This window comes from Nocardia sp. CA-129566, assembly GCF_050956075.1.
In the GTDB taxonomy this organism is placed as follows: Bacteria; Actinomycetota; Actinomycetes; order Mycobacteriales; family Mycobacteriaceae; genus Nocardia.
In genome coordinates this window covers 3959096-4189781 of sequence record NZ_CP192085.1, presented here as the reverse complement: position 1 = coordinate 4189781, position 230686 = coordinate 3959096, and the positions used below count along the sequence as shown (strand labels likewise).

Genomic DNA, 230686 nt, shown 5'->3' with positions numbered 1-230686 from the left:
CCCGACCGGCGGCACATAGGAGCGCACGTCGTTGAGCCAGCCGCGCATGGCCGGGTCGAGGGAGATGAAGTCGACCTGCACCAGAATCTGCCCCGCGGACAGCGCGGGCAGTTCCTCGGTGGTCACGTTCCAGGTGTCGGCATCGGGAAGCCCCGACGGCCGCCGCGCCAGCCGCACCTGCTGAGTTTTCGTCATTGAGAGACCTCTTCTTTCAGAGCGTTTCAGAGTGCGCCCTGCTCCGGATCACCGGCCGGCAGCGGATCGAAGACCAGCACCTCCGGCGGTGCGGCGAGGGCTTCGGCCAAAGCCGCGCCGACCTCGGCCAGCGCCGCGCCCTGGCCGTGTGCGCGCAGCGCTTCCTTCGACGCCCACTTCTCGATCATCACGAAGTGTTCGGGCTTGTTGCGCTGCCGGTGCAGCGCGTACCGCAGACAGCCGGGCTCGGCGTGCACGGCGGGCGCCGCCGCGCGCAAGGTCTTCTCGACCAGTTCCTCTTGCCCAGGCTTGGCGATCATGGTCGCCACCACGACATAGGGATCGGCCACGGGGTCCTCCTCGGAAATTGGGTAGATGTCGGATGAATTCAGTTGCCGCCCAGCCGAAGATCGATGAGTTCGGCGAGCGCCGACCGGTGCCGGCCGGGACTGTCGAGGCCCAGTTGATCCGCCTTGGCGCGCTTGAGATACAGGTGCACCGGATACTCCCAGGTCATGCCGATGCCGCCATGGAGTTGGACGGCCTCCTCGGCGGCCTGCACCGCGACATCCGCGCAGTAGGCCGCCGCGACCGCGGTACCGATGCCCACGTCGGGATCGGCGGCCGCGATGGCTCCCGCCGCATACCGTGCGGTGGCCGCCGCGGTCTCGACCTCGACGTAGAGGTCGGCCAGTCGATGCTTGAGCGCCTGGAAGCCGCCTACGACACGGCCGAACTGGCGCCGCAGCTTCAGATAGTCGACCGCCGTCTCCAGACACCACGCGGCGACGCCCGCTTGTTCCGACGCCAACAGTGCCGCGCCGATCGTCAAGCCTGCCTGCAGGGCTGCGACCCCTGAGCTCGCCGGGACGACAATCCGGCCAGGTACGGATTCGACGACGATATCGGCGAGCTGGCGGGTCATGTCCAGCGATATCACCGGCGTGACCGTCGCCGCGGCCGCGGAAATCGCGTGAATCTCTGTGCCGGTATCGGTTTCGACCGCGGCCAGCAGCACATCGGCGTCGAGGACGCCCGCGACGCTGGACACGCGACCCGACAACCGCCCGTCCGCGTCCTTCCAGAAGGAAGGAACTCCGTTCGCCGAGGCGGCCGTGAACGGTGCGAGCAGCGCTGCGGTCACCTCCCCCGCCGCGAGCTGACCGACCAGCTGGGAATCACCGGCGAGCAGCACCGTCGCAGCGATGACACTGCTGGTGAGAAAGGGAACGGGCGCGACGAACCGCCCGAGTTCTTCGAGCACGACCGCGGCGTCACGGGCACAACCCCCGGCGCCGCCGCGCTCTTCGGGCACGAGCAGTCCGGCGAGTTCGAGATCGCTGGCCAGGGCCTTCCACAATCGCGTGGTGAGTGTGCGGTCGCCGTCATAGACGCGCGCCACCATACCCGGACCGCAGTTGGCCTCGAGCAGATCGCGTACGGTCCGACGCAGCGCGATCTCGGTGTCGGTGTCGAGCAGGAGGATGTCCTCACTCATCGGGCCAAGTCCTTCCAGGCGATATCCTTGTCCGCGCGCGGTTCCACCGGCAGGCCGAGGACCCGCTCGGCGACGATGTTCCGCAGGATTTCCGAGGTTCCGCCCTCGATCGAATTGCCTTTGGCGCGCAGATAGCGGTAGCCGGCGCTGCGCCCGGCGAAGTCGACCCGCTCGGTCCGCTTCATGGTCCAGTCGTCGTAGCGCAGACCGCCCTCACCGAGGATCTCCAGTTCGAGACCGGACAGCTGCTGATTGGAACGGGCGAAAGACAGCTTGAGCGCAGAACTTTCGGGTCCCGGCTGCCCACCGGAGACCTGCTGGCGCAACCTGGTGGCGGCCAGGCGTCCGGCTTCGGCCTCCACCCAGAGTCGCAGCAGCCGATCGTGCAGTTCGGGGGTGTGGTTGTCCGGGTTGCTGCGCCAGGTGCTGGCCACGGCTCCCAGGACGCCGCTTTCGCGCGGGACGGCTCGCCCGCCGATCGAGACCCGCTCATTGTTGAGCGTCGTGGTGGCAACGCGCCAGCCCTCCCCCTCCTTGCCAAGGCGGTGGGCGTCGGGGATGCGCACATCGGTCAGAAAGACCTCGTTGAACTCCGCTTCGCCGGTGATCTGGCGCAGCGGCCGCACCTCGACACCCGGGTCCGTCATATCGCAGATGAAGTAGGTCAGTCCGGAATGCTTGGGGCGACTCGGATCGGTGCGGGCCACCAGGATCGCCAACTGTGCCTTGTGCGCGACCGAGGTCCACACCTTCTGCCCGTTGACAATCCAGTCCTCGCCGTCGCGCACGGCCCGGGTGCCGACCGCCGCCAGATCCGATCCGGCCCCCGGCTCGCTGAACAGCTGGCACCAGATCTCTTCGCCGGTCCACAGCGGGCGTAGGAATCGCCGCTGCTGCTCGGCCGTGCCGTAGGCCAGGATCGTCGGTGCCGCCATGCCGAGGCCGATGCCGTTGACTTCGGCGTTGTTGCCCGGGGCTCCGGCCTTTTCGAACAGCTCGTCGACGAACGGCTGAAGTTCCCGGTCGACCCCGCGACCGCCCAGACCGATCGGGAAGTACACCCAGGCCAGTCCGGCGTCGAAGCGGGCGCGATGGAAGGTCACCGCGTCGGTGGTGGTCGGATCATATTCGGCGACCAGGGTTTCCACCCGTCCTCGCAGGTCGTCGCGAACCGAGTCGGTCATCGGTTCTCCTCCTTCACTGAGGTGATTCCGGCGCGCAGGAGGGGTTCGACCGCATCCCCTATCTTGTCGAAGCCGGAGCCCACGGTCTGGCCGTGCAGATAGCGGTAGTGGATGCCCTCGAGGATGGCGCCGAGTTTGAATGCCGCCAGCCCGAGGTAGAACCCGAGATGCGCAAGGTCGCGGCCGCTGCGTTCGGCGTAGCGGTCGAGGATCTCGGTTTCACTGAGGAACCCGGGCGCACCGGATGCGTCACTGACGCCGGGCAGGCCCAATTCGCCCAGCCGCTGATACAGCAGCAACAAGGCCACATCGGTGAGGGGGTCACCCAAAGTGGCCATCTCCCAGTCGATGACGCCGGCAACGCGATCCTGTGCATCGACCAGGATGTTGTCGAGCCGGTAGTCTCCGTGCACGATGCCGTCCGGCGATTGTTCGGGCTGTCGCTCGGCGAGCAGCGCGTAGAGCTCATCCGCACCGGGCAGGTCCCGGGAGTAGGAGGCGTCGAGCTGCTTTTTCCAGCGATGTACCTGCCGCTCCAGAAATCCGGTCGCACGGCCGAAGTCGCCGAGCCCCACCGATACGGGGTCGACGGAGTGCAGCGCGGCCAGCGCGTCGACCATCCCGGCCGAAATGACGCGAGTCCGTTCGGGACCGACGGCCACGAGTTCGGCAGCCGCCCGATAAGGCGTCCCCGCAACGTTTTCCATGAGATAGAACGGTGCGCCGAGGACGTCGTCATCCGCGCAGTGCACGTAGGTCCGCGGCACCGGGACGTCGGTGCCGGCCAGCGCACTCATCACCCGGTATTCCCGGCCCATGTCGTGCGCGGTCGCCAGCACGTGGCCCAGCGGTGGGCGGCGCAGGATCCATTCCGAGCTGCCGTCGCCGATCAGGTAGGTCAGATTGGATCTGCCACCGGCGATCAGCCGGCCGGTCAATGGGCCCGTGACGAAATCCGCCCGGGTGGCGGCAAGCCAGGCGGCCAGGCGATCCAGATCCAGTCCCGGCAACTCCCTGACGTCCGAGTCGCCCATCACGGCACCAGCAGCGCGATGGACTCGGCCACGCACGCCGGTTTGGCAGCACCCTCGATCTCGACGGTCACGCGGCTGACTGCTTGGAATCCCATGCTCGCGGGTGCGAGCGAGACCAGCTCCACACCGGCCCGGACCCGCGAGCCCACAGGGACCGGAGCGGGGAACCGAACCTTGTTGGCCCCGTAGTTGACTCCCATCGATAGGCCCTCGACGGTGTAGACACCCGCGGTCAGCATCGGCAGCAGCGACAAGGTGAGAAAACCGTGCGCCACGGTGGTCCCGAACGGACCAGCTGCCGCCTTCTGCGGGTCGACATGGATCCACTGGTGATCACCGGTGGCGTCGGCGAAGCGGTCGATCTGGTCTTGGGTCACCGTGTGCCAGTCGCTGTATCCGAGATGGGTGCCGACGGCCTTCTCCAGTTCGGGCAGGCCCTGGAAAATCTTCATCGTGTGCGATCCCCTTGTTCCGATATCGTTGGGCGGCTAGTTCTTCGGCCCGCCGGCCACGTAGATGACCTGTCCCGAAACGAATCCCGCGCCCTCGCTCACCAGGAACGACACGGTGTGCGCGATATCCTCGGGGTTTCCGGCCCGCGCCACCGGGATCTGCGAGATCACAGCCTTCTTGAAGTCCTCGAAGTCGACGCCCATGCGCTCGGCCGTGGCCCGGGTCATATCGGTCTCGATGAATCCGGGCGCGACGGCATTGGCGGTGACACCGAACTTGCCGAGCTCGAAGGCCAGCGTCTTGGTGAAGCCCTGGAGTCCGGCCTTCGCCGCCGCGTAGTTGGCCTGGCCGCGATTGCCCAGCGCCGAGGTGCTCGACAGGCTGACGATCCGGCCGAAGCCTTGATCGATCATGTGGCGCTGCACCGCCTTCGAGCACAGGAACGCACCGCGCAGGTGCACTCCCATCACCGCGTCCCAGTCGTCGACACTCATCTTGAACAGCAGGTTGTCCCGCAGAATGCCCGCATTGTTGACGAGCACGGTGGGCGCGCCGAGTTCGGCCACCACCCGCTCCACGGCTTCGGTGACGGCATTCTCATCGGACACGTCCGCGCCGACCGCGAGCGCCCGACCACCGGCGGCCTCGATCTCCGCGACGACCGGCTTGCACGCGGACTCGTCCAAATCCACTACGGCGACGGCCATTCCGTCCGCCGCGAGCCGCAGCGCGACCGCGGCTCCGATGCCCCGGGCCGCGCCGGTGATGACCGCTACCCGCTGTGTTTCGTTGCTCATCATGTTCTCCTGTGTGGTGTGGTTAGGACGACGGCGTGTAGACCACGCGCCCGACGGTCTTGCCGTCGGCCAGGCGCTGCACGCCATCGGCGATGTCCGCAAGGGCAAGTCGCTCGCTGACCAACGGGCGTATCGCGCCCTCGGCGGCGAGGCGGGTCAGGGCGCGGTGGCATTCGGCGACGGCGTCCGGGTCGTGCGTGTTGTAGAGACCCCAGTGCAGGCCGACGATCGAGTAGTTCTTCACCAGCGCATGGTTCAGTGCGGCGCTTTGGATTTCGCCGCCCGCGAAGCCCACCACCAGGATGCGGCCTTCGAAGGCGATGCACTTGGTCGAGCGCGCGTAGACCTCGCCACCCACAGGGTCGTAGATGACATCGGCCCCACGATTGTCCGTGACCTGCTTGACGACCTCGACGAAATCGGCTGTCCTGCGGTCGATGACGACGTCGGCACCGAGTTGCCTTGCGTACTCGGCCTTCTCAGCACCGCCGACGACGCCGATCACTCGTGCCCCGGCGGCCTTGCCGAGTTGGATGGCGGCGCTACCGACGCCACCGGCGGCCGCGTGCACCAGCAGGGTCTCCCCCGCCTGCAGTGCGGCGCGGCGATGCAAGCCGAACCATCCGGTCTGGTAACCGATGTAGAGCGCTGCCGCTTCGGCATCGTCCAAAGCCGGTGGCGCGGGGAAGGTTTGCGCCGCCTCCATCAGGGCGTACTCGGCGAATCCACCGTAGGGCAACGAGGTTCCGCCGATCACACGATCACCGATCGCGATTCCATCGACGTCGTCGCCGACAGCCACGACCTCACCGCACAGCTCCACACCCGGCGTGAACGGCAGCGACGGCTTCACCTGGTACAGGCCACGGCACATCAGGACATCGGGGAAGTTCGCCGCCGCACCGGTCACGCGGACGACCAGCTGCCGTGGACCAGGTTCCGGGCGCGCCACGGTGTCGAGCCGCAATACCTGCCCCGGCTCACCGAGTTCGTGTACGCGCCATGCCTTCATCTCGGTCATCTCACACACCGCCGGTCAGGGTGATGCCACCGTCCACGACCAGCAGTTGCCCGGTGAGCCAGGCGGCGTCCTCGGAGAGCAGGAAGGCGACCACGCTGCCGATGTCCTCGGGCACACCGAGCCGCTTGAGCGGGTAGGTGGCCGCGAGCTGCTCCTCGTGGCCTTCATAGAGGGCACTGGCGAATTTCGTCTTCACCACGGCCGGCGCGACGGCGTTCACCCGCAGGTTCGGTCCGAGCTCGACCGCGAGTTCCTGGGTGATGTGGGTCAGCATCGCCTTGCTGGATCCGTAGAAGCCGATGCCCGGCGCGGGTTTGATGCCCGCGACCGAGGAGACGTTCACGACCGCGCCGCCGTGCTCCTTCATCCACGCCTGATAGGTCTGCTGCACCCACGACAGTGCGGCCAGGCAGTTCACCTCGACGATCTTGCGGGCCGCGTCCAGGTCGAGCTCGACCATCGGACCGAAGACCGGGTTGATGCCGGTGTTGTTGACCAGCAGATCGGCGCTGCCGAAGGTGTCGATCGCCCGCTTGACCGTCTCGGCCTGATGCGCGAGATCATCGGAGCGACCGGCCACGGCCAGCGCCCGCTCCGGCCCGCCCAGCACCCGCACGGCCTCGTCGAGCGCCTCCTGCTTGCGGGCGGTGATCACGACCTTCGCGCCCTCATCCACCAGACGCTGCGCGATACCCAGCCCGATACCGCGACTGGCACCGGTGACAATGGCGGTCTTGCCTTCGAATCTGTTCACAGAGAAGTCCCTTCGGTTGTTGCTGCGGTCACGACAGCCGTTCGAGCACCATGGCCATGCCCTGGCCGCCGCCGACGCACATCGTTTCCAGGCCGATCTGCTTGTCATGGAATTGCAGTGAATTGATGAGAGTGCTGGTGATCCGCGCACCGGTCATGCCGAAGGGATGACCCACGGCGATAGCGCCGCCATTCACATTGAGCTTGTCGAGGTCGACCCCGAGCGCACGGGCGGACGGAATGACCTGCGCCGCAAAGGCTTCGTTGATTTCGACCAAGTCGACGTCACCGATCGTCATGCCCGCGCGGGCCAGTGCCCGCCGCGACGCCTCGACCGGGCCCAGACCCATGATCTCGGGCGAGAGCGCACTGACACCGGTGGCGACGATGCGGGCGAGTGGAGTCAAGCCGAGCTCGGCGGCCTTGGTATCGGACATGATCACGACGGCGGCGGCCCCGTCGTTGAGGGGGCAGCAATTGGCCGCCGTGACCGTGCCATCGGGCCGGAATACCGGTTTCAGCGCGGCGACCGCGTCGAGCGTGACACCGGCACGCGGGCCGTCGTCGGCGGATACGACGGTACCGTCGGGCAGGGTGATCGGCGTGATGTCGCGCTGCCAGAAGCCGTTCGTCAGGGCGATCTCGGCGAGGTTCTGACTTCGCACCCCGAAGGCGTCCTGTTCCACGCGGGTCACCCCTTCGAGCTGAGCCACGTTCTCAGCGGTCTGCCCCATCGCGATATAGACGTCGGGCAGCTGACCATTCTGCCGTGGATCAGCCCAAATCTGGCCTCCCGCACTGAATTTCGCGGTTCGTTCGACCGCGTCGTCGAAGCGCGGGTTCTGGGTGCCGGGCAGGCCATCGGCGTTGCCCATGCCGTAGCGGCTCACCGTCTCCACCCCGGCCGAGATGAACACGTCGCCTTCCCCCGCCCGAATCGCGTGCAGCGCCATACGGGTCGTCTGCAGACTCGAGGAGCAGTAGCGGTTGACGGTCACTCCGGGCACCTGATCGAGCCCGGCGAGTACGGCGACGACGCGGCCGAGATTGAATCCGGATTCCCCGGCGGGCTGACCGCAGCCCAATATCAGATCGTCGATCTCGGTCGGATCGAGCGCGGGTACCTTGTCCAGCGCGGCTCGCACGATCTGTGTGGCCAGATCGTCGGGTCGCATGTCTTTGAGCGAACCCTTGACGGCACGCCCGATAGGCGATCGAGCGACGGAAACGATGACGGCTTCGGGCATGGGGGCCCAACCTCCCAGAACTGAACTTACTAAGCGCTTATTTTCTTCCCACACCATGCTCGACGCACCCCGTCCGGTCAATACCGTCAAGCCGGGGTTTTTAGTGTGATATGTGGCACATTCATCACAAAAGCGCAGCTCGAGCCGTGGAATTGAAAGCAATCTTGAACTCGAGTTCAGATTCCGCTTGCGCCGAGGGACTCGATCCGGGGGCACTCGCCCGGAGGGGTGGGGTCCGCACCGTTCGAACACAGCGCGCGCAGCGGCGATCACTGCGGCGCGTGCGCGCGGAACCGCCTCGTCCACTACTTCACGGGCTGCAACAGCGCCATTCGACCGAGCACAGCTAGCACGGATGGAGGACGACTCAGTCGGACTTCAACTGCAGGCCATCGACCCAGAGCTGGGTCAGGGTGTGGACCAGCTTCTCGAACGCGATGCGCTGATGCTGCACGAAGACCATGTAGGCCATGCGGCTGACCATCACCGAGAGCGCCTGCGCGGCGATCATGGGATCGAGCTCCGCCCTGGCCTGGCCGGATTCCTGCAACTCACGGATCATCTTGGCATTTCGCTGCACGAATGCCTTGCTCCGTTCGATGCGCAAGCGGCGGAAGTCCTCGTTGATGAGGGCGACCTCCTCGAACACGGCCATCAGGCGCGCATTTCGCTTGTAGGAGAGCAGGTATTCACGATTGGCCGCCTCGATGAGATCTCGAGCATCGGTGACGCCGGTGCGCTCCCGGACATGCGGGTGCAGCATCTCCTCCCGCACCTGATCGACTACCGCGGCGAAGACCTCTTCCTTGCTGTCGAAGTAGGTGTAGAAGGAGCCGGAGGCAGTGCCCGCAGCCTTGGAGATATCGGCGATCTTGGCGTCGAGGTACCCGTCGCGCTCGAAAATCTCACGTGCCGCGGTAATCAATGCGGTGCGCGTGCGCTCGCCGCGCCTCGTACGCGGGGGAACTCGACGAGGCTCGGCCTCGCTCACAACGGGTTCGGACGCCAACGCTGATCACTCACTCGCTCATCAGGACAGGTTATCGATTTTGTCACCGTATCACCGCCGGTGCCGCAGGAGTTCGTCCCGCAGACCGTACTTCGCTCGTCTACCTGCGCTGATAGCCCTGGATCGAGCAGCGGACCGCCATGGACAACCCCTCAAAGGCCGACCGTTTCGGTAGCACGCATCCGAACGCCCTGGTGCTGCACAGCGGGGACGACACCCTCGCCCACGGCGAACTTGCGCACCGCAGCACGGCATTCGGAAGTCACCTCGCCGAATCCGTTGTCACACAGAGAGATCGAGTACCGCTGCTGGCGCCGACCGTCGCGATCACCCGCTGCCACAATGGTGAATCAGTTCGCGGTGGCGCAGCTCGGCCCTGAGTGAGCGTCCGGAAACTCTGTTCAGCCGTGGCTGGTGGCGCGATGTGACTGTGACGGCGAAGATTGATGTCACTGCGTGTCGGGCGTCGGCGGCACGTGCCTCGCGTGGGGCGACGAAATCGGGCTGCGTTCGGATGAGCCGGGCGGGCAGTATGACGGGGTGCCGGATCTGCTGTGGAATGACGTCAAGAACTTCTTCGACCCCGACCTAATGGGTGCTCTGCCGGATGTGTGGGTGTCGGGCACTTCGGTTGAGGACTGGCAGGCAGTGTTCGACCTGGTCCGATCGAGTGGTTGGACATGGGAGTACTCGGAAGGCGGCAACACGCGGCCGCTGCCCGCTGCTGCGGAGGTTCTGGCGCGCCCTGCCGATGCGGAGACGGTTTCGCTGTGTGTCCGGCCTGTCCCGGAAGTGCGGGCGATCTTTCGTCCGATGTCCGCCGCGGAGATCGATTTCGATGTCGACCTCCGTGAGCTGCAAGGTCAGGTGGGAGTGGACATCCTGTGTGGCCTGCTGTGCGCGATCGGTCGTCGCCTGGGCAAGTCGGTGTCCATGACCGCGGAAGGCGACCACGGTCACCCGGTGCTCGGCTTCGACCCCGGAGCCGACCGCGTGGTTCTACTGGCAGATCCAAAGCTCTGTTGACCTTCTTGCGCGCACGAACCACGATCAGGCCCACGCATCCTCGCACGGCAAAACGACGTCGATATTCGTCCTGTTTCTTCACGAAATCTTGACTGCAACCAGGGGTAACCAGCGATCTACGCTGAAAGCACAGGAAGGCATATGGCGGGACCACATGCCCGAACACCACTACCGAGGGGCTGGCCATGAACGCCATCAGCCGACCCGAAGTTTGGGCCATCCAATCGGTGGATCTACCCACCTACAGCACCACCGCGGTCGCCATCGGCACCGCGATCCTGCTGACCATCATCGTGCTGATCACCGCCGCGATCTTTCTCGCGGCCCGAACCGGACGGCAAAAGTAGCGCCCGCCCAGCACGGCCGTTCACGCCCGCACGCCAGCAGCCCGTCGATGGGTGGATCCGCGAAATATCGGAGCAGGTCGTTCGGGCCCGCCGACGGTGCAGAACGCGAGTTGTGTCCGCAGCCTTCAGCATTCAACGCTCGCCCGGGTTCGACGAATCACCCCGTCGGCACGGCTCTGGTGCTATCACGCAGGAGAGGTTGCTCGCGTCCGGAGGCCGACATGGATGTCCGGTTCATCTCCGACGGCGGTGTGCGTGCGTGTCCGCGATCGACCAATCGACCGCGATGGTCGAAGGCGAACACTGTGCTGAGCCGGCTGAATCGGGCAGGGTCCAGCCCGGGAGCGCATTCGAACAGCCCCACGCCCTGCTCGCCGCGCTGACCGCGCGCCAACCGTTCCTCACTGAACAGTCGACGCGGTATGGGAATGCCACATCGAATTCCCAGAAAATGCCCGTTTGCCGTCGGGTCGCCTTGCATCCATTCCTTCGGTATCGCGCGCAAGTGCTGTCGGAAGGTCCGCTGACGTCCGCCAACGCGTCCCGGAAAGCCTCTGCTCGTGACTTGGCCCGCGTATCTGGACCGACATGGATTGCTGGTGTTTGCACCATGATCGCCTCCTTACGAGCGTATGAATTCTGTTCTCCCGCATAGCCATCGTCCGCTGAGGATGGATACCGAGCTAGCGTATTCTGCTACTCGATTCGCCTGTTGTTCACGCCGTTCACGATCATGGCGGCAAAATACAGCGAAACCGTTGTCGCGGTGCCGGATGAACCGGCGATTTCTACCCGAATTCGGATCGGGAATTCGACGAAATGCGCCGAGGGGTGGTCGGCTCATGCGCGGCGGCGGGCCGTGCGTGTCGAAGGTTGCTCGCGCCGCGGTTCGTCGGCGAAGCGATCACCGGCCGATCGATCGCGCTCTCAACACGGCGAGCACCTGTTGGGTCTTGGTTTCGCCGGACCCGATGTGCAGACCATGTCGACGTACTGCGGTCTCGAATCTGCGTTGTCGGTCGATGGCGCGGTTTCGTAACTCGGCGTGTGACTCACTGTGTTCGGGAGTGACTCGCAGTGACAGCTCGAGCAGATCGAGGCCGGCGATCCGCCAGCGTTCGGCATCGACCTTCAGATCTCCTACGCGCACCTGCGTCCACTTCGTCGACGAGATGGGGCCCATGGCCGTGAGGCGGTCAACCGCTACGCCCGGTGGTGTGCAGCTCACCAGGAACTGGCGCTGGGACGTGTCCAGGACGGTGGTGACGTCGGCGCCGAGCATCGTGGCGTCGTGCAGGGATCCGGCCGGTCGCTGACTGACAGCAGAGGCCGACAGCGCCCGGCGGTCCGAGTTCCAGTCCTCTTCGATGCGGTACCGCAGGGCATCGTTGGTGAAGGGGGTTCGCCATCTGCCGACCAGTTGCGATTGCAGGCAGGGGCGCAGTTTGACGGTGATGTCGTCGTTCTCGCCGCTGCGTAGCCGGATCGCGATCCGGCTCGACAGCAATGTCGGCGCCGGGTCGGGACCGGCGGGGCGGGGCTCGGCGAACCAGATGCGACGGTCGATCGCCGCACGGTCGGTACACCCCAGCCGGGTCAGTGCGTCCGCGACGTCCCCGTCGAGGTCGACCTTGATTTCGATCGGAGTGATCACCTGGACGCCCTTCCTGTTGCTTGCTTGCGGGTGCCGCCCCGCTCTCGGGCAGCACTACCGAAGACAGCGTCACCCAACCCCCGGCGGACCGGCGCGCGTACCGCGCTACCCGTTTGCTCGGCGTCGATACCCGCCGCCGCCTTACGTCGACGGCGTCACAGCAAAACGGGGAGCAACAGCCCGGATTGCTCGCTCTCGAGCGGCGCGTCCGTGCGGGGAGATCGTCGCTACGGAATAAGGTTCTCGATCCCCGAGGACCGGCACTTCTGGTGCGGCGATCGGTGTTTGGAGTAGTCCACTACCCGTGACGGGTGTCTTCTCGCCCCCGGAGACTGGGCATTCGATTCGATCTTGGGCGCGTCGCAAATCGCGCCAGTCACCTGGGAGGTTCTCGATGGTCAGGCCAAAGTCGAAGATCCCGCCGCCGATGACCGCTCCGCCGACGCCTCGGTCGGCCCGTCGCCGGTCGCTTGTCGCCCGCTTGTTGGTGGCGGTTGCCGAGGCGCTCGACCGCGGCGTCGGCTGGTTCAGGTTGCCCACCCCGGTGGGGTTGGCCGTCCTTGTCGGCCTGCGCAGTCGGCTGCGGTCGGAGAATCTCTTCGACACCGGTGCCCATCCGGCCGGGCCGCTGCCCGCTGACTCTGCCGTCGGCGAACACCTGCGGGCACGAACCGTCGACGGGACCTACGACAATCTCGACGAGCCCCGTGTGGGTTCGGTCGGCTGCCGGTTCGGGCGCAACTTCCCGCTGAAATACACCCACCCGGAAGATTCCGACCGGCTACTGGAACCCAACCCGAGGCTCATCAGTCAGGATCTGTTGACCCGCGACCGATTCCAGCCGGCGACCACCTTGAATCTATTGGCCGCGGCCTGGATTCAATTCGAGGTCCACGATTGGGTCAGCCACGGCGAAGCCGACACCGAGCCCTGGACGGTTCCGCTGCGCGATCAGGATCCGTGGCCGGCGCCGTGCATGACGATTCCGCGCACCCCCACAGTCCCCAGCCCCGACCCCGGCGGCCCACCGACCTACACGACCGAAGACACCCATTGGTGGGATGCCTCCCAAATCTATGGCAGCACACCCAAATTCGCCGCAGCGCTACGGACCGGCGAGAACGGGCGACTCCAGGTCGACAAACTGGGACTACCGCCGCTGGATGTCGAGGGCCTACTGGATCTGTCCGGTGTGGCGGCCAATGCCTGGGTCGGACTCGCATTGCTGCATTCGCTGTTCATGCGCGAACACAACGCGATCTGCGAGCGCCTTGCCCGCCGCTACCCGGACATGAACGACCAGCAACTCTACGACACCGCACGGCTGGTCAACTCGGCATTGATCGCCAAGATCCACACCATCGACTGGACACCGGCCATCATCGCCCACCCCACCACCGTTGCTGCCATGCGCGCCAACTGGTTCGGCGTCCTCGGTGAGCGGATCGCTCGCAGGTTCGGTCGGCTCAGCAGCAACGAAGTGCTGTGCGGCATACCCGGATCCGCCGTCGACGACCACGGGGTCCCGTACTCGCTGACCGAGGAATTCGTCGCCGTGTACCGGATGCATCCCCTCATCCCCGACAACTTCGTGGTCCGCAGCCTGACCGATGACAGTGTCCTCGCCGAGCACCCCCTCCCCGATCTATTGGTCGCCCACATCCGCGAGCGCCTCGACGAGACATCCATGGACGCATTGTTCTACTCGTTCGGCCGCGCCCACCCCGGTGCGCTGACCCTGCACAACTATCCGGTCCACCTACAGAAACTTGCTCGCCCCGGCCACCCACTGATGGACCTCGCGACCGTGGACATCCTGCGGGCCCGTGAACGGGGAGTGCCGCGCTACAACGAGTTCCGCCGCCACCTGCGCCTGCCACCCGCCGCCTCGTTCGAGGAATTGACCGACAACCCGGTGTGGGCGGGTGAACTCGAGCGGGTCTATGGCGATGTGGAACGTGTCGACCTCATGGTCGGGCTCTACGCCGAGCCCAAACCACCTGGATTCGGCTTCAGCGACACCGCATTCCGGGTATTCGTGCTGATGGCCTCGCGACGGCTGTCGGCTGACCGGTTCTTCACCACCGATTTCCGGCCCGAGGTCTACACCGAGGCCGGTATGGCGTGGGTACGCGACAACACCATGCGCAGCGTCCTGCTGCGTCACTTCCCCACTTTGGCGCCCGCTCTCGACGGTGTCAGCAACCCGTTCGCTCCGTGGCACAGCGTCGCCGTGCCGCGAGAGCAGGAAAGGAAACGATCGCGATGACCGACGTGGCACCGCACACGACCACCCGCACCTACCTTCGCTACCGAGACGACCTCGAAAAACCGCGCCCCGACGAAGAACGAGATATAGACAAGATCGTCACGGTGCTGCGCAGCAACAACGAACGCGCCTATCGCAAATACAAGCACGGCCTGCGCGACGCGCACGCCAAGAGCCACGGCATCCTGCGCGGCGAACTCACCGTCCACCCCGACCTGCCACCCGAACTGGCCCAGGGCCTGTTCGCCACCCCCGCCACGTATCCCGTCGTCGCCCGGCTGTCCAGTACCTCCGGCGTGATCCGCAGCGACCAGCTCCGCGGCGTGCGGGGCCTGGGAATCAAGGTGCTCGATGTGGACGGGCCACGCGCGCTGCCGGGCGACGAGGCGACCACGCAGGACTTCATCATGGTCACCCACCGTGAATTCCTCTTCGCCGACGCCCACGCCTACCGCACCCGGGGAATGCCCACCGCTTGGGTGCTGGCCCGCCTGCCCGACCCTGTCCTGAGGACGGGCAGCACGATCCTTTCCGTGCTCGACGAGCACGTGTTGCGGCGTATCGGACGTCCCCTGCCGCCCAACCTGAACGTGTTCGTGCGACCCAACACCCACATCCTGGGCGAAACCTTCTACACCTCGGCGCCCCTGCGCTACGGCGACTACATCGCCAAACTCCTCTACACCCCGGTCTCACCGGAAGCCAGCGCATTGCACGGTCAACTGGTGGGCCGCGACGCGGGCATCAACGCCCACCAGGACATGATCGTCGACTTCTTCGCCTCCCACAGCGCCGAATACGAGCTTCGCGCGCAGCTGTGCACCGACCCGGACACCATGCCGATCGAGGACGCGACCGTCCCCTGGCCCGAAACCGAGTCACCACACCGGACCGTCGCAACCATCCACTTCGACATCCAAGACCCCTACACCCCGCAACGACGCGCGTTCGGCGACGACGTACTGTCGTTCAACTCCTGGCGCGGCCTCGCCGCCCACCGGCCGCTGGGATCGATCAACCGGCTCAAACAACGCGTGTACGAGGCATCCAGCAACTACCGCCACAATGTCAACAACGCCCCCCGCCTCGAACCCACGCCCGACCAGCTTCCACAATGACCACCTCGCCGCCCGTACACCCGCACCGGTCATCCGCGCGAGACCGGGCCCGCGCCGACCCGGGGCGCTCGCCAGCGAAAACTCATCGCGGCATCGGCGGACCAGATCTACACTTATTGCTCATGGGGGACCGCTGGCAGCTGCTCGATCGCCCCATCGAATTCGAGGCGGTTCGTACAGCGTTGACGAGCGGTGATGTCGGCGGTGTCGTACTCGTCGGCGCCGCCGGGGTCGGTAAGACCACGCTCGCTCGGCTCGTGACCTCGGCGCTGGGTTCTCCCGTGCGGTGGGCGGCTTGTACCGAGTCGTCTCAGTCCATTCCCCTGGGGGTATTCGCGCCGTGGGTCGCGCCGTCGGCATCTCGCGACCCCATCGCGCTACTGGGCTCGGCCCGGGAAAACCTTCTCGCCCAGCAAGACACCGTGATCGGGGTCGACGACGCGTACTTGCTCGACAAACTCTCCGCGACCCTGCTGCACCAGATCGCCGTCGACCACAGTGCCCACATCGTGGCCACCGTGCGTACCGGTGAACCCGTCCCCGATGCGGTCACCTGCTTATGGAAGGACGGCTACCTCGAACGTATCGAACTGGAGCCGCTGACCAAACAACAGTGCGTCGCCCTCGTCGAGACCGTCCTCAGCGGCACCCTCGAAGGCCTCAGCGCCGATGTCATGTGGGAATCCTCAGGCGGAAACCCCCTGTTCCTGCGCAACATGGTCGAAGGTGCCGTCGAGGCAGGCACCCTGACGGAAGTCAACGGGGTCTGGCAGCTGCGAGGACCGACCGCGGTGCCGTCCGGGATGGTCTCGCTGCTCGACGGGCGGCTCGACCGGGTGAGCGAGCCGGTCCTGGACGCGCTGAAGATGCTGGCCCTCTACGAACCACTCGACATCGACGTCCTCACCGACCTCGTCGGCGAGGACGCCGTCGATGCCGCCGAGATCGCCGGCCTGATCCGCACCAGCCGCGACGGCTGGTGCCTCAGTGTCCGGTTCAGCCACCCACTGCTCGGCGAGGTAGTGCGCCGACGGATCGGCACGGCCGCTGCCCGCAAGCGGCGGGGCCGCATCGTCGAGATACTGCGCGAACAGGATCTCAGCACCGCCGCTCACCGGATCCGATTGGCGCAACTGTGCGTCGACAGTAGCCAGGCCATCGATAACGATCTGTTGGTCACCGCCGCCAAAGACGCTGTCGCCCTGTCCAACCTGCCGCTCGGTGAACGCCTCGCGCGCGCCGCCTGTGACCGCGGCGGCGGGCTGCCCGCAGCCGAACTGCTCTCGCGGGCCCTGCTGTGGCAGGGCCGACCGCTCGAAGCCGACAAGATCCTCGCAGACTTCGATCCCGATCAACTCGACCAACTTCAACTCGTCCAATGGGGTGTTCCGCGCGCCAGCCTGCTGTTCTGGTGCCTGGGTGATGTCGAACGCGGCCACGAAATACTGGACCTGCTCGGCGACCGCGTCGAACATCCCGCGCTGCACCTGATCGTCGATGGCGCGAACGCGGCCATGGCGGTACACGAGAACAAGATCGCTGCCGGTATCGACGCCGCCGAATGTGTGCTCGATGACCCGAACTCGCCGAAACAAGCCATCGACTGGGCGGCGTTCGCCCTCGGCCTGGCGATGCCGGTCGCCGGGCGCGGCGCCGACTTCGCGCCGATCGCGGCCCGGAGCCGGGCCCAGCAGAAGACCACCGACGGCATGATCCAGGTCATGGTGCGCTATGGCGACGTGCTGGCACTGACCACCATCGGCGAACTCGACCTCGCCGAGCAGCGGGCCAACGAATATTGCGAGTTCTCCTCCTCCGCACAGTTTCTCGGCTGGGCTATCGCCAAAATCGCCGGTGGTGTCGTCGCCACCTACCGCGGCCGCTTCCGGGAGGCGATCACCGCCTTCGAACAGGCACTGGCGGCACTCAACGCAGAAACCTCACTACCGTGGAAACTGCCGGCACGCCTGCTCTTGGCCCGCGCCTACGCGGCGCTCGGCGATGTCCGACAAGCCGAGCGGGTCATCGGAGACGCCGAGGAACATACCGGACCACACATGGCCTTGCACGAGCCGCAACGCATGATCGCCCGCGCATGGCTGGCGGCCGGGTCCGGCAGTCAGCATTCCGCGGTCGAACTGGCTCGCACGGCCGCCGACATCGCTCACACCGCGGGCCAGTACGCGCTGGAAGCCGAAGCCCTGCACCACGCCACCCGATTCGGCGACCGCACCCTTGCGCCACGGCTGGCATCACTCGCCGGACGTGTCCAAGGGCCCGTAGTAGCGATCTACGCACGCCATGCCGCCGCCTTCGAACACTCCGATACGCACGCGCTGTGCACAGTCAGTGTCGAGTTCGAAAACGCCGGACTACTACTGGCGGCCGCAGACGCCGCCGCGCAAGCGGTACCGATTCACGATCGCGCGGGACAACGCCGACTCAGCGCACAAGCCGCGGCCCGCTCCCTGGACCTCGCGGCGCGATGCGACGGGGCGACCACGCCCGCCCTCGCCTCCGCTGCCCACCCCTTGCCGATCACCGAACGCGAACGTGAGATCACCGCCCTCATCGCGCGCGGACTGTCCAACCGTGAGATCGCCGAGCGGCTGTATGTATCGGTCCGCACCGTCGAGGGCCACATCTACCGGGCCTGTACCAAACTCGACGCCACCGACCGCGAACAACTCGCCAAACTGATCTGGGGCGACGTCAAACGATAGCCGCCCTGCCAGCGATTCCGGGGCTCATCTCCTCGAAACACGCGACTGGTCCGAATCGAATTGCAGTCAGGTAGTCGAATACTCATTTCAGATGTATTCGTCCTCGAGAAAATTATGGATGTGGAGCGGTTGGTTATCCTCCGCCCGCCGGAATTGGCGGGTACGGTACTGCGACTGGGTTCCGGGCGGCAGTTGCTCGGCCGCGGCTCGCGTGCTCATCTGCGTCTCGATGATCAGCACCTCAGCACCATGCACGCCGCAATCGACAACGTCAGTGGTCACGTCACTGTGGAGGATCTCGGCTCCTCGAACGGGACCCGGATCGGCGGCGAAACGATCAGGGGCGCCAGACCGCTCCGCGACGGCGACATCGTCACCTTCGGCAATATCGACGCGCGTTTCGAGCAGACATCAGGACCGCGCACCGTAATGCTCTCGCGCGACACCATCGACCGGAATCGACCGAGCCCCGTCACTTACGACATCGACCGCCAGTCCGCGCGCCAGATCAACAATGTCGGACGCGACCAGTTCAACAGCTACATCCAACAACGCGAGAGCTTCCTGCGCGAGGCCGCGGCATCTCGGACAAAAGCGCGGTTCGTGTTCTGGATCGGCCTGTTCCTGACAGTCGGCGGCGGGCTCGGATTCGCCTACTTTCTCGTGAAGGCGATGGGCGAGGGGAACTCTTCGTTTCGGACCGGAACGCAGCCTGCCGACTTTCCGATCTTCGGTCCCGATACGAGCCTCGGCATCCCTGCCGGGTTGATCTGCTTCATGATCGGGTTCGTCGGCAACATCATGCTCTTCGTCGGGCTGATCATGTGGATCGTCGCGGCCGCCCGTGCGCGCAAGGTTGATACGGACCCGCGGCACGCGTGGAACTCGCCGTTCATCAGATAAGGGGAATCTCGTGGTCTTCAATATCGGCTCGCAGCAGGGCAACATCAACAACGTCGCGGGCGACCAGACGATATATGGCGGTCAACACGGCACATTCGTATCCGCCCAGACGGTCGAGTTCGCTGTCGAACTCGCGGCCACGTTACGTCGCATGGGAATGGATCGAGCCGCCGCCGCCGCGGATGCGGTCCAGCACGAGTTGGAGCAGCCACAGCCGGACCGCGAGAAGATCTCCGAGCGGCTGATCCGGATCGCTCGGGCGGTCACCGCGGTCGCGGGTGCCGAGTCGGCAGTGCACCGGCCGCTCGTAGCGCTCGCACAGTGGTTGGGCGCGTTCGGATCACCCATACTGGGCATGCTCGGGTAGGTCGGCGACATCGGGGCACGACACTGATGAGTGCACGACACTGAAATGTCCACAGTCCCAACCCGTTCGACCTCTTGCCGTTCGGCCGGATTCATGAACCGGTCTCCGAGGCCCCGCCCCACCAGAGCGGCTCCAAAGTCTGTGGCGATGGCCGTTGGATATCGTCCAACTGTCGCGATGAAGTCGAGGGCCGCTCCATGAGAAACAATGCAGCAGTGGAGAAACCGTCGATATCAGTGCGTTCGCGTCGCCGGCGACGAGGGTGTGTGCGGACTCGGCACGTCGGTGGCGTCCGTTTCGAGCCCGGCGGGCGGGCTGATGGGACGGTCGTCACGAACGAGAAACACGGCGGTGTCGCCGACCTCTGACTCGAGGTCGACATCGAAGCCGGCGTCGCGCGCCGCATGGGCGCCGCGCTCGGTCACCATGGCGAGCACCAGTCGGTCGGACGCGACGCGCACCGGCACGATCTCGGTCGCGTCGGCGATCCCGCGCAGTTGCGCCAGGGTTCGGTTCTCATCGACGTGAATCTTGGCCCACAGCACGGTGTCGCCCCGTACGGCCGCGGGGGCGAACACCGGGTGCGGCGCGGTGCGCATTCCCGATCGGCGTGCCATGGCGCGCTCGGACGGATCCTCGCCGATGAACACGCAGTTGCCGGGCCCGCCGGCCGCGGCCGCGGCCGCGTCGAAGATGGTGCGCGAAGTCTTGTCGCCCCAGTGGACAAGGTTGTCGGAAAAGATGTCGCCGAAAGTGGCGGCGAGTGCCGCTGCCGCCCGTGTACGGGCGGTCGGATCGTTACCGGGGTTCGAGATGATGCCCAGCCGATGCGCCGAAACGGTGGCCAGGACATCGCGCACCCGCGGTAGCGGCCGGAATCGGAACGAACCGTCCACCGCCACGCTGACATCGGCCAGAGTGCCGCCGATATCGAAGTACAGCACAGCCATTGTCGCCTCCAGGTGCGTTGGCTACCGTCGGCTTGGCAGTAGCGGGATCATTGCTGTGGATCGCCGAGGATGGCGAGGCTTTGGCGGGCGACGGCGGTGAGCTTCACGCAATTCGCGCGCTCGGGTGCGCCGGGCTCGAGTTTGTCGATGTCGTCGCGCGCCTCGGCAAGCCGTGTGCTCCGACGAAATCGACGGCTTTGCGGTAGCCGCGCTCGGGCAGCTGCTATTCCAGCCGTCGCTGAAAATATATGTGCCGGTGAAGGTTCCGGTGCGCAATGCGTCGACGAGATCGTGTTGCGTCTGCGCGCTCGTCGACGTGCCGTCGGCATCGAAACGGAGCGTGTAGAGCAGTACACCGGTGCACGGAAGCCGTCGGCCGTGACGAAATGGTCGAAGAGGCCCGTGTCCAGCGGCATGGTGCACCTCGTTTCGTGGCGTACTGTGCGAGCGATCAAGTGTGCGCCGGATCATCAGACGCCATCGCGAGTATTCGGCTACCCGAAATCAGCATCGACGTACCCGCGCCCCCGGCCTCGCCTGGCCCGAGGCTCATCGGCAACACGGCGCGTGCGGAAGCGGAATGCGTTGCCATACACCGAGGAAGTCAAGTCGCGATGACCAGCCCGTTCGCCGGGTCCTGAAGCTATCGAAGCTTTTCGCAACAACCCGGACCGTGCCGTTCGCTTCGATGCCCTGTGCTTTGGTGCTGGAACCCTGGACTTGGCTGAGCCAACCTTCGGTCAGGTACACGGGACCTTCGGCGGCCCGGGTGGAGTCTTACGCTGGCCGGCCAGTTCACCCACCGCAATCCCGCCCATGCGAGGTTTCAAGCCAGTGGCGACATCGGCGGCGAGCGTTGGGTCGACGACTACATCGGTTACCTCATGCCCGGTGGCCGAAACGGTGTCGGTGAGACACCCGCGATCATGGGTCGGTGATTCGCACCGTGTCACATTCGAACGGGCAGGCGGCCGCAGGCTACGTCCGTCGTTCGTCGCCGTGTGCCGATCCTGACGACGTCTTTCGCAACGAATCACGTAGCGCCCTACGCGCGTGGCCGCGTTCAAGCGCGCCCTACCGTTGGTGTGCGGGACTCGTTATTGATGCGTGAGGACATCGAGTCCGCTCCTTGCGTAAGGAGCCGATTATGGCCATGTACATCGCCCACTCCAGGCAGACACTGAGCGGGATTGCCTCCAGGTTCGGAGTGGGTGCGGCGGCACTCACAGCCGCCGATCCGCAGATCGTCAACCCGAACTTGTCCGGCAGCAGCACGCCGCAACATCGACTACGGCTCGCCGAGCCCGCCCTCGGAGCGCACGATGCCTTTCAGGAGGTGCTCTGAAGTGAGTTCGATCAAGCAGTGGGGACCGTTGATCATCTCGTTCATCGCCCTGGTTGTGGCAATTACGTCCGCGTTGTTCGCGTACCAAGGTAACAACACCTCCAAGAAGGCGCTGGACAACGCCAGCCCCGCCATTCAGGTCGAGGTCAAAGTCGGTCAGATTATGAACGACAAATTTGTCGAGTCCAAGCATGTCTCGTTGCTGTCGCTCGACCAGATCACAAGCGATCTCGATTGGGCAGAGTTAATTTTCACAAATGGCGGCGGCCGACGTATTTCTGTCGATGACATAGGAATTAAGGCAGCAAACGGGCAGACGATTTACAGTACTCAGATCGACTGGCATAGATTGCTCGGATGCAACTCCGGCACGATCGGCTGTCCAGGCACAGCAGACTTCACGGTGGAACCTACTCAGCGGGTTGCACGGCGCTTCCCGTTGTGGGCGGAGGCCGAGTTCCTCAGGGCCGGCAACGAAGCGAAGACAGCAGGACTCACATTCCGCTACAAGTCGTCGGATGTTATGGACAAGGGGCGCGATATCACATCGGATATCTCTATATCGCCCTGATGAGGTCTGTGGTCCGGCTTTGTCGACAAACATCGAGCCAAGGAGTGGCCGCCTGCGCCGACATACGAACAACCTGAACAACCCACCCGTCCGACTCCCGACAATGGTCGATCAGCAGGTGGTCAACCGATCAGCAACCCAACACATTTCGGTCGGACAGGCGGGCAACGATTGTGGACACATTCGGCGTACATCGGACCTGAGTAGCTGAGAACGCGTGTACGAATCGCCCCGGTCACCCATACTGAGAACGTAAGCGCCCAGCTCAGCCAAGGTTTCACCGGCCGGAAATCAGTGCATGCACCGACCCACAAGTGGAGGTTGACGTGCGATTCCGTTCAGATAGTCCTGGTGGCAGTCTCGTCGCTGTCAGTGGCGCGAACACCATCTCATTCGCGGTGATCGCCACCGATCAGCTCAAACAAGGATTGCTCGGCTTCGCCGTCGAACGGATCGACCCGACGGCAAACGAACGCTTCTTCATGGCGGGTTTCAAGGTCTTCGAATCGGTCATCCCTCAGCCCCAGCCCGGGGTGCAGGTCAGCACCTTCGACCAGCCGATACAAAGTTTCGTCTGGGACGACTTCACCGCCAAACCCGATCGCGAATACCAGTACCTTTTTCATCCGCTCAAGGGCACACCGAAAAACCTGAACCGCTCCACGCCACCATTGTCGATCACCGTCCACACCGAACCACTGTTCAGCAACCTGAGCCACGACGTGTTCTTCAACCGTGGTGTCGCCAGCAGCCAGGCCTACACCCGACGCTTCGGAACAACCCCGATCAACGACTTGAAGCCACCAGCCAAACACGACGAAGCGCTGCGCTGGCTCAGCCGCGACCTGGACGTGGCGCTACTGCGGTTCATCGACCACTGCGACGCGGGTGACCAGCTGCTGTGCTGCTTTTACGAATTCCGCTACAAACCCGCCGTGACAGCTTTGAAAGCGGCCATCGACCGCGGTGTCGACGTCCAGATCATCATCGACGCGAAAGTCAACGAATTCACCGACAAACACGGCACATTCCATCCCAGCTTCCCACGCGTCGACAACCTCGACATGATCACCGAAGTCGGCATCCCCACCCAGAACATCATCCGGCGCGAAGCACGCACCTCGGCGATCCAACACAACAAGTTCATGGTCCGCATCACCGCCGCCGGGCCGGCCGAGGTATGGACCGGATCAACCAACCTCTCCCAAGGCGGCATCTCCGGACAAACCAACGTCGGACACTGGCTGCGCAACCCCGACACCGCCGAACACTACCTCCAATACTGGAACGAGCTGTCCAACGATCCCGGCGGCACCGACTCGGACGCACTCGCCGAGGTCAAACGCAAGAACAAGGCATTCAAGACCGCCGTCGAAACGGTGTCACCGGTACCGGCCGATCTGCGCCAGGTGCCCGCAGGCGCCACCGCCGTGTTCAGCCCACGACTGAAAGACACTGTGCTGCAGTCGTACTCGACGATGCTCGACACCGCTCGGCGGCAAGGCTGCATCACCCTCGCCTTCGGCATCGCAGCATCGTTCAAGGACCTCCTAGTGGACAACACCCCACAGAACGCGCTGATCTTCATGCTCCTCGAAAAGCGGGACAAACCGGACCCGAAGAAACCGGAAACGTTCATCGCCATCAACGCCTCCAACAACGTCTACAAGGCCTCGGGATCATTCCTGCGGGATCCCGTCTACCAATGGGCGAAAGAAACCAACGCCGGACTACTCGGGCTCAACGAGCACGTCAGCTACATCCACTCCAAATTCATGCTGATCGACCCCCTCGGCACCGACCCCGTCGTCGTGACCGGGTCAGCCAACTTCAGCGAACCCTCCACCAAAGAGAACGACGAGAATATGCTCGTCATCCGCGGCGACACCCGCGTCGCCGACATCTACCTCACCGAATTCAACCGACTGTTCAACCACTACTACTTCCGCAGCGTCGTCGAGAACCTCACCGCGCACGGCGAACCCACCGACACAGCCAGCCTGTTCCTGACCGAAGACCCGACCTGGCAAGCGAAATACAAACCCGGATCATTCCGCGCGAAACGCCTACAGCTCTTCGCCGACATTACGGTCGTTTAACAGCAGCGCATCCGCACGCGTCGATGCCGACGGTCGAACCACTGCCAGGCTTGGCCTCGCCTCCAGCTGTGGCATGATCGTGTGCCCAACCGAAGGCGACTACCGCTGGGTCGTGCAATTGCTGAACTATGCGATCTTCGCCGCCCTGGACATGAGACGGCGAAGTCGTTGCAGGCCAGCACATTTGAGCGGCTCGGCTACGGCGCCGAGAACGGCACCCGGCGCAATTTCTACCTGTCCGGCGCCTGTGAGCTGCGCAACGGCAAGTTCGGCCCACTCACCAAGGCGCCCTCGCCGGCTTCGACATCGTCATCCCGTAGGCGACGCGACCGCGGGTACGTTGTTGCATTGCTGCGGTACTCGCTCGATCAGACGCATCACGCCGTTCAGTGCCGTGGCGTAGTCGGGGGCGGTGGCATAGCCTGCCGCGGCCACCTCCCGGGCGAAGGCGTACGGATCGGTGTGGGCGAAGGCCTTCGCGTACCGCGGCTTCAACAAGACGCGCGCGTGTTCATCGAAGGAGCGGTCGGGAGAGTCGAAGGCGCGGAACCAGTCTCGGACGACATAGTCGTAGCGGCCGTCGGCACGCTGGGTGACCGAGATGACCTCTGGATACCGTACGGTCGGCGTCTTGTGCACTTCTCGGGTAGTGCACAGCCTGCGCTGCGACACGGGAACACTCGTCCGCGCCTTGATTCCGAAGAAGTTGTTACCGCAGGCCCGCCTCCCCCAACCGGATTCGATTGCGGCCTGGCCGAGAATGACCAGCCATGGAATGCGGGTGCGGGCCTGGTTGGCGACCGCATGGGGGCGATATTTGCGCACGAACTCGACGACGTGGACCGGCACGCCGCGCGCCCGCTTCGGCGACGGCCCGGGCGCGGCTTTCCGTGATGGCAGTGCGGGTTTCGGTTTCGGTGACGGTATGGGCGCCGGTGCGCCACCGGAACCCATACTGGGAACCGGTCCGTCGAACAGCGGGCTGGGCGTCAGCGCCCCTTCCCAGCTGAGGTCGACGTGAATGTGGTTGGTGTGCGGATTGCTGCCGCCGTAGGGCCGCCAGCCCAGGTGGCGGAGCTGCCAATTCCACTGCTGCCGATTCCAGATGATGTAGGCCACTTGCAGTGCCACCGCATTGTCCTGCAGCCACCCGATATATGCCTCGGCCTGTGCGCGCTGCACCGGATCGGATGCCAGTGCGAACAGATCGATCGATCGGCCCTCACCGTGCAGGGACGGGGTACCGAAGGTGGTGCTGCGGCAGTTGTAGGTGCCTGCCCTCCGGCCGGTCAGCCGCCGCCACTGCGCCGCCATCGCGCGTGCGCCCGGCTGTTCGTGACCGGAGCACTTGGTGAATGTACCGCGACGGACGATGCCCTTGGCGCGGTCGGTGGGCGGCGCCTCCTCGAGTTCGGCGTCCTGGAATTCGATATCCTCGGCGTCGACGTCCTCGTAATCCATTTCGCCGTAGCCGATCGCCCCCTGGTCCGCTGCCTCGAAATCGGCGGCCTCGTAATCCGGTGTCTCGTAATCGGCAGCCTCGTAATCGGTGGCTTCGTAATCGACATTCTCGTAGTCACCGGCCTCGACGTCGAAATCCTCATGATCGGCCTGTTCCTGGTCGTATTTGGTTGCGCCGGAGAAAGTCTCGTCGGCATAGACCTCTTCGGCCGACTCGCCCGAGTCGTGCGACTCCATCCATTCGGTATCGGAAAGCCAACTCTGCCAACTTGTTTCATCGACGTACTCGGTATCCCCGGTGTTCTCGGCGAACACGTCCTCGCGGGTGGGCCACGTTCCCGGGTCGGGCGTCGATTCGGGCGAGGCGAAGATCGGTGATTCGGCGTAGGTGCTCATGACAGACTCCATCGGATTCGCGTCGGCGGGTGTTCTGATAGACGACATCGCGTCGTTCTGTGGGCGAGCGGGACGGCGCGGCTGGGGTGTGCGCGCGGCCGCTGCCTTCTCCTCGATCGGCCCCTTCCGACACCTGCAGCCGCCTTCCCGTGCACCCTGTGCAGCGCCGAAATCATCCGATTCCCGGCCGGTTTCGTTCGCCTCCTGCGGAATGCACGGTTGCTCGGCTTTGCGGCTGCGAGTCAGCCCGCGCAGGTCGGCCGATGCGTCGGTCAGCAATTGCCAGCCGAACCGTCGCGGAATGTCGTTGTGCGGCAAGCTGGTTCGCTCCACCCGGTAGTTCGGAGAACAGGCCGGGCGCACCACCGCTGCTACGCGTTCGCTGTGCCGCGCGGTGCCCTCACCCGGTCGGTACACGATCCGCAATGCGCCCGTACCCGCCGTCATGCGCCGGCGGACCCAGTCGATCAGTGGCTTCGGGTCGTTGTACAGCGCGTCGAAGATGTGCACCTCATCCGGATCGGTATGGCCCAGGATGGCCATCAGCGCCGCACCACCGCCGGAGTGGGCGGTAAGGATCAACCGGTTGCGCCGCACCACCGCCCCGGTTGCCGCGGCGAACCGGGCAAGCGCATCATCGATCAACTGCTGGAGCGCACCGGGTGGTAGCAGCGCGGGGAAGGTGTACCGCGCCGGATTCTCATAGCGCCCCTTGGGTTGATGATGACCCCGGGGCAGGATCAACACGGTGCGCGTCGTCCGCCCTACTGCGGCCGGATGGTCGGGATCCGCGAAATCCAAACCGCTGATCGGCTTCTTGTGCTCGACAATATTCATCACCGCACCGTGTCCCGAATATCCGTGCAGATGGACGACGACATCCACCACCGACGGCTGGACCATGCCGTTCCACTCGATGAGCACATCCGGCGGTGTGCCGGCATGCGATTGCAGCAGCGGATGGCGGGGCACTATCAATCGGCCGGGCGATACGGCCGTCAGGGGTGATTCGTGCTCATCGGTCTCATGGTCGTATTCGCCGGTGTAGGTGTAGGTTTCGTCGAAATCTTCGGCGAATACGTCCTTGCGAGCGGGCCACACGCCGGGATCGGGGATCGATTCCGGGGCGAGGATCGACGATTCGGCAACGGTGCTCATATCAACTTCCAATCGAGATCGCCTGGTGGACAGCGCATCTGTGCTTGCGGCTCAGCCTCGGGGAACCGCGGTGCGCTGGCCGTTCGCCGACGACGCGGGCGCGCTTACGGGCGACAGCGTCGCCGCGGGCAGCAATCTCGCCGGTTGCGCAGATCCGGCCGGCTGGTTCCACTGCCGCCGGGTGGTGACCGCCAGATCCTTGACCCGGTCGCCGGTCGCCGACTGCCACAGGTCGATGATTTGGTTCATCGTTCTCGCGGGAGCGGGGCCAGGAGTCGTGATGCCTGTGGAGCGATAGAGGAGCTCCGCTTGGTCCGCGGTATCGAACAACCCCAATTCGATCGCCCACATCAGCGGCGAGATCACATCCGCCAGTTCGAACATTTCCCGTGCCTGGCGTGAGGGTGCGACACCCACCCGAGCGCCGACGGCCGCGAGCCGGTCGGCGGGATTGCCGACGAAGCCTGCCCGGGCGTTCAGGTCGCGAATCACGTCGTTGTCGCTCCCCACAGCGAGGTGGAACCAGGCGAGCATACAGACGTAGCTGAACTCCTCCCGCGACAGCATGCCCCCGACGCGACGTAGTCGCAGCATCTCACCGAGCGTCTTGCAAAGGTACGCGATGTAGTTCGAGTCGGTGGGGTTCGCCCCGGAAGTGTTGCGTTCGTTCTCGATACCAAGCCAGACCTGCCGCAGCAGCTCGGTCCAGATCTCGATGAATCGAATATTGCTGGTGGCACCCGCATCCCGCTTCCACGGCTGGCCGCTCACACCCGGCGCCGCATGCGGCAGATCGAGGCCGAACATCCGCCAGTAGGCATTACGCCGGTTCACGCGCGCGTCCGGGCGCAGCTGGCTGGTCAATCCGCCCACCCGGAACAGCGGCGGGTCCCGGAAAAACAGCTCCTCGGTCGCGCGGATCCACGCCATGGTCACCGGCGTCGGCGGAGGCAGGGTCTCCCCGACGACGTAGCGCCGCACTACCTCCGCGAAAATTTCGAAGGCACCGGTACTTTCGACCAGGTAGGCGTAGAACATGTGGTCCCAGATGAGTAGCTGCCCGCTGGTGCCGAGCGCGGGTGGGTGGTAACCGGGCGGCTGCGTGGGCGGATTGGTCGGGGGTCCGTTAATACCGGACTGGAACGACGCGGCGATCAATTCGGGCGGGAGCTGGGTCGACCCGACAGCCAACGGATCGCCCAGCGGTACAGGCTTGTTCTCGAACACGGGTGTCAACGTGGAGATGCCCCCGCATGCCCACATCTCGTCCAGCCACCGGCTCAACTGTTCGGGGTGGAATGTGAAGACCGCATTCGCCTGTGTGGCAGAGAGGGTATCGTTCGGGATCAATAATGTGGCCAGCGTGCGAAACATGGCGGTGCCCCTTCCTCAGGGTGTTGCCGGTCGGCGAGAATCGATTTGTGCGATGGAACCGGTCGGCCGGACAGCAGGCAGAGTGTCGGGTGCGTGGGTCACGAAAGTGACGAGACGTACCTGCTCATGGTCCGAGAGTCGTACCGCGATCGCTTGGCCAGGATTGTCGAGCGGAATTTCCGGCCGAGTCCCAGGGCACACAGCCGCTGTCTGATCCGGCCCCTTGCCGCTGTGCACGATGGTGGCTGTGACCGCATAGGCCGGGATCTCTTTAAGGAACACCAACACGTATCCATGCCCGGCGTCGTCGGCCGTGTTGCCCTCGGTGTCCCTGTGGACCCTCCTGATCTCCGCGGGCAGCGCCTGGTCCCGCACCGGCCCGAATTTCGAGAGGTCACGAGACCGCAACAAGAATTGCAACCCCCCGAAGAGCCACAGCGTACTTTCGTTGCCCTTCTTGAAGATGCTGGGCTCGGCACAAACGGTCGGTCCGTACTGCCCCAGTACCTCTTCCAGGAGGTACTTGATCTCGTTCCGCGTCATCCCTTGTCCCGGTTCGTATTCCATCTCGGTTTCCTCTCTCTGCGTTCAGGCGGCGGCGGCTCGGTCGCCGCCCATACGCCGCAGCCACGTCTCCATTTCCGTTGGCGCGGTCGGTGCTTCGAGCCCGCGCAGCACGGTCAGCGCCAGAATCCGCATCGGTTCGACCCGCTGCAGATACGTCGAGGTGTACAGCGACGCACCGGCACGGTCGGCGAGGCGGTTCAGTTCGTGCGGCGACAACCGCCGCGGGTCGGCGAGGGCCGGCAGCGGCACGCCCTGGAAGGCCCGCATCGGCATCCGGGTGCAGACATCGGCGAGCGCGGGCAGCAGCGGCAGGCTGGCGGAGATGATCGCGCGGACCTCCGACGATGCCCGGGCCAGCGGATGTCTCGCCAGCCAGCGTTGCCCGAGCGAATCCCAGGTGCCGGCGCCGAACCAGGCGCGGCACAGCGCGACATTGAACTGGACCCGCAGGGCCGAGACGGGATGCGGGTCGCCGGGCACCATCCGGAACACCTGACGCGACGTGCCGTCCACCACGGTCGCCAGCGCCGGGACCGGCGCGAAGCCGAGCAGGCAGAACGCATACACATCGGCCGCCACCTCGGAGGCCCAGCCCTGCCAGGCGGAGGCGGCGAGCGCGCTGTGCGGAGCGATCGCCTCGTACAGCGCGGCGGCCAATTCCTTAGTCCAGCCGGTCAAATGGGCGACCTGATGGCCGGTCTCGTGCACGAGTGAGGTGGGCTGCAGCAGATTGTGCCGAGTGATCTTGATCGCCGCGGCCGGCGACAGGGACGCGTCCCACAGCCGTACACCGGCCCGCAGGATCGATGCGCCCATCCCTTTGTCGAGATAGGTCAGCACTGACGGTGTGTCGATGCCCAACGGGCGCAACACCTGATCCATGCTCTGTACCGCCAGGGCGTCGAGACCGCGCAGCACTGCCGCCGTGCGCGGATTGGTCCGGGTATTCACTGCGTCGCAATAGAAATCGACGATCGTCTCGGCCCGCTGGTACCGCCGTCGCAGGGTCAGCAGCTCCGTGCGCGCCGTCTGCAGATCGGCCGGGCTCGTCGCGCCCTGGATCGTGAAGATGGTGCGATCGGCCTGGGCGGTGAGCCGTTTCGCCTGCGCGCTCAGATTCGCCCGCACACTGAGCCCGAGGTAGGACTCGAGTTCCCGCCAGGCGGCCGGGGACGCGCTGACCTCGAGGTCGCCGAGGCCGGCGCAGGCCCGGCGCCAATGTCTCGCCTCGGACGCGAGGGCGGCGGTTTCGGTCGCGAAGAGATCGGCCTTCATGACAACCCCGGGGCGGCAACGACTTCGGGAGCCGGGACCTGATCCGGGTTCGCCTGGATCCCGGTGAATGTCACCGTGAGCGTGACGCCGTCAGCCGGGTCGGCCACGGCAGCGGCGAACTGGGCGCCGCGCTGCGCAAGATAGGTCGCGATACCGGTGCTGGTGGCCGCGGCGATGTTGCCCGCCAACCGCGCCGCCGCTACGGCATCGGTGGCGACGGTGGCCCGCAGCAGCCGCCGGGCGATCCGGTAGTGCAGGCGCGGCAGGAAGATCTCGCGCAGCGCCGACAGCACCGCGGGCAGATCGCGCTGCCCCGCGGGTGCGGCCCGCTGCAGGCGTGCCTGCAGGCTGCGCGCCCGCCGCTCCGACATCCGGATCACGATCCGCATCCGCTGGTCCGACGGATCCCAGCGCACGATGACGAGGCGGCGGGGCCGGCGACCGCGCCGGGCCCGCAGGCCGGCGACGCGCACCCGGAAGTACCGCTGACCGGGCACGGGCCGGTACGCACCGGGCGTGTTCCCGACCTTCCGGCGTCGGCCCAGCGCCGGCTCGCGCAGCAGCAGTCCCGCGGCCTCCGCGGTGAGCGGCTGGTATTCGTCGCCGGTGGGATGTTCGGCGGCGGGCAGGGTTTCGTCGCGGGTGAAGTGCCCGGGCAGGGTGCCCGGCAGCGTCTCGTACAGGTCGATTTCCGCCTGCACCGGCCAGCGGTCGACGCCGCGGTCGAGCAGATAGGTCTCCATGGTGCCGCCGTCGTTCCAGGGCACCGCCCGCGCCACCTGCCGCGGGATCGGCACCACGAAAACCCTGGTGTACTTGCGGAACCGATACCGAGGGCGGGCCGCGCGCGGCATCATCACCCAGAACCCGCCCTCCTCGGCGGTTTCCCGCTCCGGCAGGTCCGCGCGCAGCAGCCGGTCCGGCAGGTAAGCGGCCGCGGATTCCGCGAACGCCCGCTGCACGGCGGCGCTGACCTGCAGCGGATCGGTCATCGCCGCATCCGGCAGCTCATCGAGGACGCGCATCACACTCGCCTCGACCGCGGAGGCCAGGGCCTCACCGGGAATCGTCTGTTCCTCCGATCCCGCGGTCTCCAACCCGAGTGCGGTGAACCCGACATCGACGACCGCGCGGGCAAGCAGCCGCGACGGATCACGTCCGGCGGCGCGGGCGATGGTCCGGGCGGCCTGCGGGCCGATCATTTTCTTGATCAGCTTCGCCAGCGGCCGTGCGATGAGGTTGATCAGCTTGGGTCGGGCGCCGGTGACCTTCAGGCCCAGCTTCAGCAGCGGCCGGATCGCCAGCACGGCCGGTATGAACTGTTCGATTTCGGCGATCGGGTCCGCACTGTCGGTGTAGGCACTCAGCTGTGCGGCCAGGCGGGCGCGGGCGTCGTCGAGCTCGGCCACCGGATCATGTTCCGGCTCTTCCGAATCCGCCTCCAGCAATTCCTCGGCCGTCATCTCGTCGGCAGCGGTTTCGCCGGTGTCGGCACGGAAGAGCTCGAGCAGTTGCTGGTCGAATGCCTCCGCCAGTTCGGCGGCGGTGCCGGATTCGCCGTCCGGGCCCGCCTCCGCGTCGGTGCTCTCGTCGTCGGCCTCGCGGATACCGAGCCGCTTGGCCAGGATCGGCACCAGTGGGCGCGCCGCGGCGGGCAGGACCTTGGCCAGCGGCCTGAGCAGCTTCTTCACCACCCCTTTGAGCAGCGCGCGCCCGGCGGCCTTCAACTTGGCGAGGATCGGGCCGAGCACGAATTTGCCGATGGTCTGCAGCCCGCTCTTGACCGCCTTCAGGCCGCTCTTGGCGATGTTCACGACGCCCTTGATCGGGTTCTTCACGAACCCGACCGCCTGCTTCACCTTCCGTTTGATGAACGACTTCGCCTTGCGTATCAGCTTGCCGAAGAAGCTCTCGAACGCCTCCGATTCCAGCGCGGGGGGTGTTTCCAGCGAATCGAGCAGTTCGTCGAGTTCCTGTTCGGTGAGCCCGTGCAGGTCGGCGTTCTCCAGTCCGCTCGCGAAGGCATCGATCGCGTGCTCCCATTCGGTGACGAGCGGGGCCATCCACTCCTGCAGCGATTCCCGGGCCTCGGCCTCGGACGGAGTGACCGTCCATTGCTGGGCATCGGCGAGGATGCGGGCGGCGCCTTCGTCGAGAAGCTGTTCGAGCGCGTCGGTGAACTCCTCGTCGTAGAGCGCCTCGAGAAATTCGATCGCCTCCTGCGACTGCGCGTCCGCCTCGGAGTCGGTGTGCTCGCCGAACGGGGACTCGGTGACCGAGTAGCCCTCGAAGGGGGAGCCCTCGGGTTCGGCGCCCGGCTGTTCGTCGGTGAGCGGCGCTGTCTCGGTCAGGGTGGAAAGCCCGGCAAAGGGCGAGACGAACTCCTCCGCGTCGCCGGGAGACTCGGCGTATGGGTCGATTCGCATAGTGGTTACCTCCGCGCATGACGGCCGTTTCGCGTTACTGTGCGCGACCGCGGTATGCGCGAGCGTCAACACTTCGTCTCGCTGTGCACGGTGTCCAGCACCTCGGCAATACGCGCGACCGTGGCGTCGATATCGGTGAACACCCATTCCTGCGTAGAGCTCGGCTCGCCGGTCCCCGCGAGCACGCGGATCAGCATCCGCCCACCGTCGCGCCAGGCGCGTATCACGATCACTTTGCTGTCGTCGGTCACACGGTTCACGGTCACCCGCTGCCATAACACGCTGCGTCAATGGTCCGTGCGCGGTGTTGACGTGGTGTTGACGCATTTGCGGCGGCGCCCACGCACGCTGGTCCGATCCGGCCTGGACAGGTCCCGTCGACGAAGGAGGGGATTCCGATGCCCGTGTCCGCCTGCGCCCCGAGGGGCGAGCTCGCCATTTCCCTGCTCGGCGGTTTCGCGTTGCGTGTGGGGACCGACCGGTTCGCGCTGCCGATGCATTCGCGCCGTGTGCTGGCATATCTGTGCCTGGACAAGAACTCCGAGCCGGACTGCGACCGCGGGCTGCTGGCAGAGCGGCTGTGGCCCGACGCCACCGTGGACCGTTCCCGGGCGAGTCTGCGCACCGCGCTGTGGCGGATCCGGCAGGCATCCCCGGTGCTGGTGCACAGTGGCGGGGGCCGCGTGCGGCTCGCCGACGGCGTCGCGGTCGACGTCCACGAATTTCGCCGCAGTGCGGAACGGGTGCTGGCCGAACAGCGCGACTGTGCCCGGGATCGGGCGCGGCTGCTGGCCCGCACCACCGATCTGCTGCCCGGCTGGGACGAGACCTGGCTGCTGCTGGCGCGAGAACAGCTGCGGCAGTTGCGACTTCATGCGCTGGAGGTGGAGGCGCGACGGCTCGCCGAGCGCGGCCGCTATCCGGAGGCGATCGATGTGATGCTCGCCGTGGTCGCCGAGGAGCCGCTGCGTGAGTCGGCGCAGGCGGCACTGATCGAGGCGCATCTGTGCGAGGGCAATGTGGTCGAGGCGCGCCGCCAGTTCACGCACTTCGCCGAGCTGCTGTGGACCGAATTGGGTATCCGGCCCTCACCGCGGCTGTGCGGCCGGGTCGGTGCGGTTCCCGCACCGCCGCGGTCGGTCGATCGTCAGGTCGCGCTGGGCGGTCGAGTCCTGCTCCCACGGATGGGTGCCTGATGCCGGGTGTGAGCGGCGGGCGTGCACTGACGCCAGCAGCGATACCGTGGTGCCGGGCGGCGGGACCAGGGCGGCCGGCCAGCGGGCCGACACGATCCGCGACTGGCCGGATACCAGATCGAAACCGACGGTGACCGCGGTTGCGGGCAGGAAGTCGTCCGGGTAGGTGAAACTTGCCGCCGCAGGGCGGATCGCGAAGGTGACGATGAAATGGCGGCACACGCTCGCGCCGGCTGGATTCCGCACGCGGGCGTGAAACCAGTTGTCCCGGCCTGGTTTCGGGGGCTCGGGGGTGCTGGATCGGTCGTCGGTGCCGCGGACCCATACTGCCGATGCTCGGGCCAGATCTTCCGGCGCGGCGGAAAAGATGATGCACGGGTTGGGAGCCGGCTCGTCGAACCCGTAAACGAATCGATGGAACGCGTCCACGAGTTCGGTTGCACCGCAACCGGCGACGAGATGAGCCTCGAGGTCGGCAGTGGATACGGACGTACCCCCGTACTTGCGATACAGATCGGCCATGAGGGCGCGCAGCCGGTAGGGCCCGATCCCTGCCGCGACACCGCGGAAGAAGCGGCTGCCCTGTGCGTAGGACGCTGTCGGTGTGGTGCGCTGGAACGGCAGGCGCGAGCAGAGCTCGATGGGTGGTTGTGTGAAATCGAAAGGCTCGGTGCGGGTATCGCCGTTTTCGTGGAAGCTGGTGTATGCCTCGTCCCACCAGCCGTCGGCTGGCGTAGCGGGGCTGACTCCGCGCCCGAACCACGAATGGAATATCTCGTGGCCGATCGCGCTCACCGACGTGGTGGCCGCATGGGCGTATTCCATTCCACCGGACGCTCCGTGGAGGACGCAGACGAATCGGTTGCCCAAGAACGCGCCGTAGGTTCGTTCGTTGTCTGCCAGGAATTCCGCAATGCGGGAGATCAGCGCGGCCAGATTTTCCTTGCCGGACGACTGCTTCCACACTTCGATCGAAACCGGGTGCGGCGATACTGGAAGTGCGATCGCCGCCGACTTCCATTGCACGGCATCTTCCGGTCGTATTTCGACGAGCGGTGACATCGGCGTGAACCACGCCGGAAATCGGACCGACCAGGAATTGGTGCCGACGACCGTGGCATCTCCATTGGTGATGAGGGAATGCGCGAGAGTTGTTCCGGTGATTCGCAATTCGAGCCGGAAGGGGAACCGGTCGAAGGGCAGATTCGACGGAAACCACGTCTCCAGGTATCGGCCCGCATGCAAATCCGACATTCCGAACGACCACCGCACTCGGACACACTGCGACCAGTGCAGGTCAGGGGGATGCGTGCCGCTGAGATCGTTTGCCGGAGTGGTCAATTCGTAGGTCAGGGTCATCCGGTGCACCGATCCCGCGTCTTGCACGGCATCGAGGACGCGCACCGTGCCGTGTGGCCCGGCGCCGATATCGCGTGCTGCGATCAGCCCGGGATCGATCGCCACACCGTCGAGCGTGCAGGTCTGAACCGGCTGGCGCAGATCGAAGATCGGCGATCCGGAATGCGGGCCTACGACATACGTCATCGTCGCCTGCGCGAACGCGGCCTCCGCCGCCGTATCGAGTGTCAGCACCGCGCGCAGGTCGCGGATGTGGACCGGCACCGCGTGCAGTGCGCCCACAGCAGTCGGAGGCGGTGCATGAGCGAAATCGATCGGCATCGTCTTCCTCGCGCTCGTGGGGTGCGGGCTGTCCCACGATGCCGCGCCCATGTATTCGTCGGCGTCAACGACGTGTGCCGGGACCCGGCATGCCCACCCGCTGCCCGAGTCGCGCCGACGGCCGCAGCCCGAGTTCTCGCCAGAGATTCGCGGCGAACACGTCGAACTGCCGCCGGGCCTCCGCGGCATTGCCGGCGCCCAAGTGGGCGTCGATGAGGACGGTATGGGCCGATTCGCGCAGCGGTTCCTCCCCGACTACGCGCAGAATCAGATCGATGGCCTCCGGATGATGCCCCTGTTCGCAGTACCTGCGCGCCACGGTTTCCAGGGTGTGCAGCCGCAGCAGGCGCAGTTGTTCGCGGAACAGCACCAGCCAGTCGTCGTCCCATCCCGGTAGCAGCTCGCCAGCAGCACACAACAGGCGCAGATCCGCGTGGCCGATGTCGTCGGCCAGCATCGACTCGGCCTGCCGTCGGAACCGGTGCACGTCGACGTCGACGTGGTCGGCCAGCGCCACCCGTTCCGCATCGCTGGACAGCAGGCAGGGACCGGCGCGGCGGATGAGCCACAGCGCGGTGCGCAGACTCGCCAGCGACCGCTCAGGGGAGGCGTTCTCCCAGAGCCGCTCCGCGAGAATCTGCCGGCAGCAATCGTTTTCCGTCATCTTCCGCAGTGAAAGATAGGCGAGTACGCGCCGCGCATGCATCGGCAGATAGACCCTCGTTCCCGCCACCGATAACACGAATCCACCGAACAGCACCAGCCGAGCGGCGGGCACGGCCACTTCGGCGATCCGGGGTTCGGGGGTGTTCATGGTTATTGCGAATTCCGCGCGCACGATCCGGCACTGCGGTCCGTTCGCCGTGAATCGACGGAACCCGAAGACGGTGTCCACATGGTTGATCGCCTCTTGGTAATCGGAAATACCTCGCAATTCCAGCAGACCGCCCGGTCGGTGGTCGGCGCACGAGTAGATCCCTACTCGAATCGAGACGAGAGACGCCTGATGCGTGTTTCGAAAGTGCCGTTCGTGAGCAGCAGCGCCAACGGCCTACGACCCTGTTCGTCGGCCAAGTGCAGCTTCGTGGACAGGTGGGGCGTTCGCACTCGGCAGTCCCGGAGCAGGTTATAACGCGGCCGCTCGATGACGCCGCTTGAATACCCAACGGATCGCGGCCGCTACCCATACGCTCACGAGAGCCGCCAACATCACGAAGACCGGGGTCGAGCCGAGTGCGTCGGGAGTGGTCGGCAGCACCGAAATGCCGAGCAAGACCACAAGCGCCGCCGCGAGCGAGGCAGTCCAATAGCCGAGGATGCGTCGAGCGGGCTGCGTGGTGGTCGCAAACGTCTCCTCGATCGGGGTCACGAGTGCGAGCATCGCCAAGCCCGTGGCGGCGATCCCGGTCCCGGGGTGGCTGAATACCATGCCGCCTGCCAACATGACCGCACCGCCCGCAAGGGAAAGAACGCTCAGCTGTGCAGCGCGTCGCTCGTCGCCGCGTAGCAGCCGCCGATGGCACCGATCGCGCGACAGTCGCCAGGTGAGCAGGGCGTCGGCTGTCCACAGAACCCAGTACACGACCGAGAGAATTCCGCAGAAGGGGATCAGGACAGCAAGCGGAAGCCACGGCTGATCCATCCCTTTCAGTACACGAAACAGTTTCCGGTATACGGGGTTTCGTTGCTTGAGTGCCTCGATGAGCTGCCGCCGCGCCAAGTCCATGGACGGATCGAGACGGAGCGCTTCCCGGAAGGCGCTGGCGGCGTTCCCGGTGTCACCGATCGCCAGGGCAGCGAATCCGTATGCGAGGTGTGCCAGCGGCTCTTTCGGACCCAGCCGCACCGCCTCGGTGGCATTGGCCATCGCCCCAGGAGCTTCCGCAATTTCGGAGAGCGCCATCGTCATAATGCCGACGAGTTCGCTATCATGCGGGTCGTGGGTCAGCCCCTGCCGAGCAGCCTGAACGGACAACCACCACTCCTCCCGGGCCAGATGCACCCATGCCAGCAAGATCCAAATCCTGGGAACCGTAGGGTCGATCTGTAGTGCGGCTTGCGCAGCCCGCAGCGCGTCGGCCTCGCGGTCTGCCTGATGCAGAACACAACCCGCGACGTAGTGGGGGTACCACCAATTCGGTGCAAGTTGAATTGCCTTCTTCGCCTCCGTCACCGCGGCAACGTGCTTGGCCTGGTGCGAGAGCGCGAGCGCCAGAACGGCACGTGAGATGACGTGCTGGGGTTCGCGCATCAGTGCTACGCGCAGTTGGTGTTCGGCCGCCTCGGGTCGCCGGTGCAGCAGCGTTCGAGCGCGCTCGGCGACCACGTCGGCGGGGTCGAGGTTGTGGATCAGGGGGCTCGGCACGAGGTCGGACCATGCGTCGGCGGTGGCGACGTGCGCCGACAGGTGGTGGACGAGGTATGGGTTGGGTGGGGCGGGCAGATCCTGTTCGGCAGTCGAGATCAGGGCGCGGGTGATCAGGCGGTGACGGTCCGACAAATTCGGTTCCGTACGTCGGCGTTTGTATCGCGCGAGAAAGTGCTCCTTGAACGTCTGGTGAGCGAGCCGGTACACCGACTGGCCGTCCTCCGCGTCGAGCATCACGTAGGAAGCGGCGTCGCGAAGCAGGTTGTCGATGTCGGTTTCGGTGACGTCGACATCGCTCGCGAGCTTGGAGGCGACGTTCGCCCAGATCCGGTCCGCCCGTGGCAGGCCACGCCCCTCGGCCAGGGCGAGCGCCTCCAGCAGGGCGCCGTTGACGGGTGCCTGGCGGATGAGACGGTCCACCGCGGCCGCGAACAACGCCTTATGGTCGTTGCTCAACATGCGCTTCAGCTCGCCCGAAGACTTCGATTCCAAAAGCGATGGCGCGAGGAGGATCTCGTGTATCGCCAAGCGGGCGAACAGGAACTGTCGTTGCTGCGCGCGAATGAGTTCGACCACCCGCTCGATCGTCGGGTCGTCGATGGCGATGCGGTCGGCGTCGCGTGCGCCGGCGAGCCGTCGACGCACATAGGTGGCGACCGCCGCCGGGTCTCGCTCGACGTCGACGACGACCGTCGATGGCGCCCTGCCGAGCGCATCGAGCAGATCTTCGGCTGAGGTGTCCGGCTGATCCGGTCCCTCTCCGGTGGACCGTCGCGTGCCGACCACCACCCTGCCCGCAGGCAGAGTGGCGACTCGGTGGAGCACCGCAGCGATCGCTAGCGGCTGTTGGGCTTCGTCCAACGCGTCCACCATCAGACAGAATGGGCGTTGGGCGAACGCGGTGAGCACAGCTTCGATTTCCCGGCCGAGCTCCCTGGTCGTCGTCAAGGGTGGTGGGAGATGCGCCACGTCGGCGAGCCGACCGACGAGTTCGCCGGTCGTCATCCCGGTCAGATGCACGACCGCGTCGAAAACCTGCTCGGGTGGGCGTTGTTCGTCCGGGATCGGCTCCAGCTGGCGGGCCCGGGAGAGCAGCTCCCGCAACGCCGGGTTGGTATGCACCAACACATTGCCGAGCAACGCCGACTTTCCCGACCCGGCCCGGCCGGTGACAACAAGCGTCCCGGACGTTCTCGTGCGCAGCCAGTGCGCGATCTTTTTCCGTTCGGCGCCGCGGCCGACGAAATACCAGGCCAGTTCCCCCTGCTCGGCGCTCTGAGCCTTGGGGAGGAAGTAGTCACGCTCGTCCGGGCCGAGGTTGCGGAGGAAGTCCTGTAGTTCGGTGTAGATGTCCATCGGCGCTGTCACAGTGACGCCCGGTCGCCTTCGCCGCCTGATCGGCCGCGCGTCGTGCAGTCCGAGCAGGAGGACATATCCCTCGTGTAGATGGTCTTCGACACGGCCCATCAGATCGCGAAGCCGAATCCACTCGTCGTTGTCGGTGTACGAGGCGAGAGCCTTCGCCAGCGCTATCCGGAACTCACCGAGATGCCCCCTACCTTCGCTGCCCGACGCCACCAATGCGAGCCGCTGCGGGGGATTCCCCTTGGAATGCAAGGCCGCGTTGAGCCGGTGCACAAATGTTGTGGATCCGCAGGCCTCGACCACCACAATGGTCCATGCGCCGTCGTCAATGTTCCGAGATGCCCACTCGTCTCTGATCTCGCGAGCAAGGTCTTCCGGTGCGATCCCCTTACCCGAGCGACTTTCATAGGTGGCAAGACGTGCATCGTCGCCATCGGACGATCCGTGTCCCACCCAGAACAACATCGAACTCCGGGCCCGGTCAACAAGTGACCAGTGTTCCAACCGTGCGGCCACCTCCATCCGATTGCGGCTCTCCCCAGACACTTGCCACGAATCCGGCTCCCCACCGAGCTCGCGGAGGAGTTCGCTCAGAAGCATGGCCTCGTCATCGGCGGGCAGATTCGGGTGGGCGTCGCTGTGTCGGTATTCACCGATCGCAACGCAGACCACGTCGAACCCATCGGCGGTGGTGTCCGACTGTGATGAGGAGGAGGGGCTCATCTGTCGTCCCTAATCAGTTGCCTTTTCGCCCGACATATCCGGTGGCCCGGCCATCACGAGCTCGCTGACCGGTGAGTTGCCGCCGCGCTTGACCTTCACGCGGTATACACCCGGTGCACGGAGGATCACGCTCGCCGTGAGTGTTCGGTCTCCGCGCTTCAACTGCAGGCGGGCGACCTGGGTATGTCTGCGTGCTTCCTCGACGACACAGCTGATTCGGGTCGGATCGTCAGTGTTCAGCACCCGCACATCGAAGGCCTCGCCTGCGGCGACCACGTCAGGTACCTCGATACCGAAAGCGGCCGGCCCGGCCAGCGGCGGACCGAGCGGCTTGTCGGTGAGCTTCGCACGGACGAAGGTGACCGCTTCGGCAGTTTTCGCGATGGAACCGTGGCACTGGGGAAGGACAGACGGATCCAGGCCCCGCGGAGCCGCGGCGTCTCTATAAACCGTCGAGTCGCCCATCCGGTCGACCCGGGACAGCTTCCCGTCCGTATCGGTCTCGACCGCGTAGTACTTCGGCTCGACCACGCCATTGCGTAACAACATGCTCTGCGCGGTCGGCTGTTCCACCCCGACCAGTGCACGGAGCCCTTGTTCCCCGGAGGAAAGGAGCAACTCCCTGCGAGCGAACGACTGCCGCGCCAAGTCGATATCGCCTCCCAGGCAGTCCACATCGGTCGGTGTGAGTCGCCGTACCGATGTGCCCTCGTCGACACAGCGATAGGACGGCAGCAGGTCGTGCAACCCGGGCAATGTAGCTGCCAGCGTGCGCAACCTCCGACTCGGCAGCGGGACCGGCCCACCACGGCCCGAGTTCAGGATCATTGCCGCCTTCACCGCACCGTAGAACGGTGTGCCCAGCGTAATCGTGGCGCGAACCTCGGATGATCCACCAAGGACGGTCGTGAAGTATCGTGCGACGAGACCGCCCATCGAATGCGCGACCAACACCAATTTCGCGTCCGCACTTCCCTCCGAATGCGCGCGCCACCTCCTCAGGTGCACATCGGCCCGCCTCGCGAGTTCCTGCGCGTTGTGCTCGATGGACAGCCGCCAGTCATACGGGAACTCAGCGATAGCGTCAGGGTGCGGCACCACGCGACGTAGGCCGCGCAACAACTCCGTGTACGGCTCGACGCCCCGCAAAATCGGGCTGAACGCGGGGAACTTCAACAGACCGGTCGCGGCGACCCGACCAGTTCGCCCCGCACGCTCATCATCGGTCAGCGCCAACGCCTCCATTGAGCACCCGGTAGTCCAGGCGCTCACATACCAGCCCAGATCCGCGAGCCCCCACAACCTCTTCCCCGTCGTCGTGTCGACCAGTTCACTGCCCATGATTCCCGGCAACAGCATGACCGCATCCCGGGTTACGTCTTTCGTCACCACCAACCCTTTCGCTGCACCGATTGCTGCCGTCATCGCGCCGGAAGCCGGAAGGACCGCGCACCATTGCCCATTCCTGCGCGGTAACCGAGGCTCCACAACGGGCTCTCGCCAGTTCCGCCATGCAGGTGGAACGGAGGTCGGACGACCGCTGCCGAGCGCGAAGGGCTCCAACCAACGTGGGCTGAGGACACGTTGTTCATATGAAACTTCGGTCGACGAGTGCCGTCTCTACTCGATCGCACGTTGATCTTCATATCGCTGACGAGACAGCCGTCTTGCCCGACCGATTACTGCCTCGTACACATCATGTACACAGCGCATATCGGGCGGCGCGAGTAGTCCGCTACGCGATCTTGGCCGCCAGGGAGGTCAGGGACAGGCGCTCCTGGTCGGCAGCGTCAGCGGTGTTTCCGGGCGGACGGTTGCCGGGCCGCTGGGCGTCTCGACGGTGACCGGACCACCCGAAGTGACGTCGACTGTCGTACCCTCCGGTCGGATGCGCAAGGTCAACCTGCTATCGCGTACCGCGAGGTCGCGCACCGTCATCCCCTCGGGAAACCCGCTGGGCAGCATCGGGTCCAGCCGGGGACCCGTCTCGGCCCACCGCAGCCCGCTCGGTCCATACAGCAAACCTTGCAGGAATCCGCCCGCACCCGTGACGAAGATCCACGCCGGTTGACCGACCGTGTTCTCACCCGACCGTTCGCCACGCGCCTCGGACTGGAACCCAAATGGCGGTCGGACATATGGCTGCACCGATTGATCCAGGAACTGCTGAGTGCGGCAGGGATCGTACTGCGCGCTGAGGATCGCGCCGGCGCTGTTGCTCATGTTGGGGCCGTCGGGATCGGTGCGGTCGAAGTAGTACGCCAGCGTCGCCTCGGGCGAATAGCCCGGTGCCGCATAGGAGTACGGGTAGCTGATCAGCACCGTGTCGGCCTGCTTGATCTTCGCCCCTTGATACCCGAGATACTCGGCGGGCACCCCTGGCACGATGTCCGGCGGCATCGCCATATGGGCGGCGATATCGGCCCACCGTGGGTTCAGCGGCAGTCCGGCCAGCTGGGCGGCCGACATCGCGGTGCGCATCGTCGCCATCACTCCGGCGTTGGTGAGTGCGTTGTCCACGGAAAATGAAACGTATTCGTCCGCGCCCGCCGCAGGCGCGTAGTGGTAGCGGCCGTCGGGCAGCTTCGGGCCGATGCGGGCAGCCTGGTAGTTCGCGATAGCCGTGATCACCGGCGCGCCGCTGTCCCGCAACCATTGCTCGTCGCCGGTGGCCGAATAGTACTGCCATTGCGCGAGTGCGATCTCGTTCCCCAAATGTTCCTGGACCAGTCCGCACGCCCACGGCGATGCGCACCGCTGTGTCGGTCCGTCGCTCCAGGGGAATAGTGCGCCGGTCAGCCCGTAGGCGCGCGCGTTCGCCTCGGCTTGCGGTAGCGCTGCGACGCGGAAATCCACCACGGTGCGGGCCAATTCGGGATAGAGCGCGAGCAGGGTGGGGAAGATCCAGGCCTCGGCGTCCCAGTAGGTCAGGCCGCCGTAGTCGTCGGAGGACAACCCCGCGGGCTGCACGGACCACCGCTGTCCGGCCCGGACGCTGGACAGCACCGAATACAGTGCGGGCCGGATCCAGCCCCGATAGTCGTCGCGGCCGGGGATCTCGATGGCGGGCTGCCACAAGCGATCCCACTCTGCTGCGTGTTCGGCGTGGGCGGCGGCGAAACCACGCGCCGCGCTGGATTCGGAGACATCGGTGGCAATTGCGCGCGGGTCCGCGCCGTCCGCGCCGGAGGCGATTCCCACGTACTTGGTGACCGTGTAACTGCGGCCCGCCACGACGGTGCCGTCGAATCGTGTTCCGGCCGTCGACCCGTTCGCAGGCAGCGCGGCACCACTGAGCTCATCAGGCGCGGTGACCGTGGATACCAGGAAGGCGGTGTGGTCGGTGCCGTCGGCGCGCACGCCGACCGTGGTCTGCCCCCGGTTCGGATCGGAGGCCGCCGTCGTCGGGGTGACCCGCCGCGCGGCGGCCCCGTCGATCAGGTCGGTGACCGTGAGCGGCCCCGAGAAGTGCGCAATGACAGTGAGCTGCTGGACCGCGAGGTTCTGCTGCGCCCGTGACACGAAGGTCCGATAGGTCAGATCCAGCCGGTGTTGCGCGTCGGGTGCCCAGGTGGCTTCGGTGGTGACGGTGGCATCGCGAAAGTTCAGGCGCTGCCGGTAGTGCGTGAGCGTGGCCGGGTCGACGTCGGCCCGGTAGGTTCGGCCCGCGACGTCGACGGTCAGGCTCGACCATGCGGGGAGCGCAGCGATCGCCTCTGTGTTGTTCCACGACATGGACTTCGTGGCATAGAAGCCCGCGAGATACGTTCCGGTGTAGCGCGGTTCCACCAAGGGGAACGAGGTGCGCACCGAGGCGCCGTAGTCCTGATATCCGCCGCCGCTCGGCGGGATCATCGTGCCGATGCGCCCGTTGCCCAGATACGGGGCAGCGCGGAAGTTCTCGGGTTCGAACGTCTCGGAGACCGCCGACCAGTCGTCTCCGACCGCCTGCCCGCCCTGCGCGGCCGCTACCGCAGACGGCCCGGGCAGCGGCACAAACGCGCAGGTCAACAGCACCGCACCGATACTCGACACGAGTCGCATCGGGCCGACAGTAGCAGCGGTCACGGTGAGCCGATCGCAACGACACGGCGGCCGCACCACGCCTCTGCTCCTCGGATACGGCGCGGTGCAGCAGCTGTCCGATGAGCTCGTGAATCGTCGCGGTCGACGGCGCACTTGCGGGCGCTGACGCATTCGCGCACCACTGCGTCGTCGCGGATGTGTAGTTCGTGCCCGTGTCGGCGGCAGCCGCCGCCGCACCAGACAGCGGCCTACGTCGATCAGATCCAGAGGTTCACCGACTGTACCGTCCAGCCGGTGAGATTACGGGTCCGGATGCCGCGTGCGAGGACGACGACCCGGTCGATGCGACCGCACCCCCGAACGCATCGACGCACCGACTCTCCTTCGGGAGATGCCCTTCTCGCGCACCTGGGGCAGCCGGTCGGCGCCGCGCCGCGCCGGTCGTTGCGGGATAGGATGTACCTGCACGGTTCCCGGCTCCGGTGATCGTTGTTCGATAAAGGGAGTCCGAGCGGATGGATCGCCGGAACAAGGGGATCAGCCGGCGCAGTGTGCTGTTGGCGGCCGGAGCCTCGATCGCACTCACCGCCATGGCACAGCCGACGCAGGCGGGGACGATCACGCGGAAGGTGTCAGACGGCGGCCCCGAGGAACCCAGGAAGCGGGCGGAACTGGCCGAACAGGCGATCGTGCAGCGGCACGTGCGCGCGCTCTGGGGCCAGCCGCAGATTCGGCTGGGCACGCTCGTCTGGCCGGCGTCCCTGCTGGACCAGTCGTTCGTGCGATGGTGCTACTGGTGGCAAGCCCACCTTCTCGACTGTGCGGTGGACGCCGCGTACCGCGACCGCACCCCCGAACGCATCGACCGGGTCGTCGCCCTCGCACACGGCATCCGGACCCGCAATCTCACCGGCTGGACCAACCGGTACTACGACGATATGTCGTGGCTGGTGCTGGCGCTCGAACGCACCGACCGGCTGCTCGGTGTCCGGTTCAGCGACGCCGTCGAGGACCTGCGGGCCGCCTTGATCGACGGCTGGAACCCGGTCATCGGTGCGGTGCCCTGGCGCTCCGGCGACGATTTCTACAACACCCCTGCGATCGGTCCGACCGGTATCGCTATGGCACGTTTGGGCGAATTGTCCCGCGCCCGACAACTTGCCGATTTCTTGCACACCCGATTGCGCGACGCCGACAGCGGCCTGATCCTCGACGGTGTCCATGAGCCCGGCGGACCAGTGGACCGGACTATCCACACCTACAGCCAGGGCGTGACCATCGGGCTCGAAACCGAGCTGGCCGTGCGCACAGGCGAATCGAGCCATCGCAGCCGCGTGGCAGCACTAGTTGCCGCAACCGAGGACCGGCTCACGAACGCGGGGGTGATCGCCGCGGCCTCCGGGAACGACTCCGGACTGTTCATGGGCATCCTCGCCAGGTATCTCGCCGAAGCCGCACTGGCCTTGAACGACACCACCGCCGCGAATATCGTGCATGCTTCCGCGCGGTCGGCCTGGGAAAACCGCGCCGAGGTGGACGGGCTACCCCTGTTCGGTCCGGACTGGACCCGCGCGGTCACGGTCCCGGGGCATCCGAGAACCTTTCCCCCGCTCACGCACTCGTCCGCCGCGTCGTCGACGAACCTGAGCCGCGATCTCTCGGTACAGCTGAGCGGGTGGATGCTGCTCGAAGCGGATTACCGGCTCACCGCCGCGGGACGCTGAGCCCACGGCGGCCGGTAAGGATGCTCGATCTGTTCGCAAGTGGCAGCACTGCATTTCGTAGCCGTCCACCAGAACCCGGTCGAAGGCATGTTCGCGTGGGACGCGATCTCAACCCATGCCCTGGCCGATCACGACGAAACCCGTTGTCCGACCTCTAATCCGGGGGTGCTTGCACGGCTACGGCCACGGGCGCCCCGGCAACTGTCGATCGAATACCCGGCGTGCGGCCGTCGTGAGCGCACCCACCCCGTGAAGCTCTCCGCAACTCGGACTTGCGGCCCACCGCGCGAACATCACCGCCAGAATTGAATTCAGATCAACCCGAGCGGGATCGGTCACCAGTGCGACCGGGCTTGTTAGCGTCGACCGGGTGGATCTGAACCTGGACGGAAAACGCGCGATCGTGACCGGCGGCAGCCGAGGCATCGGACTGGCCATTGCTCGTGGACTGGCGACCGAAGGCGTGGATGTGGTGATCGCGGCGCGCTCGGCCGAACGACTCGAGGCCGCAGCGCGGACCTTGAACGATGAGACCGGCCGGCGAGTAATCGCGATACCTACCGACACCGGCGACGACGGCCAAGTCCAACAACTCGTCCAGCGCACTGTCGCCGAATTAGGCGGTGTCGACATCCTGGTGAATTCCGCCGCGACGCCGTGGAGCGCCGGATCCCCCACCGATCTGACCGCGACCACCGACGATATCGTTCGTCGGGAGATCGAGATCAAAGTGCTCGGTTATCTACGTACCGCGCGTGCGGTCGCACCGCACTTCATCGCGCAAGGTTGGGGCCGGATCATCAATATCAGCGGACTAGGTGCGCGACAGGCCAATTCCATCGCCCAGACCATTCGCAACGTCAGCGTATCCGCACTGACCAAGAACCTCGCCGACGAACTCGGCCCGAAGGGGATCAATGTGACAGTCGTGCACCCGGGCCTGACCAGAACCGAACGCCTCACCGACCGTTTGACCGCGCAAGCCGAGGAATCCGGCAGTACCGTCGCCGAACTCGAAGCCGAACTCACGAGGAACTCGGTGCGCCGGGTCATCGACGCTCGAGAGGTCGCCGACGTGGTCACCTTTCTCGCATCACCGCGCAGCATCGCCATCACCGGCGACGCTATCGCGGTGGGCGGCGGCGTACCCGGCCCGGTCTATTACTGAGTCACATAACGGACGCTGTCGTCGAGTCCCGAGCAAGACACGATCCATGAGCCGACAGCTGCAGCGGTAGCGAATTCCCAACCGCCATCGGCAGTTATCGCGCCCATCCGCGGTATCGGGAGGGCCTCGGATCAGGGCTCCTCGATACCCAAGGTCATGCCCCACGCCTCGTTGGTCGTGGTCATCGCGAATGCGTGAGTGTCGACCTCCAGACATAGCTGTACGTCGTCAGGATGGACTCCTCGGTATCCCTCGTCCACACCCTCTGTCCGCTCCTTCGCGGCGGTCGAGTGCAGGGCTCGTTCGATGAACGGAAGCGGATCCACGTCGTCGGCTGTGAGCAACGCGGCGATGTATTGCGCACATGCCAAATCCTCCTCGGCACATCCGTTGTCTCCGGTGATCACGAAGACCACGTGCTCGGGTGCCAGCTTCCGCAGATGTCTCGCTGTCGCTTGCGCGACAACGAAACTCGCACACAGAACCACCTCGGCACCGGCGACGCCCAGTGCGCCCGCGGTACCTGCGGTCGTCTTCATCACCACGGTGCGACCTTGCAGATCCCGTGTCTTGATCTGTCCGGGCGAGTTCGTCAGATCAAACCCCGGTGCCGGTGCGCCGTCGCGCACAGCGAGCCAATTCGGGTGGCGTGCCTTCAGTTCCAATGCCGCGTCATCGGTGCCAGCGAAGACGATCTTTTCGGCGGAACCCGCAAGGGCGTACGCCGCGGTGGTGAACGCACGCATGACATCGATGACGACAGCTACCCGAGGCACAGCACGCAACTGCGTCACGCCGGCGAAAGTGGAGCGCATCTACACATCGTGCATCAGAAGGATCGGTCTTCGGCCTGGGCGGGCGTTCGGTTTCACCGATCCTGACACAGGAGATCCCGCGGCCGGGCGGAGGAGACTCGACCGCTGGGCTGAATCGCCATGCGCGGTCATCGATTCGACCGTAGGCGCAACGCCAGGGGTTGTGGGAGTTCAATGGCAGATTCGAATGTGTGGGCGCCCTGACTCGGCTCAGCAGCCGTTCTATTCATAGGGCGCCAAGTCTCGATCGATCCGCTGGCGTTGCCCGTCGGCTCGGTCGATTGCCCGATACCCACTTCGGTGCCGTCTAGCCGCCATCCGCGCATCGGCAGGTAACCAGGTCGATAGCGGCGATACGGAGATCATCACGGGGTCCATTGCCGTACAACTCGGCCAACGCGATTTCGGCGACCATCGCAATGAACAGCTCAGCTGCCGGTGCTGGCACCCTTCTGCCGATCGCCGCGAGGTCCGGTTCCACCAGCTCGGCCATCGTGCTGTTGCGGGCGCGCACTTCATCGAGCAAGTCGCTTTCCGTGCGTGATTGGGCGAGAAACGCCTTCGTACCGCGCGTACGCAAGCATGCGTCGAGGTAGGCGTTCATCCCCAGACGCAGCCGGTCGGCACCGGGCTCGATCTCTTTGATGGCAGCCAGGATCGACTCTGTGATCGCGTCGTGGTACCGGCGATGCAGCGAGACGATGTAATCGCGGCGACTCGGAAAATGCTGGTAGAAGCTCCCTTTCGCCATGCCGGCGACACCGACGACCGCATTGACGGTCAAGCCGTGCAAACCCTGTCGCTCGGCGACGACCGCGCCTGCGTCCAGTAGGGCGTTGCGACCGGGATCGGCGGGACGTGCCATGGAGGTCCTTTCACTGCGGCGGTCTTCCGTATGAACCTAGACCATGCTAGCTTATGACCGACTGGTCGGTCATCGCTGGTCCGACCGATCAGCCGATGCATTCGGGATGAAGAGGGGCGCAGCATGACTACCGATCCGACCACTGCAGGTCCGCGCGGCGCAGGAACGGCGGCGACCTCCCTCGTTGTGCCGGCCGTTCTGGGAGATGTTGCGCTTCGGCTGGCTCGGCATCCCGACGCGGGATCCTCAGCCGTGCTGCTGTTGCATGCCAATCCGGGCGACAGTCGGGATTTCGATGCAGTGTTACCGGTCCTGGCCTCGGAGCACACCGTGGCCACGGTCGACTGGCCCGGCTACGGCAAGTCGACGGCCCATGCCCCGGAAACGATCACTGCCGCATCGCTGGTCAACGTTGCCGCAGAGGTGCTCGATACCCTCAGCGCCCATGGGATCGAGCGGGTTTCGATCATCGGTAACAGTGTGGGAGGCTATGTTGCGGTCCGGCTCGCGCAACTGCGACCGGACGTGATCACCAGTCTGGTGCTCGTCGACCCGGGCGGCTTCACGAGGCAGAACCCACTCACTCGCGCAGCGTGTCGATCGGTGCTCGGTCGCCCAGCCATTGCCAGGCACCTGGTCGGCCCGATGGCACGGGCGTATCTCGGCCGTTTGAGCACTCCCAGCGCTCGTGAAACCTATCGCCGTACCAAGGCGATCAAGAACGATCGTGCTCGCCTGGCCGTGTACTCCTCGGTGTGGCGCAGCTTCGCCGACCCGGCGTTCGACCTGAGCGCCCCCGCTGAGGGAGTCAGCGTGCCGACGCTATTGATCTGGGGCCGTCGCGATCCCGTCGTCTCATCCGCCCTCGACGGGCGACGAGCACGGCGCGCGATACCGCATGCGAAATGGGTGTCGCTACCGACCGGTCACGAACCGTACAACGAACGACCGGCGGCGTTCCTGGAACACGTAGTGCCTTTCCTGCGAGAACACGCTGGTGGTCAGAGACAGCGTTCGGATGAGGAATGAGCGTCCCGCCGTCACCCCGGACCCGCGGTCACCCCGACCGCCGGAGCGCCGGCGGCTCCGACGGCACCGAAGCGATGCTCCAATTCCGTGACGGGACGGAAGAATTCGTGTTCGTCGAGAAACGATCCGGGCACGTTGCGGGCCCGGGAATATGCCGGCAACCGGATCCATCGACTCGACGGCATCGCTGAAACGTTCGGGTACACGCGCGTCGAGGAGCACTCCGCGGTCGATCACCCGCGGTGGTTGGTCCATCTGCTGAACTGGCGGAGCACAGGTCTTCCCCATGACAGCGCCCGGTCGCCACTGCCGCGTCGGCGCGTCCCCTCCCAGAGGATCGACCCACAGACTCCCGGACGACGAAAAGCTTTGTGATCAAGCTGATTTCATCTCGCCGTTCGGGAACAGGCGCTCACGCACGCGGGTTGCCCCTGGCATGACTCTCGGAATTGCGCTCGCTGCCTCGAATTCGGGCAACTGCGTCGACCAGATCGTGGCGCAGGCCCGCTCGGTCGCCGAGCTGGGTATCGGGTCGGTGTGGTTCGGACAGCGGATGGACTACGACTCCCCCGCCCTTGCCGCGATCGTGGGCCGGGAGGTGCCCGGTCTACAGGTCGGCACCTCGGCCATCCCCGTGGTCGGCCGCCATCCGCTGCTGGTCTCCTCTCAGGCGCAGACCGCCCAAGCCGCGACGCACGGGCGTTATCATCTGGGTCTGGCCGTCGGATCGACGCTGGCGGCCGGCGCGTTCGGCACGGCCTTCGATCGGCCCATTACCCGCTTGCGCGAGTTCCTCACCGGGCTGCGGGAATTGCTCGACACGGGCACCGCCGACTTCCACGGCGAACTGCTGACGGTCACACCGCCGCTGCCGACCGCGGTTCCCGGGGCAGAACCACGCGTACCGGTGTTGGTGGCCGCGATGGGGCCGCAAGCACTACGCGTCACCGGGGAACTCGCCGACGGTATCCTGCCGTATCTGGCAGGCCCGAAGACCTTGAGCGAGCACATCGTGCCGGTGATCACCCAGACGTCGGAAACCGCACCGCGCATCGTTGCCTTCGTCCCGGCAGTCGTCACCTCCGATGTCGAGGGCACCCGCGCGGCGGCTGTGCAACAGCTGGCGTTCTACGAGCAGGTGCCGTCCTATCGCCGGGTCATCGAACTCGAAGGTGCCTCGCGGGCGGCGGAACTGGCGCTCATCGGCGACGAGGAGACCATCGCCGCCGGAATCCAGCGCTACTACGACGCAGGCGCCACCGAGGTCGTGCTGACCAGCACAGATCTGGCCGGTCCCGACGATCAGCACCGCACCTGGGCGCTGGCCGCGGCACTCACGGCCGACCGAGCCGGCTCCTCGGCGGCCGCAGCCCTGCCCGCGGTATAGCATCGCGCGATCGGCGAGCTCGGCCTCGGCGCACCCGCGCACGGCGTCGCCGACCAACCCCAAGACCCACCGAACCCGTGGTCCACATCCCATCCCGATCGAGGGAAGCGGTAGCACCGATCACCCGAATCTGCTTGTTCGGCCTCTCACCGTCGGCGCGCAAAGCAGTTTACGCAGTGGCCCGAGATCGCCATCGCGCTTGTTCACTATCGCTACCTCAGGCTGCAGACCATGGTCGAGATCATCGTTGCTCAGCTGAATCACGCTATCCATCCTCTGGCTCGCCGTGAGAGCGTTCCGCCTCGAAGAGGGCGGCGTCATCGGACGGATTTGCCTGCAGCGCAGGCTAATTCAATATGATCTGACTACTCGGCCGCATCTACACACAGCACACTTGGCAACCCTGCACCGGCCGGTCGCGACATGGTTGCGCCGTTGGACCTCCGGCCACCGATAGCGGGACCCACCCGAAGTCCGCCCCGCGGACTTCCTCCGCCGCAGCGGCTCGGTCACGTTGACCTCCAATGGCCGCCGCACAGTCCTCGGAGCGTACGAACGCCAACTCGACGTCGAAGTCCGCCATCCCACCTTTGGCTACCGGATCACCCACCGGAAGGTCACCGACCTGCAGGCCCGCATACTCGGCGCGGTCCTCGTCGGCGACATGCCCGAATACATTCCGATGACCACGAGATGATCATGGCTCGCCGAGAGTCACGTGCGGGATGACCTGCGGCGCAGGCTCTGCAGCAACACTTTTCGTGTCGCCACACCCGATTACTGGGCTGGCAACGCCGTCCCTGTCCGAACAGTCGTCCTACAGGCGAGTTCCGGACCGCGGGCATCGCTCGCCATCGCAAATGCTGTGCACAGCGATAGCCTCGTCGACGACTGCGATCAGACCCGGACATAGCCACGACTGGGCTCATCTTCTGGGCAGGCAACTCGATCTCCCGGCCCGCTGACACAGGATCTGATCTCATCGGCAAGCCTCCGTGAACCTCAACGCACCTGGTAAATCCCTACTTTCGTGTTAGACGACTGGTCCATCCCGAACCCCGTCCGATCTAACGGTGCACGGCCCGAAACACCCGCTCGTCAAGGTGTGCAAGCAGCGGCACACCATGAACCATCTCTGCGAACAAAGGCAGACGGTACAGGTCGGCGATCTTCGGCCGCAACGGTTCAGCCCTCCCCGCGAGGAGCCCGACCGGGCCAGGCAACTATCGCCCTGCTCGGGGGCGGCCATCGGCGCGCATCAGCGATCGCGGGGAGTGTGCGCGCAGCAGAACACATCAAGTCATGGCAGGGCAACTGCCTCAGCGGGATCGGCCTCGCCTGCTGAGCGTTGCGCACATCGACCGGGTCCATGGGCGAATTGCGACGTGGTCGTCCACTAGCGAGGAAATCCGGCCAAAGCTATTGAATCCGACGTCAACTTCAAGTAGCGTTCCCGACCACTGCGTGACCAGCGTCACATCAGTTTCATTCTCAACTTGGAGATAGGTATGACTCCGAACTCGGATTCCGGCAGGCCGGATCAGAAGAAATTGCGGCGACTCATGGCCGCTGCCCTGGTCGGCAGTTCGATCGAATGGTACGACTTTTTCATCTACGGAACGGCCGCTGCCTTGGTGTTCGGCAAGCTGTTCTTTCCCAATGCGTCACCACTCATGGGTACGCTGCTGTCCTTCAGCACGTTCTGGGCGGGCTTTATCGCTCGACCGCTCGGCGGTCTGGTGTTCGGGCATATCGGCGACACCTTCGGCCGCAAGCCGGCACTGGTCTCGTGCCTGATCCTGGTCGCGGCATCCACCTGCGCGATCGGCCTGCTGCCAACCGCCAAGTCGATCGGGGTGGCCGCGCCGATTCTGCTCGTTGCATTGCGGTTCCTCCAGGGCATTGCCGTGGGCGGACAGTGGGGTGGGGTCACCCTGCTGCTCACCGAAACCACCAGGCCCAACCGCAAAGGCCAGGCGGGCACCTTCGGCCAGATGGGTGTGCCCTTGGGCCTGATGCTGGGTACGGGCGCATTTCTCCTGGTCAGCGGATTCGTCAAGGGTCACGACTTCCTGAGCTGGGGTTGGCGGATCCCGTTCCTGGCCAGCGCCGTGCTGTTCCTCGTGGTGCTGTTCATTCAGCTGCGCATCGAGGACTCCCCTGAGTTCCGCCGACTCCGAGACCGTGCCGACGAAGCCTCGACCACGATCGCGCAGGCCCCGATTGTCGAAGTGCTGCGCAAGCATTCGAAGCGAGTCCTACTCGGCGCCGGGCTGCTGTTCGGAAGCAATGCCATCTTCTACATCAGCGTCGCCGGCGTACTCGACTACGGCGTCCGGAAACTCGGGCTGGAGCGCCAAGGCCTGTTGACCGTCTCGCTGCTCTCCTCCGCCATCAGCGTGCCCGTGATCTATCTCGCCGGCTCGCTGTCGGACCGCTTCGGTCGCCGCCCGTTGATCCTCACCGGCGCAGCGATCATGGCGCTCTGGGCATTTCCCTTCTTCTGGCTGGTGGAGACCGGCTCGCTCGCCGCGATCCTGATCGCGACCGTCGTCGGCAGCGGTCTCGGGTCGGGGCTGGTGTACGGCCCGCTCGCGGCGTATCTCGCCGAACTGTTCGAGCCCCGAATCCGCTACTCGGGCATCACGATGGCCTACCAACTGGCCGCCATCCTGGTCAGCGGCGGCACTCCCTTCCTCATGACCGCGCTGCTCGCAGCGACCGGATCGACCAGGGCGGTCTCTGTCTTCGTCATGATCATGGCGCTGTGCACGCTCGGCAGCGCCTGGGCGCTGCCGGAAACGGTTGCACGCAAACAGTCCGCGATGGCCGGCGAGAGCGCCTCGGTCGCCGTCCAACCCTGACCGATCCCGACGGAGCGGCGATGTCCTGGGACATCGCCGCTCCTGTCGGCGTTCAGAGTCAGTTGCTCTGAACGCTCAGGGTGTGGCCGGTCGCCGCTTGCCGCTGGGCGCTTCTCAGGGAGTCGCCACCCTGTCGTTCCGGGATGCCGGGGTGAGCGAATTGTCAACCGCCAAAAAGATTCCCGGAAACACCACCGACGGTGCGTCACTCTGCTAGAAGTTGTAAACATTCGCGTACCCCACTCATACGCATGCGTTCCCTACTCCATGTCCATGATTGGATCAGAGACTTCATGACGACAAACACCTCTGCTGGGGCGGCCGGCGCCGTCGCTATCACAGCCCTGATCATTGGAACCGCAGCCGGATTCCCCGCAGCGGCCTACGCCGATACCGCACCCGGTGCCGACTCTCCAGGGGTGATCACGGTGAACACGACCGCGGACGAGATCGCGGCGGACCCCCGAAGTGGGCTGTGCCGCACGGCCTCTGGCACCTGCACACTGCGCGCTGCGGTGCAAACCGCCAATGCCCGTCCAGGAAGCACGATCGTGGTGCCGGCCGGACGGTATGTCCTGACGATTCCGCCCGACCCGCGGAAAGTGCAGGGCCGCAACCCCGATGCGACCACGGGTGACCTGAACCTCACCGCGCCGACGGTGCTGCGCGGCGCCGGCCGCGATCGGACAGTGCTGGACGCCAACGGGATCGACAGAGTCCTCAGTGTTGCCGCGCCCGTAACAGTGGCGGAATTGACAGTGACCGGCGGAGTCGCCGCCCAACACGAGATCCCGTTCTACGACACCGGCGGTGGCGGCATAGCCAATTCGTCGAACCTCGCACTCGACGACGTCACAGTTCGGGGCAATAGCGCCGGGTACGGCGGCGGCATCTTCAACGTGCCGGGGTCGGACTTGCAGACGAAGAATACGACTATCACCGGCAATACCTCCGGCGAGGCGGGCGGTGTGCGGTGCGACAACACCTGTACCTTCACCGACTCCACCATCTCCGACAACCGAGTGGTCAATCCCGGCGAGTGGTACCGCCCTGGTGGATTCGCTGGTCGCGGCGGCGGTGTGGATGTCCGGGGCCGGGGCGTGGTGACTTTCGATCACGCCATGATCACCGGAAACACTGCCCCGGACGGCGGCAGCGGCATCAACGTGGCACCGGCCTACCTCGACACCCTCCCGCACCAAGTGACGGATCGGGTCGACGTTCCCTTGGGCACCGTGATTTTGCGGAACTCCACTATCACGGCGAACACCTCCGGTGCCGCTGCGGCCAGCTGCACGAAGGTGTTCGCGCGGATCGTCTCCGAAGGCGGCAACACCAGCGACGACGCTTCCTGCGATCTCACCGCCGCAGGCGACAGAGTCCTGTCCTAATCGGCAGCAATTGCCAGCCCGAGCAGTGCATGGTGCATGTACATCACACTGTCCTCGAGCTCGAGCAAATCACCTCCGGCACGAAGGGTTCGGCGCACGGCCTCGTTGGTCGCATCGGTCACCGCTAAATACGCGTAGTCGGGGACCGATGGATCGACGGGGCCTGCCGCTTCGCGCCACGATCGGATGAATCCGGCAAACCAGCGTTGGCAGCGTTCGAACGACTCGATCGCGCGCGGGCCGGCCACTGCGGTCTCGAGATAGAACGAGCGGGCGAACGATGGTTCCTCACGCAACAGGGTGAGATACTCCCGAATGCCGCGCCGCAGAGCCTCGACAGGCTCCACCGGTTCGGACAATACCTGCGCCATCACGTGCTCGAGATGATCGATCATCAGATCACGACCCGTCTCGGCCGCGGCGAGGAAGCACGCTTGCTTGTCCAGGAAATGCTGATAGAACGTTCGTCGCGAAACCTTCGCTGTCGCAGCGATATCCGCGACTGTCGCGTTGAGGTAGCCGCGGTCCGCGACGACGACCGTCACCCCGAACAACAGCCGCTGACGCTGCGATCCCGTCACCAGATCACGAGCAAGACCGTGCGGCCCGTGCGGCAAGCTCGGCAGTGTCGGTTCCAGCAACTTCCTACGTCCCATCCACACCTTCATATCAGGTGCGCCCACCGGCCCCACACCAACTCCGCCAGCCGATCGGCACACACCTGCACCCGCACCGACCGACTGCCGCGTCGAAACGCTGTCGACCCGCCCCAGGACTTCTCGAGAGCGTCACCGGCGCGGAACTTGCCGAGCCCGAGCACCCGAAGACGCTGTCCTTTCAGGCATTCCGAGTATGCCGAGGCAGGTCGAGCGCCCCGCGGCGTGGTTCAGGCTCGGCCTGCCAACGAGTTCCAGTCGATCGCGCGTTTCAGGATCTTTCCGGTGGCACCCTTCGGCAGATGGTCCACGAACGCGAACAGGCGCGGAACCTTGTATGCCGACAGCTGCTCCTTGGCCCAGCTCCGCAGGTCATCCGGTGCCAGTTCCGCTCCGGCGGCCAGGGTTATCACCGCGGCGACCTCCTCGCCGTAGTGCTCGTCGGGCACACCGATCACCGCCGCCTCGACGATGTCGGGGTGCTCGTACAGCACTTCTTCGACCTCACGCGGGTAGACGTTGTAGCCGCCTCGGATGATCATGTCCTTGGCCCGGTCGATGATGTAGACATAGCCGTCTTCGTCCACCTTGCCTAGATCACCGGTGGCGAGCCAGCCGTCTCGCAGGTCGGATGCGGTGGCCTCGGGCCGGTTCCAGTACCCCCGCATCACCGTCGGCCCGGACAGGTACAACTCGCCTACCTCACCGGGAGCGAGTACCGAGCCCGAGGTGCCCCGAACCTCAATTCTCATGCCCGGCAAAGGAAGCCCTACGGATCCAACTCTCGGATCCTTACCGCTCGGGTTGAACGTCGCTACCCCCGACGACTCGGTGAGCCCGTAGCCTTCGATGATCTCGCAACCGAACCGTTCGCGAAAAGCGCGGATGACCTCCGCCGGCAGCGACGCGCCGCCCGATGAAGCCATCCGCAGCTTCCGGAACTGCTCGGGCCCGAAATCGCCTGCGGCATGCAGCATCGCGTTCCACATCGTCGGAACACCCGACATCAGGGTCATCTCGTCCGCACGCACCATCTCGAGCATGCGCCCGGGATCGAACGGCGACAGCAACGACAGCGACCCACCCAGGTGCAGAGCGGTATTCAAGACAACCGACTGCCCGAAAACGTGGAACAGCGGCAGCGCTGTGCCCAACCGGTCTTCGCTTGTCACACCCAGGTAGTCGATCAATATCGTGGACGCCGCGTGCAGGTTGGCAACCGTGAGCTCGACGCCCTTCGGCTTCCCCGTGGTGCCGGAGGTATAGAGCAGAACTGCGATATCGCCCGGGTCGAGATCGACCGGTTCGCACAGCGGCTCCGCCTGGTAGCGCTGTGCGCCATGTTCGAGCACCCAGAGCGGGAGTCCGCGCTCGCGCGCAGCCTTCTCGGCCGATGTTGTCGCCTCGTGCCACGCGATGACCAGCCGTGCCGTGGAATCATCGAGCACATAACCGATTTCGGCTCCGGTCGCCATCGTGTTCATGGTGATGACGATGGCACCGACGAGGTGCGCACCCATATAGGCCACGACGAATTCCGGGACGCTGGGCGCCACCAGCAGCACGCGGTCGCGACTTTCGATCCCGGCCGCACGCAGGGCGCCGGCGAATGCCGCCGCCGAATCCTTCAGCCGGCCATAGCTCCATTCCTCACCCCGTGCCCGCAGCGCGATCGCCTCGGGCCGATCGAGCGCGTTCTTCCACATCGGACCGGCGACGTTGGCCATCCGAGTCCCTCCTTCTGGCCTAGCTGGCATGTGATCCACCTCGCACCGTAATTGAATATGGCGTCAACTTCAACTAATTCTGCAAGGGAAACTGCGCGACAACCGCTTGAGCGGAACACACGTGAAAGCGATCGGAACAGCCCCGAACGGAGGCACGCCTCGACCGACCGAAGCGCGGTTCTGCCGGAGACCGTGCGGTCTACCGACAGTGCACTCAGTCTGCGGCCTCGTCGATTTTCAGCGCATTGGCCCACAGGCGCGTAGCTGTTCGAACGAGATCGTCGAGCGAGGTCTCCTCTTCGAGGGAGAACGCGTAGTACGCCATCCGGCCGACCATGCCCGACAGCGCGCGCGACGCGGTGTAGGGATCGAGTTCCCGGTCGGCGAGGCCTCGTTCCTGTAAATCCCTGATGGATCGAGCGTTACGGTCGGCGAAGGCACGGGCTCGACGTCGGCGAATTTCGCGAAACTTCGGATCGATCGCGGCCACTTGATCGAGGATCAGCATCAATTTCGCGTTCCGCTTGTACGCCTCGAAGTAGGCACGGTTGCTCGCCTCGATTACCGCTATCGGAGATGCCTCGTCAACGCTCAGCCGCGGCATGCCCGGATGCAGCATCTCGTGCTGCGCCGCTTCGAGCACCCCCTGCAGAATCTCTTCCCTGCTCGAGAAATACGTATAGAAGCTACCCGTGGAGCATTTCGCCTCGGTCGTGATATCCGATAGCCGCGCATCGAGGTAGCCGTCGCGCTCGAACACGACTCTGGCCGCGGCAACCAGCGCCGCCCGCGTTCGCAAACCGCGGGCCGTCAGTGGAGGCTCTCGAAGGACAGAGGTATCGGCCAGTGCGGGGATCTCCGCGGATGCCGCTTCGTCGTCGGCCGTCCTGGCCATCAACCGCCCTCCCTGTCCTGCCGTGCATTCTCCGAGTGATCGTCGCACACCCATTGTCGGTCTGCACTCGGCGCCGCGGCGTGCGGTCACGGCGTCGGCCGTGAAAAGCCAGGGCCCTGCCCAGCCGGGGTTGGCACCGACTGGGCAGGGCGATGGTCGCACCGGATCGATCTGCGAGTTGGCGTTACTTCGCAGGCGCAGGCGCAGGCGCCGGCTGGTTGATCGTCGTGAAGTACTGGACAGCCGCCATGATCGCGACCGGAGCGGTAACGAGAAGCTGGCCCGCCAACGTTCCCAGCGCACCGAGGGCGACGATTCCTCCGATACATCCGATGGCGGCTGCCGGAATGAAGGCTCCGAACAAGCCGACAATCGCCGCGGAGGCGACGGTCGCCCCGGCGATCCCGCCCAGCACGCAACCGACTGCCGCGCCGCCGATGCCGCCGACGGTGGTGCCGATCGTCGCGCCCATGAGGATCGTCGAGGACAGTCGCGCCCAGGCGGCCTGTTCCCGGTCGTACTGGGTCTTCCAGGGAGCCTGGTCTTCGTAGGGCAGGGCCACCGGCTTGTACACAGCGTGCTCGAGGTCGAACTGCGGTGTCAAAGTAGCGGTGCGGTCGCGGATTTCGGCGGCGATCGGGAAGACGTAGTCATCCACCCGGAAGGACAATTCCGAGCCCGCCAGCACAGCACCGCCGGGCGCCTTGATCTTCAGCACCCCCTCTTCGACGGTAACCGAGCCGGCAGCGAGATCGATCACCGACGATCGCTCTCCGACCGAAACCTTGTAGCCCACCGCCGCGGTATCGGCCGGTGCCGCCGATACCGTTCCGGCCGTGACGCCGAGTGTCGAGACGAGCAGCGACGCTGCTGCAATCGTTTTCCTCATCTGTTTCCTTCTTCTTTCTGCCTCGAACCTCACGTTCGAGAAACATCGGATACACGCCGGTGGCGGCAATTCGGTCGCCCCTCATCCCGACTCCATGCGCATCAAATGGAGTCGAGGAACTGCACAAGCGCCTCGTCGACCGCCTCGGGTCGCTCCTGCTGAATCAAATGACCGGCCTGGGCCTCGCCGGTGCGGTCACCGGGCGTTCGTATGCCGGGAAACCAGTTCGGCTGGGAAGCCCAGATCGGCATGCACAACCGCCCTCGTCAGCGGCAGGCACAGCTCACGCAGACGCGCACACCCCTGCTCACCGAGTTCTTCGTACGGATACACCGCGAGTTGGTCGGTCCGATCCTCGATCGACTGCCGGCGCCGCCGTCCTTCCTCGCTGAACGCGAGGCCCGGTCCGTCGAGAAGCCAACCGCGCGAACGCAACCGCTCGATTCCGGCAGCCCACTCCTGCTCACTCCAGTACCGGCTGGCGCGTAGGACTTCCGCGCTGATGACCCCCGTCGCGCTGTGTGTGATCAGCGCCTCCAGACCGTCGAGACCTTCGGTGAGCAGCAGCGCGACGTGGCCGTCTCCGCGGAATTCCCGAAGCAGGGTCTGTGCGTGCCACAGCACCATGTGCGGAGCGGTCGGCCACGGCAGCTGTGCGTGTCCGGCGAACAGCGGACGGCCCTGCGGCCGCTCGCAGGCGCGTTCCGCGGCCCGGCGGGCAAGATCGGCCGCCTCGCGCACCGCGCTGCCGTCGACTTCCTCGCCCCATGCTTGGCGCAGCGAGCGGTCGACGGCTTCGTACCTCGCTTCCAGGACGTCCGCAGGCGTGGCGATGTGCCAGGCCGCTGGCAGCGCCGAGCGAACGGCCACCGGATTGAAATTGAAGAATGTCGCGACGGAGACGTCCGCGGGGACCGGTCCCATCGCTGCCGAACGGGGCGCGAAGTATGTCATGCCCCGCTCTGTCAAGCCGATCTCGGCGTAGCGCTCCCGGCCGTGCGGGCTGAAGTAGATCATCCCGTGAATCGGTTCGAGAGCACGGAAGCTGAGCCGGGCGGTCTCCGGCGAAACACTGGGCATCGTCGCAGGTGGAGCCATGCAGTTCCCTCACTCGTCATGTCATGGTTCGGGTCCGAGCGTCAGGTTGCGCGGACCATTCGACCAGCGAATTGAAACTGAACTCAACATCAAGTTGTGATCTACGTCAAGTCTTGAATCTGAAATCAACTTCACCTACCGTCCTAGTGCTGCAGTAGAACGCCCGCCAACGTGGAGGTGGTGACTGCGTGCCTGGCCGACGACATCCAGGGTCGATGGTTCCTGGCGGTCAGGGAATCAGCACGAGCTTGCCGGGTGCGTGTCCGGCGATGCCGACCTCGTGGGCTTTCGCGGCCTCGGCGAGCGGGAAGGTGGTATCGACGATGACGCGCAGCGCGCCGGACCCGGCCCGCTCGACAAGTTCACCGCGGGCCGCGCCGCGGACTTCGGTGCCCGCATCCTGCCCCGGCCCGTAGCCGAGCACCTTGATGCCGGCCGCGGCGCGTCGTGGCGATCCGGCGATCGAGGCGATCCGGGTGCGATCGCCCACCAACTCCAGCGAGACGTCGAGCGCCTCGTCGGTACCGGCGAAGTCGACTGCGGCGGTGATGCCCTGCGGCGCAGCGGCGTTCACCCGGTCGGCGAGCCCAGGGCCGTAGACGACGGGGACGGCGAGGGCATCGCGGCGGCGACCCCGGCGGCATCCTTGTGGTCGTCGTCCACGGCGTGGAAAGCCCCGCTGTAGAGCTTCCAGTCGATCGGGTTGACTCCCGCGGCCCGGACCTCGACGACCACGCCGTCGACGGCCGCGCGTGGAATCGGCACCTCGGTCACGGCGAGCACATCGGGTGTGCCGTAGGCGATGGGACGCACGATTGTGGGACCTCAACGCCACTGCAAGAAACATCCGCTCATGGCGCCTATCGCGCGTTTCCCAACGGCCATGCGGCCGCAGGCCGAGGTTCGAGGTCGGTGGCCGGTGCGTTCGGCGACGGACTTGCCCGGCAAGTGGGATCCGTTCCCAGCCGAGGGCAGCGCAAATCCCAACGCGCACAAGCAGAACGGACCGGCGACTAGCGCGATCTATGCAACAGACGTCTGGGTATACCCGCCGATTTGGCCCGCCTATCGGTGGTCGGACGTCGGCGCCGCTAGGCGATCTGATCGCCGCCGCCACGTCATTGACCGGCAGAACCCGGAACTCGCCCTCAGCGAATTGATGCTGCAGTGCATGCGGGTGTTACACACACACTGAGCAACTCCACACGGTCATCACGGTGTCGACTTTTCTTGCACTCTGGACTCATGACGGAGAACAGCTTCGCGAGCTTCGCCTGGCTGCGGAAGCTCCTGGTAGAGGTTGGAACCAAGATCCTGAACAAGGTAGGTTCGCTTTGCCCATTCATATGCGTAGAGGGCTCTCTGCAGCCAGCGTGAGGGACAATCCTGAAAGTAATCACCAAGGCAATCACTGGGGTGAGGATCGTCCATCATCAGGGCTTCCATAGCCGCATGAAACCCGGCTCTGTTGATATCGATGTCGGGAGCATTATCTATGTCGTGAGAATTCATGATCAATCCTTGGTTTGAATCAGCGTGAGACACCTCCGGCGGTAGCAGTAATAGCAAGAGGCAGCAACATACGGATCGCATTTACCTCTGGGAACGACGCCAGCAACCCGCGGCCCGCCGCAAGCCAAAGGACCGGATCGACGTGTTCGCCGTTCAGCGTTCCGGTGGTGCGCGAACCGGCGAATGGTAGCGAAGGTCTCGTCCCGAGAGTCCAGTGCGCACGGGGCTCGATCGCCAGTCGTACGCACAAGGAGACACGGCGGAGGCGGATTCCGCAGCGGGCTGGGCCGGCTGCTGCGCGCATCTCATGGGCTCGCCGTCAGTCTCGAGCCCGGAAAGTGTGGCGACAGCCCCCAGATGCGACCGGAACAAGAACGCCTCGTCCCGCCGAGGCGTGAGGTATGTCTTGGCGTGCCGACGCTCACGGCGTTGACCATGGGGCCGATGACCTCGCGCGATCGGCGAGCAGCAGACCACCAAGGGGCGCAGTGTCAGCCATCGCGCATCCTTCCACTTGCCAGAGGAGCTGAACATTCACCGTACGTTCGATAGGCAGCCGTTCAAGTAGTGACCATGGTCACCGCACTTCGGAAGGATGTCAAGTAGTCCGCTGGCACTTCTGCAATCCGATCGCAAAGGCGATGTAGCATGTTCAGCATGCCTGAACATTCGATCGTACGTGAGGGTTCTAGCGGCACCGGTTCGGGTCATCTGGTGCGGCGGGCTCGGACGGCGGCTGGAGTTTCGCTGCGCGAACTGGCGCGCAACATCGGCGTCAGCGCCGGGACCCTCAGTGCCATCGAGAACGACAAAACGCCACTGACCGTCGGCCGGCTCGACCGGATCGCCGCCGAACTCGGCATCTCCACCGTCGACATTCTCGCCCCCCGGCTACCATCAGCCGCCGACGCTACCGGCACACCAACCGCCCGGTCGGCCGGTGACGGGCAAACATGGCGCACTTTCGAGCCCCTGACACTTGATCCTGTTCTCGACGCGGCGATCTCAGCACTTCTGCAAACCGGTTACCACGGCGCGACGATGCGGAGCATCGCGGCCAACGCCGGTATGAGTGTCGCCGGCGTCTACCACTACTACCCGAGCAAACAAGACTTGCTCGTCGCCCTATTCGACCTCGGGATGTCCGATCTGTACTGGCGACTCCCGGCAGCCCGCGACGACGGCACAACCGTGGTCGAACGATTCGCCAACATGGTCGAGGCCCTCGCGTTGTTCCACGCGTACCGTGGTGACCTCGCGTTCATCGGGGCCAGCGAAATGCGCAGCGTCAACGAACCCAACCGCTCCCGAGTCGCTGCTCAGCGAAACGACGTTCAGCGAATGATCGACGAGGAAGTTGCCGCCGCCGTCCGGGCAGGCGAGTTCGCCACCCGCTGCCCCCGCGAAGCCGCCCGTGCTGTCGCCACCATGTGCACGTCGCTGCCGCAGTGGTTCCGCCCAGGCGGACCCATCTCTCAACAACAAATCGCCGTCGAATACGCGCAATTCGCCGTCGACATCATGCGCGGACACCCACGACCCGGGCCGGCGTAGCACGTCCACGGCCGCCCTCGCTGGAGCACTGCTCACGGCCATTGGCATCCACGTCTTCTGGGTTCTCGGCCCAGTACTCACGGGCACAACAGGATTCGCAATCCCGCAACAGTACAGAACTTCCGCCGCTGAGCAGCGAATCCTTGTGGGCCAGGCGCTGATCCGAGCGTGCGGGAGCGAGCGAACCGTCGATCGTGACGATCTCCGGCGCGGACAGCGCAATCACACGCCCCGCTGGTACAGGCCGAACGCCCTGGCCGCCTGCACAATCCACGCCCACTGTGCGGTGGCCTACGCCGGCCTGGTGGGACTGGTCGATGTAAGCAAGGACACCTCGGCCCTGATCTGGCTACTATGAGTGAGCCGCACCACAGGTGCGGCGCCAGTGCTGTGTGTTGACGAGAGGTCTCCCCCGTCCTCTCCGGCCGCGGCGCCCCTTCGGTAGGGCGCCTGGCGGCGCGCCACGGCATGGTTCACGAGAGGTATCGGGATCAGGAATATGACGACGGCAGAAATCGACTATGTGCATAAATCGGGCAAAACGGTCCGTACGGTCGTGGAGGCGTTTCAAGAGACCGTGACATTGCGACCCGATCAGATCGCCCTCCGCACGGTCGGCGGCACCCGGGAGATCACCTGGCGCGAGTACGGCGAGCGAGTGCGGTCGATTGCCGCCGGGCTCGCGAAACTCGGTGCGCGCCACGGCGACACGATCGGCATCATGCTGACCAACCGGCCCGAGTTCAACCTGGTCGACACCGCGGCACTGCATGTGGGCGCCACCCCGTTCTCGGTCTACAACACCAGCTCGCCGGAGCAGATCCAGCACCTGTTCACCAATGCCGGGAACAAGGTCGTGGTGACCGAGCAGGGCTTCTTGCCCGCCATCGAGGCCGCCGGGGTGCCGGTCGAGCACATCGTCATGGTCGACGGCCCGGCCACCGGCGCCATCACGCTGGAGGAGGTGGAGGCGAATCCGGCCGAGGACTTCGATTTCGACGCCGCCTGGCAGGCCGTCGGCCCCGATGACCTGGCCACCCTGATCTACACCTCCGGCACCACCGGTCCGTCCAAGGGCGTGGAGGTGACCCACCGCAATGTGCTCGCCCAGATCGTCGGCCTGCTCGATGGTCCGCTGGTCACCGGCATCGACGACCGCGCCGTGTCCTATCTTCCCGCCGCGCACGTCGCCGACCGCATCTCCGCGCATTGCGCCAGCTTGCTCACCGGTATCCAGCTCACCTGCGTACCGGACCCGCGCGAAATCGCAGCCGCCCTGCCCGACGCCCGTCCGACCGTGTTCTTCGGTGTGCCGCGGGTATGGCAGAAGATCAAAGCGGGCATCGACTCTCGCCTGGCCACCGATCCCAGCCCGGTGAAGAAGGCCCTCGCCCACTGGGCCATCCAGACCGGTATCGCGGCCGCGCAGGCAGACGTGTCCGGCACGGGCCGCGGGGCACTGCTGTCGGCACAGCACAAGCTCGCCGACGCCCTGGTGCTGAAGAAGCTCCGGCACGCGCTGGGCCTGGACGAGCTGCGGGTGGCCGCCTCCGGCGCGGCCCCCATTCCACCGGACACCCTGCTGTACCTGCTGGGCCTGGGCTTCACCGTCACCGAGGTGTGGGGCATGTCCGAGACCACCGGCGTCGGCACCTATACCGCCCTCGACCGGCCCAGGCCGGGCAGCGTCGGCCGGGTGCTCGACGGCGCCGAGATCCGGCTGGCCGAGGACGGCGAGCTGCTCATTCGCGGCCCGGTCGTCACCCGCGGCTACCGCAATATGCCGGACAAGACCGCCGAGGCCATCGACGCCGACGGCTGGCTGCACACCGGCGACGTCGCCACCATCGACGGCGATGGCTATGTCACCATCATCGACCGCAAGAAGGAACTGATCATCAGCGAGGCGGGCAAGAACATCGCCCCCTCGAATGTGGAGAATGCCGCGAAGGCGGTCTCCTCGCTCATCGCCCAGGTGGTCGCTATCGGTGACAACAAGCCGTACATCTCGGCGCTGATCACGCTGGATCCGGATGTGGCCGCGCTGCGGGCCAAGGAGCTCGACGCCACCGGCGAGGATATGGCGGCCCTGGTCACCCGCAAGGAGATCGTCGACGAGGTGCTGGCCGCCGTGCGGGAGGGCAACAAGCGGCTGGCGCGGGTGGAGCAGATCAAGCGGTTCGCCATTATCGGCTCGGTGTGGGAGCCGGGCGGTGACGAGCTGACCCCGAAGATGTCGCTCAAGCGCAAGCCCATTGCCGAGAAGTACGCCGAGCGCATCGCGGCGGTGTACGCCGATCCCGCCCCCGAGGGCGTCGTCAACGTCAGCTGACCACGAAAACAGCTGGGGCCCAGGCACACCCGTTCCTGGGCCCCACCTCGGGCAGCACTACAACCGGGTGACACCCGGGAACGGGGAACTCGAGACGGACCTATTCCTCGACGGGCAGGGACATCTCGGGCAGTTCGTCCGGCAGCTCGTCGGCCGGTTCCGGAAACACCACGCGCACGAAGGCCCAGAACCGGAACCCCATGCCGAGAACGGTGCCCACCAGTTGGGCGGCAACGAAATCCGCCGTCTCCTGGGTGGCACGGGACACCTCGGGCACCTCCAGATGCAGCACATAGCGCGATACCACCAGCGGCGCGGTGTTGATCGCGATGGCCAGCAGGCTCACCAGGTAGAACAGCGCCGCCTCGTGATGTCCCGGACGCCCGCCCCGCTGCCGGAACGACCATTGTTTGTTCAGCAGGTACGACCAGGTGATCGCCGTCAGCACCGCCGCGATCTTTGCGGTCACCGGGCGCGATTCCAGTACTGTCGACTTCAGCGTCAGGAACACCGCGGTGTCCACCGCGAACGCCGTCGCGCCGACCAGCGCGAATCGGATCATTTCACGGCGGCGGGGTTCGGAGCCCACCGCCGCGCGAGCCCGCGACCACGCCGAGCGAATCCAAGGAAACACAGCTGGAGTGTGAGCTATATTCCTCAGCAGCGCAATACAATTCAGTGATTTCGCGAATCCCTACCGGATCTCGCGGCGGGCGCTGGGCAAGCGCTTCGCGATCGCATCCCGCTATCGGACGAGTAGGCAGCACCGTGAGATGGAAGCCGACGCGGCCCAATCGCCGCGACCAGATCGAAACCCCCGTGACGGCAACGCCGATCGCCGTGATCGGCCTCGGCTGCCGTTTCGCCGGTGGCGCGAGTTCACCGGAAGCGCTGTGGCGGTTGCTGATCGAGGAGGTCGACGCGGTCGCCGAAGCGCCGCCGGGGCGCTGGCACAGCGCCGACTACGTCGACCCGGATCGCGCCGCACCGGGTAAGACGGTCTCGGCGGCCGGGGCGTTTCTGCCCGATGTGGCCGGATTCGATGCCGAATTCTTCGGCATCACACCGCGCGAGGCCGCGGATATGGACCCGCAGCAACGGCTCATGCTGGAGCTGGTCTGGGAGGCGTTCGAGGACGCCGGAATCCGGCCGGACGAGGTGCCCGGCGACGGGGCCGGGGTGTACATCGCGAACAAGTTCAACGACTATCGGGCGCTGAAGCTGAACCGCGGTGTGGCAGCGGCGAATCCGTTCACCAGCACCGGTGACGTGGAGGGCGTCATAGCGAACCGGGTGTCGCATTTCTTCGGGTTCGAGGGCCCGAGCCTGACCGTCAATGCCTCGTGCGCGGGCGCGCTGGTCGCGGTGCACCTCGCCTGCCAGGCACTGCGCGCCGGGGATTGTGCGGTGGCGGTGGCGGGCGGGGTGCAGCTCAACCTCATCCCCGATACCGCCGTGGGGCTGTCGAAGCTGGGCGTGCTGTCGCCACAGGGGCGGTCACGCACCTTCGACGCCTCCGCCGACGGGTACGCGCGCGGGGAGGGCGGCGGCGCGGTGGTCCTCAAACCCCTGGCGGACGCGGTGCGCGACGGCGACCGGATCTACTGCACGATCCTCGGCAGCGTGACCAACAATAACGGCCGCACCGCGAGCATGCCCGCCAGTAGCGCCGACGGTCAGCGGCGGCTGCTGCGGCGGGCCTGTGAACGCGCCGGTGTGGACCCCGCGTCGGTCGACTATGTGGAGGCGCACGGCACCGGCACCGCGGGCGGCGACCGCGCCGAGCTCACCGCGCTCGGGACGGTCTACGGTGCCGCGCGCACGCCCGGCGATCCCCTGCTGGTCGGCTCGGTCAAGACCAATATCGGTCACACCGAGGCGGCGGCGGGCATTGCCGGTCTCCTGAAAGCGGCGCTGGCGCTGGCGCATCGGCGGATTCCGCGCAGCCTGCATTTCGAACACGCACCGGCCGATCTCGATCTCACCGCGCTCAACGTGCGCGTCACCGACACCGCGACGGCCTGGCCGGATACCGGCGCGCCCGCGCGAGCGGCGGTGAGCGCGTTCGGCTTCGGTGGCTCCAATGCCCATGTCATCTTGGAGGCAGCGCCGCCGTCGGTGCAGCGGCCGCGGCCGGAGAGCGGGGACCGTCTGGTCGCGCTGTCCGCCCACTCCACCGCAGCGCTGCGCGACCGCATCGACCAGCTGCACCACCACCTCGCCACCCATCCCGAACTCACCTTGGATGCCGTAGCCGACACCCTGGGCCGCGCGAGAGTTCATTTCCCGCATCGTGTTTCGGTGGTCTCGGCCACGGTCTACGAGGCCGTGACCGGGCTCGGCGAGGCGGCCGTCAGCGTCGCGCGGACGGATTCGCCGCGTCGCGTCTTCGTCTTCGGCGATGCCCCCGGACCGGTCCCCGGCCTCGCCGACTTCCTGAGCTCTGAACCCGAGGCCGCGGCCGTGCTGGCCGAGTGTGCCTCGGTCGTACCGGAACTGGGCACGCCAGCGGCACACCAGCTGCTCGACGGGACCGAGGCCGGGCCGCTGCGACAGGTCGCCATCCTCGCCGTGGATATCGCCGTCGCCCGCATGCTCATCGCGCGAGGCATCCGTCCGGATGCTGTGATCGGCTGGGGTGCGGGAGAATTCACGGCCGCCGTGCTTGCGGACTGCCTTCCGCTGGAACGGGCCATCCGCCTGGCCATGGCGCACGGACGTCTCACCGACCGATACGCGCGACCCGCCTCCGTGGCGGTTGCGGCGGCCGACCCGCGGCAGGTGCTCGCCGTTCTCGACGAGATCGACAGCGAGCTGTCCGTGGACGCCGTCGTGGACACGAAAACCACCTGGTTCAGCGGCACCCCGGAGGCAGTGGAGAAGGCGGTGGCACGGCTGCGCGAGCACGGCTTCCGGTGCCGAGTCAGCGCGGCCGCGCGGACGATCTCGCGCACCGACCGAGCCAGGGCGGCAAAGGAATTCACAGCTGCCAGCCGTTTCACCGGCGAGCGCCCGGGTCTCCCCTACTTCTCGGGGGTCACCGGCGCTCAGCTCGACGCAGCACCCGACGGCCGCCTGTGGTCCGACATCGTCCCCAACCCCATCCGGCTCGAGTCCTTGCACGCCGCCATGGCGGACGGGCCCGCGGTACTGCTGACCGTGCGTCCCGTTCCACTGCTGACTGCCGCCCTGGCGACCGAAGCCGAGGCGCCGCACCAGCTTTCCGCACTGCGCCCCGGACTGACACCGCGCCGGGGCCTGCTGGAGGCATTGGCCGAACTGTACCGCCACGGCATCGAGCCCGACTGGGCGGCGGTGAATCCGCCCGGCGCGGTCACGCCCCTGCCCACCTACTCATTCCAGCGGCAACGCCACTGGGTCACGCCCACCGCGCCGGCGCCGGCAAACGCGACCGAGCCAGCACCGCACGGTGTCTCCACACCTCACCCCGATACACCGGGGTCAGCGTCCGGCGCCGCGGATGCGCCGCTCGCGACATCCGCGCTGCCCGGGGCGAGCGAAATCAGCGCGCCCGGTCTCGGAACCGATCGCTCGACGGCGGCCTCGGCGCTCGATCGGGCAGCGACATACGCGGCGCCCGGCGCGCTGGTACGCGATTTCGAGTCCGCCGCGGTCACCGCAGTGAGCGATACCGCCTCGCCTCCTCCTGGCGTGCATCGGCCGACCGGTGATGTCGGGCCGTTGGCAGCACCTCACGATGCGACCCCGGGAGGTGCCGCGCTGGCCGATCTGGTGGCAGCGGAACTGGCCGCCGTCGTCGGCGTGGCGGCGGGGCGAATCGACCGGCGGCAGAACATGGTTGCGCTCGGCGTGGGATCGGTGCACGTGGTGGAGCTGGCGCACCGGCTGACCCGCAAACTCGGCCTCGAGGTACCGCAGGCGATCGTCTGGGGTTGCCCCACGGTGGAACTGCTGACGGCCGAACTGGCGGTACGACAGGGCACGACGGAACCCGCGACGACCGCTGCCCCGGACCGCCGCGAACCGTTTCCGGCGGCCGATGCCGGGACCGCGCCCGCGCATACCGCGGACTCGGTGCGCGCGGAGCCCGTCCCGGAGGCGCTGTCGGCCGACGAACTGGTCGCGCTGGGGCGGCGGCTGCTCGGCTGAGGCCGTGCGGATCGGCCGAGGCCGCGGTCAGCCGGCTGCGGCCGCGCGCCGGTCAGCTCCGGCGTATCGGCCGTGCGCGAATACCGTTCTGCGGCCGCAGGTTCACCGATGCCAGCGGGGTGACCACATGGTCCGGGTCGAGTTCGAGGCGGAAGCGCTGCGCCACCATGGCGAGAATGAGCACCATCTCGGTCATGGCCAGGTCCTTGCCGAGACAGACGCGGGGGCCGCCGGAGAACGGGAAAAAGGCGAACCGGTGTCGCTCGGCCACCTCTTCGTCGGTGAAGCGCTCGGGCCGGAACGCCTCCGGATCGTCCCACAGCCGCTTGTCACGGTGAATGTGATACATGCACAGCGTCACTCGGGCTCCGGCGGGCACCCGGTAGCCGCCGATCTCGTCGTCGGCGATAGGGGTGCGCTCCACGATCCAGGCGGGCGGATACAGCCGCATGGACTCCTCGATCACCATGCGGCAGTAGCGCAACTGCTTCACGTCGGCGAAGGTCGGGGGGCGCTCACCCAGCACCTGCCGCACCTCGGCGGCGAGCGCCGCCTCGGCCTCCGGGTGGGTGGCCAGCAGCTGGCACGCCCACGACAGGGCGTTGGCCGGGGATTCGTGACCCGCGACGAGTAGCGTCTTGATCTCGTTGAGCAGGTCCTCTTCGCGCATGGCGCGGCCGTCCTCGTCGCGGGCACGCACCAGGGCGGTGAGCAGGTCGGCCGTATCGGAGCCGTCGCGACGCTCGGCAATCAAGCGGCGCACCAGATCGTCGAGTTCGCCCACCTTGTGCGTGACCCGGCGGACCTGCGGTGTCGGGAAGCTGCGCGGCAGCTTCACCGGCGCGTTGACGCGTTTCATGATGAAGTCGAACGCCGCCCGCAGTGCCTCGGTGACCTGAGTGGTGTCGTCGGACAGGTCGATGCTGAACAGGATGCGGCCGGTGACGCTCAGCAGCAGCCGCACGAAATCGTCGTAGATATCGCGGTACTGACCCGCGCCGGCGTCCCACCGCGCCAGCATGGTGTCGGTGCTGCTGGTGATGTCCTCGGCGAAGCCGCGGACATGCGAATGCGAGAACGCCGGGTGGATGAGCTTGCGCTGGGCCCGCCAGTAGTCCAGATTGTTGGTGGTCAGCTGACCCTCGCCGAGCAGGATGCTGAACTCGTCGTAGATGGGGCTCTTGCGGTAGTTGGTGTAGTTGTCCTGGAGCACATACTTCGACAGCGCGGGATCGGCCACCAGGTACACCAGCATGGGCCCGGCCTTTACGCGTACCACGTCCCCGTAGGAGCCGATCAGCCCGTGCAGGGTGCCCAAGGGGTCACGGGCGAGTCCGGGCAGCATGCGCGCGGTCTCGATGGCTCCTGGTCCGGGTGCTTGCACTGCTCGTCCTCTCACTTCAGCAACTTCGCGTGCCGGCGTAGTTGGTTGGTGTATTCCTGCTTCTCCACCACCAGCGGGTACTGCTCGACATGGTAGAGCTCGAGGCCCGCGTGCAGATTCGGTTGCGTGCCGAGCAGTGCATGTTCGAATCGGGCTGCGCGGGAAGGGTTCTCGCCGCGCACCAGCAGATAGTCGGCGATCAGGTCGGCTTGGTGGGTGTAGACGTCCCAGTGCGAACCGATCGGGCGAACCATGCCCACCACGAACAGGTTTCGGCTATGCGGCGCAAAGATGTTGAGGTACAGGCCGGGTCGCGACGTACCGTCGGGCCAGTTCAGGTGCTCCCGGTCCACGACCGGATAGTCCGGGACGTAACCCGTTGCCAGCAGTACCAGATCGACCTTCTCCTCGGTGCCGTCGGTGAAAGTCACCCGGTCGTCGTCGATGCTGCGCACCCCCGGTTTGGCCACGATGTCACCGTGCGCGTAGTGGTGGTGGATCTGGTCGCCGAGCATCGGGATCACGATCTCCGGACCGGGTGCGGGCACGGGCAGCCCGAAGGTGGCCGATCGTCGCCGCAGATGGGCGAAGAACAGCTCCAGGGACCGCCGCCGCAGCGGCCGCCACATCCGTCCCTGCAGCATGCTGTCGGTAGTGCGACCGAACATGTACTTGGGCATGCAGTAGAAGCCGCGGCGGCTGCTGTGCAGGGTGAGCGCCGCGTTGACAGCGCAGTCGGCGAGGATGTCGGCGGCGGACTGGCCCGCGCCCACCACCAGCACCCGCTTGCGCAGCACCTGGTCCGGATGCCGGTACTCGCTGGAGTGCAGCACCGGCACGCTCGGAGTGCCCGGAATGTCGATGCGCCGCGGCAACCGGTCGTGCCCGGTGGCCACGACCACGCCCGCGTAGGTGCGGCGCTCCCCGTCGGCGAGGGTGACCTCCCAGCCCGACTCCGGCCCGTCGGGCACCGGGCGCACCCGGTCCACGGCCGTGTTCAACCGGATGTGCGGCCACAGCTCGTAGGTGTCGGCGAAGGCGCGCAGGTAACGCATCACCAGGTCGTGCCCGGGGTAGTCCGGATACTCCTGCGGCATGGGGAAATCCGGGAAGGCCTGCAGCGCCTTGGAGGCGATGACGTGAGTATTGCTGCTCATCCGGGTGTCGGACCGGCCGGCGTCCCATAGGCCGCCGACATCACCGGCGGCCTCGAACACTTCGACGGGCAGACCGCGGGCGGTGAAGACGCGGGCCGTGGCCAGCCCGGCCGCCCCCGCGCCGATGACGCAGTAGGTTCTCTCGGTCATGCCGCTCCGATCGGCTCGGGCTCCGATTGCCCCGCACCGCTGGGTGTTTCGGCGGGTTCGGTGCCATTCGCGGCACGCAGCGCCAGCGCGAAGCAAGCCAGGTACATCAGGAACTGGGCGACGAGCGTGAAGTACACGTTCTCGGTGTACAGGGCCAGGATCAGCCAGACCACGGTGACGGCCGCGATATTGCGTGCGGTGGCGCGCATCAGACCGGCGTACGCGGCGAGCATCCACAGCGCGCCGACCGTGATGTAGACCCAGGGCCCGAACGGTGCCCGGAACGACGCCAGGGTCAGCACCGCCAGCCAGACCACCACCTGTTCGGCCCGCAACCGCGCCCCGGTGGCTCCCGCGTCCACCCGCCGCCGCAGGCGCAGCGCGGTCACCGCCACCAGCACCACCAGCAGCAGGGTGTACACATTGGTGATCAACCGCGCGGGCCCGGTCGGATCGCCGATATCCCAGCCCATGATGTTCGCCTTGTACGGCAGCCCGAACGGCGAATAGTTGACCAGTTGGTTGGACCGCTGCTCCAGCACCCACTGATGGAATTCACCGCTGGCCAGCCGCTTCCAGGTACCGTCGGCGAGGAACTGGCGCCACGGCTCCCAGCCGAACACCAGATAGGTTGCCGCCGAGTATATTCCGCACCACGCGCCGGTCCACAGCGCAGGTTTCCAGCGCCGCTGCGCCAGCAGGTACACGACCAGGATGGCCGGTGATACCTTGGCGACGATCGCGAAAGCCAGTGCGGCCCCGCCGAGTAGATTGCGGCGCAGTTCGAACAGCACCATCGCCCCGACGACCCCGATGTACAGCACGAGCACGTGGATATTGCCGATTTGCAGGGTGGCCAGCGTCGGCAGGCTGATCCACACCACCGGCGTCAATGCCGCAAGCACCGCGCCCTGGCGGCCGCCGATCCAGCGGGCGATGGCGAGCATGCCGATCAGGACCACAGCGACATACAGCGAGTACCACAGCGCCCGCAGCGTGGCGAAATCGTGGCTGAAGAGCAACAGCAGCCGCGGCAGCAGCAGGAACGGCGGCGGGTACAGGTAGGCGTCACGGTCCTGCGGTGCGACGCCGGGCAGCACCGAGTCCGCGTCCGGGGAGTCGTAGCGGTGCCGGTTGTAGAGGTTGCCGGGATCGTGTTCGGCCATCAGCGCACCGCTGATGTACCCGGACAGATGGGTCTTCTTCACCAGGAAGTCGTCGTCCGGTGACAGTGACGCGTCGGTGTTGTGGGCGTCGAGGATGAACTGGGTGAGCCGGGCGAGGATGGCGACCACCAGCACGATGGGCACGCTCCACAGCACCCGCACCCAGATCTTTTTGGTGCGCACCACCTCGCGCCACTCCGCCGGCACCAGCGGCACGCCGATGACGAAAAGCACTGCGGCAAAGGCGATGCCGAGTACCGCGACCAGGATGTTGGGGGCCCCGGCGATGGCCAGCACGATCATGACAACCGGTGCGAGCACGCCGACGGCGAATACCGCGAACATGGCCGAGTAGTAGTCGAGGGAGCCGCGGAACCGGCTCCAGACCGTCGCAATCATCGGTCGCTTCCTTCCACCGCGGCGAGAACGTGTTCGGCGACGGCACTCGGATCGGCGGCCGTGCGCAGTGCCGCCCCGACGTCGTGCGCCGCCGCCGTGTAGGCGGGCTCTTCGAGCAGGGCCGTGACCGCGTCGGCGAGCCCGCCGATATCCTCTTGCGCGTCACGGGTTTCCGCCGTCCGGCCGACGCCTGCGCGCACGATGCCCTGGGCGTAGTCGAACTGGTCGAACATCTGCGGCAGCACCAGTTGCGGCAGCCCGAACCAGCATCCGGTCAGCCCGGTCGTGGAGCCGCCGTGGTGAACGAGGGCATCGCAGTCGGCCAGGAACAGCTGCAGCGGTAGGTTCTCCACCACCCGGATGTGCTCGGGCTGCTCGCCGAGCAGCTCTCGCTCCCCCGGCGACAGCGCCACCACCACGTCGGCGTCCGGCAGTTTCGCCAGCGCGTCCACCGCGGCGCGCAGCGGCCGCGCGCCGGTCAGGGCGAGCACGCTGCCGCCGAAGCACACCGCGATCCGCTTGCGGCCCTGGCGTTTCGGGATCGGCTCGGGCAGCGTGCCGGTGCCGTTGTACGGGACGAATCGCATGAGGATGCCCTCGGGTGCGTCGGGGGCCTGCACCGGCGGTGGGCAGATGTCCAGCACCGCAACGGGTTCAGCAAGGGCGCGCCCGCCCGGCGCGGCCGATTCGGCGGCCAACTGGGCGGTGTGTTCGGTGAACGGCCCGCCGGTGGGGTCGATGCCCCAGCGATGCGACACCACGGGCAGTTCGAGTTCGGCGCCCAGTGCCCGCCCGATGGTGGCCAGCGGATCGGTGACGATCACATCGGCACCCCAGTCGCGCGCCACCTCGGCGAAGGCGTCGAGGTGGTCGATGGCGTGTCGGTGCCAGTTCTGCGCCGTGATGTGCCACAGGCCCGCGCCGCGCGGCTGCTGCCGGTCGGCGAACAGCGGCTGCGGGAACATGTCCGGGTTGACGACAGCGCGCAGGTCGTCGAGCGGGACGTCCAGCGCCGCCAGCGGGGCGGCGTGCAGGCCCGCCCGTACCGCGGTGTCGGCGACATCGCGCCGGGAGGCGACGAGCACCTCGTGCCCGGCCAGCCGCAGCGCCCAGCAGAACGGCACCATGGCCAGCAGGTGGCCCGGTGAGGGGGTGGGAATGATGAGGAATTTCATGCCGATTGCTCCGGGGTCTGCTTCAGCCACTCCATGGGATTGGTGTGCCGCGGCACCCACGGTGCCGCGGATTGCTCGGCGTTGCACCGCTTTTCGATGAACACGATGTTGTGGTAGAAGTGCACGCCGCCGATCCACTCGTCGTGCGGACCGGCCGGGCGCGCGGCGTCTTTCTCGAACTCGCGATGGTGCAGCGCGTCCACCAGGGTCTTGAGGTAGCCGACCGAAGTGGACAGGTCGTCCGGGCGGGTGCTGCTGCCGCCCCACCCCGACCAGTAGGAGGTCTGGGTGTCCTCCACCACATACAGCCCGCCGGGCCGCACATGCGGGAACAGCGCCTCGAACGCGGCGATCACATCGCCGCTGATGTGGCTGCCGTCGTCGATGACGACGTCGAACGGCCCCAGGTCGCGGCCGAGTTCGTCGAGGAACTCCCGGTCGGCCTGGTCACCCTGGATCGGCTGGATGCGCGGCTGCACCAGGCCGGACTTGTCGAAAAAGTCCAGTCCGAGGACCATGCCGCGGCGGAAGTACTGCTTCCACATGAGCAGTGACGCACCGCCCGCGCTCGGGTTCTGGAAGCCGCCGATCCCCACCTCCAGCACCCGCACCCGGCTGTCCCGCAGCGGTGCGAAATGCCGCTCGTAGTGCTGGGTGTACCAGTGTCCGGCCCACTTGTCGGAGCCGTAGGACAGCGACAGCTCGCCCAGGTCGTAATGCGTAGGGGCGCAGGCGGTCACGATGCGGTGGGCGGCGAGCTCGGCGGCGGAGCGCGCTACCCGCCACGGGTCCGCCGGATCGAAGCTGCCCGGACCGGGTTCGTCCTTGATGGCGATACCGCGGGTGGCGCTGCCCGCGCCGGGCGGGCCGTACACCGCGCGCACCAACTCGACCAGGTCCTGGCGCACCACCAGCCACGGATCGTGCACGGCGCCCGCGGCGATCGACGGATCCTGCGCGCCGACGGTCATCACATAGTCGAGCCGTTTGCCCTCGTGACTCAGTTCGAACACCGTCGTCACCGGCTGCGCGGGCTGCGTGCCGAACCGGCTGCGCCAGGCGATCTCCCGCAGCACCGCGACGGCCACGGTGTCGGGACCGATCTCGCCGAGCCGCGCGGCGGTGTCCTCGTACGTGCCGTCCGCGATCGAGATCAGTCGGCCGGCGAGTACGTTCTCGTCACTGTAGTTCACGTGATCCATCTCCTCCGCCGGTCGCGACCGGCTCCGAAAACACTCGAGCCGGTGGGTCGTCCACCAGCTCCACCCCCTCGGCGGCGAGCAGGGCGCGCACCATGCCGGTGAAGTCCACCGACGGCCGCCAGCCGGTCCGTTCCCGCAGTCGCCGGGCGTCGCCGACGGCCGGCGGATCGCTGCGCGTCAGCACCGACGGCTCCTCCCGCACGTACCGGGTCCAGTCCAGGCCCGCCAGACCGAAAGCGGTGGCGCAGAATTCGGCGACGGTGTGATGCTCACCCGTCGCCATGACGAAGTCGTCGGGCGCGTCCAGATCCAGGACGCTGGTCATGGCCTCGACATAGTCGGGGGCATACCCCCAGTCCGCGCCCGCCGCCAGCCGCCCCACCACGAGTTCGCGGGCCTTGCCGCGCTGGATGCGCGCCACCGCCGTGACGATCTTGCGGGAGACGAATTTCTCCGGCCGCAAGGGTGATTCGTGGTTGAACAGGATTGCGGCGGTGGCGAACACCCCGCGTGCCCGGTAAGTGCGGCAGGCCAGCAGGCCCGCCGCCTTGGTCAGCCCGTACACCGAGGCCGGCCGCAGTCCGCTGCCCTCGTCGCGCGGCAGGCCGTCGCCCGGACCGAAGACATGCGAGGAGGCGGCGTAGCACAGTCGCGTCCCGGTGTCGTGCCGGAGCACGGCCTCGGCGAAGTACTGCACCTGCAGAGTGTTCACCAGGTGCGAGTCGCGGGCCAGCCGCACCGGGTCGGGCGGCGGATCCTGTGACGAATGCTGCACGGCCGCAAGCAGATACACCTGACTCGGCCGTTCGGTGGCGATGAGCCGGTCGACGGCCTCCGGGTCGGTGATGTCCACCGGTCCGGCCCGGCCGAGTCCGATCACCCGGTGGCCCCGGGCGGTGAGCAGCCGGGTCAGCAGGGTGCCGTCCTGACCGCCCGCCCCGGTGACGACGACGGTCATCTCACACCACTTCCAGTTCCGGCAGCGGGAACACCATCCGTCCGCCCGCGGCCCGGAAGTCGCGTTCGCGGTCGAGCAGCATGGCCCGGAAGTGCCAGGGCAATACGAAGTACTGGTCCGGGGCGAGTTCTCGCGCCTGCGCCTCCGGGACGATCGGAATGCCGGTGCCGGGGGTGAACTTGCCGAACTTATCCGGGTTGACCTCGGCCATACAGGGCAGGTCGGCGGTGTCGATACCGCAATGTTGCAGTACCACATTGCCTTTGGTGGAGGCCCCGTAGCCGAGGGTGCGCAGGCCCGCATCCCGGGAGCGATCGAAGAAGGCGCGCACCTGCTCGCGGTGCCGGTCGACCCGCTTGGCGAACTCGGCGTAGACCTGCGGCCCGTCCAGGCCCAGCCGCGCCTCCTCCTGCCGCATCCGGATCAGCTCGGCCGGTTCGGGACGGTCGCTCGCGCCGCGCTTGCCCAGCGTGAGCGCGAAACTGCCGCCATTGACGCCATTGCCCTCCACCTCGAGCACCTCGAAGCCGGTGCGCCGGGCCATCCACTCGATCTGGTGCAGTGCGTAGTACTCGAGGTGCTCGTGACAGATGGTGTCGTAGGAGGTGGTCGCGAGCATGGCGGGCAGATAGCTCTGTTCCAGCACCCAGATGCCGTCGTCGGCCAGGCCGGCGTGCACGGCTGCCATGAATTCCAACGGCCTCGGCACGTCGTAGAACATGGCGATGGAGGTGATCACCTTCGCCTTGCGTGCGCCGAGCAGGTCCGCGGCCAGCTCCCGGGTGAAGTACTCCGGCACCAATTCCACATGCCCGGGATAGAACTCGCGGAACTTCTCTCCCAGTGGATCGATGCCCAGCAGCGTGGCCGAACCCTCTGGGTACCACTGCAGCAGCGTCGCGTCATTGCTGCCGATGTCGATCACCAGATCGTCGGGACCCAGGTCCACCCGATCCCGGATGCGCGCCACCCGGTGCCCCAGGTGGTCGATCATGGACCGGTTCAGTCCGGACCGGTAACCGTAACCGGCGGAATACATCTGGTCGAAGTCGGCGGTATGGCGCAGCTGCACCAGGCCGCACTGGTCATGGCCCTCGCGCACACAGCGCACCAGCTCCAGCGGATAGCGCGGCACAGCGGTGGGGTCGGCGGCCGGGAACACCCCGGTCAACGCCATATCGCCGAGGTCGAGAACCGTTTCCAGCCGGGTGTTCTCACACACCCGGCAGCGGTCGATGGCATGTGTCACGCGTTCTCCATATCGTGGGCCACCATCAGCCGCACCAGTTCCTCGAAACTGGTGCGCGGTGCCCAGCCGAGCTTCTCGCGGGCCTTGGTGGGATCACCGGTCAGGTGGTGGACTTCGGCGGGGCGGAAGTAGACCGGATCGACCTCCACCAGCACCCGCGAGGTGCGCCGGTCGATGCCCTTCTCCTCCAGGCCCACACCCTCCCAGACCAGGGGGATGCCGACGGCGTCGAACGCCACCTCGCACAGCTCGCGCACGCTGTGCGTCTCGCCGGTGGCGATCACATAGTCGTCGGGTTCGGATTGCTGCAGCATGAGCCACATCGCCTCGACGTACTCCTTGGCATAACCCCAGTCCCGCCGCGCCTCCAGGTTGCCGATGAAGAGCTTCTCCTGCTTGCCCTGGGCGATCCGCACTGCCGCGCGGGTCACCTTGCGGGTCACGAAAACCTCTCCGCGCCTGGGTGATTCATGGTTGAACAGGGTGCCGTTCACGGTGTACATACCGTAGGCCTCACGATGGTTCACGGTGATCCAATAGGCATACAGTTTGGCTACCGCGTAGGGCGAGCGGGGGTGGAACGGGGTGGATTCGTTGAGCGGGGTGTCGTTCAGCCCGCCGTACAGCTCCGACGAGGACGCCTGGTAGAACCTGGTGGCGATGCCGGTCTTGCGGATGGCGTCCAGGATGCGCAGTGTCCCAACGGCATTGGTATCCGCGGTGAACTCCGGGATCTGGAACGAGATGTGCACATGGGATTGCGCGCCCAGGTTGTAGATCTCGACGGGCCGCACCTCCTCCAGGATGCGGTTGAGGCTGGAGGAGTCCATCAGGTCCCCGTAGTGCAGGAGCAGGCGGCGCTGCGAGTGCGAGTCCGCGTACAAGTGATCGATGCGGTCGGTGTTGAAATTCGAGGTACGCCGCACAATTCCATGCACTTCGTAACCCTGCTGTAGCAGGAATTCGGTCAGATACGAACCGTCCTGCCCGGTTATACCGGTAACCAAAGCCTTCTTCATCAGCCCTCCGAGCGCCAAGGCTAACTGTGCGCGAATTTGCGGTCAATACCTATCTTTTCCGACTCTTCCGGTTTAATCTCCTTACCATGGAAGCGGCCGCCGAAAAAACCTTGATAATGATTCCGACCTATAATGAGCGGAATAACGTCGGACCATTGGTCACTCAAATACTCGAGCAGGGCGACGATTTCGACATCCTTTTCGTCGACGACAATTCTCCGGACGGCACCGGGGAATTACTGGACGAACTGGCGCGAACGCACGCACCGCGCCTGCACGTACTGCACCGCCCGGCAAGACGGGGGGTCGGATCCGCACATCAGGCGGGTATTCGGTGGGCGTACGAGCATGGATACAACGCCCTCGTAACAATGGATTCCGATTTCGCTCATCCGCCCTCGTACCTGCCCACTCTGCGCGCCGCTGCGGCCGGTTACGACATTGTGGTCGGATCGCGCTACCTGAAACCCGACAGCCTGGCCGACTGGACTCCCTTCCGTAAAATCCTCACCCGCGTCGGGCACTTCCTCACGGTGACCCTGCTGCGCATGCCATACGATGCCACCGGCGCTTTTCGATACTACCGGCTCGATACCGTCCCTGTCGCGGCATTCGATCTCGTGCGATCTACTGGCTACTCCTTTTTCTTCGAAAGTCTCTACGTTCTCAACAAGAACGGTTTCCTGATTCGGCAGATCCCCATCCACGTACTGAACCGCACTGCGGGCGCGTCCAAGATGCGCACTCGCGACGTGGCCACCAGCGTGCGGTTCCTGCTGCTGCTGTGCACCGAGCAGTACCTGCGGCCGAGCCACCACCGGATCGCTGCGCCTACGCATCGCCGCCCCGCATCCGCTTGAGCCAGCCGATCACCTCGCGGGCGTCGGGCCAGTCGGGCTCGGTGCCCGTGACCGGGAACTGGTCGTCCACATAGTCTTTGGCGAACTCCGAGTGCGAGCCGACGGCGTCACGTACCTCGGCGAGCGTGACCGCCGTGCGGGCGCCGATCTCGGCCAGACCGGTGCGGTCGAGGCGGGCGGCGATCCACTCGGCGCACCAGGCGACCGGCGCGAAGCTCTGCCGCGAGCTGCCGCTGGCATAGACGGGTCGGTCGGCGACCAGGTCCGCCAGTACACCCTTGCGGTAGTCGCCGCCGTACATGGGGCCCAGCCGGACGATGAGATCCGCGGGGCCGCAGAGCTGTTCGGCTTGCACGCGGTGCCGCCCGTACACCGTGTCGAGCTGGGTGCGCGCCGAAATGCTGCTGATCTGGACGAACCGGTCCCACTTCCAGTCCCGCCGCAGTCGTTCGGTCTTGCGCACCGTCTCGGTGTGGTCGTCCGCCGGATTGTGTTCGGCCCAATAGCGTTTCGAGGGGCAGGCGGCGTTGACGAGCACGTCGTAGTGGCCCGCGTCGCGCAGCCGGTCGTGGTCGGCGCGCACCACAGGCACCACGTCACAGTCCCCGCCGCGGCGCAGCGCCGCCACCAGCTCCGAGCCGACGTAACCGGCGGCGCCGACGACGGCGACCCGGACCATCAGCTCGTGCCTTCCAGCGTGTGCGGCAGCGGCTGCACCTGCACGATCGGCGGATCGCATTCGTCCCAGGGTTTGGTCAGCATGGCCACGAAGGTCAGCGGAGTGATGGAGTAGACGGCGTGCATCACGCCGATGGGGGTGCGGGTGCAGATGCCCTTGGAGATGTGGATGAACTCCTCCGGGCAGTCCGGGTCGTTGTGGTCGTCCTTGGTGATCAGGACGCCCTCGCCCTCGACGAACAGCAGGTATTCGACGAAGTGCGGGTGGTAGTGCAGGCCGCGCACCTTGCCGGGATGCATGTAGATGAGGTTGAACTCGAGCAGCGGTTCCGGCGGCACCCAGGTGAAGATGCCGCCCCGGCCATCGCGGATGGTGTCGAGATTGCATGTGGGGGTGAGGACTTCGACCTTCATCACTGTTTCCTTCATCGGATGGACGCTGCGTCCGGGCGGAGCGCATCGAGTTTGTCGGCTATGGACGCCACCACGGCGTCACGCTGATCGGTCAGGAAGAAATGGCCGCCGGGGAACAGCTCGGTGGACAGCACCCGCGGCAGGACGTCGCGCCACGCTTCCAGTTGGCTGGTCGCGACCTGGCGGTCCGCGCGGCCGCCGTAGAGGTGGACCGGGCACCGCGGTGGTTGCCGCGGTGTGAACCGGTAGTCGTCGAAGATCTCGAAATCGCCGCGCAGCGCGGGCAGGAACAGCGCCATCACCTCCGGCGCGTCCCACACCTCCGGCGGTATGCCGCCGTAATGGCCGATGGCGGTGCGGAAGTCGTCATCGGACAGGCCGGACAGCCGGGGCGGGCGCGGCAGGTGCGGGGCCGCGGCGGCGCCGAGGAACAGCGCCGCCGGCGCGGCACCGTCCGGCAGACGGCAGGCCACCTCGTAGGCGGTGAGCGCGCCGAGGCTGTGCCCGAAGAACGCGAACGGCAGATCGGTGAGCGGAAGCACCTGGGCCAGCGCCGATTCCACCAGGTCGCCGAAACCACGAATGGGTTCCTGGGCACGGAACGGTTGCCGCGCGGGCAGTTCGGCGACACAGACCTCCACCCAGTCGGGCAGCAGTGACCGCCATTCCCCGTACACCGTCGCGCGGCCGCCGGCGAACGGCCAGCAGAACAGCCGCATTCGGGGCGGTCCGGCGGCGCGCCGGTACAGCGCCAGCTCGCCCGCGACCGCCGTCCGCTGCGTCACCCGGGTTTCCGCTGGACCGTGGGCCGCGACCGGCTGGTGCGCGGCGAGCGTGCGTGGCCGGCCCGCGGTGGTGTGCGCAGTTGCCGGATGCCGCGCGGCGACCTCGCGCAGCTGCCGCACGGTGGACACCGCGCTGACCTGGTGCCCAAGGGCGGCGAAGAACTTCGACAGCGGTGCGGAGGGGCCGATTTCGTAGATGTCGGCGGTGGTCCGGGTCAGGACTTTCATGGTGTCGGTCCAGCGCACCGGTGCGCTGATCTGGCGAACCAGGTGGTCGGCCACGGTCTCGGGCCGGTGGAAGTCGCCGGTGTAGTTCGAGACCACCGTGACCGCGTGGGCGGACCGGATGCGCGGTGCGCACTCGGCCAGCCGCGCCGCGAACTGCGCTTCGATCGGGCGCATGAGCCGGGAATGGAACGGCGCGCTGACCCGCAGTGGCACGAACCGCAGGTCCGGGAGTCGCCGGGCGAGCGTCTCGCGCAATGCGGCCACATCGTCGGCGCGGCCGCTCACGACGAGCTGGTCCGGCGAGTTGTCATTGGCGATCTCGACCCCCGCCGCCGCCACCAGATCACCGATGCCGGTGGCAGCGATATCGGGCCGGATGAGCGCGGCCATCGAACCCTCGCCCTCCGGTACGGCGCGCTGCATGAGCGCGCCGCGGGCCCGCACCAGCCGGACGGCGTCGGCGAGTTCCAGCGCGCCCGCCGCCACCAGCGCGGTGTACTCGCCGAGGCTGTGCCCGGCGAATCCAACTGGTGCGAGCCCGGTTTCGGTGATCAGCACCCGGTACACCGCGATCTCCATGGTGAGCACGCTCGGCTGGGTGTACTCGGTCAGGTGCAGTCGCGGGTCCCGGTCCCGGCACACGGCGAACAGGTCCTCGCCCACGGCCTCGCTCGCCTCGGTGAATACCGCACGGGCGAGCGGGAATTCGGCGCAGAAGTCCACGCCCATCCCGGTGCGCTGCGCGCCCTGCCCGGGGAATACGACGACAGGCCCGTTCATCGCGACGCCTCCGCCGTCGGGGCGTCCACGCGCGGCGGCGGCAGGTAGCCCGCCTCCGCGCAGTGCGCCAAGTACACCCGCACCAGTTCCTCGGTGGTCGGGCAGTCGATCCCGGCCGCCCGGAGTATCTGGCGCGTGTAGGCGCAGTCGGCGTAGGAGCTCTGCTGATAGTGGACGAAGCCGAAGATCTCGATGCCGAACTTGAACATCTCGAGGGTTTGGCTGTCGTAGTGCTCGTCGCTGCCGCGCCACCGGATATCGCGCTCGGTCACGCGGGCGTGGAACTGTTCCAGCGGAACGAAGTCCACGCCGTATCCCGCCTCGCGCACATATTGAACGACGTCGTAGTAGCGGCGGATGTCCGGGTTGGTGAGGTGGTAGGTCTCCCGGTAGGTGGAACGCCGCAGGGCGATGTGCAGGATGCCCGCGGTGACATAGTCCACGGGGGTGATGTCCCAGTGCACCGGCGTCAGCATGGTCTCACCGGTCTCGATCATCGTCTTGAGGATGTCGTAGTAGACGCCCTTCACGCTGACCTCGGAGAACGGGTAGCGGCCGGTGGTGCCGTCGCCCATGATGTTCCCGGGCCGCACGATGTCCCACAGCAGGCCCTGCTCACTCGCCGCCCGCACCAGCTTCTCCGACTCGTACTTGGTCTGCTGGTACGGCAGGTGGTCGTAGCCCTGGCCCAGTTCCAGGTCGCGCTCGGTGAACGGCGGATTGTCGTAGTTGAGCCGGTCCCCCATCATGCTGAAGCTCGACACGTACACCAGGTACCGGCCCCGCGAGCGCAGCGCGAAATCGATGGCGCGGCGGGTGCCTTCGACATTGATCGGCGCGAGCGCGTCGTAGAACGTCACCAGCGTGGTGCGGCCCGCCAGGTGGACGGTCAGGTCCACCTCGTGCGGCAGCCGCTGCCAGGTCTGCTCGTCCAGTCCCAGCCGATCCTGCGAGACGTCACCGAGCACGACGTTCACCCGCGCCTCGAACGCGTCGCCGAGGCTGCCGTCCGGGTCGTAGGTGTCGAGGAAGTGCTTGACGCGGCGGCGGGCCGCCGCCACGGACTCGCCGCGCACCAGACAGGTCACCCGCACAGCGGTCGTGGTGAGCAGATCGTGCAGCAGTTTGCCGCCGAGCACCCCCGTCACGCCGGTGATGAACACCGACTCCACCGCAATGGGCGCGTCGAGTGTCACCACCGGAATCTCGCTGTGCTCCAAAGTATCCGGGTCATCCGCGGTGGTGACCGATGTCGTCGCCCGCGGCGTTGCCGTGATGATGCCCTCGTCCACGAGGTAGTCCGCCAACGCGCGGATGGTCGGATACTGCTCGGTCGACTGCGCCGGAATGCGCACGTCGTACTGCTTCATGAGCCGGTTGAGCATGCGGACGGTGGCCACCGAGTCGAAACCGAAGTCGGTGAAGTCGGCATCGAAATCCAGCTCCGCCGGATCGGTCTTGGTGAGATCGGCGAAAATGTCGCGGATCTCGCCCCGCAACCGGTCCCGCAGGTCGTCGGTATCGGTATCGGTGTCCGGGTGCCGGGCCGCCGCGGCATCGGCGCCGACGCCGTTCGATCCGGCCCGCGTTTCATGGCCCGCGTCCGGGCGGTCCACCCCGTCCGCGGCGGCGGGCGTCTCCGGCCGCGCGGCGGAGGCTCCGTTGGCGCTGGACACCACGGCAGTGGTGCTGGACGCCGACCACCGCATCAGCTCGGGAGTGTGCCCATTGTGGTGGGGTGCGTCCGGGGCGCTCCGATCGGATGCGGACGCCCGGCGCTGGTAGTCCTCCGGCACGATCCAATACCGTTGCCGGGCAAAGGGATAGGTGGGCAGGCTGACGATGCGCCCGAACGGCTCCCCGTACAGATCGGCCCAGTCGACGACCCAGCCCGACGCCCACAGTTCCGCGACCCGTGCCAGCTTGCCCGCGCCGAGCAGGCCGCGGAGATAGTCGCGGTCGGTCTCGGACTCGCCGGGCAGCTCGTCGGCGTCGCGGTGGGTGCGGGCCACGCCCTGGAAGACCGGGGAACCCGCTGTCGAAGAACGGTTCTCGCCGACCTCGGCGAGCCGCGCCAGCAGCTCGTCGGCGGATTCCGCCACCACGGCCAGGCGGTGGGTGAACTGGGCGCGGCCCACGGCGAGCGTCCAGGCCACATCCGCCAGCGACGACGGCCGCTCCCGCAGCTGCCGAACCAGCCGGTCGACGGCCTCGGTCAGGCGGTCGGCGTCGCGCGCCGACAGCACCACGATTCGCGGTCGCCGCTCGGGCTCCCGATCCGCCACCGCGTCGGCGTCGGTGAGGATGACGTGTGCATTGGCGCCGCCCGCACCGAAGGAGCTGACCGCGGTGACCCGCCGGGCGCCGTCGGCGGGCCGCGGCCACGGTGTGGCCGCGTCGACAACCCGGAAGGGGCTGGCCGCGAAGTCGATTCCCGGGTTGCGTGGGTCGCTGTGCAGGGTCGGCGCCATGGTGTCGTGGCGCAGTTGCAGCAGTGCCTTGACCACCCCGGCGGCTCCGGCGGCGGCCTCGAGATGTCCGACGGACGATTTGGCCGAGCCGATGCCGCAGTAGCCGCGCTCGGCCGTGTGCCGCCGGTAGGCGGCGGTGAGCGCGGCGATCTCGATGGGATCGCCCAGGGCGGTGCCGGTGCCGTGGGCCTCCACGTACCCGATGTCACGGGCGTCGATTCCGGCCGTGTCGAGGGCGCGGCCGATGAGTTCGGCCTGCGCCTGCGGGTTGGGCACGGTGAAGCCATTGGTGTGACCGCCGTGATTGACGGCCGTACCGCGGATGACACCGTAGATCCGGTCGCCGTCGGCGCGGGCGTGCCGAACCGGTTTCAGCACCAGCGTCACCACGCCCTCGCCCGGCACATAACCGTCGCCACCGGCGCCGAACGCGCGGCAACGCCCGTCGCCGGAAGCCCAGCGCCCGTAGCCGAGCAGCAGATATTTACCGGGATGGATGGACACGTTCACACCACCGGCCAGCGCGTACGCCGCCTCACCGCGGCGCAGGCTCTCACAGGCCAGATGGATCGCGGTGAGTGAGGCCGAGCAGGCGGTGTCCACGGCCAGGCTGGGTCCGGTGAACCCGAAGTGGTAGGAGACCTTGTTCGGGATGGCGAAGTAGCCGGAGATGGGCACACCCACGTACGCCTGGTATTCGGCGTAGCCGACGCCCGCGAAGACTCCGGCGTCGGGAAGTCCGCGCGAGCGGGCGCTGGCCCGCAGCCGTTCCGGCGGGTATCCGGCGTCTTCCAGTGCCGCCCACGAGGTTTCGAGGAACAGTCGCTGCTGCGGGTCCATTTCCTCGGCGTCCTTGCCGGTGACGCCGAAGAAGCGGGCGTCGAAGGCGTCGACGTCGTCGATGAATCCGCCCCAGCGCGCATAGGTGGTGCCGGGCTCGTCCGGGTCGTCGCTCAGGTAGCGGCTGTGGTCCCAGCGCTGCGGCGGCACCTCGATGATGCAGTCGCGGCCGGAGACCAGGTTCGCCCAGAACTCGTCGATATCGCGCGCCATGGGAAAGCGACCGGCCATGCCGATGATGGCGATTCCGTCGTCCTCGGTGTCGCGGGGTTCGGCGCGGCCGCGAGACGATGGGCTGGCGAGAGCGGGCCGGGCGGGAGCGGAATCCCGCTGCGGCACGGCATCGGTCGTCGCGCCGAGTGCCGCCACCCGCGCGGAGTGCGCCTCGGCCAGGTAACCCGCCAGGTCCCGCAGCGTCCGGTACTCGAAGAACAGGGTGCTGGGCAGCGACCCGAAATCGGCTTCCAGGCGGTTGGTCAGGGTAGTGATCATGACCGAGTCGATGCCGTAGTCCTGCAAGGGAATACGGGTCCGGATGCGTTCCGGGTCGAGTCGGCCGTAGGTGGCCAGCAGGCCCTTGAGGTAGGTCTCGGCATGGCGCCACAGCGGCTGTTGCACCGGCTCGGCGCCGTCCAGCGGCTCCCCTGCCACAGTATCGGCAGACGCCGGGACCGCTTCGACGGCACGGGCCGCCGCCGGGTCCGACGTGAGATCGGTGGCGATCGGCATCCGATCCACCGAGGTGCTGGGCTCCGGTATCCAGCAGCGTTCCCGGGCGAACTGGTAGCCCGGCAGATGGATCCGTCGCCCGCCGGACCATCCGGCGAACTCCACCGCGTCGCCGGTTACCCAGCGCCGTGCCGCTTCGCCGGCATCGACGAGCGGTTGTGGGCGCACGGTCGCCGCCACCGCGTCTTCGGGCACGCTTCCGGTGAAAACACCTGCGGCCCGGTCATTCTCGGCGAACTCCATGAGCCGCCAGGCACAGTCCGCCAGGCTGTCGACCACGACCGCCGCACGGTGCTCGAATGCCGTCCGACCGGCAGCCAGCGTGTGCGCCACGTCCGGCAGTGACAGGTCCGGGCGGGCGGCCAGGTGCCGGGCCAGGGCGCGGGCGGCATCGCGCAGGCTGCGTGGTGTGCGCGCCGACAGCACGACCACGGTCCGGCCATGGGCCGGACGGGTCGCAGGTGCGTCCTGGTAGCCGTCCACGACGAGATGGGCGTTGGTGCCGCTGAACCCGAACGAGCTGATCGCCGCCCGCCGGGACCGCCCCGGCCACTCGCGCAGCGCTGTATTGACGAAGAACGGCGAATTCGCCACGTCCAGCAGCGGATTCACGGTGTCCGCGTGCAGCGACGGCGGAACCTGCCCCACCCGCATGGCCAGCAGCACCTTGCACAGGCTCGCCATACCGGCAGCGTGTGAGGTGTGCCCGATATTCGACTTGACCGAGCCGATGGGAATGGCGCCGACGGCGTCTGTGTAGTCGCGGAACGCCGTGGTGAGCGCCTCGAATTCGATGGGGTCGCCCAGTTTCGTTCCGGTGCCGTGGGTTTCGACGTAGCCGATGGTGGCGGGGTCGATACCGCTATCGCGGTAGACGGCCAGCTGCAACTCGGTCTGCGCGCGTCCGCTGGGGGCGGTGATGCCGTTGGTGCGCCCGTCGTGATTGACGCCCACACCCCGGATCACGCCGTGGATGGGGTCGCCGTCGCGTTCGGCGGCGGCCAGGGGTTTGAGCACCACCGCGCCCACGCCCTCCGCGATGACGAACCCGTCGGCGTCCGCACCGAAGGCGGCACAGCGACCGCGCGGTGACAGCATCCCCATCGACGCGGCCAGCAGGTGGTATTCGGGAGTGACGAAGACCGCCACCGCGCCTGCCAGCGCGATATCGCAGTCCCCGGCGGCCAGGCTGCGGCAGGCCTGGTGGATCGCCACCAGCGCCGACGAGCACGCCGTGTCGAGGCCCACGCAGGGCCCGGTGAGGTCCAGGTGGTAGGCGATGCGGGCCGGCAGAATGGCCGGGCTGTTGCCGGTGAACACGTGGTGCGAGGCGATGCCCGCGCGGTCGCGGATCAGGGTCGCGTAGTCCGATCCCGGCGAGCCCGCGAAGACGCCGCAGCGACCGCGCCGCAGCGACCGCGGATCGATGGCGGCGTCCTCGAGCGCGAGCCAGCTGTGCTCCAGGAACAGCCGCTGCTGCGGATCCATGTAATCGGCCTCGGCGGGCACGATATCGAAGAAGGCGGGATCGAATTGCTCGATGTCATCGAGGAATCCACCCCACTTCGAATACGTCCGGCCCGGTGCCGGCGGGCCCGCCCGGAAGTAGTCGGCCACGGGCCAGCGCGCGGGCGGCACCTCGGTCACGCTGTCGTGGCCGGTCGCCAGATTGCGCCAGAACTCGTCCAGATCGGCCGCGCCCGGGAAGCGCCCCGACATCCCGATGATCGCGATATCCGTTGGGCGCGGGGCGATGTGGCGCGAGTCCGCGCCCTCCTGCACCGATCGCGCTGCGGCATCGATTGCCGCCGCATCATGGACCTTCGCCTGGAACCTCGCGCTCGCCGAGACAGTGGTCGGCGCGGCGTGGTCGTTCCCCGTCGCCGCACCGGACCACGCGGCGGTGACCTCGTTGCGCTCCGAAGCGGCCGGTGGTACCACGTTTCCGTGCCGCTCCGCAGCGGGCGGTACGGCGTCCGTGTCGCCCGTCCGGAACGGCGTGGGGTGAGCGGGCGACGGCCGTTCGGCGATGATGCGCAGGCTCAGTTGCCGCACCGACGGGTGGTCGAAGACGACGGTGGGGCGCAGCGTGATTCCGTAGCGGGCGTTGACGCGTTCGACGATCTTGACCGCGAGGATGGAGTCGACGCCGTACTCCGACAGCGGTAGCTCTGCCCGCACCTCGGCGGCGGTCACCCCGAGTCCTTCGGCCACGATGGCGGTCACCTCCGCCTCGACCGCGGCGGTGATCTCGGGCCCTCCCGGCAACGGTCGCGCCTCGTGTGAAAGTCCCGATGCGGCCGTGGATTCCGCCCGAGCCGGGGCCGTCTCCGCAGCGGCATCCGCGGTGTGCGGGCTGACCCCGGCGAGCACCCGGAAGCTGGGTTCCGGGTCGGCGGTGAGGTCCGGTCCCCAGGCATGCAGGTCGGTGAACCCGGCCTCGGCCAGCGCCGCCCGCCAGCCCTGCTCGGACAGCAGCGGTGAATCCGGTAGGCGCAGGTGCGGATCCCGGTACGCGTGCCAGCCGTCGAGCAGGCCGAAGGTCAGCGCCAGCGCCTCGACATCGGAGGTCACTTCGAACAGTGCCAGCAGGCCGCCCGGTGCGAGCAGCCGCCGCACGTGCCGCAGCGCCGGAATGATCTCCGGCGTCGCGTGCAGGACGTTCGCGCACAGCACGACATCCGCCGACTGCGCCGGGAAGCCCTGCGTCCCTGGGTCTTCGCTGATGTCCAGCACATCGAACCGCAGCTGCGGACCACCGAAGGTGCGCCGCCCGTGTGCGACGAAGCTGTGCGACACATCGGTGTAGCGGTATTCGAACGACACCCCGGCCGCGGTGAGAGCGGCCAGTACGGCGTGCGTGGTGCCGCCGGTACCCGCGCCCACCTCCAACACCCGCAGTGGCTCGGCGCGCCCGGCGCCGAAGGCGGCAATCAGGTCGGCGATGAGGGAGTTGGCGAAGTCGTATGCCGGGTTACCCCGGTAGATTTCGCCGACCAATCCGAAATCCCCGCCCGGGAACAGCACTTCGGTGGCCTCCCGTGTCCCGCGCAGCACCGCGGGGTAGGCGTCGAGGCAGGTGTCCAGCAGGACGGCGTACGGCTCGGTCTCGGGGTACCGGGCGATCAGATCCGCGCGCATCCATGTCGTGCCCGGTGCCGGACCGGTCACCTCGATCCGGCCGTCGAAGCTCCGAATCAGGCGGTGGCGCACCAGGACGCCGAGAGCGGCGCTGAGCAGCCGTCGAAACCGCGGTGGGATATCCAGGGCCGCCGCCACACCGCTTTCCGGCCATACCCCCGGTGCGAGTCCCATCGCCGTGAGCGTCCCCAACAACCGCAGCGCCGCATAGCGGGCCAGCTCCGCCTGCCCTGGTTCGACGATGCGCGGGTCGCGCTGCCGAATAGCGAAGCGCCGCAATACATCAGCCGCGGAAGCTGGCACGATGCCGGACTCGACAGTGGGCGCGACCGCCGTGCGGTCCACGTCCCCGGCGGCCAGAGTTTGCCGGCCTACTTCCTCAGCGGTCGCAACCGGTGTGCCGCCGGGATCTCCGGTGGCGGACCGGGTCGGCGGGGTGCTGATCCAGTATTCGTTGCGTTCGAACGGGTACCCGGGTAGCGGCAGGCGACGCATCGGACCGCCGCGCGCCGCCCAGTCCATGATCGCGCCCGAGACCCATTGTCGGGCAATCTCTTCCAGCGGTGTGGCCGGGTCGATCACGGATCGAGCGCGCGCCGGGTCGGCCGTTGCGGTGTAAACCGGGCCGGGGCGGCCGGTCAGGAAACCGTCCAGCGCGTCGGCCAGTTCGCGCGGCGTGGCCGCCACGACCCCGAGCCGATGGGCCAGTGCGGGCCGCCCGGCCTGCAGGGTGCGCACGGCGTCGGAGAAGTCGGCGTGGTCCAGGGCGCGGAAATGCCGGGCCATCGTCTGCGCGTACCGGCGTAATCGGTCGCCGGTGCGTGCCGACAGCACGAAGACCTCCGGACCGCCCGCAACCGCGGGCCGGACCCGCTGCTCGATATGTTCGGCCAGCACGACGTGCGCGTTCGCGCCGCCCGCACCGAAGGCGCTCACCCCGGCTCGGCGCGGCACCGCCGTCCCGGCGGCGCGGCGCGGCCACTGCTCGAACCGCTGTGGCAGCCGGAACGGGATCGCGTCGAAGTCGATCGCCGGATTGGCCGGCTCCGCATACAGTGCCGGCGCGATGCCACCGTGCCGGAACTGCAGCAGCACCCGCGTGAGCCCGGCGATTCCCGCGGCCGCCTCCAGATGCCCGATATTCGACTTCGTCGACCCGATCACGCAGGCCGGCGCGCCCACACGGGCACCGAATACCGTTGTCAGGCCATTGATCTCGATGGGATCACCGAGTGCGGTGCCCGTGCCGTGCGCCTCGATATAGTCGATCTCATCGGGCTCCAGCCCCGCCTCATGCAGTGCCTCGGCGATCACCTCGGCCTGTGCGCTCGGATGCGGCACGCTGTAACCGGCGGTGTGGCCGCCGTGATTGACCGCACTGCCCAGTACGACGCCGTGAATGGTGTCGCCGTCGGTCAGCGCCGCGCGCAGTGGTTTCAGGTAGAGCGCGCCGACGCCCTCGCCCGGCACATAGCCGTCGGCTCCGGCGCCGAACGGGCGGCACCGCCCACCGCTCGACATCATGCCCAGGCTCCGCAGCAGCAGGAACTTGTCCGGGTGCAGCAGTAGATTCACCCCGCCCACCACGGCGGCATCGCATTCACCGGCCAGCAGGCTGCGCCGGGCCAGGTGCAGCGCGGTCAGCGACGCCGAACAGGCGGTGTCCACGGTGAGACTGGGACCGCGCAGTCCCAGCGAGTACGAGACCCGGTTGGCGATCGACGACGGTAGCGACGCCACCGAGACGGCATCCCCCGCGCGCGCGGCGTCCACCCCGAGCAGCCGGTAGTCGCTCCAGGTCGCGCCCACGAACACACCGACGCGCCGGTCCCGCACCGCGGGCTCCTCCGGCTGATAGCCCGCGTGCTCCAGCGCCGCATATGCCTGCTGCAGGAACAACCGCTCCTGCGGATCGAGCAGCGGCGCATGCGCGGGAGGAATGCGGAAGAACTGGGGATCGAATCCGGCGACGTCGCGCAGGAATCCACCGGTCGTGGGCAACCGTCCCGCCGTACCGTACTCATCGCCGAGCCACCACCGTTGTGCCGGAACCGGCCCCACCGCGTCCACGCCATCGTGTAGCAGTCGCCAGAATTCGTCGATATCGTCCGCGCCCGGAAACCGGCCGCTGTAACCGACGATGGCGATGGCGGTGTCGCCACGCTCCGGCGTGGCCGTACCGGCCGGCGCGAACTCGGCCACCGGCCCGGCCGCACCGCGCCCGAGGTGCGCATGCGACGCTGTCAGGGCGTCCGGCTGGTCGGCCGCACTCGGGTGCGCTGCCCGGCCGGTGTGCGCGGTGTCGCGGGGGTCCGCGGCGGCGCGCGCGGAGCGCACGCGGGTGCGGATCGCGCCCGGTTCGCCCCAGGCGCAGGATAGGTGGGCGCGGCCCGCGCTCACGGCGGCGCTCAGCAGATCGAATCCGATATCGCTGGGCAGCAACCCGATTCCCATGCTCCGTAGCGCCTCGATCTGGTCGCCGGGTGGACGCATGCCGCCGTCCGCCCAGATCGGCCAGCCGACGCTGATCACTCGGGTGTGCCCCGGTGCCTGGGCGTGCTGTTCGGCGAAGACATCCATGAAGCGGTTGGCGGCCGCGTAGTCGGCTTGGCCGGGATTGCCGAGGACCGCCGACACCGACGAGAACAGCATGAGCAGACGAGCTTCCGGTATCGCGCGCGCCAGGTGTATCGTTCCCGCGACCTTCGGCGCGAGCACGGCCCGCGCGTCATCGCGAGTGGTGTTCGACAGCAGTCCGTCCCGCAGCTGCCCGGCCGCGTGGAAGACGGCATCGATCGGCCCGTAGGTGGCTCGGGCGATCCGGGCCACCCGCTCGACATCGGCGGCGACGGAGATATCGGCCCGCACATGTACCGCTTCCCCACCGAGACCGCCGATCTCGGCCAGCAGCCGCGCCCCGGACTCGTCCAGCGCACCGCGCGATACCAGCACCAGCCGCGCCCGGCACCGCCGCGCCAACCGTTCGGCCAGCAGCCGCCCGAGACCGCCGAAACCGCCCGTCACCACCGCGACCAAGCCCTGCGACAGCGCGTCGGCTTCGGACGGTACCGGGATCTCCTGGGGTATCCGCACCTCGCGCCGCCCGTTCCGGTAGCGGATCTCGACGGTGGGGTCCTGTTCCCCCACAGCCAGTTCCGCGGCGACAGCGGTCGCTGTCTCCGCGGTCGGGCACAGCACTGCCCGGACCACGGGCCTCGGGAACTCCAGCCGCGCGGTGCGCGCGAAACCGGCGGCCAGCGCATGAGTCAGCGGATCGTCGGAGACGGCGAGCACACACCGACATACCGGATCCGGGATCCGCGCCAGCTCCCGCACCAGATCGCGCAGCGGCAGGTGCGCCCGTTCGATCAGCGGTTCCGGATCGAGGCCGTCGGACCGCGCATCCCACAGGTACACCGCCGCATCGAATGTGCGGCGGTGTGCCGACAGGTCGGCCAGGAGTGCGCGCAGCTCCTCCTGATCGGCGGGGTCGACAACGTATCCATCCGGGCCCGAGGCGAACTGGCCGCCCGGCCGCACCCGCACCACTTCGGTCTGCGGCTGCGCCGGATACGGGCGTTCCGCGGTGTCGAAGACGAGCAGCGACGCCGGTACGCGCGAGGCCGGTACGGAATCGTCGGCCTCCCAGTCGAATCCAAAGGTGACCAGTGTCCGGCTCGCGTCGACGCCCGGGTAACCGCCGGATACGGCGTCAGCGGTAGGAATCGTCCGCACCGGACTGCCAACGGGCACGGCCGCAACCGACGACACGGAATGTTGGGCGGCTACCGGATCAGCGGCGACCTCCGGATGACCAGCTGCCATCGGAGGCGCGACGGGCGATGCCACGGCCGGGCGATAGTTCGCGCCCGCCGTGCGGGCCAGGTACCCCGCCAGCGCCTCGATCGTTTGGTACTCGAAAAGCAATGTGGGATACAGCGGTTCCCCGACCCGGGATTCCAACACCGCCGTCAACCCCAACAACTGTGCCGAATCCAGCCCGAGTTCGTAGAACCCGAGATCAGTGGCGACGGCAGCCGGATCGCCGCCGATCGCCTCGGCTACCAGCGCCATCAGATCCGCGGTGATCGCCGCCCGCGGGTCACCCGATGGGGCGGGCACCGCCGCGGGCGCCTCGGGGACCACGGGCGCGGACACACCGTGCTCCGAGAACAGCAGGCGCTCGATATCCTCCCGGCCACGCACCCGCTTGGACGTCAGCCGGTACGCCGCGACCGGTACGCCCGTCGGGTCGTACAGCCGTACCTCGGCCTCCAGCAGATCCGTGCCGCCACCGCGCACCGCCGCCCGGACGAATACCCGCTCGGGCGTCGCCTGCCAGACCCGTACATTCCCGAAATAGATGGGAATGAACGCACTCTCATCGTCCACACCGAGCCGTGCCGGATCGACGAACGGCACGATGGTGGAGGCGTCCAGAAAGGTCGGATGCAGGACGAATCCGGCACTATGGGCCCGCGCCTCGGCGCCGAGGCTCAGCTCCGCCGTCACCAGGTCGCCCTCGCGGGCGAAAACACCGGTGGCGCGCATGAATTCCCGATGTTCGATACCGCGCGCACCGCTCTGCCGATACATCTCCGACAGATCCTGTGCGCCCATCAGCGCCGCACGCAGCTCCGCGACATCGGCAGAATCCTGGATCAGGGTCGAGTCCCGCTGTGCCAGAACAGCTTCGGCAAGCAGCACCGCCGCTCCGTGTGGCGCTCCACTGGCATCCAGCCGTTGTGTTTCGATCCGGATCCGGCCCGTCGCCGCATCCACCCGGAAGGCGATACGCGATGCCGCCCCCGCGTCCAGGGCGACCGGCCGATGAAACAGCGCCTCCCGGATCTCCAGCTCGACCGGCGGGTATCCGCCCACCATCGCCGCGCGCAGGATGGCGTCGAGGTACACCACGCCCGGCAGGATCCGCACGCCGTGCACCCGATGGTCGCGCAGCACCGGGTCCTCGGCGCGCACCGTCGTGGCGAAACTGCCCAATTCGATCGTGTTCACAGCGGCTCCACCTGGAGGAAGGACGGGGTCGGCGCGACCACTGCGGGCCGGATGTCGGGCACGACCGCGGGCAGCGGTTTGGGCAGCATGAAGCTCCTCTTGCGGAAAGCCGGTGGGGGCAGTGCGGCGCGCGCCGGGATATGCCCGGCCGGGGCCTGTTCGACGATCAGGTGGGCGTTGGTGCCGCCGAACCCGAACGAACTCACACCCGCGGCGCGCGGACGGCCGTCGGCTGTCCGCCACGCCCGCAGCTCGCGGTTGATATAGACGGGCGATCCGGCGAACCGGAACCGCGGATTGAGGGTGTCGCAGTGCAGCGACGGCGGCAGCGCCGCGTGGTGGACGGCGAGGATGGTCTTCACCGCCCCGGCAATCCCGGCGGCCGAAAGCAGGTGCCCGATATTGGTTTTCACGCTGCCGACCGCGCACGGTCCGAGGCCGCCTGGTCGCTCGCCCAACACGGTGGCCAGGCCCTTCAGTTCGATCGGGTCGCCGATCATGGTGCCGGTGCCGTGCGCCTCCACATAGGACAGGTCGTCCGGCGACATGCCCGCCGTCCGCAGCGCCGCCGTGACGACCTCGATCTGCGCCCGCATATTCGGGGTGGTGATGCCCATGGTGTGGCCGTCGTTGCCGATGGCCGATCCGCGCAGCACCGCGTAGACGCGGTCACCGTCGGCCAGTGCGTCGTCGAGCCGCTTGAGCATGAGCAGTGCCGCGCCTTCGCCCGGGACGAAGCCGTCGGCATGCTCGGAGAAGGTGGCGCAGCGGCCGTTCGGCGACAGCACTCCGGCCGCCCCCAGGGTCACGTACGGCATTTCGTCGAGCAGCACTTCGACGCCCCCGGCCAGGGCCGCGTCCAGTTCACCGGCCCGCAGCGCCTGGCAGGCCAGGTGCACCGACACCAGTGACGAGGAGCAGGCGCTGTCGAGGACGAGATTGCCCGCGTGCCAGTCGAAGAAGTCGGAGATCCGGGCGGCGATGAAGTTCTGGCCGATTCCGACGATGGTGTGACGGTCCGCGACCGGGATGCGCCCGAAGTAGTTGGCCGACCGGCTGCCGGCGTAGACGCCGATCCGCTTGCCCGCCAACTCCTCTCGCCGATAGCCCGCATCGGCGGTGACCAGCGCCGAGCACTCGAGCAGCAGCCGCTGCAGCGGGTCCATTTGCCAGGCCTGCTCCTCGCTGACGCCGAAGTAGTCGGGATCGAACAGGTCCACGCCGTCGACGAAACCGCCCCACTTGCTGTTGGTGCGTCCGGAACCGCCGCTCGGGCGGTAGAACTCGGCCGGATCCCAGCGCAGGGGATCGACCTCCCGAATCGCACTGCGCCCCGCTGCCAGCATCCGCCAGAACTCCTCCGGGGAATCGCCCCCGGGGAGGCGGCAGCCGATGCCTACCACGGCAATCGGTGCCACGCCGGCCGGGCGCACCCGCTCTCCAGGCGCGGCATGGCTCGACGGCACGGCGGCCGCGGCTGCATGGGAGTTCGCACGGTCGGCCGGCGGATCGACCAGTGGCACAGCGGTGGCATCGGTCCCGGCAGCCGCGGCGAAGCGGTCCGGATAGTGCTCCGCCAACAGACTCGACAGGTCGTCGAGGGTAGGGAATTCGAGTACCAGCGCCGGGTCGAACGGCGCGCCGATCACGTGCTCGATGCGCCGCACCGCGGAGGCGATGAGCACCGAATCCGCGCCGTAGTCCTCGAAACGGCGGTCACCCTCGAACCGCTCGGGGGCCAGCTTCAGCTCATCGGAGAAGATGCGCAGCAGTTCCGCATAGGCCTTGCCGGATCCGGCCGCGGGTGCGGCGGTATGACCGTTGGTCGTCGCGGTGACCTGCCGTGGCGCGGGTTCCGGCCGCGCCGCGGCCGGGGGCGGTGCCGCTGATATCAGGGAAAGCTGCAGGGGCGCACCGTGATACGGCAGCACCACCGGCGCATCGGGCACGCCCAGCACGGCGTCGAGCAGATCGAATCCCTCGGCGGCGGTCATGGCCGGCAGTCCGGTGGCGCGGTAGGCGGCGGTGGTCGCCTCGCCGAATCCGGTGTCGCGGAACGACGGCCAGTTCACCGCGCGGAACCAGGTGCGCCCTGCCGCGTACTGCGCCTCGGCGAAGCGGTCCAGATGCGCATTGGCCATGGCGTAGTCGGAAAGCCCGACCGCCAGCCCGGGCAGTACGGCCGAGACGGAGGAGAACAGTACGAAGAAGTCGGGCCGGTCGGCGGCCAGCACATCGGCGAGCACCCGAGTGCCGGTGATCTTCGGTTCCAGCACCGCCGCGATCCCGGCTCCGGTCTTGCGGATGAATGCCGGGCTCTCCGCGGACACCGCGCCCGCACAGTGCAGTACACCGCCGATGGGTCCGAGTTCACGGCGCACGTCGCTGAAGAAGCGGGTGAGCGCGGCCTCGTCGGCGAGACTGCCGCCGTAGGTGCGGATGGCCACGCCCTGGGCACGCAGGGCCAGCAGCCGCCGCACCTTCGCCGCCACGGCGTCGTCACCGGCGGCGACTCGCTCCCATTCGGGTTGCGGTGGCAGCGCTTCACGGCCGAGAACGGCCAGCCTGCGCGCCCCGCGGTCGACGAGCCGGGACGCGAATTCCGCTCCGAGACCGCGGGTTCCACCGGTCACCACATATGTGCGTGCCGGGTCGACCACCAGCCCGGCACGCGGTGTGACCGGTGCGAGGTCCACCACCTCGCGCACCTCACCGCGCCAGCGCACGCGCGGCGCGCCCGCGCCGGCGGCGGCACATTCCGCGCCCAGAATGCGAAGCAGTCGGTCGGCGGCAATGCCGCCGCGCTCGCCCAGCACATGCACGCTGCGGGTGCGCACACCGCGGATCTCCTCCGCCAGCGCAGCCACCAGCCCGCCCAGCGGCGCGTACTCGGGGCCGTCGGCGCCGGGGCGTCCGGCGCTCAGGTGCAGCAGCACGAGTTCACCGACGTGGGCGTCGATCATGCCCTGGTACAGCCCGATTCGCCCGAACTCTCCGGTAGGCCGGGGTACCGGGGGCAGCGCCGCCAGATCGCACACGTCGATCACGCAATCGGTGTCCGGGTACTGTGCCAGCACGGCCCGGCCCAGCCGGGCGCCCGCCTCGAACTCGTCTCGTTCCACGTCCGCGTCGATCCGGACCATCCGCCCCGGATCGCCCACCAGCGCCGCGAGCGCGTCGACCAGCGCCGTGGGCATCCCCGCGGCGTACACCACCACGGGCCGCCATGTCCGCAGGTCTCCGCTCGTCACCGGCGTCTCATGCCATATCGGAATCAGCACGCGCCGGTCCCGCTGAGCGGGCGGCACATCCGCAGGTGCGTCGGACTCGGCTGCGTGACCCACGAATCCGCCGTGCGCGTCTATCGGCACCACCGCGGCGTCACCGCGCGCGAAAGCCGTTCCGCTGTACGCGGTCATCGGCACCGCCGGTGACGCGCCGTCGGATGCGATGGTTCGCGCGGCGGCCGCCTCGACATCGGGGATCCAGTAGCGTTCGCGCGCGAACGGATACGTGGGCGACGGGATACGCCGCCGGAACCCGCTGTCCCGCAACATGTCCCACTCGATGGTCTTGCCGGTCAGCCAGGCGGCCACGCGCGGATCGGCGGCGGCCCGCGCCGAGGTACGGGCCCCGGGGTCGTCGTTGCGCCACGCCCGCAGTTCCGCCCGCAAGTCTTCGATATCGACGGCGGCGAAGGCGGCCCGCACGGCCAGCGGTTGCCGCCCGGTTTGCATGGTGTAGGCGAGGTCCGCCAGGTTCGGCCGGTGCCCGGCGAGGTAACGGTCCAGTGCGGCAATGTATTCGGCGAGGCGCTCGGCGTCGCGCGCCGACACCGGGATGATTTCGAGTCCGGTGGTGGGAGTAGGGGGACGGGTGTCCACGTACTCCTCGATCACGATATTGGCATTCGAGCCGCCCGCGCCGAAGGAGCTGATGGTAGCGCGCCGTGGCGCACCGCCCGCAGGCCACGGCCGCGGCTGATCCACCACCCGGAACGGCGTTTTCGCGAAGTCGATATGCGGGTTGGCCGGTCGACTGTGCAGCGAGGGGGCGATGACGCCGTGCTTGAGCTGCAGCAGCACCTTGGTCAGCGCCGCGACTCCGGCCGCCGCCTCCAGATGGCCGATATTCGACTTCACCGACCCGATCGGCAGTTCGGCCCGCTCCGCGTCACCGAATACTTGGGCCAGACCGGCGATTTCGATGGGGTCGCCCAGAGCGGTGCCGGTGCCGTGTGCTTCCACGTAGGAGACGGTGCCGGGATCGACGCCGCTGCCGCGCAGCGCAGACCTGATCACCGCCGCCTGCACGGCCGGATTCGGCACCGTGAACCCGTTCACGCGGCCGCCGTGGTTGACGGCGCTGCCCTTGATCACGGCGTGGATGGTGTCCCCGGCTGCCTCGGCATCGGCGAGCGGCCGCAGCACCAGTGCCCCGACCCCTTCCCCGGCCACATAGCCGTCGCCCCCTTCGCCGAAGGACCGGCAGCGGCCGTCGGTGGAGGCGAACTGTCCCTGGCTGAGGGCCACGAACTTGTACGGGTGCAGCGAGAGGTTCACTCCGCCCACCACCGCCAGCCTGGTCTCGCCCGTGCGCAGGCTCTGGCAGGCCAGGTGCAGTGCGGTCAGCGATGACGAGCACGCGGTGTCGACGGCCATGCTCGGCCCCTGGAAGTCGAGGGCGTGCGAGACCCGGTTGGGGATGCTCCAGAAGGTCGATCCGGGCAATGTGCCCTTGCCGAGCCGGGATTCCTCCGCGCCGAACATGTGGTAGGTGCCCCACATGACCCCCACGAAGACGCCCGCCTCCTCCGGCCGTAGCCCGGAGCGGGCCAGTTCGGCCCGCGTGTACCCGGCGTCTTCCAGTGCCGCCCAGGCGGTTTGCAGGAACAGCCGCTCCTGCGGATCCATGACCTCCGCCTCGCGCGGTGAGATGCCGAAGAACAGCGGATCGAAGTGATCTACGCCGTCGAGGAATCCACCCCATTTGGTGTAGGCGGTGTACGGGTGGTGCCGGTCCGGATGGAAGTACTTCGAGTGGTCCCAGCGCTCGGCGGGGATCTCTGTGATGCAGTCGCGGCCTTCGATCAGGACCCGCCAGTATTCGTCCAGGTCGGAAGCGCCCGGATAGCGGCCGCTCACACCGACAATGGCGATGTCGCCGATCCCGCCGCCGTGTCCTCCGCCCGGCCCTGGCGACCGCCGCGGCGTCCGGGCCATGGCTGCACCCTCATCGACTCGCGCCGAGTACTCGACGGGAAGACGGTGGTGCACAGCCGTGTGCCGATCCTGGTCACCAGGCTGGTGGCCGTTCGAAACATGTTGGGCGGCAGCATATTCGAAGTGACCTGCGCCGTCCGGAACCGGCTGGGCAGCAACATGCTCGACAGGACCTGCGCTGTTCGCACCGCGCTGGACAACTGGCTTGTTCGCGGCATTGCCATTCGAAACGTGCGGTGCTGTGGCCCCGAAGTCACCGACAGTCGCACCCGACTCCCCCGTAGATACGGCGGCACCGTCAGCGCTCAGGACGACCCGGTGTGCGGGTCCGGGCTCCTGCGCGGCACGGCCGCTGCGAACCCCTTGGCGATCAGCGGGTCCGAGTTCGATCAGAAAGTCGATGACCGCCCGCGGCGTCGGGTACTCGAACGCCAGCGTGGACGGCAACCGGTGCCCGCTGGCACGGGACAGCTGGTCGCGAATCTCGACCGCGGCGACCGAGTCCAGCCCGAGTTCGTGCAGCGGGCGGTCCAGATCATCACCGGGCCCGAGGCCGAGACAGTGGCGCACCAGCGCGGTCATCTCCGCCGCATACTCGGCGCGGTCCTGTTCGGCCGACGTGCCCGCAACGGGCGGCACCACCGCGGCAGGCTCCGCATTCCCGGTGGGCTGCGCAACTCTGTCCGGCAGGTCCGGGGTGGAAGCGGGCGCCGGCACCAGATCCGCCAGTACCTCCGGCACGGTGTTGTCCGCCGCGTAGACGGTCAGCGCGGTACGGTCCAACGGGAGCACGGTGACGGCCCCACGGAGATCGGCCGCCAGCATGGCGTCCAGTGCGCCGGTCGCGGTCGTCGCGGACAGCAGTCCGTAGCCCCGTGCGGCGAGCCGGCGTAGTTCGGAATCCCCCAGATCGGCCACCATCCCGGTGTCGGCCCATGGGCCCCACGCCACCGCCAGGCCGGATTGTCCTGTCGCGCGGCGCAGTTCGGCCAGGCCGTCCAGGAACGCATTGGCCGCACCGTAACTCGACTGCCCCGGCAATCCCACCACGGCGGCGGCGGAGGAGAACAGGAGGAAGTACCGCAGCGGCAGGGCGGCGGTGAGTTCGTGCAGATGCCATGCGCCGGAGAGTTTCGGCGCGAGCACGCGGCGCACCCGCTGCGCCGACAGCGCATCGAGCACCCCGTCATCGCGCACCCCGGCCAGGTGCACCACCCCGTGCAACGGCGGCAGAGTGCGGGCGATCCAGTCCAGGGTGTCCGCGACTGCGTCCCGGTCGCAGACGTCCAGACTCCGCACCTCGATCCGGGCACCACGCTCCCGTAGCCGGTCCAGCGCGGCCGCTGTCGCGGGGTCCGGTGCGCCGCGTCCGGCCAGCACCAGCGTCCGCTCGCCGCGCTCCACCAGCCAGTCCGCGAGGATCAGGCCGATGCCACCGAGGCCGCCCGTGATCAGTACGGTCCCGGTGCCGGCAGGCTGCACCCTCGCAGCGGCCGAAAGACCGTGCACCGCTTCGATTCTCGGTGCCAGCCGCCGTCCGGATCGCAGCGCCAGCTGGCGGCGCGGAGCACTGGCGAGAAGTTCGCCGACAATGGCATCGGGGTCGACCGAATCATCGACATCGACTATGCCGCAACCGATTTCAGTGTGCTCGAGCTGGGCGCTCCGGGCGAATCCCCACAGCGCCGACTGGGCCGGGTCGATCCGCTCGCCCGGTTCGACGACCCGGCCGCCGCGGGTGAGCAGCCACAGCGCCGGCACGCCGACCGCCACTCCCACCTGGGCGAGATGCAGTGCGCCCACCACGACGCGTTCCGCATGCTGCGCGGCCGTTGCGGCGGGCGCGGGGTCCGGCGCGTACACGATGCCGCGCAGACCGCCGCCCGCGGCGGCCAGCAGCGCCCGCACCGCGACGGGCGAGTCGAGATCGGCGCGGAAATCGGCATCGCCGAGAATCTCGAAACCCGCACCCGGCCGGGCCGATACGATCTGCGCGCCGCGCGCCCGCAGCTGCTCGGCGACCGCTGCCCCGATGCCATCGGGTCCAGCGACGACCAGCCAGCGTCCTGCCGCGGCGCTCACCTCGGGTGTCCCTGCATCCCGCCACACCGTGCGATACACGTCGCCGATACCGCCGACGTGCCCGGAGCCCGGCGCGGTCGCAGTCCGCATGATGCGCAATCCCTCCGTGACGAGCACGGGTTCACCTTCCTCGTCCAGCAATCGGATATCGGCGACGCACACTCGCTCCGTGCGCTCCACCAGCCGCACGTGCGCGTAGCGAACCGGTGGGAATCGATCCACCGTCACGATGCGATCGACGGCCACGGGCACCCAGGTGTGCTGGGCCGCTTCGGCATCCAGCACCGCGTAGGTGGCGTGGAAGGCCGCGTCGAGCGTGGCCGGGTGCACGAGCAGGCCGTCGGCGCCGGAGTCGGCCAGGGTGACGATCGCCTCCCCGGCACCGGCGTGGAACTCCGCCACGCGCTGGAATGCCGGACCGTACCGCAGCCCGGCGGCGGCCAGCACCGTGTAGAGGTCGGCACCCGCTCGTGTTCGCGGGCAGCGGGCCAGCACCTCGGCCAGGGCCGGGCCGCGATCCGGCGCCGAGCCCGCCGCGGCGATCCGCGCGCGCACATGCACGCGCCGGTCGGCCCCTTCCGAGGTAGAGATATCGGCCGTGAACCCGTCCACGGCAGCGGCGGCCCGCACGCGCACCGCATGCCTGCCGGTCACTGCCAGCCCGTCGCGAATCACCAGATCGTCGATGGACACCGCTGCGGCACCGATCATCTCGCGTGCGGCCGTGGCGAGTACGGACACATACCAGGCGCCGGGCACGACCACGGTGTCGCCCACGACATGGTCCGCGAGGTAGGCGGGCTCGTCGAGGGACACCGCGACGGCGAATTCGAAGTCTGCTCCCGGGGATCCGACGCGCCGCAGAGCCGACGCGGGCTGCCGAAGGTCCGGCTCGGCGTGCCACTGGATCGGGTCGTCGTGCCGCAGGATCGGCTCGGCATGCCACTGGATCGGGTCGTCGTGCCGCAGGATCGGCTCGGCATGCCACTGGATCGGGTCGTCGTGCCGCAGGATCGGCTCGGCATGCCGCAGGTCCGGTTCGGCGTACCGCGGAATCGCCTCGGCGTGCCGCAGGATCGGGTCGGTGTTCTCCGCAGCCGGCTCGGCATACCGCACGGGCGCGCCCCCGCGCCGCACGTCCGGCCCCCAAACGGTTCGGCCGGGCGCGGTGGCGACGGCGTTGTCGATCCAGTACCGCTGCCGCTGGAACGGGTAGGTCGGCGCCACCACCCGGGTGCGCCGGTGCGGCCGGTGCACACTCTCCCAGTCGACCGCCACCCCGTGCACATACAGCTCGGCGAGCGCGGTGGCCATGCTCTCCCGGTCGTCGCGACCGCGCCGCAGCGACCCGATGAACCGCGCCGAGTCCGGGGTGGTCCGCGCACCCAGCGCCGAAAGCGTAGGCTGCGGGCCGATTTCGAGGTGCACGTCGATGCCCAGCTCCGCCAGTGCCGCCATACCCTGCGCGAACCGTACGGGTTGGCGAGCGTGGCGCGCCCAGTAGTCCGCCGTCAGCTCACCGGTGGCCAGCGGCGCGCCGGTCACGTTCGAGATCACCGGGATGACCGGGTCGGTGCTGCGCACCGACCGCGCCGCGTTCGCGAGCTCGCCGAGAATCGGGTCCATCAGCGGGGAGTGGAAAGCGTGGGATACCGGCAGCACCGTGGCTCCGCTTCCCGCCGCCTCCAGTTCCGTCTGCAGCCGCCGCACCGCATCGCCTCGCCCGGCCAGCACGATCTGGGCAGGACCGTTGAATCCGGCTATGGCGACCTCGGTTTCGAAGCCTCGCAACAGCGGGGCGACGGTGTCCGCATCGGCGCGGACGGCCAGCATGGCACCGTCATCGGGCAGGCTCTGCATCAACCGGCCGCGGGCGGCCACCAGCCGCAGCGCATCCGCCACGGAGATGGCCTGCGCCGCGCAGGCGGCGACGTACTCGCCCACACTGTGGCCGAGCACCGCGTCCGGTTGGATTCCCCAGTCGCTCCACAGCTGCCACAGCGCCCACTCGACCGCGAACAGCGCGGGCTGGGTGAATACCGTGCGGTCGAGCAGGTCCGGATACGCTGCCGAGTAGAGAGCATCCAGCAGTCCGATTCCGTCCGCGATGGGTCCGAGCAGGTCGTGGCACTGCTGCAGGGCGCCGCGGAACACCGGCTCGGACTCGTAGAGGCCGCGGGCCATGCCCGGGTACTGCGATCCCTGTCCAGTGAACAGCAGCGCGAGTTTCGGGGTCGCGCCGCGCTCGACACGCCCCCGCAGCAGCGTTGGACGATCAGCCGAAAGCAGATGCGCGGCAGCGGTATCCGCCGTGTCGGTGACTATGGCCGAGCGCTCCTCGAAGTGCGTGCGCGCGGTCGCCGCCGTGTAGGCCAGATCGCCGAGCACGACATCCGGTGCACGCAAGGCGTCCGCCCAGCGCCGCGCGGTGTCGATGAGCGCGTCGGGAGTACGTGCCGATAGCGGAACCACCTGTGGCGCAACACTATCCGACTGCGAGGGGACCGCAGCGGGCCCCTGCCGCAGGATCACGTGCGCATTGGTGCCGCTCATTCCGAACGAGCTCACCCCGACCGTGCGCCGACGGCCGGTCACCGGCCACGGACGCCTGCGCACGACGACCTCGATGGGCAGCTCGTCCCAGGCGATGTGCGGGTTGGGCGTGTGGAAGTGCAGGCTCGGCGGAATCTCGCCGTGCTGCAGCATGAGCAGGGCCTTCATCACACCGGCGATCCCCGCCGCGCCCTCGGCATGCCCGATATTGGTCTTGATCGAACCGATCAGCAGCGGTGCGGTGCGGTCCGGCCCGTAGGCGGCGGCCAGCGCGGTCGCCTCTATGGGGTCACCCAACGGCGTTCCGGTGCCGTGGGTTTCGACATAGTCCACCTCTGTGGACGCGATCCCGGCCGCGGCCAGCGCATCCGCGATCACCCGCTGCTGGGCGGGCCCGTTCGGTGCGGTGAGGCCGTTGGAGCGGCCGTCGTGATTGACCGCGATCCCGCCGACCACGGCCAGCACGGTGTCACCGCGCCGCCGGGCCTCGGACAGTCGCGTCACCACCAGCACACCGCAGCCATCGGCGCGGATATAGCCATTGGCGTCGGCGTCGAATGCCCGTGACCGACCGTCCGGCGACAGCGATCGCAGGCGGCAGAACCCGATGGTGGTCTCCGGCGCCAACTGCAGATTCACCCCGCCCACCAGCGCCAGATCGCAGCGCCCGGAGCGCAGGCTGTCGGCCGCGGCCTGCAGGGCCACCAGCGAGGACGAGCAGGCGGTGTCCAGGGTGACGGCCGGGCCCTGTAAACCCAGCGTGTAAGCGAGCCGCCCGGCGGCCACACTGGGCGCCGAACCGATCACCGAGTACGCCCCGATATCCACCGGATCCATTGCCGCCGTGCGGGTTCCGGGATACTCACTGAAACACAACCCGACGAACACGCCGGTGCGGCTGCCCGCCAGGCCGCTCGGCGCGCGGCCCGACCGTTCGACGGCTTCCCACGCCACCTCGAGCAGCAGTCGCTGCTGCGGATCCATGGCGCGGGCCTCGGCGGCGGTGATCCCGAAGAACGCCGGATCGAACTGGTCCACGCCATCGACGAATCCGCCCCACCGGGTGTACATGGCGCCCAGCGCCGCCGGATCCGGATCGTAGAAGGCATCCACATCCCAGCGATCCGGGGGCACCTCGCCGATGGCATCCCGCCCGGCGCACAGCAACTCCCACAACTGCTCGGGGGTGTGCACACCACCGGGAAAACGGCAGCCCATGCCGACGATCACCATCGGGTCGTCGGCTTCGGTGCGAGCGCCGAGGCCGGGCGCATGCTCTCCCCCGCTCCGCGCGGGTCCGTGCGCCGCCTCGACGAAAGCCGCCGCGCCGTCGGTCGCGACCTCGTTTCGATTCGGACTGCTCGGATGCGGCGGCGAAAGTTCGGCACCCACCGCGCCGCCGTCCCAGGCCGCGATCTCGACGGCCCCGGTCGTGGGTGCCGCATCGGTTTCCGTCGCGCTCAATCCTTTGTCCCGCAGCAGGCGCGCGATATCACGCACGGTCGGATAGTCGAAGACCAGGCTTGCCGGAAGGGGGGCGTCGATCTCCTTGGACAAGGCCGCGCGCAGCTCCATACCGGTGAGCGAATCGACTCCGGTATCGTGCAGCGGCTGTTCGGGATCCAGTTCGGTGTCGCGGTCGAGCACGCGCATGGCGACTCGCTGGACCAGCTTCTCCACCTCTCGCAGATCGCCGGTCGAATCCGTCGCTGCTCGAAGAGTGCTGCCGGACTTTGTCTCCGGTGGCAGGGCGCTCGGCGCGGTGGTCGCACGCCCGGCGAACCAGCGCTCCGCCGCGAAGTCGAACACGCCCACGCCGGCGATGTCCTGCCCGGTCAGGTGATCCAGTGCCGCGGCCGCATCGGGTTCGCGCAATGGCGGCAGGCCACGCCGGGTCAGGCGAGCCGTCACCTCTGGGCGACCGGCCGCCATCCCCACATCGGAGAATGGGCCCCACGCGATACTCAGGGCGGGCAGCCCGTCCGCGCGGCGCCGCCAGGCCAGGGCGTCGAGGGCCGCATTGGCCGCGGCGTAGTTGGCCTGTCCGGGGGTGCCGAGCACGCCCGCGACGGAGGAGTACAGCACGAACAAATCCAGCGCCTGTCCTCGGGTCAGCTCGTCGAGATGTTGTGCCGCACGATATTTCGGCCTCAGTACGGTCTCGAACCGCGACCAGCTCTGTTCGGTGAGCACACGATCGTCGAGGACACCGGCACAGTGGATCACACCCCGCAGCGGCGGCAGCGCGGACGCGGTGAGATCCGCCAGCAGGGTGGCGACCGCCTGCCGGTCGCCGATATCGGCGCGGCGGGCTTCGATCCGCACAGCCCCGGCGCTCATCGACGCCATCCAGCGCCGCGCAGCCGCATCGGGTTCGCGCCGACCCACCAGTACGAGGGTCCTGGCGCCGCGGTCGATGAGCCAGCGGGCCGCGGCCGTGCCGAGTCCGCCGAAGCCTCCGGTGATCAGGTAGGTGCCGTTGGCGGATACATCGCCGTGCCGGGATGCGCTGTGCCGCAGCACGATACGTCCACGATTGCGGCGCTGCTCGAGCATCCGGAAGGCAGCCTCGCTCGCCCGCAGGTCGTGCACCTCACAGGGCGGTGCAACCAGCTCACCGCGGTCGAACAGCGCGGCGATCTCGCGCACGATCTCGCCCAGCCGATCCGGCGGCACGGTATCCACGCCGCGGAACTCGCGATGGTCGACGCCCGCGGGAACCGGCCCGCCACGCCACTGCGCGATATCGACGATATCGACGAATCGGCCACTGGCGGTGAGCAATTGCGGTGCACGTCCGACGAGTTCGCTGGTGATCGTATTCACCGCCACGTCCACCCCGGCGCCGAGGTGAGCGCGGATCTCATCGGCGAAATCCGCCCCGCGCCAGTTCCCGACCCGGGTGACCGACCACCCGGCGTCGGCGGCCCAGTCGCTCAGCGCCGCCGTGGCGAGCACGCGCGCACCGGCCCGGCACGCCAGCTGCACGGCCGCGATGCCGAACCCATCGGCCGGGGCATGGATCAGAATGCTCTCTCCGGCACGCAGCTTCGCAAGATCGAACAGTGTGAACGAGGCTGTTGCGAACGCCACCGGCACGGTTGCGGCGGCGGTAGGGGACAGCGGCAGCGGTGTGCGTGCCACCAACCGCTGATCCACGGTGACGAACCGAGCGAGACTGCCGCGCGCCACAGCGATTACCGAGTCACCGACCTGCAGTCCGGCGACTCCCGCGCCGACCGCGCTGACCCGGCCCGAGCATTCACTTCCCAGCGGCAGCACCCCGTCCGGGTGAATACCCTTGGCAATCCACAGCTCGCGGTGGTCGAGCCCGGCTGCCTCCACCTCGATCTCGATCTCACCCGGCCCGGGTGCCGTGCGCGGCGCGGATTCCAGCCGCAGCCGAGCGAGATCACCGGAGCGGTGCGGTACGAGACGCCAGCTCCCGGCCGCATCCCCAGCCGGCAGCCCGTCGGCCAGCCGCGCCCGGAACCAGGTTCCGCCGCGAACGGCCAGCTGCGCCTCGGCCGCAGCCCCGGTGAGCACGGCTCCCGCGGTCGGTCCCACGGCAGCTCCGGGCTCCAGATCCAGAATCCGGCAACCGAATTCGGGATGCTCACCGGCGACCGTACGGGCCAATCCCCACAGCATCGCCTGATCCGGATCGGGTCGGTCACCGTCGGCCACGCGCTGGGCGCCCACGCTCACCATCCACAGCGCCGACAGTGCGCGGCCGGCCCCGGCCAACTCCCGAATCACCCGCAGCGCCAGCTCGATCCGCACGTCGATCGCGGTCGCGGTCCAGGCGAGCACAATCCCGTCGACCGCCGGCACCTGCACCCGCATCGGCGCGGTCACCGCCGGCTGCCCCGCACCGAATACATCGTCCGGGCGCACCAGTTCCGTCTCCACGCCGTGCGCTCTCAGCGCGGCCGCCAGCGCATGTCCCTCTGCGGCGTCGGCGTACACCAGCCAGCGGCCGCTGCCCCGCGACGCGGGGATCGTATTCGCCTCCGCCGCAACCCATTCGACGTGGTGCAGTAGCCCGTAGACGCGTTCATCCACCACCGTGCGGCCGGGCTCGGCCGCCGCCGGTTCCGCGATCCGCACGGCGGCCGCCGCGGACGCTGCGGCATCCGCCGCGACGGGTCGATACGGCTGCGCCTCGGCGGCGATTCGCGCAGCGGGGGCGGCTGTCTCGGCCGATCGGCTGGCCGGCGCACTCGAGCCCGGATCGGCCGCCCCGAGTTCGACGGACCGAGTACGCGCGGGAACCTCGAGCCAGTGCCGTTTCCGCTGGTACGCGTAGGTCGGCAGGTCGATCCGGCGCCACGACTGTCCTGAATACACTGCGTTCCAGTCGATTTGCTCGCCGCCGACGTAGCTCCGCGCCAATGTGTCGGCCGCTCCCGCCGGTCCGTCCGCCACCACCGTCACGGTGTTCGGCTCCCCGGTCGCCGCGGCCACGGCGGCCAGCCCGTCCAGCAGCCGCGCCGGTGTGTCGAACACGATCGCGGTCCGGACGCCGAAATGGGTGCGACCGGTATTCGCCGATGCACACAGATCGCGAGCATCGAGATCCGCGGCCGCGGCCACGAAATCCCGGTAACGCGAGGCGAGTCCCCGCACAGCGGCCGCGCTCTTCGCGGACAGGGCCAGCACATGACGGCCGCCCGCACCGGCCGGGTCCGGCACTGCCTCCGGCGGGGCCCCCTCCAGCAGGATATGAGCGTTGGTGCCACTGATTCCGAACGCGCTCACCCCGGCCCGGCGCGGTTGCCCGGTGCGCGGCCACTCACGAGCGGCGGCAACCACCCGCACACCCGCGGTATCCCAGTCGATATGCGAGTTACCGGAGCGGAAGTGCAGGGTCGCCGGAATTCGGCCGTGCCGCATGGACTCGACCACCTTGACGATATTCGCGATACCGGCGGCGGCCTGGGTGTGGCCGAGATTCGACTTCACCGCGCCGATCCACAGCGGACGCTCCACCGAGCGGCCCCGCGCCAGCACCGCGGACAGCGCATTGACCTCGATGGGATCCCCGAGCCGGGTGCCGGTGCCGTGCGCCTCCACATAGTCGATGTCGTGACCGGACAGCGCGGCGTCGGCCAGTGCCGCCCGCAGCAGCCGCTCCTGGGCGGGACCGTTCGGGGCGGACAGTCCCTGGCTGCGGCCATCGGAATTCACGGCCGTGCCGCGGATCAGCGCCAGCACCCGGTCGCCGTCGCGGCGGGCGTCGGCATACCGCTTCAGCACCAGCGTGCCCGCACCGTCACTCCACACCACCCCGTCGGCGCGGTCGTCGAAGCTCTTGCAGCGGCCGTCTGCGGCCAGGCCCCGAGCGCGGGCGAAATAGATGTCCAGCGACGGCGTCAGCACCACGGTGGCGCCGCACGCCAGCGCCAGATCGCATTCGCCGCGCCGCAGGCTCTGCACCGCGAGATGCACCGTCACCAGCGATGACGAACATGCGGTGTCGACGGTCAGGCTCGGCCCGGTGGCGCCAAGGAAGTACGACAGCCGACCCGAGGCCACACTGCCCAGGGTGCCCGTGCCGAACCAGGCGTCCGGCGCCATGTCGGCGCGGGCCATGCGGTCGGCGTAATCGTGGGACATGAGGCCGACGAACACCCCGGTACGCGACCCGTCGAGCCGGTGTGCTGGAATGCCCGCGTGTTCGAGTGCTTCCCAGGAGGTTTCGAGCAGCAGCCGCTGCTGCGGATCCAGCATCCGCGCCTCGCCGGCCGAGATATCGAAGAAACCGGCATCGAAATCCTCTACGCCGTCGATGAATCCGCCCCAGCGGGTATAGGTCTTGCCCTCGGCGTCCGGATCGGGATCGAAGTACGCCTCGACATCCCAACGTCCGAACGGCACTTCGGTCACCGCATCCGTTTCATCGGTGACCAGCCGCCACAGGTCGGCGGGGCCGTGAACTCCGCCCGGCAATCGGCAGCCCATTCCGACAATGGCTATCGCGTCGTCGAGATCGTCGACGGACGGCTGCGAGGCGGTCGATTCCGCACCGGCCGGTGTGAACGCGGCCGGCCGCGACGTCGCGGACTCGGATGCGTTGCGGCGCGGCGCGGCGGGCTCGGGCCGGGGCTGCGCGGAGGCCGGCATCGAACCGGCTGCGCGGCGGGCGATTTCGTCCGCCACCGCCGTCACCGTCGGATGGTCGAACAACAGTGTCGCGGGCAGCCGCACGCCGAGTTCGGCGGACAGGCTGTTGCGCAGCTCCACCGCCATCATCGAGTCCAGGCCGAGATCGCGCAGTGGAGTGCGGTCCGGTACCGGGGTCGTGCGCCCGAGCGCCGCGGTGGCATGCGCCCGGACCAGGGCGGGGACATCGCGTTCAGGATCGACCATCGGTTCGTCCGGGTGCATCGTCTCCGCGTTCTGTGCAGTCTGGTTATCGAATTCCGTTGTGGCCGTTGGATATACCGCCACTACACCGTCAGTGGCCAGCAACGAGCGCAATATCGCCGAACCCGTCGCAGCGTCGAGTTCGGCGACACCGTGCCGCCGCCAAGCCCGCCGCGCGCCCGCGCTCAGGCCCTGGGCCATACCGGTATCGGCCCACGGACCCCATTGGATGCTCAGGGCGGGCAGCCCGTTCGCCCGGCGATGCTGTGCCAGGCCGTCCAGATACGCGTTCGCCGCGGCGTAATTCGCCTGCCCGGCCGTTCCGATCGCGGCGCTCGCGGAGGAGAACAGCACGAACAGCTCGAGCTCGTGGCCGACGCTGAGTTCGTGCAGATGCCAAGCGCCTTCGGCTTTGCCCGCGAAGACCCGGCGCAGCCGGCTCGCGTCCTGCTCGGGCAGGAGCGCATCGTCGAGCGCACCGGCACAGTGGACCACACCGCGCAGGCGGGGCAGATCGCGACCGAAGCGGGCCAGGAGCGCGGCTACCGCGAAGCGGTCGGAGACGTCAACGGCGACGGTCTCGACCCTGGTCCCGTCGGCGGCGAGTTCGGCAATCGTGTGCTGGGCATCCGCATTCGGCATGCCGCGGCCGGCCAGCACCAGGGTTCGCGCACCCGCGGCGGCCAATACCCGCGCCGCCCGCAACCCGAGGGCACCCAGCCCTCCGGTGATCAGATAGGCGGCGGAGCGATCGAGGACGCGGGGCACCAACCCAGAACGGTCACCCGCGGCAACACCGATGCGGTCCCCGGACACTACGGTGCCATCGGCTACCGCACCCGACCCGTCGTGCGGTGTCTCGTATCGCCGCACGTGACGCGCGCCGGCGCGCAGCGCGACAGCGAAATCGTCTGTCTCCCGGAATAGTTCGTCGACGAGTTGCCGATCATCCAGCGCAGTGCCGACCGCTCGGTCGATCACTCGGCAGTGCAACTCGGGTAGTTCCGTCCGCACGACCGCTACCAGACCCCACAGCGCGGCCGACGCCGCGCGCACGGAATCGCCCGGCACAACCGCCGCCGCAGCGGTGGTCACCAGCACCAGTCGCGCGGTGTCGGCGCGTGCGGCCAGGGCCTGCACCAGGGTCAGGACCGTCTCGGTCTCCGCCCGCGCCGCCGCCGCATCGTCGGCCTCCCCGGCCAGGTAGACCACCGAGGCGCCCGGGACCGCCGCGAGCGCGCGGTCCAGCCCGGCGCGGTCGTTCGTCGGTTCCGTCACCACGGTGGTGGCCCCCGCGTCCCGCAATGCGCCGGCCAGCCGCCCGGCCATCGCGTGGGCACCCACGACGAGCCAGGGGCCCGCACCGGCCACATCGATCGCGTCGGCAACGCCACCTGTGATCGCGATGGACATGGTCCGCCACACCGGAATTCGGGCCAGCTCCGCGAGCACTGCACCGTCCATGAGCTCTGCCTCGACCGGCGCGAACCGCACGTCCGTGAATACCGCCAGTACACCGCCTTCGCCATCGAAAACCCGAATGCGCACACCGCGCCCGGTCCGGACGGCATCGGCCCACGCCGCCGCCGCACTGTCGTCGCTATATACGCGCAAGCGGCCGATCGCGACCGGCAAACGCAGCGCACCGTCACCCCGCACCAGTAGCGCAAGGCCCGTCTGGATCGCCGCATCGAGCAGGCACGCCAGCGCCACGTCCGGTGTGCCCGCCAATTGCGCGGGCCGGGCCAGGCGAGCGAGCATCCGGTCGGCACCGGCGTACATCTCGGTCAGCCAGCGGAAACTGGGGCCGAACGTCAAACCCGAGGCGGTACATCGAGCGTAGAAGTCAGCGACGGTCCAGACGTCGCCGCAGGCCGCCCGGGCCGCCTCGAGGCCATCGCCGTCCTCGGTGACCTCCGGTCGCACAGCGACAGTGGAGGCCGATGCGGCAGCCGGCTCACCGGGTGCGAGATGGAAGGCCAGGTCCATCCCGTCGCCCTCGCCCCGCACCGCGGGCTGCGTCAACTGCTCCACTGGAATGGGTCGCGCTACCACGAAATCGGTCAGCTCATGGGTCAGCACTCCCCCACCGGAACGTAATGCCGACCAGGCCAGGTAAGCGGCCGGTGTCACCGCCCGCTCCCGGAACCGATGCTCACCGAGGAAGTCATGGCCGGAGGCGATACCGGGCGTCTCCAGGCGCTGCCGCTGAAACGGATAGGTCGGCAGACCATTACGACGCCGCGCCTGTGCAGGCAGCACCGCCGACCAGTTCACATCAGCACCGGCACAGTACAACTCGGCCAAGCTGGACACGATGGTCTCGTCCGCGGCGACCATCCGGCGCATACTCGGCAACCACAACCCCGCGCCGCCGAGGATCGGACGCCCGAGTTCCACCAGCACCGGATGCGGTCCCACTTCGAGATAGCCGTCCACGTCGAATTCGGCCAGCGCCCGCACACCATCGGCGAACAACACCGGGCGACGGGCATGATCGCGCCAGTACCGGGGCCCCATCTCCGCCGCGGTGATCACGCGCCCCGTCGTATTCGACACCACCGGTAGCGCCGCGGAACGCTCCTGCGGTAGCAGGCGCGCGGCGACGCCTTCGAATTCATCGAGGATCGGATCCAGCAGCGGTGAGTGGAAAGCCGTGGTCCCGGGCAGCGCGACCACGCGAATATCGCGCTGTGCGGCCAACTCCCGCACCCGCGCCACCGCCTCCTCGGTGCCGGACACCACGAACTGCCGGGCGCCGTTCACGGCCGCCACCGCCAACTCGTCCGGCGATGCGCCGACCAGATCCGCGAATTCCTCCACCCCGGCGAACACCGCCGCCATGGCACCGGTCGCGTGCAGCGACTGCATCAGCCGGCCGCGTTCGGCCGCCAACCGCAGCCCCTCCTCGATCCCGAACACACCGGCCACGGTGGCCGCTACCAGTTCGCCCAGGCTGTGCCCGAGCACGACGGCCGGGCGGATTCCCCAGTCGGTCCACAGCTGCGCGAGCGCCCACTCGACCGCGAAGAGTGCGGGCTGGGCGAACTCGGTGCGTGTCAAGGCCGCATCGTCGAACAGCACGGCACGCAATCGCCGACCACCGGAGAGTTCGCCGAGAAGTTCGTCGCAGCGGTTGATTTCGCGCCGGAACACCGGGAAGCGCCGGTACAGTGCCTCCCCCATGCCCGCGTACTGCGCGCCCTGCCCGGTGAACAGCATCGCCACTCGGGGTGGACGGCGCTCCTCGGGGATATCGCGAATCGATTCGCGCAGACGCAGTTTCCGGATCGCCTCCGCACCCGTGTCGGCGACCACCGCGACCCGGTACGGGAAATGCGCGCGGCCCAGCGCCGCCGTGGCGCCGACGTCGGCAAAGGGGGGATCGGCGCGCTCCAGGTAATCGGCGTAGCGAGAGGTGAGCTCGGCCAGTGCGGCCGCTGTCCGCGCCGAGACCGCCAGTACCTGCGGCCCGTCGGGCACGGCCGTGGCGGGCGCAGCCGCGGGTGCTTCCTCGACGATCACATGGGCGTTCGTGCCCGCGAAACCGAAGGAACTGACCCCCGCCCGGCGCGGCATCTCTCCGGCCGGCCAGGCGATATCCGCGGTGGGCACCGCCAGTGCGGTGCCGTCCAGCGTGATCCTCGGGTTCATGGTGTCGAATCCGGGCTGCCGGGGGATTCGTCCGTGCTGCAGCATCAGCACCGTCTTGATCAGTCCCGCCACACCGGCGGCCGCCTCCAGGTGACCGATCTGCGCTTTCACCGAGCCCACCAGGCACAACCGGCCGTTGGCACGCCGCGCACCGAGAACCGCTGCCAGCGCCTCGATTTCGATGGGATCGCCGAGCGGTGTGCCGGTGCCGTGCGCCTCCACATATCCGATACCGTCGGCATCGCACCCGGCATCGGCCAGCGCCGCACGGAGCAGATCGCGCTGCGCCACCGGATTCGGCGCGGTCAACCCCATCGACCGACCGTCGTGATTCACACTCGTTGCGCGGATGACCGCGTGCACCGCGTCGCCGTCGGCGAGCGCGCGGGACAGCGGCTTCAAGACGACCATTCCCGCGCCCTCGCCGCGCACATAGCCATTGGCCGCCGCATCGAACGGGCGGCAGCGGCCGTCCGGAGAGAGCGCGCCCATACGCGCCAGCGCCGCCGAGGTCAGTTCGGACTGCAGCAGATTCACCCCGCCCGCCAGCGCCGCATCGCATTCGCCCGCGCGCAGTGCTGCGCAGGCTTGGTGCACGGCCACCAGTGAGGACGAGCATGCGGTGTCCACCGCCACGGCAGGCCCGCGCAGCCCCAGCAGGTAGGACACTCGCCCGGCGACAATGCTGGACATGGTGCCGGTGAGGGTGTGCGTGTCGACCGACCGCGCCCCCTCGGGGGTGATGGTGCGCTGATACTCCTGCCAGCTGACGCCGAGGAAAACCCCGGTCCGCGAACCGTCCAGGCCGTCCGGCGCGATGGCCGCGTCTTCCATTGCCTCCCAGGCGATTTCGAGCGAGAGGCGCTGCTGCGGATCCATCGCCGCCGCCTCCCTGGGTGCGATCCCCATGAAGTCGGTGTCCATCGCGTCGATCGGCCCGGCGAGCAGACCCGCGCGGCGCGGGGCTCGCGGCGACTCGGCATCCGGGCTCGGCCAGCGGTCGGCGGGGACGTCGGTGATGGCATCGTGCCCGGAGGCGATCAGGTCCCAGTACCGCTGCGGGCTGTCCGCGCCACCCGGAAAACGGCACGCTAGCCCGATGATTGCGATTGGTTCGCAGGGAGAATGCCGTTCTGCTTCCAGCTCCTCGATCCGGCGAAGCGCCCGCGTCAACAACGTACGTAGTTCGTACTCACCATCATCTGTCATGCGCGCTACCCCACGTCGATCAGGGAATGTGCCGGAAACATACTTTTCGTTTGAAGTCGCTGTCAATTGCACTGCGCGACACTAGGTTTGAGAGTTACAGATACTGAAAATTTGCTCACGTCGGGCAGATCGCCGCCAAGACCGGGTCTCACATGGAGATAATTTCGGCCCATCGTAATCAGCTGTGTTGCATGATATTTGGTCGTGGTCGATGCGTTGTCGCAGCGGTTGGTGCCGGACGAGTTATGGGAGTGGGTGGAGCCGTTGCTGCCGACGTTCACTCCGCGCGCACAGGGCGGTGGCGCGGCTCCGGTGGACCAGCGGGCCGTGTTCACGGCAGTGGTGTACGTGCTGACCAGCGGTTGCGCGTGGCGGATGCTGCCGCCGTCGTTCGGGGTGAGCGTGCCGACGGCGCATCGCCGATTCACCGTGTGGACGAACGCCGGGGTGTGGCAGCGGCTGCAGCGGGCGGTGCCCGATGAGCCGGGCAACCAGGGGTTGATCAATTGGTCCAGGGCAGTGGCCGCCGGGGCGCGCATCCGGGCGAAAAAGGCGATCTGACCGGACCCGAGCCCGACCGCGCCAACCCGGCTCGCAACTGCACATGCTGTCCGATTGTGCGGGAATCCCGCTGGCCGTGGCGGTTCCGGCCACCGACGTCCATGCTTCACACGCGCTCGAACCCTTGTGAAGGCGATCCCGGCAGTGCAGTCACGCCACGGTCCGCTCAGGCGCCGGCCGGGCTAACTACACACGCACCAAGCCCACGACCAGCCCGAGTTGCGACCGCGAGTGCGCCGCCGAGCCATGGCAGTCCGTGCCGCGCGCAAGGGAATCGAGTCCGCCGAGCGACGCGGCCTCGCGAAAGCGAACAAGGCCATATGAGACACGGACTGAGTGCCCATACCGTGAACGCGGCTTCATTTCTTGGGGACGCGCGATGATTGCCGCCTACAGACCGATGAGTTTGTTCGTGTCGATGGTGACAACGGCGGACGGGCCGCGCGATCTCGCCGTGGGCGAATACGCCGCATCGTCACACACATGACCGCCCGCCTCATGACCATCTACCTCCGGCACATCCCGGTCATCGCAGCCGTCACCGGCGCCGCCCAGCCGGCTCCGCCGCCCGGACCACATCCACGGCCACCCTCACCCGGAGCACTGCTCGCGGCCATCGGCACCCACATCCTCTTGCATCACGGCCAACCACTCACGAGCACAGCAGGATCCGCAATCCTCACCGTCGTCCTCGCCGCTGCGCTGCTCACCACCATCGGCCCAGCCGTCTCGCCCACCAACCTCGGGAAACGAAGCCGCACCTCGGCCTGACCGCAACTCGGAGTCGAATCCGTATGGAGCTGGCAACGCGTGTGACCGGAGTCCCGGACCAACCGCTTCCCCCCGGCAGCCCTCCCACGCGATCGTCGGCAGTGCCGGCAGCCGACGCCGGCGCGGCGCGTGGTCGCGGCGGCGGAGCCGAGCGTCGGTTTTCGATCGTTCGCGGTAGGCGCACAGTTCGGGGTCGGCACTGAGGGTGCATGTGCTCATCAGGTCCGGGCCATGTGTGCCCGAGGGCGCGGTCGATGTCGAGCGTCGGAGTCGATGACGGCCTCCAGGCGACCTTGCGCAGTCACTACATTGATGAACTCAGCGCTCGGTGCCTTCCAGCAGTGCAACATACCGGCGCCCGAACAGATAGGCGTCTCCTGGCCAGCGTGCGGAGAGATAGTTGCGATCTTCGACGATGAAGGCGGGGGTGTCGTCGGTGGCGGTGCCGCGTCTGGTGAGTTCGAGTGGGCCGCGCTGGAATTGGGTGTCCGGGTTGTCGAGAGCCGCGCGGACCTCGTCCTCGACGTAGGCCGGATACGTGCGGTAGTAGCGGCCGAGTCGCCATGCGGTGCTGAAATACGCGACGCGCTCCATGTATTTGGGCAGGCAGGTGGTGCGGCGCTGGGCGAGCACGCTACGGCCGGTAGCGGGATCTTCGGACCGGGCGAGGACGAGGACACCGTGGCAGATGGCGCCCACCGGTCGGCCCAGGGTCCAGAACCTCGCGACCTGCCGCTGCAGTGTCTCCGAGCCCAGGTACTGCCGCATGCCGGGTGCATGTCCGCCGGGTAGGAGCAGTCCGTCGAAGTCGTCCACGTCGACCTCCGACCAGGAGACCGTGGCGGTGAACTCCGGTGTGCCGGTGAGCTGCTGATAGAAGGTCCGGGGCTCGGCTTCGGCACCGAGTTGACCGAAGATCACTCCGGTCAGCAGCCGCGGATCCGCCGCAGGCACCGTACCCGCTCGCTCGGTGGTGAATACGACCTCGTGTCCGGCGTCGGTCAGGATCCGCCACGGCACGGCGACCTCGGTGACGTCGAAGTCGTGGTCCGGAACCGGCATGAGTACGCGCATACGCACATCATCGCAGCCGGCACTCGACTGTTGAGCCACCCATTAGACGGCTACGAGGTAGATCTCGCCGTCGCTTCCGACGGCGAGATCACCCGCATAGACGCTGCTGAGAATCAGCGACCCTTGATCGCTTCGCGTGCGAGGTTTCCGAGCGGTCCGGCCTGGCGCGCAAAATCGTTCACAACCTTCCAGTCCGCCTCGCTTGCATTCGCCGGTGAGTTTTTCACCCGAGCGATTGCGTTCCGGACATCCTGTTCAGACTGAGCCATTTCATCCTCCTGATATTGATATGCGACTCTATTTATTCGGCAGCGGCGAACATTGTCGATTCATTTCCGGGGGTAGTCGATCACTTCTGTGCCACCGAAACTCTGGATAACGTTGAACAGGATCGGGAGACTGTCGCAGGCCTGCTTGATGACCTCTTCGTTTTTGAGCAAGGTCTCTACCGAATTCACGGTCTGGCTGGCCCCGTTCAGCATCTTGCCGATCGTGTCGTCGGGCACCCTCGTACCTTGGAAGGTGCTGAAGGTGACGGGGTAGTCGAAGAGCTTGTACTTGTCGACGACGCCGCGTTCCGCCGGCGTCAGATCCAGCCGGTAGCTCAGTGTGAAGGTGAACCCTTTACTGCCGCCGAGCATTCCACGAACTTCGTTCTGACTGCGTTGGATGTTCAGACGCATCTACTTCTCCTTGTTTTCCTTATCGAATGGCCAAACCCTGGGAGGCGGCGTCGCGCAGATTGGTGGAGACGATCCTCCCGTCGCTTGTACGGGCGTTGAGCCACACCTGCGACGGTTCGTATCCCCAGATCGTGTAGCCGCTCTCCAGTGACTGTTTCGACTCCTCGACATAGGTCCACAGATCGTCGGAGCCGTACTCGAATTCCACTCCGGCAGGCAGCGTGAGATACCCCACCCGCTGCCAGCCCCGGTATACGGAGATGCGGTTGCAGCCATTGCCCCGATAGCCCAACTCGGAGCCCAGGTACAACTGCCACATACTTTCAACGGGCCCGGACTTGGTGCTCTGAAAACCGAGCGTGAGCCCGCGACCACAGCTGAGAAATCGACTGTCGAAAGGGAAAGTGGTCGATGCGAGCTTGCGCACCGAGTCGCTTTCGGCGTCGCCGAAGCCTGCGCGAGCGCCCGTACCGAGCCACACGGCGACACACAGCAGCACGACACCGCCCACGACCGCAGGCCTGCGCCCCTGCCACGGTCGTAGCGCCAACAACGCACCCGAAATCAACGCGATCAACGCCCATCCGCCGCGCAGCTCCGTCCAGAAGTAAGGCCAGATCGCCCTGATCTGATCGTCATAAACGAGACTCGAGGTCTGTAGATAACGACCACGCAGCAGGAAGTGGCCGATGAGCCACGGCACCACCACCGTCAACGCGGAGAAGATCGCTACGCCCGCAACTGTTCCGTCGATCGCACGGTGCCGCTGTATCGCGCCCGCCTGCCGCGCGGACCGCGACGGCGCAATGATCGGGGGCGCGGGCCGGATGACGGGGGCCGTCATCGTTGGCGCGACGACACCAGGTTTCCGGACCGACGTCGTCACCGGAATACGGGAGGTCGTGGCGCCTCCTCGGACCGTCCGGCCCGTGGCGCCGACGGGGCGGCTGTGCCGCTCGGACAAGCGGCACCAAGGGCATACCTTGTTGTGGTATGGGTACACATGCGTCTTATCACGCGCGCAGTGGACGGTCGTAATCGCCGCGAGGGCGCGTTGCCATTGCGCGGCGGAAGGGCGTGTGGTCGGATTCTTCGCCCCGGTACCGAGCGCACGCTCGAACAATGCTTGCACTGTTCGAGGCAGCATCGTCATCGGTGGCGCGGCGGGATGTGCCTTCAGCTGGGAGTTCGGACCACCAGCCCACTGTCCGCCGGCCGCGAGAACCAGCGCCTCCGGCTTATCCCCCGGTCCGGTCCAATCTCCGCGCAGGAACGGGTGATTCCCGGCCATCAGCAGCAAGTAGATATGGATCGCGAGCACGAATAGATCCGAGTTCTTTTCTCGCGCATGCCGTTTGAGGTCGACCCCGGCGAGTTCCGGCGCCAGGAATTCGGGCCGCGCGACATCACACAGGAAGGTCGTATTGCCACTACGGAATTGGAAGGAGTCGCAGTCGACCAGGGTCACCCGCGTCGTATTGCAGACGAGAATATTGCGCTCGTTGAAGTCACCGATGACGGCACCGGCACGGTGCGCTGTGTCAACGGCGAGGCACAGATTGGTGGCGATGTTGACCAGGTGGGTCCAAGTCACCTGTTTGGGCCACTGCGGCCCCGTGGGGTTCGGATACTGACGATCGGCGGGATTGCTCAGCTTGTGCACCTCGACCGCCGTCGACATATCCACCTTGCCCATGACGAACCCGCAGATGGTCCCGCTCTCGACAATGGTTTGATCCGGCCAGGTCAGCACGACGAACCCGTCCGGCTGCACGGCGTCGGGAGGCCGCGCCTTCGCCATCGCTTGCACCTTCGTCCGTTTGGCGGCGAGCGCGGTGAGGTGCGGATGAAAGATCTTGGCGACCCATTCCGGGTGGCCTGCTATGTCGCTTATGGTTCCCTCGCCGGCCTTGGCCAGCTGGGCGCCGAGCCGGATAGTACGTCCGTCGCCGAGATGGAGTCGCTGCATGCCTCAGCCTTTGGCTGCACTCTCCGTGGCCGGTGGGCTCAGCGGCGTGATTGCAGGCCACCGCGACGACACCTGACGGGTCAACGACGCTCTGAATACCGATTCGCTCTCGTCGCTGTACTTCAGCCGGGCTAGAACCAAAGTCTTGTCGTCCTCGGTCTGATCTTCTTCGATGCTGTCGAGCCACTGAGCGAAGTTCTCGTCGCGCAGTCCTGCGGCCAACGACGACCAAGCGCCCTCGAAGAACGGGACGAATGCCGCTCCGGTGGTGATATCGGTGATCTTGTAGCTCATACCGTCGGTACTGAGGGCGAACGCCGTGATATCGGTGGCGGTGTGCGTGCGGAAGGAGTCAGCGAAAGCGTTGTCGGACTGGACAAACCACGTCAGGTTCGCGTACTCCGCCTTCTTCTCGACGAGGATGGTCTCGACGCAGGCCGTCCGCTCCACCGCGATGATGCCGTCGCCGATCTGGCCGAAGATGGCCAGACCCGGGCGGGCGACCGCGACGGCCAACGTCGTCGCGAGCTCACCGAGGGGCTGCCCATGGCACTCGGCTCGATGGCGAAGTCTGCCAAGTGCATAGCGGAAGAGCGACTCCATCAGATCGTCGGCGGCCTGGCCATCACCTTCGATGGAGGCGAACCTCTCGGCGAACCATGGGGTCAGCACGTCCGCGACTACGCCGCTGCACACAGTGTGGGAGCCCCACGCGGATGTCTGGGTGACGCTACCAGCGCCGTCGGCGACGGCGGCTACGACGAAATCGCCCATGGTTCCGTAGGCGAACGCGTCATCGCATCCGAGACCATTCTTCCGATGTCCACGACCGGTGACCGATGCGCCGCAGACCGACCACTGGCGTCCGAGGACACCGTGCGCCGTCGGCGTGGCGGAATCTGCCTTCGCGGTGTCACCGCTGCGTGCGGAAACAGAGATCGTCATGCGGACGTCCAGCCGATAGGCGCGAGTGCCACCTGCTGGGAGTTGGCGGCAACCTGGTCGTCGGATTTGCCGAAGCTCGAGGAACTGGCCATATTGCCGAGTGAGGCGGACAACCACTCGAAGAACTCCTCGAACTTCAACCCGGCCAACGGCGCGGGTGTGCGCTGCTGCGAAAGTCGTTTGAGTTGCCCATAGTCGACATTCTCACCGACGCCGATCGCGAACACAGTGACGCCGTTGGCAGCCTCCATGGCATTGAGCCGGGCTACCGCCGCATCGAATCCGTCCGGATTCGGCGCGCCATCGGTGAGCAGCAGCAGCCACGGGCGAAAATACTGGATGCCTACCGCTTTGTACTCCAGTTTGCGCTCCTCGATCATATCGATCGCGAGATCTATGCCAGCGGCCATATTCGTGGACCCGTTGATCGCGAACCGGGCAGGCTGCAGCATTCGCGCCTCCTGTAGCGGCACGGTCACCTCTGCGTACGAGCCGAAGGTGATCACCGCGACTTCAGCGCGCTTCCGCGCCAGGTCATCGGTGGTGACGTAGTGTACGAAAGCCTCGAATCCCGCCTCCAAGGCGGCGATCGGCGGTCCCGACATCGAACCCGATACGTCGGCGAGAACAATGCACGCGACACGAGGGTCCGGGTTGGCTTCATTGAGCGGAATGGTCAATTCTGACAACGGGATTCAACTCCTTAGCAAGTCCTCAGCAAGGCACGTAATCGGTGACACGAGTCACCGATACATCGACGCGTGAATCATGCGCCCCCGCAGGCAGATCCACTGGCAGGTCATTTGGCATTGCCCCGGGCGTCCGCTTCCTCCGGTGCATGCGACCCGCACGCACAACTGTAATCACCGTCGAATCGCTTGCGGTGTCCAGCATTCGACCGACAGACACCATCCACGGTCGATGAAAGTATCGCGAACGACGATCTCGGAATAGAGAAGCGGAGCAGGACGCGACGATTGAGCCATCTCGGAAACTCGAACAACATGCCAGCGGCGATCACAACTGGTCGAGGTCTATCAGTTCGTCCTGCAATGCCCGGGAAACCAGGGCGGCTTTAGTGGGGGCCGGACGGCCGACAGCGGCGTACTTGTCCCTGATCCGAGCCAGGTGCGTGTTCACCGTGCCCAGCGAAATATAAAGGCGGCGACCAACTTCCACTTTGGAGTCCGAGCAGATCCAGGCCAGTAGAACCTCGATCTCACGACTACTGAGCGCCGGACGCTCACACGGATCGAGCGCGGCGGACAGCGGGACGTTTTCGTGGCCGAATGTGACACTCATGAAACTTTCCTTTGCTGCAATACTCTTCGTATTCTTTCGGGATACTCGAAGACCCTCATGGCGATACGGAATAAACCGCTGTCAACGGAACAGACTGCGCACACATACTCGTAGCATGGCCACGGTCATCACGAACAGCACGAGAAATATCACCGCTCGCGATACATCGTCGGAGTTACCGGCCATGCCGGTATAGGCTGCCTGGCCGTAAAAGAAGAAGCCGACATCGACCAGCACCAATACCAGCAGCGCCCACCACGTCCACACACGTGGGCGTTGTCCGTGGTTGATCCTGACTTTCTGATTGCCACCGTTGTTGGCGATGATGTTGCCGCCGTTGGATGCTACGTTGTGTTGGTTGTGTGGGGTGGGATTATTATTCGATCCCGGCGAGGGGTGCATTCATCATCTCCTGTGAGGCCAGTTGACCTCGACGGTCTGGTTTCCGTTGTTATTGGCAGTTATCGCGCTGCCACTCGTCGCGACATTGGTTTGGGTGTAGCCCGCGCCGGGATCGGCTGCGGGACTGCGGTCGTCCGACCGTTCAGCGACGGACGGAACCAGGCGTTCGATCAGGCCGTCCACGTCTGCCTCGAGCGTTTGATGGCTGATTTCCCAGAAATGCACGTGCGTTAGTTGGCGGATATCGGCAGGCAGTTTCTCCTCAGGCGGCACCGGGGTACCGTCCAGCAGCACCGGGATGACCGGTATTCCGCGTGCGAACGCAGTGCGGATTTCCATGCGCACCCAGTCGCGTTCATCATCTATGCGACGGCGGCCCAGCTCGTCGCGTACGTCGAGCCAGTGCGGTCCTATCACCGCCACCATCATGTCGCAGTCCGCGACAGCCTTGCGGATTCGGCGGGCGTAGAAGGAACCCAAACCCAAGGAGTCCTGGTCACGGAAGACACGCGTCCTCCCGAGGCGCTGCGCCATCCGCTTCGATATCTCCCTGACCGCATATACGCTGTCGACTATGCGGTAGCTCAGAAATATTTCCGTCAACGTAGACTCCTCATGGGACTTATTTCAGAACAGGTAACGCGCCATTCGGTACACCATTGATAGCAGAGCAGACCAATAATGCCGAACAGTTTCTTTATCCTCTCCTCGCGACCACCCTCCACTTCGATTACCACGTGGGCGCTACTCGTGTCGAAAACCAATACGACATGAGATTCAGCTAATAGCCTGCTGGCCAATATATCCGAGGGCGGGATGATCGGTAACAAATAGCCGGACACAATACCGCATACTTTCAATACATCGATACAGACGAGTCCGGTCGGTTTATTCCGCGACTATCGAGCGGATGCGCGAGCTGCCTCGGCTACCATGCTTCAGCGCCCATTCCGTGACAACAATTCTCCGGCGCCACGATCCCCTGACCGGCGACCAGTTTGCTGTGCGGCTCCGCCCGGGAACTCGATGGGCATGTGGGCGACCACTTTCCTCGACACCTCCAGTCTGCGAATCTCGGCGCTGCCTTCAGCATCCGTCGAGACACCATGCGGGCGAAAGAGGCTGCCCGTTGCCAACGCGAGTGGCAACAGGCAACTCGGTCGCTCAGCGTCCGGACAGCGCCGAGTCGAGAGCAGGCTGGATATCGCGCAGCGCGGACAGCCCGCGGTATCGGCCCATCGTGTCGATGAACTCACGCAGATCGATGCGGATGGTTTTCGAGTCGACGGAGCGGATGACGTCGAGCAACGGCTCGATCAGCGCACACGCCTGGTTCGGCTCACCGAGCGCGGCATACACCAATGCTTGCCGGGTGCCGAATCTGGCGCGAGCGCGGTCCGACTGCTCCGGGTTCTCCGACATCGCCCGGTCGAAGAGGACGGCGGCATGGTCGAGATTTCCCAAATCGTATTGGCACCATGCCTCGATGAGGGCCGGACGTTCATGCAGCGTCGACGGCCCAAGCTGTTGACTATCCGTCGAGCGATGTGCGGCGTCGTGAAAACCCGCAGCTCTGTCCAGCGCACGCATCGAACCCTTGTGATCCGAAGCCATGGCATAGCCCTGCGCCGCTCCCAGCGCGGCAAGCCAGCGGATGCGGGGATGGACGGCGTCGTCGGCGAGCACCATCTCAGCGAGAGTGGTCGTCGCCGAGGAATCGCCGCTGTAGAGGCTGACCATCGCCCTGCGGACGAGCGCGTAGCTGGTCATATGCCGGTCCCCGGCCTCGCCAGCGCGTCGGACCGCGAGATCGGTCCACTGCAAAGCACCTTGGTCGTCACCACATTCCTGAGCCATCCACCCCGCGAACTCCGCAGTGTGCGCGCTGTGCAGCAGCAGTTCCCGTCGTTGGCGGCCTGTCCGTTGCTCGGCGGTCGCGGACGCGGCGTGGTACTGCATGACCGCCATGGGCAAGACGATGCTGGGACTGCTTATCCGGCCGAGATGTCTCGTGTAATCGAACAAGGGGCCCAGGCAGGTGAGCACCTCGGCGGATCCGGTGGCCATCGACGGGAGGACAGTCACCGCCCTCATATGAAATTCCCCGATTCGGATCGTCCCGGAACCATCCGGATGCAATTCGATGGCCAAAGAGGTATCCGGGTCGAGATCTCGGTCTCCGTCCGGCTGCGGCGATGCGAATTCGAGCAGCTCCCCACCGGCGGATAGCGCATCGTCGCACACGCGCCGCAGCGACGCCGACGGCGGCCTGCGCCCGTTCTCGACCTTGCTCAGATAGCTCTTGCTGTAGTGCACCAACATGGCGAACTCGCGGAGGTTCAGCTTGCGTTCCAGTCGGCGCCTGCGCAGTTCTCTACCGAAATCCGCACTCCCCATGGCCATTTCCTCAGAACTCGTTGCCCTTCGACGCGTCCGCAAGACGCTTCCCTCGAGCCAGGTCCGATGACACCACCCACTATTGCTGAAAGTGTACCGGCCGGGGGCTTCACCGCATACGAAAACCGTACGCCGGGCGCCGGATCGGCACCAGTAGTCGTCCGTGCCGTCGAGGTGCGGCCGCACCGATACCCGACATACCGGACTAGGCTGATCATCCGGTATGCCGAAAGGAATTGGGGGACAGATGGATACAGATCATCGCGTCAAGCACCTCGAGATGCTGCAGTCGGTCATCGCACGCTTGAGTCAACAGTCGTTCACGGTGCGGGGGTGGTCGGTCACTCTCGTATCAGTGGTCCTCGCGATCGTCACCGCCCAGTCCCGCCCGAGTTCGGCATTGATTCTGCTGGCCATCGCCCCGACCTGGATCTTCTGGGGACTCGACGGCTACTACCTGAGTCTTGAACGCCGCTACCGCGCACTGTTCGTCGCTGCGGCACAGCAGCTGCGCGCTCCGGTACCGACCGGGCCGCGTCCGTTCGACATGATTCCCGATTCCGGACGGGCCTTTCGCGATTTCGCGCGGGCGATCCTGTCCCCCGGCGTTGCCGCGATTCCCGCTGTTCTGACCGCGCTGATAGTCGGCTACTGGATCGTCGCGACCTTTATGAGTTAGATACGGGTGCACCGCACCCCTCAACAGCGCGGGGCTTCACGCCGCGCACCCACGACGTCGGTATGTCGAAGATGGCAGCCGCGGTGTTCGCCGTGCTGTAGAACAGGCTTGGAGGTGATCGCGTGACCCGCCAACCCACTATTGACGACAAGTTCTCTTTCGGCCTATGGACGATCGGCTGGACGGGTACCGACCCGTTCGGTCTGCCGACCCGCCCGACGCTCGGACCGTGGGAGTATGCGGAACGCCTGTCCGAGCTCGGCGTGTGGGGAATTACCTTCCACGACAACGACGTATTCCCGTTCGATGCCGACGAGGCCACCAAGGAGCGTAACCTCGCACGCCTAAAAGACGCCACCGATCGCTGCGGTCTCACCATCGAGATGGTCACGACCAACACCTTCACCCACCCGGTCTTCAAGGATGGCGGGCTGACCGCGAACGACCGCTCGATCCGCCGCTTCGGACTGCGCAAAATCCTGCGCGCGGTGGATCTGGCCGCGCAGGTCGGCGCCACCACCTTCGTGATGTGGGGCGGACGCGAAGGTAGCGAGTACGACGGATCCAAGGACGTCTTCGCCGCGTTCGAACGCTACAAAGAGGGTTTGGACACGGTCGCCGGATACATCAAGTCACAAGGATACGACCTGCGAATCGCATTGGAGCCCAAGCCCAATGAGCCGCGCGGCGATATCTTCCTGCCCACCGTCGGGCACGCACTTGCCCTCATCGCCGAATTGGAGCACGGCGATATCGTTGGCCTCAATCCCGAAACCGGCCACGAGCAGATGGCCAACCTGAACTACACCCACGCCCTCGGCCAGGCATTGTGGAGCGGCAAACTGTTCCACATCGACCTCAACGGCCAACGTGGTCTCAAATACGACCAGGACCTGGTCTTCGGACACGGCGACCTCGTCTCCGCATTCTTCACCGTCGACCTACTCGAAAACGGTTTCCCCGCCTATCCAGAAGGACCGCGCTACACCGGACCACGGCATTTCGATTACAAACCCTCGCGCACCGAACATATGACCGGCGTGTGGGAATCGGCGAAGGCATGCATGGCGACCTATCTGATGCTCGCCGACAAGGCGCGCGCCTTTCGCGCCGACTCCCGGGTGCAGGAGGCGATGGCCTACTCCGGTGTCCTCGATCTGGCGCAGCCGACTCTCGGCGACGGGGAGTCGATCGAAGCATTCGTCTCAGGCGATGACGGTTTCGATCCGGACAAAGCCGCCGAACGCGACTTCGGTTTCGTCCGACTGCAACAGCTCGCACTCGAGCACCTGATCGGCTGAGGCGAACAGCGGGCCAGATTGGACCGGCCGGACGGATATCCCTCAGCGATACCCTGTCTCGGATGGCCGAAATCTGTTGTGCACCAACAATGATTTCGTATCTCATCGCCCCCGGCGGGGTCGCTACTTCTTGCGGCCGCGTAGGAGAAGGAACGCCATATATGCCGCACCGACGACCCCCAGCAGAGCCGCGATGCCGATACCGGTCAACAACGAATCCAGCATGACAATGAGTGTAAAACCTTGCGATGCCATCCGGTTGGTGTTCGCGCCGCAGCGTTGCAGCCCGGTCAACCGGTGATGACGAATCGGCCGAGTTGGGGTACCGCTTCGCCGGGGTGTTTGGCGTGGAAGCCTTCGCCGATGGCTTGCATTTTCCAATCCGTTCCTGCGCGAAAGACTTTCGCCATCGCCAGGGCGGTGAACGGCATTCCGCCGGTGAGACGGTAGCGGGCGAGTTCGGCGCTGGTGGTGTCGTCGATCAGACGGCAGAACGCGTTGGTGATCTGTTCGAAGGTTTGTCCTTGGTAGGAGGTGACGACGAACAGCAGAGTGGTGATATGGACCGGTACGCGGGTGAGGTCGACGAGGATGGTTTCGTCGTCGCCTTCGCCTTCGCCGGTGAGGTTGTCGCCCTGGTGGCGGATCGAGCCGTCCTTGGAACTGAGTTGCCCGTAGTAGGCGACGTCGGTCAGGTGAGCCTCGGCGAACATCGCCACCCAGGCATCGAGATCGATCTCGATGGCGCGGCCGCCGAAGAGCCCACCCTTCTTCACCGGGTCCCAGCCCAAACCCATCCGAATATTTGTGAGCGCGATGCCGCCGTCCTTGCGGAGTGTGACGCGTTGCCCCTTAGCGAGGCTGACCGGACGGTTCTTCGACAGCGTGACCTCACCGGCCGACTGCACCCCGCGCTGCGCGGGCGCGGGCCGGTCATGCGGACCGGGCGGGGCGGGCGGATATCCGGGGGTGGCGGGATATCCGGTCGGTGGCGGGTAGGTCGCCGCAGCCGGATACTGTGTTGGCTGCGGCGGAAGCTGTTGTGGCTGTGGCGGATACGGCGATGATCGGGTCGGGTAAGCCGCGGTGGTGGGCGGCGGGTAGTTCGATGACGGTGTCGGATAGGCGGCGGGTCGGGGGGCGTCGTCGACGGTGACGCCGTGGTCGGTGACCAGGGCGGCGAACCCGCCCGCGTAGCCTTGGCCGACCGCGCGGACCTTCCAGGTGCGGCCGCGCCGATACAGTTCGAGGGCGATGACGATGGATTCGGTGCGCAGGCCCTCGATCCGGTACTCGTACAACCGATTCCCCGCCCCGTCGGCAACAACCGCGGAGGGGACGGGCAGCCGCCCGAAGGTGCCGTTGGGGTCGTCGAGGGTGATCACCGCGCGGATCTGGTCGATATCGGCGGGCACCTGGTTCAGCGACACCGCCACCGCGGCCGCCTGTCCCGGTGTCGCCGGTTGCAGCCGCACACCAGGACCGGCGGGCTGGTTGAAGAACACGAAGTCGGCATCGGAGCGGACCTTGCCGCGTTCGGTGACCAACAGCGCCGACAAATCCGCTGGCGCGGCAACCTGCACGGAGATCACGACCTCGGAAGCGGCCAACGGGCCGTTCTGGCCCTTGACGAGCGTTGCGGACACGGACCCTTCTTTCAGGTGTCGATACTCCTGCCTGCCACTGTACGAGCCCCACCGCAACCCGCGCCGGCACCGCGCGGCGTGGCATCGAACATGGTTGGCGGCGCGTCGAATTCGATGAGCACTGGCGCAGTACGGGCTGCGTGTAGGCGCAAGATACCCCACGATGTCGCGATGGCGATGACCTCGAGCAGGTGCTGGTCGACGTCGTAATCAGGACCCCGCCGCAGAGAGTCGTCCGGGCCCGAGCGCCGACGGTGCCACGAGGCCGAACGTCAATGAATAGCTCGCCAGTAGCCATTGGAACTGGCCCGCGTCGGCGCGCAATGCCGCCCGAAGCGCGGGCACCGTGATACCGAGCACCGACGAGTCCAGGAGCGTGGCGAATCCGGCGCAGACGCAGACGAGAACTTCGAGCCGCGCGCGCACGGGTGTGGACCGCGGGCTCGGCAGAACGGCGGTCAGTGTGGGTCCCCCGCGTTCGAAGGCCGGTTGTTTTGCACGCAGCGTTCAATTCCCGTCGCCCACAGGGTATTTCCCCTGGCTCGAGCTGATCGCAACCGTTGACTTACCTCGCCGACCGGGGCGACAGGGCATCCGAAGCTACGCAGCGCACAGGTGATCGGGGAATTCGGATCCCTGGTCGCCGAACTGGCGCACGCATGCATGCGGGACGGCTTCATCGTGCATCGGTTCGGCTACGGCCGTTTGGTCGACGAGCCGCCGAGTGTGACCGCACTGTTGGTGCGAGGCCTGAAACCCATTCGGCAGGAACGGGGTTGGAGCCACGCCCAGCTCGGCCGGCTCATCGGCATCTCGGGTAGTGCGATCTCCCAGGCCGGACGCGGCCAGCACGCATTGTCGTTCGGTCGTCCTCGGCTCGGACCGCCGATTCTGCACTGTACTTCAGAAGTTCGATGCGATCGGGTCGATTCTAGAGCTTTCATTCAATCCTGTTGGGCACCGATACTTTCCGGCATGCACGCAGCGCAGACCGACAGCCGGGTCACGCCCTCCAACGCCGATTCGATTGTCGGCAGCGGAGAAGCCGTCGCCACCCGACTCGAGCGCATCGCCGATGAATCGGGCGCCGACAGGTTAAACCTGTCCGCGGCCGTGCAGTACGAGAGCTACCGCGACCTCGCCGACCATGTGATCCCTGTGCTGCGCGAACGGGGCCGAGTTCGCGAACACGTCCCCGGACGGACATTGCGCGAGTCGCTGTTCGAAACATCGAGTCCACTGCTACCCGCCGACCATCCCGGTGCCCGCTTCCGCGGCGCATTCGCCGGTGCACCCTCGTCCGCACCGACCCTGCTCTGATCATGGGTGCGGTAGTGATCACCGGTGGGACGGACGGAATCGGCCGAGCGCTGGCAACGGTGTACCTGCGCCGCGGGCACGATGTGCTCGTCGTCGGTCGAAGCACACGCAAGGGACAGGAATTCATAACTGCCGCGACCGATCTCGGTGCCGGAGACCGCGCCCACTACGTCACTGCTGATCTCAGTCGGATCGGTGAGAACCAGCGCTTGATCCAGGCGGTGACCACTGCCTTCCCGGTTGTCGACGTGCTCGTGCTCGGTGCGCGATATCACCGATCGACGCGGACGGTGACCAGCGATGGCTTCGAGACCAACTTCGCGCTGTTCTACCTGAGTCGATTCCTGCTCAGCCATGGGTTGGTCGACCCGCTGAATCGGGCCGAGAATCCAGTGATTCTGAACTTCGGCGGTGCGGGACAGACCGGGCCGGTGCGGTGGGATGATCTGCAACTCGAACACCGATACCACGGCGTCGACGCGATGGGACACAGCGCGCGGCTCAACGACCTGCTCGGGGTCAGCTTCACCACCATTCATGAGGACAGCCCGATCCGATACGTGCTGAACCACCCCGGTGTGGTGGTCACCAGCTTCGCCGGTGAATACGACGCTGTCACAGCAGCACAGGTGGCGCATCTGAAGCAGGTGGGAAAGACCGTGGCCGACAGCGTCGCCCAGATCCTGCCCTACCTCGACCCGCCCGGCACCGGCCGACTGACCGCGGTCCTGGAAGGCGTGCGAGTTCCGCTGGAACCCAGCATCTTCGACCACGGCGCAGCGGCGCGCCTGCACGAGGTCACCGAACGGCTACTCGTGAAGCCGCGTGATCAGCTCGAATTCATCGGGCGCACAGCACATCCAGCGTGAGGGGACCCTGGTTCATAACCAAGTGCCGCTGAATGGCGTTGTATCCGTGGCGAATAGTGCGTCGGCGACGGTGACAGCATCGGGGCGCTGCTCCGTGACGCGTCAGCGAACATCAGTTGCCGCCAGGTCGCACCGTCGAGATACACCGCGGCGAGGGGCGCGACATGCGCGGAGCGGACACAACGAAGGTGACGAGCTGATCATGGACCGCAGCCTGACCGCGGGTAAAGCCAGTGTGATCCCTTGCCCGAAAGTACATTCCACCGCGCAATCAATTCGGCATACGGCGAGTGATCGCTGAGATTGACCGGCGCCCGTACAGGCCGCACCCTTACACGGTGTGGGCGCTAGGAAGAGAACCATATGCCGGTACCGGCAAGCACGGCCGCGCGCGCTCTCCGGCCGGGCGGCCCAGCCTGGCGCAGCCCCTCTCAGCTCTCGCTGAGCTGCAACGGTCCGCCGGCAACCGTGCCGTCACCGGGGTGCTCACTCAGGTGCAGCGCCAGCACCTTGACCTGCCGAATGGGCAGGTAGGCGCAGTATCCGGGCCTCGCGCGAATCAGCTGGAGAACGTGCTGGTGGTGCTGGACCGGCTGCATGCGCTGTGGAGCATCGGCTCCGGCGATTATGGCGACGAGCGCCGTGACCTGGCCGGCGTCCCAGCGGGACAAAGCGTGGATCAGGGACGCATCGGCCGCACCATCGCCGCGATCCGGCGCAATGAAGAGCCCACTATCGCCCCCGCGGTAGCTCAGCATTTCCTCAACATCATCCTCAGCGCGGCGATTGGGCCGGGCCAGCCGAACACCGCGGCCGATATCACCGCACTGCAACGTTTCTTCCGGGCCCGCGACGTACTTCCCGGCACAGTCCTGACCGCTGAGCAAGTCGCCAGCAACGGAGTGGACCTGTCCACCATCCCGCGGACCCGCGCTGCGCTCATCGACACCAAGAAAGCGATCGCCCGGGGCGTCCTCGGCTGGCTGCCAGTACATACCGCCGAAGGCGAGCTCGGCGGCGACAAGTTCGGCGGCCAAACCTTTCGCTTTGTCCGGCCGGAGCACGAAATCGACCGAACGAACGCCGCATTCGGCCAGTACTCAATATTCGTGCCACGCGGCGCGGGCACCGCGAACAATGTCCGGCTGCATTTCTCAGCCGGCGGGGTGCTCGGCTCCGGCGGAACCAACGCTGTACTGCAACACGGTCTGCGCAGTGCGTCGGACGGCTCCGGATGGATAACCATCGCTATCCCCGGCATCGACAACACCACCGCAAACACCATTACGATGGCCGAAATTCAGGCATGCCTGGACAAGATCGGGCGGCCCACCCGGGTAGACGCGCTCATGCTCACCGCACACAGCCGCGGCGTACTGAGCCTTTCGGCGACGCTTCGTGCGGGAGCCATCCCCGGGGCGCTAGTGCAACAGGTGGTGCTCTACGACGAAACCGCTGGGGCCGCCGCGGCCATCCGCGCCGCCGGCATACCCCCCGACCGGGTGACAATGTATGCGGTCAACTCCAAGAAAGATCTAGACCTGCCCGGATCACACACCATCAGCCTGCGCGGCATCGGGCCATACTTGCGCGCCATCGGATTCTTGCGAATTATCGAAAGTGCCCGGACCACCCGCCCAGACGTAGTGATTCCTGGATACATCCAATCGCAACTGATCCCGCTCCCATCGCTGGGCGCATTCAGCACCCGGACCCCAGCACCTTCCGGCAAGCAGAGCATCACCGCGTTCTGCCGCACGAATCAGGTTGCGCTGCAAGCCATCATCGACCAGGCACAGGGCAATCACGGGCTGCAATACTTTATTGAACAGCATGACCTGGCCCGCTTCGGCCAGCGCCTCGACCGCCGCAACCGGGCGCTGCCACCGGGCCAGATGATCGCCCCCGGGATCTACTCCCACCACCTATTCGTCACCGAACTCGCCCACGAAGCGACGGACTGACGGGCCAGTGTTCCTGCCCAAGGTGTGCGTGTTGTTAACCAGCCGCATCTGTCAGCGCTCAGCTGAAAGATTGCCGTCGAACGCTGCCTGCCGCTGAAATCCGGTCGTGTCATGCCCGGCCGCGCGATGCCCACCTCGCACCATGTTCGGCTGCTGGCCACCAATTCGCCCTGTCCCGCCGACCTCGAGCAACAGCTCGACCTCGCACGGGCGCGGCGCGGCGTGTGAGCACTCTTCGGCTTCATCGAAGTCGCCCCGCATCAAACCGAGCAGGTAACGGCCGAATTCGACCCCGAACCCGATGGAACCGATCCGGTCGGTGCTGCGTCGAATGTTCATGGGGGTCAAACCGGCCCCGCTGGACACCGCCGGGAAGCACACAGGGAACGGGCCACCCGCATTGGGGATGATCGCCGTCGGCGCCAGCACAGGATGCAAAGGAGCACGACCGTGCCAGAACGACCCGCGACGGACTTTCTCGATCGACTCGCCGAGATCGCGGACCGTCATCCGGACCGTCCGGCTTTCGTCGTCGCCCAATCCGATCACCGCGAGCAGACCCTGACGTTTGCCGGACTACGTGCCGACTGGCTCGAGCTCGCATCCCGGTTGACCGCATACGGTTTGGGCTCCGGCGACGTTCTGGTGATCACCCTGCGCAACCACATCCACTATCTGAGTCTCATCTTCGGTGCTTGGCAAGCCGGTATCGCGGCGCCGCCGATCAGCCCGGTCCTGGCACCGGCCGATCGTGACGCCCTGCTGCAGGTGGTGCAGGCCGAGCTGGGCCGACCGGTGGTTGTCGACACGGTGCCGCACGAATCCTATGACAGCGTGGTTGTGCACGCCGACCAGCCCATATCGTTCGTACCCGCGGAGAATCCCACGGCAACAACCGATTCCGATCGACCCGACCACGAACTCGGCTACCTCTAGATGACCTCGGGCGGCTCGACCGGACGGCCGAAGATCATGCCCTTTCCGCTGCGCTGGGCGGGCAACCGGCGCATGCCCTATCGCAGCGCCGGTCTGCCCGACGACGACAAAAGGCAGAACGTCGGTGCGGCCACCCGGCTGATCTGCGGCAACCTCTACCACACCGGAAACCTCGCGCCTGCCACGCATGTGTTGCTGACCGGCTCCGCGGTAATCACCATGCACGACTTCGACGCCGCGCACACCGTCGAACTGCTGCACCATCATTCGGTGTACTCGCTGGCCCTGGCACCCGGCCACATGATGGCGATACTGACCTTGCCGGATCTGGATCGGAATGTGTTCCGGTCGCTGGCCCGGGTCACCCACGGCGCCGCGCCCTGCCCCCGTTGGGTCAAGCTCGGCTGGATCGATCTGGTTGGCGCGGAACGGCTTTTCGAGATCTACTACAGTTCCGAACTGAGCGGGGCGGGGCGACCGATTATCGTCAATGGCACCGAATGGCTGGCGAAACCGGGAACCGTCGGGCGCGGTGAGGGTATCCGCATCCTCGACGAGAACGGCGAGGATGCGCCGCCCGGTGTGATCGGCGAGATTCACGCTGCCGAAGAATTCGGTCGCGCACACGATTACGTCGGCACGCAACGCCTGCGCCGCGCGGACGGGAATGGCTACGTCAGCGTCGCCGACCTCGGCTGGCTCGATGAGGACGGCTATCTTTTCCTCGTCGACCGCATGTCCGAGACGATCCGGATCGACGGCGCGACCGTTCATCCCGGCGCCGTCGAAGCAGTCATCGCCGAGCTGCCGCAGGTCGCCGATGTCGCCGTGGTCGGCCTGCACGACGAGCGCGGCAAACCCTACCTGCATGCCCTTGGATGCCCCGGCCGGAGGCCCCGGAGACGCCCGCGTTGTCAGTTCACCAATTCGTCGAGCGTAGGACCACGGTCCGGAATTCGATGCCACCACCACGGAGCCGAGGACAGTTCGCCATCCGTGAACCGTTCCATCAGGCCGTCGTCATCAGCGACAGTTATCGAACGGTACTGCCGATCGTACTTTTCGGTGGTGGCAACTACCTTGCCGCGCAACGGTTCCGGAAGCCGGTCGATGCACCCCGCGAGGAAGTCGCGCATCGACATCGCCGCCACGAGATCGTATCCACCCCAAATGCTGCGATCATCAGCACTTTTGAAGCGATCACGGTCGATCTTGTCGACGTGCAATGCCCAACTGATGACCAGGTCGCGGGTGCTGAAGGATCGATGGGGATTCACCTCGTGACGGCAGGACTCCAGCTCGATCGTTTCCCCCTCCGTGAAGATGGATCGTATCGATGCTTCGAGCTCGCCTGCCATAGATCACCTGCTGGGGTAGTAGGTCGTGGATTTCCACGGGACATCGCGGTTTATGATGACTCGAACGCCATTGTAGTCATACCGCACCGAATTGCCGCTGCCCGGTGAAGTCCTACCATTCTTCAAGGCTTCCTCGATTTCGTTGAGCGACGGGCGCCCCATTGCCGGATTATCGTCGCCCGCATGGCCGCGGGCAAATTCTGCCAGCTCTTCGATCGAGTATCCGGTACCTTCGAAATTGTAAGCCGGATCGTTTTCATCGATTTCGTCGTCAGCCGCCTCATCCATGAAGACCTTCATCGCGATGATTGCGGCCAGTTTGGTACCTTCTTGGACGAGGTCGACGCCCTTGAAGGCGGTGACCGCCGCAGCTGTGGCGCCCGTTACCGCGGCGGCGGCACCGATGATCTTGACGAGTTTGCTCGTGTCCCAGGCACCTTTGAGCACCCTGGCGGTGTTACCGGCGATCGCTACGACACCGAGGCCTGCCGCGACGTCGCTGAGAGCGGCGGTGATCCAGGTGGCCGCGACGCCGATCACCACGGTCGTGCCCGCGGCGATCAGAGCGTTCGTCACCGCGTCCTTGAACTTGGAACGTACCTCGGAGGTCGCGATGCTGTACTCCCCGACAGGCGCGGCGATGTTCACGGTTGCGGCAGCGAGCTGTGTCGCAGCGCCCTTGGCGGTGGTGAGGTGGCCGAGCAGACCGTCCAAGCCGCCTCTGTCGTCCTTGATCAAGCCGAACATGTCGATGATCTCGCTGATCCGAGCCGGTGCGCCGGTGATGGTGGCGTGCTCGGAGAAGGTCTTCCATGTGGATGCGGCCTTCTCGAGCCTGTCCTTGTTGCCGTTGGGCAGGCCGTGACCGAACTCTTCCTGGATCTTCCCGACCAAGGCGTCGTAGAAGCCAGGGACACTGCTGTCGCCCTCGGTGACCCCGTTGCCATTCCCGCCGATCGAGGACGGAATCGACACCTTGTACTCCGACATCGCCACCACCTTGGGGCGATTGGGCATCGGTTTTGATTTGTTCGAATGCGCCCAGTTGTAACCGGCCGCATAGAGCATGTAGCCCAAATTCGTCAGTGCATCCGCCAGGTTCGTGCACGTCTGCATCGTAGTTTGGGCGGCGGTGTCGTATGCCTCCCCCCATTGCTTGCACCCTGCCGCGTCGCCCGCCATGCCCGAGCATTCGCCCTTGACTGCGTCGTGGACCGGTTTGTCCGCCGCACGGAGATCGGTGGCAAGTGCGTGGCATTTCTTGGCAGCTTCGTAATAGACCTGCCAGTCGATAACCAGCTCACCCATGGTTCATCCCTGATTGAACATTTTGTAGTTGGTGGCGACGGCCTGGGTGTATCGCGTATGCGCCGCCCTGGCCGCAGCGCTCATCTCACGCACTCCCTCGACGAATTCGCGCGCACCGATCGCCCATTGGATGTGTGCCTCGTAATACGCCTGGGCAGCAGCACCTTCCCAGCCGGTGCCGGTCAAGGTCGCGACGCGGTCGTCGATTTCGTCGAGGTGATCCTCGACGTACCCGGCCAAGCCCGCCAGGCGTGCCACGATCTCGTCGAGATGATCCAGATCGACAGTGAACTCTGAACTCACGGCAGATCCAGACTCGATCCATTCAATGCGGCACCGGTGCGGTCGTCGCGCGCTTCATAGGTGTCCGCGGTGACTCCGAGCTTCTCCGCCATGCCGGTCAGAGCGGTCAGGATCTTGGCGCCACCGTCGCGGACATCGGTCCAGCCTTCGGAGAATTCCGTGGCCGCGTCACCGGTCCAGCTTCCATCGGTCAGGGATACGACATCCCTGCCAGCGGAATCCAGTGCATTGCGAAGCGCCTCGGCCAACTCGTAGACGTATTTGCCGACTTCACGCACCTTCTCGGGCACCACCGAAAGGTTCTGACCAGAAGCAGGCGTCCCCCCATCGCTCATGTTCGAATACTAGCCGACGGCAAGGGCGAACAACGACGAGGCGATACCGGCAGGGCAACGTCCGCAACCGCCGCGGTCATGATCGCCGAATCCGCCGCCGCGCTGACAACCACCTGGACAACCCGGCGACGCGACGATGGCAGACGAGCCGGATACGGGACTACATCCCGGTCAGGCGGCCGGCGAAGACCGCATGGGCGGGCATCGTCGAACAGTACGAAACGCACCTGCTCGACGGCGGTGTCGGCGGAGGCCACCGTCAATACCGCGATGCGGGCGTTTCCGAATTGGCAAGCGCTGGAAGTCAGTCCATCCGCCGGGCGGGCGTGGTGGTGAGTTCATCAGCTGTCACTGTGACCACGAGGATCATTACTGTCATGAGGAAAATGACACGCAACCGATGAAGACAAACGCAGTCCAAGGTTTCCGCAGCTCCGCCAACCCTTCCCGGACGCAATTCCGCCTCATACCGCATCCCCGCATTGATCTTCCCAGCGATGGGGAGGTGGTAATTTTCGAGGCGGCTGACTCGACAGCGCTTGACCGGCCCTTGATCAAGATCAGGAGGGATCGAGTGTCGGAGTACGAACTCGTGCCAGCGAAGAAGCCCGAGCTGGTTTCGGTGATCATTCCTGTGTTCAATAGTCTCCCGTTGCTCGATGAACAGCTGGAAGGTCTTGCCGCGCAAGACTATGCGGAACCATTCGAGGTGATCCTCAGCGACAACGGCTCCACCGATGGTTTGCCCGAGCATCTCGAAGGACACCCGCTGGCCGAACGGCTGCGTTTGCGCCGTGTCGACAGTTCCGATCGCGCTGGTGCGCCGCACGCCCGCAATGTCGGCGCTGCAGCCGCAGATGGCGATTACCTGGCTTTCACCGATCAGGACGATCGGGTCCATCCGGGATGGCTGAGCGCACTGGTCGAGGCTGCCGCGAACTTCGACGCGGTCGGCGGTCCGATCGAGGTCGTCTCCCTGAACAGTCCGAAGGTGGCCAAATGGCGACCATCGCCGCCACCGGAGGGACGCTTCCCCTCACATTATTTGTACTGGGCGCACGGCAACAACATAAGCATGTGGCGGACCACCTTCGAGAAGGTCGGTGGATTCGACGAGGCCATGCTCTGCGGTGACGACCTCGACATATCGTGGACGATTCAGGAGGCCGGAATGACGCTCGGGCACGCACCGGGCGCCATGGTAGCTTATCGGCTGCGGCCGACACTGCGGGAGACGTGGCATCAGTCCGTCGGCTATGGTCGCACTCAAGTCGACGTGTATTCCAAACATCGACCGAACGGCTGCCCGCCGTATCCGTTGCGCGCGACATTGATAACTGTCGCGGTCGTGCTGTTTTGTAATCCAGCTTTCGTATTCATGCGCAGATGGGTTCCGTCTGGACTGTGGATGCTGCACACCGGAGTGCTGGCAGGCCGCATCCGAGGATGCTTGCGGCTGCGCACTTTCGATTACCTGTAGTGCTACGCGAACGCCCTGGTCGCAACACCGGTGCGGATCCGGCTCGTGCGGCAGTGGCTGCAAGTGCGGATCACGTCGGGGTTTTTCGCTTTGACAAGATTCCTTGGAGAATATCGGATGTCGTTGTCACGTCGAGGGTTTATGGCGGCGGCCGCGTTGGGCGCTGCCGCGAGTGCGACCGGTGGGTTCGCGGCGCATGCCGAACCGCACGCGGTGGCGCCCGGTGAACTGGACTATCAGCGGCTGACCCTACGGGGATACAACCGGCGATTCGTGGCGCAACCGAAGCGGATTCACATCCCTTCCGACACTGGCGAGTTGCGGGACGCGGTGGCACGGTCGGTGCGGGATGATCTGCGCCTCGCGATCCGCTCGGGTGGGCACTGCTTCGACGATTTCGTCGACAGTACCGACACGCGAAGTCTGATCGATCTACAGCGGCTGAACACTGTCGGTTGGGACGAGCAGCACAACGCGTTCTCGGTCGGTGCGGGCGCCGATCTGGACGCCGTCTACCGTGGGCTGTCTCGGTGGGGTGTGACAATTCCCGGCGGCATATGCCGGGCCGTCGGTGTGGGCGGGCACATCAGCGGCGGGGGCTACGGACCTTTGTCGAGGCAGTTCGGTCTGGTCGCCGACCACTTGTACGGGGTGGAGATCGTCACAGTCGACGCCCGGGGAGAGTCCTCGCTGATGGTCGCGACGAAAGATGGCCCGCATCGAGATCTGTGGTGGGCGAACACCGGTGGCGGCGGCGGCAATTTCGGCGTGGTGTCCCGATTTCTGTTGCGCTCACCGGATTCCGACGGGACCGATCCGACGCTTGCGCTCCCACGCCGGCCCGACAGTGTGCTCGTCGGGCGGCTGTTGCTGCCAATGCCGATGGTCACCGAGGAATCCTTCGTGCGGTTTCTCGGCAACTACCTCGACTTCTATGCCCGATATCGCGAACCCGGGAACCGATTCGCCGGATTGTACGCGCGGCTCATCTTTCGGCCACTCATCGAAGGCTTCGCCGACCTGCTGATCTTCTCCTACGGACCGGCGCGCGACGCCCAGTCCCAGCTCGACGAATTCCTTGCGACAGTCACCGACGGGGTCACGCCCGCACCCGTGTTGCTGCCACCCGCCCGGCTCAGCTATGCCGACAGCATCGAGCAGTACTATGCGCCGCCGACGAACCCGTCTCGGGTCAAGATCAAGGCCGCCATGCTGCGCCAACCGTATTCACCCGAGCAGCTACGAATCCTCTACCGCGCGCTCATCGGCCTGACCGTGAACGGTGAATCCTTCGTGGAGTTCGCACCATTCGGCGGCGCGATCAACGCCACCGCACCCGACGCCACCGCCATGCCCGCCCGAGATTCATTCATGAAGATGCTCATCCATGCCACCTGGCGAGATCCCGGTGACGACGACCGGTTCATCTCCTGGGCACGAACCACCTACGGAAATATCTACGCCGACACCGGCGCGGCCCCGGTACCCGACGACCGAAACGGCGGCAGCTACATCAACTACCCGGATCCTGACCTCGCGGACCCCGTATGGAATACGTCGACCACACCCTGGCACGCCCTCTACTACGGAGCCAACTACACACGGCTCCAACGCATCAAAGCAGAGTGGGACCCCAAAAATATATTCAGGCACAGGCTTTCGATCGAACCTCATTGATCCGGGAAAATACGCATCTGTCCGGAGGCCGGCCAGCGGGTCGCCGCCGCGGCCAAGGAGATCGAGCGCGCCGACCTGCGTTGGCGACATTTGTGACGACACCGTCGTCGCCGAGGCGATTTCACAGACCATCGAGCCGTTCGCCATACTGCGCCGCTAGTGGCACGGAGGCTACGCCTCAGACCAGTGAGCGCCCCGCGCCGACCGTATTCGGGTGCGCCCTTTGCGCCGAGGCCGCAGCAGGCAGTGGAGTCTGCCGGACGTAGCCAATCGGATAGCGCCGGAACACCTCCACACCCTGGAAGCCGGGGCCGATACGTGTCCGATCGCAGAGTGGATGGCGACGCCTTCGCCGTCGCTGGATCGTCGCGTCACAACCACTCGTGCAGGACCTCCGCGATACGCCGGAGTGCCGCATCGGTGGTCATCCGCCAGTGTGTCGTGGCAATCGGGTGGTTGTGCACGAAACCCGCCACTGCGGCCAACCAGGTCGCGGCGCCGACGGACCCCGTCGGATCGTCGTGGGTCGCGGCGAAGTAGACGAGGTCCCCGTCGAAAGACCGCGGACGATATGCCGCGCCGAGAGCCGCCGAACCCATAGCCGCGCTCACGACCCGTTCGATCCGCGCGGCCCCGAAGGATGCGAACGGCTCGGGGAGCGTGCTCAACCGCTGTGCCAGCTGGGTCAATTCCACGGTTTCGTCCAGGCCGAATTCCGCGGCCTGATCGCCGAGCAGTCCACCGAGCAGTTCCGGCGCCGTTACCTCGATCCCCGCGAGTGTGGATTCGGCGGCGGTGTCGAGTAGTCGACTGTCCATCATGCCCAGCAGCGCGACCTGCGCGCCCTCGTCCTGGAGTTGGACGGCCATGGCATGCGCGAGCACACCGCCAAGTGACCAGCCGAGCAGGTGGTAGGGACCCGCCGGTTGCACCGCACGAATGTGTTTGACGTAGAGCCGCGCCCAATCCTCTATCGAATCCGGCAGCGGGGCCGCCGAACCCAGCGCGGGTGACTGCAGACCGTAGATGGGCCGATCCGCCTCGAGGTGGGCCGCCAGCCCGGCGAACGACCACGCAATGCCCCCGATCGGATGGATGCAGAACAGTGGCTCGGCGGTGCCAGAGGTTCGCAGCGGCAATAGCACCTCGAATGCCGCGTCGGCGGCGGCACCCTCTGCGCCCCGCGCACACAACTCCGCGACGATGCCCGCCGGGGTGGGGGCGGTGAACGCCCACATCACCGGAATCGTTTGGGCTACCGCGTCGCTCAACCGAGCCGTCAGCTTGGTCGCGATCAGCGAATTTCCGCCGAGTTCGAAGAAGTTGTCATCCAAGCCGATGCGATCGAGACACAGTACATCCGCGAAGATCTCGCAGACCATGGTCTGCAGCGGTGTCGTCGGTGCGCGGTAGGCGCGGGTCCCGAGCTCCGGTTCGGGCAACGCCGCGCGGTCGAGTTTGCCGACCTGGGTCAAGGGGACGTCGTCGAGGACCACGATCGCCGCGGGCACCATATGCGACGGCAAGGTCCGTGCGGCCCAGCGGATCAGCCGATCCGGATCGACCACCCGGTCCGGGGCGGCAACCACGTACGACACCAGAACCGTTGCCCCAGTGGAATTCTCCCTGCCAACCGTGACAGCGAAATCCACTTCCGCATGGGCGGCCAGGACCGCGTCGATCTCGCCGAGTTCGATTCGGAAGCCACGAATCTTCACCTGGAAATCGGTACGGCCCCGGTAGTCGAGCTCGCCGTCGGCGTTCCATGCCACTAGATCGCCGGTGCGATACATCCGGGCACCCGACTGGAACGGGTTGGCGACGAAACGATCCGCCGTAAGGTCAGCGCTACCGAAGTAGCCCCGCGCCAACTGCACTCCGGCCAAGTACAACTCACCCGCGACGCCGACCGGAACCGGCCGCAATCGCGAATCCAGTACATACACCTGACTGTTCCACACCGGCCGACCGATCGGCACGGCCGGTTCATCGAATGGGCCCACCTGATGGCTGGTGATCGACACCGCCGCCTCGGTCGGGCCGTACAGGTTGTACAGCGCTGTCTCCGGCGCCGCCGCCTCGAAACGGCGCGCCAGCGCGGCAGGCAGGGTCTCGCCGATGGCCAGCACCCGGCGTAACGAATCCGGCAGCCGACCCGTCAGCAATGCGTCCAGCATCGACGGCACCGCGTGCAGCGTGGTCACGCCCTCACGTGCCATCAGTTCGTTGAGGTACACCGGGTCGCGGTGGCCTTCCGGCGCGGCGATCACCAGGCGACCGCCGCAGACCGCGGCCGACCAGAATTCCCACACCGACAAATCGAACGTCGCCGCTGTCTTCAACAACACCGCGTCATCGACCGTCAATCCGAATTGCGCTGTCTTCCAGACCAACTGATTGACAATCGCACCGTGTGAGACCGCGACACCCTTCGGGCGGCCCGTGGAACCCGACGTGAAGATCACATAGGCCCCGTGCTCGGCGCGCAGCGGCGCAATCCGCTCACCGTCGGTGATCGGGGCCGCGTCCACCGCGGACAGGTCCAGTCGATCCAGCAGCACCACCGGCGCGGCGGAGGTCCCGAAACCCGCATCGGCATTCGTCAGTACACAAACCGGTGCGGCCGTCCCCAGAATGTAGTCGGTGCGCTGCGCGGGTTGATCCGGATCGACCGGCACGTACACACCACCGGCCTTGCTCACCGCATACATCGCGACGACCAGATCCACCGAACGGCGAATAGCCAACGCCACCCGCGACTCCGGGCCGACACCCAATGAAATCAAGTACCGCGCAACCTTGTTCACGCGTCCGTCGATCTCACCGTAGGTGATCGGAGTACCATCGGCGGCAACCAGCGCCGTCGAGCCCGGTGTGGCGGCGACAGTCTCGTCCAGCAGCGACACCAAGGTGGTGGCCGTATTCACTTGGTGCGCGGTGTCGTTCCACGCCGCGAGGATCCGTACACTTTCTTCGGTCGCGAGCAGATCGATCGCATCGACCGGTACCCGCGGATCCGCGATCACGGCATCCAGCACCCGCACGAACCGGTCCACGAAACTCTGCACCGTCGACTCGTCGAACAGGTCCGTGGCGTAGGTGAAGTAGCCGCCGATACCCGTCGGCACTCCGTCCTCGTCGTAGCTGTCGGCCATGATCACATGCAGATCGAACTGCGACAGCTGTCGATCCGTTTCCAACCCCGCCACGGTCAAGCCCGGCAACTCCATCCTTGCCGGGGCCAGATTCTGGAACGACAGCCCCACCTGGAACAGCGGATGTCGCGCCGTCGAGCGCACCGGATTGAGCACTTCGACCAACCGCTCGAACGGCACATCGGCATGGGCGAACGCTTGGACGTCGATATCACGTTGCCGCGCAAGCAATTCCGCGAAAACGGCATCCGCATCCACCCGGGTACGGAACACCAGGGTGTTGACGAACATACCGATCAGATCGTCCAGTACCGCCTCGCCCCGACCCGCTATCGGTGTGCCGATCGCAATATCGTCGGTGCCCGACAATCGGGCCAGCAACACTGCCAACGCGGTATGGACAACCATGAACAGCGTGGCCCCCTCGGCCCGTGCCAGCCCGGCCAGCGCGGCATGCGCACGCGCATCGATGCGCAACTCCACTCTGCCGCCTGCGAACGACTGCACCGCGGGCCGCGGCCGATCTCTCGGCAACTCCAGCTGATCCGGCAGGTCGGCGAGGGCCCGCCGCCAGTAGGCGATCTGCTCGGCCGCCATCGATCCCGGCTGGTCCTCACTGCCGAGCAACGCACGTTGCCACACAGTGTAATCCGCGTACTGCACGGCCAACGGCGACCAATCCGGGGCCTGCCCCAGCGCGCGAGCCGCATATGCCGACGCCAGATCACGCGTAAGAGGACCACCTGAGTAGCCATCACCCGCGATGTGATCGACGACCATGGCCAGCACGAATTCGCCGGCCGCGACCCGGAACAGCACGGCGCGAACGGGCACCTCGGCAGTCACGTCGAAATTCATCGAAACCAGTTCCAGCACAGCCGATTCCACCTCGGCGGCACCGACGGTCCTGACCTCCAGCCGCGGCACGCCGGAGTGTCCGGGAGGCAGGATGACCTGCACCGGATCCGCTGCGCCCGAGTCACCGACCGCTGGCTGCGGATATACGGTTCGCAGGATCTCATGTCGCACAACGACATCGGTGAAGGCCTGCCCCAGCGCAGCGATATCCAGATCGCCCGTCAAGCGGATCGCGACAGGAATGTTGTAGGCGGTCGAGTCGGTATCGAACCTGTTGAGAAACCACATCCGCTGCTGTGCGGGCGAGAGCGGAATACGTTCCGGCCGTGGGCCCGCGACCAGGGCGCGGCGACTCCTGGTACCGGTGAGCTGGCCCACCTCCCGCGCACAACCCGCGACGGTGGGCGCGGCGAACAGCACACGCACCGGAACCCGGGAATCCAGCGCGACGCCGAGGCGAGCTGTCACCCGCGTGGCGAGTAGTGAATTGCCGCCGAGCTCGAAGAAATTGTCATCGGCGCCGATCCGCTCGACGCCGAGCACCTCGGCGAAGACACCGGCCACGGTTCGTTCCGCCATCGTCGACGGTTCCCGGTAGGTGCGCGCCGCGAACTGCGGTTCGGGGAGGGCATTTCGGTCGAGCTTGCCGACCGCGGTTAACGGAATCTCGTCGAGCACCACGACCGACGCGGGAACCATATGCGATGGCAGGCTCCGCGCCGCCCACCGCGCCAGGTGATCCGGATCCAGCGACCGGCCCATCACATAGGACACCAGAACCGTGGCTCCGCTGGGGTTTTCGCGCCCCATGGTGACCGCGTAGTCCACATCGGGGTGCGCGGCGAGCACCGCGTCGATCTCGCCGAGCTCGATGCGGAAGCCACGGATCTTGACCTGGAAATCCGTACGGCCCAGGTACTCCAACTCCCAGCCGGTAGCCGCGGCATCAGGTACCTCGACCCATCGGACCAGATCGCCGGTCCGGTACATCCGGTCGCCCGGCGCACCCCATGGATTCGCGACGAAACGTTCCGACGTCGAGCCGGAACGCCCGTGATAGCCGCGGGCGAGTGCCGGGCCCGCCAGATACAGCTCACCGATAACACCTGCGGGCACCGGGTGCAACCGCTCATCGAGCACCACCGCCCACCCGCCGGGTATCGGACGGCCGATCGTTACCCGTTGTCCCGCACGCAGAGTGGTGTAGGTGGCGCCGATCGTCACCTCGGTCGGACCGTATCCGTTGATGAAACGGCGACCCGGCTGCCACCTGGCCAGCAGTTCGGGTGTGGTGGCCTCGCCACCTGCGGACACCACCTCCAAGTCGTCCAGGCCGGAGGGATCTACTGTGCCGAGCAGCGCCGGGGTGATGATCGTATGCGTCACCCGTTCGCCACGCAGCAGGTCGTGCAGTTCGGTGCCGCCGACGATATCCGGTGCGGCGATCACCAGGGTGGCGCCGCTGTAGAAGGCGCTGGACCACTCCTCGACCGATTGGTCGAAACTCGGCGAACACACATGCAGCATCCGATGTTGCGGCTTGAGTCCGAGCATGTCGACGGTGTGGCCGATGAGTCCACCGAGCCCGGCATGAGTGACGGCGACCCCCTTGGGTAATCCCGTCGACCCCGACGTGTAGATCACATAGGCCGGATGCGATATGCGCAGCGGCGCACGCCGGTCCGCGTCGGTCACCGCGGCCGCCGAGTGGGCGGCGCAGCGAGCCAGCACCGCGGGATCATCGAACACCAGCCAATCCACCGCGTCGGGTAGATCGGCCTGCTGAGCGACCGTAATGCCCATCACCGCACCGGAATCGGTCACCACGTGCCGCACCCGGTCGACCGGATAGGTCGGATCGACCGGCACATACGCGCCACCCGCCTTGGCAACCGCCCATACCGCGGCGATCATCTCGTACGAACGTCGCATCGCCAGCGCCACCACCGTCTCCGGCGCGACACCTCGATCGATCAGTACACGCGCCAGACGCGACGACAGCTCATCCAGCTCACCGTAGGTGTACGCCCGCCCCGCGTCGCGCACCGCGACGCGATCACGCCCGAGTTCGACCCCTCTGGCCAGCAGATCCGGCAGCAGCCCGACGGTAACCGGGGCGCCGCCGCCCATCCGGGTCAGCCACTCGTACTCGTCCTCGGCCAACAACGGCAGATCGCTCACCCGCGTCGCGGGCTTGTCCGCGATCGCCGCCAGCACCCGAACGAACCGCTGGGCAAACATCTCCGTCGTACCATCATCGAAAAGATCACGCACGAAAGACATCTCGCCGCGCATCTGGGCCGAGTCACCATCGGCGGCCGAGATGGCCAGTGCCAGATCTCCGACCGCATCCAGCGGACTCTCGAACGACAGAGCCACCTGGAACAGGGGATGCCGACCCGGCGACCGCCGCGCTCCCAGCAGATCGACCAACTCGTCGAACGGAATACCGGCGTGCGCGAACCCTTGCAGTTCATCGCGGTGTGCGTCCGGTAGAAGGTCGACGAAGCGCGCGCACCGATCCACGCGGGTACGCAGCACCAACTCGGCTCGGTGGCTGCCCGGCGTCGGTGTCCCGATCACGATGTCGTCGGCGCCCGATAGTCGCGCGAGTACTACCGCCAATGCCGTGCGCACCACCGTGGACCATGTCACGCCCGCCGTGCGCGCCAGCCGTCGGAGACCCAGGTGTACCTCGTTGGGCACCGAGAACTCCACCCGCCCACGGACATCGGACCGCACCGCGATGCGCGGCCGCTGCGTCGGCAGCTCCAACTGGTCGGGCAGCCCCGCCAACGCGGTGCGCCAGTACCGGGACCTGGTGATCGGGTCGTCCAATTCGGCGGCGAACAGCAGCACGATATCGGCCGCGGTACGGTCCGGTGTCGCGAGCAGATCGCCGAGCACGCGGCGCAGCCGATCACCTACCGCCTGCGCCGTCGCGTCGGCGACGATATCGCGCCGGTACTTGACCTGCACCAGCGTGCGGGTATCCAGAAAGACCACAACGGTGATCGGATAGTGCGTGAAGTCGGCCCCGCGCATTTCCTCGATCCGCAACCCGTCGATGGCGCCGCTGGCCTGCTGTAGCCCCTCGGCGTCGACCGGGTAGGACTCGAAGACCAGCATCGTGTCGAACAGCTCGCCACGGGGGATGGCAGCCGACGGAGCTTGCGTAGACGGCGGTGTGGGTGCGGACAACCCGGCGATGCGCTGGATCGCGGCGAGTCCTAGGTGGTGATGATCCAGCAGCGACGCCTGTTCGGCTTGCAATCCGTCCACCAGGGCCCGCACCGTCGTGTCCGGATCGAACCGGATCCGCACCGGGATGGCATCCACGAACAGGCCGATCATGTCGCCGATACCGTCGAGTTGCGGTGGTCTGCCGGAGACGGTCGCGCCGAATACGACATCGTCTCGTCCGGTGCTACCGGCGATGACCAGACCCCATGCCGCCTGTATCACCGTATTGGCGGTGACCTCGGCCGTAGCCGCGTACGCGGTGAGCGCCGAGGTCTGTGCGGTCGACAGCTCGAATTCACACAGGCCGAACCCGTCGCCCGCTGCCGCGGGCCACGCCAGTTCAGGGGCGAGCATGGTCGCGGTGGCGCCGGTCAACATCTCCGACCAGGCGCGTTCCGCGGCCTCCCGGTCTTGCTGCGCGATCCACCGCAAGTAGTCGCGGTAGGGCCGGACCGGTGCGAGCAGTGACGTGTCGCCACCGGTCGCGTACAGGACCAGGAGTTCCTTCATCAACAACGGCATCGACCAGCCGTCGAGCAAGATGTGGTGTCCGGTCAACACGAGGTGGCTATGCTTACCCACCCCGCCGACTCCGCAAGCTCCGTCGGCTGCCACCCCTACGTGCTTACCCACCCCGCCGTCTGCCGCCCCCGAGTCCCCGGAGTCGGTGGTGTACACCGTGAACCGCAGCAGGGGCGCCACCGCCGGATCGAATCCGCGCCGCCGCTCGGCAACCAGCAGTTCCGGCAGTTCGGCATCGGATACGCCGTCGACAATCTGCCACGGCACCTCGACCCCGTCCACCACCAGCTGCACCGGCGTCCCGTCGACCGTGGGTACGAAGGCCGACCGCAGGTTCGCGTGCCGGTCCAGAATGGTCTGCGCGGCTCGGCGCAACCGCTCCATATCCAGCTCGCCGGTCAGCCGCGCCGCCAGCTGGATGATGTAGGCGTCGGTCGAACCGTCGAGTAGTTCGATAAGCACCCGCAGCGAGCCCTGCAGCGGTGACAGCGGCAGCACATCCGACAGTCCAGGATGGGTCCGCCGCCACTGGTCCAACTCCACCTGCGAGACCCGCACCAGCGGCACATCCGACGGAGTCAGGCCGCCGGCAGCCGGATCCTTCGAGTGGTCTGCAATCGCGGTGAGCGCGGCCAGCCAGTCCTCAGCCAGCTCCCGCACCGCCGCCTGGTCGAGAATCGCGGCGGCAAAGGCGAACGACGCCACCATCCGCGGGCCGTCCGCGGTATCGCTGACGAGCGTGTTGATGTCGATCACCGCGGACAGTGGCAGGTCCGGATTCGGCTCCGCGGCAACGGCTCCCAGTTCTCCAGTCGGCAACCAGCCGGCATCCGTCAGGCCGTCGACCACCCCACCGGCGGAGACGCGGCCGAGATAGTTGAAGCTGATCTGCCCGAGATCGCCGGCCAGCGCGTCGGCGGTATCGGGATTCAGATGCCGCAGTAGGCCGAAACCGATGCCTCGATCCGGCACGGAAAGCAGTTGCTCCTTCACCGATTTCAGCACCGCGGCGGTCGCCTCGCCACCGGCGAGGGCGGCCTCGGTGTCGATTCCGGACAGATCGATGGCCACCGGACTGATGCTGGTGAACCAACCAACCGTGCGGGTCAGGTCAGCGCCGGGCACCGCGTCTTCCTCGCGACCGTGCCCCTCGAGCCGCAGCCGAGTGACCGGAGCATCGATACCGCGCCGCGCCCGCCAAGTACGCACCGCCATCGCGAGCGCCGCTAGCAAACTGTCGTTGGCACAGCCCTGATACAGCGCGGGAATCTTGGTGAGCACCGCGTCGGCGACCTCGACCGGAACCCTGATATCGAATACGCCCCTGGTCTGAAAGGTATCGGCGACCGGATCCAGCGCACGCGCGCCGAGCAGCGGATCCGGCGCGACCAATACCCGCTGCCAATAACCGACCTCCTCGGCACGGTCTGTCGCAGCGGCCGCTTCCACCAAGGCGTGCGCCCAGCGCCGGAACGAGGTGCCGACGGTGGGCAGCGCAACCGGCTGCCCGGCAGTACGCTGTGCCCACGCCAGCACCAGATCCGGGATCAGGATGCGCCACGACACACCGTCGATCGCATAGTGATGGACCGCGACGGCGACAGCATCGCGCGCATCGGGCCTGCGCAGCCACGTGAACGTGATCATCCGGCCCGCGGCGGGATCCAACGTGGCCAACGCGGAATCCATGGCCACGTTGGCGATTCGGTTCAGCTCGGTCTGGTCGACACCAGCGGGCACCTGGACCTCGGCTACCAGCGCGTCGACCTCGACGGCACCACGCGCCAACACCTCGAACCGCCACGACCCGTCCACCTGCCACACCCGCGAGCGCAGCACATCATGATGATCGAGCACCGCGCCGACAGTGGCCAGCACACCTGCTCGATCGACCCCCTCCGGCAAGCCGAGCACCATGCTCTGGGCGAACCGACTGAACGAACCATTGGCGAGGAACCAAGCCAGCACCGGGGTCAGCGGAACCGCGCCGACACCACCGCCGGGCAACTCTGCCAGAACCATCGCGGCCGACTCGTCACCAACCACGGCAACACGGGCCAACCCCGCGACTGTCTTGTGCTCGAACACATCCCGCGCGGTGAACACCATCCCCGCCGCCTTGGCCCGCGACACCAACTGGATCGACAGGATGCTGTCACCGCCGACCGAGAAGAACGAATCGTCCACCCCGACCCGCTCCACACCCAACACCTGCGCGAAGAGCTCGGCAAGCCGCGACTCCACCGCGCCGACCGGAGCACGCGATACCGTCGTCGTGAACACCGGCTCCGGCAACGCTTGACGATCCAGCTTGCCATTCGAAGTCATCGGAACCCGGTCGAGCACCACAATCGCCGCGGGCACCATATGCGAGGGCAGAATCTCCGCCGCGTACTCCCGCAGCCCGACCGGATCCACGACCCGCCCCGGCGCCGCGAGCGCATACGACACCAACGCCGTTGCACCACCGGGCATTTCACGACCCAGCGTGACCACGAAATCGATATCGCCATGCCGGCCGAGCACCGCATCGATCTCGCCGAGCTCGATACGGAAACCGCGGACCTTCACCTGGAAATCAGAGCGACCGACATAGTCGAGCTGCCAATCCGCCAACGGATGGGCCACATTCCCCGCCCGATCCTCGGGCGGCGCGTACCAGCGGACAAGGTCGCCGGTGCGATACATCCGCGAACCCGGCCCACCCCAGGGATTGGCGACAAACCGATCCGCGGACAACCCGGCGCGGTTCCAGTAGCCACGAGCCAACGCGGCACCGGCCAGATACAGCTCACCCGCGACCCCGGGCGGTACCGGATTCAACCGCGAATCCAGCACGAACGCCGAGCTACCCAGAATCGGCTTACCGATCGTGATGTACTGCCCCGCAACCAGTTCCACATTCGATGACATAACCGTCGCCTCGGTCGGACCGTAGGCGTTGAACAACCGGCGGCCCGGCTGCCACTTGGCCAACAGCTCCGGGGTCAGCACATCCCCGCCCACGAAAAGCACTTCCAACTGGTCCACACCGGCCGGGTCGACCGTGCCGAGCACCGCGGGAGTGATGATCGTGTGCGTCACCCCCTCGGTCCGCAGTAACTCACCGAGTTCCGGTCCGCCCAGGACAGTCGACGGCACAATCACCAACGTCGCCCCGACCGAGAACGCGCACATCCATTCCATCACCGACGGATCGAAACTCGGTGAACAGATATGCAGGTACCGATGGTGCGGCTGGAGCCGGTACTGACCGACCGAATGTTCGACCAAACCGCTCAACCCGCCATGGGTTACCGCGACTCCCTTGGGCAAGCCCGTCGAGCCCGAGGTGTAGATCACGTAGGCCGGATGCTGCGTCCGTAATGGCACGATCCGCTCGCCATCGGTCACCGTGTCGGCGGACTTGCCGGCGCACAACACCGCGGTCGCCGGTGCATCCAGCACCAGCCAATCCACCTCATCGGGCAACCCGTCGACATACTCGGACTCGGTAATGCCCAGGGTCGCACCAGAGTCGGTCAACATGTGCCGCACTCGATCCGCGGGATGAGCCGGGTCGACCGGCAGGTGCGCACCACCCGCCTTGGCGATCGCGACCGCTGCCAGCACCATCTCGTAGGAACGGGGCAGCGACACCGCGACCGGCAGTTCGGGACCGACACCCCGATCGATCAAGACTCTCGCCAACCGCGAGGACTGTTCGTCGAGTTCGCCATAACTGATCGACCGACCCTGGTATCGCACCGCAACCCGGTCCCGGCCCAGCGCGACTCCGCGGGTCAGCAGGTCGGGCAGCAATCGGGGCGACCGCACATCGTCGTCGTGGACCCGGGTCAGCAGGTCCAGTTCGTCGTCGCCGAGCAATGGCAGGTCACCGACCGGGTCCCCGGGCCGGTGCACCGCGGCCGCCAGCAGCCGGAGGAATCGCTCGGCGAAGACCTCCACGGTGCGACGGTCGAACAGATCGGGCGCGAAGGAGAGGTTCGCGACGATGCCCGCGCGGTCTCGGTTCTCCCGAATGTGCAGGGACAGATCGAACAACCCGCGGCCGATGGGAGTCCGATCACCGGCGGACAGCATCACCTGTACCAGCGGGTGACGCGCAGCCGACCGGACCGGATCCAGCAATGCCACCAACCCGTCGAAGGGCAGGTCTGCTCGTGCGAATGCCTGTAGGGCAACGTCTTTCGTCTTCGCAAGCAGATCGTCGAACGAGATTTCACCCGCCACCCTGGTGCGCAGCACCAGCGTGTTGACCGATCCATTCGTTTCCACGGGGGCGCCGATCGCGATGTCATCGGTACCCGACAGTCGCGCAAGCAGTGCCGCGAATGTCGCGTGTACGACGGTGAACACCGTCATGTCACCTGTCCGTGCGATCTGGTGTAGCCGGTGCTGCAAATCCGCACCGATGTCGAACTCGACGCAGGCTTCCATACGGGAGGACACCGCCGGCCTCGGGCGATCCGTAGGCAGGTTCAGCTCATCCGGAAGCCCCTCGAGCGCGGTGCGCCAGTAGTGCGTCTGCGCGATCAAATCGCCGCGATCATCGAAGATCCGATTGATTTCCGCCGGTGTGCGTTCCGGCGCCGCAACGAATTCACCGATCAGCACCCGCAACCGCTCGGCGAGCGCCTGCGCGGTCGCGGTGGTGATCATATCGCGCCGGTGCTGCACCCGCAGATGTAGCTGGGTGCCCAACTCGACCTGGACGGCCACCGGATAGTGGGTGAAGTTCCCGCCTTGGAGATCGACGACTTCCAGCCCGTCGATCGTCCCGTGGGCCTGCCGCAAACCATCGGTGTCGACGGGATACGACTCGAAGGCCACCAGAGAATCGAACAATTCACCCACACCGGCGGCGCGTTGAATATCGGCCAACCCGATGTGATGACAGTCGAGCAGCGAAACCTGTTCGGACTGAAGCCGAATCAGCAGTTGCCGCACCGGCGCATCGGCGTCGACCCGAACCCGAACCGGGACGGTGTTCGCGAACAGGCCGACCATTTCGTCGACCCCGTCGACCTGCGGCGGCCGCCCGGAAACCACCGCGCCGAACACAACATCATCGCCGCCGGCACAGGCCGCGAGCACCAGACCCCATGCTGCCTGCACCACTGTATTGACGGTGACCTCGGTTGCGGCGGCGAACCTCAGCAGCGCCGCCGTCTGCGCGGGTGACAGGTCGGCGGCGCAGACCCCGTGGCCATCGGCCGTCGTCGCGGGCGGCGGCATGGTCGCGGCCAGCCGAATCGGCGTCAGACCTGCCAGCGCTTCGCGCCACCTCCGCATGGTGGCGTCCCGGTCGTATCGCGCCAGCCAGGCGAGATAGTCCCGATACGCCCTGACTGGCGGCAGCGCCGAATCACCCTCGGCCGCATAGGAAACCAATAGTTCCTTCATCAGCAACGGCATCGACCAGCCGTCCAACAGAATGTGATGCGCGGTCAACACCAGATGTACGCGTCCGGAGTCCGTGCGATACACCGTGAATCGCAGCAGCGGCGCCACCGTCGGATCGAATCCGAGGCGCGCTTCGGCGGCCAGTGCCGACGCCGGATCCGCCTCCGGTGTGTCGACGATCCGCCACGGGACCGCCAGACCCTCGGTGACGATCTGGACCGGAGTGCCCGCCGCCGAAGTTCCGAACGCGGCCCGCAGGATAATATGCCGATCCAGCACCGTTTGCGCCGCCCGCCGCAGGCGATCCAGATCGATCACGCCGGACAACTCCACGGCCAACTGCAGCAGATAGGGATCTGCCGAATCATCCGAAAGCTGTGTCAGGAAAAGTAATCCGAGCTGCAGGGGCGACAGCGGCAGGACATCGACCAGACCAGGGTGCTCGCGCTGCCAGATATCGAGTTCAGCCTGGGTGATCCGCACGAGCGGAACATCCGCCGGTGTCAGGCCACCGGCCGCCGGATCGTGCACATGTCCGGCAAGCATGGTCAGTGCGGCCACCCAGCACTCGGCCAACTCCCGCACGCAGGCCTCGTCGAGGATCTCGGACGCATACGCGAACGACGCATTCAGCTGCGCGCCGGCGTCGGTATCGGTCACGACCGCGTTGATATCCACCACCGCGGCCGCGGGCATCGCCCGATCTGGGTCGGCCTCCGGGGTGCCCCAGTCGGCGGTCGGCAGCCAACTCCGATCGGTCAGCCCTTCCGGCACGTCGCTCGCGGAAATCCGACCGAGATAGTTGAACCCGATCTGGCCCAGCGGACCGCCGAGCTCATCCGCGGTATCAGTGTTGAGATAACGCAGCATGCCGAAACCGATGCCTTTATCCGGCACCGCGAGCAACTGCTCCTTCACCGCCTTGATCATCGCCGCGGTCACGTCACCGTTGTTCCACACAGCATCGGCGTCGATTCCGGACAGATCGAGCACCACCGGATACATGCTGGTGAACCAGCCGACAGTGCGGTTCAGATCGGCACCGGCAACGGCGGTTTCCTCACGACCGTGCCCCTCGAGCCGTACTCGCGTCGCCGCGGCATCGACACCTCTTTTCGCCCGCCACGTGCGCACCGCCAGAGCCAATGCCGCGAGCAGACCGTCGTTGGCTCCACCGCGATACAGCAGCGGCAACTCGGTCAACACCGCATGGGTGACCTCGGCCGGCACCGCGACGGTGAAACGCCGCACCGTTGCCGCGGCGTCGACACCCGGGTCGAGTGCCCGCGCGCCCAGCAGCGGATCAGCGACGGCCAGCACCTGCCGCCAGTACGACAGCTCGCTGGTACGGTCCGCGGCGGTCGCCGCCTCGACCAGACCGTGCGCCCACCGCCGGAACGACGTGCCGACGCCGGGCAGGGCGATCCGGTGCCCACCATCGCGCTGCGCCCACGCGGTCACCAAGTCCGAGATCAGAATGCGCCACGACACGCCATCGATCACGTAGTGATGCGCGGCGATGATCAGCGCATCCCGGCCGTCCGGTCGAGACAGCCAGGTGCATGCGATCATCCGGGCCGACGCCGGGTCGAGCGTGTCCAGAGCGAAATCCATTGCCGCACTGGCAGTTCCACACAACTCATCGATGTTCAGTCCCGCGGGCGTGTCGATACGAGTGAGCAGCGCGTCCACGTCCACCGCACCCGGCGGAAGAGTTCGCAGCTGCCATCGCCCGTCGGCAGACCACACCCGTGCGCGCAGCATGTCGTGGTGGTCCAGTACCGCGGCAAGCGTGGCCACCACACCGGCTCGGTCGATGTGCTCGGGTAGGGCGAGCACCATGTGCTGGGTGAACCGGCCGAACGACCTCCCGCCGGCAAGATAGGCGGCCAGCACCGGCGTCAGCGGAATCTCCCCGACACCGCCGCCGGGAAACTCCGCGAGCCTCGGCACGGGCTCGGCACCGACCACCGCGACCCGCGCCAACCCGGCCACGGTGCGCTGCTCGAACACATCCTGGGGGGTGAACACTATCCCTGCCGCACGGGCCCGCGACACCAGCTGGATCGACAGAATGCTGTCGCCACCGGCGGCGAAGAATGAGTCCTCTGCCCCGACCCGCACGCCGAGCACTTGGGCATACAACTCGGCGAGCCGAGATTCCACGGCGCCCACCGGAGCACGCGACACCGCCGCCTCGAACACCGGCTCGGGCAATGCCTGCCGATCGAGCTTTCCGTTGGAGGTCAAGGGAATCTCGTCGAGCACAACGATCGCGGACGGCACCATATGGCCGGGCAATGCGGCTCCCGCGAAGCGCAGGAGTTCTCCGTTATCGATGCAAGTGCCGTTCTGCGGCAGCACATAGGAGACCAGTACGGTCGCGCCCGACGGCGCGACCTTGCCGAGAGTCGCGGCATATTCGATATCGGGGTGATCGGTCAGTGCGGCGTCGATCTCACCGAGTTCGATACGGAAGCCGCGGATCTTCACCTGGAAATCCGAGCGGCCAAGATACTCGATTGCGCCATCGGCGATGCGACGCCGCACCAGATCGCCGGTGCGATACATCCGCGCGCCAGGGGTACCGGCGTCCGCGCCGAACGGATTGGCCACGAATCGTTCCGCAGTGAGCGCCGCCCGCCCCAGGTAGCCCTGCGCCAGCGCCGGGCCGGAAAGGTAGAGCTCGCCGGTCACTTCGGCGGGTACCGGCCGCAACCGCGAATCCAGCACCACCGCGCCGACACCCGCGAGGGCGGTGCCGATGGTGATCGGCTGCCGAGGCAGCAACTCTGCGCTGCCCGTGGCGAGAATGGTGACCTCGGTGGGTCCATAAGCATTGTAGAAAGACCGCCCGGCGACCGCCCACCGCTCGACCAGCCCAGGACCGAACGCATCACCCGCGACGACCACGACCCGCAACGCGTCGAGTCCGACCGGATCAACCGACTCCAACGCCGCGGGCGTGATCAGCATGTGCGTGACCCGCTCACGACGTAACAGGTCGGCGAGTTCGGCGCCGCCGAACACCGTCGGCGGGGACACCACAAGCGTCGCGCCGCAACTGAAGGCCAGCAGCAGCTCGAGCACCGAGACGTCGAAGCTCGGCGAACAAACGTGCAGCACCCGCGAATCGCCATCGACCGCATAGCGCTCTCGCTGAGCGTTGACCAGCATCGCGAGACCTGCGTGGGTCACCACGACGCCCTTCGGGCGACCGGTGGAGCCGGAGGTGTATATGACATAGGCCGGATGCTGTTCGGTCGGCGCGCACACTCGATCGACGTAGGAGATCGGATGTCCGGGCCGTGCCGCGATTCGCTCGCGGTGCAGCGGATCATCGATGTCGAGCCAGTAGATCCCCGTGCCGAGCCGCGAGCGATGCGCCGAGTTGGTCAGCCCCAGCACCGCCCGAGAGTCGGCGACGATGTATGCGCTGCGCTCTGGCGGAAGGGTGGGATCGACCGGCACGTAGGCCGCACCGGTCTTGGCAATAGCCCAGACGGCCAGTACCGATTCGATCGAGCGGGTGAAGCCGACGGCAATGACGTCGCCCGGGCCCACGCCCCGATCGATCAGTTCCCGTGCCAGTCGCGACGACTGCTCGTCCAGCTCTGTGTAGGTGAGTTCGCGCTGATCAGCCGGTTCGCCTGTCGGGTTGTAGCTGATCGCGATCGCGTCGGCCGCGGATTCGACCGCGACGACCAGCAACTGCATGAAGAGCGGGCTACTCGATCTGCGGCGAATTCGACCCCGAACAGCACGACGAACCCTATCCATTCGAGTACTACAGTCCTCTCGCCTCTAGCCCGCAGGTTGTGCCGAAACCCACGAACCCGGCTGGAACCCGGCCACCACCGTTGGCGGACCAGTGTCGAACAAAGCGAGAAGGAATCGATTTTGGAGCATTTGTGCCCTATCAAATCACAGGCAGCGGCGTCGTGATGTCACAACGGCGTCCGTCCGGAGCAGAGCACTTACCGGTTGCAGAATCATAGCTATCCTCGCCGCACGGCCTAGAGGCCCGCCTGGAACCGGGGAATCGACGACTGAATCGCCACGGTCTGCAGGTGCAACTCACCCAAAGGCCGGGCCACAAAACAAAGGATCATCGAGGGCGCGGTCACCCATATGGGCGGCGACGAACCCGGTAAGGCGACCCTCGACGACATCCGGGCGATCACTGGAACCAGCAAAGGGCAGATTTTCCGCTGCTTCCCGGGTGGGAAGGAACAACCCGCGGCGTCGACGGACCGCTGCTCCCGTTCGGCGCAGATACGCGACCCGAACCACACAACCCGCTTCGAACGCGGTCACCTCGTCGAACGCCCCAAGACTCACGCAGCCTGAACCACCTCAACCGACCGCTCCCGATCGACCTGTTGCTGGGCGAGACGGGCCAGGAGCTCGGCTTCCGCGCGTTATTCGGGTGTGGGAGGCGGTGGTTGCTGGCGTGCTCGTGCTCGCACCAATCCACGAAGTCCTGAAACAACCGGGCTGTAGAGCGATCTTCGCCGGGCATGGTCGTGCCAAGAGGCCGCGATCTCCGAAGTCTGCCGCACTACGCGGTCCGGCTCGGGCAGGGCGGGCCAGAACTGCAGCAGGTAACGGTCCAGCAGTGGCTCATCGTCGAGTCTGGTGTCCTTCTGCCGTGCCTGGTCCATGCCCTGCGCGCAGTACCGCACCCGGTAGTCGATCTCTTTCAAGTCCAGTTCCCAGGAGGCCTCGCCTGCCCACTGCATCAGCCGGCTGTGAGCCGAGACCGGGTGGAAGGAGACCTCCACGACGTCTTCCCATGCCGGATCGAGCGGTGGAGCCTGCCGCGAGGACGGATGCGGTCCATGATCCCGTCGAACGTGTCGTCGTTGACCAGGCACCTACTACAACACCGTTCACCGAACTCCGAATCGAATTACACACGCCTGCAACGGTTTACATCTGCACAGTCCACACGGTTCCGCGCCACGCTGTCACGTCGGATCTCGAGCAGGTCACGGCTGTCTGAACCATTCGCGGTTTGTCTCGCCGGCTTCGTGCACAACCGCTACTGTACCGACGTTCGCGCTGGTTGGAGACCTGGGATGTGGTGTAGCAGTCATGGTTTCGTTGGACAGGCACATGCTCGGCGGCCGGTTCGGGTTGCGGAGTCTCGCGAGATGGGCCGCGCAGCGCCTTCGCGGAGCACCGCGACCGGGCAAATCCGCTCGAGACGAGCCGGCGGTTGGTGATCAGGGCTCCCAGGCACCGTCCGATGTCCACGCGTTTCCACTGAATTACACACCATCACCGCAGGATTCGGACAGCGACAACCTCGACTACGAGCGAACGTATAGCCGCCGGGATGACGAGGCGGGGATCAACTTTTCGAAAGGCCAGGCAGATATGACAACTCCCGACGACCGGGCGACGATCACGGACGACGCGGCCGCCGCCGAGGAGACGACAGCTACCGCAGGCGAGGAGGCGGTAGCCGACCAGGACACCGCCACCGCGACCGAGGTCGAAGCGTCTGTCGCAGCGGGCGAGGCGGTGTCAGCTGAGGGCGAACCGGCAGCTGAGGACGACATGGCGGTTGCTGAAGGGGAAGCAGAGAAGGAGGTTTCGGTAGCGGTGGCCGAGGACGAGGCCGTTGCCGAAGGTGAGGAAGCCGTAATCGTGGCGCCCGAGGCAACTGCATCCTCGGTTGCCGAGAATGAGCCAGTAGACGAGGCCGAAGCCGAGGCAGTCGAGGGTGAGTCCGCCGCCGAGGAACCGGCTGTCGAAGCAACTGTCGCTGAGGCCGAAGCAGAAGGGGACACAGCCGAGCGGGAGGCGGCAGCCGCCGATGCCGAGCCAGCGGGCGAAGGTGAAGTGCCGCAAGCCGAGTCGGCTGTCGACGCCGAAACCACAGTCGAGATTGTGGACGCCGCCGAGGAATCGGAGGTGGTGGCTGTCGAGGGCGAAGCTGCTGCTGAAACCGAGGTTGCGCAGGAGGATGCCGGTGGTGTTGCCGTCGACGCTGAAGCGGAAACGGCAGCCGAAGGTGAAGTGTCGGAAGCCGGGTCGGTTGTTGAGACCGAAGAGGTTGCCGAGGAATCGGAGGTAGCGGCTACTGGAGGCGAGGCTGCCGCCGAGGGTGAAGCCGATGCCGAGGCGGCAGTCGCGATCACCGCAGACGGCGATGTCGGCGAAAGCGAGTCCGGGGTGGTGGCCGACGAGGCGGCGGTCACGGACGGCACCTCGAATGCGGAGGCGGTAGCTGAAGGCGGTTCGGACGTCGAGTCCGATTCATCGGCCGAGGTGGATGTCGTCGCAGAAGTGGGCGATCCGGTAGCCGCCGAGGCCGAAGCAGCTGCGGTCGAGGCAGCCGCGGCGACGGAGTCACCTATTGCCGAGGCGGCCGCTGAAAGCGAGGCGCCCGCTGTGGACGGGACCGAGGCCGAGGTGGATGCCGTTGAGGTAGCTGAAAAAGAGGATCAGATCCAGCCCCTCGAGTTGGAAGTGGCCGAAGTAGAGGCGACCGCCGTGGAAGCGCCTGCGGTCGAGGAGGCTTCGGAGCCGGAGGAGGGGCCGGTGGCTGAGGCAGAGATGACGGAGCCGCCTATTGCCGAAGGGGAAGACGTCGTCGAAGCCGACTCCGTGGTTGACGAGGAACAGGTGGTGACCGAAGTCGAACTGGCCGAGACCGAAGCCGCCACTGAGTCCACGGTGGTGAGCATGGAGGCTGTCGCCGACCAAGAAGCAGCAGCTGAAACCAGCGATGATGCCGTGACCGAAGCTGTCTCCGAGGTGGAGGCTACCGACAGCGAGGCATCCGCTGAAGGCGAGGAGATGGCCGAGGCCGTAGCGGCTGCGGCCGAGTCACCCGTTGCCGAGGGTGAGCAGGTCGTCGATGCCGAGTCGGCGCCCGACGAAGAACAGGTGGTGACCGAAGTCGAACTGCCCGAGGCCGAGTCGGAGTCGGCGGTAGTGGTTGTGGAAGCGGTCGTCGCCGAGGAAGAAGCAACAGCCGACGGCGCGGACGATGTCGAGACCGAAGTGGCCGCCGAAAGCGAGACGTTCACTGCGGAGGAGACCGTGGCCGAGGTGAGTGCGGTTGAACTAGCTGAAGCAGTGGATGAGGCCGAGCCCTTCGAGGCGGAAGTGGCCGAAGCGCCAGCGGCAGTTGAGGAAGTGCCCGCGGTTGAGGACACGGCGGAGCCGGAGGAAGAGCCGGTGGCCGTGGCAGAGGTAGCGATTGCGGAAAACGGGAAGGTAGTCGAGGGCGAAGCCGTCGGTGAGGTCGAGCACATGGCCCACGCCGAGGCCGATCCCGCCGAGAGTGAAGCAGCCGAAGTAACAGCAGTCGCCGAAGACGTGTCGGCTGTCGAGTCCGAAAATGAACTGGGTTTGGTGCCGACCGGAACCGGGGACCTGGTGAGGTATTCGAGTCCAGTCGTACTGGCCGACGGGAACGCGTCCGCCGCCGGCGACAGTGCGGCGGCGGTCATCCGCGACCAAACGACGACGATCAGCGATCAGGCGCGGATGATCGCGAAACTTCGGCGGAAGGTGATGGTCCTCGAAACCATCATCAAGACGCAGGAATCCCAATCCGACTTGATGGTCGGCGTCATTTCGACCTATAAGAACGAATTGACCAGTCTCACAACAGATCTCATGGATCTCTGACCAGCCGACCACGGAACGCCGGGAAGTGCCTGCACGCTGAAAAGCCTGGGCACTTCCGGGCGGTTCCCACGGCATGCCGGCGTTGACGCCGTGAACGTGCTGGTCGCTGCTTTCGGAGCAGGTTCGCTTGCGACGGCGTTGGGCACGCTACCTGGCGTGACCACATTCCACCGGACCAACAGCATTTCGTCACGCCGGCTCACGGCCACGCCACCACACCAAACCATCCCCCCAACGCCCGACCGCACTCTTGCCCCGCCCAGGCGGGTCTGAGATCATTCCGACTTTGGCGGAGCGCCGACAGCTGCTACTGGTTCGCCTTCTTATTCGACGATGAGCCGTTGGAGTGCTGCTGGCGCGTTGCCCGCAGTCCCTGCTCGGCATTGGCCACCAGTTGCACGCGTGATTGTGCGCCGCGCTTGGCCAGTATGGCCGAGACGTGCGACTCCACTGTGCGTTGTGAAAGGTATGTCCGAGTTGCGATTTCCGAGTTGCTGTGGCCCAAGGCAATCAATTCTGCCACGCGTTTTTCGGCAGGCGTCAGCGCTGGCTGCCCGGTGTTGGTGTGACCGCTCAGGCGGTTGCGGCCTCGACGAATTCCGAACTGGCGCAAGCGCGCATCGGCCCGCGTGAGGTCGACTCATCCCATGTCCAGGCCAGTTTTGCCACTCAATCGCAAGGAGCTCACCGCGCCATGCGCCGAACATCCTGAAGATTGGGACCTCGATGCCGGAACACCGGCACGATGGCGTCGCGCGTCGCAGATTTGTCATGATGCCTGTCCGGTAAGGGAATCCTGTGCGGCGCAGGCACGTTCGCTGATTCAGCGCAACACGCCGCCAGTCGCCATGATCTGGGCAGGTATCGCGTACAACCGCCAGAGGAAGGCCATCGCGGACCTCGACCACTACCACGCGACTCGCCTCGAGGCGGTGCAGGCCATCCAGCGCGCCGACGCCGATCTCATCGCCGAGGGATGCACCACCGCGGCGATTGCGAATCGCCTCTCCGTTTCGAAACGCGCCGTCGACAAGCACGTTTCGAAGATCCTGGCCAAACCCGAACTCCGCTCTCGCATCCAAATCGCAGGAGTCCTCGCGAGCCCGCAGGCTACTGCCAGGATGTCGGAGCAGACCGATACTCTCGCGATATGAGCGACATCACGAAGAGCGTTGACGTCCCGGAGTACACGGACGCCGAGTTGGTCGCAGGTGAGGAGCTCGCCCGTGAACCGGCCTTCTGGCTTGCTCACCTGCTGGTGACGATGGGCGATCTGTCGGCCGACACAGATGAATACGGCGTCGCGGCGTCCGCGTTCGAGCCGATGCTGGAACGTCTCAGCGACGCCGAGCAGCCGTGGCCTGTGTTCCGGGTCGCCTTCGGCGGCGGACACACAGCCTTCGCCATCTATGCCAACTTCGAGGACACGAATACAGTCGAGTTCGTCGTACGCCACCCTGCATGGGACCGTCTCGGGCATCTGGGGCAGTGCGGGCCCGAGTGGGCCGGGCCGGGGCTGTCCTGGACGGAGTTGACCGCCATCGCCGCGAGCGTGCCGGAGCACGCGTCTGACGCCGAGGGCCTCGTCGATCCGGCACAGCGTCTCCTGCTTCTCTTGCCCATGCTCGGGGACGCCGCCACGCCAGAGGACGCATGGGAGGTCGTCGCGCGCGCACTCGTTCGCTGCGGTACACCAGACGATGTAGCGCCCCGGTTCGCACGGGAGCTGCTCGGGACCGACACGGGCGACGGGCATTCCGAACCGTCGTGGATGGTATCCGGGGGCAATCCGGTGCCCGTCTGCTCGTGGCGCTACAGCCCGCGCCAGATCCCTATCGCGCTTGGGATCACCCCGAATCAGGCCCAAGCCTTGGCCGAAGCGCTCCGCGGCGACGGCCCGTCGGGACCGATCTGAATAAGCGTGTTCGGGCCTCAACCATTTTGGGCTCGCCGGACCACTTGGCCAAGCCGCTATGCACCGGTTTACCGCTGCTGGCGACATAGCTCGACCGTCACCAAGTGCAGCATTAGCTTATGGGACACCCAACCAGGTATATGCCCGACATGGATCTGATCACAATGATTTTGGCGCCGTTTACGTCCTTGACAGACACCGACAGTTCCTGCACCAATCGGTGTTTTCTCTGGTAGAGAGCCCGCTATTTCGTTAGGACGAAAAAGGTTCAGTGTTCGTATCACCAAAGTCTGCGCCGCCGTCGCAGTCGCAATCGCCGCAACGGGGGCTAGGTGGTTGGTGTTTTTCGTGCGGTTATTGCCTGGTCTCGAGCAGAATGCTGGGGTGAGTTTGGGGCGTGTCCCGAGTCAGGGTGATCTGTTGCAGTCGACGGTGGAGTTCTGTGCCGATCGGGTGGCTGGAGATTCGATTTATGGTGTGCTGCATCGTGAATGCGGTCGGTTGTTCCCGGATGAGATGTTCGCTGACCTGTTCACCGATGTCGGGCGCCGGTCGGTGCCGCCGATGATCGTGGCGGTGGTGATGGTGCTGCAGCGGCTGGAGGGCTTGTCGGATCGGGAAGCGGTGGAGCGGTTCACGTTCGACGCCCGCTGGAAGGACGCCGCTGGTGGTCTGGATTTCGACTATCCGGGGTTCGTGCACACGGTGCTGGTGGATATGCGGGCCCGGTTGGCCACTGGCGGTGGCGAGGGCGCAGAGCAATGCGTAGAGCGGGTTGATGACCGCGGCGGAACCGGATTGAAGTCCGGCGGAGCCGGTCTGGATGAGCGAGGATCCGGTACCGGGTGTCGGCGTGTCGGCGATCGCGGGAGTCGCAGCGACTCCGCTGAGGGCGGCGGTAAGTGTCACTGCGGCAAGGGTTTTGGTGAGCAAGCGGCTCATGGTGCAGTCCTTTTCATGCTATCGATCAGAGTTTGCTGCTGCCACTGCCAAGGTTTGCAGGCCTAGGCGAACAGGGCAGGGCGTCGGGTGGATCCGCCGTAGATGCCGCAGAGGGCGAGGTACATGCTCGCGAACACGTAATAATCCGGCTTGGCGGACATGTCGCTCCAGGCTGGCGGACATGATTTCTCCGGATCGGCGGACCTCTGGATCTGCGGGACACCTGTGAACAACTGCGAACCGGGATCTTGTCGGGCGCCTTCGCTGGCGGTGTGTGTTCGCCCGTCAACTGCGTCGACGAGATCCCGTTGGCCAGGTCCGGCAGCAAGATCAGGGAGCTGCCGAAACCCGATGCGGCCGACGCCTGCAGGACTTCGCCGTGCAGGGAGTCCCCGGTATGTGCCATCCGCATCGCGGCGTTGTGCAGGGCAGTCTCGAGCTGGCCTGGGACAGGCACTGACATATGGACAATGTTCTGCACAGTGCGCGCAGCCTCCACCCTGCCCATCGTCCCCCTCGATCGAAGATCATCCGGCGACAAGCATCGTTGACCGTTGCGCACTCAGATATCCGCCAAAGCACCGAAGAAGGCCCTACGCTCCGGAAGGACATTACTTCGCCGGTGGGATTGAACGAGGCGTTCCAGTCCGCGCGCCAGGAATGGTTATCGCACGCTGGAGATGGTCAGTGCGAAGGGTTTCAATCCGTGGTTGCGTACGATCGAGGGGACCAGCAGCATGAGCGCTTCGGTGCCGCGCGCCGTGGTGATGTCACCAAGGTCTTCGATCCACTCGTCAGCCCAGCCCAGGTCGGCCAGCAGACCCCACACGGTCGCCTTCGCCTCGGCGTCGTTGCCGGACAGGAACGCGGTGAGTGGGCTGGAGAGCGATCCCGGGGCAGTCATGACCGAAAACAGCATGGTGTTAAGGGTTTTCACCACGCGGGTTCCAGGCAGGGCCTGCTGAATGTGCTCGGCCAGGCTGCGGTCTGTGTAGAGCAATCCGCTCGGTCTGCCCTCGTCGTCACGGCCGGTGGCGTTGGTGAGATCGATGAGGATCTTGCCGTCGAGGGCGTCCCGCAGCGCGGCCAGCCGTTCGACCGAACCTTCGCCAGGAGTGGCGTTGACGACGATCTCGCTGTCGCGGGCGGCCTGCTCCATTCCGGCGAGCGTGATCGGCGGGCCCGCCCAATTGTCCACGCCGCCACGGGTTCCGACGGTTACTCGATGTCCGGCCTCGAGCAGTTTGGTGGCGAGGTTTGCCGATACGCGTCCCGCGCCGAGAATCGCGATCGTGGTCATCGCAGCGCCTCCGCCAGCACCTCGAGGGCCGCGGCGTGCAGCGCCGGTGTGGCCGCGAGGAAGTCCGGGCTGGCCGCGGACCACGGGTTTCCGGCGAGATCGGTGACGGTGCCGCCCGCTTCGGCGACCAGCAGCGCACCGGCGACCAGTCCGGACCGCACATCGCTGTGCTGCCAGAACACATCCATCCGGCCCGCGGCTAGCTGGATCAACTGCATGGTGGCCGGTACCGAAACCCTTGTCACCAAGCCATTTTCGAGCATCGCTGTCACCGTGCGGCCGATCTGACGGAAGGTCTCGGCGGTCTCGCCGGGCTTGGCCTGGCCGGTCCCGACCAGCGCGGCGTTCAGCCGGGTCTTGTTCGAGGTGTGCAGCCGCACGCCGTTGAGGTAGGCCCCCTGTCCCCGGACCGCGGTGTAGGTGTCCTCGGTCAGGGGCAGGTAGACGACGGTGACAACCGGGTTGTTGTCGCGCGCCAGGGTGGCGGTCACCGACCATTCGGTCATGCCGTGGCCGTGGTTGATATTGCCTTCGGCCGGGTCGGTCACCCACCATTCGCCGTCGGGCAGGGCACCGCCTGCCAACTCGTCCTCGACCCAGCCCGCGCCGGGGCGTGCCGCCTCTAGCGCCGGACGCAGTAGCTCCAGCACCGCGGCGTCATTGGCCTCGAGCACAGCGGTGATCTCGTCGAGATTGCTTGGGCGCGAATCGATGTCGAATCGCCCGCGCAGTCGGGCACCCGCCGTGCGGACCGCGGCGACGGCCTCGGGAAGCAAGGCTTCGTCAGTGGATAGGACAGTACGTGCGGACATGATCTTCTCCTGCGAGGAACTGGGATCTGGTGAAATCCACGCTAGGAGCCAAGGGATATAACCTCAAATGCATGTTAGTCAGATATAACATGACTGACATGCATGCTGATCTGAATCTCCTCACCGCCCTGGATGCCCTACTCGAGGAGGGCAGCGTCGCGCGCGCTGCGGACCGGCTCCACTTGACCCAGCCAGCCATGAGCCGCGCGCTGGCCCGCGTCCGGCACGCGATGGACGATCAGATCCTGGTCCGCAGCGGCCGCACGATGACACCGACCCCGCGCGCGGTCGCCGTGCGGGAACAGGTGCACGCGCTGGTCCAGCAGGCGCAGGCGATCCTCGCACCGGAACGCGATATCGATCTGGGCACCGTCGAACGCACCTTCACCCTCAGCTGGCACGACGCCATCACCACCGCGATCGGCGCGCAATTGCTGGCGACGGTGTCCCGACGCGCGCCCGGCATCCGGCTCCGGCTGCTCGCCGAGGCCAGCACCGACACCAACGACCTGCGCCACGGCCGAGTCGACCTCGAAATCGGTGCCACCACCCCGGAGCAGGCCGACATCTCGCACACCACTGTTGCCCACGATCGCCTCGTGGTCGTGACCCGCCACTACCACCCCATCACCGATATGACCCTCGACAACTACGCCGCCGCACAACACATCACGGTGTCCCGCCGCGGCCGCCTGCACGACCGCATCGACGACGTTCTCGCCCAACAGCATCGGCACCGCCACACCGTCGCCACCGTGCCCACCAGCACGACCGCGCTACATATTGTGCGACACAGTGACCTACTGGTCGTGGTACCCGAATATATGACGCGCTCCGCAGTCCACGACCTTGCTCTTCGCGTCCACCCCTTGCCCTTCGATCTCGCCCCGACACCCGTGGTCATGGCATGGCATCAGCGCTACGACGGCGATCGCGCACACGAGTGGATGCGCTCGGAAACCGCTGCGGCGCTATGTCGCGCCCGCGAATGACTAGGACCATCCAACGAGGGTTAGATCGATTACCCCATCAGGAGACAGGACCAGACCGGCCGCCAAGAGCTCCGCGAGGTGCACACCGGGACGATCGGTCAATTCCGACAGCTGTGTCCGACACGAGTAGCCCTCGGCAAGGATGGCCGTATCGTCGTCGGCTGTGGCGACCGCGGGCAACAGATGCTGACCGGCTACCGCCACCGAGACCTCGTAGTGGCCGCGTTCGACGCCGAAATTGCCCGCGAGGCCGCAGCAGCCTTGCAGTTGCTGCACATTCGCACCGGCCTGGGCGAGTAGACGCGCATTCGCACTCCATTCCATGACCGCGTGATAGTGGCAATGTGGTTGCGCCACAATCGATTTGCCTGCCAGCGACGGCGGATTCCACTGGCGTTCGGCGAGCGACGTCGAACGGTTCGGACTCGGTCCACATCCGCCGGATGACCATGCAGCCTCAGCGAAACTTCCTACGGCACTGGCGGTCTCGTGGAAGGGCAGACCGTGTGCCTCGTACTCGCGGCGGGCCAGCGGATCGCTGGGTCGTGCCGATACCGATTCCGAAGTCGACGTCCGCCGGAGACGATGTCGATCGTCGCAGCGATCTTGGCCAACGTCGCGGGCGGCCGGAAGCGGTTGCTGGTCACGAGCAGGCCGAGGCGCAGTCGACGGGTCTGCGCCGCGAGGGCCGACAGCAATAGTCCAGCCTTCGTAGATCGGCGCGTTCGGGTCAGCTAACCACCCTTTCGGAACGACAGCTCGCAATACTGCGCCGCTGGCGGCACGGAGGCTACGCCTCAGACCAATAAGCGCCCAATCCCGTCACATCCACTGCGCCACAACGAGCATCCATCGCGCCTCACCGACCATCACTTCGACACGATCCGGCCCACGGCAGCTCACGCAACGAGCCTCCCGCTACCCCGCGGCAGCGCGATGCTCGATCCACGGGCGTTGGCGCTGTTCCTCACTCATCGCCAACAACTCACGCAACTTCACCCACGCCACCTCATCAACCGGCGTATAAATCTGCATCCACGCATGAGGCAACGCAGGCAGCGACATGCTCGTCAAGAACATCTCCAACTCCCCCACCGCCAAATTACGGATCTGCTTGGTCCGACTCGCCGGAACCGCAACATCATTACGCGCCCACAACGACGCGAAAGCCTCACTCTCAGCACACAACTCGGAGACAAATCCTCCCAACTCGGATCACCGAGATTCTTCGCATACGAACCACGCAGATCGCAGCGGCGTCCGCAGAGCTATTACCCCCTGCGCTCAGCCTCGAGCCAACTCCTCCGCTGCCTCGTGACCCACTGCGCCGGTCCGCTGCAGGAAGTCTGCGATCACTTCGAGCTCAGCCACCGTATAACGAGCACACAGCTTATCCATGCGATTGTTCATCCCGGAGAACAACTCGAACAATTCGGCATTCCGTTCACGCACAGCACGCAACGTGACCGCGCGACGATCCGAGGACTCTGGATCACGCTCGCGCACGATCCACCCGCCCTTCTGCAATCGATCCAAGATTCCCGTCATCGTCGCAGGATGCAGCCCGGCACGACGCCCCAGCGCCGTCGGCGACAGTGGGCCATATCGGTTGATCAGATCGAGGCACGTCCAATCGACATCCTTGACCTCAACCCGGCCACCGAACCTTCGATTGAGCAGCGACAACTGAATATTCAAGTCACGCAACGCTTCCCGCACGTCAGCCGTCAACCTCCGCTTACTCCGCGTCGAAGTACGACCTGCTACTGAACTCATCTTGCGCCACCTCGCCCACATTTATACGGCTTACATATCATACGCAGACCCGGCGCACACATAGAAACGGCGCGCAGAACCGACCGAACGGCGGTCGAATTCGCATCGTCAGACCGGCATGACGTCAAGACCACAATTCGGTGTATGCGCCGCCACGTCACCGCCCAACGCCTAGATCGACGGGCGGATTCCGCCACGGCCGCGACGGCACACCCCCCGCGACCGGTTCAGCGAGTCGATCGGATGAATTCGTCGACGATGACGGCCAGATCGGCCCCCTTATCTTCCTGCACAAAGTGACCGGCATTGGCGATGGTCACGTGGGGTTGCCCGGCCGCGCCCGGAACGTGCTCACGAAACACCCGGTCACCACCGCCGACCCCGTAGTCATTGTCGCTGAACGCGCACAAGAACGGGATCTGCAGTGTTCCCAACGCGTCCCACGCCCGGCGGTTCGCCGGAGCTGCCTCATCGAACGGCGCGATGGGCACCAGCAGGGGGAACTGGCGAGCGCCCGCAAGATACGACTCATCGGGAAACGGAGCGTTGTACGCCGCCAGGACCGCCGGATCGAGATCGCTAACGGTCCCCTGGTCGATGACTTGGCCGATGTCGAAGGGATTCGACCGCTGACTGAGCTGCAGCCATAGGGCGAAGGAGCCTCCGAGGTCCCGGTCGCCGGTAGGGAACGACGTATTCGTCGCAATCACGCGTCGAAACCGATCCCGATGCTCCGCCAGCAGGCGCAGCCCCAGCAGACCGCCCCAGTCCTGACACACCATCGTGATGTCGTGAAGGTCGAGGCGATCGAATACCGTTTGCGCCAGCCAGTCGACGTGGCTCTGATACGTGTACTCGAAACGGTCGGTGGGCTTGTCCGACCTGCCGAATCCGACGAGATCAGGCGCGACACAGCGATGCCCGGCCTTGACCAGTGGCGGTATCACGTGCCGGTACAGGAAGCTCCACGACGGCTCTCCGTGTAGCAGCAGGATGGTCTCCCCCGACTCTCGCGCCGGGTCAACAGGGCGTTCATCGAGATAGTGCACCCGCAGCCGCGTGCCGACGCCATCCCCCGCGTCGATCTCGGTGTAGTGCGGCGCAAACGGATAGTCCGGCAAGCCTTCGAATCGCGATTCCGGCGTACGCACCACCGACATCGTCTGTGCAGCACCCACGCGAACTCTTACGTTGACCATCGTCAGGCTCCTCACTTTCATACAGCCAATGCCTTATGGCATCTAATACTTATATAATATTATATGACTCCCATAGAACATGGATGAGGTTTGCAATCGCCGGGTGTTCGCCCGTGGCCGGCTGGACGGCACACGGGACCGGCAGGTCCATGTTCGAGAACGGACTCAGTCCAGTTGGAGGTTGGAATGAGCGAGGATGCGGGCCGGATGAAAGTGCGGTTCGTCATCGGCGGTGCCGAGCGTGTGGCTTGGCATTACCCGGGCGAGTCGACTTCAAGTTTCACTATTCAGCGAGCTCTTCAGCCGATTCGAACCCCGCAACGCCAGTCCTGCGCAAGAAATCGGCGATTACCTCGAGTTCGGCCTCGGAGTATCGAGCGCATAGCTCGTCCATGCGCTCGCTCATGCCCGCGAACGCCTCGAACAGCATCGAATTACGTTCATGCACCGCATGCACAATCACCGCACGCTTGTCGGACGATGCCCGATCACGTTCACGAACGATCCACCCTCCCTTCTGCAATCGGCCCAGGACCCCTGTCAACGTCGCAGGATGCACCCCGATCCACCGAGCCAGTTCCGACGGACTCAGCGGCCCGTGCCGATTGATCAAGTCCAGACAACTCCAGTCGATCTCCCTCAGTTCGACCCGACCACCGAAACGCCGGTTCAGCAGCGACAATTGGATATTCAGATCACGCAATTCCTCCTTGACTGCAACGGCCAACTGTCGGCGGCGGCGCTCACCTGCCCGATCCCATACCGAACTCATTCGAGGTACTCGGATAACAGAGGGGTCCGCGAGCCGCGGTGGCCCCGCCCGACGCAGCCGAAGAAACCGGTCGCCCCGTGCCCAATCCGTACTCATACGCCCGACTATACCCTCAGAAATACTAGACTCATATTATTCATATCTCATATTTGATCTGCTCGACGGCCTGGTCCGGATCGCTGGCGACGATCCAGCGCTTGGCGATCTGCTCGATCGGGAGGGCGTCGGCGGCGGCCTCCATTTCGATCGGGTCGGTAATGGAGTGCTTCTGTTCGGCGGTGAGCGACAGCGGTGCCCAGAAGCGGGTGTTCTCCAGTAGATCGAGGCGCCGACGGTCTTGTAGTACTCGCCGTCGAAGTCGGTGCGCTCGCCGGTCCACAGTGCGCGCATGAGATCGACCGATTCGCGCAGCCGAGCGAAACGCTCCTTGAACTCGGGCCATTCGCCGGTGTAGCCGGTGGCGATCTCGTTGAGCGCCTCACCGCTGCCGACACCGAGCATGATGCGGTCCGGGTACAGACAGCCCATGGTGGCGAAGGCCTGCGCGATGACGGCGGGGTTGTAGCGGAAGGTCGGGGTGAGCACCGAGGTGCCGAGTTGGATGCGCTTGGTGCGCTCACCGACCGCGGCCATCCAGGCCAGCGAGAACGGTGCGTGCCCGCCCTTGTGCCGCCACGGCTGGAAATGGTCGCTGACCGTCGCAGGACTCTGGCCGCGCCCCCGGTTGAGTCCGGGGGCGCGACGGTGGTCAGTTGTCGTGTGCCGGGACGATCGGCACGTCGCCACCGGGTCCAGGTGACAGCGGAACCAGTGCTGCCGCAGGCGGACTGGCCGGAGCGCCGGGGCCCGGCACTGGCACTGCCGGGGGCGGAACAGGCGCAGGATCCAACCGTGGGCCCTGATCAACCTGTTGCTCGCCCGGGACAGGAGTGTCGCATCCGGTCGCCGAGTCCGAGGTCTCACATGTCACGTTCGGGGGCGCGGGGACGATCGGTGCTGCATGCCCGGACGCCGCCGCGGTGACCATCGATGCCGAAACGCACCAGGCCAGGATCCAGCCCTGCCAGAATCGCGGAGTGCGCATCACAACCACATCGGGTCCCCGTAAACGGCTGTCGAATTATCGGCAGTAGCGGTGGATATCGTGACGATCGCGAAGGAACGCAGACTGACCTGACCGAGACATCCGTCGATCTTGATCTCCACCTGATCGACAGATATCGAGCCGTGCGCTCCAGCAAGCATCTTCGTGCCGAGCGGAATGGAGGTAATGGTGCCGGGCTTGATATTCACAGCCAAACTCGGCATGAGCTGTGCGCCGGCGCCGACCGCGACTCCTGGCGCGGGCGCGACCGTCACCATCACATTCGGCCCTGCCATGGCGGCCAGTCCGGCAGTGAGACCGTTGGTAACATCGGCCTGACAGCCCAACTGATACCCCAACTGCACTGTCCCGGAGTTCACCGCTGTTCGCCCGGATCCGGTGATATCGGCGGCCGCCGTTAGGCTGACGAAACCCTCGTGCGTAAACGGCGAATCAGCCAGATTCGACTGCCTGTCAACACTTTCCGCGACTTTCGTGATGTGCAGTTCCCAGCCGTCCACGGTGCCGACAGCGCGAGATTTGTCCGCGATCGGATCCGCCGAAGCAGTGGCGCAAGTGCCGAATATCGTGGCGACCGATACAGACAGCAACGCTGCAATCGAGCCCTTCATCAATGTCCTTCCGTAACTTCTGTAGGCGGCCCAACGCCGACCTGCGTGGAACCAATGTCTTCCGTCAGGTACATCGCTATCCGGATCACTGCCACCATCGCTGGTTGCGATAGCGGCGTTCCCACAGCGACCGGTTGATCAGGGCGACCGGACCGGGCATCGCGGCCAGGAAACGACGCCGCTGTTCAAGCGTTGTGTCATCGAGCACCCAGGGGATATAGACCGCGGCACCCGATGGACCCTGTTTTCGGGCCATCGCGCCTCGGAACGCATCCCAGTCCTTCACAGTCAGGACTTCCTGGATGAGTGGCAACGCGCTGCTTTCCTCGTGTGCCATGTGCTGGCTCAGAATCTCCGTCAGCTTGTGGATGCTGTCCGGCAGATCGGCGGACTGTCGGCGCATCCCCTTCTCGACGACGGCCAGGGCTGGGTCCAGCGCCGCGTGCTCGGCTTGCATCTCGGCCATCAGTGCCCGGTCGTGTGGGCGACCGGCCAGCGCGTCGAGCACACGCGGCCATAGCACGGCGTCCTCGACGCTGTGATGAACATGCAGTTGACGGTTGAAATTCGCCCATCCGGCCCGGACACCAGGCGAGTCGGCGAGACCGGCCTCCGCGGCTGCGCCCAGCCGGCTCAGGTCGCGGCGGAAGGCATCGTGCGTCGCGTACATGACGGTGAAATCAATGGGCATAACAGACCTTTCGAGTACGACAGGGCAAATGCGTTTCTTCGGCTCCGACGGGACCAACACGCGCGGGCCAGATCGCCGTTCGAATTCGGGCTACCGCCGACACAGCGACGCCCGGATCCAGCAGCATGGACGCACCTGAGCGACCGATTGTCCGGCCACCCGGATGGCGACGATCGTCGTGACCTCCTCCGCCCAGCGAATCGCTCACACGAATCACCGCCGGGAACCGTAAGACACGAGAATCGTATCAAATATTTTGAAATAGATACTATATGGATTACGTATCTTATCGGGTGATGCTCACCACTGGCTGTGCCGGGATCCGTCCCGTCGATCACTTGCGTGAGCAACGCCCGCACCGGACCGATGTTGTAGCGGGTGCCGATCTCCGTCCAACGCGACCATCCAAGAACCGCTCGCCTCTACACATTCCAGACATGGGGGCCGCATGTGCGGATGTCGCGCCTCCAATGCGGGCGTAGCCGTCAGGCCTTACCGGTCCGTCGACGGCCCGAGACCGCGAGCACATTCAGACATACGAATGCGACGGTGGCGGCGATGGTGCGGATCGCGTGCGCGACCTGCCAGCGATCTCGTTGAACAGCCCAGTCCGCTGGCGGCGCCCCGACGGTCCACCGACCTTCGGCGGCGGTGATCTGAACGTTGATCGCCGAGGAGATAACGAACACGGTCAACAACAGCATCAACGCGGACAGCGCCCACCACTTGGCCGCCCCCGGCCGCCGGATCGTGACGACCACCGACAGCGCCGCGCACAGCATCGCGGGAATCAATGTTGCCCCGGAAAGCCACGGGATCCCGATGAGATTGATCTGCGCTACTTGCGTGTACACCGAGCCGTCGAAGCGCCGCAGCTCCAATTCGAGGACCAGCAGGGTGAGCAGAGAGCCTGCATAGAGACCGGTGAACACTGGCCCGGCGAACCGAGCAACCTTGGCGGCAGGACCCATCACGCTGATACTCCTTGCTGGGCAACCGATGCGGGAGAGCCGGTGAAATAATGTGCATTCAATATTATATGCATCCGATATTATGTCAACGTGGCAAATGGAACTCGGTCGGGCCCCGGCGTCGACGACACGTTCACCGCGAACCAGCGTCATCACCTCTGCCGCCATCGCCGCATCACGACAAAGCTCGGCCCATGGCTGTTTCGTTCATCCACTAGGCTCAAACCGTTGTGCCCCAATAAGATCGGGATACCCGCCCACGTCGAACGAGTGAATCCCCAAAAGCACGACATGCACGGCGAGTCACGCTGACCGGGATGTTCCGCGCGGCGGCTCGGTTGTGCGGGATGGGTCAGCGAACTCTCGGATGACCTGGGCGAGTCTCGCTGGTTGGTCGAGTGGGATGAGAGTGTAACTATCTGCTATCTCGATCAACTGTGCGCGCGGGAGCAATTCGGCGAGGCGACTGCCATGCTCGGGTGGCATTACGCGGTCGTCCTGCGCCCAAACCACGAGGGCGGGGAGGTCGAAGCTCGGCAGATAGTCGGCCGAGGCGAGCAAGAAGCTCGTATCTGCCGCCGCGGCTCGCAGCATTCGCACTGCGTCGCGGCGGATCTCCGGCTGCGTCAAGGTCGGCTCCATCCAACTGGCGACCGTTGCGTCTCCGCGTTTGGTCAGCCACCCGAATGCGAGGGGACTCTGCCGGAGCATCCGGAACCGCATTTGCTGCATGAACAGCCCGAACAACGCTGGCGAGAGCTTGCCGGTGAGCATGAGCAGCTTGCCGGTCAGCCCGGGAGGGAAGTTGTCGAACGCCTCGCACGAGACGAGTACGACCCGCCCCACCCGTTGTCCCGCGAGTGCGGCGCCATCGCCCATGAGTAGCTGGACAAGTGCGCCGCCGGTGTCATTGCCGACGAGGGTCACGTCATACAGGTCGAGGCGGTCGAGGAATTCCGCGATCAGCTGCGCTATCGCGGGCAAAGACAGGTCGGAGTCGGCGTGCATCCCGTGCCGATGCGCGCCGAGCGGCAATGTCGGCGCCACGCATCGGTGGTCGCCGGACAGTTCGGCAATTGGTCCGTCCCACAGCGAAGCGTCCATCATCAGTCCGTGCAGCAGCACAATCGTGGGGCCGTCACCGCCGGTGTCTTGGTAGTCGATAGTCCCCGCGGACAGCTCGATCTGCTTCATGCCTTTCGCCCCCGCGAGGTATGGGGGATGCCGGAGTGATCGGCTGCCGGATGATCGAACAGGTGCCGGCGCAGGAAGGATACCTGCGCTTCGACGGCCTGCTCGTGCTTATCCAAGAACGGGGCGTAGTGGGGACCGGATATTTCGACGACCTCCCCACGTGGAGCGCGGCTCGCCGCCTTCATGGATGGCTTGACGAGCGACGTCTGATCGTGGTCACAGACCATGACAAGTAGCGGCGATTGCACCTGGGACGCGGCGCGGCCGGGCTGATAGAGAGTGAAGCGAAGCGCGGTACGGGCAGCGATCATCTGCTGCCAGTCCGGGTACATGTGCGAACGCAGTGCGAGTCCGGTGTCGATTCCGTCCGGCGTCGTGAGCATCGCGACGGTCCCGGGCTCTCCGACGAGCGGCACCAATCGCGGTGGACGCCCCACGAGACTACCGAGGGCATCGAGAACGCCCAGGCCGGTGAAACGTAGCATCGCCAGTGGCTTCTGGTGACGCATGGCGTTGCGGCTGAGGGCCGGACCGTCGGGGTTCGGCGTCTGTGCGATTGCCGCGCCGAGTTGCGGGTTGCGCGCCGCGACCCGAAAGATGTGACCGCCAGTGGCCGAGAACCCCCAGATTGCGAGTTTGGTCGGATCGACTCCCGGCAGAGTCCGGGCGAAGTCGATCGCGGCCTGCCAATCGTTGAGCTGGTTTCTGGCCGAAAACGCGAGGCGCGGCTGCCCACCGCTCTCGCCGACGCGGCGGTAGTCGAAGGCGAGGACCGCAAACCCCGCATCGTTGAATCGCTTCGCGAACTGGTCGGTGGCCGGCTCCTTGGGTACCCCGAACCCGCCTGCCATGATCACGCAAGCGCCGTTGGTTCCCGGATAATGCCAGGCGGCACATACAGTGTCGCCGCTGACGAATCGGACCTTCTCCCGTTCGACGGACTCGTATGTGTCTTGTTCGGTCATTTGAAGCTGTCCTCTTCTGATAGTCGGGTGCTGATCGGTATGGCTGTCAGCTCGCGATGGGACGGCCGATCGTGTCGGACTGGTCGAGGGCACGGGCACTGGTGCCGGTTGCGTCTCATCGCTACGTTCCGTCCCTGGCTTCCTCGGGGCTCAGCCGACGCACCGAGACCAGAGTTAGCCCGAGGTCGCGGACTCTGGTCAGAACGCCGTGCAAAGCGGGTTGATCAGCAATCAGGCCAAAGATGGCGGTCTGACTGGCCTCGCCGTTGATCTGCAGTCCGCAGAACCAGTCGGCCCACCGGTCGTCGAGGACGCCATCGACGCGGATCTCGTAATGCGCCGGCCACCGCGAGCCCTTCACACCCGCTCACGGTCCCGGCGAAGAACCAATGCCGGCCCCTGCCGCTCAAGGAGCCCGAGGGCGGCGGCCATGGCGTGGGGCAAGGCGTTACGCATAGGGAGCGCTTCCCCGGGGCCTGTGGGACAGGTCGTGTACCGGTCGAGCCTGAGCGCATCCATTGCCGATTCCTCCTGCTGATGGGCATTTCCGTCACCGATACGCTACGAACGCCCCGGGCGCCGGCGCGTCACCCAAAGGTGGATATGCAGGTGGAATCTCCGAAGACGCGTCCGGCCCGAAAGTGGTGCCAGGGCCGGCGCAGCATCTCTGGTTGCCGCGCATGCGGGGCGGTCCCGCAGCGGGAGCGCCTGGTTGGCCCGCTATTACAATCGGCCCAGCCAGCAACCGAGCTAACCGTCGCTGGACGTGCTGAGCGGTGGGTTATCGACGGCTGAGCCGCCCGCGGCTTACCCGTTACGAGGTGTCATGTCCGAGCAGGATGCGCTGCTAGCCACCAAATTGCGTGTGCCCGGACTACGCCTGGGCTTCGTGCCCCGCCCGCGGCTCGTCGGTCGGCTCGACGCAGATCTGAAGCAGGGGCTGGTTCTGGTCTGCGCCCCGGCAGGGTTCGGCAAGACGGGCTTGCTGACCGAATGGGCTCGAAGTGGCCGACGGCCGGTTGCCTGGCTGTCGCTTGATGCGGCAGACAATGACCCGGCGCGTTTTTGGCGGCATGTGGTTGCGGCGCTCGATCGGGCGCGCCCGGGAATCGGCGAGCAGGTCGGCCCGCTGCTGGGCCCGCCTGCCCCAACCTCGTTCGATGGACTGGTGACGGCGCTGATCAATGAGCTGGACGCCTGGTCTGATGAGGACGAGGTACTGCTGGTCCTCGACGACTACCACCTGATTGATGCACAGGCGGTTCACGCCGCGCTGACGTTTCTGCTGGAGCACCTGCCGACAGGTCTGCGGCTGGTGCTGGCCAGCCGGTCCGACCCGCCGCTGCCGCTAGCGCGGTTGCGGGCCCGAGGTCAGCTGGCTGAGCTGCGCGCCGACGAACTCCGCTTCGCACCGGACGAAGCGGCAGCGCTGCTGCGTGGAGCGACTGGCGGCGGCTTGCCCGACGCGGCAGTAACGATGCTTACCGCCCGCACCGAGGGATGGGCAGCCGGCCTGCAGTTGGCCGGCCTCTCGCTGCGAAGCCAGGCGAATCCCGCCCAGTTCGCAGCAGCGTTCAGCGGCAGCCACCGCTATATCCTGGACTACCTGGCCGGGGAGGTACTCGAGCAACTGAGCGAGCAGGTCCGCAGGTTTCTGCTGGAGACCTCAGTGCTCGAGCGCCTCCGCGGGGAGCTCTGCGATGCGGTCACCGGCCGGGCGGATGGCCAGGAGATGCTGGAAGGGATCGAGCTGGCTGGCCTGTTCCTCGTGCCGCTGGATGAGGTACGCGGGTGGTGGCGCTATCACCATCTGTTTGCCGAGCTGCTCCGCGCCCAATTGCAGCACGAACAGCCCGGACATGCCTCAGCACTGCACCGAAACGCGGCAGCCTGGTGCGAAGCGCATGGGCTCGCCGACGAGGCCGTACACCACGCATTACGTGCGGACGACACAGCCTGGGCTGCGCGGATGATCGAACGGTACTTTGACGGGATCTTCCGTCAGGGTGAGCAGGCAACGGTACATCGTTGGCTTTCCGAACTGCCCGCCGAGCTCATCCGGTCACGGCCACGCCTGTGCCTGGCACAGGCGTGGATGGCGCTCGTGGGTAGCAGCAACGTGGACGCGGTTGGGCGGCGGCTCGACGCTGCCGAGCAGACGCCTGCAGACGCTGGTGAAGAGCCGTTCCAGCCGTCGGTCGGCAGGGCCGCGAGTTGGCTGGCGAACGTCCCCGCAGCGATCGCACTCGCTCGCGCCTGGCTCGCCTATTTGCACGGCGACGCCGAGGGAACGGCCGCGTTCGCCGCACGGGCACTGGCCGAACTCGGCGAGGACGAGTGGATGCTGGAGTCCGTAACCTGGTGGCAATTGGGCTTGGCCGAATGGCTGCGCGGCAGGCTCGAAGAAGCCGAGCTGGCCTTCACCTCGAGCATCGCCCAGTGGCAGGCGGCGGACGAGCGTTCCCTGGCCGTTCGAGGTTACTACCACCTCGGCCAAGTGCAGTGCGCCCAAGGCCGCCTGGACGCAGCACTCGGCGCCTACCAGCAGGCACTCGCGATCACCGCACCACGCGGCGTGCCTACTCTGTCGACTGCTGGCATGGGATACGTGGGCATGGCGGAGGTGGCCTACCAGCGAGGCGAGCTCGATGCCGCCCTCCGGGACGTAACAGAGGGCATCGCACACTGCCGCCAACTAACCTATGCTCAGCCGCTGGCCGCGGGGCTGGCGACGCTGGCGTGGATTCGGCAGGCCAAGGGTGATCCGGCCGGGGCCATGGAAGCGATCGGCGAGGCCGAGGAGCTCACGTTGGGGACAGCCATGGCCGACCTGTTCAACCCTGTTCCAGCACAACGGGCGCGGTTGCACCTCGCACAGGGCGACATCGTCGCGGCGGCCCATTGGACGAAGGAACGCGACCTGAGCGCGGAGGACGAGCCCGACTATTCCCGGGAGCCTGAGTATCTCGTGCTGGCCCGGTTGCTGCTCGCGCAAGACTTGCCCGGCCCGGCACTTGCACTCTTGGAGAAAATGCTCGCGGCGGCGGCCACCCAAGGCCGTGTGGGGAGCATCATCGAAATCCAGGCGCTACAGGCGCTGGCCCTCGCCGCTCGAGGTGCGGAGAACGACGCTGTCGACGCACTGGCCAATGCGCTCACACTCGCCGGCCCGCAAGGCTATGTTCGGGTTTTCGCCGACGAGGGTGCCCCAATGGGCGTCCTACTCCGCCGACTGATCGCGGCCCAGCAGGCGGAACACGCCGCCGGCGGCATGCCCCTCGGATACGTGGCCCGGGTGTTGCAAGCGCTCAGCCAGCACGTCGTCCAAGGTTCCGGATCGAGTGCCGCGGCAATGGTGCCGGGCCTGGTCGAGCAACTGACCGCCCGTGAGCGCGACGTACTGGGCCTGCTGGTCGCGGGCAGATCGAACCGGCGGATCGCCGACGAGTTGGTAGTCAGTGTCGACACCGTCAAGAAACACCTGACCCACATCTTCGGCAAGCTCGGCGCCGTCAACCGCACCGAGGCTGTCGCCCGGGCGCGGCAACTAGGTTTGATTCGCTAGAGCAGCGCCCCACCTACACCGAGGCAGTTCAACGGAAGTGCAGGCGGGCCAACGTGAGGCCTAGCTGCGCTCCGGGATCGTCTACTTCACGGTCGAAGCACGCAAGCCCGATATCGGCGGGACGACTGCAGTAATGGCGTTGCAATGCCGTCGAAGCGGCCGGTCAGCACACTGGGTACTAGTTACTCGACCCAGATCGACAGGACGGCAATGGAATCCACGATCCGGCGTCCACCACCACTACGACTCCATCTGCGCTCTCGACGGAATCCACCCCGCCGGTGACGTTTTCGTCTAACCCGCCGGCGCCGCGCACGTACACATCGGACGCAACCTCGGAACCCCATCGCTAGAGGTCTCGGTCGGACGAAGCCCGATTTTCGGGTCAAGTTTGTGGCCTGTTGGTGCGGTGGTCGATCACGTGGCGAACGCGCACGTCCGTGTAAGTGACTACCCGCAGACTTCTTCGGAGCCACCACCTTTTGGACATGGACGACAGTGCGCTGCTCAGTTTCGGACCGGACACCGGCCACGTACTGGCCGCCCTGCGCCCAGTGATCTACGCATGAGCGCACATGCGATCCGCACGCCGTTCGGCCAACGGCGAGCGACGGTTTGGTGACCGCGCTCCACAAGGACCGAGTCGCGGCACGGCCGCGACGGCCCAGACCGTCAACGGCGGCAGGACAATTCATGGTGAGCCGATGATCCGCTTGGTCCAACTCCAAGTCGGCGCGAGGATCATCAGCCCATCACGCGCCTATACTATGTAATAGATATCATATGAATTTAGTACAGCATGGAGTAGGGTGGAACCATGGACACAGACAGCTACCGTCGTATGACGAACACCATCAACAAGATCATCGTGGGGTTGCAGCGCAGCGGCATCGCATTCGGGCCGATGCAAATACTCACAGTCAGGGGGCGACGCAGTGGACAGTTGCGCACCTTCCCCATCGCGGTCAACGAGCTCGACGGCGGCCGGTACATCTTCCAGGCATTCCCGAAGGCCGCATGGGTGGCGAACGCACGCGCGGCCGACACCGTCACATTGACGCGCGGACGGAAATCCTCGACGGCACGCCTGGTCGAGATTCCCATCGAACAACGCGGGCCACTGCTCCACCGATTGGTCGCAACCAGCCCGGCGAGTGTCGGCAAGCGCTTTGTGACCACGGGACTGGCCGAGGCGCCCAGTCCTGTCGGGGTGGCTGCAGCGGCACATCGAATCGCTGTGTTCCGCGTCGAGCCGGCCTGATCCGACTGGCGCAGACCATATCTCACCCGCACGAGACCGGTCCACGGCAGCGGGATGCGGACGTAGCCGACCGACGTGGAACAACGACAGCAAGGACAATGACGAAGGGTTAGATCACAGCGTTGCTGTCCCTATCGGTGGCAGGAATTCCGGGAGCGTGCAACTGGGCTATCAGCTCGGGTGTCAGGCGGACGTGACCAACGGTCTCATGGTCGGACTGTCCGCGGCGATCGGGCCGAACGCCATGGTGACCGTCGCACCCGCACCCACAGCCATGATCGGCGGCAGCGCGCAGCTCATCCCCAACCTGTCATTGAGCGCGAGGCCGGCACGATCGCCACCATCCCGCTCACGACGCATCGCGGGATGCCATCTACAGGCACCCCGCACGTTCTCGACCGAAAGGGTTCGGATCAGATGACCGATAGCAGCGCAGCACCGGGAATCGCCCCGGCGGCAATCGATTACGAGCGGTTGTACCGCGGCGACGAGGTCTTCCCAGGCGTCGTCATCCAGCGGCCACCGTGGGACATCGGCAGGCCACAGCCGCTGCTCGTGGCGTTCGAGCGTGCTGGCCGCATCAGCGGCGCAGTCCTCGATGTCGGTTGCGGGCCCGGCGACACCGCCATCTATCTCGCAAGCCTCGGCTACCCGGCGACCGGCTTCGACATCGCACCCACCGCAATCGAGCAGGCCCGAACCCGCGCCGCGGGGCAGGATGTGTCGGCAACGTTCACCGTCGCAGACGCCGCCGACCTGGACGGACTCGACGGCCCCTTCGACACCGCAGTCAGTAGCGCGCTGCTGCACTGCCTCGCTCCCGACCAGCGCCCCATGCACGCGGCCGCACTGGCTCGGGTCATCCGCCCCGGTGGTCGGCTGATCCAATTCTGTTTCACCGCAGTCGACCACGCCGAGTTGTATGCGCCGTACCCGGTCGCCGAGGATGAGTTGCGCGCCACGTTCGTGCCACCGGACTGGTCGATCACCACACTGCGGGCCGACCACCTGGAGACGATCACACCAACGGAGCACATGTTGAAGCTGTTCGCGCAGAGAGACTTTCACCCCGAATTCAACGACGAAGGCGCGATGCTGCTCCCGGTCCTCGTCCTCGAGGCACAGCGAATCTGAGACAATCGACCGGGCTCGTTCAAGTGTGGAGAACCTGGTCACGGCCTGCAGGCACTGGAGAAGCAGTACGCCGCCGAGGCTTTCGACCATCAGGATATCGGCGGTGCGCAGCACATCAACAACGCGAACCCGCCCATCACTGGAGAGCCCGACGTATCCCGGCCGGGCGGATATCAAGATCAAGTACCGAAACCGACTCGGCCTGCGCCCATGTCGAACGCCAGCCCCGGCACCGGGCATCGCCCGGCGTTGACCGCACGGCCGTGCAGAACAGCCCTGGACGGACCCCGACCCACAGCTCAACGGCGGCGCGGTTGCGCAATAGGTAACGGCTCGCAGGTTCGACATCTGCGATCCGCGGTCTTTCTGCGTATCCAGCGACTGAGGCATGGGCCCGTTCAGGCATGGGCCTGTTCGGCGTCCATTGGCGACCAGCCGATCGGCCGCCTGGTCCTGACCAATCTTCCCGAACGACAGCTCGCCATACTGCGCCGCTGGTGGCACGGCGGTTACGCCTCAGACGGAGCCCACCATGGCGACCGTATCCACTTCGCCATAACGAGGATCCTTCGCGTCCTACGGATCAGGACGTCGACACGATCCGGTCCACGGCAGCTCACGCAACGAACCTCCCGCTACCCCACGGCAGCATGGTACTGCTCGCGATGCTCGATCCAAGGACGTTGCCGCTCTTCCTCACTCATCGCCAGCAACTCGCGCAGCTTCGCCCACGCCGCCTCATCGGTCGGGGTATACACCTGCATCCACGCATGCGGAAGCGACGGCAACGACATGCTCGTCAAGAACATCTCCAACTCCCCCACCGCCAAATTACGGATCTGCTTGGTCCGACTCGCCGGAACTGCCACATCATTACGCGCCCACAACGACGCGAAAGTCTCACTCTCAGCACACAACTCAGAGATGAAAACCTGCCAACCCGGATCACCGAGATTCTTCGCATACGAACCACGCAGATAACCGACCATACGCCGCAAATCATCCCAATTATGGCGATAGGTATTGCAGCACTCCGGAGTCAAAAACACCCGGCGTGCGACATTACGTTCTCCCATCACAAAACCAGGGCACAGTGCCTCATAGGACTTGTTGTGCGCCAGCACGTCATAACGCGGACTGAGCACCACTGCCGGCAAAGGTTCGAGATGATCCAAAATCACCTGAAGCTCTTCCGGCAGAGCCGTTCCCGCATGCGCGGTCGGCACCGTCGGCACATCCGCCAACCGATACAAATGCGCCTTCTCCGCAGCATCCAACGACAACGTCCGCGCCACCGAATTCAACACCTGCACACTGACATTGATCTGGCGCCCCTGCTCCAGCCAGGTGTACCAAGTTATTCCGATTCCGGCCAGTTGGGCGACCTCCTCGCGGCGTAGGCCGGGGGTGCGGCGGCGTGGGCCTGGGGGTAGGCCGACGTCTTCGGGGGTGATTCGCGCGCGGCGGGACTTCAGGAAGGCGCCGAGCTCGGCGCGGCGTGCCTTGCGTACTGCGCGGACATCCACCACATCGGTCATCCTGTGATGATCCCGGAATCTGCTAGCGGTATCCAGGTGCTGCCAGTACTAGTTTCAGGCGGCGCGGGCCGTTGCCCTCGCCGCCTCGGCTGGGCTGCGCGTCAGTGACCGTTCGTGTGGCGCCAATCGCGGACGGCGTCGCGGACCCGGTCGAATACCGCCAATGGTGGACTCGTCACGAGGTTCGCCAGTCCGGTCTCGCCCGCGTGCGGATGTGGGCGGGTGGGCGCGACCTTTTCGGCGGCGCGCAACATGCCTGCCCAGCGTTCGAGCTGATTCACCGAGAACTGCTTGCGCAGGAACGGGAATTCCTCGGTCTCCTCGTTCGCGGCATGCGCGGTGAAGGTAGCGGCGAAATCGACTAGCTTCGTATCGAATTCGGGATGGTCGACGCCGAGATCGTACAGTTCGGCAAGCGCCTGCTTGACCGCGTTCTCCTCCACGAGTCTCGGCCTGATGATTTCATCGGCGCCGAATGCCGAGCGCCGCGCCACCGCATGGACGACTTCCTCTTCGGCGGTTTCGTGCACCGCCAACAGCCGCACCATCTCGGTGAACAGTTCCCGCTTATCGTCCTGACCCGCTTTCAGCTTGTCGAGCAGGTACCGGATCTGCTCGTGCTGGGCGGTCAGCAGGTCGATCGCGTTCTCATCCAGGTTTCCCATCGTGCACCTCGTTTCTGCGCCGACGGCGGCGGTGTATTTCATATACTCCTCCGTGGACCGACCAGCGCGCCACGTTCCGGTCGAATAACTAGCCGACCGTTTATCCACCCCGAGATGCGGTAGCAGGCCGCTTGCTCGCCGCGCCCGGATAGGCCCGGCGGGATAACGGTCGAGGTCGGCTATACGGGACCTGCGCCGATATCCGGGGTACGCAGAGGTCTGCCATGAGCGCGGCTCGGTCAGCGGGCATCGGCGGGACGGAACAAGGTCAATGTCGCGGGTCGGCTGGTGAAGGTGAAGTCCGTGCCGCGGTCGTCGACCTCGCCATCGGCGGCCACGGCGACCGGGCCGCTGTCGACGTGCACGGTCAGCCGTTCGGATCGACGGTGTACGTAGGTCGCGGAGCGGTCGAGTGTCCCGGTGAGCGTGGCCCAGATCAGGCGGGTTCGCGAGAACGGCACATCCGCGCGCAGATACCGCACGTCGAGAGCGCCGTGGTGCAGCGCGGGCCGCGCCATCGGGATCTGGTGGGCGGGCCGGTAGTGGCCGTTGCCGACGAACAGCATCCAGATGCCGGTATCCACGCCGTCGATGGTCACGCGCAGCGGCTGGGCCCGAAACAGCGCGCGCACCATGGCGATTCCCGCGGCAGGCCATTTGCCCAGGCGCGACTCCCACCGTTCCCTGGTCCGAACGAAGTCCGGATAGCCGCCCAGACTTGCCGTGTTGACGAAGGTGCGGGGCGCGAGTCCGTCCGATCGCACCTGGGCCGTATCGGTCTGGACCACTTGACCCGATGCCAATGCGGTCAGGGTGTGTTCCAGCCGCTCCACGCCCGTGTCGCGGGCGAAATGGTTGAGCGTGCCACCCGCGAACACCGCGAGCGGCAGCCGATGTTCGACCGCCGCCGCCGCGACGGCCGATACCGTCCCGTCGCCGCCGAATACGCCGAGTGCGACGATATCGTCACGGCTGGCTCGATCGTCGAGTTGCGCGGCGAGATCGTCGGTCACCTCCAGAATCGTTGCGTCGGGCAGACTTTCGCGAAGTGACCGCAGTTGCTCGGCATCGGTGCCGCCGCCGGATTGTGTGTTGGTCACCAGCAGGAGGCCGCCGCCGTTGGACACCGGGGCGATTCGAAGATCGGGCCCGAGTTCGGCGGGCATATCCGCGCGCTGCGCCCACCACCGCCGGGTGCCGAGGGCTATCGCAGTGCCCAATGCCGCCCCGGCGAGCACATCCGAGGGCCAATGCACGCCGATGTGTACGCGTGAATAGCCGACGGCCGCCGCTATCGGCGCGATGGCGACCGCCGTTGCCGGAGATTCGAGGGCGACACCCGTCGCGAAGGCCGCGGCGGATGCGGCATGCCCGGAGGGGAACGAGGAGGACACCGGCGGTGTCACCAGCCGCCGCACGAACGGCACCGACTCATCGGGCGGCCGGCGCCGAGGAAACAGTGGCTTGGCCACACCATTCGCCACCGAGCTGGCCAGCGCGACCGATACGAGCCCACGCACGGCCGCCCGTCGCGGTGCGCGACCGCCGAGCAGCGCCAGCCCCGCCGCCACCACCAACCACAGCCGGCTGTAGTTGGCACTCGTGCTCAAGGTCCGCAGAAACCGATCGGCGGGCGTCGGCCGCACCCGCGCACTGCGCGCCACCAGCCACGCATCCACCCGTCCCGCGAGCTTCCGCCGCGGCGCATTCGTTTTCCGCCGTCCCATGCTCCCAGGCTATCGGCACCCACACGATCGGCCACCGCACAGAAAGCCATAGCCACCGGTCGAAGGTGCGCCACGAGTCGCGCGATCGACGAGCCGAATGCCCGTTCGACCGGCATGGAGCGGCGCAGACGCTCCGCGCCCTTGACACTCGATGTGCTTATAGGAATCGTCTGATTCCATTGGAATCAGACGATTCCTATAAGTCAGCGAGAGCACTTGCACCCCGTGTGCGCAACCCGTCCGGCGAGGAGTACACGCGCCCGCCGAATGCGTCGGCGCGCACATGACATGATCGAATCCGTGAGTTCGTCAGCCAGCACGTGGCGCGGCAGCACCATGGCGAGCCGGTCCGCCGAACGCCGCGAACAGCTCGTGCGGGCCGGATACGCGCTGCTCGGCGGCGCGGGCGCGGCGGCGACCACCATGCGGGCGGTCTGCCGCGAGGCGGGGTTGAGCCTGCGCTACTTCTACGAGAACTTCCCCGATCGCGAAGCCCTGCTCGTCGAGGTCTACGACCAGACGGCCCGCGGACTGCTCGATGCCGTGACGACCCAGCTCCGCAACGCCCCTGTCGACGAAACCGCCCGCGCCCGAGCGGCTTTCGACGCCGCGGCACAGTACTTCCAGGACGACCCCCGCCGCGGACGGATCATGTTCCGGGAAACCCTGGCCGATGACACCCTGCGGGCCCACGGCGCCGACGCGCTCCCGGCCTTCGTCACACTCGTCGCCACCCAACTCGCACCGGAGCAGGCCGCGCGGTTCGCCACCGCTTCCGGCCGGATTCCCCGGCCGGTCAGCGCGATATCCGGTGCACTGCTCGCGCTGTTGCTCGACTGGCTCGACGGCGATATCGAGTCCGACCGCGACGCCGTGGTCGACTATGCCACCCGCCTCACGATCACCATCCTCGAGCTCGGCTGAGTTCCGGCTCGAGCGGATTCAAAGCAGACCGCGCAGCCGAAGATCGCTGATGTACTTTTCGATGAGCGCGGGTGTCAGGTGCGGAATATCGTGCTCGGGCCCGATATTCGCGGCTTGGACCGCGGCGGTGAAACCCTTCGCCGGGATGGCGGAGCCGCGGATGGGCGGAGCCGGACGGCGGTAGGCGTGCAGCAGCGGTAGCACCGACGCCTGGCGCTGCTTCTCGGGCAGGGCGCGCAGGGCGGTTTCGAACCGGGCGAACCACTCCCGGTAGTCGTCGATCCGCCGGATGGGGTGGCCGGATTCGACCAGCCAGTCCACGAATTCGTCGAGGGAGATGCCGTCGTCGTGCGGGTTGAGCACGTCGAAGGTTCGGAAACCTTTGCGCACCTCGGCACCAAGAGTGGTGATCGCCTCGGCGGTGAAGTCGGCGGGCAGGCCGTCGTAGTGTGCGCGTTGACGTTTGCCGTCGGCATCGGTCTTGTAGAAGGAATACGGGGCGATCCCGGTGGCGACCACGCTGAGCAGCAGCCGGGTGAACATGTCCGGGACATTGAGCTGGCCGCCGAATCGGCTGTGGGCCAGGATCATATCGGATCGGAAGACCGCGACGGGTAGTCCGCACCGATCGTGCGCTTCCCGCAGCAGCACCTCGCCCGCCCACTTGCTGTTGCCGTAGCCATTGGCGTAGCTCTCGTTGATGGCACGTGTGGGGCTGATTCGACGGATATCGCCGTCCTCCTCGAAGGCCGAGGGCTGGACCTGGTCGGCGACGGCCACGGTGGACAGATAGGTAACAGGCTTGATCCGCGTGGTGATGGCCAAGCGGATCACTTCCGCGGTACCAACGACATTGGGGCCGAAGAGCTGGTCATAGGGCAGGACGTGATTGACCAGTGCGGCGGGGTGCACGATCAGATCGACGGTATCGGCCAGCCGATGCCAGGTCGCATCGTCCAAGCCGAGATTCGGCTCGCCGATATCGCCGGGCAGCACCTCCAAGCGGCGGGCGGCCAGCTCCCGGTAGTGCCGGATCAGTTCCGGGTCACCACTGTCGAAGGCGGCGTCGAGCCGGGCGCGGGCGGCGGTCGCGTCTTTGCCGCGGATGACGCAGATCAGGGCGCCGCCGGTCTTATCCAGTCGCTCCAGCCATTCCAGGCACAGAAAGCGGCCCAGGTAGCCATTGGCACCGGTCAGCAGAACGGTCCGGGTCCCGGTCGTGTGCGGGAGAGTCGCTGCGGCGGTGAGTGATTGTGCATCGATGAATTTGTCGAGCGTCAGCTCATCGGCACGCGCGAGATCTTTCCGAGCATGTACCGAGGCAAAGGTGGGGCGGATCGCCCCGGAACCCTGTGCCGATTCGACGTAGTCGGCCAATTCGCGCAGCCCGTTGGCCGGGCTGACGATGACGCCGACCGGCACGTCGACATCGAAGATATCGCGGAGCAGATTCGAAAACGACAGTGCGGAAAGGGAATCGCCGCCGAGATCGGTGAAATGCGCATCCGGTCGCAGATCGGTGGTGGCACAACCGAGTAGCGCCCGTGCGGCGCGGCTCACGGTATCGAGCACCGGTAGTTCGGCGGCTTCGCGGCGCAGCGCGCGCAGTTCGTCGGCCTGCCCCTCGGCCAGTTCGGCGTACAGCTGCTGCAATCGGTCGCCGTAGCGCTCGATCAGCTTGGGGCGCAATAGTTTGCCGATACCGGAGAGCAGACCGTTGTCGGCGCTGAACGGTTCGGTCTCGATCAGGAAATCGCGCGGGATCTCATAGGAATGCAATCCGGCGTCCTTGGCGATGCGTTGCAGCGAATCGCTCAGTGCCGCTTTCGGATCGGCGCTGCGCAGCACCTGTTCGGTCGGCACGATCACCGCGAGCAGATAGGCACGCTCACTGCTGCCGTAGACGAAGATCTGCTCGAGCAGCGGACTGCTGGCATATACGGCCTCCAGATGCGCGACCGCGACGAATTCACCCTGGGACAACTTCAGCACATTGTTGCGGCGATCCACGTAGACCAGCTGATCGGGCCCGAGCTCGGCCACGATGTCACCGGTCCGGTAGAAGCCGTCCGCATCGAAGATCTCCGCGGTGACCTCGGGCCGCTTGTAGTAGCCGGGAATCATGGTCGTGGTCTTCAACAGCAGTTCGCCACGCGGATGCGGCTGGTCGGTGCCGAAATACCCCAGCTCGGGCACATCGACCAGCTTGTAGTCGATGACCGGTGGGCGACAGATCAGGTTATCGATCATGATGCTGCCGCCCGCTTCGGTCGAGCCGTAGCCGTCGTGCAGGTCCAGATCGATGACCGATTCGATGAAGGTCTTCATCTCAGCGGCCAGCGGTGCGCTGCCGACGATCGCGGTAATGAACCGGCCGCCCAGAAAGTCTTCGCGCAGTTCGGCTTTCACCACACGCTCGAGTTCGGCGCGGTCGATACCCGGTTCGGAGCGCCGCGCCATTTCACTCTGATAGCGCTGAAAGACCATATCGCACACGCGAGGTACGAAGAACAGTTCGGTCGGGCGCACCAGGCCGATATCCTCGAATAGCGTCGAGACATCGCTCTTGGCCGTGAAATAGGCGGTGCCGCCGCGGGCCAGCACTCCGTACAGCGCCATGCGCCCGGCGACATGGCTCATGGGCATGTAGTTCAGGTTGACCGCGGCCACCTCGGCCTGGGCCAACCACATCGCGGTCACCAGCCCGGCGGTGTACATGGCCCCCTTGGGTGTTCCGGTACTGCCGGAGGTGTAGATCAGCAGTGTCAGCGCATCGCCGTCGGGAACGAACAGCGGCGCGGGTGGCAGAGCGCGCCCGCGTTCGAGTACCGAATCCAGTGACTCCACCACTATCGGTGTGTTCGCGAGCCGATGCCGGGCCGATTCGAATGCGTCGCGCTGATCGTCATCCTCGGGGTGGTAGTCGAAGACGATCAACCGTTCCGGCGTCGGGCCGGCCACTACGCATTCGATCGCGGCATCGAGGTTTTCGGGGGTCGCGGCGAGGATGCGTGGTGCGGTCTCGGCGAGGATCGCCGACAGCTGCGCGGGCGATGCGCTCGCCTGCAGCGGCACGGCGACCGCGCCGAGGTACAGACATGCCAGGTCGAGGGCGATGTAGTCGCTGCTGGTGAAGCCGAGGGTCGCGACGAAATCACCGGCGCGCAGCGGGTTTTCGGGGTGGTGCTGCCAGTCCGCGGCGATCGCGCCGACCCGCGCCCACAGCTCCCCGTAGGTGATGGTCTCGAATTCGGGCAGCAGTCGCAGGGTGCGCCGGCCCGCATCGTCGGTGGTCGGTTCGCTGACGCGATGCCCGAGCGCCGGGCGATCCGCATAGCCGGTCATCACCATCTCCGCGATCTGGGCTGGGCTGAGTCCAGGTTCTCGAATCGCGGCGAAGATCTGCGGGTCCGGTCGCGCGTCGCGGATCTGCGGATAGGTGGCGTACAGGTCGGTGATGCGGCCGATCAGCCGCTCCATCTGGGTATCAGTGATCATGGCCAGCCTCCTTCGGCGGGTTGCCAACCGTCGGTTGTTCCGTACACATAGAAAGGCGCCTACATTTACTAATACGTTAGCTTGTCTAAATATTCCGGGTTCGACCGAATTGGGCGGGGAATCCGGTCCGGATCATGCCGCCACCTGCCGATTTGCGATTCTGAGACCATGATGATCCCCCTCCCCGATCTGGTCGAGAGCCTGCTCGACAGCCCGCGCCCACTGCCCATTGTTACCGCGGGCGACCCCGTCCTTCGCACTCCCGCCGCCCGATACGACGGGCAGCTCACCGACGCGCAGCTGCGCCGATTGGTGCTCGCGATGCGGGAGACGATGCATGCCGCGCCGGGTGTGGGGCTCGCCGCGCCGCAGGTCGGGATACCACTGCGACTGGCCGTGCTGGAGGATCCGGCCGAGGTGACCGACGAGGTGCGCGCTGCCCGCGCCCGGGTCCCGCTGCCGTTGCGGGTCCTGATCAATCCGACCTACGAACCGATCGGCGATATCCGGGCGGCCTTCTTCGAAGGCTGCCTCAGCATCCCGGGTTGGCAGGCCGTGGTCGCACGCCACGCCAGCGTGCGCCTGCGCGGCCAGGACGAACGCGGTCGCGAACTGGATGAGGAAGTGTCCGGATGGCCCGCCCGCATCGTGCAACACGAGACCGACCACCTCGACGGCACCCTCTATATCGATCGCGCCATCACCCGCTCCCTCACCAGCGCCGAAGCCCTGACCGACCGCTGGTCCCAGCCGACTCCGGCTGCCGCGGCCGCCGCCCTCGGCTTCGAGTTTCCCTGACCGTTTCGCATGTGCATACTGCGATGGGACCGAGCGTTCGGCCGCTATCCAGGTGTTGCCAGTACCAGTGTTACTGGACTCCTGTTACTGGTGTCGGATCGGCTGCAAGCTCTAGCACATGACCCAGACCTTGCAGCCGAGTACCGCTGCGGCCACGTCGGCCGCCGCGGGTCCGGCCGTTCAGCCCGCCGCGTTCGGTGCGCGGCGGACCATCGCGGTGCTCGCGGTATTGCTCACCGGACAGTTCATGGCGGTGCTCGACGCGTCGATCGTCAACGTTGCCATACCTTCTATTCGTACCTCGTTGCATACCAGCGGATCCGCATTGCAGCTGATCGTCGCCGGATATGTGATCGCCTATGCCGTACTGCTCGTCACGGGTGCGCGATTGGGTGATCGGTTCACCCAGCGTCGCACCTTCATCACCGGGCTCGCGGTGTTCACCGTTGCCTCGCTGGCGTGCGGGCTGGCGTGGAATGAGCTCTCGCTCATCGTATTCCGGTTCGTCCAGGGTGCGGGTGCGGCCGCGATGATTCCGCAGATCATGACCATGATCCAGCGGAACTTCACCGGCAATGCGCGGGCCAAGGCGCTCAGCGCGTACTCCGCGATCATCTCCGGCGGCCTGGTCGTCGGCCAGGTGGCGGGTGGACTGATCGTCAATGCCGACCTGTTCGGGAGCAGCTGGCGTGGTGTATTCCTGGTCAATGTGCCGATCGGCGCGGCGCTCCTGCTGATCGCCCCGCGGGTTCTGCCCTCGGCCACAGCGCGATTCGATCGAAAGCTGGATCTCGCCGGTCTGACGATGCTCACCGTGTCGGTGCTGCTACTCGTGGTGCCCATGGTCTTGGGACATGAGCAGAGCTGGCCGCTGTGGACATGGATTACTCTGGGCGCCAGTGTGATCGGCATCGGATTGTTCGTGCTGATCGAGCGGGCGGTCGCGGCCCGCGACGGTGAACCGCTCTTCGCCCAGCGCGTGCTGAAGTCGCCGGGACTGGCACTGACCGCGGGCACGCTGTTCACGATCATGGCCACCTTCGGCGGCTGGATGTTCGTCATGGCCATCCACTTGCAGGGCACCCTCGGCTACACCGCATTGCACGCGGGCCTGCTGTTCATCCCGATGGGTGCGACCTTCGCACTGGTCAGTCTGAACTGGGAGCGCATCCCACATCGCTTCCATGCCACCATGATTCCGCTGGGCCTGGTACTCGCCGCGATCACGATGGTAGTGCTCGGCATGATGCTGCGCGACGGCGCCGATTTCGGCCCGCTGGCGCTGGTCGTCTTCGGCATCCAGGGCATCGGCAACGGCCTGGCCTTCAGCCCGCTGATGACCCGCACGCTGGCCAAGATTCCCATGGCGCTCGCGGCCGATGCCAGCGGCATTCTGGTCACCAGCGTGCAACTCGGCATTGTGGTCGGCATCGCCTGCTTCGGGTCGGTATTCCTGGGCCTCGCGGGAACCACGGTGCTGTCGGCGGCACATGCCTTGGGGGGCACGGCGATCGCGGAAGGTATCACGGTGCTGGTCGCTGCGGCGCTGTCCGCTCGCGCGGCCCGGTAATCGCGGGAGCACCGGGCCGATCGGCACCTCCGGCCGGATTCGGTTTATCGCCGCTGCGACGTCGCTCGACGATATTTCTCGCTCCGCTCGGTCCGGCCCGCGTCTCACCGACAGGTGAGACGCGGGCCGGACCGTACAGTCTCGTGCCGCGAATTCCGTTGCAGTCACGATCGCGATCTCGGGTATGCCTACCGCCTGTCGTGCCCTGCAGTTTCCTCGTAGTGGATCTGGTATTTGGCAGCTACCGGATTGATCTTGACCGGGTCGAGCGCTCCGTCGGTGAGCACGGATGGTCCGGCCTCGAACAGATCTTCCAGGTAGCACTCCCAGCCGCCCGGCGAGGAGATCTGCACCACCCGCGGCGGCGGCGTCGACGCGCACCGCAGGGCATGCGGAACTCCATGCGGCAAAAGTACGAACGTACCCTTCGTCGCCGTCAGAGAACGGTCGTCGAAATCGACACCGAGCTCGCCCTCGAGCACGTAGATGCACTCGTCGGCGACATGGTGGGTGTGTCGGGGAATGTCGCGGGCGACAGTGACCTCGAGCAGCGAGAACCTCCCCTCGGTGTCGTCGGTGTGGGCCTTCACCGCGAAGGCGGGAGGCATCGGGACACGCCCGGGTCGCGCTTCGCCGGCTTCGAGGAACAGGAACCGATCGTCGGACATGAGCTGATATATCCTTCTGTAGAAATTAATCGGAATCGGATTCCGCTTCCGTACAAGGATTCTCCAGAATGGACCCGTATGTCAAGCGCTGGCCGGGTCCAAATGTGGCCCGCTCTAAGGCAATTCCGCCGGTTGTGTCCGGGGTCACTCCCCCTCGGCCCGACGACGCGCCACACTGCGACCGAAGCCGGGCCGATTCGGATCAGCGCGACGCTAATGCTGGCGGCGCCGAACAAGTTTGACGATCGTCATACCTATGAGCAGGAGCGGAAACGTCTTCGCGGTGGGCATCGAACTGGATGGCGAGGGATATCACCCGGCCGCGTGGCGGCGCGCCGCGCATGCGCCCGATACCTTCCTTACCGGCGATGCGCTGCGCACACGCGTCAGTGCTGCCGAGAATGCGGGCTTTACGCTCGCGACCTTCGACGATTCGATCCTGGCGCCCCTCGGACATCCGGCCGCGCGCATCGACGCGGTGACGCGGGCATCTTTCGTCGCGGCGACCACCAGCACCATCGGGCTGGTGGCGACCGTGGCGACCACCTACGCGGAACCGTTCCACACCTCCTCGCAGCTGGCCACGCTGGACTATGCCTCGCGCGGGCGCGGCGGCTGGATCGCGACGACCATCGCCGACCCGGCGGCCGCCGCCACCTGGGGTCGGCCCGCACGCAGCACCGAATCGGAACTCGCACGCGAACAACGGGATTCGATCGAGGTCGCGCGCCGACTGTGGGACTCGTGGGAGGACGACGCCGTCGTGCGCGACTACGCCGCGAGCCGTTTTCTCGATCGAGATAAGTTGCACTACATCGACTTCACCGGCGAGACCTTCTCGGTGAAGGGTCCGGCGATCGTGCCACGGCCGCCGCAGGGGCAGCTGGTCGTCTTCGCCGATGACACAACCGAATCCGGCGCGGCCGACGTAGTTCTCGTCGCGGGGCGCGATCTCGCACAGACCCTCGCCGCCGCCGACCGCGCGCGGGCCACCGGCGCACTGGTCTTCGCCGAACTCGATGTCGCCCTGGACATCCCGCATGCGACCGCCGCTGAACGCATCGCCGATCTCGACAGGTACGCCACCGCGAATCCCACAGAGCGCCTGACGTTCTCGGGCTCCCCCACCGACCTCGTCCGCCTCCTTACCGAACTCGCACACCATGTCGACGGCGTGCGCCTGCATCCGGCCGTCATCGACGAAGACCTCCCGGCGCTGGCGCGCCAGGTCCTGCCCGCACTGTTCCGATCCGGTGTGATCCACCGCCCGGTGCCGGGTTCGACCCTGCGCGCCAATCTCGGCCTGGCGCGGCCGATCAATCGATACGCGAAGGATCAGCACTGATGAGTACAGTCTCGAGCGACAGTCGCGCGGCGGGTGGGCGCGAGGTTCCGTTCCCCGACGCACAGGTTCATTTCGGCGTCTTCTTCCAGGGCGTCAACCACTCCACGATCTGGTCGGATCCGAGCAGCGGTTCCCAGATCGACTTCGAGACGTTCCGGCGCATCATCGGCACCGCCGAGCGCGGACTCTTCGACGCGTTCTTCCTCGGTGAGGGTTTGCGCCTGCGCGAGCAGAACGGTCAGCTGCTCGATACCGATATCGCGGGCCGTCCCGATGCCATCGCCCAGCTGGCGGCGCTGGCCGCAATCACCCGGCACATCGGTCTGGTCGCCACCCAGAACACCACCTATAACGAGCCCGCCGACCTCGCACGCCGACTCGCCGGACTGGACCTGCTGTCCGGCGGCCGCGCGGGCTGGAATGCCGTCACCACCGACAATGCCTGGACCGGTGAGAATTTCCGCCGCGGCGGCTTCCTCGATCACGCCCAGCGCTACGAGCGCGCGGGTGAATTCATCCGGACGGCCCGCGAGATCTGGGATGCCTGGGCCGACACTGCGATCGCGACCACACGCCACGACACCCACTGGGCCGCACCGGCGTCGGTGCGCACCGTGACCCGCGATAACGAGCACTTCCAGGTCTCCATCACCCCGACCCTGCCGCGCAGCGCCCAGGGCCACCCCGTGATCTTCCAGGCCGGCGATTCGCCTGCGGGCCGGGATTTCGCGGCGGCCAACGCCGATGTCATCTTCTCCAGGCACGGAACGCATTTCGATGCCGCGCTGGCGTTCGCGAACGACATTCGCGAGCGTTCGGTGCGTGCGGGCCGCCCAGCCGATGACATCAAGATCCTGCCCGGCACCCAGATCGTGCTGGCCGAGAAGGAATCCGAGGTCGAGGAGAAGGCGCGGTGGGTGCTGGAGGCGCAATTCACCGGTCAGACCGCGCTTTCGCTGGTCGGCCAGGTGTGGGGCCGTGATCTGTCCGACCTGGATCCGGATGGCCCGCTGCCCGCCGACGATCCACGGCCCCGGGTGATTTCCGGTGAACGCGGCGCCCAACGCGACGGCCAGGACCCGGTGGCGATCGCGCGGGAATGGCGGGCGCTGGCCGAGGCCAAGAATCTGTCGCTGCGCCAGGTCGCCATCGAGACCTCGCAGCGATCCGGCTTCGCGGGCACCCCCGGCCAGGTCGCCGACGAGCTGACCCGCTGGGTGCGCCACGGCGCGACGCACGGGTTCAATATTTCGCCGTATCTGGTCCCGACCGGACTCGATGAGATCGTCGACTGGCTGATCCCGGAACTGCAGCAGCGCGGCGCATACCGCACCGCGTACACCGGGACCACCCTGCGCGAACATCTCGGACTCCGACCGCCGCTGACCAGACGCTGACCGCCACACCCACCGATCCGATCCGGGAAAGACGGCCGGTTTGTCGCCGAAACCGAACGCCGGACCGCGTCTTGCTCGTATGTTTGCCATACGCAGCGCAGATCGGAGTGGGACAGTGCAAGCAGCGGCTACCGCGGATTATGTGATCGTCGGCTCCGGGTCCGCGGGGGCGGTCCTGGCAAATCGGCTCAGCGCCGACCCGAATGTCACGGTGGTGGTGCTGGAGGCGGGACCGCCGGACAAGAACAGGTTCGCCCATATTCCCGCGGCGTTCGCGAAACTGTTCCGCTCGGAGGTGGACTGGGACTACCTCACCGAACCGCAGCCCGAGCTGAAGAATCGCCAGATCTACTGGCCGCGCGGCAAAATGTTCGGCGGCTCGTCGTCGATGAACGCGATGATGTGGGTGCGCGGATTCCGCGCCGACTATGACGAGTGGGCGCTGCTGGCCGGGGACGAGTGGGGGTTCGCGGCGGCGGTCGAGCAGTTCCGCAAGATCGAAAGCGTCGAGGACGCCCAATACCCGGATGAGGGCGCCGCCGGGCCGCTGCATGTTTCGCGCCAGCGCAGTCCGCGCGCGTTGACCGCGGCCTACCTGGCCGCGGTCAAGGAGTCCGGGTTCGACGTGGAGTCACCGAACCGGCCGCAGCCGGAGGGGTTCAGCGAGACCATGGTGACCCAGCACGGCGGCAGGCGCTGGAGCACCGCCGACGGGTACCTGAAGCCCGCCATGCGCCGCCCGAATCTCATTGTGCATGCCGAGGCGCTGGCGTCCCGGGTCCTCTTCGAGACCTCGCCCACCGGGGCGCGGCGCGCGACGGGGGTGGAATACCGCCAGGGCGGCAGCACCCATACCGTGTCGGCCCGGCGCGAGGTGGTGCTCTGCGGCGGTGCGATCAACAGCCCGCAGCTGCTCATGCTCTCGGGTATCGGCGATGAGGACGAACTTGCGCGCCACCACATCCCGCTGGTGCACCATGCGCCCGAGGTGGGCGCCAATCTGCAGGACCACCTGGTCGCGGCGCTCGGCTACGGTGTCGAATCCGATTCGCTGTTCACCGCGGAAAAGCCGCTCGAGCTACTCGACTATTTCATCCGGCACCGCGGCATGCTCACCTCCAATGTCGGTGAGGCGTACGGATTCATCCGCAGCCGCTCCGATCTCGAATTGCCGGATCTGGAGCTGATTTTCGCTCCAGCGCCGTTCTTCTACGAGGGCTTGGTGGATCCGACCGAACACGGCGTGGTGCTGGCGACGGTGCTGCTGCGCCCGCACAGCCGGGGTCGCATCTCGCTGTCGTCCAGCGATCCGACCGCCAAACCGATCATCGACCCGCGCTATCTTTCCGACAGTGGCGGCGCGGACCGGGCCGCGATCATGTCGGGTCTGCGGGTCTGCGCCGAACTCGCCGCCGCTCCGGCCATGAAGGCGGTACTGGGGCCGCTGATCTATCCGCCGCAGGCGCCCGCGGAAATGGAAGCCGCGATGGAACTGACGCTGAACGGCTTCTCGCACACCCTGTATCACCCGGTCGGCACCTGCCGGATGGGTTCCGACGCGGGCAGTGTCGTCACGCCGCGACTGGAAGTGCGTGGAGTGCAAGGACTTCGCGTCGCCGACGCGTCGGTCATGCCACTGCTGATTCGCGGACACACGCACGCGCCGAGCGTGTTCATCGGTGAGCAGGCAGCCGATTTCATCCTCGGCTGACCAGCGTCACTCGGATCGGCGGCGCAGGGTAGCCGCGCCGCCGAGCAGAGTCGCGACCGCGAACCCCGCGATGGCCAGCAGATCCAGCCACAGCGTGGTGGTGGGCAGTGGGAAGGTGCCGACCTCACTCATGGCGTCGGCCGCGTAGCGCAGCGGCATGACATCACTGGCCAGTTGCAGCGCGGTGGACATCTCTGCGCGTGGCCAGATCAGCCCACACAACAGGACCTGCGGAAATACGACGGCGGGCAGGAATTGCAGCGCCTGGAATTCGGTGCGGGCGAAGGCACTGGTCAGCAGGCCGGTGCAGCAGCCGAGGATGGCCGTTGACACCCCGATCAGCAGTACCGTCGCGATATTGCCCTGGGTGCGCAGCCCGAGCAGCCCGTAGGCGACGGCCGCGGCGATACACGCCTGTACCGCGGCGAGCGCCGCGAAGGCGACGGCATAGCCGAACAGCAGATCCAGCTTCTGCAAGGGTGTGCTGAGCAGGCGTTCGAGCGTGCCGCTCACCCGCTCCCGCAGCATGGCCACGCTCGTGACCAGGAACATCGACGTGAACGGGAAGATGCCGAGCAGCATCAGGCCGATCTGGTCGAAGATATCGAGGCGATCCACGAAGATGAACCGCAGCAGAGCCAGCAGGAGACTGGGCACGAACAGGACCAGCAGCAGGGTGCGGCGGTCGTGGCGGATCTGGGTCAGTACTCGGGCCGCGGTCCAGAGTGTGCGTGAAATCGACATCAGGCCAGCACCTTTCGTGTCTCGGAGGTGATGTCCCGCGCCAGGATCAGTCTGAGGAATGCCTCTTCGAGATTCTCCGCATCGGTGGCCGCGCGCAGATCGGCGGGCGTCTCGTCGGCGAGCAGTCGACCCTCGCGCAACAGCAGCAGACGGTCGCAGCGGTCGGCCTCATCCATGACATGGCTCGATACCAGCAGGGTGGTGCCCGCCGCGGCGAGGGCGTGGAATTGCTGCCACAGGTCCCGGCGCAGCACCGGGTCGAGTCCGACGGTCGGTTCGTCCAGCACCAGGACAGCGGGACGGGCCAGCAGTGCGCACGCCAGCGAGACCCTGGCACGCTGGCCGCCGGACAGCGAGTCGACAAGGCGATCGGCGAGGTCGGCGAGTCCGACATCACGCACTGTCTCATCCGCGGCGGCGATGCCGCTGCCCTGGATGCGGGCGAAGTAGTGGGCGTTCTGGCGAATCGTGAGATCGCCGTAGACCGAAGGTTGTTGGGTGACATAGCCGATCTGCGCGCGCAGCGCGACCGCGCCTGCGGGCAATCCGAGCACGGTGACTCGACCGCCGGTGATCTTTTGTACGCCGACGATGGCGCGCAGCAGCGTCGTCTTGCCGGAGCCGCTGGGGCCGAGCAATCCGGTGACACTGCCCGCGGCGACGGTGAAATCGAGTTCGTGCAGTACCTTCGACTTCCCGCGCCTGATCGTTAGTTTTTGTACTTCGATTGCGCTGCGTGCTGTTTCGAGTTCGGTCATGCTCTGCCGCCCTGTCGGCTCTTGATCGGCGAAGTCGTGCTCACATCAGAGACCGTTAGGTCCAGTTGTGCGCCCGGGCTGTTGGGGAAGGTGATGGTGGTCTGCAGTGGTAGGTGCGCGCCGCGCACGCGCAACCACACGGTCAAAGTGGCGTCGGTTCCGACGGCGGGCAATAGGGCGCGCAGCGTCTGCGCCGGTACCACGGCCCGCACCTCGAACGCGTCGACGCCGGTGAAGTCCGCTCGCGCAACGGTTTCGGCCTCGCGCAGTGAACCGATCAGGCGCGCCATGGCACCGTTGCGTCCGATCAGTCCGGTCGGATCGCCTACGCCGAAATTCGGCGGCAGTGAGGTCTTGGTCCCGTCCGGGGCGATACCGACCACCTTGCCCTCGGATGCGACGAACCGGGTCGTCGATCCGATCACCGGAATCGCGGTGCCCGTCGCGGTACCGCCGTGCTCGGTCGACAGGTCCGCCTCGAGTCGGCGCAGCGCAAGCCCCGGCACCGCACCGTCGGCCCGCAATACCAGATGCGCGGAATGCACCGCGCCCGTGGAGATTGCGGCATCACGCAGCATCAACTCGGCATCGGGCAATCCGCCGTCGCCGCATCCCGCGATCAGCGCGGTGCCCGCGACCACGAGGGCTGCTCTTCGATAGCGCACCGAAACACCTCCTATGGGTAGTGTCGCTACCCATAGGCTAGGCGGCTAAGGGTAGGATTACTACCCATGAGTGCCGAATTGCTGAAAGGGCATCTGGACGGCATGATCCTGGCCGTGCTCGCCGATGGCCCACGGCACGGCTACGGCGTCATCGATGCGCTCCGGGACCAGACCGACGGCCACTTCGATCTGCCCAAGGGCACGATCTACCCGGCACTGCACCGCCTCGAACAGGCCGGACTGATCAACGGCGCATGGTCGACCGAGGGCGGACGGCGGCGGCGCACCTACGTGCTCAGCGCCGCGGGACATCGGCAGCTCGGCATCGAGCGGGCCTCCTGGCGCGAATTCGTCAGCGCCGTGGGCGCATTGATGGACGGAAACGGAGGAATGGGGGAAACACCGTGTCCGGCAACGTAATCGATGACTACCTCAGCGATCTCGACCGACGCCTGGTCGGTGCACGTCGCGATCGGCGCCTGATCCTGACCGAGATCGGTGATGGACTGCACGAATCGGTGGAACATTTTCTCGCGCGGGGCCTTTCCCTACCACAGGCCCGCGCGGCAGCGATACACGAATTCGGCACGCCCGCGCTGCTCGCCGCCGATTTCGCGCTGGTCAACTCCTCGAAGCGGATCAATCGCTATGGTCGCGGGTTCCTGATGATCGGACCGTTGATCGGAATCCTTTGGGGCACAGCGGCATTACTCGGATCCTTCGCCGCCGTGCCGTGGCCACTCACGGTAACGGGCTTGATCGTGATGGCGGTCGCCGTCATGATCGGCGCACCGTTCACCGCGGTCGCCACAGCCGCGACGGGTCGCGCGAGCCGTTGGCTGCGCATGGAGACCCGATTGGCCGCAAAAGCGCTGGTGGTTACCGCGGTTGTCGCCTTGACCATCGACGCGATTCTGATCACGACCTTGGCGACGGTGATCACCCTCGCGCCACAGGGTGTGGTCGTCTTGCCGGTGGCGCTCGCCACAATCGCCAGCCTCACCCGCATCGCCATCGCCGCGGCCAGCATCCCGCGCCTCGGTCCCGCTCGAGCCATGACTTCCTAACGCCGCTACCGTCTGTGGCGGCCGGAATTATTGACGGTTCAGACGCCATCGCCGGATGGCCGAATCTGCTGTCCGACGGCGGTGCGCTCTTGATCGTCGCGTTGGTCGCCATCGGCATTCGGCCCCGGTTGGCCGCTTATCGCTGAGCGAGTTGGCATCAGCGCCCATTTCTGAGCTCGATCCGCGAGATCCATCGTGATCGGACGGGAATGGGAGTGCACACCAAGGCGATTCGATGCCCTCGGCTCGTGCGCGCCAATAGCGCGCTCGAATCGGCATGCAGTGCACTATTGCAACCTCTGCGCATACGCAGAAGGCGCTGTTTCGCACCGAATGTCGCAATGCCGAGCACGCTGTGCGGGCGATGCGGCGGAATCAGGCGAAGGCGAACAGGACCAGAGATGCTGCGGACAGGACCAGGTATGGGAGGGGGTAGCCGAGGTGGGTGTACCACTTGGCGCGCAGGATGGTGATTTCCGCGCCGAGGAAGAACAGCACGAGGCAGACGGCGGCGGCCAGGGCCAGCGGTGGGATGGCCAGGCCGATCAGCAGGCCGAAGGCGCCGAGGGCTTTCAGCGCCGCCAAGGGGTTGAGGGTCCACTGCGGGAGGCCATAGCCCCGCATGGTCTCGCGCACCTTATCCGCCTCGACGATATCGAAACCGGCGGCGAACAGGGCGCCGACTGCGGCGAGGATGGTGACGACGACATACGCGACTGACATGGCAATACCCTCCGGGTGTCTCGGTTGTGTGAGTCTGCGATCGTGGTGCGGCACCCGATCGCCTTATCCACGTGACGGATGCCGAGCGCGAAAGGTGACCGATGCACGCACAGGATTTGTTGGCGCGACGATTCGAGGCGCACCGCGATCACCTGCGCGGGGTCGCGTACCGGATGTTGGGGTCGGCCAGCGAAGCCGATGACGCGGTGCAGGAGGCGTGGCTGCGGCTGTCCCGCTCCGATACCAGCGAGGTCGAGAATTTCGCGGGCTGGCTGACCACGGTGGTCTCCCGGATCTGCCTCGATATGCTGCGCTCGCGGGCCGCCCGGCGCGAGGATCCGATCGATCGGATCGCCGATCTCGGCGACTCCGCCTATGATCACGATCCGGAAAGCGAAGCAGTACTGATCGATTCGGTCGGACGGGCGCTGCTGGTGGTCTTGGATACGCTCGGGCCCGACGAGCGGGTCGCCTTCGTGCTGCACGATATGTTCGCCGTGCCGTTCGACCAGATCGCGCCCATAGTGGGCCGCACATCGGCCGCCACCAAGAAGCTCGCCAGCCGGGCCCGCGTGCGGGCGCACAGCGATGCCACCGCATCCACCGCGCAGCTCGCCGAGCAGCGGCACGTCGTCGACGCCTTCCTCGCCGCCGCCCGCAGCGGTGATCTCGACGCGCTGCTCGCGGTGCTGGCCCCCGACGTGGTGCGCACGGCCGATCCCGCCGCACTGCCCTCGGGTATGGCGCTGGTCGTCCGGGGCGCGCAGGAGGTGGCCCGCGAGACCGTCATCCTGCGCCGCCGCTCGCAGGTCGCCACGCTCGCGCTCGTCAACGGGGCGGTCGGCATCATTGTCGCCCCGCGCGGCAAACTGCTTCTCGCCCTTGCCGTTACGGTCGTGCACCACCGGATCGCGGGCTACGAGGTGATCGCCGATCCGGCCCGGCTGCGCGACCTCGACTTGGCGGTGCTGCCCGAATCCCTCTGAGCCGTCAGGCGTAATGCAGCGCGGGTGCGACGATCGAGGGGATCAGGAGCGATGTCGGCGAAGGAATGTCTGCCGATCCTTCGCCCGCACCGAGCCCGACCCCGCCCGACCAGCCGTCAGTCGCAGACGGCACCGAAGGAGGCCGAGCCGACCAGCTTCGAATACTTGGCGAGCACGCCGCGGGTGTAGCGGGGCGGCAACGGTTTCCAGCCCTCGCCGCGACGGGCGAGTTCCGCGGGGTCGATCAGCAGGTCGAGGGTGCCCGCGGCGACGTCGAGGCGGATCTGGTCGCCGTTGCGGACGAAGGCGATCGGACCGCCGTCGACCGCCTCTGGGGCGACGTGTCCGACGCACAGTCCCGTGGTGCCGCCGGAGAATCGACCATCGGTGAGCAGCAGCACGTCCTTGCCGAGTCCCGCGCCCTTGATGGCCGCGGTGATCGCGAGCATTTCGCGCATTCCGGGACCGCCTTTGGGGCCCTCGTAGCGAATGACCACTACATCGCCCGCGGTGATGGTGCCATCCTCCAATGCGTCCATCGCCGCGCGCTCACCGTCGAAAACCCGTGCGGTGCCGGTGAATACGTCGGAGTCGAAGCCCGCGGATTTGACCACCGCACCGCCGGGTGCGAGGGATCCGGCGAGGATGGTGATACCACCGGTCGGGTGGATCGGGGAGGTCATGGCCCGCACAACTTTGCCGTCGGGGTCCGGTGGGGCGATATCGGCGAGGTTCTCGGCCACCGTCCGACCGGTCACGGTCAGGCAGTCGCCGTGCAGCAGGCCCGCATCGAGCAGCGCCTTCATCATCACCGGCACGCCGCCGATTCGATCGACATCCGTCATCACATGTCGCCCAAAGGGTTTCACATCGGCAAGGTGGGGCACCCGGCGACCGACGCGGGCGAAATCGTCCAGTGTCAGATCCACATTCGCCTCGTGCGCGATCGCGAGCAGGTGCAGTACCGCATTGGTGGAGCCGCCGAATGCCATGACGACGGCGATGGCGTTCTCGAAGGCCTCCTTGGTGAGAATGTCGGCGGTGGTGATCCCGCGACGCAGCAATTCCACCACCGCCGCACCACTGCGCCGGGCGTAGCCGTCGCGGCGCCGATCGGTCGCGGGCGGCGCCGCACTGCCCGGCAGCGACATGCCCAGGGCCTCGGCCGCGCTGGCCATGGTGTTGGCGGTGTACATCCCGCCGCACGCGCCCTCGCCAGGACAGATGGCCCGTTCGATGGCGTCCACGTCCTCGCGGCTCATCAACCCGCGCGAGCACGCGCCGACGGCCTCGAACGCGTCGATGATCGTCACCTCGCGCTCACTGCCATCGGAGAGTTTCGCGATACCGGGCAGGATGGAGCCCGCATACAGGAATACGCTCGCCAGATTCAGCCGCGCCGCCGCCATCAGCATGCCGGGCAAGGATTTATCGCATCCGGCCAGCAGTACGGAACCGTCGAGCCGCTCGGCCTGCATCACCGTCTCGACGCTGTCGGCGATCACCTCCCGCGAGACCAGCGAGAAATGCATGCCCTCATGGCCCATCGAAATGCCATCGGAGACCGAAATGGTGCCGAATTCCATGGGATACCCGCCGCCCGCGAACACGCCATCCTTGCAGGCCTTGGCGAGCCGATCCAGCGACAGGTTGCAGGGCGTGATCTCGTTCCAGGACGACGCCACCCCGATCTGGGATTTGCCCCAGTCCGCATCGTCCATGCCGACGGCCCGCAGCATGCCACGCGCGGCCGTCTTCTCCAGCCCATCGGTGACGTCGCGGCTGCGCGGTTTGATATCGGGAGCGTTCGGATCATTGGCCATGGCCACATCATTCCTGCCCGGATCGCCGAGCGCCGCCGACCACGCCGATCATCGCGTCGATTATCGGAGCGTGCCGATTCGCTGGAGCAGATTCAGCAGAGTCGCACGTTCGTCGGTCGACAATGCGGAGAAGGAGTCGGCCAGTACCTCGTTCGCGACCTGGTTTCCGGCACGCAGCACCTGCTCGCCGGAAGCGGTCAGCCGATGTTCGATGGCCCGGCCGCGGCCGGGCGTGCGGTCGATCAGACCACGCGCGACCAGCCGGTTCGCCAGAGTGCCGAAGGCCTGCTCGCTCTGGAATGTCTCCTCGGCCAAGGCGCGTGCGGTGGCACCGGGATTGCGGTCGATGGCGCGCAGGGCATCCCACTGGGCCAGGGTGCTGCCGATGGCCGCGAGCCGACCGTCCAGCGCGCGATGGTGGCGGTACTGCGCCTGTTTGACGGCGCGTCCCAGGACTTGCAGATCATCGGGCATGGACATCACCCTAGCAGTATGACTAAGCTTGTTTATATCAACATGTTTAGTCAATGAATCGAGGCGCTTCCCGATGACCGCAGACGCCCAACCGCAACCGCTCACGATCGCCGAATCAGGCAGCGGACCAACAATTCTCGTTCTACACGGCGGCGCTGGCCCGGCCTCGGTGGCCGGTATCGCCGAGCACCTGTCGCGCACGTTTCATGTCCTTATGCCGACCCATCCGGGTTGGCATGGCACGCCGATGCGATCGGGCGGCATCGGTGACCTCGCGCGCGCCTATCTGGACCTGCTCCACGACCGCGAACTGGATGACGTTCTCGTCATCGGCTCCTCCATCGGCGGCTGGATCGCCGCCGAAATGGCGGTCCGCGATGACGAGCACCGCATCGCCGGGCTGGTGCTGATCGACGCGACCGGCGTGTGGTTCGACGACACACCGATCATCGACTTCTTCGCCCTCGACGCCCGGGGCGTGGCCGAGCACTCCTACCACGACCCCGCACGCTTCTACCAGGACCCCGCTGATATCCCTGCCGCGCAATCGGCCGTGCGCCAGGCGAATATGGTCGCGCTCCGGCATTACGCGGCCGACCCGTACATGCACAACCCGCAATTGCTGCCGCAACTGGCCGCGGTGACCACACCGACCCTGCTCCTCTGGGGCGAAAGCGACCGCATCGTCACCCCGGCCTACGGCGCGGCCTATGCCACCGCCTTCGGCAATGCCCGCTTCGAAATCATCCCAGCGGCAGGCCACATGCCTCACCTGGAGCAACCAGAGGCCACCTTCGCCCACATCGACGCATTCCTGCCCGCATTGCGTTAGCCCTACTCACGGATTTCCTTGCGGTCGATATCGTTCGGCGCTCGCAGGCGAAGGTGGCGGGTGACGAAGACGAGCAGGGCGACGAGTTGGATGGCCGCGGTGAGCGCCTACCCCGTGATGCTCGCGAAACCCATCGGTGGTGTGGCCGATGGCCCCGTGCGCAGCACCGGCCGGAAGTCGGGTAGGGCGGGCAGCACGTCGGCATTGCGGGCGGCGTAGCAGCGCACGCGCGGGAGCTTCCGGGCGACCTCCGCGCGTTCCACCGGTTCGGCATCGATGAAACCGATGGTGTCCAGTGCCAATCCGAGCGTCTGCGCGATGCGGACCACGGATGACGACTTGCGGCCCCAGCCGATCTCGATGACCGAGAACATGTCATAGAGCCCGTGCCGGTACAGCTTGTTCAGGGTCAGGTCGCGATCGCTGCGGCTGGCGACGGCATGCCAGATGCCGCGTTCGCTGAGTCTGTGCAGGGTGCGTAGGGCGGCGAGCCGTGGTGCGCCGCTGGTCGCGTCGCACACGACACCATCCCAGAGGGTGTTGTCCAGTTCCCAGACAAGACATCTCAGAGCCGGTGCCATCGCCTGCCCCTATCGGTTGGTCATCGCTGCCGCCCTGCCGTGTCATCGGCAGATGGGGTACCAGCACACCATCCAGCGAACGGCAGGTGCCGGGCAAGCCCCCGCTTTCTTGGGAGCCCGTCCGGCCGACGTGATACTACCGGCACCGCCTGCAAATGCTCTTGTCAAAAGCCGTAGTAGCGGCGGACGAGGCGTTCGTAGACCCGCGCGGGCGTGAATCGCCGGGTCCAAAATGACAGCCGAACATCGCTGCCGCACAGGTAGGTCTGGCGCGGTTCATCCGCTTCCAGGATCGTCCGCACCTTCCTGGCTACCGCCTCTGCGGGCTGTCCGGCCTCGAGATAGCCGGTGACCCGCGCCAGCACCGAGATCCGATCGGGTGTGTACGCCTCGATCGGATCGGCAACGCGCACAGCGGAATCGATGATCGGGGTGAGCGTCCACCCCGGTGCCAGTACCGAAACATGGATGCCGAACGCGGCGGTCTCCATGCGCGCCGCCTCCCCCAGACGTTCGATGGCCGCCTTGGTGGCCGAGTACCAGCCGCCGTAGGGTTCGGCGATCGCACCCGCACCGGAACTCACCACGATCACCCGGCCGCTGCCCTGTGCCCGCATGATGGGCAGCACCTCGCGCAGTACGCGGTGCGTGCCGATCACATTGGTATCGATCAGCGCGGCGGCCTCGTCCGGATCGGTCTCCTCCACCGAGCCGACAATGCCGTAGGCGGCGAAGGTGACCACGGCGTCGATCCGCCCGTGCCGTGCGTGCACGGACTTCACCCAACCGCGCACCGCCTCGGTATCGCGGACATCGACCTCGCACACGCCCGCCCGCGCGACCTTGTCACTGCCTTCGACCGTATAGCCGACTCGTGCCAGGTATTCCATGGTCGCCGCACCCATACCGTTGGCGGCACCGGTCACCAGGACGACGGTCATAGCGCACACACCTTCAGCACCTGCGGCAATACCTCGAGACGGGCCGATTCGACGATGGTGATCTCGCCGTCCAGTTCGAGCGGGGCCGGCGCGGCGGGGCGCAGTTCCACCGATGTGTCGCGGTGGCAGGTGGCCAGTGCGGAGCCCACGAATTTGCCGCGGTAGAGACCGGCGATCAGACCCAGAATCCGAGCGCGGCCAGCGGCTTCCCAGATATTGATATCGAAGCGGCCGTCGGCGCGAGTGACCGGGGTGTCGTAGTACATGCCTCCGGCGAAGTGCACGCTCTTGAGTACGCCGACATTGGTGATCGGCGCGGTGTGCACCCAGTCCGAGCCGCGCACCTGGACGGCCAGCGGCTTGTGGGTGGCGATATTGCTCAGCGCGGTGGCGATAATGGCCGCCTCCACATTGCGTGACTTCAGCCAGCCGATCAGGCCGCGGGCGTGGTTGAACGAATGATTGCCTGCCGCAACGAGTCCCATACTCGCATTGAGCAGGAAGTAGCGGACCGTACGGGTGCCGTCGGGCAGCAGCATGGTCGCCTTGCCCACATCGACGAGTTCGGCCGGACCGAGCCGGACCGGGATATCGGCGATCCGGGTTCGCCCCGGTTTGTGGAAGTCATTGGAGCTGCCGAGACCGACCGCGCCCAGCGCGGACCGCTCCGCTCCGCGCCGCGGTCGATCGGTCTCGGGATCCATGATCGCGTTCAGGACCAGGTTGACCATGCCGTCGCCGCCCGCCGCCACAATGACATCGGGTGCTTCCGACTCGAAACTCGCGCGCACCACCTTCGCGGCCTGTTCTGCGTCACTGGGCATTTCGACGGTGAGGTCGGTATCCCGTTCGCGCAAGGCGTGTTCGACCGGACGCCACCGCTGTAGGGCCGTCCCGGCATTGGACTGTGGATTCAGGATGACGAGCATTAATTCTCCTCGATACCCAGCCACTCGCGCAGCCGGGGCCAACCCCCGGTACTTACTAGACCGGAAATCGAACAGTCCTGTGGGACAGCCGATTCCGGTACATTCACAAGAAACACGGGTATCCCTATTCGCGCCGCTGGCGCATCATTGGCGGCGTCATTGCCGATCATCACGCACTCCCCCGGTTCCACGCCGAGCCGATCCAGCAGCTCGCGGTAGAACTCGATGCGTGGCTTCGAACGGCGCATGTTCTCGCCGCTGGTGCGAAAGCTGAAGGCGGACGGGTCGTAGCCGCCCCAACCCAGCCGGGTGACGACGGTGCTGTCCGGCCACAGCGGGTTGGTCGCGACCACCTGCGCGATGCCCGCCTCCCGGAGCCGGGTCACCGTATCCAGCGCCCACGGCTCGGGCGGAAAGCACTGCCGCAGGCGTGGAAAACCCGTCTCGGCCAGGATCTTCAGCTGCGTCGCGACGGCATCGGGTGTAATGCCGAGCCGGTCGGCGAGCAGCCGCACCATGAGTTCGGTATTGGTGTGCTCGGTGTCGTTGGCGCGCACTTGCTTCAGCACGCCGTAGAGGACGCGCAGAAACCGATGCCGCGGGGTCAACTCGCGGAACACCTGCGCGGCCGCCAGCGGCATGAGCGTCTTGAACCTGTGCCGGTGCAGCCGCACCAAGGTGCCGTCCAGGTCCCACAGCACCATCCGGTATCCGGGCGCACCCCGTCGCGATGCGGTGCGCCCCCTCATTCTTGGCTGTCCAGAACCGCTTGCAGATCGTCTCGGGTCAAACCGAGCTGCGCCGCGTATTCATCGATGCCGGGACGTTCGGCCACGCTCGTCCCGAGGCCCGCCCGGCTCGCCAGTTCCGAACCATAGGCGGCACCGAGATCGAAGACCGTCTTGGCCAGTGCCGCCGGGAACAGCCAGCGGCCGAGGTCGCGCTGGAATACCCGGGTCAGGCGGTACGGAGCCGAGATTCGCGCGCCGAGGTCGGATAGCGCCGACGGGTCGCGCAGCGAACTCATCTTGCGCGCCTCCGCGCCGGGTACCAGCAGCAGATCCGACCACAGCCGCGCGAAGCTGGCGCGCTTCTCGGTGGCGACCGCGGTCATATTGAATTCGGTATAGGCCTTCTCGATGCGCGAGGTGTGGGTGGAGCGACTGCGCAGCAGGGCGTGGATATCGGCGGTCTTGCGCGCGGTGTCATAGCGGGTGAAGCGGTTTGTCTTAGGAGCTATCCAGCCGATCAGGGCCGCGAATTCGGGAATAGGGACGATCCGATCGGCCAGCGAAAGGGCGTGGTACATCAGGTTTTCGCTGCCCGCTTTGGCGATTTCACCGGCGAGTAGGTCGTAATCGACATCGGTCGCGTAGCGGGCCAGATTCCAGATGTCGGCGAGTTCGCGCACACCGGTTTTGTAGTAGGGCAGGTGGATGCCGAGGTGGTGCAGATTGTCCTCGTGCGACATGGCCCAGGCGGGCACACCGTAGAAGTCGATGCGCCGCACCCGCTTCCAGATGGCGGCGTAATCGATGGTGTACGGCGCCAGCGGGGTGATCAGGCCCCAGTGCGTGCCGACGACCAGTGCGCCGTCACGGGAGACGAACGACGGCAGGTGGTGGGAGCGCTCGGCGCGCACCTTGGGCGCCTTGCCGAGCAGTTCCGAGGTGGCGAAAAGGCCCAGCTCCCGATAGATCTCGATGACGGTGTCGACCTGGTCGAGTTCGACGAGGATATCGAGGTCGTTCATGCGCTTATAGCGCGGATCGTGATAGATCTCGGTCGAGAACAGCATGCCCTTGAGCACCACACAGCGCACACCGCGTTCGTCGAAGCGGCGCAACAGCTCGAGGGCACCGGCCAAACGCCGATCATTGACGGCGGCAATGTGATCGGTCACGCTCGCGAAATGCCTGCGAACCAATTCGGGTACCAGCTCGTAGAGGTCCTCGGATTCCAGGCGGCGCTGCACCAGCGGGACAGTCGCATTGACTTTCGCCAGCTCGAAAACCTCTGCCCAATTGGTGATCTCATGGGCCAGCTCGGCCAATTGCGACTGCTCGTCCGGGCTCGGGTCCGCCAGTGCGGCGTGCACCAGTAGACGTTCGGAAGCCGTTGCGCCAGCGGCGATCTCGGTTCCGGTCATATCAGCGGATTCCTTCGGATTCGGTGGTGCCGATTTGTTCGCGGTGGAAGGCGAAGCGGCGCGCGACAATCGAGATCTTCTCCAGCGCGAAATCCAGCTGCTCTCGGCTGAGGGTGGCCATCATGCTGACGCGCAGCCGCTGCTGTTCGCGTGGCACGGCCGGGAATTCGACACCATTGACGAAAACGCCCTCGGCGTGCAGCGCCGCCACCACCTCGGCGACGGCCAGGTGTTGCGGCACCAGAATCGGAATGATCGCGGTCTGCGGATCGACCGCGAAGCCCATTCGGCGCAGTTCCCGGACGAAATAGTCGACATTGTCGTGCAATTGGCGGATGCGCTCGGGATGGGCGTCGATGAAATCGATGGCGGCGAGCACCGAGGCGACCACCGCGGGCGCGAGCGAGGCCGAGAACATGTAGGACCGCGCGAAGAAGCGCAGTGTATCGACCAGATCCTTCGATCCTGCGACAAAGCCGCCGGTAGTGGCGAACACCTTCGAGAATGTGCCCATATAGAGCTCGACCGATCCGGGCCCCATGCCGAAATGCTCGGCGGTGCCATGACCTTTCGCACCGAGGACACCGGTGCCGTGCGCGTCGTCGATGGCCAGCCAGGCCCCGAACGAATCGCACAGCGCCCGGATCTGCGGCAGCGGCGCGATGTCGCCGTCCATCGAGTACACGCCCTCGACGGCGACCACGATATTGGCACCCGGATTGCGCCAGCGGATCTGCATCAGCCGGTGGCGCAGATGCCGAAGGTCATTGTGGTCGAAGGCCATCGAGCGGACCCGACCGAGTTGAATGCCGTCGTAGAGGCTGGCGTGGCTCTGCTCGTCATAGAGCAGGATGTCACCGTTGCGCAGCAGACCGGTCACCCAGCCCACATTGGCGGCATAGCCGGAGGAGAAGACCAGCGCGGATTCGCAGCCCTTGGTCTCGGCGAGACGCTCCTCCAGCCGCCGATGCACCGAGGTGGTGCCGTTCAACAGCGGCGGCCCGCCGTGGCCGACACCGAATTCCCGGACGGCACGGACGGCCGCCTCGACGATCTCGGGTTCGTTGCCGAGCCCCAGGTAGTTGTTCGAGCCCAGCATGATCAGGTCACGGACCGCACCGCCGTCGGGATCGCGCACCTGCACGACAGGACCGGCCGGTCCGGTGATCTCGCGCAGCACGAACCCGGTGCCGCGCGCATTGGCGACATAGGGCCGGAACTCCTCGAAGCGCTGTTCGAAGGTGTGTGCGGCGGGATCGAGATAGTGTTCGAGGCTGAAGTTCTCGCCGTGCCCGGCACCGGTCCGGTGGGGGACGGCCGCGGTGGAAGTCATGAGCTGTGTTCCTGAACGATAGTTGCGGTTCCGGCCTTGCCGTCGAGAATCAGCACATCCCCGCTGGCGACCAGGCGAGTGACGCCCGGAACTCCGACGACGGTGGGGATGCCGAGTTCGCGGCCGATAATGGCGGTGTGTGAGAGCGGACTGCCCTTCTCGCTGACCAGTCCCCCTGCGGCCACCATCAGGAAGACCCAACCGGGATCGGTGCTGGCGGCCACCAGGATCTGCCCGTCGACGACCACATCCGGCTCCGGTGTGGTCAGCACCAATGCCGGAGCTTCGACGCGGCCCGGCGCGCAGCCGATTCCGTGCAGCACATTGCCGGAATCGCCGGTCGGGACCGGATGTTCGAAGGCCGGATCGTTGATGCCGACGGCCGCGATACCCGCGGTGACGATCCGCGTCGGCAACTCCTCGACGCGCCACCGCTCGTGGTCGTGTTTGCGGGTGGCCACCGTGCGCGCGGCATCGGTATCGACGGCGGTGCCGCGGGTCAGTGCCGCGATCTCCTCATAGGTGAGCCAGAAGATATCGCGCGGATCATCGAGCAGTCCCGCCGCGTGCATTTGCCTGCCGTACTCCCGGAACACCCGCTTCACCAGGCCGAACGAGCGGCTGCGGCCCAGACGCATATTCTCGCGCTGCTTGACGTGCTCACGCGCGCGACCGAGTGCGAACCGGAATGCCATCCGCTGCGCGAACTTTCCACGGAACAGTGCCGCCGCGGTGGCCTCGGCCTCGCGCCGGATCAGCTTCTCCCGCGCCGCCATCTCGTCGATGTTCTGACCGCCACGCAGATAGTTGCGCAGCATCGGCACCAGCCGCTGCGGATGTTCGCCCAGCGGGTCGGTCTCCAGCTTCAGCTCATCGACGGTGCGGTCGCCGAACAACGCGATATGGCGCAGGCAGGCGGCGCGGAATTCGGCGAATCCGGGTTGCGCCAGGGCTTTCCACACTTCCTGCGGCTCCAGCGGGCCCTCGAACAGCTCGCGCACCGCGGTATCGGACCGGACGGTGGCGGTCAGTGCGAGTGCGGAGCGCACCGGGTCGACGCTGTCGACCCCCTCTTCGCCGCAGAACAATTCGTTGCGCAGCGTGATGGCGGCCGTCTCGGTGAGACCTTCACGTTCCAGCAGCAGTCCGACGACGTGGAACATCTGCTGGGCCAGGAAGTCGTTGAAGATCTGCACCGCGTACGCGGGCACGAGTTCGTGCAGGCAGCGCTCCATCCACTCCAGCAGCGCCTCCGGATCCCGCTCCCGCTCCGGTGTATCCGGGGCGAGGCGGCGGTCCAGGTCGGCGGTGAAGGACTGCAGTTCGGTGAAGAATGCGCGCAGTCGGCGCGGCAAGCGCAACCAGCCCACGGTGATAATGGCGGCGATGCGCAGCCGCAGCAGATACATCTTCGCCCGTGCCAGACCGCGTTTCGGTGCGGCGGGACGCTGGTAGCGGTTTTCGATATTGAGGGCCGCCTCCCAGCCCTCGATGGCGAACTCCATGCCGGGAATCTGCAGGAACAGCCGGTACCAATTGCTGATGTTGTAGTAGATGCGACCGTGTGCGGTGCCGACCAGATAGGGGTACAGGCTCGCGGCATTGCGGTCGACGATCGCGTCGCTCGCGCCGAAGTCCTTGTGGCAGGCTCGGAATACCTGTTCGTAGGCATTGCGCAGGATGGAGAAGGTGAGCGGGGTGGACAGGCCGGGATAGGACTCGGCCACATTGACATTGTCGAAGATGGTTTCGCGCGCGCCCGTCGCGGTGATCGGACGGGCCTGGAGCAGGTACAGCACGCCGCCAGCGTCATAGGCCCATTCGACATCCTGTGGGGTGCCGAAGGTTTCGGCCAATGCCGTCGCGGTGTCGACGAGTTCGACCACCTGGGCATCGGTGAGCGCCTGATCGGTGACTGCGGCCATCTCTTCGATGACCGTGCCGGAACCATCGGCGGCCACCACCACTCTGCTCTGCTTCTCGGCGACCGAACGGGACACGATGGTGCGCGCGGCGGTATCGACGAAATAGGTGTCACACTCGACGGTGCCGGCGACCACCCCCTCCCCGAGTCCGAGCGCGGCCGAGACCACGGCCTCGGCCGGATCGCCGGTCTGCGGATTGCAGCTGAAGGCGACACCGGAGACCGCGCTGTCGACCAGCACCTGAACCAGGACGGCACAGTCGATCTCGGCATTGTCCAGACCGCGGTGCGCCCGGTAGAACAGCGACCGTTCCGAATAGGCGGAAGCGAGAACTTCCAGCACCGCCTCGGATACCTGTGCGGGAGCGATATTCAGCAGCGTATCGAGTTGACCCGCGAAGGAATCGGTCGCCGAATCCTCGCCGCTCACCGAGGAGCGTACGGCCAGTCGGATATCGGATTGTGGTGTGCGATCGACGATTTCACTGACATCCGCGTCGAGTTCGGTTCGAATGTCCGCCGGTATCGCCGTGGCGAGAATGAGCGCGCGAATGTGCGCCGACACCGCACGCAGCGCGGCCGGATCGGTGTGCTCGAGCGAATCCAGTTCCGCGGCAATGGATCCGCGGATCGGTTCGAGTATGCGCGCGCAGGCCGCGGAGCTGAGCACCACGAACGGCGGCACCCGGTATCCGGCCGCCACCAGCCTGGCGAGGTTCGCCGCCTTGGCGCCGACCTGGGTCGCCAGCGTGGCATCGGCGGTCAATGCGATGTCGCTGACTGTCGCGCCGAGGGCTGCTCCTGCCTCAGCCGTCACCCGGCCACCGCCCCTCACTGAATCGCTTCGCGATGCTGTACTCATTGCGCGGCCTCCTGCATGGTCTTGGCCGTCGGCTCCGCGGGCGCACGCCGGGTGAGCCGCACCAGTACCGGATCGGGGGTATTGGAGATCTCCGGGTTCTCCCGCACCCGCATGCCATTGACGAGTTCGATGTCGTAGCGGGCCAACAGCATCGCGATACCGACGCGTACCTCCGTCAGCGCCATATGCTGGCCGACACACAGATGTGCGCCCCAGCCGAACGGGAAGTAGTGGAACGGCGGGCGAGCCTTGGTCTGTTCCTTGGTGAACCGATCGGGATCGAAGGTCAGCGGGGAATCCCAGAATTCGGGAAGTCGGTGATTCACGAACGGGCTGATCACCACGATCGCGCCCGGTCGCAGATCGAAGCGGTCGAAGCTGTCCGGCTCCAGCGCGGTGCGGCTGAACGCCCACGCGGGTGGGTGCAGGCGCATCGCCTCGTCGATCGCACGACCGGTCAACTCCAGCGCGGGCAGCACGCGGCCGACATCGTCGGACAGCGCCAGCGCGACATCGATCTCATCGCGCACGCGGGCGAGAACGGCCGGGTTGCGGCACAGTTCGTAGATCGTCCACGCCATCGCGCCGCCGGTCGTCTCGTGGCCGGCGAGCAGGAAGGTGAGCACCTCGTGACGCAACTGTTCGTCGTCCATGGCGTGTCCGGCGTCATCGCGCGCTGCGAGCAGCCGCGCCAGCAGGGATGTCGTGTCGGCCTCGGCGGCCCGGTGCCGCTGAATCACGCTGTCCACCACGCGATGCAGTCGTTCGAGCACGCCTTGGAAGCGCCGGTTGGCCGGAGTCGGCACGCTCGGCGGCACCTGGATGGGTGCGGACATATGCCGCATCACCCACGAAACACCCTCGCGCACATCGTCTTCGATCTGCGGCAGCACGCCGTCGATATCGGCGCCCATGACCGCACGGCACACCACATCGGCCGCGAAGCCCATCACCTCGGGAACCAGGTCGAAGGCCGTGCCGCTCGCCGCGTAGCCGTCGAGCCGGTTCAGCATCCGCTGCCCGCACTGTTGCATCAGTGGAATCTCGGTATCGACGTGGCGACGCGAGAAGGCCGGTTTGATCAAGGCGCGCTGGCGTTTCCACAGTTCGCCGCCGCTGGTGAGCAGGCCGGGTCCGAGCATATGGTTCAGGCTCTGGTAGCTGATCCCCTTCTCGTATTTGGCCGCATTGGTGACCAGCACCTGGTTGATATGGTCCGGCTCCACCAGCAGGTGCAGTTGCTGATGCACCAGGCGTAGCCGGACGCTGCCACCGTGCGCGACGGCCTGCTCGTAGAACAGCGCGAGCGGGTCGGCGCGGTAGTCCGGATACACCCCGAGCGGATGCCGCAGCGTCGGGCCGCCGAGCCGACGGCCGCGGAACTTCGGCTGCACACTCATGCCGCTCCTCCGGCGCCGACCAGATCGTCCTCGACCAGGAACAGCCGCCGGGCCTCCGCGCGTTGCACCTTGCCACTGGTGGTTTTCGGGATGCTGCGCGGCGGCACCACCCGAACATCGGCGGGCAGCACACCGGTGCGCTTGCTCACCGCGACGCGCACGGCCCGCCGCAGCGCATCGTGTTCGTCGACGTCGGCGCCGGATTCGACGATGAGGTGCAGTTCCTCCGAAAGCCCTTGGGTATCGGCATGGCCGACCGCGGCGACACCGCCCAATCGCACACCCGCGACCTCCTGTGCGGCGAGCTCGAAATCGGTCGGCAGGTAGTTCGCGCCGCGGATGATGATCAGGTCCTTATGCCGGCCGGTAATGCGCAACCGGCCGTCGCGCAGGTAGCCGATATCGCCGGTGTCCCACCAGCCGTCGCTGGTGGCGGCCGCGGTCTCCGCGGGCAGCCGGAAGTAGCCGATGGTCATGGAGGGGCCGCGGAACTGGATGCGGCCGACGATATCCGCACCGCAGATCGCGCCGTCCTCGGCGATAATGCGAACCTCGGTGCCGGGCAGCGGTGCACCACAGTCGACGATGTGCATCGCGTCGGGGTCGTCCTGCGCAATATCCAGGGCCACACCGTTTCCGGTGAGCGCACGGCGCGAAATCGAGTCGTAGGCGATCGGCGCGTGCGGACGGTTGACCGTGACCGCGAGGGAGGCCTCGGCCATTCCGTAGCACGGCACCAGCGCGTCCTTGGGCAGCCCCCACGCGGCGAATCGGTCGACGAAGTGTTGCACGGTCGGCGGATGGATGGGCTCCGCGCCACAGAACAGGAATCGCCAGCTCGACAGGTCGACGCCGTCGAGTTCGGCATCGGTGACCCGGGCCGCCGCATATCCATAGGCGAAATTCGGCGCCGCCGTGAATGTTCCGCGATACCGGCTGACCGCGCGCAACCAATCCCCCGGACTGCGCAGGAACCGGCTCGGCGGCATCAGCACCGCATCGAAGCCACGGAACACCGGTGTCAGGAATCCGCCGATCAGCCCCATATCGTGGTGCAGCGGCAACCAGCCGACCCAGGTGTCGCCTCGCCCCATTGAGGCGACACCGGCGATCTGTTCGCAGTTGGCCGCGAGATTGGCGTGGGTGACCTGCACGCCCTTCGGCGTTCCGGTCGACCCGGAGGTCGCCTGAATGAAGGCCAGATCCCCCGGTTCGGGAAGCCTGGGGGCCAGTGTGGGCGCATCCGGTGCACAGGCCACGGCGTGCAGCACATTGCCATCGATGGCCGCCACGGCATCCGGCAGTGCTCCCCCAGCGAGCACCGACGATGTCGCGACCACCGCCGCTGGTTCCAGATAGGCGAGCAGCCGAGTGAACTTGTCCCGGAAGATATCCGCCGAACCGAAACCACCCGGCGTCGCCACCGCGGTCGGCACCGCACCGAGCAGCAACGCCCCGAAGAATGCGGTGACGAACTCCGGTGAGGTGGGTAGGCACAGCATCACCCGATCCCCCGGCTCGACTCCCTCGGCGGCCAATGCGGCCGCGCTGCGTCCCGCCGCGGCCGCGAGATCGTCGTGGCGCCAGGCGGTTTCGCCGTCGGACCCGTCGCCGCTACGCTCCGGAACGAAGATGGTCGACGGGCCGGTCGCGGCACGCTCGGCATTGGCCAGCAGCGCGTGCACGATCGTCGGATGCTGGGGAGTCGGCGAGGTCACTGCTCACCCCGCACGTACCGCACGATCTGGCCGACCGTATTCAACTGTGCCGCAGCGTCTTCCGGGATTGCGATGCCGAAGGCCTGCTCCAGCTGAATGGTCAGCTCGATGGCGGTCGGCGAATCCAGTCCGTAGTCGATCAGTTGGGCCGAGGCGTCGATATCCTCTGCCGAAACCCACAGCACCTCACCGACAATGGCGCGCACCCGCGCCTCGATATCGGTGGCCGAGGTGCCTGCCTGTGTACTCATCCGAGCAACTTCCCTTCCGTCACGCAGGCGCGCACCGACTCCTCCAGGTCGACGCCGTCAGCGGTGTCGATGCGGTGAAATTCCACTTCCGGGAAGGCCGCCGCGAGGGTGTCGCGCACCTGTAGATATCCGTCACGCAGGGCTCCGAGCCGCTCTGCGGTTTCATGGGCCTCCTTGGGCCCGTCCCCTGAACGTTGCGCACACCGCGCCGCGGCCTGTTCCGGCGGCGCGTCCAGCCAGAGCACCGCGTCGGGCAGGCTGGTGCGGAAGCGGTCGGCGAAGCCGGGGACCGATTCGGTCACGTCCCGGCGCACCAGGTCCGCGATTTCCGAGAGCAGGTCCCAGATATCCGGGGAGCTGCCCAGACGCGCGGATTCTGACCGCTGCCAGGCCAGGATGTCATCGAAGGTGCCCGGCCGGTGGCGTTCCAGGACGGCCGCGATTTCCGCGGCGAGGTCGTGACCGTTCCATTCCGGGCGCGCCAGTGCGACATACAGCGGTCCGTAGACCAGCAGTTCGATCAGCGGATGCCGTTCGAAGACCAGCACATCCGGCGACCAGGTGCTCAGGAAATGCCGCTCCACCGGGCCGAACAGCGTCATCTGCAGATACATCGCCGTGGCCTTCATTTCCAGGCTGGCGATTTCGTCGCATCCGACGCTGAAGGCCTTGAGCTGCTCGGACAGCTCGGTCAGCGGCACATTCCTGGTGTTGTGGAAGTCCGGGCAGGTCATCGAGGCGAAAGAGCCGGTGGCCGGCGCCAATTCGCGCAATCGCGCCAGCACCGAGGATTTGCCGGCGCCGTCGATGCCGACGATGGCGACCCGGCGGGCCCGGCCCGTCGCGCGAACCTCGGTTCCCAGCGAATCGCCGCGCAGTACTGTCTCGGTGCTCACCGGTCGTCCTCCCGCAGTTGGGCGAGTACGGCCTTGGTGATATCGGCGGGCGCCGCGGTGCCGTCCAGCCGGATCCAGCCGAACTCCGAGGACAATGCCTCCAATGCGTCGTGGCTGCGACGCTGGAATTCCAGGAAGGTCTCCTCGTCGCCGTAGCCGCTTTCATAGTCGCTGCGCAACTGCTTGCGCCCCAGCGCATCCTCCGGACGCACCGACAGGTAGAAGGTGCGGTCGGGTTCCGGGAAACCGGCCGCCAGCTTGCGCAGCACCCTCGGATCGCCGCCATGGGCGACCTCGGTGGCGAAGTACTTGTACCAGTAGGCATTTGCCAGCAGGATGTCCGCGCCGCGCTCGGCGGCCAGATCGAAGGACAGCTGCATGGCGTGGAACAGGAAGTGTGCCCGGCTCAGCGGGGACAGCAGCTTCAGGTAGCCGTAGATCTCGGCCGGACTGCGCCAGGGCAGTTTCGAGGAGACCTTCGGGTCGAGGAACGCGTCCCAAATGGTCACGGCGGCAACGCTGTGGCCCTGCGCCTCGAATTCCGCGGCGATGCGGGCCACCTGGGTCGTCTTACCCGATCCGTCGGCACCGGCGATGCAGATCAGGCGCTTGCGTGCGGTCAGTGGTTCATCCGTTCTGCTGGCCGCCGGACGCGGATGCTCCGGGGGCTGGGGTTGTTGTTCGGGCTCGGCGGGCCGCAATGGCACCGCACGCGCGGGCTCATCCGGCTCCGTGACCGGTGCTTCGGCGGGTGCCGGCCGCTTCCGCGACGGCTCCGGTTCCGCGACGACCGACACGCTATCGAGGACTTGCTCGTGGTCGCCGTTTCCGGACACCAGCGCCGGCGGCGCTGCCTCGGCTGAGACCGCCGCCTCCAGCACACTGATGACGCCGGCACCACCGTCGACCCGGATCCGCTGTCCGGAGCGCACCGCCGTCGTCGCACCCGCGACATTGAGCACCGCCGGAATTCCGTACTCGCGCCCGATGACCGCGGCATGTGAGAGCATCCCGCCGACCTCGGTCACCACGGCGGCGACCAGCCCCAGCGCGGGCGTCCATCCCGGATCGGTGAACCGCGTGACGAGAATGTCGCCCGCACGCAGCTGATCGATATCGGCCAGCGAGGTGATCACCCGGGCGGTGCCCTCCGCGACACCCGGACTGCATCCGAGTCCGGTCAGATCACCGTCACCGATCTCACGGACCGCGCCCACCGTGACGCCACCGCCGAGTTCATGCGGCGGCTCCAGATCCCGATAGCCCGCGTAAACCGCACGGCGGTAGGCGATCTGGGGTGCGAGCGTGGCAATGTCCACCCGTCCGGCCGCGAGATCGCTCAGCTCGTGGATGGACAGCTGGAACACATCGTCGGCCTGCTCGAGCGTGTCCGCCGCGGCGAGCCGCACGCCGGCCTCGACGACATAGGCGCGCACGATGGCATAGCACTGCGAGGAGAACTCCCGCATCCGCTCGCGCGCGACCAGATACCGACGCATCCGATCGACCTGCTTGTCCAGCGCCTTCGCGTGCTTGACCCGCGCCAGCGGCTTGGCCCGCACCCGCGCACGCACCGCGGCCAGTTCGTCCTCATAGCGTTTGCGCTGATCCACCAGCGTCACATCGGGATCCGCCGGTGCGGTGCCGTGTTCGAGCATCACCGCGATCATCGATCGCACTCGCTCGGGTTCCTCCGACCAGCGCGGACTGGTCAGATCCAGCTCCGCATCGGCGTGGAAACCCTGCTCGTCCAGGAAGGCGTAGATGGCCTTGGTCCACTCGGGACTGTCGAGTCCGTGATCGCTTGCCACCCGGTGCAATTCGACGATCCCGCGCTGCAACTGCATATGGCTGATATCGGCGAGCCCGCCCATCAGGTCGATCGCCGAGGTGGTCGCGCCGGTCGCGGCGTCGACCTTGTCGAGCAGCTGCTTGAAGTCGGTCTGCACGCTGGAGTTGTTGTAGATGGTGGTGAAGTAGGTGCGCTCGGTGTTGGCGTGGAAGGTCAGCAGGCAGTCCGCCAGATCGGCGACGAAGGTCGCCTCGTCGGTCCGCGGCAGCTCACGAACCCGCTCGCGCCATACCGCGTGCTTCGCGGGCCATTCGGCCGCGAAGACCTCGACCGCGGCCAACTGGTCCTGGTAGCTCTTCGGCACGGCCAACGCCGCCGGCAGCGCCTTGGCGATGGTCTTGGCATTGGTCGGGGTGCGGTGCGGTCCGGCGGGACCGTAGTCGTTGAGCACCCCGAGGTCGTCGTCGAAATGTTGTTCGTCGAAGCCGGGAATGCGGAAGAAGCACTTCTTGACAGCGCTGACGTTCCAGTAGGCGCGGCCGTAGTACATGGCCATCCAGTCCGGCTCCACACCGGGTTCGGCCAGCTTCAACCGCTCCATGAACTGCTGCATCGAATGCTGGAAGGCGTTGTCGTACAACGAGAACATCATCGGCGTGCAGACCCGCGCCGAGACGCCACCGTCACGCAGATCGGCATCGGAGAACTGGTCGATATCGGTGCGCCAGGTGATCGCGGTAATGGCCCGCGCCTGGAGCAGCCACAGCTTCCCGTCGCCGTCGATGGCCCACTCAATATCCTGCGGACGGTGCCGGTGCGCCTGCACCGCGAGCATGAGCGCGGCGAGTTCCGCGGTGGCGCTGGCATCGAGCTGCACATCCTCATCGCCCGCCACCCGCTCGACCACCGAACCGTCGAACAGCCGCAGCGTGTACCTGGTCGGCGCGACATGTCCGGAGACGAGTCGTTCACCGAGGCCGTTGCACGCCTCGACGACCGCGTTGTCCTCGATGCCGGTGAGCGCGTCGATGCTGAAACCCACTCCGGCACAGCGGGCCTCGACCATGCGCTGCACCAGCACGGCCACCGAGGCGCCCGCCTCGCGGTACCCGTGCCGGGCCAGGTAGGTGCGAACTCGCTCGTTGTGCACCGACTCTCGGCATTGCTCGATATATCCGCGCAGGGCCGCCACATCGGTGATATCGAGGTAGGACTCGTACTGACCGGCGAAACTGGCGTCGTCGAGGTCTTCGAGCACACCGCTCGAGCGCGCGGCCACCGGGAATCCACCCAGTGCGCGCACCCAGCCGCTCAGGTCCTCGTCGGAGACCCGGGCCAGATCGAGATCGGCGGTGACGACGAAGCCGGGCGGGACCTCGAATCCGGCGACGATCAATTCGTGCAGCGTGCCCGCCTTGCCACCGGCGCGGTCCGGTGCGAAATCGGCCGCGCCGAGGAACATCGGGGCGGGTGTGGCTGCGGTGGGAGTTTCGGACACGGTGGGAGCTCCTGTCGGAAGCAGAACCGGGCGCACATCGTGACGGGCGGCCAGATCGCGGGCGGCGCGCACACCTGCCGCGGTCAGGCCGCCGTAGGACGGACTCGCCGTGCGCGGTTCGAAACCGAGCAGAATGGTTTCGGCCATGCAGGCGTAGACGACCCCGGCGGGCAGCCCGGTTTCGGGAAACGGTGGTGTCTGGCCGAGCGGCAGCGCCATGCGGCCGCCGGAAACCAGGGTGATATTCGGTTGGTGGGATACCGCGGGATCCACATCGCCGGGGACCGCGAGATCGACCACGAGCACCGGATGGTCGTCGGCCAGTCGCTCGGCGGTGACCACGGGCACGGCCGAATTGGTGGCGGTGAGGACGATGCGGCAGGTCCGCAGCGCGGTCAGGTCCTCACTGACCGTTACCGCGCCGGGCAGCGACGATGCGACCCGTTTCAGCCGCGACGCCGATCCGGCGCGCCCGACCAGGGTCACCGAATCCGCCAGTGGCGCGAGCAGTTCCGCCATCACCGCGCCGATATTGCCCAGCGCGCCGAGGATCCCGACCCGCCGCTGCCCCGGTTCGAGGCGGGCGAGCTCGGCACGGACCACGTCGTAGGCGCAGGCCGCGGTGAGCGAATTGCCCGAGGTCACCTTGACGGTGTCCTCGATGACATCGCGCGAGGCATTGGTGACGATCGAGGTGTAGCCGCCGAGCCCTATTACGGTGGCGCCCAAGCTGATCGCCTGCTCCACCGCCTCCAGCACCAGATCGCGCAGCCAGGCGCGATGTCCGGCGCGCTGGCATTCGATGATCTGCTCCGCCGAGATCGGCACCGCGATCAGGCAGACCTCGACCGCGGCGCCGGTCGGCGAGGTGACGATCTGCCTGGTCAATTCGAAGGGTTCGGCCACCCCGCGCAGCCGTTCGAACAATGCGGCGAACTGGTCGTCGGACCATTCGGCCAGTTCCGGTGCGAATCTGCGCAGATCCGCGGCATCGGGCAGATTGGCGAGGAAGACCACCCTGGTCGGGGCGTTCCAGTCGTGCGCGATCTCATGGGTGTGCCGACGCGACGGCGACCTGTGCTCCGGCACCGGCCAATTCGTGGTGACCGGAGCGGCCAGATGCGCGAGCAGCCGTGGATAGTCGCCGCGATGCAGCAGTGCGGCGAGGTCGTCGAGCGCCGCCGCCAGCCGGTCCAGCTCCGCATCGGCGAGGAAGGCCGAGGGCTGGATGCGCAGTGTGGTCGGCGCGGAAAGTGTTGGCAGCATTCGGATCTGGTGGGCGTGCAGCAGATAGCCTGCCACCATGTATCCGAACATCTCCGGATCGCAGATCTCGCGCAGCAGTGCCGATGCCGGTTCCAGCGGCGATAGTTCGATGCCCTGTAGCAGTCCGCGACCGCGGACGGCCACGATCTCCTTCGGCCAGCGTCGCGCCACCTCCTCCAGCCGGGACCGAAGTCGCGCGCCGGTATCGGAAATGCGGATCTGGTTGTCGCGCAGCAGGTCCAGCGCGGCATCGGCGACGGCGCAGGACAGGTCGTCATCGGCGAAGGTCGAGGTGTGGTAGCGGCCGAAATCGGCGATGGAGTGCTGCCGGTCGACCAGCAGCGCCGAGATCTTCACCAGGCCGCCGCCCAGCGACTTCGAGAGTAGGTAGTAGTCCGCCGCGATGCCCGACGGCGTCGATGCCAGGAACGTTCCGGTGCGGCCCATGCCGCACTGGATCTCGTCGAAAACCAGCGCCGCCGTGTGCTGGTCGGCCAACTCGCGCAATGCGCGCAGAGTCGCCGCCGGAACCTCGCGGACACCGCCCTCGCCCTGGATCGGCTCGGCGAATACCGCCGCGATCGGCGAGATGCTGGTCCACGACTGCACCGGCCGACCGGTGCCGTCGAAGGTGATCCGGCACACCGGTCGCAGTTCCTCGGCGAACGCCGCGGTGACCTCCTCCGGCTCCCAGGTCTCGAGCCTACGCCGCTCCGGACCGGGCACCACCAGGTCCGCCGGGGTATCGGCCTGCTCGGTCAGCGCGAACGCACCGGCCGTCTTGCCGTGGAAGGCTCCGGACAGGGAGACGAAAACCGGTCCGCGACGACGTAGTTCATCGATCTCGCGCAGCGATTCGGTGAGAAGCTGTGCGACCGAACGGCCGTCGTCGTCGGTGGCACCGGATCCATTGTCGGCCACGGCGATCGGACGCACATCGGGCAGACCATCGCGCCGAACCCGGCGCAGCGTGCGGCGCAGTTCGGTCTCCAACTCATCGAGTGCACGCGCATGCGCGACGGCCGCGTGCCGGATCGCCGCCTCGACCGCGTCCGCGCCGGTGGATCCGAAGCTCACCACGTAGTCGCGGCCGGTGCTGGCCGCCACTGCTGCCGAGAGCCGTCGCGCCAGCCGCGCGGCCCCGGGCCGGACACTGCCCTGGGCGACGAACGGGGTCTGCTGATTGAGCCGCGCGGTCGCCACCCGCACCAGCGCCGGATGGTTGTGCCCGAACAGTGCCGCCCCGAAACCGCCGACAAGATCCAATACCCGCGCGCCATCCGGGCGGATCAGGTAGTCACTTTCGGCACCCACATACACCAGATCCAGATGGCACGCACGCAGCAGCCGGGCCAGCCCCGGGCGGTTGTGCCGGGCGAAATCATCGAATAATTCGTGTTCGGAAACAATGGCGGCGGAATTAATTTGTTCCGGAAACAGAACGCTCGCGGACAAGACTATGCTCCGATACCCGAGTGCCGATTCGCAGCGGACTTGGCGACCACACAGTCGATTACGTCGCGGGCGGTGTGCAACGTCGCAGCCTCCTCATCGGAGATCTCGATGTCGAAGGTGCGCTCGAGTTCGATGACGAGTTCGGCCGATCGCACCGAGTCCAAGCCATAATCCAGCAACGGCGCATTCACATCGATCTCGAGCACTCGCAGTCCCCGCGAAAAGAGTTCGCGCACCCGCTCGTGAACATCGTTCAACCCGGTCATCACTCACCCTCCGTCGCACTCGAACCTGCCGCGTCCGCCATGCACGCAACGCGGACCGAGACCGTGGACCCCGCCGAACCAATCATGAATCTTTGCTGGTCAGTGCGGAATTCAGCACCAGTCGAGACTGCGCTCACTTGCCCTCCGATACGGCAATCGGGACTGTTACGTCCAATATCTCGTCCATGTGCACAACTGTTAGCAATCACAGCGGTGCATGCACACATCTGTACACCGCTGATTTGCGGCTGGCAATCTCAATAGGCTTGCCCCACAGTCGGTTCGAGCCGATAGCAACTGTCTCGCTAATTTGACTCGGCAAAGCGCACGAGACCCGCGCACACCCACCGAAAAGGGGGCCTGACGAGTCCCCGTCTGAGACAACACATTCCGCGATTTGCGGTCACAGATAATTCATCAAACAGACCGCGCCATCGGTGGCCGGGAACAATTTCCAATAAATGCGCTGTTCACGCCCGGTTCACTGAGCGGACAGCAGAGTTTCCAAACCAACTCATCGGTATTTTTGTTTTGGATTGAGCGCTAACACATTCCGCGGCAGAAGGCAAAGTCGCGTAACGACATTTTTACGTCGCACCGCACGGCACGTGCCCGGCCCGAACTCCCGGCTAACTTCTGGTCCGATCCACGGATGTGACGGCTCTCATTACTCGCCGGTAGCCCCTCTGAAACACTGTGACCGGTCACAAGGGCATCCCGGCCCGGCTAGCGCACTCTCACAGAACCGTGCGAACCGGTCCACAGCCGACCTCGGACGGTTAGCGTGAATGCGCCACACAGCAACATCGGGGGCAAAAGGAGTCGCCCATGTCCGTCGACCACTCGGCCCGGCCGACCCTGACCCTCTCGGGTAAGCCGATGTCGTCGCCACTCAAGGACGTCCGCGCGCTGTCGCGGCAGATGGTCGGCCACTTCGTCGACAACGTCATCCCGTGCGCGACGATGCCGGGCGAAGCGATCACCGGCGATTTCACCGCCAGCACCCGGGTCTGCCTCGAGATCGCGGTCAGCATGCTGGACGGCAAGGACATTCCGGAGAAGGTGCGGCGGCTCGAGGACCATGCCGCCGGGTGGGCCCGCGAGGGCGTGCCGATCGACACCATCCTGCATTCCATCCACGAGGGCTTCCAGATGGGCCTCGAACTGGTGGTGTCCAAGGCGACGATGAAGGACTACGACAATCTCGTCGACGGCGCCAAGATGGTCATCGCACTGCTGGACAAGCTCACTTCGGCGATCTCGGTCGCCTATATCCGCGAGCTGCGCGCGGTCGTCAGCGAACACCACACCGCCGTGCACACCCTCACCTCGGCGCTGCTCGGCGGGCACAGCACCTCGACCATGGCACGTGAATGCGGCATCGCCATCGCCGACTCCTATAACGTTCTCGCCGTTGCCATTCCGCCTCATCGCGATGAAAGCAATCCGATGCTCGATGCCCAGGTGGTGGCCCGGCGCAAGCTGCGGCGACTGCAGGCCGAACTCGCGACGCAGTGCGGTGCCAGCGCGCTGTCGCTGCTCAGTGTGGACGGCGGCACCGTGCTGATCCCCGCGACGCAATTCGACAACGATCACCTCGAAGCCGTGGTGACGCGCCTGTCGCAGACCGCACAGGTCGGGATCACCGTGACAATGGTCCAGGCCCCGCCGGAACAGATTCCGAACGCGGCCGACCAAGCGCACGAACTGCTCGATATGGTGCAGCGGCTGCAGGCGGTGGCCGGGCTGTATCACTTCGACGAACTCGCCCTCGAATACCAGCTGACACGACCAGGTCCGGGGCGGGAATACCTCGGCTCGTTGCTGGATCCCCTCGACGAACATCCCGAACTGCTGGAGACCCTGCAACGCCACATCGGCAATAACCTCAACCGGCAGCGCACCGCCCGGGTCCTGCACGTGCACACCAATACCGTCGACTACCGACTCAAGCGCATCGGACAGCTCACCGGATTCGATCCGTCCCAGCCGTCCGGGCTCTGGTACCTGCGCTCGGCCCTGGTCGCGCGCACGTACCGCACCTGACGCGGGCCCACCGGGCGCGCGGAGGGGATCGCCCGGTGGGCCATCGCTCGGCGTCCAGCAGACCCCAGAACAACACCATCCCGACGCTCATCCAGGCGTAGCTCCACCCGTTGAGATCGTGGTCGTACCAAACACCTCATCTCGGGCATCTCCGCAGACTGCGGACCCGGTTCGGCAGGTAGCACCACTGTGCGCCCGCACGCACGGCATCGGCCGGGCCCGATCGCCGTGTCCTGCGGGTACCAATGAGACACGCCCCAAATGACACCTACCGACGACTCCCGGTGCCCCGGACCAGCGCGTTATCGGCCCCGTAGACGCCCGCCCCCAACGATCAGCAAGCACACGAGTTCGAGAGACGCTCACGCCCAAGATATTTCGTGAGGTCCGAGTCGACACGGTCGACGATGTGGCGGGTTCGGACGCATTGCGACTCGCTGATGTGGACCAGATCGGCGGAAATATGACCTTGGTCCGATTCCCACAGGACCAACGCCCCTGCCCGCACGACCCCCGCGCGGGCAGGGTGATCGATGGGCCGCGGCGAAACCGCCCCGCCGCGGCCCGATCTCAACCGACACTGGAGGAATTATCTTGAGCGACAGGACATCCGGCGAGCCATACCACAGCAAGCCCGGCGAA

General features: G+C 66.4%; 157 protein-coding genes and 4 pseudogenes (1 of these 161 only partly in view). 54 read left to right on the top strand and 107 right to left on the bottom strand.

The features are described from left to right. From ACQP0C_RS18085 to ACQP0C_RS18035, 11 genes are all read right to left on the bottom strand, one after another. A protein-coding gene (locus ACQP0C_RS18085; RefSeq protein WP_433734047.1) for an NADP-dependent oxidoreductase crosses the window boundary here: on the bottom strand, positions 1-195 show its 5' portion. 807 nt of this gene lie to the left of the window's left edge; only the first 195 of its 1002 coding nucleotides appear in the window; the start codon lies at positions 193-195; its stop codon lies off the left edge, out of view. A 26-nt stretch (positions 196-221) separates the two neighbouring features. Then, entirely contained in the window at positions 222-545 is a 324-nt protein-coding gene (locus tag ACQP0C_RS18080; RefSeq protein WP_433734046.1) for a putative quinol monooxygenase, read from the bottom strand. Between the two features lie 38 nt (positions 546-583). After that, entirely contained in the window at positions 584-1693 is a 1110-nt protein-coding gene (locus tag ACQP0C_RS18075) for an acyl-CoA dehydrogenase family protein (protein ID WP_433734045.1), read from the bottom strand. Next, a complete protein-coding gene (locus tag ACQP0C_RS18070) occupies positions 1690-2877 on the bottom strand; it encodes an acyl-CoA dehydrogenase family protein (protein WP_433734044.1) in 1188 nt (395 codons plus the stop codon). Before ACQP0C_RS18070 ends, ACQP0C_RS18075 begins: the two co-directional genes overlap by 4 nt. Further along, positions 2874-3911: a phosphotransferase family protein gene (locus ACQP0C_RS18065; protein ID WP_433734043.1), complete on the bottom strand. Its 1038-nt coding sequence runs from the start codon at positions 3909-3911 to the stop codon at positions 2874-2876. The genes ACQP0C_RS18070 and ACQP0C_RS18065 overlap by 4 nt, the downstream gene beginning before the upstream one ends. After that, positions 3911-4363, bottom strand: coding sequence for a MaoC family dehydratase (locus ACQP0C_RS18060; RefSeq protein ID WP_433734042.1), 453 nt, complete (start codon positions 4361-4363; stop codon positions 3911-3913). Before ACQP0C_RS18060 ends, ACQP0C_RS18065 begins: the two co-directional genes overlap by 1 nt. Positions 4364-4399: 36 nt before the next feature. After that, positions 4400-5161 carry a 3-oxoacyl-ACP reductase FabG gene (gene fabG / locus ACQP0C_RS18055; RefSeq protein ID WP_433734041.1) on the bottom strand — a complete coding sequence of 254 codons (762 nt, stop codon included), beginning with the start codon at positions 5159-5161 and terminating at the stop codon, positions 4400-4402. Positions 5162-5183: 22 nt separating this feature from the next. Continuing rightward, positions 5184-6173, bottom strand: a complete 990-nt coding sequence (locus ACQP0C_RS18050) for an NADPH:quinone oxidoreductase family protein (protein WP_433734583.1) — start codon at positions 6171-6173, stop codon at positions 5184-5186. Positions 6174-6183: 10 nt separating this feature from the next. Next, positions 6184-6936, bottom strand: a complete 753-nt coding sequence (locus tag ACQP0C_RS18045) for an SDR family oxidoreductase (RefSeq protein WP_433734040.1) — start codon at positions 6934-6936, stop codon at positions 6184-6186. Positions 6937-6964: 28 nt separating this feature from the next. Then, on the bottom strand, positions 6965-8182 hold the full coding sequence (locus ACQP0C_RS18040) for an acetyl-CoA C-acetyltransferase (protein WP_433734582.1): 1218 nt from the start codon (positions 8180-8182) through the stop codon (positions 6965-6967). 367 nt (positions 8183-8549) lie between these two features. Next, entirely contained in the window at positions 8550-9107 is a 558-nt protein-coding gene (locus ACQP0C_RS18035) for a TetR/AcrR family transcriptional regulator (RefSeq protein ID WP_433734039.1), read from the bottom strand. Positions 9108-9647: 540 nt separating this feature from the next. Here ACQP0C_RS18035 and ACQP0C_RS18030 point away from each other — a divergent pair. Beyond that, positions 9648-10217 (top strand): hypothetical protein, encoded by a 570-nt coding sequence (locus ACQP0C_RS18030; protein WP_433734038.1) that lies wholly within the window; start codon positions 9648-9650, stop codon positions 10215-10217. A gap of 185 nt (positions 10218-10402) precedes the next feature. After that, positions 10403-10564, top strand: coding sequence for a hypothetical protein (locus ACQP0C_RS18025; RefSeq protein ID WP_433734037.1), 162 nt, complete (start codon positions 10403-10405; stop codon positions 10562-10564). A 904-nt stretch (positions 10565-11468) separates the two neighbouring features. Here ACQP0C_RS18025 and ACQP0C_RS18020 read toward each other — a convergent pair. Next, entirely contained in the window at positions 11469-12218 is a 750-nt protein-coding gene (locus ACQP0C_RS18020; protein ID WP_433734036.1) for a hypothetical protein, read from the bottom strand. Between the two features lie 427 nt (positions 12219-12645). Between ACQP0C_RS18020 and ACQP0C_RS18015 the strand changes: the two genes are divergently transcribed. The 3 genes from ACQP0C_RS18015 (at position 12646) to ACQP0C_RS18005 (ending at position 18328) form a co-directional block, all read left to right on the top strand. After that, positions 12646-14487: a peroxidase family protein gene (locus ACQP0C_RS18015; protein WP_433734581.1), complete on the top strand. Its 1842-nt coding sequence runs from the start codon at positions 12646-12648 to the stop codon at positions 14485-14487. Then, positions 14484-15605 (top strand): catalase family protein, encoded by a 1122-nt coding sequence (locus tag ACQP0C_RS18010; protein ID WP_433734035.1) that lies wholly within the window; start codon positions 14484-14486, stop codon positions 15603-15605. The genes ACQP0C_RS18015 and ACQP0C_RS18010 overlap by 4 nt, the downstream gene beginning before the upstream one ends. A gap of 122 nt (positions 15606-15727) precedes the next feature. Then, positions 15728-18328 (top strand): LuxR C-terminal-related transcriptional regulator, encoded by a 2601-nt coding sequence (locus tag ACQP0C_RS18005; protein ID WP_433734034.1) that lies wholly within the window; start codon positions 15728-15730, stop codon positions 18326-18328. A gap of 87 nt (positions 18329-18415) precedes the next feature. Here the strand turns inward: ACQP0C_RS18005 and ACQP0C_RS18000 are convergent, their stop codons facing one another. Next, a complete protein-coding gene (locus ACQP0C_RS18000; protein ID WP_433734842.1) occupies positions 18416-18610 on the bottom strand; it encodes a hypothetical protein in 195 nt (64 codons plus the stop codon). Here ACQP0C_RS18000 and ACQP0C_RS17995 point away from each other — a divergent pair. Both ACQP0C_RS17995 and ACQP0C_RS17990 read left to right on the top strand, forming a co-directional pair. Next, entirely contained in the window at positions 18521-19231 is a 711-nt protein-coding gene (locus tag ACQP0C_RS17995) for an FHA domain-containing protein (protein WP_433734033.1), read from the top strand. The two genes, ACQP0C_RS18000 and ACQP0C_RS17995, sit on opposite strands and share 90 nt — an antisense overlap. 10 nt (positions 19232-19241) lie before the next feature. Next, a complete protein-coding gene (locus tag ACQP0C_RS17990) occupies positions 19242-19598 on the top strand; it encodes a hypothetical protein (protein ID WP_433734032.1) in 357 nt (118 codons plus the stop codon). Positions 19599-19831: 233 nt separating this feature from the next. Here ACQP0C_RS17990 and ACQP0C_RS17985 read toward each other — a convergent pair whose 3' ends face one another. Both ACQP0C_RS17985 and ACQP0C_RS17980 read right to left on the bottom strand, forming a co-directional pair. Continuing rightward, entirely contained in the window at positions 19832-20458 is a 627-nt protein-coding gene (locus ACQP0C_RS17985; RefSeq protein WP_433684773.1) for a hypothetical protein, read from the bottom strand. A 137-nt stretch (positions 20459-20595) separates the two neighbouring features. Continuing rightward, positions 20596-20964, bottom strand: coding sequence for a hypothetical protein (locus tag ACQP0C_RS17980; RefSeq protein ID WP_433734031.1), 369 nt, complete (start codon positions 20962-20964; stop codon positions 20596-20598). Positions 20965-21695: 731 nt separating this feature from the next. On the opposite strand from ACQP0C_RS17980, the gene ACQP0C_RS17975 reads away from it, so the two are divergent. The 4 genes and pseudogenes from ACQP0C_RS17975 to ACQP0C_RS17960 form a co-directional block, all read left to right on the top strand. Next, on the top strand, positions 21696-21893 hold the full coding sequence (locus ACQP0C_RS17975; protein WP_433734030.1) for a hypothetical protein: 198 nt from the start codon (positions 21696-21698) through the stop codon (positions 21891-21893). A gap of 1 nt (position 21894) precedes the next feature. Continuing rightward, entirely contained in the window at positions 21895-22464 is a 570-nt protein-coding gene (locus ACQP0C_RS17970; RefSeq protein WP_433734029.1) for a hypothetical protein, read from the top strand. Between the two features lie 326 nt (positions 22465-22790). Further along, positions 22791-24563, top strand: coding sequence for a phospholipase D-like domain-containing protein (locus ACQP0C_RS17965; protein WP_433734028.1), 1773 nt, complete (start codon positions 22791-22793; stop codon positions 24561-24563). 81 nt (positions 24564-24644) lie between these two features. Then, positions 24645-24770, top strand: a pseudogene (locus ACQP0C_RS17960) (hypothetical protein); the annotation flags it as partial. Positions 24771-24872: 102 nt separating this feature from the next. Here the strand turns inward: ACQP0C_RS17960 and ACQP0C_RS17955 are convergent. The 6 genes from ACQP0C_RS17955 to ACQP0C_RS17930 all read right to left on the bottom strand — a co-directional run bounded on the left by ACQP0C_RS17955 (position 24873) and on the right by ACQP0C_RS17930 (position 33471). After that, a complete protein-coding gene (locus tag ACQP0C_RS17955; RefSeq protein WP_433734027.1) occupies positions 24873-27578 on the bottom strand; it encodes a glycoside hydrolase family 73 protein in 2706 nt (901 codons plus the stop codon). A gap of 51 nt (positions 27579-27629) precedes the next feature. Then, entirely contained in the window at positions 27630-28736 is a 1107-nt protein-coding gene (locus ACQP0C_RS17950) for a hypothetical protein (protein WP_433734026.1), read from the bottom strand. A gap of 231 nt (positions 28737-28967) precedes the next feature. Then, positions 28968-29519, bottom strand: coding sequence for a hypothetical protein (locus tag ACQP0C_RS17945; protein ID WP_433734025.1), 552 nt, complete (start codon positions 29517-29519; stop codon positions 28968-28970). A 21-nt stretch (positions 29520-29540) separates the two neighbouring features. Then, complete coding sequence (locus ACQP0C_RS17940; RefSeq protein WP_433734024.1) at positions 29541-30794, bottom strand: hypothetical protein; 1254 nt, start codon at positions 30792-30794, stop codon at positions 29541-29543. Then, entirely contained in the window at positions 30791-33220 is a 2430-nt protein-coding gene (locus ACQP0C_RS17935) for a hypothetical protein (protein ID WP_433734023.1), read from the bottom strand. Before ACQP0C_RS17935 ends, ACQP0C_RS17940 begins: the two co-directional genes overlap by 4 nt. Before the next feature lie 65 nt (positions 33221-33285). Then, a complete protein-coding gene (locus ACQP0C_RS17930) occupies positions 33286-33471 on the bottom strand; it encodes a hypothetical protein (RefSeq protein ID WP_433734022.1) in 186 nt (61 codons plus the stop codon). Positions 33472-33618: 147 nt separating this feature from the next. Here ACQP0C_RS17930 and ACQP0C_RS17925 point away from each other — a divergent pair, with 147 nt between their 5' ends. Then, positions 33619-34416: an AfsR/SARP family transcriptional regulator gene (locus tag ACQP0C_RS17925; protein WP_433734021.1), complete on the top strand. Its 798-nt coding sequence runs from the start codon at positions 33619-33621 to the stop codon at positions 34414-34416. Here ACQP0C_RS17925 and ACQP0C_RS17920 read toward each other — a convergent pair. From ACQP0C_RS17920 to ACQP0C_RS17900, 5 genes are all read right to left on the bottom strand, one after another. Beyond that, a complete protein-coding gene (locus ACQP0C_RS17920) occupies positions 34309-36096 on the bottom strand; it encodes a hypothetical protein (RefSeq protein ID WP_433734020.1) in 1788 nt (595 codons plus the stop codon). The two genes, ACQP0C_RS17925 and ACQP0C_RS17920, sit on opposite strands and share 108 nt — an antisense overlap. A 64-nt stretch (positions 36097-36160) precedes the next feature. Then, complete coding sequence (locus ACQP0C_RS17915) at positions 36161-37030, bottom strand: AfsR/SARP family transcriptional regulator (RefSeq protein WP_433734019.1); 870 nt, start codon at positions 37028-37030, stop codon at positions 36161-36163. 192 nt (positions 37031-37222) lie between these two features. Further along, positions 37223-40552: an AAA family ATPase gene (locus ACQP0C_RS17910; protein ID WP_433734018.1), complete on the bottom strand. Its 3330-nt coding sequence runs from the start codon at positions 40550-40552 to the stop codon at positions 37223-37225. 9 nt (positions 40553-40561) lie between these two features. Continuing rightward, on the bottom strand, positions 40562-41941 hold the full coding sequence (locus tag ACQP0C_RS17905; RefSeq protein WP_433734017.1) for an esterase/lipase family protein: 1380 nt from the start codon (positions 41939-41941) through the stop codon (positions 40562-40564). A 372-nt stretch (positions 41942-42313) separates the two neighbouring features. Further along, complete coding sequence (locus tag ACQP0C_RS17900; protein WP_433734016.1) at positions 42314-44596, bottom strand: glycosyl hydrolase family 65 protein; 2283 nt, start codon at positions 44594-44596, stop codon at positions 42314-42316. A 497-nt stretch (positions 44597-45093) separates the two neighbouring features. Here ACQP0C_RS17900 and ACQP0C_RS17895 point away from each other — a divergent pair, with 497 nt between their 5' ends. Together ACQP0C_RS17895 and ACQP0C_RS17890 are read left to right on the top strand one after the other, a co-directional pair. Next, positions 45094-46302, top strand: a complete 1209-nt coding sequence (locus ACQP0C_RS17895) for a glycoside hydrolase family 76 protein (RefSeq protein ID WP_433734015.1) — start codon at positions 45094-45096, stop codon at positions 46300-46302. 370 nt (positions 46303-46672) lie between these two features. Beyond that, positions 46673-47470, top strand: coding sequence for an SDR family NAD(P)-dependent oxidoreductase (locus ACQP0C_RS17890; protein ID WP_433734014.1), 798 nt, complete (start codon positions 46673-46675; stop codon positions 47468-47470). Positions 47471-47601: 131 nt separating this feature from the next. Here the strand turns inward: ACQP0C_RS17890 and ACQP0C_RS17885 are convergent, their stop codons facing one another. After that, a complete protein-coding gene (locus ACQP0C_RS17885; protein ID WP_433734013.1) occupies positions 47602-48285 on the bottom strand; it encodes a 2-phosphosulfolactate phosphatase in 684 nt (227 codons plus the stop codon). Between the two features lie 307 nt (positions 48286-48592). Beyond that, entirely contained in the window at positions 48593-49150 is a 558-nt protein-coding gene (locus ACQP0C_RS17880; protein WP_433734012.1) for a TetR/AcrR family transcriptional regulator, read from the bottom strand. A gap of 123 nt (positions 49151-49273) precedes the next feature. Here ACQP0C_RS17880 and ACQP0C_RS17875 point away from each other — a divergent pair, with 123 nt between their 5' ends. The 5 genes from ACQP0C_RS17875 (at position 49274) to ACQP0C_RS17855 (ending at position 55821) form a co-directional block, all read left to right on the top strand. Then, on the top strand, positions 49274-50179 hold the full coding sequence (locus ACQP0C_RS17875) for an alpha/beta fold hydrolase (RefSeq protein WP_433734011.1): 906 nt from the start codon (positions 49274-49276) through the stop codon (positions 50177-50179). Positions 50180-50615: 436 nt separating this feature from the next. Continuing rightward, positions 50616-51566, top strand: coding sequence for a TIGR03564 family F420-dependent LLM class oxidoreductase (locus tag ACQP0C_RS17870; protein ID WP_433734010.1), 951 nt, complete (start codon positions 50616-50618; stop codon positions 51564-51566). A gap of 514 nt (positions 51567-52080) precedes the next feature. Then, positions 52081-52263 (top strand): hypothetical protein, encoded by a 183-nt coding sequence (locus tag ACQP0C_RS17865; RefSeq protein WP_433734009.1) that lies wholly within the window; start codon positions 52081-52083, stop codon positions 52261-52263. Positions 52264-53074: 811 nt separating this feature from the next. After that, positions 53075-54430 (top strand): MFS transporter, encoded by a 1356-nt coding sequence (locus ACQP0C_RS17860; RefSeq protein ID WP_433734008.1) that lies wholly within the window; start codon positions 53075-53077, stop codon positions 54428-54430. A gap of 293 nt (positions 54431-54723) precedes the next feature. Beyond that, positions 54724-55821, top strand: a complete 1098-nt coding sequence (locus ACQP0C_RS17855) for a CSLREA domain-containing protein (RefSeq protein ID WP_433734007.1) — start codon at positions 54724-54726, stop codon at positions 55819-55821. On the opposite strand, the gene ACQP0C_RS17850 is transcribed toward ACQP0C_RS17855, so the two are convergent. The 7 genes and pseudogenes from ACQP0C_RS17850 to ACQP0C_RS17820 all read right to left on the bottom strand — a co-directional run bounded on the left by ACQP0C_RS17850 (position 55818) and on the right by ACQP0C_RS17820 (position 62598). Further along, a complete protein-coding gene (locus tag ACQP0C_RS17850; protein WP_433734006.1) occupies positions 55818-56477 on the bottom strand; it encodes a TetR/AcrR family transcriptional regulator in 660 nt (219 codons plus the stop codon). The genes ACQP0C_RS17855 and ACQP0C_RS17850 overlap by 4 nt on opposite strands. Positions 56478-56707: 230 nt before the next feature. Then, positions 56708-58204 (bottom strand): AMP-binding protein, encoded by a 1497-nt coding sequence (locus ACQP0C_RS17845; RefSeq protein WP_433734005.1) that lies wholly within the window; start codon positions 58202-58204, stop codon positions 56708-56710. A gap of 214 nt (positions 58205-58418) precedes the next feature. Continuing rightward, positions 58419-59099 (bottom strand): TetR/AcrR family transcriptional regulator, encoded by a 681-nt coding sequence (locus tag ACQP0C_RS17840; protein WP_433734004.1) that lies wholly within the window; start codon positions 59097-59099, stop codon positions 58419-58421. Between the two features lie 184 nt (positions 59100-59283). Next, complete coding sequence (locus ACQP0C_RS17835; RefSeq protein ID WP_433734003.1) at positions 59284-59988, bottom strand: hypothetical protein; 705 nt, start codon at positions 59986-59988, stop codon at positions 59284-59286. Positions 59989-60183: 195 nt separating this feature from the next. Next, a complete protein-coding gene (locus ACQP0C_RS17830; RefSeq protein WP_433734002.1) occupies positions 60184-61068 on the bottom strand; it encodes an SCO6745 family protein in 885 nt (294 codons plus the stop codon). 247 nt (positions 61069-61315) lie between these two features. After that, a pseudogene (locus ACQP0C_RS17825) lies at positions 61316-61902 on the bottom strand (zinc-binding dehydrogenase). A 396-nt stretch (positions 61903-62298) separates the two neighbouring features. Next, on the bottom strand, positions 62299-62598 hold the full coding sequence (locus tag ACQP0C_RS17820) for a hypothetical protein (RefSeq protein ID WP_433734001.1): 300 nt from the start codon (positions 62596-62598) through the stop codon (positions 62299-62301). A gap of 657 nt (positions 62599-63255) precedes the next feature. Here ACQP0C_RS17820 and ACQP0C_RS17815 point away from each other — a divergent pair. Beyond that, complete coding sequence (locus ACQP0C_RS17815; protein WP_433734000.1) at positions 63256-64152, top strand: TetR family transcriptional regulator; 897 nt, start codon at positions 63256-63258, stop codon at positions 64150-64152. A 499-nt stretch (positions 64153-64651) separates the two neighbouring features. Next, entirely contained in the window at positions 64652-66484 is a 1833-nt protein-coding gene (locus ACQP0C_RS17810) for an AMP-dependent synthetase/ligase (RefSeq protein WP_433733999.1), read from the top strand. Positions 66485-66584: 100 nt separating this feature from the next. Here the strand turns inward: ACQP0C_RS17810 and ACQP0C_RS17805 are convergent, their stop codons facing one another. Beyond that, positions 66585-67118: a GtrA family protein gene (locus ACQP0C_RS17805; RefSeq protein ID WP_433733998.1), complete on the bottom strand. Its 534-nt coding sequence runs from the start codon at positions 67116-67118 to the stop codon at positions 66585-66587. Between the two features lie 185 nt (positions 67119-67303). On the opposite strand from ACQP0C_RS17805, the gene ACQP0C_RS17800 reads away from it, so the two are divergent. Continuing rightward, entirely contained in the window at positions 67304-70615 is a 3312-nt protein-coding gene (locus ACQP0C_RS17800; RefSeq protein ID WP_433733997.1) for a type I polyketide synthase, read from the top strand. Positions 70616-70667: 52 nt separating this feature from the next. Here the strand turns inward: ACQP0C_RS17800 and ACQP0C_RS17795 are convergent, their stop codons facing one another. From ACQP0C_RS17795 to gmd, 8 genes are read right to left on the bottom strand one after another with little or no spacing between them, the layout of a single operon-like run. After that, positions 70668-71999, bottom strand: coding sequence for a cytochrome P450 (locus tag ACQP0C_RS17795; RefSeq protein ID WP_433733996.1), 1332 nt, complete (start codon positions 71997-71999; stop codon positions 70668-70670). A gap of 11 nt (positions 72000-72010) precedes the next feature. Further along, positions 72011-73306, bottom strand: coding sequence for a flavin-containing monooxygenase (locus ACQP0C_RS17790; RefSeq protein WP_433733995.1), 1296 nt, complete (start codon positions 73304-73306; stop codon positions 72011-72013). After that, positions 73303-74871 carry a glycosyltransferase family 87 protein gene (locus tag ACQP0C_RS17785; protein ID WP_433733994.1) on the bottom strand — a complete coding sequence of 523 codons (1569 nt, stop codon included), beginning with the start codon at positions 74869-74871 and terminating at the stop codon, positions 73303-73305. The genes ACQP0C_RS17790 and ACQP0C_RS17785 overlap by 4 nt, the downstream gene beginning before the upstream one ends. Continuing rightward, complete coding sequence (locus tag ACQP0C_RS17780; protein ID WP_433733993.1) at positions 74868-76046, bottom strand: nucleotide disphospho-sugar-binding domain-containing protein; 1179 nt, start codon at positions 76044-76046, stop codon at positions 74868-74870. The genes ACQP0C_RS17785 and ACQP0C_RS17780 overlap by 4 nt, the downstream gene beginning before the upstream one ends. Then, positions 76043-77239: a class I SAM-dependent methyltransferase gene (locus ACQP0C_RS17775; RefSeq protein WP_433733992.1), complete on the bottom strand. Its 1197-nt coding sequence runs from the start codon at positions 77237-77239 to the stop codon at positions 76043-76045. The genes ACQP0C_RS17780 and ACQP0C_RS17775 overlap by 4 nt, the downstream gene beginning before the upstream one ends. Then, positions 77226-78206: a GDP-mannose 4,6-dehydratase gene (locus tag ACQP0C_RS17770; RefSeq protein WP_433733991.1), complete on the bottom strand. Its 981-nt coding sequence runs from the start codon at positions 78204-78206 to the stop codon at positions 77226-77228. The genes ACQP0C_RS17775 and ACQP0C_RS17770 overlap by 14 nt, the downstream gene beginning before the upstream one ends. Position 78207: 1 nt before the next feature. After that, entirely contained in the window at positions 78208-79455 is a 1248-nt protein-coding gene (locus ACQP0C_RS17765) for a class I SAM-dependent methyltransferase (RefSeq protein ID WP_433733990.1), read from the bottom strand. Further along, entirely contained in the window at positions 79452-80474 is a 1023-nt protein-coding gene (gene gmd, locus ACQP0C_RS17760; RefSeq protein WP_433733989.1) for a GDP-mannose 4,6-dehydratase, read from the bottom strand. The genes ACQP0C_RS17765 and gmd overlap by 4 nt, the downstream gene beginning before the upstream one ends. Before the next feature lie 86 nt (positions 80475-80560). On the opposite strand from gmd, the gene ACQP0C_RS17755 reads away from it, so the two are divergent. Then, positions 80561-81334, top strand: coding sequence for a polyprenol monophosphomannose synthase (locus ACQP0C_RS17755; RefSeq protein ID WP_433733988.1), 774 nt, complete (start codon positions 80561-80563; stop codon positions 81332-81334). Here ACQP0C_RS17755 and ACQP0C_RS17750 read toward each other — a convergent pair. The 5 genes from ACQP0C_RS17750 to ACQP0C_RS17730 are packed head-to-tail and all read right to left on the bottom strand — an operon-like array spanning position 81306 to position 117505. After that, positions 81306-82013, bottom strand: coding sequence for an NAD-dependent epimerase/dehydratase family protein (locus tag ACQP0C_RS17750; protein ID WP_433733987.1), 708 nt, complete (start codon positions 82011-82013; stop codon positions 81306-81308). The two genes, ACQP0C_RS17755 and ACQP0C_RS17750, sit on opposite strands and share 29 nt — an antisense overlap. After that, on the bottom strand, positions 82013-82441 hold the full coding sequence (locus tag ACQP0C_RS17745) for a cupin domain-containing protein (protein WP_433733986.1): 429 nt from the start codon (positions 82439-82441) through the stop codon (positions 82013-82015). The genes ACQP0C_RS17750 and ACQP0C_RS17745 overlap by 1 nt, the downstream gene beginning before the upstream one ends. Beyond that, a complete protein-coding gene (locus ACQP0C_RS17740) occupies positions 82438-84219 on the bottom strand; it encodes a thioesterase domain-containing protein (RefSeq protein WP_433733985.1) in 1782 nt (593 codons plus the stop codon). The genes ACQP0C_RS17745 and ACQP0C_RS17740 overlap by 4 nt, the downstream gene beginning before the upstream one ends. Further along, positions 84216-96416, bottom strand: a complete 12201-nt coding sequence (locus ACQP0C_RS17735) for a thioester reductase domain-containing protein (RefSeq protein WP_433733984.1) — start codon at positions 96414-96416, stop codon at positions 84216-84218. Before ACQP0C_RS17735 ends, ACQP0C_RS17740 begins: the two co-directional genes overlap by 4 nt. Next, positions 96413-117505, bottom strand: coding sequence for an SDR family NAD(P)-dependent oxidoreductase (locus ACQP0C_RS17730; RefSeq protein ID WP_433733983.1), 21093 nt, complete (start codon positions 117503-117505; stop codon positions 96413-96415). The genes ACQP0C_RS17735 and ACQP0C_RS17730 overlap by 4 nt, the downstream gene beginning before the upstream one ends. 204 nt (positions 117506-117709) lie before the next feature. Between ACQP0C_RS17730 and ACQP0C_RS17725 the strand changes: the two genes are divergently transcribed. Then, the gene (locus ACQP0C_RS17725) at positions 117710-118066 is read left to right on the top strand and encodes a transposase (RefSeq protein WP_433733982.1); all 357 of its coding nucleotides are present in this window, start codon (positions 117710-117712) and stop codon (positions 118064-118066) included. Between the two features lie 483 nt (positions 118067-118549). Next, a complete protein-coding gene (locus ACQP0C_RS17720; RefSeq protein WP_433733981.1) occupies positions 118550-118837 on the top strand; it encodes a hypothetical protein in 288 nt (95 codons plus the stop codon). 318 nt (positions 118838-119155) lie between these two features. Here ACQP0C_RS17720 and ACQP0C_RS17715 read toward each other — a convergent pair whose 3' ends face one another. The 10 genes from ACQP0C_RS17715 to ACQP0C_RS17670 form a co-directional block, all read right to left on the bottom strand. After that, the gene (locus ACQP0C_RS17715; RefSeq protein WP_433733980.1) at positions 119156-119911 is read right to left on the bottom strand and encodes a type 1 glutamine amidotransferase domain-containing protein; all 756 of its coding nucleotides are present in this window, start codon (positions 119909-119911) and stop codon (positions 119156-119158) included. Positions 119912-120024: 113 nt separating this feature from the next. Further along, positions 120025-120180 (bottom strand): hypothetical protein, encoded by a 156-nt coding sequence (locus ACQP0C_RS17710; protein WP_433733979.1) that lies wholly within the window; start codon positions 120178-120180, stop codon positions 120025-120027. A gap of 60 nt (positions 120181-120240) precedes the next feature. Then, complete coding sequence (locus ACQP0C_RS17705) at positions 120241-120594, bottom strand: hypothetical protein (RefSeq protein WP_433733978.1); 354 nt, start codon at positions 120592-120594, stop codon at positions 120241-120243. Between the two features lie 19 nt (positions 120595-120613). Continuing rightward, a complete protein-coding gene (locus ACQP0C_RS17700) occupies positions 120614-122563 on the bottom strand; it encodes a hypothetical protein (RefSeq protein ID WP_433733977.1) in 1950 nt (649 codons plus the stop codon). A gap of 3 nt (positions 122564-122566) precedes the next feature. Then, positions 122567-123508, bottom strand: coding sequence for a PP2C family serine/threonine-protein phosphatase (locus ACQP0C_RS17695; protein WP_433733976.1), 942 nt, complete (start codon positions 123506-123508; stop codon positions 122567-122569). Further along, positions 123505-124197 carry a vWA domain-containing protein gene (locus ACQP0C_RS17690; RefSeq protein WP_433733975.1) on the bottom strand — a complete coding sequence of 231 codons (693 nt, stop codon included), beginning with the start codon at positions 124195-124197 and terminating at the stop codon, positions 123505-123507. The genes ACQP0C_RS17695 and ACQP0C_RS17690 overlap by 4 nt, the downstream gene beginning before the upstream one ends. A 328-nt stretch (positions 124198-124525) precedes the next feature. Next, positions 124526-124810, bottom strand: coding sequence for a LuxR C-terminal-related transcriptional regulator (locus ACQP0C_RS17685; RefSeq protein ID WP_433733974.1), 285 nt, complete (start codon positions 124808-124810; stop codon positions 124526-124528). Positions 124811-124891: 81 nt separating this feature from the next. Then, a complete protein-coding gene (locus ACQP0C_RS17680; protein ID WP_433733973.1) occupies positions 124892-125212 on the bottom strand; it encodes a hypothetical protein in 321 nt (106 codons plus the stop codon). A gap of 3 nt (positions 125213-125215) precedes the next feature. After that, positions 125216-125815 (bottom strand): toll/interleukin-1 receptor domain-containing protein, encoded by a 600-nt coding sequence (locus ACQP0C_RS17675; protein WP_433733972.1) that lies wholly within the window; start codon positions 125813-125815, stop codon positions 125216-125218. 561 nt (positions 125816-126376) lie between these two features. Then, the gene (locus ACQP0C_RS17670; RefSeq protein WP_433733971.1) at positions 126377-127609 is read right to left on the bottom strand and encodes a helix-turn-helix domain-containing protein; all 1233 of its coding nucleotides are present in this window, start codon (positions 127607-127609) and stop codon (positions 126377-126379) included. A 247-nt stretch (positions 127610-127856) separates the two neighbouring features. Here ACQP0C_RS17670 and ACQP0C_RS17665 point away from each other — a divergent pair, with 247 nt between their 5' ends. Together ACQP0C_RS17665 and xylA are read left to right on the top strand one after the other, a co-directional pair. Beyond that, entirely contained in the window at positions 127857-128288 is a 432-nt protein-coding gene (locus ACQP0C_RS17665; RefSeq protein ID WP_433733970.1) for a hypothetical protein, read from the top strand. A gap of 122 nt (positions 128289-128410) precedes the next feature. Then, positions 128411-129589 (top strand): xylose isomerase, encoded by a 1179-nt coding sequence (gene xylA, locus ACQP0C_RS17660; protein WP_433733969.1) that lies wholly within the window; start codon positions 128411-128413, stop codon positions 129587-129589. 290 nt (positions 129590-129879) lie between these two features. Here xylA and ACQP0C_RS17655 read toward each other — a convergent pair whose 3' ends face one another. Both ACQP0C_RS17655 and ACQP0C_RS17650 read right to left on the bottom strand, forming a co-directional pair. Next, on the bottom strand, positions 129880-131235 hold the full coding sequence (locus tag ACQP0C_RS17655; RefSeq protein ID WP_433733968.1) for a TerD family protein: 1356 nt from the start codon (positions 131233-131235) through the stop codon (positions 129880-129882). 210 nt (positions 131236-131445) lie between these two features. Beyond that, positions 131446-131661, bottom strand: a complete 216-nt coding sequence (locus tag ACQP0C_RS17650; protein ID WP_433733967.1) for a hypothetical protein — start codon at positions 131659-131661, stop codon at positions 131446-131448. A 549-nt stretch (positions 131662-132210) separates the two neighbouring features. On the opposite strand from ACQP0C_RS17650, the gene ACQP0C_RS17645 reads away from it, so the two are divergent. The 3 genes from ACQP0C_RS17645 to ACQP0C_RS17635 all read left to right on the top strand — a co-directional run bounded on the left by ACQP0C_RS17645 (position 132211) and on the right by ACQP0C_RS17635 (position 135388). Beyond that, entirely contained in the window at positions 132211-132555 is a 345-nt protein-coding gene (locus ACQP0C_RS17645; RefSeq protein WP_433733966.1) for a hypothetical protein, read from the top strand. A gap of 2 nt (positions 132556-132557) precedes the next feature. After that, positions 132558-133424 carry an SDR family NAD(P)-dependent oxidoreductase gene (locus tag ACQP0C_RS17640; RefSeq protein WP_433733965.1) on the top strand — a complete coding sequence of 289 codons (867 nt, stop codon included), beginning with the start codon at positions 132558-132560 and terminating at the stop codon, positions 133422-133424. 482 nt (positions 133425-133906) lie between these two features. Then, complete coding sequence (locus tag ACQP0C_RS17635) at positions 133907-135388, top strand: hypothetical protein (RefSeq protein ID WP_433733964.1); 1482 nt, start codon at positions 133907-133909, stop codon at positions 135386-135388. Between the two features lie 51 nt (positions 135389-135439). Here the strand turns inward: ACQP0C_RS17635 and ACQP0C_RS17630 are convergent, their stop codons facing one another. After that, a complete protein-coding gene (locus ACQP0C_RS17630) occupies positions 135440-135817 on the bottom strand; it encodes a hypothetical protein (RefSeq protein ID WP_433733963.1) in 378 nt (125 codons plus the stop codon). A gap of 21 nt (positions 135818-135838) precedes the next feature. Here ACQP0C_RS17630 and ACQP0C_RS17625 point away from each other — a divergent pair, with 21 nt between their 5' ends. Continuing rightward, on the top strand, positions 135839-136324 hold the full coding sequence (locus ACQP0C_RS17625; RefSeq protein WP_433733962.1) for an AMP-binding protein: 486 nt from the start codon (positions 135839-135841) through the stop codon (positions 136322-136324). Continuing rightward, positions 136325-137608, top strand: coding sequence for an AMP-binding protein (locus tag ACQP0C_RS17620; protein ID WP_433733961.1), 1284 nt, complete (start codon positions 136325-136327; stop codon positions 137606-137608). A 77-nt stretch (positions 137609-137685) separates the two neighbouring features. Here the strand turns inward: ACQP0C_RS17620 and ACQP0C_RS17615 are convergent, their stop codons facing one another. Genes ACQP0C_RS17615 through ACQP0C_RS17605 form a run of 3 tightly spaced genes read right to left on the bottom strand, consistent with a single transcriptional unit; the run spans position 137686 to position 139628 of the window. Next, a complete protein-coding gene (locus ACQP0C_RS17615; protein ID WP_433733960.1) occupies positions 137686-138990 on the bottom strand; it encodes a hypothetical protein in 1305 nt (434 codons plus the stop codon). 3 nt (positions 138991-138993) lie between these two features. Then, the gene (locus ACQP0C_RS17610) at positions 138994-139293 is read right to left on the bottom strand and encodes a WXG100 family type VII secretion target (protein WP_433733959.1); all 300 of its coding nucleotides are present in this window, start codon (positions 139291-139293) and stop codon (positions 138994-138996) included. After that, positions 139290-139628, bottom strand: a complete 339-nt coding sequence (locus ACQP0C_RS17605; protein WP_433733958.1) for an ESX-1 secretion-associated protein — start codon at positions 139626-139628, stop codon at positions 139290-139292. The genes ACQP0C_RS17610 and ACQP0C_RS17605 overlap by 4 nt, the downstream gene beginning before the upstream one ends. 136 nt (positions 139629-139764) lie before the next feature. On the opposite strand from ACQP0C_RS17605, the gene ACQP0C_RS17600 reads away from it, so the two are divergent. Continuing rightward, entirely contained in the window at positions 139765-141108 is a 1344-nt protein-coding gene (locus ACQP0C_RS17600) for a glycosyltransferase (RefSeq protein WP_433733957.1), read from the top strand. A gap of 117 nt (positions 141109-141225) precedes the next feature. Next, a complete protein-coding gene (locus ACQP0C_RS17595; RefSeq protein ID WP_433733956.1) occupies positions 141226-142785 on the top strand; it encodes a BBE domain-containing protein in 1560 nt (519 codons plus the stop codon). Positions 142786-143156: 371 nt separating this feature from the next. On the opposite strand, the gene ACQP0C_RS17590 is transcribed toward ACQP0C_RS17595, so the two are convergent. Together ACQP0C_RS17590 and ACQP0C_RS17585 are read right to left on the bottom strand one after the other, a co-directional pair. Further along, positions 143157-159686, bottom strand: coding sequence for an amino acid adenylation domain-containing protein (locus ACQP0C_RS17590; protein WP_433733955.1), 16530 nt, complete (start codon positions 159684-159686; stop codon positions 143157-143159). A gap of 704 nt (positions 159687-160390) precedes the next feature. Beyond that, the gene (locus ACQP0C_RS17585; protein WP_433733954.1) at positions 160391-160711 is read right to left on the bottom strand and encodes a hypothetical protein; all 321 of its coding nucleotides are present in this window, start codon (positions 160709-160711) and stop codon (positions 160391-160393) included. 640 nt (positions 160712-161351) lie between these two features. Here ACQP0C_RS17585 and ACQP0C_RS17580 point away from each other — a divergent pair. Then, the gene (locus ACQP0C_RS17580; RefSeq protein ID WP_433733953.1) at positions 161352-163619 is read left to right on the top strand and encodes a hypothetical protein; all 2268 of its coding nucleotides are present in this window, start codon (positions 161352-161354) and stop codon (positions 163617-163619) included. Between the two features lie 307 nt (positions 163620-163926). Here the strand turns inward: ACQP0C_RS17580 and ACQP0C_RS17575 are convergent, their stop codons facing one another. Continuing rightward, positions 163927-164232, bottom strand: a complete 306-nt coding sequence (locus ACQP0C_RS17575) for a response regulator transcription factor (RefSeq protein ID WP_433733952.1) — start codon at positions 164230-164232, stop codon at positions 163927-163929. A gap of 49 nt (positions 164233-164281) precedes the next feature. Between ACQP0C_RS17575 and ACQP0C_RS17570 the strand changes: the two genes are divergently transcribed. From ACQP0C_RS17570 to ACQP0C_RS17560, 3 genes are all read left to right on the top strand, one after another. After that, entirely contained in the window at positions 164282-164773 is a 492-nt protein-coding gene (locus ACQP0C_RS17570; protein ID WP_433733951.1) for a LuxR C-terminal-related transcriptional regulator, read from the top strand. Further along, positions 164770-165534 (top strand): hypothetical protein, encoded by a 765-nt coding sequence (locus ACQP0C_RS17565; protein WP_433733950.1) that lies wholly within the window; start codon positions 164770-164772, stop codon positions 165532-165534. Before ACQP0C_RS17570 ends, ACQP0C_RS17565 begins: the two co-directional genes overlap by 4 nt. A gap of 516 nt (positions 165535-166050) precedes the next feature. Beyond that, entirely contained in the window at positions 166051-166542 is a 492-nt protein-coding gene (locus ACQP0C_RS17560) for a transposase (RefSeq protein ID WP_433734580.1), read from the top strand. A 598-nt stretch (positions 166543-167140) separates the two neighbouring features. On the opposite strand, the gene ACQP0C_RS17555 is transcribed toward ACQP0C_RS17560, so the two are convergent. Together ACQP0C_RS17555 and ACQP0C_RS17550 are read right to left on the bottom strand one after the other, a co-directional pair. Then, positions 167141-167776: an NADPH-dependent F420 reductase gene (locus ACQP0C_RS17555; RefSeq protein ID WP_433733949.1), complete on the bottom strand. Its 636-nt coding sequence runs from the start codon at positions 167774-167776 to the stop codon at positions 167141-167143. Next, complete coding sequence (locus ACQP0C_RS17550) at positions 167773-168588, bottom strand: inositol monophosphatase family protein (protein WP_433733948.1); 816 nt, start codon at positions 168586-168588, stop codon at positions 167773-167775. Before ACQP0C_RS17550 ends, ACQP0C_RS17555 begins: the two co-directional genes overlap by 4 nt. Before the next feature lie 98 nt (positions 168589-168686). Between ACQP0C_RS17550 and ACQP0C_RS17545 the strand changes: the two genes are divergently transcribed. Further along, positions 168687-169580, top strand: a complete 894-nt coding sequence (locus ACQP0C_RS17545) for a LysR family transcriptional regulator (RefSeq protein ID WP_433733947.1) — start codon at positions 168687-168689, stop codon at positions 169578-169580. Here the strand turns inward: ACQP0C_RS17545 and ACQP0C_RS17540 are convergent. From ACQP0C_RS17540 to ACQP0C_RS17480, 13 genes and pseudogenes are all read right to left on the bottom strand, one after another. After that, positions 169581-169985 (bottom strand): annotated as a pseudogene (locus ACQP0C_RS17540) (hypothetical protein); the annotation flags it as partial. It lies immediately after the preceding gene. A gap of 65 nt (positions 169986-170050) precedes the next feature. Then, the gene (locus ACQP0C_RS17535) at positions 170051-170227 is read right to left on the bottom strand and encodes a hypothetical protein (RefSeq protein WP_433734579.1); all 177 of its coding nucleotides are present in this window, start codon (positions 170225-170227) and stop codon (positions 170051-170053) included. Positions 170228-170498: 271 nt separating this feature from the next. Then, positions 170499-170738, bottom strand: a complete 240-nt coding sequence (locus ACQP0C_RS17530) for a hypothetical protein (RefSeq protein ID WP_433734578.1) — start codon at positions 170736-170738, stop codon at positions 170499-170501. Between the two features lie 126 nt (positions 170739-170864). Continuing rightward, a complete protein-coding gene (locus tag ACQP0C_RS17525; protein WP_433733946.1) occupies positions 170865-171311 on the bottom strand; it encodes a MarR family transcriptional regulator in 447 nt (148 codons plus the stop codon). Positions 171312-171583: 272 nt separating this feature from the next. Next, positions 171584-172555, bottom strand: coding sequence for a haloalkane dehalogenase (locus ACQP0C_RS17520; protein WP_433733945.1), 972 nt, complete (start codon positions 172553-172555; stop codon positions 171584-171586). A gap of 283 nt (positions 172556-172838) precedes the next feature. Then, on the bottom strand, positions 172839-173258 hold the full coding sequence (locus ACQP0C_RS17515) for a MarR family transcriptional regulator (protein WP_433733944.1): 420 nt from the start codon (positions 173256-173258) through the stop codon (positions 172839-172841). 220 nt (positions 173259-173478) lie between these two features. Next, positions 173479-174041, bottom strand: a pseudogene (locus ACQP0C_RS17510) (LLM class flavin-dependent oxidoreductase); the annotation flags it as partial. A 369-nt stretch (positions 174042-174410) separates the two neighbouring features. Continuing rightward, positions 174411-175022 (bottom strand): MspA family porin, encoded by a 612-nt coding sequence (locus ACQP0C_RS17505; RefSeq protein ID WP_433733943.1) that lies wholly within the window; start codon positions 175020-175022, stop codon positions 174411-174413. Between the two features lie 106 nt (positions 175023-175128). Further along, the gene (locus tag ACQP0C_RS17500) at positions 175129-175734 is read right to left on the bottom strand and encodes a hemerythrin domain-containing protein (RefSeq protein WP_433733942.1); all 606 of its coding nucleotides are present in this window, start codon (positions 175732-175734) and stop codon (positions 175129-175131) included. A gap of 485 nt (positions 175735-176219) precedes the next feature. Then, positions 176220-176705, bottom strand: coding sequence for an anthrone oxygenase family protein (locus ACQP0C_RS17495; protein WP_433734577.1), 486 nt, complete (start codon positions 176703-176705; stop codon positions 176220-176222). A 303-nt stretch (positions 176706-177008) separates the two neighbouring features. Then, on the bottom strand, positions 177009-177899 hold the full coding sequence (locus tag ACQP0C_RS17490) for an alpha/beta fold hydrolase (RefSeq protein WP_433733941.1): 891 nt from the start codon (positions 177897-177899) through the stop codon (positions 177009-177011). After that, positions 177896-178864 (bottom strand): alpha/beta hydrolase, encoded by a 969-nt coding sequence (locus tag ACQP0C_RS17485; RefSeq protein ID WP_433733940.1) that lies wholly within the window; start codon positions 178862-178864, stop codon positions 177896-177898. Before ACQP0C_RS17485 ends, ACQP0C_RS17490 begins: the two co-directional genes overlap by 4 nt. Before the next feature lie 121 nt (positions 178865-178985). Next, positions 178986-179225 (bottom strand): hypothetical protein, encoded by a 240-nt coding sequence (locus ACQP0C_RS17480; RefSeq protein WP_433733939.1) that lies wholly within the window; start codon positions 179223-179225, stop codon positions 178986-178988. Between the two features lie 465 nt (positions 179226-179690). Here ACQP0C_RS17480 and ACQP0C_RS17475 point away from each other — a divergent pair, with 465 nt between their 5' ends. The 4 genes from ACQP0C_RS17475 to ACQP0C_RS17460 all read left to right on the top strand — a co-directional run bounded on the left by ACQP0C_RS17475 (position 179691) and on the right by ACQP0C_RS17460 (position 184824). Beyond that, positions 179691-182429: a LuxR C-terminal-related transcriptional regulator gene (locus tag ACQP0C_RS17475; protein ID WP_433733938.1), complete on the top strand. Its 2739-nt coding sequence runs from the start codon at positions 179691-179693 to the stop codon at positions 182427-182429. Positions 182430-183246: 817 nt separating this feature from the next. After that, positions 183247-183690, top strand: a complete 444-nt coding sequence (locus ACQP0C_RS17470; RefSeq protein WP_433733937.1) for a nitroreductase/quinone reductase family protein — start codon at positions 183247-183249, stop codon at positions 183688-183690. Between the two features lie 157 nt (positions 183691-183847). Continuing rightward, positions 183848-184111 carry an MspA family porin gene (locus tag ACQP0C_RS17465; RefSeq protein ID WP_433733936.1) on the top strand — a complete coding sequence of 88 codons (264 nt, stop codon included), beginning with the start codon at positions 183848-183850 and terminating at the stop codon, positions 184109-184111. Beyond that, complete coding sequence (locus ACQP0C_RS17460) at positions 184108-184824, top strand: class I SAM-dependent methyltransferase (protein ID WP_433733935.1); 717 nt, start codon at positions 184108-184110, stop codon at positions 184822-184824. The genes ACQP0C_RS17465 and ACQP0C_RS17460 overlap by 4 nt, the downstream gene beginning before the upstream one ends. 635 nt (positions 184825-185459) lie before the next feature. On the opposite strand, the gene ACQP0C_RS17455 is transcribed toward ACQP0C_RS17460, so the two are convergent. The 3 genes from ACQP0C_RS17455 to ACQP0C_RS17445 form a co-directional block, all read right to left on the bottom strand. Continuing rightward, the gene (locus ACQP0C_RS17455; RefSeq protein ID WP_433733934.1) at positions 185460-186362 is read right to left on the bottom strand and encodes a helix-turn-helix transcriptional regulator; all 903 of its coding nucleotides are present in this window, start codon (positions 186360-186362) and stop codon (positions 185460-185462) included. 101 nt (positions 186363-186463) lie between these two features. After that, positions 186464-187027 carry a hemerythrin domain-containing protein gene (locus ACQP0C_RS17450; RefSeq protein WP_433733933.1) on the bottom strand — a complete coding sequence of 188 codons (564 nt, stop codon included), beginning with the start codon at positions 187025-187027 and terminating at the stop codon, positions 186464-186466. Between the two features lie 239 nt (positions 187028-187266). After that, positions 187267-188754 carry a bifunctional phosphatase PAP2/diacylglycerol kinase family protein gene (locus ACQP0C_RS17445; RefSeq protein ID WP_433733932.1) on the bottom strand — a complete coding sequence of 496 codons (1488 nt, stop codon included), beginning with the start codon at positions 188752-188754 and terminating at the stop codon, positions 187267-187269. Positions 188755-189054: 300 nt separating this feature from the next. Here ACQP0C_RS17445 and ACQP0C_RS17440 point away from each other — a divergent pair, with 300 nt between their 5' ends. Next, positions 189055-189678: a TetR/AcrR family transcriptional regulator gene (locus tag ACQP0C_RS17440; protein ID WP_433733931.1), complete on the top strand. Its 624-nt coding sequence runs from the start codon at positions 189055-189057 to the stop codon at positions 189676-189678. An 18-nt stretch (positions 189679-189696) separates the two neighbouring features. Here the strand turns inward: ACQP0C_RS17440 and car are convergent, their stop codons facing one another. Continuing rightward, entirely contained in the window at positions 189697-193176 is a 3480-nt protein-coding gene (gene car, locus ACQP0C_RS17435) for a carboxylic acid reductase (RefSeq protein ID WP_433733930.1), read from the bottom strand. Between the two features lie 168 nt (positions 193177-193344). On the opposite strand from car, the gene def reads away from it, so the two are divergent. Then, entirely contained in the window at positions 193345-193974 is a 630-nt protein-coding gene (def, locus tag ACQP0C_RS17430) for a peptide deformylase (RefSeq protein ID WP_433733929.1), read from the top strand. A gap of 118 nt (positions 193975-194092) precedes the next feature. Next, positions 194093-195544: an MFS transporter gene (locus ACQP0C_RS17425; RefSeq protein WP_433733928.1), complete on the top strand. Its 1452-nt coding sequence runs from the start codon at positions 194093-194095 to the stop codon at positions 195542-195544. Between the two features lie 188 nt (positions 195545-195732). On the opposite strand, the gene ACQP0C_RS17420 is transcribed toward ACQP0C_RS17425, so the two are convergent. Then, the gene (locus ACQP0C_RS17420; RefSeq protein ID WP_433733927.1) at positions 195733-196212 is read right to left on the bottom strand and encodes a cupin domain-containing protein; all 480 of its coding nucleotides are present in this window, start codon (positions 196210-196212) and stop codon (positions 195733-195735) included. 256 nt (positions 196213-196468) lie between these two features. Here ACQP0C_RS17420 and ACQP0C_RS17415 point away from each other — a divergent pair, with 256 nt between their 5' ends. The 3 genes from ACQP0C_RS17415 (at position 196469) to ACQP0C_RS17405 (ending at position 200665) form a co-directional block, all read left to right on the top strand. Next, positions 196469-197557 (top strand): LLM class flavin-dependent oxidoreductase, encoded by a 1089-nt coding sequence (locus ACQP0C_RS17415; protein ID WP_433733926.1) that lies wholly within the window; start codon positions 196469-196471, stop codon positions 197555-197557. After that, the gene (locus tag ACQP0C_RS17410; RefSeq protein WP_433733925.1) at positions 197557-198954 is read left to right on the top strand and encodes an NtaA/DmoA family FMN-dependent monooxygenase; all 1398 of its coding nucleotides are present in this window, start codon (positions 197557-197559) and stop codon (positions 198952-198954) included. Before ACQP0C_RS17415 ends, ACQP0C_RS17410 begins: the two co-directional genes overlap by 1 nt. 115 nt (positions 198955-199069) lie before the next feature. Next, on the top strand, positions 199070-200665 hold the full coding sequence (locus tag ACQP0C_RS17405; RefSeq protein WP_433733924.1) for a GMC family oxidoreductase: 1596 nt from the start codon (positions 199070-199072) through the stop codon (positions 200663-200665). A 6-nt stretch (positions 200666-200671) separates the two neighbouring features. Here ACQP0C_RS17405 and ACQP0C_RS17400 read toward each other — a convergent pair whose 3' ends face one another. From ACQP0C_RS17400 to ACQP0C_RS17390, 3 genes are read right to left on the bottom strand one after another with little or no spacing between them, the layout of a single operon-like run. Continuing rightward, the gene (locus ACQP0C_RS17400; RefSeq protein WP_433733923.1) at positions 200672-201409 is read right to left on the bottom strand and encodes an ABC transporter permease; all 738 of its coding nucleotides are present in this window, start codon (positions 201407-201409) and stop codon (positions 200672-200674) included. Continuing rightward, positions 201409-202167 (bottom strand): ABC transporter ATP-binding protein, encoded by a 759-nt coding sequence (locus tag ACQP0C_RS17395; protein ID WP_433733922.1) that lies wholly within the window; start codon positions 202165-202167, stop codon positions 201409-201411. The genes ACQP0C_RS17400 and ACQP0C_RS17395 overlap by 1 nt, the downstream gene beginning before the upstream one ends. Next, complete coding sequence (locus tag ACQP0C_RS17390; RefSeq protein WP_433733921.1) at positions 202164-202832, bottom strand: LppX_LprAFG lipoprotein; 669 nt, start codon at positions 202830-202832, stop codon at positions 202164-202166. Before ACQP0C_RS17390 ends, ACQP0C_RS17395 begins: the two co-directional genes overlap by 4 nt. A gap of 66 nt (positions 202833-202898) precedes the next feature. Here ACQP0C_RS17390 and ACQP0C_RS17385 point away from each other — a divergent pair, with 66 nt between their 5' ends. Further along, positions 202899-203252: a PadR family transcriptional regulator gene (locus ACQP0C_RS17385; RefSeq protein WP_433733920.1), complete on the top strand. Its 354-nt coding sequence runs from the start codon at positions 202899-202901 to the stop codon at positions 203250-203252. Then, positions 203237-203899, top strand: a complete 663-nt coding sequence (locus ACQP0C_RS17380; protein WP_433733919.1) for a permease prefix domain 1-containing protein — start codon at positions 203237-203239, stop codon at positions 203897-203899. The genes ACQP0C_RS17385 and ACQP0C_RS17380 overlap by 16 nt, the downstream gene beginning before the upstream one ends. 375 nt (positions 203900-204274) lie before the next feature. On the opposite strand, the gene ACQP0C_RS17375 is transcribed toward ACQP0C_RS17380, so the two are convergent. Beyond that, positions 204275-204622, bottom strand: coding sequence for a DoxX family protein (locus tag ACQP0C_RS17375; protein ID WP_433733918.1), 348 nt, complete (start codon positions 204620-204622; stop codon positions 204275-204277). A 101-nt stretch (positions 204623-204723) separates the two neighbouring features. Here ACQP0C_RS17375 and ACQP0C_RS17370 point away from each other — a divergent pair, with 101 nt between their 5' ends. Next, positions 204724-205608 (top strand): sigma-70 family RNA polymerase sigma factor, encoded by an 885-nt coding sequence (locus tag ACQP0C_RS17370; protein ID WP_433733917.1) that lies wholly within the window; start codon positions 204724-204726, stop codon positions 205606-205608. A gap of 116 nt (positions 205609-205724) precedes the next feature. On the opposite strand, the gene ilvD is transcribed toward ACQP0C_RS17370, so the two are convergent. Together ilvD and ACQP0C_RS17360 are read right to left on the bottom strand one after the other, a co-directional pair. Then, on the bottom strand, positions 205725-207431 hold the full coding sequence (gene ilvD / locus ACQP0C_RS17365; protein WP_433733916.1) for a dihydroxy-acid dehydratase: 1707 nt from the start codon (positions 207429-207431) through the stop codon (positions 205725-205727). Positions 207432-207491: 60 nt separating this feature from the next. Further along, the gene (locus tag ACQP0C_RS17360) at positions 207492-207905 is read right to left on the bottom strand and encodes a MarR family winged helix-turn-helix transcriptional regulator (protein ID WP_433733915.1); all 414 of its coding nucleotides are present in this window, start codon (positions 207903-207905) and stop codon (positions 207492-207494) included. 73 nt (positions 207906-207978) lie between these two features. Between ACQP0C_RS17360 and ACQP0C_RS17355 the strand changes: the two genes are divergently transcribed. Further along, positions 207979-208737 (top strand): alpha/beta fold hydrolase, encoded by a 759-nt coding sequence (locus ACQP0C_RS17355; RefSeq protein ID WP_433733914.1) that lies wholly within the window; start codon positions 207979-207981, stop codon positions 208735-208737. A gap of 107 nt (positions 208738-208844) precedes the next feature. On the opposite strand, the gene ACQP0C_RS17350 is transcribed toward ACQP0C_RS17355, so the two are convergent. From ACQP0C_RS17350 to ACQP0C_RS17290, 13 genes are all read right to left on the bottom strand, one after another. Then, positions 208845-209318 (bottom strand): HAD-IIIC family phosphatase, encoded by a 474-nt coding sequence (locus ACQP0C_RS17350; protein ID WP_433733913.1) that lies wholly within the window; start codon positions 209316-209318, stop codon positions 208845-208847. 164 nt (positions 209319-209482) lie between these two features. Next, entirely contained in the window at positions 209483-210259 is a 777-nt protein-coding gene (locus ACQP0C_RS17345) for an SDR family NAD(P)-dependent oxidoreductase (protein WP_433733912.1), read from the bottom strand. Next, the gene (locus ACQP0C_RS17340) at positions 210256-211188 is read right to left on the bottom strand and encodes a diacylglycerol/lipid kinase family protein (RefSeq protein WP_433733911.1); all 933 of its coding nucleotides are present in this window, start codon (positions 211186-211188) and stop codon (positions 210256-210258) included. Before ACQP0C_RS17340 ends, ACQP0C_RS17345 begins: the two co-directional genes overlap by 4 nt. Beyond that, positions 211188-211892 carry an HAD family hydrolase gene (locus ACQP0C_RS17335; protein WP_433733910.1) on the bottom strand — a complete coding sequence of 235 codons (705 nt, stop codon included), beginning with the start codon at positions 211890-211892 and terminating at the stop codon, positions 211188-211190. Before ACQP0C_RS17335 ends, ACQP0C_RS17340 begins: the two co-directional genes overlap by 1 nt. 41 nt (positions 211893-211933) lie before the next feature. Next, the gene (locus ACQP0C_RS17330; RefSeq protein ID WP_433733909.1) at positions 211934-213337 is read right to left on the bottom strand and encodes a nucleotidyltransferase domain-containing protein; all 1404 of its coding nucleotides are present in this window, start codon (positions 213335-213337) and stop codon (positions 211934-211936) included. A 1-nt stretch (position 213338) separates the two neighbouring features. Beyond that, entirely contained in the window at positions 213339-214670 is a 1332-nt protein-coding gene (locus ACQP0C_RS17325; protein WP_433733908.1) for an aminotransferase class I/II-fold pyridoxal phosphate-dependent enzyme, read from the bottom strand. Then, positions 214667-217411 (bottom strand): PEP/pyruvate-binding domain-containing protein, encoded by a 2745-nt coding sequence (locus ACQP0C_RS17320; protein WP_433733907.1) that lies wholly within the window; start codon positions 217409-217411, stop codon positions 214667-214669. The genes ACQP0C_RS17325 and ACQP0C_RS17320 overlap by 4 nt, the downstream gene beginning before the upstream one ends. Before the next feature lie 41 nt (positions 217412-217452). After that, positions 217453-218856 carry a cytochrome P450 gene (locus ACQP0C_RS17315; RefSeq protein WP_433733906.1) on the bottom strand — a complete coding sequence of 468 codons (1404 nt, stop codon included), beginning with the start codon at positions 218854-218856 and terminating at the stop codon, positions 217453-217455. Then, complete coding sequence (locus tag ACQP0C_RS17310) at positions 218853-220574, bottom strand: fatty acyl-AMP ligase (RefSeq protein WP_433733905.1); 1722 nt, start codon at positions 220572-220574, stop codon at positions 218853-218855. Before ACQP0C_RS17310 ends, ACQP0C_RS17315 begins: the two co-directional genes overlap by 4 nt. Continuing rightward, positions 220571-220825, bottom strand: a complete 255-nt coding sequence (locus ACQP0C_RS17305) for an acyl carrier protein (RefSeq protein ID WP_433733904.1) — start codon at positions 220823-220825, stop codon at positions 220571-220573. The genes ACQP0C_RS17310 and ACQP0C_RS17305 overlap by 4 nt, the downstream gene beginning before the upstream one ends. After that, on the bottom strand, positions 220822-221721 hold the full coding sequence (locus ACQP0C_RS17300) for a hypothetical protein (protein ID WP_433733903.1): 900 nt from the start codon (positions 221719-221721) through the stop codon (positions 220822-220824). Before ACQP0C_RS17300 ends, ACQP0C_RS17305 begins: the two co-directional genes overlap by 4 nt. Next, positions 221718-227732, bottom strand: a complete 6015-nt coding sequence (locus tag ACQP0C_RS17295; RefSeq protein ID WP_433733902.1) for an aminotransferase class III-fold pyridoxal phosphate-dependent enzyme — start codon at positions 227730-227732, stop codon at positions 221718-221720. The genes ACQP0C_RS17300 and ACQP0C_RS17295 overlap by 4 nt, the downstream gene beginning before the upstream one ends. A gap of 2 nt (positions 227733-227734) precedes the next feature. After that, positions 227735-227998 (bottom strand): acyl carrier protein, encoded by a 264-nt coding sequence (locus ACQP0C_RS17290; RefSeq protein ID WP_433733901.1) that lies wholly within the window; start codon positions 227996-227998, stop codon positions 227735-227737. 828 nt (positions 227999-228826) lie between these two features. Between ACQP0C_RS17290 and ACQP0C_RS17285 the strand changes: the two genes are divergently transcribed. Continuing rightward, the gene (locus tag ACQP0C_RS17285) at positions 228827-230044 is read left to right on the top strand and encodes a PucR family transcriptional regulator (RefSeq protein ID WP_433733900.1); all 1218 of its coding nucleotides are present in this window, start codon (positions 228827-228829) and stop codon (positions 230042-230044) included. The last annotated feature ends 642 nt before the right edge of the window (positions 230045-230686 follow it).

Coding starts and splice junctions, on each gene's coding strand:
- ACQP0C_RS18075 (WP_433734045.1), bottom strand. CDS start 1,693: ATGAGTGAGGACATCCTCCTGCTCGACACCGACACCGAGATCGCGCTG.
- ACQP0C_RS18070 (WP_433734044.1), bottom strand. CDS start 2,877: ATGACCGACTCGGTTCGCGACGACCTGCGAGGACGGGTGGAAACCCTG.
- ACQP0C_RS18065 (WP_433734043.1), bottom strand. CDS start 3,911: ATGGGCGACTCGGACGTCAGGGAGTTGCCGGGACTGGATCTGGATCGC.
- ACQP0C_RS18060 (WP_433734042.1), bottom strand. CDS start 4,363: ATGAAGATTTTCCAGGGCCTGCCCGAACTGGAGAAGGCCGTCGGCACC.
- fabG (WP_433734041.1), bottom strand. CDS start 5,161: ATGAGCAACGAAACACAGCGGGTAGCGGTCATCACCGGCGCGGCCCGG.
- ACQP0C_RS18050 (WP_433734583.1), bottom strand. CDS start 6,173: ATGAAGGCATGGCGCGTACACGAACTCGGTGAGCCGGGGCAGGTATTG.
- ACQP0C_RS18040 (WP_433734582.1), bottom strand. CDS start 8,182: ATGCCCGAAGCCGTCATCGTTTCCGTCGCTCGATCGCCTATCGGGCGT.
- ACQP0C_RS18025 (WP_433734037.1), top strand. CDS start 10,403: ATGAACGCCATCAGCCGACCCGAAGTTTGGGCCATCCAATCGGTGGAT.
- ACQP0C_RS18015 (WP_433734581.1), top strand. CDS start 12,646: ATGACCGCTCCGCCGACGCCTCGGTCGGCCCGTCGCCGGTCGCTTGTC.
- ACQP0C_RS18010 (WP_433734035.1), top strand. CDS start 14,484: ATGACCGACGTGGCACCGCACACGACCACCCGCACCTACCTTCGCTAC.
- ACQP0C_RS18005 (WP_433734034.1), top strand. CDS start 15,728: ATGGGGGACCGCTGGCAGCTGCTCGATCGCCCCATCGAATTCGAGGCG.
- ACQP0C_RS17980 (WP_433734031.1), bottom strand. CDS start 20,964: ATGCCGCTGGACACGGGCCTCTTCGACCATTTCGTCACGGCCGACGGC.
- ACQP0C_RS17975 (WP_433734030.1), top strand. CDS start 21,696: ATGGCCATGTACATCGCCCACTCCAGGCAGACACTGAGCGGGATTGCC.
- ACQP0C_RS17955 (WP_433734027.1), bottom strand. CDS start 27,578: ATGAGCACCGTTGCCGAATCGTCGATCCTCGCCCCGGAATCGATCCCC.
- ACQP0C_RS17945 (WP_433734025.1), bottom strand. CDS start 29,519: ATGGAATACGAACCGGGACAAGGGATGACGCGGAACGAGATCAAGTAC.
- ACQP0C_RS17940 (WP_433734024.1), bottom strand. CDS start 30,794: ATGAAGGCCGATCTCTTCGCGACCGAAACCGCCGCCCTCGCGTCCGAG.
- ACQP0C_RS17935 (WP_433734023.1), bottom strand. CDS start 33,220: ATGCGAATCGACCCATACGCCGAGTCTCCCGGCGACGCGGAGGAGTTC.
- ACQP0C_RS17925 (WP_433734021.1), top strand. CDS start 33,619: ATGCCCGTGTCCGCCTGCGCCCCGAGGGGCGAGCTCGCCATTTCCCTG.
- ACQP0C_RS17920 (WP_433734020.1), bottom strand. CDS start 36,096: ATGCCGATCGATTTCGCTCATGCACCGCCTCCGACTGCTGTGGGCGCA.
- ACQP0C_RS17910 (WP_433734018.1), bottom strand. CDS start 40,552: ATGAGCCCCTCCTCCTCATCACAGTCGGACACCACCGCCGATGGGTTC.
- ACQP0C_RS17900 (WP_433734016.1), bottom strand. CDS start 44,596: ATGCGACTCGTGTCGAGTATCGGTGCGGTGCTGTTGACCTGCGCGTTT.
- ACQP0C_RS17895 (WP_433734015.1), top strand. CDS start 45,094: ATGGATCGCCGGAACAAGGGGATCAGCCGGCGCAGTGTGCTGTTGGCG.
- ACQP0C_RS17885 (WP_433734013.1), bottom strand. CDS start 48,285: ATGCGCTCCACTTTCGCCGGCGTGACGCAGTTGCGTGCTGTGCCTCGG.
- ACQP0C_RS17880 (WP_433734012.1), bottom strand. CDS start 49,150: ATGGCACGTCCCGCCGATCCCGGTCGCAACGCCCTACTGGACGCAGGC.
- ACQP0C_RS17875 (WP_433734011.1), top strand. CDS start 49,274: ATGACTACCGATCCGACCACTGCAGGTCCGCGCGGCGCAGGAACGGCG.
- ACQP0C_RS17870 (WP_433734010.1), top strand. CDS start 50,616: ATGACTCTCGGAATTGCGCTCGCTGCCTCGAATTCGGGCAACTGCGTC.
- ACQP0C_RS17860 (WP_433734008.1), top strand. CDS start 53,075: ATGACTCCGAACTCGGATTCCGGCAGGCCGGATCAGAAGAAATTGCGG.
- ACQP0C_RS17855 (WP_433734007.1), top strand. CDS start 54,724: ATGACGACAAACACCTCTGCTGGGGCGGCCGGCGCCGTCGCTATCACA.
- ACQP0C_RS17850 (WP_433734006.1), bottom strand. CDS start 56,477: ATGGGACGTAGGAAGTTGCTGGAACCGACACTGCCGAGCTTGCCGCAC.
- ACQP0C_RS17845 (WP_433734005.1), bottom strand. CDS start 58,204: ATGGCCAACGTCGCCGGTCCGATGTGGAAGAACGCGCTCGATCGGCCC.
- ACQP0C_RS17840 (WP_433734004.1), bottom strand. CDS start 59,099: ATGGCCAGGACGGCCGACGACGAAGCGGCATCCGCGGAGATCCCCGCA.
- ACQP0C_RS17835 (WP_433734003.1), bottom strand. CDS start 59,988: ATGAGGAAAACGATTGCAGCAGCGTCGCTGCTCGTCTCGACACTCGGC.
- ACQP0C_RS17830 (WP_433734002.1), bottom strand. CDS start 61,068: ATGCCCAGTGTTTCGCCGGAGACCGCCCGGCTCAGCTTCCGTGCTCTC.
- ACQP0C_RS17820 (WP_433734001.1), bottom strand. CDS start 62,598: ATGAATTCTCACGACATAGATAATGCTCCCGACATCGATATCAACAGA.
- ACQP0C_RS17815 (WP_433734000.1), top strand. CDS start 63,256: ATGCCTGAACATTCGATCGTACGTGAGGGTTCTAGCGGCACCGGTTCG.
- ACQP0C_RS17810 (WP_433733999.1), top strand. CDS start 64,652: ATGACGACGGCAGAAATCGACTATGTGCATAAATCGGGCAAAACGGTC.
- ACQP0C_RS17790 (WP_433733995.1), bottom strand. CDS start 73,306: ATGACCGAGAGAACCTACTGCGTCATCGGCGCGGGGGCGGCCGGGCTG.
- ACQP0C_RS17785 (WP_433733994.1), bottom strand. CDS start 74,871: ATGATTGCGACGGTCTGGAGCCGGTTCCGCGGCTCCCTCGACTACTAC.
- ACQP0C_RS17780 (WP_433733993.1), bottom strand. CDS start 76,046: ATGAAATTCCTCATCATTCCCACCCCCTCACCGGGCCACCTGCTGGCC.
- ACQP0C_RS17770 (WP_433733991.1), bottom strand. CDS start 78,206: ATGACCGTCGTCGTCACCGGGGCGGGCGGTCAGGACGGCACCCTGCTG.
- gmd (WP_433733989.1), bottom strand. CDS start 80,474: ATGAAGAAGGCTTTGGTTACCGGTATAACCGGGCAGGACGGTTCGTAT.
- ACQP0C_RS17755 (WP_433733988.1), top strand. CDS start 80,561: ATGGAAGCGGCCGCCGAAAAAACCTTGATAATGATTCCGACCTATAAT.
- ACQP0C_RS17750 (WP_433733987.1), bottom strand. CDS start 82,013: ATGGTCCGGGTCGCCGTCGTCGGCGCCGCCGGTTACGTCGGCTCGGAG.
- ACQP0C_RS17745 (WP_433733986.1), bottom strand. CDS start 82,441: ATGAAGGAAACAGTGATGAAGGTCGAAGTCCTCACCCCCACATGCAAT.
- ACQP0C_RS17740 (WP_433733985.1), bottom strand. CDS start 84,219: ATGAACGGGCCTGTCGTCGTATTCCCCGGGCAGGGCGCGCAGCGCACC.
- ACQP0C_RS17730 (WP_433733983.1), bottom strand. CDS start 117,505: ATGACAGATGATGGTGAGTACGAACTACGTACGTTGTTGACGCGGGCG.
- ACQP0C_RS17720 (WP_433733981.1), top strand. CDS start 118,550: ATGACCGCCCGCCTCATGACCATCTACCTCCGGCACATCCCGGTCATC.
- ACQP0C_RS17715 (WP_433733980.1), bottom strand. CDS start 119,911: ATGCGCGTACTCATGCCGGTTCCGGACCACGACTTCGACGTCACCGAG.
- ACQP0C_RS17710 (WP_433733979.1), bottom strand. CDS start 120,180: ATGGCTCAGTCTGAACAGGATGTCCGGAACGCAATCGCTCGGGTGAAA.
- ACQP0C_RS17705 (WP_433733978.1), bottom strand. CDS start 120,594: ATGCGTCTGAACATCCAACGCAGTCAGAACGAAGTTCGTGGAATGCTC.
- ACQP0C_RS17700 (WP_433733977.1), bottom strand. CDS start 122,563: ATGCAGCGACTCCATCTCGGCGACGGACGTACTATCCGGCTCGGCGCC.
- ACQP0C_RS17695 (WP_433733976.1), bottom strand. CDS start 123,508: ATGACGATCTCTGTTTCCGCACGCAGCGGTGACACCGCGAAGGCAGAT.
- ACQP0C_RS17685 (WP_433733974.1), bottom strand. CDS start 124,810: ATGAGTGTCACATTCGGCCACGAAAACGTCCCGCTGTCCGCCGCGCTC.
- ACQP0C_RS17680 (WP_433733973.1), bottom strand. CDS start 125,212: ATGCACCCCTCGCCGGGATCGAATAATAATCCCACCCCACACAACCAA.
- ACQP0C_RS17670 (WP_433733971.1), bottom strand. CDS start 127,609: ATGGGGAGTGCGGATTTCGGTAGAGAACTGCGCAGGCGCCGACTGGAA.
- ACQP0C_RS17665 (WP_433733970.1), top strand. CDS start 127,857: ATGGATACAGATCATCGCGTCAAGCACCTCGAGATGCTGCAGTCGGTC.
- ACQP0C_RS17645 (WP_433733966.1), top strand. CDS start 132,211: ATGCACGCAGCGCAGACCGACAGCCGGGTCACGCCCTCCAACGCCGAT.
- ACQP0C_RS17640 (WP_433733965.1), top strand. CDS start 132,558: ATGGGTGCGGTAGTGATCACCGGTGGGACGGACGGAATCGGCCGAGCG.
- ACQP0C_RS17620 (WP_433733961.1), top strand. CDS start 136,325: ATGACCTCGGGCGGCTCGACCGGACGGCCGAAGATCATGCCCTTTCCG.
- ACQP0C_RS17615 (WP_433733960.1), bottom strand. CDS start 138,990: ATGGGTGAGCTGGTTATCGACTGGCAGGTCTATTACGAAGCTGCCAAG.
- ACQP0C_RS17605 (WP_433733958.1), bottom strand. CDS start 139,628: ATGAGCGATGGGGGGACGCCTGCTTCTGGTCAGAACCTTTCGGTGGTG.
- ACQP0C_RS17600 (WP_433733957.1), top strand. CDS start 139,765: ATGGCAGACGAGCCGGATACGGGACTACATCCCGGTCAGGCGGCCGGC.
- ACQP0C_RS17595 (WP_433733956.1), top strand. CDS start 141,226: ATGTCGTTGTCACGTCGAGGGTTTATGGCGGCGGCCGCGTTGGGCGCT.
- ACQP0C_RS17590 (WP_433733955.1), bottom strand. CDS start 159,686: ATGCAGTTGCTGGTCGTCGCGGTCGAATCCGCGGCCGACGCGATCGCG.
- ACQP0C_RS17585 (WP_433733954.1), bottom strand. CDS start 160,711: ATGCAGTGGGCAGGCGAGGCCTCCTGGGAACTGGACTTGAAAGAGATC.
- ACQP0C_RS17580 (WP_433733953.1), top strand. CDS start 161,352: ATGACAACTCCCGACGACCGGGCGACGATCACGGACGACGCGGCCGCC.
- ACQP0C_RS17565 (WP_433733950.1), top strand. CDS start 164,770: ATGAGCGACATCACGAAGAGCGTTGACGTCCCGGAGTACACGGACGCC.
- ACQP0C_RS17560 (WP_433734580.1), top strand. CDS start 166,051: ATGTTCGCTGACCTGTTCACCGATGTCGGGCGCCGGTCGGTGCCGCCG.
- ACQP0C_RS17555 (WP_433733949.1), bottom strand. CDS start 167,776: ATGACCACGATCGCGATTCTCGGCGCGGGACGCGTATCGGCAAACCTC.
- ACQP0C_RS17550 (WP_433733948.1), bottom strand. CDS start 168,588: ATGTCCGCACGTACTGTCCTATCCACTGACGAAGCCTTGCTTCCCGAG.
- ACQP0C_RS17545 (WP_433733947.1), top strand. CDS start 168,687: ATGCATGCTGATCTGAATCTCCTCACCGCCCTGGATGCCCTACTCGAG.
- ACQP0C_RS17520 (WP_433733945.1), bottom strand. CDS start 172,555: ATGGTCAACGTAAGAGTTCGCGTGGGTGCTGCACAGACGATGTCGGTG.
- ACQP0C_RS17500 (WP_433733942.1), bottom strand. CDS start 175,734: ATGCCCATTGATTTCACCGTCATGTACGCGACGCACGATGCCTTCCGC.
- ACQP0C_RS17495 (WP_433734577.1), bottom strand. CDS start 176,705: ATGGGTCCTGCCGCCAAGGTTGCTCGGTTCGCCGGGCCAGTGTTCACC.
- ACQP0C_RS17490 (WP_433733941.1), bottom strand. CDS start 177,899: ATGAAGCAGATCGAGCTGTCCGCGGGGACTATCGACTACCAAGACACC.
- ACQP0C_RS17485 (WP_433733940.1), bottom strand. CDS start 178,864: ATGACCGAACAAGACACATACGAGTCCGTCGAACGGGAGAAGGTCCGA.
- ACQP0C_RS17475 (WP_433733938.1), top strand. CDS start 179,691: ATGTCCGAGCAGGATGCGCTGCTAGCCACCAAATTGCGTGTGCCCGGA.
- ACQP0C_RS17470 (WP_433733937.1), top strand. CDS start 183,247: ATGGACACAGACAGCTACCGTCGTATGACGAACACCATCAACAAGATC.
- ACQP0C_RS17460 (WP_433733935.1), top strand. CDS start 184,108: ATGACCGATAGCAGCGCAGCACCGGGAATCGCCCCGGCGGCAATCGAT.
- ACQP0C_RS17455 (WP_433733934.1), bottom strand. CDS start 186,362: ATGACCGATGTGGTGGATGTCCGCGCAGTACGCAAGGCACGCCGCGCC.
- ACQP0C_RS17450 (WP_433733933.1), bottom strand. CDS start 187,027: ATGGGAAACCTGGATGAGAACGCGATCGACCTGCTGACCGCCCAGCAC.
- ACQP0C_RS17445 (WP_433733932.1), bottom strand. CDS start 188,754: ATGGGACGGCGGAAAACGAATGCGCCGCGGCGGAAGCTCGCGGGACGG.
- car (WP_433733930.1), bottom strand. CDS start 193,176: ATGATCACTGATACCCAGATGGAGCGGCTGATCGGCCGCATCACCGAC.
- def (WP_433733929.1), top strand. CDS start 193,345: ATGATGATCCCCCTCCCCGATCTGGTCGAGAGCCTGCTCGACAGCCCG.
- ACQP0C_RS17425 (WP_433733928.1), top strand. CDS start 194,093: ATGACCCAGACCTTGCAGCCGAGTACCGCTGCGGCCACGTCGGCCGCC.
- ACQP0C_RS17420 (WP_433733927.1), bottom strand. CDS start 196,212: ATGTCCGACGATCGGTTCCTGTTCCTCGAAGCCGGCGAAGCGCGACCC.
- ACQP0C_RS17415 (WP_433733926.1), top strand. CDS start 196,469: ATGAGCAGGAGCGGAAACGTCTTCGCGGTGGGCATCGAACTGGATGGC.
- ACQP0C_RS17410 (WP_433733925.1), top strand. CDS start 197,557: ATGAGTACAGTCTCGAGCGACAGTCGCGCGGCGGGTGGGCGCGAGGTT.
- ACQP0C_RS17400 (WP_433733923.1), bottom strand. CDS start 201,409: ATGTCGATTTCACGCACACTCTGGACCGCGGCCCGAGTACTGACCCAG.
- ACQP0C_RS17395 (WP_433733922.1), bottom strand. CDS start 202,167: ATGACCGAACTCGAAACAGCACGCAGCGCAATCGAAGTACAAAAACTA.
- ACQP0C_RS17385 (WP_433733920.1), top strand. CDS start 202,899: ATGAGTGCCGAATTGCTGAAAGGGCATCTGGACGGCATGATCCTGGCC.
- ACQP0C_RS17375 (WP_433733918.1), bottom strand. CDS start 204,622: ATGTCAGTCGCGTATGTCGTCGTCACCATCCTCGCCGCAGTCGGCGCC.
- ACQP0C_RS17370 (WP_433733917.1), top strand. CDS start 204,724: ATGCACGCACAGGATTTGTTGGCGCGACGATTCGAGGCGCACCGCGAT.
- ilvD (WP_433733916.1), bottom strand. CDS start 207,431: ATGGCCAATGATCCGAACGCTCCCGATATCAAACCGCGCAGCCGCGAC.
- ACQP0C_RS17360 (WP_433733915.1), bottom strand. CDS start 207,905: ATGCCCGATGATCTGCAAGTCCTGGGACGCGCCGTCAAACAGGCGCAG.
- ACQP0C_RS17355 (WP_433733914.1), top strand. CDS start 207,979: ATGACCGCAGACGCCCAACCGCAACCGCTCACGATCGCCGAATCAGGC.
- ACQP0C_RS17350 (WP_433733913.1), bottom strand. CDS start 209,318: ATGGCACCGGCTCTGAGATGTCTTGTCTGGGAACTGGACAACACCCTC.
- ACQP0C_RS17345 (WP_433733912.1), bottom strand. CDS start 210,259: ATGACCGTCGTCCTGGTGACCGGTGCCGCCAACGGTATGGGTGCGGCG.
- ACQP0C_RS17340 (WP_433733911.1), bottom strand. CDS start 211,188: ATGCTCGTCATCCTGAATCCACAGTCCAATGCCGGGACGGCCCTACAG.
- ACQP0C_RS17335 (WP_433733910.1), bottom strand. CDS start 211,892: ATGGTGCTGTGGGACCTGGACGGCACCTTGGTGCGGCTGCACCGGCAC.
- ACQP0C_RS17330 (WP_433733909.1), bottom strand. CDS start 213,337: ATGACCGGAACCGAGATCGCCGCTGGCGCAACGGCTTCCGAACGTCTA.
- ACQP0C_RS17325 (WP_433733908.1), bottom strand. CDS start 214,670: ATGACTTCCACCGCGGCCGTCCCCCACCGGACCGGTGCCGGGCACGGC.
- ACQP0C_RS17315 (WP_433733906.1), bottom strand. CDS start 218,856: ATGAGTGTGCAGCCGAAGTTCCGCGGCCGTCGGCTCGGCGGCCCGACG.
- ACQP0C_RS17305 (WP_433733904.1), bottom strand. CDS start 220,825: ATGAGTACACAGGCAGGCACCTCGGCCACCGATATCGAGGCGCGGGTG.
- ACQP0C_RS17290 (WP_433733901.1), bottom strand. CDS start 227,998: ATGACCGGGTTGAACGATGTTCACGAGCGGGTGCGCGAACTCTTTTCG.
- ACQP0C_RS17285 (WP_433733900.1), top strand. CDS start 228,827: ATGTCCGTCGACCACTCGGCCCGGCCGACCCTGACCCTCTCGGGTAAG.